At 58.8% G+C, this 178,453-nt stretch carries 156 protein-coding genes, 3 tRNA genes, 3 pseudogenes, 1 CRISPR repeat array, 1 riboswitch and 1 other annotated feature; of the genes and pseudogenes, 81 read left to right on the plus strand and 81 right to left on the minus strand.

Features of this window, described 5'->3' with window-relative positions; genetic code table 11:
- Window positions 1–86: 86 nt before the first annotated feature.
- The 6 genes and pseudogenes from MHZ97_RS08180 to MHZ97_RS08205 form a co-directional block, all read right to left on the minus strand.
- Window positions 87–572 (minus strand): inovirus-type Gp2 protein, encoded by a 486-nt coding sequence (locus MHZ97_RS08180; protein ID WP_239314293.1) that lies wholly within the window; start codon window positions 570–572, stop codon window positions 87–89.
- 212 nt (window positions 573–784) lie between these two features.
- Window positions 785–1,219 carry a Shiga toxin A subunit gene (locus MHZ97_RS08185; protein ID WP_239314294.1) on the minus strand — a complete coding sequence of 145 codons (435 nt, stop codon included), beginning with the start codon at window positions 1,217–1,219 and terminating at the stop codon, window positions 785–787.
- Entirely contained in the window at window positions 1,216–1,584 is a 369-nt protein-coding gene (locus MHZ97_RS08190) for a tlde1 domain-containing protein (RefSeq protein ID WP_239314295.1), read from the minus strand. The genes MHZ97_RS08185 and MHZ97_RS08190 overlap by 4 nt, the downstream gene beginning before the upstream one ends.
- Window positions 1,585–1,594: 10 nt before the next feature.
- Entirely contained in the window at window positions 1,595–2,086 is a 492-nt protein-coding gene (gene tssD, locus MHZ97_RS08195) for a type VI secretion system tube protein TssD (RefSeq protein WP_239314296.1), read from the minus strand.
- Window positions 2,087–2,198: 112 nt separating this feature from the next.
- Window positions 2,199–2,669: a hypothetical protein gene (locus MHZ97_RS08200; protein WP_239314297.1), complete on the minus strand. Its 471-nt coding sequence runs from the start codon at window positions 2,667–2,669 to the stop codon at window positions 2,199–2,201.
- Between the two features lie 14 nt (window positions 2,670–2,683).
- A pseudogene (locus MHZ97_RS08205) lies at window positions 2,684–2,821 on the minus strand (DUF2778 domain-containing protein); the annotation flags it as partial.
- A 685-nt stretch (window positions 2,822–3,506) separates the two neighbouring features.
- Between MHZ97_RS08205 and MHZ97_RS08210 the strand changes: the two are divergent.
- From MHZ97_RS08210 to MHZ97_RS08230, 4 genes are all read left to right on the plus strand, one after another.
- A complete protein-coding gene (locus MHZ97_RS08210) occupies window positions 3,507–4,025 on the plus strand; it encodes a DUF2778 domain-containing protein (protein ID WP_239314298.1) in 519 nt (172 codons plus the stop codon).
- Window positions 4,003–4,266: a hypothetical protein gene (locus MHZ97_RS08215; RefSeq protein WP_239314299.1), complete on the plus strand. Its 264-nt coding sequence runs from the start codon at window positions 4,003–4,005 to the stop codon at window positions 4,264–4,266. Before MHZ97_RS08210 ends, MHZ97_RS08215 begins: the two co-directional genes overlap by 23 nt.
- A gap of 619 nt (window positions 4,267–4,885) precedes the next feature.
- Window positions 4,886–5,902, plus strand: a complete 1,017-nt coding sequence (locus tag MHZ97_RS08225; RefSeq protein WP_239314300.1) for an isopenicillin N synthase family oxygenase — start codon at window positions 4,886–4,888, stop codon at window positions 5,900–5,902.
- A 9-nt stretch (window positions 5,903–5,911) separates the two neighbouring features.
- A complete protein-coding gene (locus MHZ97_RS08230) occupies window positions 5,912–6,703 on the plus strand; it encodes a MetQ/NlpA family ABC transporter substrate-binding protein (RefSeq protein ID WP_103793836.1) in 792 nt (263 codons plus the stop codon).
- 154 nt (window positions 6,704–6,857) lie between these two features.
- On the opposite strand, the pseudogene MHZ97_RS08235 reads toward MHZ97_RS08230, so the two are convergent.
- From MHZ97_RS08235 to MHZ97_RS08290, 12 genes and pseudogenes are all read right to left on the minus strand, one after another.
- Window positions 6,858–8,288 (minus strand): annotated as a pseudogene (locus MHZ97_RS08235) (anion permease).
- A gap of 99 nt (window positions 8,289–8,387) precedes the next feature.
- A pseudogene (locus tag MHZ97_RS08240) lies at window positions 8,388–10,996 on the minus strand (bifunctional aconitate hydratase 2/2-methylisocitrate dehydratase).
- 40 nt (window positions 10,997–11,036) lie between these two features.
- Window positions 11,037–11,627 (minus strand): alpha/beta hydrolase, encoded by a 591-nt coding sequence (locus MHZ97_RS08245; RefSeq protein WP_239314301.1) that lies wholly within the window; start codon window positions 11,625–11,627, stop codon window positions 11,037–11,039.
- A gap of 25 nt (window positions 11,628–11,652) precedes the next feature.
- On the minus strand, window positions 11,653–12,525 hold the full coding sequence (gene citG / locus MHZ97_RS08250; RefSeq protein WP_239314302.1) for a triphosphoribosyl-dephospho-CoA synthase CitG: 873 nt from the start codon (window positions 12,523–12,525) through the stop codon (window positions 11,653–11,655).
- Window positions 12,500–13,048 (minus strand): citrate lyase holo-[acyl-carrier protein] synthase, encoded by a 549-nt coding sequence (gene citX, locus MHZ97_RS08255; RefSeq protein ID WP_239314303.1) that lies wholly within the window; start codon window positions 13,046–13,048, stop codon window positions 12,500–12,502. Before citX ends, citG begins: the two co-directional genes overlap by 26 nt.
- Window positions 13,045–14,565, minus strand: coding sequence for a citrate lyase subunit alpha (gene citF / locus MHZ97_RS08260; RefSeq protein ID WP_239314304.1), 1,521 nt, complete (start codon window positions 14,563–14,565; stop codon window positions 13,045–13,047). Before citF ends, citX begins: the two co-directional genes overlap by 4 nt.
- Before the next feature lie 33 nt (window positions 14,566–14,598).
- Window positions 14,599–15,474, minus strand: coding sequence for a citrate (pro-3S)-lyase subunit beta (citE, locus tag MHZ97_RS08265; protein WP_103793843.1), 876 nt, complete (start codon window positions 15,472–15,474; stop codon window positions 14,599–14,601).
- Window positions 15,471–15,764 carry a citrate lyase acyl carrier protein gene (gene citD, locus MHZ97_RS08270; protein WP_103793844.1) on the minus strand — a complete coding sequence of 98 codons (294 nt, stop codon included), beginning with the start codon at window positions 15,762–15,764 and terminating at the stop codon, window positions 15,471–15,473. The genes citE and citD overlap by 4 nt, the downstream gene beginning before the upstream one ends.
- A 23-nt stretch (window positions 15,765–15,787) precedes the next feature.
- Entirely contained in the window at window positions 15,788–16,861 is a 1,074-nt protein-coding gene (gene citC, locus MHZ97_RS08275) for a [citrate (pro-3S)-lyase] ligase (RefSeq protein ID WP_239314305.1), read from the minus strand.
- Window positions 16,862–16,918: 57 nt separating this feature from the next.
- Complete coding sequence (locus MHZ97_RS08280; RefSeq protein WP_103793846.1) at window positions 16,919–17,782, minus strand: fumarylacetoacetate hydrolase family protein; 864 nt, start codon at window positions 17,780–17,782, stop codon at window positions 16,919–16,921.
- Between the two features lie 81 nt (window positions 17,783–17,863).
- Window positions 17,864–19,111, minus strand: coding sequence for an MFS transporter (locus MHZ97_RS08285; RefSeq protein WP_103793847.1), 1,248 nt, complete (start codon window positions 19,109–19,111; stop codon window positions 17,864–17,866).
- An 83-nt stretch (window positions 19,112–19,194) separates the two neighbouring features.
- Entirely contained in the window at window positions 19,195–20,283 is a 1,089-nt protein-coding gene (locus MHZ97_RS08290; protein ID WP_239314306.1) for a 4-oxalomesaconate tautomerase, read from the minus strand.
- Between the two features lie 160 nt (window positions 20,284–20,443).
- Here MHZ97_RS08290 and MHZ97_RS08295 point away from each other — a divergent pair, with 160 nt between their 5' ends.
- From MHZ97_RS08295 to MHZ97_RS08305, 3 genes are all read left to right on the plus strand, one after another.
- Complete coding sequence (locus tag MHZ97_RS08295) at window positions 20,444–21,403, plus strand: LysR family transcriptional regulator (protein ID WP_239314307.1); 960 nt, start codon at window positions 20,444–20,446, stop codon at window positions 21,401–21,403.
- Window positions 21,404–21,543: 140 nt separating this feature from the next.
- Window positions 21,544–22,323 carry a CDP-diacylglycerol diphosphatase gene (locus tag MHZ97_RS08300; protein WP_239314371.1) on the plus strand — a complete coding sequence of 260 codons (780 nt, stop codon included), beginning with the start codon at window positions 21,544–21,546 and terminating at the stop codon, window positions 22,321–22,323.
- A 109-nt stretch (window positions 22,324–22,432) separates the two neighbouring features.
- The gene (locus MHZ97_RS08305) at window positions 22,433–22,939 is read left to right on the plus strand and encodes an RcnB family protein (protein ID WP_103793852.1); all 507 of its coding nucleotides are present in this window, start codon (window positions 22,433–22,435) and stop codon (window positions 22,937–22,939) included.
- A gap of 99 nt (window positions 22,940–23,038) precedes the next feature.
- On the opposite strand, the gene MHZ97_RS08310 is transcribed toward MHZ97_RS08305, so the two are convergent.
- The 4 genes from MHZ97_RS08310 to MHZ97_RS08325 all read right to left on the minus strand — a co-directional run bounded on the left by MHZ97_RS08310 (window position 23,039) and on the right by MHZ97_RS08325 (window position 26,656).
- On the minus strand, window positions 23,039–24,151 hold the full coding sequence (locus tag MHZ97_RS08310) for an FAD-binding oxidoreductase (RefSeq protein ID WP_239314308.1): 1,113 nt from the start codon (window positions 24,149–24,151) through the stop codon (window positions 23,039–23,041).
- Window positions 24,152–24,187: 36 nt separating this feature from the next.
- A complete protein-coding gene (locus MHZ97_RS08315; RefSeq protein WP_224481553.1) occupies window positions 24,188–24,961 on the minus strand; it encodes an amino acid ABC transporter ATP-binding protein in 774 nt (257 codons plus the stop codon).
- Window positions 24,958–25,770, minus strand: coding sequence for an amino acid ABC transporter permease (locus MHZ97_RS08320; protein WP_103793855.1), 813 nt, complete (start codon window positions 25,768–25,770; stop codon window positions 24,958–24,960). The genes MHZ97_RS08315 and MHZ97_RS08320 overlap by 4 nt, the downstream gene beginning before the upstream one ends.
- A 73-nt stretch (window positions 25,771–25,843) precedes the next feature.
- On the minus strand, window positions 25,844–26,656 hold the full coding sequence (locus MHZ97_RS08325) for an ABC transporter substrate-binding protein (RefSeq protein ID WP_239314309.1): 813 nt from the start codon (window positions 26,654–26,656) through the stop codon (window positions 25,844–25,846).
- 195 nt (window positions 26,657–26,851) lie between these two features.
- Between MHZ97_RS08325 and MHZ97_RS08330 the strand changes: the two genes are divergently transcribed.
- Window positions 26,852–27,922 carry a LacI family DNA-binding transcriptional regulator gene (locus MHZ97_RS08330; RefSeq protein WP_103793857.1) on the plus strand — a complete coding sequence of 357 codons (1,071 nt, stop codon included), beginning with the start codon at window positions 26,852–26,854 and terminating at the stop codon, window positions 27,920–27,922.
- Here the strand turns inward: MHZ97_RS08330 and yfaU are convergent.
- The 5 genes from yfaU to MHZ97_RS08355 all read right to left on the minus strand — a co-directional run bounded on the left by yfaU (window position 27,916) and on the right by MHZ97_RS08355 (window position 33,663).
- Window positions 27,916–28,716, minus strand: a complete 801-nt coding sequence (yfaU, locus tag MHZ97_RS08335; RefSeq protein WP_239314310.1) for a 2-keto-3-deoxy-L-rhamnonate aldolase — start codon at window positions 28,714–28,716, stop codon at window positions 27,916–27,918. The genes MHZ97_RS08330 and yfaU overlap by 7 nt on opposite strands.
- A 13-nt stretch (window positions 28,717–28,729) precedes the next feature.
- A complete protein-coding gene (locus tag MHZ97_RS08340; protein WP_239314311.1) occupies window positions 28,730–30,016 on the minus strand; it encodes an MFS transporter in 1,287 nt (428 codons plus the stop codon).
- A 42-nt stretch (window positions 30,017–30,058) separates the two neighbouring features.
- Window positions 30,059–31,261 (minus strand): L-rhamnonate dehydratase, encoded by a 1,203-nt coding sequence (gene rhmD, locus MHZ97_RS08345; RefSeq protein ID WP_103793860.1) that lies wholly within the window; start codon window positions 31,259–31,261, stop codon window positions 30,059–30,061.
- A gap of 13 nt (window positions 31,262–31,274) precedes the next feature.
- A complete protein-coding gene (locus MHZ97_RS08350; protein WP_239314312.1) occupies window positions 31,275–32,057 on the minus strand; it encodes an IclR family transcriptional regulator in 783 nt (260 codons plus the stop codon).
- Between the two features lie 154 nt (window positions 32,058–32,211).
- Window positions 32,212–33,663, minus strand: a complete 1,452-nt coding sequence (locus MHZ97_RS08355; protein WP_239314313.1) for a PLP-dependent aminotransferase family protein — start codon at window positions 33,661–33,663, stop codon at window positions 32,212–32,214.
- 102 nt (window positions 33,664–33,765) lie between these two features.
- On the opposite strand from MHZ97_RS08355, the gene MHZ97_RS08360 reads away from it, so the two are divergent.
- The gene (locus MHZ97_RS08360; protein WP_239314314.1) at window positions 33,766–34,479 is read left to right on the plus strand and encodes a GNAT family N-acetyltransferase; all 714 of its coding nucleotides are present in this window, start codon (window positions 33,766–33,768) and stop codon (window positions 34,477–34,479) included.
- Between the two features lies 1 nt (window position 34,480).
- Here MHZ97_RS08360 and opgB read toward each other — a convergent pair whose 3' ends face one another.
- Both opgB and MHZ97_RS08370 read right to left on the minus strand, forming a co-directional pair.
- Entirely contained in the window at window positions 34,481–36,772 is a 2,292-nt protein-coding gene (gene opgB, locus MHZ97_RS08365) for a phosphatidylglycerol--membrane-oligosaccharide glycerophosphotransferase (protein WP_239314315.1), read from the minus strand.
- A 199-nt stretch (window positions 36,773–36,971) separates the two neighbouring features.
- A complete protein-coding gene (locus tag MHZ97_RS08370; protein WP_239314316.1) occupies window positions 36,972–37,361 on the minus strand; it encodes a tautomerase family protein in 390 nt (129 codons plus the stop codon).
- A gap of 120 nt (window positions 37,362–37,481) precedes the next feature.
- Here MHZ97_RS08370 and MHZ97_RS08375 point away from each other — a divergent pair, with 120 nt between their 5' ends.
- Window positions 37,482–38,399 carry a LysR family transcriptional regulator gene (locus MHZ97_RS08375; RefSeq protein ID WP_239314317.1) on the plus strand — a complete coding sequence of 306 codons (918 nt, stop codon included), beginning with the start codon at window positions 37,482–37,484 and terminating at the stop codon, window positions 38,397–38,399.
- Here MHZ97_RS08375 and MHZ97_RS08380 read toward each other — a convergent pair.
- The gene (locus MHZ97_RS08380; RefSeq protein WP_103793867.1) at window positions 38,373–39,386 is read right to left on the minus strand and encodes a glycosyltransferase family 32 protein; all 1,014 of its coding nucleotides are present in this window, start codon (window positions 39,384–39,386) and stop codon (window positions 38,373–38,375) included. The genes MHZ97_RS08375 and MHZ97_RS08380 overlap by 27 nt on opposite strands.
- 429 nt (window positions 39,387–39,815) lie before the next feature.
- On the opposite strand from MHZ97_RS08380, the gene MHZ97_RS08385 reads away from it, so the two are divergent.
- On the plus strand, window positions 39,816–40,769 hold the full coding sequence (locus MHZ97_RS08385) for a YncE family protein (RefSeq protein ID WP_103793868.1): 954 nt from the start codon (window positions 39,816–39,818) through the stop codon (window positions 40,767–40,769).
- Here the strand turns inward: MHZ97_RS08385 and MHZ97_RS08390 are convergent.
- Complete coding sequence (locus MHZ97_RS08390) at window positions 40,762–41,316, minus strand: histidine phosphatase family protein (RefSeq protein ID WP_103793869.1); 555 nt, start codon at window positions 41,314–41,316, stop codon at window positions 40,762–40,764. The genes MHZ97_RS08385 and MHZ97_RS08390 overlap by 8 nt on opposite strands.
- 576 nt (window positions 41,317–41,892) lie before the next feature.
- Between MHZ97_RS08390 and MHZ97_RS08395 the strand changes: the two genes are divergently transcribed.
- From MHZ97_RS08395 to MHZ97_RS08410, 4 genes are all read left to right on the plus strand, one after another.
- Complete coding sequence (locus MHZ97_RS08395) at window positions 41,893–43,281, plus strand: MFS transporter (protein ID WP_239314318.1); 1,389 nt, start codon at window positions 41,893–41,895, stop codon at window positions 43,279–43,281.
- Between the two features lie 79 nt (window positions 43,282–43,360).
- Window positions 43,361–44,395 carry a LacI family DNA-binding transcriptional regulator gene (locus tag MHZ97_RS08400; protein WP_374044224.1) on the plus strand — a complete coding sequence of 345 codons (1,035 nt, stop codon included), beginning with the start codon at window positions 43,361–43,363 and terminating at the stop codon, window positions 44,393–44,395.
- On the plus strand, window positions 44,392–45,378 hold the full coding sequence (locus MHZ97_RS08405) for a nucleoside hydrolase (RefSeq protein ID WP_103793871.1): 987 nt from the start codon (window positions 44,392–44,394) through the stop codon (window positions 45,376–45,378). The genes MHZ97_RS08400 and MHZ97_RS08405 overlap by 4 nt, the downstream gene beginning before the upstream one ends.
- A 217-nt stretch (window positions 45,379–45,595) precedes the next feature.
- A complete protein-coding gene (locus MHZ97_RS08410) occupies window positions 45,596–46,816 on the plus strand; it encodes an MFS transporter (protein WP_239314319.1) in 1,221 nt (406 codons plus the stop codon).
- Here the strand turns inward: MHZ97_RS08410 and MHZ97_RS08415 are convergent.
- From MHZ97_RS08415 to MHZ97_RS08425, 3 genes are all read right to left on the minus strand, one after another.
- A complete protein-coding gene (locus MHZ97_RS08415; RefSeq protein ID WP_239314320.1) occupies window positions 46,813–47,277 on the minus strand; it encodes a YbaK/EbsC family protein in 465 nt (154 codons plus the stop codon). The two genes, MHZ97_RS08410 and MHZ97_RS08415, sit on opposite strands and share 4 nt — an antisense overlap.
- 93 nt (window positions 47,278–47,370) lie before the next feature.
- Window positions 47,371–48,162 (minus strand): siderophore-iron reductase FhuF, encoded by a 792-nt coding sequence (gene fhuF / locus MHZ97_RS08420; RefSeq protein WP_239314321.1) that lies wholly within the window; start codon window positions 48,160–48,162, stop codon window positions 47,371–47,373.
- Between the two features lie 163 nt (window positions 48,163–48,325).
- Window positions 48,326–49,420: a diguanylate cyclase gene (locus tag MHZ97_RS08425; RefSeq protein WP_103793875.1), complete on the minus strand. Its 1,095-nt coding sequence runs from the start codon at window positions 49,418–49,420 to the stop codon at window positions 48,326–48,328.
- A 228-nt stretch (window positions 49,421–49,648) separates the two neighbouring features.
- On the opposite strand from MHZ97_RS08425, the gene MHZ97_RS08430 reads away from it, so the two are divergent.
- Window positions 49,649–49,933: a DUF1435 domain-containing protein gene (locus tag MHZ97_RS08430; protein WP_239314322.1), complete on the plus strand. Its 285-nt coding sequence runs from the start codon at window positions 49,649–49,651 to the stop codon at window positions 49,931–49,933.
- Window positions 49,934–49,978: 45 nt separating this feature from the next.
- Here MHZ97_RS08430 and MHZ97_RS08435 read toward each other — a convergent pair.
- From MHZ97_RS08435 to rsmC, 4 genes are all read right to left on the minus strand, one after another.
- Window positions 49,979–50,065 (minus strand) — tRNA-Leu (locus MHZ97_RS08435).
- A 29-nt stretch (window positions 50,066–50,094) separates the two neighbouring features.
- A tRNA-Leu gene (locus tag MHZ97_RS08440) sits at window positions 50,095–50,181 on the minus strand.
- A gap of 32 nt (window positions 50,182–50,213) precedes the next feature.
- Window positions 50,214–50,300, minus strand: a tRNA-Leu gene (locus MHZ97_RS08445).
- Between the two features lie 130 nt (window positions 50,301–50,430).
- Window positions 50,431–51,462 carry a 16S rRNA (guanine(1207)-N(2))-methyltransferase RsmC gene (rsmC, locus tag MHZ97_RS08450; RefSeq protein ID WP_103793877.1) on the minus strand — a complete coding sequence of 344 codons (1,032 nt, stop codon included), beginning with the start codon at window positions 51,460–51,462 and terminating at the stop codon, window positions 50,431–50,433.
- Window positions 51,463–51,569: 107 nt separating this feature from the next.
- Here rsmC and MHZ97_RS08455 point away from each other — a divergent pair, with 107 nt between their 5' ends.
- Genes MHZ97_RS08455 through yjjG form a run of 3 tightly spaced genes read left to right on the plus strand, consistent with a single transcriptional unit; the run spans window position 51,570 to window position 53,090 of the window.
- On the plus strand, window positions 51,570–51,980 hold the full coding sequence (locus MHZ97_RS08455) for a DNA polymerase III subunit psi (RefSeq protein WP_103793878.1): 411 nt from the start codon (window positions 51,570–51,572) through the stop codon (window positions 51,978–51,980).
- Window positions 51,952–52,392: a ribosomal protein S18-alanine N-acetyltransferase gene (gene rimI / locus MHZ97_RS08460; protein ID WP_033749390.1), complete on the plus strand. Its 441-nt coding sequence runs from the start codon at window positions 51,952–51,954 to the stop codon at window positions 52,390–52,392. The genes MHZ97_RS08455 and rimI overlap by 29 nt, the downstream gene beginning before the upstream one ends.
- Before the next feature lie 17 nt (window positions 52,393–52,409).
- A complete protein-coding gene (yjjG, locus tag MHZ97_RS08465; RefSeq protein WP_103793879.1) occupies window positions 52,410–53,090 on the plus strand; it encodes a pyrimidine 5'-nucleotidase in 681 nt (226 codons plus the stop codon).
- A 94-nt stretch (window positions 53,091–53,184) separates the two neighbouring features.
- Here yjjG and MHZ97_RS08470 read toward each other — a convergent pair whose 3' ends face one another.
- Complete coding sequence (locus MHZ97_RS08470; protein ID WP_103793880.1) at window positions 53,185–53,844, minus strand: YtjB family periplasmic protein; 660 nt, start codon at window positions 53,842–53,844, stop codon at window positions 53,185–53,187.
- A 107-nt stretch (window positions 53,845–53,951) separates the two neighbouring features.
- Here MHZ97_RS08470 and serB point away from each other — a divergent pair, with 107 nt between their 5' ends.
- From serB to nadR, 3 genes are read left to right on the plus strand one after another with little or no spacing between them, the layout of a single operon-like run.
- The gene (gene serB / locus MHZ97_RS08475; protein WP_103793881.1) at window positions 53,952–54,929 is read left to right on the plus strand and encodes a phosphoserine phosphatase; all 978 of its coding nucleotides are present in this window, start codon (window positions 53,952–53,954) and stop codon (window positions 54,927–54,929) included.
- 10 nt (window positions 54,930–54,939) lie between these two features.
- Complete coding sequence (gene radA, locus MHZ97_RS08480; RefSeq protein WP_033749394.1) at window positions 54,940–56,322, plus strand: DNA repair protein RadA; 1,383 nt, start codon at window positions 54,940–54,942, stop codon at window positions 56,320–56,322.
- Window positions 56,323–56,372: 50 nt separating this feature from the next.
- Window positions 56,373–57,605 (plus strand): multifunctional transcriptional regulator/nicotinamide-nucleotide adenylyltransferase/ribosylnicotinamide kinase NadR, encoded by a 1,233-nt coding sequence (gene nadR / locus MHZ97_RS08485; RefSeq protein ID WP_103793882.1) that lies wholly within the window; start codon window positions 56,373–56,375, stop codon window positions 57,603–57,605.
- 212 nt (window positions 57,606–57,817) lie between these two features.
- Here the strand turns inward: nadR and ettA are convergent, their stop codons facing one another.
- Both ettA and deoR read right to left on the minus strand, forming a co-directional pair.
- Window positions 57,818–59,485 carry an energy-dependent translational throttle protein EttA gene (gene ettA / locus MHZ97_RS08490; RefSeq protein WP_103793883.1) on the minus strand — a complete coding sequence of 556 codons (1,668 nt, stop codon included), beginning with the start codon at window positions 59,483–59,485 and terminating at the stop codon, window positions 57,818–57,820.
- 133 nt (window positions 59,486–59,618) lie between these two features.
- Entirely contained in the window at window positions 59,619–60,392 is a 774-nt protein-coding gene (deoR, locus tag MHZ97_RS08495; RefSeq protein WP_239314323.1) for a DNA-binding transcriptional repressor DeoR, read from the minus strand.
- A gap of 352 nt (window positions 60,393–60,744) precedes the next feature.
- Between deoR and sltY the strand changes: the two genes are divergently transcribed.
- Both sltY and trpR read left to right on the plus strand, forming a co-directional pair.
- The gene (gene sltY / locus MHZ97_RS08500; protein ID WP_239314324.1) at window positions 60,745–62,664 is read left to right on the plus strand and encodes a murein transglycosylase; all 1,920 of its coding nucleotides are present in this window, start codon (window positions 60,745–60,747) and stop codon (window positions 62,662–62,664) included.
- Window positions 62,665–62,709: 45 nt separating this feature from the next.
- On the plus strand, window positions 62,710–63,057 hold the full coding sequence (gene trpR, locus MHZ97_RS08505; RefSeq protein ID WP_103793886.1) for a trp operon repressor: 348 nt from the start codon (window positions 62,710–62,712) through the stop codon (window positions 63,055–63,057).
- Here the strand turns inward: trpR and yjjX are convergent.
- Complete coding sequence (yjjX, locus tag MHZ97_RS08510) at window positions 63,032–63,550, minus strand: inosine/xanthosine triphosphatase (RefSeq protein WP_239314325.1); 519 nt, start codon at window positions 63,548–63,550, stop codon at window positions 63,032–63,034. The two genes, trpR and yjjX, sit on opposite strands and share 26 nt — an antisense overlap.
- Window positions 63,551–63,601: 51 nt before the next feature.
- On the opposite strand from yjjX, the gene gpmB reads away from it, so the two are divergent.
- Window positions 63,602–64,249 (plus strand): 2,3-diphosphoglycerate-dependent phosphoglycerate mutase GpmB, encoded by a 648-nt coding sequence (gene gpmB, locus MHZ97_RS08515; protein WP_239314326.1) that lies wholly within the window; start codon window positions 63,602–63,604, stop codon window positions 64,247–64,249.
- A 34-nt stretch (window positions 64,250–64,283) separates the two neighbouring features.
- Here the strand turns inward: gpmB and robA are convergent, their stop codons facing one another.
- Complete coding sequence (gene robA / locus MHZ97_RS08520) at window positions 64,284–65,162, minus strand: MDR efflux pump AcrAB transcriptional activator RobA (protein ID WP_103793889.1); 879 nt, start codon at window positions 65,160–65,162, stop codon at window positions 64,284–64,286.
- Between the two features lie 193 nt (window positions 65,163–65,355).
- Between robA and creA the strand changes: the two genes are divergently transcribed.
- On the plus strand, window positions 65,356–65,832 hold the full coding sequence (creA, locus tag MHZ97_RS08525) for a protein CreA (RefSeq protein ID WP_103793890.1): 477 nt from the start codon (window positions 65,356–65,358) through the stop codon (window positions 65,830–65,832).
- 142 nt (window positions 65,833–65,974) lie between these two features.
- On the opposite strand, the gene arcA is transcribed toward creA, so the two are convergent.
- Window positions 65,975–66,691: a two-component system response regulator ArcA gene (gene arcA, locus MHZ97_RS08530; RefSeq protein ID WP_033749412.1), complete on the minus strand. Its 717-nt coding sequence runs from the start codon at window positions 66,689–66,691 to the stop codon at window positions 65,975–65,977.
- 608 nt (window positions 66,692–67,299) lie between these two features.
- Between arcA and MHZ97_RS08535 the strand changes: the two genes are divergently transcribed.
- The 5 genes from MHZ97_RS08535 (at window position 67,300) to thrC (ending at window position 73,028) form a co-directional block, all read left to right on the plus strand.
- Entirely contained in the window at window positions 67,300–67,995 is a 696-nt protein-coding gene (locus tag MHZ97_RS08535; RefSeq protein WP_239314327.1) for a tRNA/rRNA methyltransferase, read from the plus strand.
- A gap of 195 nt (window positions 67,996–68,190) precedes the next feature.
- Window positions 68,191–68,262: a thr operon leader peptide gene (gene thrL / locus MHZ97_RS22420; protein WP_127908399.1), complete on the plus strand. Its 72-nt coding sequence runs from the start codon at window positions 68,191–68,193 to the stop codon at window positions 68,260–68,262.
- Window positions 68,201–68,318 (plus strand) — a sequence feature (Thr leader region). (Overlaps the previous gene by 62 nt.)
- A 25-nt stretch (window positions 68,319–68,343) precedes the next feature.
- Window positions 68,344–70,806, plus strand: coding sequence for a bifunctional aspartate kinase/homoserine dehydrogenase I (thrA, locus tag MHZ97_RS08540; RefSeq protein WP_239314328.1), 2,463 nt, complete (start codon window positions 68,344–68,346; stop codon window positions 70,804–70,806).
- A 2-nt stretch (window positions 70,807–70,808) separates the two neighbouring features.
- Entirely contained in the window at window positions 70,809–71,738 is a 930-nt protein-coding gene (gene thrB, locus MHZ97_RS08545) for a homoserine kinase (RefSeq protein ID WP_239314329.1), read from the plus strand.
- A gap of 3 nt (window positions 71,739–71,741) precedes the next feature.
- Window positions 71,742–73,028 carry a threonine synthase gene (gene thrC, locus MHZ97_RS08550; RefSeq protein WP_239314330.1) on the plus strand — a complete coding sequence of 429 codons (1,287 nt, stop codon included), beginning with the start codon at window positions 71,742–71,744 and terminating at the stop codon, window positions 73,026–73,028.
- A gap of 80 nt (window positions 73,029–73,108) precedes the next feature.
- On the opposite strand, the gene yaaA is transcribed toward thrC, so the two are convergent.
- Window positions 73,109–73,885 carry a peroxide stress protein YaaA gene (gene yaaA / locus MHZ97_RS08555; protein ID WP_103793894.1) on the minus strand — a complete coding sequence of 259 codons (777 nt, stop codon included), beginning with the start codon at window positions 73,883–73,885 and terminating at the stop codon, window positions 73,109–73,111.
- Between the two features lie 208 nt (window positions 73,886–74,093).
- Here yaaA and tal point away from each other — a divergent pair, with 208 nt between their 5' ends.
- The 3 genes from tal (at window position 74,094) to MHZ97_RS08570 (ending at window position 77,161) form a co-directional block, all read left to right on the plus strand.
- Entirely contained in the window at window positions 74,094–75,047 is a 954-nt protein-coding gene (tal, locus tag MHZ97_RS08560) for a transaldolase (protein ID WP_103793895.1), read from the plus strand.
- Between the two features lie 114 nt (window positions 75,048–75,161).
- Entirely contained in the window at window positions 75,162–75,749 is a 588-nt protein-coding gene (gene mog, locus MHZ97_RS08565; protein ID WP_103794038.1) for a molybdopterin adenylyltransferase, read from the plus strand.
- A gap of 110 nt (window positions 75,750–75,859) precedes the next feature.
- The gene (locus MHZ97_RS08570) at window positions 75,860–77,161 is read left to right on the plus strand and encodes an MFS transporter (RefSeq protein ID WP_239314331.1); all 1,302 of its coding nucleotides are present in this window, start codon (window positions 75,860–75,862) and stop codon (window positions 77,159–77,161) included.
- 19 nt (window positions 77,162–77,180) lie between these two features.
- Here the strand turns inward: MHZ97_RS08570 and MHZ97_RS08575 are convergent, their stop codons facing one another.
- The 3 genes from MHZ97_RS08575 to MHZ97_RS08585 are packed head-to-tail and all read right to left on the minus strand — an operon-like array spanning window position 77,181 to window position 79,624.
- Window positions 77,181–78,479 (minus strand): cytosine permease, encoded by a 1,299-nt coding sequence (locus MHZ97_RS08575; RefSeq protein WP_239314332.1) that lies wholly within the window; start codon window positions 78,477–78,479, stop codon window positions 77,181–77,183.
- Window positions 78,480–78,499: 20 nt separating this feature from the next.
- Window positions 78,500–79,189: a LuxR C-terminal-related transcriptional regulator gene (locus tag MHZ97_RS08580; RefSeq protein WP_103793898.1), complete on the minus strand. Its 690-nt coding sequence runs from the start codon at window positions 79,187–79,189 to the stop codon at window positions 78,500–78,502.
- Window positions 79,190–79,213: 24 nt separating this feature from the next.
- Window positions 79,214–79,624, minus strand: coding sequence for an N-acetyltransferase (locus MHZ97_RS08585; protein WP_103793899.1), 411 nt, complete (start codon window positions 79,622–79,624; stop codon window positions 79,214–79,216).
- Between the two features lie 547 nt (window positions 79,625–80,171).
- On the opposite strand from MHZ97_RS08585, the gene dnaK reads away from it, so the two are divergent.
- The 3 genes from dnaK (at window position 80,172) to nhaA (ending at window position 84,644) form a co-directional block, all read left to right on the plus strand.
- A complete protein-coding gene (gene dnaK / locus MHZ97_RS08590; RefSeq protein ID WP_239314333.1) occupies window positions 80,172–82,085 on the plus strand; it encodes a molecular chaperone DnaK in 1,914 nt (637 codons plus the stop codon).
- Window positions 82,086–82,185: 100 nt separating this feature from the next.
- Window positions 82,186–83,328, plus strand: a complete 1,143-nt coding sequence (gene dnaJ, locus MHZ97_RS08595; RefSeq protein ID WP_239314334.1) for a molecular chaperone DnaJ — start codon at window positions 82,186–82,188, stop codon at window positions 83,326–83,328.
- Window positions 83,329–83,480: 152 nt separating this feature from the next.
- Window positions 83,481–84,644 (plus strand): Na+/H+ antiporter NhaA, encoded by a 1,164-nt coding sequence (gene nhaA / locus MHZ97_RS08600; protein ID WP_239314335.1) that lies wholly within the window; start codon window positions 83,481–83,483, stop codon window positions 84,642–84,644.
- A gap of 114 nt (window positions 84,645–84,758) precedes the next feature.
- Here the strand turns inward: nhaA and rpsT are convergent, their stop codons facing one another.
- Window positions 84,759–85,022 carry a 30S ribosomal protein S20 gene (gene rpsT, locus MHZ97_RS08605; RefSeq protein WP_033749434.1) on the minus strand — a complete coding sequence of 88 codons (264 nt, stop codon included), beginning with the start codon at window positions 85,020–85,022 and terminating at the stop codon, window positions 84,759–84,761.
- 317 nt (window positions 85,023–85,339) lie between these two features.
- On the opposite strand from rpsT, the gene ribF reads away from it, so the two are divergent.
- The 9 genes from ribF (at window position 85,340) to MHZ97_RS08650 (ending at window position 98,288) form a co-directional block, all read left to right on the plus strand.
- Entirely contained in the window at window positions 85,340–86,263 is a 924-nt protein-coding gene (ribF, locus tag MHZ97_RS08610; protein ID WP_103793903.1) for a bifunctional riboflavin kinase/FAD synthetase, read from the plus strand.
- A gap of 28 nt (window positions 86,264–86,291) precedes the next feature.
- Window positions 86,292–89,111 carry an isoleucine--tRNA ligase gene (ileS, locus tag MHZ97_RS08615; RefSeq protein WP_239314336.1) on the plus strand — a complete coding sequence of 940 codons (2,820 nt, stop codon included), beginning with the start codon at window positions 86,292–86,294 and terminating at the stop codon, window positions 89,109–89,111.
- Complete coding sequence (lspA, locus tag MHZ97_RS08620; protein ID WP_239314337.1) at window positions 89,111–89,614, plus strand: signal peptidase II; 504 nt, start codon at window positions 89,111–89,113, stop codon at window positions 89,612–89,614. The genes ileS and lspA overlap by 1 nt, the downstream gene beginning before the upstream one ends.
- A gap of 3 nt (window positions 89,615–89,617) precedes the next feature.
- Complete coding sequence (gene fkpB / locus MHZ97_RS08625) at window positions 89,618–90,088, plus strand: FKBP-type peptidyl-prolyl cis-trans isomerase (RefSeq protein ID WP_103793905.1); 471 nt, start codon at window positions 89,618–89,620, stop codon at window positions 90,086–90,088.
- Complete coding sequence (gene ispH / locus MHZ97_RS08630; RefSeq protein ID WP_103793906.1) at window positions 90,069–91,022, plus strand: 4-hydroxy-3-methylbut-2-enyl diphosphate reductase; 954 nt, start codon at window positions 90,069–90,071, stop codon at window positions 91,020–91,022. Before fkpB ends, ispH begins: the two co-directional genes overlap by 20 nt.
- A 213-nt stretch (window positions 91,023–91,235) precedes the next feature.
- Window positions 91,236–92,051 carry a 4-hydroxy-tetrahydrodipicolinate reductase gene (gene dapB, locus MHZ97_RS08635; RefSeq protein ID WP_239314338.1) on the plus strand — a complete coding sequence of 272 codons (816 nt, stop codon included), beginning with the start codon at window positions 91,236–91,238 and terminating at the stop codon, window positions 92,049–92,051.
- 471 nt (window positions 92,052–92,522) lie between these two features.
- A complete protein-coding gene (gene carA, locus MHZ97_RS08640) occupies window positions 92,523–93,671 on the plus strand; it encodes a glutamine-hydrolyzing carbamoyl-phosphate synthase small subunit (RefSeq protein ID WP_239314339.1) in 1,149 nt (382 codons plus the stop codon).
- A 14-nt stretch (window positions 93,672–93,685) separates the two neighbouring features.
- Complete coding sequence (gene carB / locus MHZ97_RS08645) at window positions 93,686–96,910, plus strand: carbamoyl-phosphate synthase large subunit (protein ID WP_103793908.1); 3,225 nt, start codon at window positions 93,686–93,688, stop codon at window positions 96,908–96,910.
- A 238-nt stretch (window positions 96,911–97,148) separates the two neighbouring features.
- Window positions 97,149–98,288: a porin gene (locus MHZ97_RS08650; protein WP_103793909.1), complete on the plus strand. Its 1,140-nt coding sequence runs from the start codon at window positions 97,149–97,151 to the stop codon at window positions 98,286–98,288.
- 40 nt (window positions 98,289–98,328) lie between these two features.
- Here MHZ97_RS08650 and MHZ97_RS08655 read toward each other — a convergent pair whose 3' ends face one another.
- Window positions 98,329–98,706 carry a DUF805 domain-containing protein gene (locus MHZ97_RS08655; protein ID WP_239314340.1) on the minus strand — a complete coding sequence of 126 codons (378 nt, stop codon included), beginning with the start codon at window positions 98,704–98,706 and terminating at the stop codon, window positions 98,329–98,331.
- Window positions 98,707–98,959: 253 nt separating this feature from the next.
- On the opposite strand from MHZ97_RS08655, the gene folA reads away from it, so the two are divergent.
- Window positions 98,960–99,439, plus strand: a complete 480-nt coding sequence (gene folA, locus MHZ97_RS08660) for a type 3 dihydrofolate reductase (RefSeq protein WP_103793911.1) — start codon at window positions 98,960–98,962, stop codon at window positions 99,437–99,439.
- Between the two features lie 56 nt (window positions 99,440–99,495).
- Here the strand turns inward: folA and apaH are convergent, their stop codons facing one another.
- Genes apaH through lptD form a run of 6 tightly spaced genes read right to left on the minus strand, consistent with a single transcriptional unit; the run spans window position 99,496 to window position 106,315 of the window.
- The gene (gene apaH / locus MHZ97_RS08665) at window positions 99,496–100,350 is read right to left on the minus strand and encodes a bis(5'-nucleosyl)-tetraphosphatase (symmetrical) ApaH (RefSeq protein WP_103793912.1); all 855 of its coding nucleotides are present in this window, start codon (window positions 100,348–100,350) and stop codon (window positions 99,496–99,498) included.
- Between the two features lie 58 nt (window positions 100,351–100,408).
- Window positions 100,409–100,786 (minus strand): Co2+/Mg2+ efflux protein ApaG, encoded by a 378-nt coding sequence (gene apaG / locus MHZ97_RS08670; RefSeq protein ID WP_103793913.1) that lies wholly within the window; start codon window positions 100,784–100,786, stop codon window positions 100,409–100,411.
- 3 nt (window positions 100,787–100,789) lie between these two features.
- On the minus strand, window positions 100,790–101,611 hold the full coding sequence (gene rsmA, locus MHZ97_RS08675) for a 16S rRNA (adenine(1518)-N(6)/adenine(1519)-N(6))-dimethyltransferase RsmA (RefSeq protein WP_103793914.1): 822 nt from the start codon (window positions 101,609–101,611) through the stop codon (window positions 100,790–100,792).
- Window positions 101,604–102,596 (minus strand): 4-hydroxythreonine-4-phosphate dehydrogenase PdxA, encoded by a 993-nt coding sequence (gene pdxA / locus MHZ97_RS08680; protein ID WP_239314341.1) that lies wholly within the window; start codon window positions 102,594–102,596, stop codon window positions 101,604–101,606. The genes rsmA and pdxA overlap by 8 nt, the downstream gene beginning before the upstream one ends.
- On the minus strand, window positions 102,586–103,881 hold the full coding sequence (surA, locus tag MHZ97_RS08685) for a peptidylprolyl isomerase SurA (protein WP_103793916.1): 1,296 nt from the start codon (window positions 103,879–103,881) through the stop codon (window positions 102,586–102,588). Before surA ends, pdxA begins: the two co-directional genes overlap by 11 nt.
- A gap of 55 nt (window positions 103,882–103,936) precedes the next feature.
- Complete coding sequence (lptD, locus tag MHZ97_RS08690) at window positions 103,937–106,315, minus strand: LPS assembly protein LptD (RefSeq protein ID WP_239314342.1); 2,379 nt, start codon at window positions 106,313–106,315, stop codon at window positions 103,937–103,939.
- Between the two features lie 182 nt (window positions 106,316–106,497).
- On the opposite strand from lptD, the gene djlA reads away from it, so the two are divergent.
- On the plus strand, window positions 106,498–107,301 hold the full coding sequence (gene djlA / locus MHZ97_RS08695; protein ID WP_103793918.1) for a co-chaperone DjlA: 804 nt from the start codon (window positions 106,498–106,500) through the stop codon (window positions 107,299–107,301).
- Window positions 107,302–107,314: 13 nt separating this feature from the next.
- On the opposite strand, the gene rluA is transcribed toward djlA, so the two are convergent.
- The 3 genes from rluA to polB all read right to left on the minus strand — a co-directional run bounded on the left by rluA (window position 107,315) and on the right by polB (window position 113,443).
- Window positions 107,315–107,968: a bifunctional tRNA pseudouridine(32) synthase/23S rRNA pseudouridine(746) synthase RluA gene (rluA, locus tag MHZ97_RS08700; protein WP_103794040.1), complete on the minus strand. Its 654-nt coding sequence runs from the start codon at window positions 107,966–107,968 to the stop codon at window positions 107,315–107,317.
- 51 nt (window positions 107,969–108,019) lie between these two features.
- Window positions 108,020–110,926, minus strand: a complete 2,907-nt coding sequence (rapA, locus tag MHZ97_RS08705) for an RNA polymerase-associated protein RapA (protein ID WP_103793919.1) — start codon at window positions 110,924–110,926, stop codon at window positions 108,020–108,022.
- Between the two features lie 156 nt (window positions 110,927–111,082).
- Window positions 111,083–113,443, minus strand: coding sequence for a DNA polymerase II (polB, locus tag MHZ97_RS08710; protein ID WP_239314343.1), 2,361 nt, complete (start codon window positions 113,441–113,443; stop codon window positions 111,083–111,085).
- Between the two features lie 154 nt (window positions 113,444–113,597).
- Between polB and MHZ97_RS08715 the strand changes: the two genes are divergently transcribed.
- Window positions 113,598–114,362 carry a DedA family protein gene (locus MHZ97_RS08715; RefSeq protein ID WP_103793921.1) on the plus strand — a complete coding sequence of 255 codons (765 nt, stop codon included), beginning with the start codon at window positions 113,598–113,600 and terminating at the stop codon, window positions 114,360–114,362.
- Here the strand turns inward: MHZ97_RS08715 and thiQ are convergent.
- The 4 genes from thiQ to sgrR all read right to left on the minus strand — a co-directional run bounded on the left by thiQ (window position 114,339) and on the right by sgrR (window position 119,452).
- The gene (gene thiQ / locus MHZ97_RS08720; RefSeq protein ID WP_239314344.1) at window positions 114,339–115,061 is read right to left on the minus strand and encodes a thiamine ABC transporter ATP-binding protein ThiQ; all 723 of its coding nucleotides are present in this window, start codon (window positions 115,059–115,061) and stop codon (window positions 114,339–114,341) included. The two genes, MHZ97_RS08715 and thiQ, sit on opposite strands and share 24 nt — an antisense overlap.
- Complete coding sequence (gene thiP / locus MHZ97_RS08725) at window positions 115,045–116,655, minus strand: thiamine/thiamine pyrophosphate ABC transporter permease ThiP (protein ID WP_103793923.1); 1,611 nt, start codon at window positions 116,653–116,655, stop codon at window positions 115,045–115,047. The genes thiQ and thiP overlap by 17 nt, the downstream gene beginning before the upstream one ends.
- Window positions 116,631–117,617, minus strand: a complete 987-nt coding sequence (thiB, locus tag MHZ97_RS08730) for a thiamine ABC transporter substrate binding subunit (RefSeq protein ID WP_239314345.1) — start codon at window positions 117,615–117,617, stop codon at window positions 116,631–116,633. The genes thiP and thiB overlap by 25 nt, the downstream gene beginning before the upstream one ends.
- 45 nt (window positions 117,618–117,662) lie before the next feature.
- Window positions 117,663–117,755: riboswitch (TPP riboswitch) on the minus strand.
- 35 nt (window positions 117,756–117,790) lie between these two features.
- Window positions 117,791–119,452 carry an HTH-type transcriptional regulator SgrR gene (gene sgrR / locus MHZ97_RS08735; RefSeq protein ID WP_239314346.1) on the minus strand — a complete coding sequence of 554 codons (1,662 nt, stop codon included), beginning with the start codon at window positions 119,450–119,452 and terminating at the stop codon, window positions 117,791–117,793.
- 249 nt (window positions 119,453–119,701) lie between these two features.
- On the opposite strand from sgrR, the gene MHZ97_RS08740 reads away from it, so the two are divergent.
- Window positions 119,702–120,880 carry an MFS transporter gene (locus MHZ97_RS08740; RefSeq protein WP_103793926.1) on the plus strand — a complete coding sequence of 393 codons (1,179 nt, stop codon included), beginning with the start codon at window positions 119,702–119,704 and terminating at the stop codon, window positions 120,878–120,880.
- A 154-nt stretch (window positions 120,881–121,034) separates the two neighbouring features.
- Here MHZ97_RS08740 and leuD read toward each other — a convergent pair whose 3' ends face one another.
- The 5 genes from leuD to leuL form a co-directional block, all read right to left on the minus strand.
- Complete coding sequence (gene leuD, locus MHZ97_RS08745) at window positions 121,035–121,640, minus strand: 3-isopropylmalate dehydratase small subunit (protein WP_239314347.1); 606 nt, start codon at window positions 121,638–121,640, stop codon at window positions 121,035–121,037.
- A gap of 2 nt (window positions 121,641–121,642) precedes the next feature.
- Window positions 121,643–123,046 (minus strand): 3-isopropylmalate dehydratase large subunit, encoded by a 1,404-nt coding sequence (gene leuC / locus MHZ97_RS08750; protein ID WP_239314348.1) that lies wholly within the window; start codon window positions 123,044–123,046, stop codon window positions 121,643–121,645.
- Between the two features lie 4 nt (window positions 123,047–123,050).
- Window positions 123,051–124,142: a 3-isopropylmalate dehydrogenase gene (gene leuB / locus MHZ97_RS08755; protein WP_103793929.1), complete on the minus strand. Its 1,092-nt coding sequence runs from the start codon at window positions 124,140–124,142 to the stop codon at window positions 123,051–123,053.
- Between the two features lie 2 nt (window positions 124,143–124,144).
- A complete protein-coding gene (leuA, locus tag MHZ97_RS08760) occupies window positions 124,145–125,701 on the minus strand; it encodes a 2-isopropylmalate synthase (RefSeq protein ID WP_239314349.1) in 1,557 nt (518 codons plus the stop codon).
- Window positions 125,702–125,791: 90 nt separating this feature from the next.
- Window positions 125,792–125,875 carry a leu operon leader peptide gene (leuL, locus tag MHZ97_RS22425; RefSeq protein WP_127908400.1) on the minus strand — a complete coding sequence of 28 codons (84 nt, stop codon included), beginning with the start codon at window positions 125,873–125,875 and terminating at the stop codon, window positions 125,792–125,794.
- Window positions 125,876–126,603: 728 nt separating this feature from the next.
- Between leuL and ilvI the strand changes: the two genes are divergently transcribed.
- From ilvI to mutT, 22 genes are all read left to right on the plus strand, one after another.
- Window positions 126,604–128,328 carry an acetolactate synthase 3 large subunit gene (gene ilvI / locus MHZ97_RS08765; protein ID WP_103793931.1) on the plus strand — a complete coding sequence of 575 codons (1,725 nt, stop codon included), beginning with the start codon at window positions 126,604–126,606 and terminating at the stop codon, window positions 128,326–128,328.
- 2 nt (window positions 128,329–128,330) lie between these two features.
- Window positions 128,331–128,822 (plus strand): acetolactate synthase small subunit, encoded by a 492-nt coding sequence (gene ilvN / locus MHZ97_RS08770; RefSeq protein ID WP_033749472.1) that lies wholly within the window; start codon window positions 128,331–128,333, stop codon window positions 128,820–128,822.
- A gap of 188 nt (window positions 128,823–129,010) precedes the next feature.
- Window positions 129,011–130,021, plus strand: a complete 1,011-nt coding sequence (gene cra / locus MHZ97_RS08775; RefSeq protein WP_103793932.1) for a catabolite repressor/activator — start codon at window positions 129,011–129,013, stop codon at window positions 130,019–130,021.
- Between the two features lie 487 nt (window positions 130,022–130,508).
- Complete coding sequence (gene mraZ, locus MHZ97_RS08780) at window positions 130,509–130,967, plus strand: division/cell wall cluster transcriptional repressor MraZ (protein ID WP_103793933.1); 459 nt, start codon at window positions 130,509–130,511, stop codon at window positions 130,965–130,967.
- Window positions 130,968–130,969: 2 nt separating this feature from the next.
- Complete coding sequence (rsmH, locus tag MHZ97_RS08785; RefSeq protein ID WP_103793934.1) at window positions 130,970–131,911, plus strand: 16S rRNA (cytosine(1402)-N(4))-methyltransferase RsmH; 942 nt, start codon at window positions 130,970–130,972, stop codon at window positions 131,909–131,911.
- Complete coding sequence (gene ftsL, locus MHZ97_RS08790) at window positions 131,908–132,228, plus strand: cell division protein FtsL (protein ID WP_033749477.1); 321 nt, start codon at window positions 131,908–131,910, stop codon at window positions 132,226–132,228. The genes rsmH and ftsL overlap by 4 nt, the downstream gene beginning before the upstream one ends.
- Window positions 132,229–132,244: 16 nt before the next feature.
- Complete coding sequence (locus MHZ97_RS08795; protein ID WP_103793935.1) at window positions 132,245–134,011, plus strand: peptidoglycan glycosyltransferase FtsI; 1,767 nt, start codon at window positions 132,245–132,247, stop codon at window positions 134,009–134,011.
- A complete protein-coding gene (gene murE, locus MHZ97_RS08800; RefSeq protein ID WP_239314350.1) occupies window positions 133,998–135,485 on the plus strand; it encodes a UDP-N-acetylmuramoyl-L-alanyl-D-glutamate--2,6-diaminopimelate ligase in 1,488 nt (495 codons plus the stop codon). The genes MHZ97_RS08795 and murE overlap by 14 nt, the downstream gene beginning before the upstream one ends.
- The gene (gene murF / locus MHZ97_RS08805; RefSeq protein ID WP_239314351.1) at window positions 135,482–136,840 is read left to right on the plus strand and encodes a UDP-N-acetylmuramoyl-tripeptide--D-alanyl-D-alanine ligase; all 1,359 of its coding nucleotides are present in this window, start codon (window positions 135,482–135,484) and stop codon (window positions 136,838–136,840) included. Before murE ends, murF begins: the two co-directional genes overlap by 4 nt.
- Window positions 136,834–137,916: a phospho-N-acetylmuramoyl-pentapeptide-transferase gene (gene mraY / locus MHZ97_RS08810; protein ID WP_033749483.1), complete on the plus strand. Its 1,083-nt coding sequence runs from the start codon at window positions 136,834–136,836 to the stop codon at window positions 137,914–137,916. Before murF ends, mraY begins: the two co-directional genes overlap by 7 nt.
- Before the next feature lie 2 nt (window positions 137,917–137,918).
- Window positions 137,919–139,235 carry a UDP-N-acetylmuramoyl-L-alanine--D-glutamate ligase gene (gene murD, locus MHZ97_RS08815; protein WP_239314352.1) on the plus strand — a complete coding sequence of 439 codons (1,317 nt, stop codon included), beginning with the start codon at window positions 137,919–137,921 and terminating at the stop codon, window positions 139,233–139,235.
- Window positions 139,235–140,461: a cell division protein FtsW gene (gene ftsW, locus MHZ97_RS08820; RefSeq protein ID WP_103793939.1), complete on the plus strand. Its 1,227-nt coding sequence runs from the start codon at window positions 139,235–139,237 to the stop codon at window positions 140,459–140,461. The genes murD and ftsW overlap by 1 nt, the downstream gene beginning before the upstream one ends.
- Complete coding sequence (murG, locus tag MHZ97_RS08825) at window positions 140,458–141,516, plus strand: undecaprenyldiphospho-muramoylpentapeptide beta-N-acetylglucosaminyltransferase (RefSeq protein WP_239314353.1); 1,059 nt, start codon at window positions 140,458–140,460, stop codon at window positions 141,514–141,516. The genes ftsW and murG overlap by 4 nt, the downstream gene beginning before the upstream one ends.
- A gap of 69 nt (window positions 141,517–141,585) precedes the next feature.
- Window positions 141,586–143,061, plus strand: coding sequence for a UDP-N-acetylmuramate--L-alanine ligase (gene murC, locus MHZ97_RS08830; protein ID WP_239314354.1), 1,476 nt, complete (start codon window positions 141,586–141,588; stop codon window positions 143,059–143,061).
- Window positions 143,054–143,974 (plus strand): D-alanine--D-alanine ligase, encoded by a 921-nt coding sequence (locus MHZ97_RS08835; protein WP_239314355.1) that lies wholly within the window; start codon window positions 143,054–143,056, stop codon window positions 143,972–143,974. Before murC ends, MHZ97_RS08835 begins: the two co-directional genes overlap by 8 nt.
- Before the next feature lies 1 nt (window position 143,975).
- The gene (gene ftsQ / locus MHZ97_RS08840; RefSeq protein WP_048783799.1) at window positions 143,976–144,812 is read left to right on the plus strand and encodes a cell division protein FtsQ; all 837 of its coding nucleotides are present in this window, start codon (window positions 143,976–143,978) and stop codon (window positions 144,810–144,812) included.
- Entirely contained in the window at window positions 144,809–146,065 is a 1,257-nt protein-coding gene (ftsA, locus tag MHZ97_RS08845) for a cell division protein FtsA (protein ID WP_239314356.1), read from the plus strand. Before ftsQ ends, ftsA begins: the two co-directional genes overlap by 4 nt.
- Before the next feature lie 69 nt (window positions 146,066–146,134).
- Window positions 146,135–147,289 (plus strand): cell division protein FtsZ, encoded by a 1,155-nt coding sequence (gene ftsZ, locus MHZ97_RS08850; protein WP_033749494.1) that lies wholly within the window; start codon window positions 146,135–146,137, stop codon window positions 147,287–147,289.
- A gap of 101 nt (window positions 147,290–147,390) precedes the next feature.
- On the plus strand, window positions 147,391–148,308 hold the full coding sequence (lpxC, locus tag MHZ97_RS08855; RefSeq protein WP_033749496.1) for a UDP-3-O-acyl-N-acetylglucosamine deacetylase: 918 nt from the start codon (window positions 147,391–147,393) through the stop codon (window positions 148,306–148,308).
- Window positions 148,309–148,608: 300 nt separating this feature from the next.
- Window positions 148,609–149,115 carry a secA translation cis-regulator SecM gene (gene secM, locus MHZ97_RS08860; RefSeq protein ID WP_199187274.1) on the plus strand — a complete coding sequence of 169 codons (507 nt, stop codon included), beginning with the start codon at window positions 148,609–148,611 and terminating at the stop codon, window positions 149,113–149,115.
- Between the two features lie 70 nt (window positions 149,116–149,185).
- Complete coding sequence (gene secA, locus MHZ97_RS08865; protein ID WP_103793944.1) at window positions 149,186–151,891, plus strand: preprotein translocase subunit SecA; 2,706 nt, start codon at window positions 149,186–149,188, stop codon at window positions 151,889–151,891.
- Window positions 151,892–152,008: 117 nt separating this feature from the next.
- Window positions 152,009–152,404, plus strand: a complete 396-nt coding sequence (gene mutT / locus MHZ97_RS08870) for an 8-oxo-dGTP diphosphatase MutT (RefSeq protein WP_103793945.1) — start codon at window positions 152,009–152,011, stop codon at window positions 152,402–152,404.
- Between the two features lie 24 nt (window positions 152,405–152,428).
- Here mutT and yacG read toward each other — a convergent pair whose 3' ends face one another.
- From yacG to coaE, 3 genes are read right to left on the minus strand one after another with little or no spacing between them, the layout of a single operon-like run.
- Window positions 152,429–152,626, minus strand: coding sequence for a DNA gyrase inhibitor YacG (gene yacG, locus MHZ97_RS08875; protein ID WP_103793946.1), 198 nt, complete (start codon window positions 152,624–152,626; stop codon window positions 152,429–152,431).
- A gap of 8 nt (window positions 152,627–152,634) precedes the next feature.
- Window positions 152,635–153,378, minus strand: coding sequence for a cell division protein ZapD (gene zapD, locus MHZ97_RS08880; protein ID WP_103793947.1), 744 nt, complete (start codon window positions 153,376–153,378; stop codon window positions 152,635–152,637).
- A gap of 4 nt (window positions 153,379–153,382) precedes the next feature.
- The gene (coaE, locus tag MHZ97_RS08885) at window positions 153,383–153,991 is read right to left on the minus strand and encodes a dephospho-CoA kinase (RefSeq protein WP_239314357.1); all 609 of its coding nucleotides are present in this window, start codon (window positions 153,989–153,991) and stop codon (window positions 153,383–153,385) included.
- A 216-nt stretch (window positions 153,992–154,207) separates the two neighbouring features.
- Here coaE and MHZ97_RS08890 point away from each other — a divergent pair, with 216 nt between their 5' ends.
- The gene (locus MHZ97_RS08890) at window positions 154,208–155,248 is read left to right on the plus strand and encodes a GMP reductase (protein WP_239314358.1); all 1,041 of its coding nucleotides are present in this window, start codon (window positions 154,208–154,210) and stop codon (window positions 155,246–155,248) included.
- 32 nt (window positions 155,249–155,280) lie between these two features.
- Here MHZ97_RS08890 and hofC read toward each other — a convergent pair whose 3' ends face one another.
- The 4 genes from hofC to nadC form a co-directional block, all read right to left on the minus strand.
- Window positions 155,281–156,480 carry a protein transport protein HofC gene (gene hofC, locus MHZ97_RS08895; RefSeq protein WP_239314359.1) on the minus strand — a complete coding sequence of 400 codons (1,200 nt, stop codon included), beginning with the start codon at window positions 156,478–156,480 and terminating at the stop codon, window positions 155,281–155,283.
- On the minus strand, window positions 156,467–157,858 hold the full coding sequence (gene gspE / locus MHZ97_RS08900; protein ID WP_239314372.1) for a type II secretion system protein GspE: 1,392 nt from the start codon (window positions 157,856–157,858) through the stop codon (window positions 156,467–156,469). The genes hofC and gspE overlap by 14 nt, the downstream gene beginning before the upstream one ends.
- Window positions 157,845–158,294 carry a prepilin peptidase-dependent pilin gene (gene ppdD / locus MHZ97_RS08905; protein ID WP_239314360.1) on the minus strand — a complete coding sequence of 150 codons (450 nt, stop codon included), beginning with the start codon at window positions 158,292–158,294 and terminating at the stop codon, window positions 157,845–157,847. Before ppdD ends, gspE begins: the two co-directional genes overlap by 14 nt.
- Window positions 158,295–158,474: 180 nt before the next feature.
- Window positions 158,475–159,371: a carboxylating nicotinate-nucleotide diphosphorylase gene (gene nadC, locus MHZ97_RS08910; protein WP_239314361.1), complete on the minus strand. Its 897-nt coding sequence runs from the start codon at window positions 159,369–159,371 to the stop codon at window positions 158,475–158,477.
- A 198-nt stretch (window positions 159,372–159,569) separates the two neighbouring features.
- On the opposite strand from nadC, the gene ampD reads away from it, so the two are divergent.
- Window positions 159,570–160,121 (plus strand): 1,6-anhydro-N-acetylmuramyl-L-alanine amidase AmpD, encoded by a 552-nt coding sequence (ampD, locus tag MHZ97_RS08915; RefSeq protein ID WP_103793953.1) that lies wholly within the window; start codon window positions 159,570–159,572, stop codon window positions 160,119–160,121.
- A gap of 16 nt (window positions 160,122–160,137) precedes the next feature.
- Complete coding sequence (gene ampE / locus MHZ97_RS08920) at window positions 160,138–160,992, plus strand: beta-lactamase regulator AmpE (protein ID WP_224481549.1); 855 nt, start codon at window positions 160,138–160,140, stop codon at window positions 160,990–160,992.
- Here the strand turns inward: ampE and MHZ97_RS08925 are convergent.
- From MHZ97_RS08925 to aroP, 3 genes are all read right to left on the minus strand, one after another.
- The gene (locus MHZ97_RS08925) at window positions 160,974–161,933 is read right to left on the minus strand and encodes a family 43 glycosylhydrolase (protein WP_239314362.1); all 960 of its coding nucleotides are present in this window, start codon (window positions 161,931–161,933) and stop codon (window positions 160,974–160,976) included. The two genes, ampE and MHZ97_RS08925, sit on opposite strands and share 19 nt — an antisense overlap.
- Complete coding sequence (locus MHZ97_RS08930) at window positions 161,930–163,342, minus strand: glycoside-pentoside-hexuronide (GPH):cation symporter (protein ID WP_239314363.1); 1,413 nt, start codon at window positions 163,340–163,342, stop codon at window positions 161,930–161,932. The genes MHZ97_RS08925 and MHZ97_RS08930 overlap by 4 nt, the downstream gene beginning before the upstream one ends.
- 167 nt (window positions 163,343–163,509) lie before the next feature.
- On the minus strand, window positions 163,510–164,865 hold the full coding sequence (gene aroP, locus MHZ97_RS08935) for an aromatic amino acid transporter AroP (protein WP_239314364.1): 1,356 nt from the start codon (window positions 164,863–164,865) through the stop codon (window positions 163,510–163,512).
- Between the two features lie 515 nt (window positions 164,866–165,380).
- On the opposite strand from aroP, the gene pdhR reads away from it, so the two are divergent.
- The 4 genes from pdhR to lpdA all read left to right on the plus strand — a co-directional run bounded on the left by pdhR (window position 165,381) and on the right by lpdA (window position 172,584).
- A complete protein-coding gene (pdhR, locus tag MHZ97_RS08940; RefSeq protein ID WP_033793510.1) occupies window positions 165,381–166,145 on the plus strand; it encodes a pyruvate dehydrogenase complex transcriptional repressor PdhR in 765 nt (254 codons plus the stop codon).
- A gap of 132 nt (window positions 166,146–166,277) precedes the next feature.
- The gene (aceE, locus tag MHZ97_RS08945; RefSeq protein ID WP_103793958.1) at window positions 166,278–168,944 is read left to right on the plus strand and encodes a pyruvate dehydrogenase (acetyl-transferring), homodimeric type; all 2,667 of its coding nucleotides are present in this window, start codon (window positions 166,278–166,280) and stop codon (window positions 168,942–168,944) included.
- Window positions 168,945–168,958: 14 nt separating this feature from the next.
- Entirely contained in the window at window positions 168,959–170,860 is a 1,902-nt protein-coding gene (gene aceF, locus MHZ97_RS08950) for a pyruvate dehydrogenase complex dihydrolipoyllysine-residue acetyltransferase (protein ID WP_239314365.1), read from the plus strand.
- Between the two features lie 299 nt (window positions 170,861–171,159).
- Window positions 171,160–172,584 (plus strand): dihydrolipoyl dehydrogenase, encoded by a 1,425-nt coding sequence (gene lpdA / locus MHZ97_RS08955; protein ID WP_033749657.1) that lies wholly within the window; start codon window positions 171,160–171,162, stop codon window positions 172,582–172,584.
- Between the two features lie 149 nt (window positions 172,585–172,733).
- Window positions 172,734–175,083: a CRISPR direct-repeat array (repeat unit 29 nt; unit sequence GTGTTCCCCGCGCGAGCGGGGATAAACCG).
- A gap of 237 nt (window positions 175,084–175,320) precedes the next feature.
- On the opposite strand, the gene clbS is transcribed toward lpdA, so the two are convergent.
- Window positions 175,321–175,827 (minus strand): colibactin self-protection protein ClbS, encoded by a 507-nt coding sequence (gene clbS / locus MHZ97_RS08960; protein WP_239314366.1) that lies wholly within the window; start codon window positions 175,825–175,827, stop codon window positions 175,321–175,323.
- 218 nt (window positions 175,828–176,045) lie between these two features.
- On the opposite strand from clbS, the gene MHZ97_RS08965 reads away from it, so the two are divergent.
- Window positions 176,046–176,231, plus strand: coding sequence for a hypothetical protein (locus MHZ97_RS08965; RefSeq protein WP_239314367.1), 186 nt, complete (start codon window positions 176,046–176,048; stop codon window positions 176,229–176,231).
- A gap of 381 nt (window positions 176,232–176,612) precedes the next feature.
- On the opposite strand, the gene MHZ97_RS08970 is transcribed toward MHZ97_RS08965, so the two are convergent.
- Window positions 176,613–176,900, minus strand: coding sequence for a type II toxin-antitoxin system RelE/ParE family toxin (locus MHZ97_RS08970; RefSeq protein WP_239314368.1), 288 nt, complete (start codon window positions 176,898–176,900; stop codon window positions 176,613–176,615).
- Complete coding sequence (locus MHZ97_RS08975; RefSeq protein WP_239314369.1) at window positions 176,897–177,148, minus strand: type II toxin-antitoxin system Phd/YefM family antitoxin; 252 nt, start codon at window positions 177,146–177,148, stop codon at window positions 176,897–176,899. The genes MHZ97_RS08970 and MHZ97_RS08975 overlap by 4 nt, the downstream gene beginning before the upstream one ends.
- An 860-nt stretch (window positions 177,149–178,008) precedes the next feature.
- Between MHZ97_RS08975 and MHZ97_RS08980 the strand changes: the two genes are divergently transcribed.
- Window positions 178,009–178,347: an HD domain-containing protein gene (locus MHZ97_RS08980; protein WP_239314370.1), complete on the plus strand. Its 339-nt coding sequence runs from the start codon at window positions 178,009–178,011 to the stop codon at window positions 178,345–178,347.
- Window positions 178,348–178,453 lie beyond the last annotated feature (106 nt).

A 178,453-nucleotide genomic window follows, 5' to 3' on the forward strand; every position in this document is an offset into this window, starting at 1 on the left:
CGTCGGGTATTACAGCTCGCTAAGGCCGCATGGGTATAACGGTGGGTTACCCCCAAACGAATCGGAAAACCGATACTGGAAAAACTCTAACTCGGTGGCCAGTTTTTGTTGACCACTTCACTGTCTCTACGGCTTCGTGGTGGTATAGCGTTCATGCCTGCAATAACCCCTCGTGACTTCTGCTCATATTTGGCTAAGTAACTGATTACGTAACGTAGTTCATCTACTGCTTGCCTATTGCGGTGATCCACTATCGTTCCGGAACTCGCAACGAAATGCTTTTTCTTGGAACACAGATGAAAGAGACCTTCATCGTCAGTCAATTTGCGCCATTCTTCCCCTGCCGCCCGCGAGGTTGGATAAAATTTCCGATGCTTCTGCCCATCAAGATAAAACATGGCATGCACATGTAACCCCTTACGTTGTCTGTATTCAATTACCCAGCAGTACCCAATAACCATCTTTCGGCCAAATACTACATCCATCAGATGCTGTATTTCACCCTCCATCTCATCCATGAGATTACGCTGCGAGCGTTCACTTCCTTGTTTCCAGCCAAAAAAACTTAACAATACTCTTTCTGTATAGTATGCAAAAATATAATAAGAGACGAAGAAGCGATAATATTATTACTCGGCGTGATCAGTAAGATTGTTAATATGGTCCAGTGCAAGATGTGTCTTACCCCTGGCAAGATGATTGTGCATTTAGGACGTATGGCGGTAAAGCGAGGTAATAAGATATTGCAGAAAGCAGCCCGCCAGCTACAGCGGGCTTCAAATGTTCAAAACTCCCGAGATAGCGTTATATAGCCATTATATTTCACCGAGCACTCATCATCGTTTATGAATGCCGAAGAGATAAACTCATCACGCTTATTATCCCTGTCGGTGAACGTATATTTAGCCGTTACGGTCATAACATGGCCATTACGGTATATGTCGTAATAATCTTTCTCAGTAAGCTCTGGATTCTCTTTGCTATCAGCAATAGCCAATTTTCGGGCAAACAGCTCAGATACCGGTTTAATACTTACTATTTCAACAGCAGTTTTATTATATTGAATTGTGGTCAGGTCGATGCCGAGATCGTTCTTAATGCTCGCAAGAAGCATTCCTTCAACAAAATTACCTGGAGCTGCGCATTCACTGCCTGGCACATCCGCTGCATGGCTTAACAATGGCGCAATTGCTATAGCCACTAATGCCTTTTTAATCATCGCACCACCTCCAGCGTTGCCCCGATATCTTTGCTTACGAGTAAGCGCGTGACATGACTCATAATGATACAGCCCTCCGATGCGAATCCAGGGACGCCATGAACTCTTTCCCCATGCATGCGAAAGGTATTCATATCACGCCTGTAGGCATTGCCGCTTACATGGACGAGGGTGATAGTCAGCGGACCTTTGCTGCTAGTATGTCGGCCAATTCGCCACTTTCCACGAGGAATAGGGCCCATTCCTCTGACCTGTTCCCGATCGGGATTATTTTTGTTAGTTAAGACGCCAGAATAGCCCTTCTCGATAAGTTTGCCGTCTTTAAAGAGTTCGCCTGTACTTTGCTTATAAGTCCAGTGTGCCATAGTGATTTCCTTATGCGGTTCTGCGTTCTTTCCAGCTGTCAGTGTGTTGGATGTTGCCATCTACATAGTTCCAGGTTATTTTCTGGTAGCGCAGGCCAATGTGCTCAATATGTCCGTGCTTCTCGAGGTCTCGCTCCTTGATATCAAACATGATGGGCACAATGTGGCATATTTTTACGCTCTCGAGTACAGCATTGAAATATTCTTCTTCGATGCCATTGTAGTTGATGCGGTAATACCTGAAGATGGCTTTTTTCAGCGTTCTGCCCGTTGTTATAGCGCGGTAAAGCAGAGGCGAAGAGCGATCTATTTCTTTTTCGAATGTATATGCCTCATGCTGGCGCATTGCAGTCGTTGCCGCCGTTAAATCATCAGTAGGTATAAATACATCATGTTGCATACCTACAATTTCAATGCTGCCCTCACGTCCATTAACGTCTACGCCACCTCTGACCAGCTTATTCTCTTCATCATAAAGCCACAGATAAACGGGTATTGCCATAACCTGAACTCCCTTTCTGGTGAATAAACCTCCTGAATGTACACGTCAGTCAGTTGTCAGAATTGACCAGAATCAAGTAATGGCGATTATATGCACAGTAAATGAGTAACAATTAAGACTGACATCCCGATGAGATATGTTGAGAGCCATCGTTAATAGATCGATAAGCCTGCGCGACAAGGCCGTGATCAGTCAGGTGTAGAGTACGAAAAAGCGCCCAGAACAGGAAAATGAACGCGAGTAATTTAATAGATCTTCGTAATGTTGAGGTAACCCACTCTTTAAAAACAGCGGACAGACTTATCTTCCTGCTAACAGCATTGTAAGTGGTAATAACGGCACTAAAGAGTGGAATGCTGATTAGCGTATTGATTAAAATAGCAAAGTAACTCCTTAGCGATTCCCAGACTTCCTGATCGGGCTCACCCAAAATAAAGTATGTAAACTTATCAGCGCGTTGAAAGTCGAAAAAACCGGTAAGATAGTTAACCAGGCCTTCATAAGGAACTGATAGCGCAACCAGTACCATAGTGACAGCAAACAGCGCTAGCTTGATAAATAAACTAAGGACACACTTTTCCATAGGTGATGACCTCAATATCCGCCTGCCGGAACCGGGCCTGCCATTAGCTTCATTCCACAAGCGCCACGGTTGCGGTAAGCACCATCACCAGAGAATGCTAAAAAGGTGCCTACGCCAGGAAAAGATAAGGGAGAGTAATACGCATCGTTGATGACAAACTTTCCATGTCAAGCCATAACTCACCACTAATATATGCGATTAAAAAATCACCATACTGCAACCGGCTGCATAATTATTTGATTCAAAGCAAAGTAAGCTTTCAGGAAGCAAAGCCTGCCAGAACATTAATCTACTGTCTGATGCTGGATAAATAGCAACTTTATCGCTAACAACTATTCCCAAATTAAGCATGGCTACTCTTCATGATGCTTGTGCTGCCTGGAGCTGAAACTATTTTAGCTTTCATTTTTAATCTTTCGTCTATTTGTAAAAGTGTATATAGCACAATAAATTAACCAAAGTATCTCAAAGCAACCAGTTAATTAATACGCCACTCATCGTGATTTCAATCACGTTCTGGCTAACGCTGTAACCATAAAATTATATTGATTTGATATTTATCAAAAACTGAGGTAACACTGAAATGTAGCGTTAAGGTTTTTAGCAAATGTACTTCTAAGCATATCTATTAGTGCATATTTTTAGCTGAAAATGATTGCAGCGCTGGCACTTGAGCATTACTCTATTCACCAGGTAATACCAGCAACACCAGGAATCTCACCTCTATTTATTTCTGGGAAATACATATCAGCTACCATACTAAAACCTGTTTGCAAATTGACGCATTAATAAATGGATTGCTATTGAGCTTAAATAATAAATAGATATAAATGAACTATGGCATTACATGGAAAGATGATTCTGAATGGTGCTGACTATGCGCCTTTTAACCTATACGGCGTTGGTGTATTTATGGCCTTTTCTGGCAATGGCATTTACCGGAACAAAGGTGCTTGTGGCGCAGTTAAAAGTGATGGTTCGTTGCCTCCAGTAAAGTACTGGATCGTTGAGCGCGGATCGGGTGGTTTTCTCTCAAAGAGAAAAACTGAGATACAAGATACTTTTAATAGATTTTTTCGTGGCGCAGAGCTCGGACGTAATGAATGGTTTGCTCTCTATAAAGATGACTGGAACATTGATGACAGCACCTGGATAGATGGTGTTCATCGCGGATTGTTCAGGCTTCATCCGGGTACTGTATCTGAGGGCTGTATAACGATTGCTCATAACTCCGATTTCGCAATGATACGTAATGCGCTTATGAACACTTCCCTTATGCGCGTTCCATGTATGCGTTCTCTTATGGCTTACGGGTGGATTGAGGTAGTAGCTAATGGCTCAAATACTTGCCCGTAAAATTTCAAAATTATTATTTTTTATAATAATTATGTATGTCGTTGCTCGCGCACTTGGCAATCCTGAGCTTTATGTTAGTCACGATCTTGCATACAAAGTAGCTGAAATAATTAGCGGTGATATAAATGCGGAATCAGTTTCCGACGCTTACTTTTATCTGGATTTTATCTCAGTATTAATGATAACCACGCCTGTTTATTTGATAGCGATAAGATTATTCCTCAAGTTAAGAAGAAAGTAACATGCCAGTTCCTCCATTATGTGGCTTAAAGACGATGGTGCGCAGACATCGAGATTTCTGTAGATGCTCAGGATCGTGAAGGAATCATAGAGCTTATTGGGCTTAGTCATGGCATTATACAGATGACGCCTTACGCCTTTTACCCAATGCACGAACGCGGCAACCTGGTAATCCACAGGCATAGCGCATTACTGCAAAAAATAATTTTAAGGACATTAAGGGTAACCGCAATGTTTTTATCGCGTTCAGCCTGCTTAATGATTATAAGTGTTCGGTTCTTTTTTTTATGATTATATGACGCTTTCTCACGAGTTTTGAGGTTAAATATCTAACCTCATATTAATAAAAGATTTACTGAGCATAGTCATCCCTATAAAACATCTTCACACTTCCCATCTGGTCAAATAACCAGCAATCCGCTTTTGCTGATTCAGTCTACTTTCCTCTTTTCACTACTTACCAGCTTTACTTAATTACCTTATTCTAAATCTCTTTCCCGCATACCCTTTCCCCAACTTCTTCTAAAAACCCCTTGCGATAACATATAGCGCTTCACTATTTCCCGATGCGTTTTATTAGTGCGAGGGTAAATCCGGGCATCCTCTCTGGAAAACGCACAATGACCTGGACAAGCTTACCGGTGCTGGATCTGGCGCAACTCGCCGGCAGCGAAACGGAACAAACCGACTTCTTAACCCACCTGCGCGAAAGCGCACGCGACGTGGGCTTTTTCTACCTTATCAACCACGGCATCCACCCGCAGCTGCAGGAGAACGTGCAGAGCATTACGCGCGCCTTTTTCGACCTGCCGCAGCAAGAGAAGCTGCGCGTCTCAATGATCCACTCGCCGCACTTTCGCGGCTACAACCTGGCGGGCGTAGAGTACACCCGCGAGCAGCGGGACCAGCGCGAGCAGTTCGATATCGGCGCGGATCGCGAGCCGCTGCTGCTGCAGGCGGACGATCCGGCGTGGAAGCGCCTGCAGGGACCGAACCTCTGGCCAGAGGCGCTGCCGCAGCTGCGCCCGGTGATCAACGCCTGGCAGCAGGAGATGACCCGGGTGGCGCTGCGTCTGCTGCGCGCCTTTGCCCGCTCGCTGTCGCTGCCGGAAGACGCCTTCGACGCGCTCTACGGCCGCTATCCCAACGAGCACGTCAAGCTGATCCGCTATCCCGGCCAGCGCGCAACTGACAGCCAGCAGGGGGTTGGCGCGCACAAGGACTCCGGCTTTCTCACCTTTCTGCTGCAGGACGCGCAGCGCGGTTTACAGGTGGAGGTGACACCAGGCAACTGGGTCGATGCCGCGCCGATACCGGGCGCGTTCGTGGTGAATATCGGCGAGCTGCTGGAGCTGGCGACCAACGGCTATCTGCGTGCCACCGTGCACCGCGTGCTCTCGCCGCCGCAGGGGCAGGAGCGCATCTCCATCGCCTTTTTCCTCGGCGCGCAGCTCGACAGCCAGGTGCCGATCTATCAGCTGCCCGACGCGCTGGCGGCGGAAGCGCTGGGGCCGACCAGCGATCCCACTAACCCGCTAATCCGCGACGTGGGCTGGAATTACCTCAAAGGACGTCTGCGCTCGCACCGCGATGTGGCGCAGCGCTACTACGGCGATTATCTCAAGACCCTCTCATAAGGAGATTGCATGAAAAAGAAGATGGTAGCGACGCTGGCGCTGGCGGCGCTCTTCTCAGGAACCAGTTCGGCGGCGGTGCTGCGCGTGGCGGCGGATCCGGTGCCGCACAGCGAGATCCTTAACTACGTGAAGAAGATCGATCCTCAGCTCGATCTGCAGGTGATCGAACTCAACGGCAACCTCAACGCCAACGAGCTGCTGGCGCGCGGCGACGTCGACGCCAACTACTTCCAGCATCTGCCTTACCTGCGCGATCAGGAGAAGGCGCTGGGCGAAACGTTTGACGTGGCGGCGACGGTGCATATCGAGCCGCTGGGACTCTACTCGCACAAGGTCAAATCCCTGCAGGCGATCCCGGACGGCGCGCAGGTGGCGGTGCCCAATAACGTCACCAACCTGAGCCGCGCGCTCTACCTGCTACAGGCCAACGGACTGATTACGTTGAAGGCGGGTAAGAATGACGCTATCAACAACCTGGCGACGCCAGCGGATATCGACAGCAACCCGCACCACCTGAAGATCGTCGAGATCGAGTCGCCGCAACTGCCGCGCGCGCTGGATGACGTGCAGCTGGCGGTGATCAACGGCAACTACGCGCTGCAGGCGGGGCTGACGCCGTCGAAGGATGCGCTGGCGCTGGAGAAAGCGCAGGGCAACCCTTACGCCAACGTGCTGGTGACGACGCCGAAGCTGGCGAACGATCCGCGCATCAAGGCGCTGGCGAAGGATCTCACTTCGCCGCAGGTGGCGAAGTTTATTGAGCAGCAGTATCACGGCTCGGTGATCCCGGTAAATCCCTGAGCCGGTCAGCCTGAATCGGCTGCGCTACTGGTAAGGGGCATCGTTCAACGTTGAGAGCCAGCAGAAAACGGCTGCAGCGTTGAGCGTTCGATATACAGGCGCTGATGTTAATATCAGATGCACAGCGTGCCGGGGAGCCGGCACGCGCAAAGAACTACAGCATATTTTGCTGCAGCAAAAAGTCCCACCAGGGGATGCCGAGCAGGATATGAACCAGAAAGGTCAGCAGAGCCAGCACCGCTCCCACCAGCCACCAGGTTTTAATATCGTTATAACCCGCAGCAAAAATAATCGGCCCCGCCGCGCCGCCGTAGTGGGTGATGCAGCCGCCGTAGGAGTTGGAGAAGAGGATCGCCAGCGCAAACAGCAGCGGGGCGGTTCCGGTTATCAGCCCGATGGTGGCAAATACCGGCACCATCGCGGCCACATAGGCGCCGCCTGAGGCGAACAGGTAGCGCACGACGATACTTAAAAACAGGAGCAGCACGATGGTGCTGTTACCCGGGCCGAGGAAATCGAGGTGGGCAGACATAAAAGAGGCCAGCCACTGGAAAAAGCCCACTTTATTTAACGTGGCGCTCAGCCCGATAATACCGCCGTACCAGATCAAGGTGTTCCAGCCACCCTTGTTTTGCAGCACCTCATTCCAGCTAATGATGTTAAATATCAGCGCGCTCACCATGGCGATCACCGCAACGGCGGACTCATTCAGCCCCAGATGACGGAAAAAAATCCAGCCCAGTAAGGCAGAGACAAAAACAATAACCAGCGCTTTCTCTTTACCGCTTATCCGCCCCAGCTCACGCAGCCCAGCCGTCGCGATATTGATATTGTCTATCTTCTTTAATTCCGGGCGCGCAATGATGTAGGTGATACAGGGGATCACCGCCAGCATCAGCAGACCCAGCGGCATCGCGGCCAGCGCCCAGTCGGCCCAGCTGATCTGGATATGGAAGATATCCGACATAAGCTATAGCGCCAGGGCATTGCCGGCAAAGGCGGTTAAAAACATATAGCTGGTGGTCTTTGTCACCATATAGATGTTGATCATCAGGTAGCGTCCCGCTTTGCAGGGCGTCTCGCTGGGCGTGGACCCCAGCACCAGCGCGATGCTGTTGATAATGGGGAACACCACGCCGCCCGCGCGGGCCGTATTAGAGGGGGTGGCAGGCGAGAGCAGTAAATCCAGCAGCGCCGTGACATAGCCCAGCCGCAGGGTGGTGCTGCCAAACTTTAAAATAAACCAGTAGGCCAGACGCTTTCCGAGTCCCGTTGTTACAAACGCGGCGCTCAGGGTAAAGGCGCTAAACACCAGCCATGTGGTGCCTGACGCATAGCCGCTCAGCACATCCAGCGAGCCGATCGGGGAGTCGTCAAATTCCGCCACGACAAAGCAGGATAGCGCCACGGCCGAAAGCATCACCACAGGCTCCGGATAAGGCTTGCTCACCAGCCCGACGATGGCGGCGAAGTAAATACCTGCCAGTATCCAGGCTTCTCTGGTTAATCCTTCAGGCGGAGGGATCGCCACAGATAACAGCACGATCGCGGCAAGAAGCAGTAATGTTATTCTTTTTGATTTCAATGTAGGTTACGCCAGTTATATTTTTTATCGGGTTGCTGGCAGAGGCCTCAGGGAAAGCCGGCCTCTGCGCTAAGGGTGTTGCTCTATGCGGGAGAGCGGTTAAAGGCTCTGCCCGGCAAGGCGTACTGTAACCGCCTTATCCTCCGCCGTTAGCTGATATTCAGGTAAGCGATCGAAGTTCAGATAGCGATAGGTGTCATCCCGCGTGGCGTTGATTCTCTCCATATGCCACAGATATTGCTCCACCGTCGGCATTTTACCGATAATGGCCGCCACGGCGCTGAGTTCAGCCGATGCCAGAAAGACGCTGGCGTCGGTGCCAAGGCGATGAGGAAAGTTGCGGTAGAAGTTGAAACCACCCGACTCCGCTGCCGCACCCGCGCCTGATTGCCCATACACAGCGAGCAGCCGGCGGGTTCGATTCTGGCACCCGATCGAATAAAGGTATTGAAGTATCCCTCTCTGGCAAGCTGCTGCGCATCCATTTTCGTCGGGGGCGCGAGCCAGAGCCGGGTAGGGATCTCTCTGGAGTCGGCAATGATTTTACCGACGGCGCGGAAATGGCCGATATTAGTCATGCAGGAGCCGATAAACACCTCATCTATCGGCCAGCGCGCCACCTCGGAGAGCAGCCGGGCATCGTCTGGATCGTTAGGGGCGCAGACAACAGGTTCGGTAATCTCCGTCAGGTTGATGTCAATCACCGCAGCATACTCGGCGTTTTTGTCGGCAGCCAGCAGCGACGGCTTAGCCAGCCAGGCCTCCATCTCGGCAATACGCCGCTCCAGCGTCGCGGGATCCTGATAACCCTGACGGATCATCCAGCGCAGCAGGGTCACGCTGGAGCGCAGATACTCCGCCACGCTCTCCTCTTCCAGCCGCAAGACACAGGCGGCGGCAGAGCGTTCGGCAGACGCGTCGGCCAGCTCAAAAGCCTGCTCTACTTTCAGCATGCTCAGCCCTTCGATCTCCAGGATGCGCCCCGAGAAAATATTGACCTTATTTTTTTTCTCCACCGTGAGTAAGCCCTGCCGGATGGCATAGAGCGGAATGGCATGAACCAGATCGCGCAGGGTGATCCCTTTTTGCATCTCGCCGGTAAAACGCACCAGCACCGACTCCGGCATATCCAGCGGCATAATGCCGGTCGCGGCGGCAAACGCCACCAGCCCGGAACCGCCGGGAAAGGAGATGCCGAGCGGGAAGCGCGTGTGGGAATCTGCTCCTGTTCCTACCGTATCAGGAATCAGCATACGGTTGAGCCAGGAGTGAATAATGCCGTCGCCGGGCTTCAGCGCAACGCCGTTGCGGCAGCTGATAAAGTCAGCCAGCGTTTCATGCAGTTCCACATCCACCGGCTTTGGATAGGCGGAGGTATGGCAAAACGACTGCATCACCAGATCGGCTGAAAAGCGCAGGCAGGCCAGATCGGTCAGCTCATCGCGCGTCATCCCGCCGGTGGTATCCTGCGAGCCGACCGTGGAGACTTTGGGTTCGCAATACTGCCCCGGACGAATACCCTCCACGCCGCAGGCCCGGCCCACTATTTTCTGCGCCAGCGTAAAGCCGGCCGTGGAGGGCTGGGGCGCTTTGGGCTGCCGAAAGCGCGTGGACGGGGCCAGCCGCATCGATTCCCGCGCTTTTGCCGTCAGGCTTCTGCCGACGATCAGGGGAATACGGCCCCCGGCGCGCACTTCATCCAGCAGCACCTCGGTTTTCAGCGCGAAGGTGGTGATAAGCCGCTGAGTCGCGCTTTCCCGCACTTCCCCCTGATAGGGGAAGAGGTCAATCTGCACCCCGGTTTCCAGCCCGGAGACATCCATCTCAATCGGCAGCGCCCCTGAATCCTCCAGGGTATTAAAAAAGATCGGCGCGATAGTGCCGCCAAACACAAAGCTGCCGTTTCGCTTGTTGGGCACCGAGGGGATATCGTTGCCGATATGCCATAAAAGGGAGTTGGTCGCCGATTTGCGTGACGAGCCGGTGCCAACCACATCGCCCACGTAGACCAGCGGGTAGCCCGCTTTCTTTAGCCCATCGAGCTGCGCCAGCGGGCCGCGGCTGCCTGGCTCGTCGGGGGTCACCCCGTCGCGTGGATTGCTCAGCAGAGAGAGGGCATGAAGGGGAATATCGGGACGTGACCAGGCCTCTGGTGCCGGTGACAGATCGTCCGTTGTGGTTTCACCGGGGACTTTAAAAACGGTAAGCGTAATGCGTTCCGCTAAGGCCGGTCGGCGGGTAAACCATTCCGCCTCGGCCCATGATTCAATAACGCGCTGCGCCCAGGGATTTCCCTGCTTCGCTTTCTCTTCAACCAGGCTGAACTTATCGAAAATAAGCAGCGTGCTGCTTAACTGCGCCGCGGCACTCTCCGCCCAGCGCGGCTCATCGAGCAAATCAATCAGCGGCTGAATATTATATCCCCCCTGCATGGCGCCCAGTAATTCCACTGCCTGCTGGGGCGGAATAATATCTGAGTGGTTGTCATCCTGAATAAGCTGGTAAAGAAAATCGGCTTTAATTTTTGCTGCCGGATCGACACCCGGCGGTACGCGTGCGGTTAACAGCGCAATAAGGCTATCCTTATTTTCATGCGCTCCGCTCGCCAGCAGGCGAATAACCTGTCTAGTTTGCTCGGGCGTTAAGGGGCGAGGGGGAATATTATTTAATGCGCGTTCCTGCACATGCTTATTATAAGCGTCTAACATAGGATCTCCGGGTCAGATAATATCAGGTAAGATGCGTTAGCTAATAAAAAGGGGTTGTTGACAGTGCCTCTTTGGGCTGGGTCAGCAGGCCGTCAGCAAACGCCGCCAGCTGCGCCAGGCCATAATCCCATTCGCCGAATCCAGCTTCGGTATTGATATGGCCCGCTTCGCCAATATCCAGCAGGCGAGCCTGCCAGCGCCCGGCCCAGAACCGCGCCCGCTCCAGCGGCATTAACGGATCGTTTTGACTGACCACCATCAGCGTGGGCGTGGGCAGCGATTCAGGCAGCACCGCCTCCTCCAGTTCGAAAAACGATGGCTCCGCCGGGGCCACCATCAGGATCCCGGCAACATTCAGCCGCTGCGTTTGCACCAGACGGCATGAGGCCAGCGCGCCGAAGCTGTGTCCGAGCAGAATGGCGGGGCGCTGAGAGCAGTGCAGCTCGCGACGAATGGCGGAGACCCAGGCGTCAATATCGGCATCCTGCCAGTTGCGCTGGCTTATGCGCCGCCAGTCAGGAAAGCGACGGCCCCAGCAGCTTTGCCAGTGGTGGGCATCGCTGTCCCTCAGGCCCGGCACCAGAACAAAGGTGAATAACTCACTCAGCTGTTGCAGACGTTGCGTGGTCATCCCTGTCTCCATCCTTAGCTGCGCCTCAGGCCGGGTAATGGGCCAGCAGCCAGCCCACCGCCAGCAGATCCGCACTGCCGCCGGGGCTGATATTTTTTCTGGTCAGGGCGCGGTCCATATTGCTCAGCGCAAGCGCGAGTTTTTCTCCCGACAGGCTGGGGCAGTTAAGCATGCGCCTGGCGTAGCGCTGCACATACCTCAGCCCCTTCAGACCGCTGCGCGACACCACGTTGGTGTCGGGATTAGTGGCCATCAGGGCGAGCAGCATCTTCAGCAGCGCCTCCTGCTGCGATAACCCCTGGCGCAGGGCGCTCTCCCACTGCGGCAGGCCGAACCGCCTGACGGTCGCGAAGCCGCTCTCCGCCTCACCCCGCGCGCCGCTCAGGCCAGAGGTGAGAAAAATCTGCTCGCCTTTGGTTTTGGCCACGGTGCGCGATCTTAACTCCCGCTCAACCAGGCCCGCGCAGATGGCGCTGGTTTCCCGGCAAAGGCGCTGCCGGGTCAGTCTCTGGGCGCGGTTAGCCAGACGGCCTGCGGCGGCACACAGCAGGCCGAGAGAAAAAATGGCGCCCTTATGCGTATTGATGCCGCCCGTCGCGTCAAACATCGCCTGTTCACACGCCAGGCCGACGGGTCGGATGGCCCACAGCGTCTGCGATGCGGGCAGCCCGGCGCTGGCCTCTCCCTGGGCATAAAAGTGGGCAAACCAGGGGGAAATGGCGCGAATGCTGGCCATAAACAAGCGAATATCCATATCCCGATGCGCGCCGTTACTGACGCGGTCAACCAGACCGGGCTTGGGCGTCAGCGTCACCTCGCGATACATCGCTTCTGCAGCCAGCCCGGCGATACGCTGCGCCGGCTCGGCCCGCTCAGGGCACAGGGCTAAAGTAGTCACAGGCTAACTCCTTAATCACCTGGGTCAGCGCATGCGCGGAGTGACGGCGCATCCGGGAGCAGACGTGGGCGGGCTCGTTACAGATAAAGCAGCGGCGCTTGGGCTGGTGGATGGCGCTGCGCTTGATCAGGCCCGCTGTCGGACAAAAGACATCCATATCCCACAGGCGGCCCAGCGGGTGCGTATCCTCCAGGTGCGCGGTGACATGCTTGATCATCCATGCCGGCGCCGACAGCGACCAGAAGGCCTCCGGGCCTGTCGGCAGAAAGCGAATTTCATGCTGGAGAACCGGCCACTGGTGCTGTTGAAGCGACTGGTTAAGGGCTTTTTTTGCCTCCACCATAATCTGGCGGGCGAGTGGGGTATCTTTTATCTCGCCCGGCCAGACCAGCGTGGTGGAAATCAGCGGCTGTTTGAAACGCAGCAGCCACGCCTGCTGCAACCGGGCGCGCGCCTCTCTGGCGTGCAGAACCGCCTCAAGGGTCACGCCGGCGTCTGAAACGGTGGGGGTGTCGTCGCTCATTCTTTTACCTGCCTTACCACGTCAATCACGCTGCCGTCGCGATAGCGCACCACGCCCACGATGCGGTCAGTAAAGGCAATCGGCTTCGGCTCTCCCGAAATCAGCAGCGCTCTCTGGTAGAGCGCCTCGATATCCATCACCGGCAGCCCGGCGGCCATCAGCCGCTGTTTAATCTCCGGGCGGGCATCGTTAACGGCAATGCCGTGGTCGGTAACCAGCACATCCACGCTTTCGCCGGGGGTGACGCGGGTGGTGACCTGTCTGACCACGGTAGGAATGCGGCTGCGGATCAGGGGGGCGACCACAATGGTGAGATTCGCCGCCGCGGCAACATCGCAGTGCCCGCCCGAGGCGCCGCGCATCACGCCATCAGAGCCGGTCAGAACGTTAACGTTAAAGTCAGTATCAATCTCCAGCGCGCTCAGAATAACGATATCCACGCGATCGCAGCAGGCGGCTTTAGCGGCCGGGTTGGCATAGACGCTGGTAGAGATTTCCACGTGATCGGGATTCTTCGCCAGCGAGTCGCCCGCGACGCTATCAAAGCTTTGGGTATCCAGCAGCTTGGTGATAAGGCCTTTTTCATGCAGATCGACAATGCTGCCGGTGATGCCGCCCAGCGCGAAGCGGGCGACGATCTGGTGTTTGCGCATCCGCGACTCCAGAAAGCGCGTGCAGGCGGTGGAGGCGGCGCCCGATCCGGTTTGCAGCGAAAAGCCATCCCGGAAATAGCCGGAATGCTCGATCACGTCGGCGGCGGCGCGGGCGATCATCAGCTCGCGCGGGTTGCTGGTTACGCGAGCGGCGCCCACGCTGATCTTCGCCGGGTCGCCAACGCTATCGACTTTAACGATGTAATCCACCTGGTCCTGAACGATGCTGGCGGGCATACAGGGAAAGGGTTCAATGCTCTCCGTGAGCAGCACCACCTTGCGGGCATACCGGGCATCGACCATGGCGTAGCCCAGCGAACCGCAGCGGTAGGGGCCGCCGCTGCCGCTGGCATTGCCATATTCATCGCAGCAGGAGACGGCTAAAAAGGCGACGTCGATAGTGATTTCCCCCTCTTCGATCAGCTTCACCCTGCCGCCGTGCGAGTGGATCTGCACCGGCTCTTCCATCAGACCGTGGGAAATCGCCTCCGCTAACGCACCGCGCATCCCGGAGGTATAGATTCGGCTAATCACGCCATTTTTAATATGCTCAATCAGCGGGGTATTGCAGGCCATCAGCGAGCTGGACGCCAGCGTCAAGCCCTTTAGCCCTTTTTGCGCCAGCTTCTCCATTACCGCGTTGATAACCCGATCGCCTTCGCGGAAAGCGTGATGAAAAGAGACGGTCATGCCGTCGCGCAAATCACAGCGGGCTAATACCTCATCCAGCGAGTCCAAAAGCTTGCGCCCATATTTCTGCCGGGTATCGGCAAGATAGGGAGTATGGGTATTTGCGCCGCGAAAGCGTTCATATTGCTGGCGGGATCCGGCGAGGTTTTGCAGTGCTTCAGTTAAATCAGTCATGGTTAAATCCTGTTGCTCTGGAGGGGTCAGGGATTACTGGCGAATACCGGAGGCGTTTTTCCGTTCGATAACGACCCTGGCGTGGTTGATAATCGGCGCATCGATCATTTTGCCGTTCAGTGAAATCACCCCCAGTCCGTTTCGTTCCCCCTCCTCAGCGGCGGCGACAACGCGCTCGGCATAGTCCACCTCTTCCTGGGTTGGCGCGTAGGCGTTGTGCAGGAGCGCTATCTGGCGAGGATTAATCAGGGATTTACCGTTGAACCCCATACGCTTAATTAAATCCACCTCCTTTAAAAAGCCCGCCTCATCGTTAATGTCGGCATACACCACATCAAACGCATCAATCCCTGCCGCACGGGCCGCATGTAACACCGCGCAGCGCGCATAAAAGAGTTCGGTGCCGTCTCCGCGTTCGGTTTGCATATCCATCACATAGTCAAACGCCGCCAGCGCAATCCCCATCAGGCGCGGCGACGAGCGGGCGATGGCAACCGCATTAATCACCCCCACGGCCGATTCGATCGCCGCCATTAATTTGGTTGATCCCACTTCACGACCGCAGCACTCCTCAATGCGGGTAATTTCGCGCTCAAGCTGGTCAATATCTTCCGGCGTATCGGTTTTCGGTAAGCGGATAACGTCAGCGCCAGCGCGAACCGCCGCCTCCAGATCGTCCAGGCCAAAAGGGGTATTTAGCGGGTTAATTCTCACCACGGTTTCGATATCCCGGTACATCGGGTGCTGAAGGGCATGAAAAACCAGCAGCCGCGCGCTGTCTTTCTCTTTCAGCGAAACGGCATCTTCCAGATCAAACATGATGGAGTCGGGTTTATATATAAAGGCGGTCGAGAGCATGGCGGCGCTTGAACCGGGTAAAAAAAGCATACTGCGACGTAATTTTTTCATTGTAGTTTTTCCCACATTATCTCTTTTCTGCCTGTTCCCCGCAGGATCGCCGTCTGCATTCTGGCGCGAATAACACAATCCAGCGCGCCTTTATCCTCAACAATGATTTGCCCCCGGGTCACGTTAAACGCGGCAAGGGTTTCCTTCACCACCGCGGTAATTTGCGCGCCAAACTGTTTATAAACTTCGCTGTTAATCGTTATATCCAGACCCTCTTCACAGGGGCTGACTTTAACAACCAGATCGCTTGATTCCAGCGTCCCGGCTATTGCCGCATTTAATATGTGCATAGTGCTTCCTGAATAATGATTTATTAGGCGCTTGCCAGTTCGGTATCGGTCTGTTTTGACCGACGTTCAGATAACCATCTGTATAAGTAAGGGAGGGTCGTTGCCGGTACCCGGCGCTTAACCGCCTGCATCTCTTGCTGGTGCAGGTGTTTCCTCACCGCAGAGGCTGAGACAGGAAGATTATTTTCATCGGTCATCCTGGGGATTTCGGTTACGTTAATCGCGGCTGCCGGCATTAGGGTTTTATCTTCCAGCCAGTGGTGCATCGCGCAGTTATATTGCGCCGTGACCTTGCAGAAGGGCTCCGTGCCGACAAAGCGCTGATTAATATTTAACGCCGGGGCGATATAGCGGCGAAACATCATTAAATCGATTGCCGCATAAACCTCATCAATCCGCTGCTGCTCTTTAAGGAAATAACCGGGAAAGGTGCCGCGCGAGATAATATATTTCGAACCGGGATGGACCGTTATATTGGGCAGGTGCTGCGATCCCGCCTGCACCATCGCCAGACGATCGCGGAAGGAGAAGGTAGAGAGATCTTCCTCGACCACAAAAACGTGCAGCCAGTCGCACGCCTGTGCCGCCTGCTCAATCAGGTACTGGTGGCCCAGGGTAAAGGGATTGGCATTCATCACGATGCTGCCGATGCGCGGGGCCGCCACCAGATGATGACTGCGCAGCTGGCGGCAGTAGCGGTGAATACCGACCGGGCTGTTTTCCATCAGGGTCGCGCGGTTGTCGAGAGTTACCAGCGGATAAAAGCCGCATCCCTGAAAGGACTTCACGTTGTCGGGATGCGTCAGAAGAAAAAGCTGATGCTCACCGTTTTGCATCGCCTGCAGCTCCGCTTCGTGAATAATCTTCAGACCCAAAGAGGTTCCACGCCAGGCTTTCTCGACGGCAATACATTTTAAGGTGTTGCCTGCGAGACCGGCACAGGCGACCAGCTGGCGGTTATAGCGAGCAATAACAAACTGCTCAATATCTTTATCGATGCCTAATCCATTGCTTTGCAAGAAGCTGGCGATCTCTTCTTTTACTCTGCCGTTGCCAGTTTCGACGGTTTCGAATTCTGGTGCCTGCTCGGAATACATCAGCTCTCTCCTGAAAACATCGTTAAGGGGATCGAATTGTGGGTGGCCCTGAGCGCACTACGAGGCCAGCAGATCCTGCTGCGGCTCCGCTTCCACGATGGTATTTGTCAGATGCCCGATATTTTCAATCACCACCTCAATCTGGTCGCCCTGATGCATAAAGAGAGGGGGAGTGCGTTTTTTGCCGACGCCGCCGGGGGAGCCGGTAATAATCACATCGCCTGCGCTAAGGGTGGTGAAGGTACTGATATAGCTAATCAGTTCGTCCACTTTATGGATCATGCTGGCGGTGGAGTCGTTCTGTACCAGACGGCCATTCAGGTAGGTCTGAATGGTTAGCATATGCGGGTCCGGGATCTCATCAACGGTGGTCATATAAGGGCCGAATGCCCCGGTGCGCCGCCAGTTTTTCCCGGCGGTAAACCAGGCATGCTGCCAGTCGCGCACGGAGCCATCCATATAGCAGCTGTAGCCGGCAACGTGGCTCAGCGCCTTATCAACCGCAATAGCGGCTCCCGGCTGACCGATAATCACGGCCAGCTCGCCTTCATAATCAAACTCGTTGGATAACGCCGGTTTTAATACTGCAGTCTGGTGGCCGGTTTGCGAGTCGGGGAAACGGACAAACAGGGTCGGCGCGCTGCTGGTTTCAGCGAACTCTTTGCGCTTATCGGCATAATTCATTCCCACGCAAAATATCTTTCCCGGATTTTCTATCACCGGTAAAAAGGTGATTTCCTCTGGGAGAATATCTGCCGGGAAATCGACATACTGCCTGGCAATATCCAGCCCATTCCACTGAAGCAAATCTTTTAGCGTAGGGTACTGGTGGCCAATTTTATCGCCGAGGTCAATAATGCCCCGCTCGGTAAAAATACCGTAGCTTTTATGTCCACGATGGCTATAGCTGGCTAATTTCATAGTGAAACCTGCTTATTTATATCAAGGTCGCTGGTGGCTCACGCCCGACTGCGCGGCGTGAGCGCGTGATAACGTTTTTCGCTATTTCACCGACTCTGCCGGAACGGGCAGCGACTGATTTTCGCTGGCGGATAGATAGCTGGCGACAACGACCCCCACGGCGAGCAAAACAATAATGAAGCCCGTCATGCCCTGCCAGCCGGTAAGATGGAAGACAAAACCGTTAACGAAGCCGATAACCGATCCACCCATGTAGTAGAAGAAGAGATAGAGGGCGACGGCCTGACCACGCGCATGGGTGGCGTTTTTACTTACCCAGCTCAGACCGATAGAGTGGCAGCCAAAGAAACAGCCGGTAAAAATGACGGCGCCGACAATAAAGACCACCACATTAGAGGCCAGCGTCAGCAACATACCTGTCGCCATCAGCAGGAACAGTATGCGCAGCACATTCATGCTGCCATATTTCGCCGATAAACGGCCCGCCTGAGGCGCGGTAAAGAAACTTAACGCAAAGCTAATAGAGATCAGACCGGCATTGGCGGGAGAGATATTGAACGGCTCGGCTTTGAGGAAAAAGGCTAAATAGTTATAGAGCGAGGTGAATACGCCAAAGATGATAAAGCTGATAACAAAGGCCAGCGCCAGTTTGCGGTTTTTGAAATGATCGGCCGCGCCTTTTACCACGCGCAGGACATTCAGGGTTGTTGTGGGGGTAAAGTTTTTCGAGGCGGGCAGTAAAAACTTCACCAGCACCGCCACCGCAATCAGGCTGACGGCAAATCCATAGAAGATGGTGTTGATAGAGGTATACTCAATCAGCTGGCTGGCAATCACGCGTCCTGACATGCCGCCCATGGAGTTACCAAAGACAAAGTAGCCGGTAACCACACCAGCCACCACCGGGGCGACCTCTTCGCTGATATAGGCCGTGGCCGCTGCGGCAATCCCGCTGAGCGCCAGTCCGATAACAGCACGCAGCACCACCAGCATCGCCCATGACTGCACCAGCGGGCAGAGCAGCGTCAGTGCGCCCCCCAGCAGCAGGGAAACAATGATCAGTTTTTTCCTGCCGTAGTGATCGGACAGGGTGCCGGTAAACAGCAGCCCGATAGCCAGCAGTGCGGTTTCAGCTGAAAGAATAATACTGACCTGACTGACCGGCACATCATATTCCACTGCCAGAATCGGCAGCAGCGGTTGAATAAAGAAAAGCGACGCTAATTCGGCCAGACCAGATAAAGCCAGCGCCAGGATAACGCGAATATAGTGGCTGGCTTTAACCTGATCCGCGCCTTGCTCATTATGCTGCAGTGTATTTATAGCCATGATGACCTCTATCTTATTTTGGGTACAAAGGTGGCTAGCCTGTAAGGGCTAAAAGTTAGTTGTTATTAGCAGGCTTTTAATTGTTATATGGCTTCAGACAGAACATATTCCGGCACGCAGACGTCGCCTTCAAACAGCTTGCGTGAGGTACGAATGACCGCCGCGCGCGTTTTTTCAATCTCATCGCCCTGTTTTAACAAAGAGACAGATATTTTTCCGCCGGGATGTTCAATATGCGTCAGAGCGTTATTACGCGCCCCAGGCTGGGGGGCGACAATTTTATTTGCCACCGAGCCTTCAATAAGGGTTGCGGTGGCAATGCCAATTGAACCGGTAATAGCCAGCGATTTATGGCAGTTGTGCGGCATAAAATAGCGCGCCCGAATGGTGCCCCCTGCGGCTGGCTTACTCAGCAGCACCGGCTTGGGAATCACCTTGCCCGAAACATCGCCGAGGCCCATCGCCGCTCCCGCCTGACGGCGAATCGTTTCCAGCCGCGCCATAAAGGGCCGATCGCCATCCAGCTCAGCGGGTGTTTCGCCACCGCTTTTTCCCAGCGACGCGGCGTCAATCAGCACCATCGGCATCGCCATATCGATGCAGGTTACCGCCACCCCCTCAATCACATCGCTGGCGTGGCCGGTTGGCAGCAGCTTGCCGGTCTTACAGCCTGCCGAGTTAAGGAAGGTGAGTCCCACAGGCGCTGCCGTTCCCGGTACGCCATCAATATGGGTGTCGCCCTCATAGCTGACATCGCCCTGCGGGGTTTGTATTTCCGCATCCACCAGCGTGCCGGTATTGAGATTGCGAATGCGCACCGTTGTCACCGGGTGCTGGGCGTTAACCAGCCCCTTTTCAATAGCAAAAGGACCAACGGCGCTCAGCATATTGCCGCAGTTGGGCGTGGTATCCACCCGGCGCTCATTCACCATCACCTGCACAAACAGGTAGTCGACATCCGCGTCGGGACTCTCTGAAGGACTGACGATAGCGACTTTGCTGGTCTGGGGCGCACCGCCGCCAATTCCGTCAATTTCCAGTTCATGGCCCGCGCCCATCAGAGCCAGCAGCACCGCATCGCGTTCCGCAATATCGGCAGGTAAATCGCTGGCCAGAATAACCGGGCCTTTAGAGGTACCGCCGCGCATGAGTACACAAGGGATTTTCAACATTTTGTTTTCTCATTTGAGCCTTTGATAAAAAACAAAATGAGCATTCCATAGTTAATTAGCGCGCGCTAATGCCAAAAAAAGGATGATTAATACGCTTTGCGTATCAATAGCGGGGGCGCTAGTGTAATGACCTTAACGCGAATTAGGGCAGGGAGAACGTATGCAGCATGAATTACAGGGTGTGCAGGCTTTTGTAAAGGTTGCGGAAATAGGGTGTTTTACACGGGCGTCACACTTTCTTCATATTTCACAGCCGGCGTTAACGCGCAGAATAAAAAGACTCGAAGAAAGTCTGGGGGCGCTTTTATTTGAGCGATCGACGCGTAATATAAAACTGACGTCAGTGGGCAGAGAGTTCTTACCCAAGGCGAAGAATTTAATTGATCTCTATGAGATTTCTATTCTGAGCATTAAAGAGATGGCAACGCACCAGAGTGGGGTAATCGCCTTATCCTGCTTACCGACCGCAGCCTCCTATTTTCTGCCTGCGGTGATCGGAGATTATAACAATCACTATCCCAATATCCGCATTCGCATTCTGGAGCACAGCGCCAGCGACTGCCTGGAAGCGGTATTAAATGGCGATGCAGAATTTGGCATAAATATGATAAACATCACACATCCCAATATCGACTTTACCCCGCTGGTCAACGAACCCTTTGTGCTGGCGTGTCGGCGCGATCACGAGCTGGCGCAAAAACCGCTGGTGCAGTGGGAGGATTTGAACCGTTTAAAGCTGATTGGCGTCAGGCGCTCAAGCGGAAACCGGGCGTTGATCGATCAGGCGCTGGAGAGCGCCGGCGTCAGGCCCAACTGGTTTTACGAGGTCAGGCACCTGTCGACGTCGCTGGGTATGGTAGAGGCGGGGCTGGGCGTGGCGGTGGTGCCCAGCCTGGCGATGCCGACCGATGAAGATCACGTCTTGGTCAGCCGTCCGCTGGTTGAGCCTGTGGTGCGGCGAACGCTAGGGCTGGTACAGCGCAGGGAGAGTGCCTTAAGCCCGGCGGCGGAGAAGTTTAAAGAGATGCTGCTGCAGCTCTGGTCGCAGGATGCCGCCAGCCCGTGGATTAATAAATTCACTAGCCAGAGCGGCAGCTCCTGCCCGCAGGATGCCCGCTAGCCTGGACTCTCCCGGTCAGGCAATGCACAAGCGGGCCGAAGCGGTATGGGCAACGGTGGCAGATAAGGCTATGCTTTCAGGCTGCCTGCATGAGCCGTTTCCCGTGCACCATTCCTGGCCTGGCGATAGTGACTAAACCTATGCGATCACGCGTTTATCGAGGTGCTCTTCTCTCTGTTACGGCGCTGCTGCTGACCGGCTGCGCGCGCTCCGATGCCCTCTGGCTGGTGACGCAGGATCTTTGTCAGCCAAACTATCACTACCGGCGCGACCCGGCGCCCTGCCAGCAAATTTATCAGCCGCCGGGCAGCGGGCAGGGCTTTAGCGTTCTCCAGAATCCGCGCTACAAATACCATTTTATTCTCGTGCCCACTCAGGCGATGGCCGGGATTGAGAGCATTGCGCTATCGCGGCCGGGCCGCACCGACTACTTCGGCTACGCCTGGCTGATGCGCTATCGCCTGATGGCGGCTTATGGCGCTGACGTTCCCGAGGACAAGCTGGGGATGGCGATTAACTCCGCCTGGGGACGCAGCCAGAATCAGCTGCATATCCATCTGACCTGTCTGCGCGAAGATGTGCGTCGCCAGCTGCAGGCCGAGCGGCCGTACATTAATGAGCAGTGGCGCCCCTTGCCCGATCGCTTGCTGAACCATACTTACTATGCGCGCCGCGTGATGCAGCCAGCGGCGATGGGGATCTATCCCATCGCCTCGGTGGCGCGTTATTTTCACCTGTCGCCGCCGCAGCTGGCGGAGTATGGCGTGGCGCTGATACCCACGACCTTTTCGGGGGAGAAAGGATTTATCCTGCTCACCACGCGGCGCGGCTGGGATAAGGGAAACCGGGCGTCGGTAGAGTCGCTGCTGGATAAAGGCTGTGCCATTCTTGGGCAGCCTGATAAGGCAGAAGAAGGGTAGCGGGCTGCCAGAACCCGCTCTTTGTCGTCCGACTACGGAACTGACAGGCTGTACAGATTGTCTTTATCCTGATCTACTTTTAACAAAATCAATCAACGTGGAAAACACTATGCGCAGGACTCAGAACGCACTCTTTTTAGCGGGATTACTTTTTGGCTCGCTGAACCTCGTTCCCGCTGCACAGGCGGAAGGCGACGCCGCCGATACCGTTCCGCCACCGCCGCAGGTTCAGCAGCAGGCGCCAGCCGATACGCAGCCGCAGGGCGACGCCACCGACAGCAGCGGCCAGCCGCCGCTGGGACCCAACGCCGAAGAGCCGGAAGCGGGCAGCACGCCGTCTCCCGCGCCGGACGCGAACGCCGGCAGCCCGCAGGCGCAGTCGAACTACGATATCAACCGCATCATCATCGACTACAAAGATTACAAAATCGGCGACAGCGTGCCGCAGCAGTATCTCGACAAATCCTACACCATCGTCGAGTGGCAGAAGCGCAACCTGCCTGCGCCGGAAACCGGCAGCCACTGGACCTATATCGGCGGCAACTACCTGCTGATCACCAACGACGTCGGCAAAATCCTCAAGGCGGAATCGGGCGATATCTACTATCGCGGCTAAGCGCTTAATCTGTACCTGTGCAGGTGAGATGGCTTCGGGCCATCTCACCCGCTTGTAGATAGTCAGGGCAGGATAAAGCCGGTCACGCGACCGGCTTTTTTATGCGAAACGTTCCGGGCGGAAGCTCGCCAGCATCGGCTGCTTCTCGCCGGTCACAATCTCTTCCGCCAGCAGCTCGCCGGCAATCAGCGCCAGGGTGGCACCGGAGTGGGTAAAGGCAACAAAGCAGCCCGGCACGCTCTCCAGCTCGCCCAGAACCGGCTCGCCGTCGCCGGGGATCGGTTTTAACCCCAGCTTCCAGCTGGCGGCGCGCAGCGGTTCACCTTTAATCAGCTTGCTCGCCTCTGCGGTAAGCTGGTCAACGACCTGCTCGTCAATGGCGTAGCTGCCATCGGCCTGTAAGCGGATATCCTCTTCATACCAGTCGTGATCCAGCGCGAAGGTGTTGCCCGGATTGGGGCGCACCGCCGCGCGCGGCGTGTTCAGCACCGCCTTCAGCCCGTGCGCGCCCGGCGCGGTGATCACCAGCATCGAAACGGGCGAGCCGTTAGGGATGGTGACGCCGAGCGGCGCTACCACGCCGGGCGTCGCCGGGCCGCAGGCGACCAGCACCGCGTCGGCGCGCAGGCTATCGCCGCTCGCCAGCCTGACGCCGCTGGCGCGCTTGCCGTCGCGCAGCACCTCGCATTTTCCGGCATGCTCGACGATCTCGCCGCCCAGCGCGCGCAACTGCTGTGCCAGATGCGCCACCAGATGTGGCAAACTGACCCACCCCTCGCCGGGGTTGAAGATCGCCTCCTGCCCCAGCGCCGCGCTCTCGACCTGCGCGTCGGCCTGCGCCAGGCTGTCGCGCGTTACCAGCTTCGAGTCGTAGCCGAGCGCCTTTTCATAAGCATGACGCGCGCGCGTGCCGCTCAGGTTATCCGCCTCCCAGAACAGGCCGCCGTCGAAGCGCAGCCAGTCGCGCGTTGGATCGGCGGCAAACAGCGTGCGGTAGCGGTCGATGCCCGCCATGCGCAGCGCATGATAGGGGGCAGAGCGCTCGCCCGCCGAGTTAAGCCAGGAGAGCGAGCGGCCAGAGGCGCCGGAGCAGAGTTCCGCCTCGGTCACCAGCGTAACCGCCGCGCCGCGTTTCGCCAGATGCAGCGCGCTGGAGACGCCCAGCGCGCCGCCGCCCAGTACCACTACGCGACGGAGATGTTCTAATGCCATGATTCGGTTCCTTGTTCAGTTCAGAAAGAGAAGGATTTACAGCACTTCCGACAGAAAACGTTGCAGGCGCGGCGACTGCGGCGCGTCGAACAGCGCGGCGGGCGGGCCCGCCTCGACAATCTCGCCCTCGTCCATAAACACCACCTGATCGGCCACCTTGCGCGCGAATCCCATTTCATGGGTCACCACCACCATGGTCATGCCGCGCCGACAGAGATCGGCCATCAGCGTCAGCACCCCTTTTACCAGCTCGGGATCGAGCGCCGAGGTCGCCTCGTCAAACAGCATCACCTCGGGATCCATCGCCAGCGCGCGGGCGATCGCCACGCGCTGCTGCTGGCCGCCGGAGAGATCGCGCGGACGGTGATCGGCGCGCTGGCCGAGGCCCACCTCCTCAAGCCGCTGGCGCGCAATCGCCATCGCCTGCGCCTTCGGCAGGCCTTTCACCTTCCACGGGGCGAGCGCCACGTTCTCCAGCGCGGTGTGATCGGGAAAGAGGTTGAAGTGCTGGAACACCATGCCGATGCGCAGCCGCAGGGCGTCGGGCTTGTCCTGCAGCACCGAGCGTCCCGCCAGCAGCACATCGCCCGATTTAGGCTCATGCAGACGGTTGATGCCGCGCAGCAGCGTCGATTTACCGGAGCCGGACGGCCCGATAATGCAGGTGGTGCTGCCGGGCGCGATGCGCAGCGACACGCCGCGCAGCACATCAATCGGCCCATAGGAGAGCGAGAGATCGCGCAGCTCCAGGCTTGAACCTTTCCAGCTCGCCGCAGCGGGCGGCTCGCTCAGTTTCATCGCAACGCTCATGATTGCCCCCGATTGCTGGTTAAGGGTTGTGCGGTCAGCGCGCCTTCGTGGCGCTTTCGCACCTCTTCCACCTCTTTCAGGCCGCTCTGCGGCGCGGTGAGCCGCCGGCGGCCGGTGCGGTAGCGCACGTCGATAACGTTTACCGCGTGGGTCAGCGGCACGGTGATCATCAGGTAGAACAGGCCAGCCAGCATCAGCGGCGACAGGTTACCGGTCAGCACTGCCGCGTCCTGACCGACGCGAAACAGCTCGCGCTGGCCGGTCATCAGGCCAAGCAGGTAGACCAGCGAAGAGTCTTTGATGATGGCGATAAACTGGTTAACGATAGCGGGCAGCACGCGGCGGATACCCTGCGGGATCACCACCTGGCGCATGGCGCGGCCGTAGCTCATGCCGAGCGCGCGGCACGCTTCCATCTGCCCGCGCTCTACGCTCTGAATGCCCGCGCGGAAAATCTCGCCCATATAGGCGCTGGCGATCAGGCTAAGGGCGAAGATGCCGAGCGGGTAGGGCGTCGGACCGAACAGCTGGTAGCTGAAGCGCGCCAGGCCCTGACCAATCAGCAGGATGGTCAGAATCGATGGCAGGCCGCGAAACAGGTCGGTATAGAGCCGCGCGGGCAGCCGCAGCCAGCGCGACGGCGAAATGCCCATCAGCGCCAGCAGCAGGCCGAACAGCGTGCCGAGCAGCGTAGAGGCGATCGAGATGATCAGGGTATTGACCAGCCCGGTCGCCAGCAGCTGCGGCAGTACTTCCTTCATTGAGTCGAAGTCAAAGAAGGTGCGGGAAAGCATTGTCAGAAGATCCATCGCCGTACTCCATCAGTACGCGTGACGGGCGAACCCGTCACCGGTAAAAAGCCGAACGCGCAGCGTTCACATATTACTGGCCGCCAGGCAGGTACTCTTTGGGCATCGGCGAGCCGGGAAACCACTTCTGATAAAGCTGTTTCCAGGTGCCGTCCTGCATGGCGGCCTTGATGGCGTTGTCGAGCGCGGCCTTGAACGCCGGTTTGTTTTTGGCGATGGCGACGCCCGCCGGGGCATCGAATGACGGAATATCGGCGGCGGAGACCAGCTTGAAGTGCGTGGCGTAGCTTTTCGCCGCCTCATAGTCGAGGAAAACCGCATCCAGCGTGCCGTTGTTCAGCGCCGAGACGGCGGCGTTATTGTCGGGGAAGCGCACCACGTCGCTCTGGGTGAAGTGCTCCACCGCGTAGCTCTCCTGCAGCGTGCCCTGAATCACCCCAAGACGACGTTTCGCCAGCGTCTCGACGTTCTTCACGCCGCTGTCGCTGCGCGTCAGCACCGTCAGGTAGCCCGCCAGATAGCCGGTGGAGAAATCCACCGTTTTTTCGCGCGCCGGGGTAATACCGATGGCGGCAACGGCGGCGTCAAACTGACCGTTGGCGACGGCGGGCAGGATCGCGGAGAAGTCCTGTCCGACGAAATCCACCTGCTCGATGCCCATGCGGTGCGCCACGTTTTTAAAGAACTCCACGTCGAAGCCGGTGAACTGGCCGCTGGCGTCGGTGAAGGTATAGGGTTTGGAGTCACCCACGCTGGCGACGCGCAGGTGACCCGGCTCCAGCAGCCCCCAGGGGTTGTCGTTGCTGGCCGCCAGCGTGCTGAAAGAGAAAGAACAGAGTGCGATTGCTGCGCCACAGAGGGCGCTCAGGTGAATTGGCGATTTCATAGCTCATCCGTTTTTGCAGGTTAAACATCAGAGACAGCTGAGCCGGTAATAGTTGGTATATGAGACCGGTCTCAACGCAAATGACGACAAGAGGACAGTTGTTGTGAGACCGGTCTCAAGGCGTTAGAATGAGTTTAAGCACAGCATTTTTTCGCCGTCAATCTTCCTGTCATCAACCTGTGATTCGAATTAATTATGACCAATCAGAAAGCACGCATTAAAGCGCCCACCGTCGCCGACGTCGCCCGGGCGGCCAGCGTATCGAAAGCGCAGGCGGCAAGGGCGCTCGGCGGCTACGGCGCCGTCAGCGAAGAGGTCCAGACCCGAGTCAACCAGGCCGCGGCGGCGCTGGGCTATCGGCCCAACGAGGTGGCGCGCACCATGAATACCGGCCGATCCAACACCATCGGCGTGATCGTCGGCGATATCGAGAACCCGCACTTCGGGCTGGCGCTGCGCGGCATGGCCGACGTGGCGCGCCAGGCGGGCTTTCACCTGCTGCTGGGCAACAGCGATGAAAAGCTGCAGGCGGAGCAGGATGCGGTACGCGTGATGCTGGAGAAGCGGGTCGACGGCATCATCGTCGCGCCCAGCCACTCGGCGCGCGACAAAAATGATCATCTGCTGCAGGTGCTGGAGGAGGGACGCGCGCTCAGGCTGTTCGATCGTGCGGTTATCGATCTTAACGTGGAGGCGATCTGCTGCGATTTCACCGCCGTGGCGCGCGAGGCGACGCAGCGGCTGCTGGCGGCCGGACATGAGCGCATCGCCTATATCACCAGCATGGAGCTGGAGGATGCCTACCGCGACGCCTCGGACTTTGGCCTGACGCCGGTGGCGCAGCGTGTGGGCGGCATGATGGAGGCTTTTGCCGCGGCCGGTCGGACCTGCGATACCTCGCTGATCCAGGCCAACGCCGGCAGCGATGCGCAGATCGCGCGTATCGTCGAGTCGCTGTGGCAGCGCAGCGCGCCGCCGACCGCGCTGATCGCGTCGGACAGCCTGGTCGCCATGTCGCTGCTGCGCGCCGTGGCGCAGCGCGGGCTGCGCATTCCGCAGGATCTTTCCTTCATCATGTATGACAACTTTCCCTGGAGCGAAATTGTTGCGCCGCCGCTGACGGTGGTGGCGCAGCCGGTTTATGAGATGGGCCGCGAGGCGGCGCGCCGCCTGATCGCCGACATTCGCGGCGAGCGCATCGGCCCGCTGCCCGCGTTCGGCGCCGAGCTTATCCTGCGGCAGTCTATCGCCGCGCCCGCTCAGTAGCTGGCGCGCGGCGCGCCTGTGGCCTGCTGGCGAAACAGCGCCAGCCGCTGGTCCAGCGCGTCGGTATAGAGCATGGTGTCAACGCCGATGGCGATAAAGTTCGCGCCCCAGCTTATCGCCCGCTGCGCCATATCCTGATCGACCGCCAGGAAACCGGCGGCTTTGCCCGCCTTGCGGATGCGGCGAATGCTTTGCTCAATCACCTGCTGTACCTTGGGATGGGCGGCGTTGTCGGGATAGCCCAGCGAGGCGGAGAGATCCGCCGGGCCGATAAAGATACCGTCGACGCCTTCCACCTCCAGCAGCGCATCGAGATTATCAATTGCGGTTTTGCTCTCCGCCTGGATCAGCAGGCAAAGCTCCTCACCGGCGCGCGCCATATAGTTTTCTACTCGTCCCCAGCGCGCCGCCCGCGCCACGGCAGCCCCGACGCCGCGCGTGCCGACGGGCGGATAGCGCGTCGCCGCCACCAGCGCCCGCGCCTGCTCAGCGCTATCGATCATCGGCACCAGCAGCGTACGTGCGCCGATATCAAGAACCTGTTTAATTAACGCCTGCTGAAATTCCACCGGCCGGATGACCGGCTGGCTGCGGTAGGGCGCAATCGCCTGTAGCTGGTGATAGAGATCCTGCACCGTATTTGGCGCATGCTCGCCGTCGATCAGCAGCCAGTCATAGCCGCTGGTGGCGGCGATCTCAGCCAGATAGGAGGAGGTACTGCTTAGCCAGAGGCCGAGCTGGGTTTCGCCGCGTGCCAGACCGGCTTTAAACGGGTTAGGTAAGGGATCCTGCATGGTGCCTCCAGAGTTAATGTTTAGCTGGCGATGCCAGCGCAGTGCGAGAGTCAGGGGTCAGGCCGAAAATCATCAGCGCGCCTGCGGCGGCGATAGCGGCAAGCACCAGCAGTCCGGCGCTGCCGCTGTTAAACAGCGATTCGGCGTTGACGCGGATCAGCGGCGCCAGAAAGCCGCCCACCGCGCCGAACAGATTGACGAAACCGATACCGGCCGCCAGTGCGCTGCCGGAAAGCAGCTGCGTCGGCATGGTCCAGAACACCGGCTGCACGGCGATAAAGCCGATGGCCGCCACGCTCAGCGCCACGATCGCCAGCACCGGCGACACCAGGCCCGAGATGCCGATACCCGCGGCGGCGGCCAGCAGCGTTACCGCGGCGATCGGGCGACGTTCACCGCGGCGATCGGCATAGCGGGGGATCAGCCAGGTGCCGAACAGCGCGGCGATCCAGGGAATAGCGGCCACCAGCGACGCGACAAAGCCGACTTTGGTGCCCAGCAGCGCAGCGACCTGCGAGGGTAAAAAGAAGATCAGGCCATAGACCGCAATCTGGATGGTCATGTAGATCAGCGCCAGATGCCAGACGCGTCCCTGGCGCAGCGCATCGCGCAGCCGCGAGGTGGGCTTTTGTTGCTCCTCGCTCGCCAGCTGCTGCTGAAGCGCTGCTTTCTCCTCGCCGCTGAGAAAACGCGCCTGCGCCGGGCTGTTATCGAGCCAGGCAAAGGTAAACAGCCCGGCGGCCACCGCCATCAGCCCCTCAATCATAAACATCCAGAACCAGCCCGGATGGCCGAGAAAGCCGTGCATCTCCAGCAGGGCGCCAGAAAGCGGCGAGCCAAAGGTCAGCGCCAGCGGCGCGCCCATATAGAACAGCCCCATCACGCTGGCGCGCTGCTGCTGCGGAAACCACTGGGAGGTGAGGTAGATCATGCCGGGGAAAAAGCCCGCCTCCGCCGCGCCGAGCAGCGTGCGCACCAGCAAGAATTTCGCCTCGCTATCGGCAAAGGCCATCGCCGCGGAAAGGAACCCCCACAGCAGCGTTGTGCCGCCGATCCAGCTGCGTGCGCCGAAGCGGCGCATCAGCAGATTGGCGGGCACGCCCAACAGGGCATAGACCACAAAGAAGATGCCCGCCCCCAGCGCGTACGCCTCGTTGCTCAGGCCGGTATCCAGCTGGTAGGCCTGTTTTGCGAAGCCAATATTGGCGCGGTCGAGAAACGCCAGCACGTAGAGCATCAGCATAAAGGGGATCAGGCGGGCGCGGTTTTTGCGCACCGCCTGCTGTACAAGACTGTTCATCTTATCGATCCTCCCGACAGGGGCAGCGCGCGGCCTGCATCATTAGTGGGTATAGGGGCGTTTCAGGCCGTCGCGATTGAGTTCGACGCCGAAACCGGGTTTGTCGAGCACCGACTTGTGCAGGCGGCCGCGCGTCGGCACCGGCTCGTCGATCAGCAGCGGATCGAACTGCGGGCGCAGCGTGCTGCAGTCCGGGCTGGTCATCAGAAACTCGCTGAACGGACTATTGGTAAAAGTGATGACCGCGTGGTGTGAGTAGACCGACGAGCCGTGCGGCACCACCAGCTGGCCGCGCGATTTCGCCAGCGCGGCGATCTCGACCAGCGTGGTCAGCCCGCCGCACCAGCCGACGTCGGGCTGCAGGATATCGATGCCGGTATCCGCCAGGGTGCGGAACGAGCTGAGCGTGCCGTGATGTTCCCCGCTGGCGATCAGCATGCCCGGCGGCGCCTGGCGTTTCAGCTGCCGATAGCCTTCGTACTGCTGCGGCGGCAAACACTCTTCCAGCCACTTAAGGTTGTAGGGGGCGCAGGCGTGCGCCAGTCTGGTGGCAAAGTTAACGTCCTGGCTCATCCAGCAGTCGAGCATCAGCCAGAAGTCGGGACCGCAGGCTTCGCGATAGTGGGCGATACGCGCCACCTCTTTGCGGATGCCCGCGTCGCCGTCGTGCGGCCCCCACTGCACCGCCAGCTTGCCGCCGATAAAGCCCATCTCCTGCGCCAGATCGGGCCGCGCGCCGGTGGCGTAGAACTGCAGCTCGTCGCGCACTGCGCCGCCCAGCAACTGATAGACCGGCAGTTGCGTCACCTTGCCGAAGAGATCCCACAGCGCCAGGTCGACGCAGGAAAGGGTATTCATCACTATGCCGCCGGAGCCGGCGTAGAACATCGTCGCGTTCATCATCTGATCGTGAATCAGCCTGATATCGCTAACGCAGCGCCCCTCAATAAAGCGGTTCAGATGTTTTTCCACGATAAAGCAGCCCATCTCACCGCCGGTAGAGATAGCGAAGCCGGTCTGGCCATTATCAGCCTCGATTTCCACTACCAGCGTGCCCAGCACGTTAATGCCGAACGACTGGCGCGACTGCTCATAGGCCGGGTATTTGCTCATTGGCGTGGCGATATGATCGTCGATCCAGTGGCCGCCCGCCTGGTCGTGATAGTCAGCGCCCGCCGCGGCTTTCTCTGCGGTGGCGCCGCCGGTAAACCAGGCGCGGACGGTTTTGATTTTTGGCAAGCTCATAGCATTCTCCTGATTAAGAAGCGAAAGATTCCGCCGGGCTGCGCCAGCCCAGGGCGTAAGAGATATCGCGCGCGCAGGCCAGCGCCCGGCCAGCCAGATAGTCGCGGTTGTCGTCATCGATCTGCAGCCGCGTGCCGACCAGCGAAATAGCGGCAACTAACTGGCGACGGGCGTCGAAGATCGGCGCGGCGACGCAGCGTACGTCGGGATAATCCTCCCCGTTATCGAAGCTCCAGCCCTGGCGCCGGATGCGCGCCAGTTCAGTAAGCAGCGCCTCTGCGCTGCGAATGGAGGTTGGCGTAACGGCGACAAAGCGCAGCTGGCTAATGATCTGCGCCTGCTCCTCAGCGGGCTGCCAGGCGAGCAGGCATTTACCGATACCGGAGCGGTGCAGCGACAGGCTTTTGCCCTCATGGGATCGCACGCTGATGGTGGCGGGAGACTCCAGCTTCAGGATGTAGCAGGCGTGCCCGCCGTCGATAATGCCGAGATGACAAAGCAGGTTGCTCTCCTGCATCAGCCGCGTCAGGCGCGGACGGGCGATCTCGCGGAGATCCATCTTCTCCAGCGCATGCCCGGCAAACTCCACCAGCCGTGTCCACAGGCGGTAGCGATCGTGGCGATCCACCGTGATAAGGCGCTGCTTCTTTAGCTCGGCCAGCAGCAGATAGGCGCTGCTCTTTGGCAGCATCAGGCCGTCGATAATCTCGGCCGCGCTGCATGGGCCATGCTGGGCGATAAAGTTGAGGATGGCGATGCCGCGGGTAAGTGCGGGTACAGGGGTTATTTCCAGCATGCTGGACTCCAGTCTGATTATCTGGAGGCAGTGTTGGTAAATCAGCGAGCGGGAAACGTGAGCCGCTTCAAAGAAGCCAGGTCAGGAGAGCGTGGTTGCGCGCGCGACGCGCAGAGTGTGAGATGCGCCGCGCTGGCAGTACAGCGGGCTGGACTCAGCGCGCCAGCAGGCGACGAATCTGCCGCACGCCCGCTTTAAGCTGGGTGCCGCTGGTGTTGCCGTAGCCCAGCACCAGCCCGCGCAGCGGCGTCTCCTCCCCGCAGTAGCTGGAGAGCGCGGCGGGCGCGTAGCCCGCCTGCCACAGCTGCGCCGCCAGCGACGCGTCGTCGATCTCATCCGCCAGCCGCAGCACCAGATGCATGCCGCACTCGCCGCCCAGCAGCGCGACCCGCTCACCCAGCGTCTCCTGCAGCGCCTGCCGCAGCGTCTGCTGCCGCTGACGGTAAAGCCGACGCATCTTGCTGAGATGACGCATAAAGTCGCCGCTGGCGATAAAGGCGGCCAGCGCCTGTTGTTCAAGGCGGTTGCCGCCGCGCAGCAGCTCGTGCAGCGCCGGGCGCAGCGGCACCGCCAGCGTCGCAGGCAGCACCATAAAGCCCAGCCGCAGCGCCGGAAACAGCGTTTTGCTGAACGAGCCGACATAGATCACCGGCGCGCCGGGCGTCATGCCCTGCATCGCGCCGATCGGCTCGCCGACGTAGCGAAAATCACCGTCGTAGTCATCCTCGATAATCCACGCCTGATGCGCCTGTGCCTGGGCGAGCAGCGCCAGCCGTCGCGCCGCACTCATCACCGCCCCGGTAGGGTACTGATGGGTTGGCGAACAGAAGATCAGGCGCGGCGGAGCGCTCTGCCACAGCCGGGCGTCAGGCGCCAGTCCCTGCTCATCCACCGCCACCGCCTGCACGCGCAGATTGCCAGCCAGCATGGCGGATTTCGCGCCGCGATAGCCGGGATCCTCTACCCAGCCGATATCGCCGGGGTTGCTGAGCAGGGTGACGCAGAGCGACAGCGCCTGCTGCGCCCCCTCGGTGATCACAATCTGCTGCGGCTGGCAGCGCACGCCGCGCGTCAGGCTGAGATGCTGCGCCAGCGCTTCACGCAGCGCCATTTCGCCCAGCGGATCGCCATAGCCCAGCAGGCGCTGCGGCGTGTCGTTCAGCACGCGGTTAAGCGCGCGTCGCCAGGCGGCGAAGGGGAAATGGGTCAGCGCAGGCACGCCGGCGCGCAGCGGCATCTCTTCGCTGCTGTAGCGATGGCCGGAGTGCAGCAGCGCCACGCGATCGGCCACCGGCGCCTGGCTGCCAGTGTCGACCGCGGCGGGCGCGGGCAGGGCAATCGGACTGACGCGGCTGCCCTGGCGATCGCTGATCAGATAGCCTTCCGCCTGCAGCTGCGTCCAGGCGTTTATCACCGTATTGCGCGACACCTGAAGATCCTGCGCCAGCTGGCGCGTCGCGGGCAGGCGCGTGCCCGCCGGAAGCTGACCCGCAAGGATAGCGCGCTTCACGCGCAGGCAGAGCTGCTGCTGCAGGGTTTCACCGCCGCGCAGCGCGAGCGGCGCGGAGAGCAGCTGGATGGGGGAGGGCGAACAGCGGTCAGGCATGCGTGGATCCATCATTCTTTTAAGCCGTGGAGCTTTTTAGCCTACCAGAAAAGCGGCACGCTCAGGTGACCACCACTCAGGCGATCGCCACAAGGAGATGCTATGCCGCACACCACCAATGAATATGGCCAGCCGGTCGGCCTGCCGTTAACGGACTGGCAGCCGCGTCCGCTGCCGCAGCGCGAGACGCTGGAGGGCCGCTACTGCCGTCTTGAGCCGCTCAGCGTGGCGCAGCACGGCGAGGCGCTGCGCGCCGCCTATGCGCTGGCGCAGGATGGCCGCGACTGGACCTATCTGTTCGCCGGGCCCTTTGCCGACGAGGCGCAGTGGCTCAGCTATGCGCAGCAAATGGAAAGCAGCCGCGATCCGCTGCACTTCGCGGTGATCGATATGGAGAGCGGACGCGCGGCAGGCACGCTGGCGCTGATGCGCATCGCGCCCGAGCACGGCGTAATTGAAGTGGGGCACGTCGCCTTTTCGCCGCTGCTGAAGCGTACGCGTCAGGCGACCGAGGCGCATTTTCTGCTGATGCGCTACGCCTTCGAACAGCTCGGCTATCGCCGCTACGAGTGGAAGTGCGACAGCCTGAACGCCCCCTCGCGCCGCGCCGCCGCCCGGCTCGGTTTTCAGTATGAGGGGGAGTTTCGTCAGGCGATCGTCTACCGCGGCCGCACGCGCGATACCCACTGGTTCTCGATCGTCGACAGCGAATGGCCGCAGGTGAAGCAGGGCTTCCTGCGCTGGCTGGCGGCGGATAACTTCGGGGCCGACGGGCAGCAGCGCGAAACCCTGGAGGCGCTGCGCCAGCGGCCCTGAGCTAGCTCTGCGGCACGATGCGGATATCCACCATGCCGATGCCGAGCCGCCGCGGATCCTGGCCGGTAATATTGCCCAGGTTGCTCTGCTGCGGCTCCGGCGGCGCGATGGTCAGCGTACGCTCGCCCGCCGGATTGGTGAAGTGCAGCGTGGTGGTGGTGAGATCCTCGCCCAGCGTCAGCAGCTGCTCGCTATCGCCGACGCGCACCGGAATCGGGCGGTGCGCGTTAGGCCCGAAGGCGCGCGCGGTGATCACCATATCAAAGCGTGCCGGCAGCGGATCGACATATTCAATGCTGACCGCCGGTGCCAGGTTGGCGTTGGACCAGCGTCCCCAGTTTTCCCAGCGCGAGATGCCGCTGAAGCGCTTCACGCTGGCCGGCGCGCCCGGCACGGCGAACAGAAAGCGGTCGGCATCGTAGCGGATATCGTTATCTTCAACGCGCAGCAGCGCCTCATTGCGCTGGTAGTTGGCGGTGCTCAGCGCGCTCTGCGGAAACTGCGCCTGGCCTTTCCACTGCGTTTTGTCGATACGCGCAACGCTCGGCTGGCCGCCAAGCTGTCCCATCGCCACGCAGAAGTCGGTGGAGAGCGCCAGCTCAGGCTGCCACAGCCGCGCCATACGGAAGCAGCGATCGACCCAGACGAACTTCTCGCTGGCGGTAAAATCCGCCAGCTGGTAGCGCAGCGGCGCGGCATATTCCCCCTCCGGCAGCGGCTCGACGTGGTTTTCGGCGACGCGGAACAGGATCGGCAGCCGGAAGGTGGCGCCGGAAAAGCTGAAGCTGTTTTTCGCCGCATCGATAACGAAACGATCGAGCTTTTTCGGGAAGTTCCACAGCTGAATAATATCCGCCTTCCAGCGGGTGATATGGGACTTAAAATCAGCGAACTGGCCCGTCAGCGTCGTCCCCGCGAGGCTGCTGCGGCCGAGGCCGATCGCTTTATCGCCGCCGAGGATATCGAGCACCGTCGCGCCGTTATCCAGCGTGCTGCGCGGCTGGTCGATCACCTCCGCCTGCGGCCGATCGCCGCGGATCACCATAAAGAGATCGCGACGCGGCTGTTTGATCAAATAGGAATGGGCGGTGTTGTTCATCGCCAGATGATCTGAGGTCACCACGATCACCGTGTTTTTAAAGTAGGGCGACGCCTTGATGCGGGCGATCAGCCGCGCCACATGCTCCTGCGAGCAGGCCACTGCGCTGAAGGACTGGTTAGGCTTGCCCTCGTAGCTGTAGCTTTTGCGCTGGCAGCTGCGCGACACAAAACCGTCGGGATGGTGCGTATCCACGGTCAGGGCGAACAGGGCGAAGCGCTTCTGCTGACGCGACAGCGCCTCATATTTCTCAAACACCTCATCCATCACCGTATCGTCGTAGTAGCCCCAGTTGTTGCGGTAGGCTGGATCGGCGACGCTATCTTTCAGCTGCTGCGATCCCACCATATTGGCCGGATCGAAGCCGTGCGAGGTCAGAAAAACGTCTTTACCGGCAAAGCGCAGATCCGCGCCCTGAATAAACCAGTTCTCATAGCCGGAGTTTTTCAAAATATCGCCAAGGCAGACGTTTTGCGGATAGAAGCTGGAGAGCGCGGCAGAGGCGTTACCGTCGAAAGGGGCGAACAGCGGAATGCCGCACTGCGAAGCCACCATGCCCGCGATTGTATAGTCGGTGCCGGGCAGCTGCACGGTCTCGCTGAAATCCAGGCTCTGCGCCTTTTCCTGACTCAGCTCCGGCGCCAGGCCGGGGAAAACCTGCTCGTCAAAGTAGGTGCGTTCCAGGCTTTCGCCATAGATATAGACCAGATTGAGCTGCGGGTTGCTGATGACCTTTTGCGGCACTTTATAGTAGCTGTCGAAGTCGGAGTCGGCCAGCCGGGTGTGCGAGGCGACCAGGCTGGCGACCTGGCGAAACGCCGGGGTGGTCTGTACCGATCCTGCGGCGCAGGCCACCGCCAGCAGGCTCCAGCCGAGATGGTGCGGCCGCTCATGGCGCCGCAGCAGCCAGCTCAGCAGGCAGATCAGCAAAAAGAGCACCAGCAGCAGCCCGATAGCGGGCACCACATATTTACTGACGCCCGCGCCGGTCAGGCTATTGGTCAGGGTGTAGAGCACCGCGTCGTTAATGCCATCGCCGGTGAAGTAGTTGCTGGCAAAGAGTGTCGCGTTCAGCAAGACAAACAGCACCAGCAGAAGCAGCACAAAGGAGAACCACAATTTATGGCGGCCGGCTTTCCACGAGTAAACGGCAATGGCGGCCAGAAACAGCGCCACTGAGACACATTCGGACAACGTCAAATCCTCTCTTGAAGTGAGTTAGCGCATCCTGCGCAGCCCGCATTGAGTAAGGGTAGGTTTGCGTCAATCTATAATGGCTGTCATAGCGCTGCAACATATGCCGCCCGAATTGTGCAGTGGGTAATCTTTCAGAGGGAAAAGCGTGCGACGGCCGGGGTGGCCGTCGCGGATTGCGGTGAAAAAGAGCCGTAAATCAAAGCCGACCGGTAAGGTATTGCGCCTCGCCGTCGGCGAAGCTCCAGTCGCCTTTGTCGTTCGTAATAAAGCTGATCATCAGATCGTGGCCCTGCACGCCGCTGCTTTCGCGCAGCTCGCGCGCCAGCTCTGCCATAAAGCGCTGCTTTTGTTCCGCACTGCGCGGGCTGGTGTAGACGCGTACCATCACCAGGTTATCGCTGCGGCTAAAGCCGAGTCCGGTATCCTGGAAAACCATATTACACGCCTTGTTTTCGTGAACAATCTGGTAACGGTCGCGCGCCGGCACCTGAAAGGCGGTCAGCACCGCGCGGTGCGCCGCATCGAGCAGGGTGCGCAGTTCAGCTTCGGAACGGCCCTGTATCACATCAAATTGCAGTAGCGGCATCGCTTTTTCTCCTGTTGAGGGCGTAATCTATCTGTGCTGTGACAACTATCCTGACGCGTTGGCCAGCAAAGAAAAAGCGCGCCTGCTGAAATGATTATTCAATATAGTGAACAATGCCTGATGAAAGAGATAAAAACGGACGCGCTCTGGATCCATCTGCACTGGCTGCTGGTGCTGGCGGAGCAGGGCAGCTTTACCCGCGCGGCAGAGCGGCTTGAGGTGAGCAAAGCGGCGATGAGCCAAAAGATCAAAGAGCTGGAGCTGGCGGCGGGCACGGCGCTGGTGCAGCGCACCACGCGCAGCGTGCGGCTGACGGCGGCAGGCGAAAAGCTGGTGGAGGAGTTGCGCGACCCGTTCGCGCGTATCGAGCAGAGCTTTTTTGGCGTGCGCGACGCCGCCGGGCCGGTGCGCGGCCTGGTGAGAGTGACCGCGCCGGTGGCTTTTGCGCGCCAGCAGCTGGTGCCGCTCGTCGGGGATTTCCTGCGCGCCTGGCCGCATATCCGGCTGCAGCTCGACGTGACCGATCGCATTGTTTCCCTCAGCAGCGAAGGATTTGACCTGGCGATTCGCCACAGCAGCGCGCTGCCGGAAACGCACGTCGCGCTGCCGCTGTGCGATACGCGCACGCTGCTGGTGGCCTCGCCCGCTTATCTGGCGGCGCACGGCGCGCCGCAGACGCCGCATCAGCTGGCGCAGCACAACTGCTTATACTATCCGCGCGGCGTGGAAACCCCGCGCTGGACCTTCGCCGACGCGGCGCAGGAGCGGGTAGAGGTGAGGGTGCAGGGCAGTTTCGCCACCAACAACAGCGAGTCGATACGCGATGCGGCGCTACAGGGGCTGGGCATCGCTATGCTGCCGGACTTCAGCGCCCGCGAGGCGCTCGCCTCCGGCGCGCTGCAGCAGGTGCTGCCGCGCTGGCGAGCCGTAGAGGCCTTTGCGGAGAAGCTCTGGATCGTCAGGCCTTACGCCGCGCAGGTGCCGCGCGCGGTCACCACCTTTACGCACTGGCTACGCGCGCGCTTTGTCGACGCCTGACGACAGCGCCAGCTGCGTCGGCGCCAGCATCATCTCGCCCAGCAGGCTGGCGCGGTTATAGAGGCCGATGCGCAGATTAAAGTCGAGGTGCAGCCGCTCGTCGCCGCTCAGGCGGATAACCGGCGGCGGCGTTTGCGGCCGCTGACGAAACAGCACCGAACAGGCGAACGCGTCGCTGTTGCCGGCGTGCAGCTGCTGATAAAACCAGGCGTTAGCGTCCGCTTTGCGCAGGTGAAGATTCACGCGGCGATACTCTTTTACCGCCACCTGCTGCGCCAGCGACAGCAGCGCCTGCGCCGGGTGATGAATTTTCTGCACGATAAGCGGATAGTCGTCGCGCTTTTTCAGCTCGTTAATATAGTTCTGCACGCCGAGATTTTTAATCGGGGCCAGCTGTTTCAGCCATTCGCGAATAAAGGCGTTGCCCGGCGCAGCGGCGATAAACCAGCCTTCGATAACCGGCGACAGGAAATTAAGCGTGCTGTTCTCGCGGTAATAGCCAATAACGTCCATCGGCTTATCCTGCTGAACCTGGTGTACCCAGTCGAGCTTCTCAAATAACAGCGTGCCGCAGTCGATGCCGATGCCGCCAAAGCGGTGCAGCAGCTCCAGCCGGATAATTTCGCTTTTATGCGCAGGCGTCAGATCGGCGGAGATAAAGGTCATCTCCGGCAGCCACTGCGCCAGGGTGCTCTGCGTCACCAGATGCAGCGTATGGTCGGGATTGTCCTGGCGCAGCTGGTTGATATTCAGGCGCAGCGAGGGCGGCAGCGTGTCGTCGAGCCAGACCATCCAGATGGTTTTCGGGATCGCCGCAGGCGCTTTTTCAGCGGAGAGGATCACCAGATTCTCCTCCTGGCTGGCGTCATATTCCGGCGCGGAGAGGGCGCTGTGCTTTTTTTTCTGCCACAGCATTTGACTGCTGAAAGAGACGCGTTTCCAGCTGCGCCAGAGGGAGTGTGCAGGACGTTGAGCGTGTTGATTCATGATGCACCTGTTATTGTGATTATTGCGGCGGAAGTGTCCCCCATGAGGCGTAGCGCAGCGCGCGCATTCATTTCCTCACGATTGTGTATAAAAACTCTTCACTGATTTAATAAAGCATTATTTATATGCGCGCTACGACTTTTGCTGAATTTCAGATAATCCGGAATGCGAGAGGTGAAATTGTCGTTTATCGCCTTACCGTCTGCCTTATATTTAATTAAGGCGGTGCTTCGCTTTATTTATTGCCGTCGCTAAAGATAATCCTGGTTTTTATCTCTGCCCTCCAGAAACAGCAGGGGATGAGCGATTATTTCTTCTCCCATTGCGTTTATTCCGGTTGGTTAACCGTGCTGATGTGTCGATCGGGGCGTGGTGGCGCAGGCGCGGTTGTCTACGCTTAAGGAAGGCTTACTGAGAAAAGGAGTCGCTATGTCTGAACCCACCCGCGGGCTGCTGGCGGTTGATAAGCAGGGCAACCGCGTGCTGTTTCTCAATCCCGAGACCTTTGCCGTTGAGCGCGAGCTCAACGCTTTCCCGCCGCGCCCGCATGAACTGCTGATGCTGCCGGCCTGGCAAAAAGCCTACGTGCCGATCTACGGCGACGGCGTACACGGCGACAATCCCCATCCGGGTCACAAGGTGGCGGTAATCGATCTGGTGAAGCGCGAAATCAGCGGCTTTATCGATCTTTCGCCGCTGCGCGCGCCGCACAGCGGCCAGCTGGGGCGCGACGGCAAGGTTTATCTCTGCTGCGAAAACAGCGCGGCGGTGGCCGTTATCGATCCGGCGACCGACCGCGTGGAAAAAACCATTCCTGTTCCATCGCATAACGCCCACCGCCTGACGCTTTCGCCCAGCGGCCGCAAGCTGTTTACTGAAAACGAAGAGGACGCCAGCATCACCGTCGTGGATCTGTGTGAAGCGGAAGGGCGGGTCATCGATACCATTCTGCTGCCAGGCCCCATCGCCGGCATTGCGGCGTCGCCAAAGCATCCCTATCTGGTGGCCAGCGCGGCGGATGCGCCCTGTCTCTACGTTATCGACCGCCAGAGCCACCGGGTGCGCCAGCGGCTGGCGCTGCCGGGGCACCAAAAACCCTGTCAGGTGGTGCGATTCAGCGCCAACGGCGAGCGCCTGGTGGCGATAGGGGATCGGGAGCCCGTCATCACCCTGTTCGACGATCTGCTCAATCCGCTGGGGGATATCCCGGTAGGAAACCAGCCGATGGATGGCTGCTTCAGCCCCGATAATCAGCAGCTGCTGATCGCTAACGAAGGCGACGGCACCCTGAGCGCGATCGATCTGGCGCAAAACCGCGTTATCGCGACGCCGCGCGTTGGCACCGGCTGCGAAGTGCTGAGCTTTTTCGATCTGGTCAGATAAAAGGGCGGTGATAGATCGCGGAACTCCAGTGGCGGCTGCTGGCGTGCTTTTCCGCCTGCCAGCCGCGCTTGCGCAGCTCGCGCGCGATCATTTTATTCATCAGGCCGTGGCCGAGCAGCAGCACCGTGCCCTGCTCTGACAGCGCGATCAGCCGATCGGCGGCGCGCGCGGCGCGTGCGCGCGCCCGCTGCAGCGACTCGCTCTCGCCGGCATAGCCGCACAGCCACAGCATGCGCAGCAGCGTCAGCCAGAGCAGAGTCGGCATTTCAAGGCGACGCGCGGCGATCAGCGGAACCGAGATTTCGCTAAACAGCGCATCGATGTGGCTCGGCTGCAGGCCGAGACGGGTCAGCGACGAGCGCGCGCGCGGCAGCGGGCTGCAGACGATCACCGACGCCTGACGCGCAATGGTCAGGCTGCGGGGAGGCGGCATGTCGCATACCAGCGCCATATCATACGCCTCGCACCAGTCAGCCAGGCCCTGAGCGCTGAGCCGGCCGGCGACGCGATGATCCGGTTTGCCGTGTCGCATCAGGATAATGGTCACAGGACTCCTTATTTGTTCTGCTCTTAAGCCTAATGCAAAGCGGCGCAATGTTAAAACCTGACTTAACCGGACGAAACCGAGGGGGCTGTCATCCTGTGGTCATCTCTCCAGGGGATAACGCTGTTTGCTACGCGCTGACAGGTTACGTCCAGGTATTATTAAGAGAAAGTGTTAAGTCCAGAATGATACTGGTTTGATGGTATCTTTCTTTATGTTTTTAAGTTGTTGTATTTAAACAATGAAATCGGTTTCATCTTTTGCAGGGCTGTATGATTTTTAACAGACATGGCTAAATTTACTTGATTTATCTACGCGCGTAGATAAACTGGCGCCCAGTGATTACTCGCAGCGGACGAGGCGAGAATGGCTCAGTAAGTTTTGTTCTTTGCCTGCTTTACACGATCGGTGATTAACATCGGCAGCGCAGGCAAAGAGAGAGATTCCAACACCAGGGGATCTTTTACTGACCGCAATAAGGGTTAGCCAACCAGTTTATCGCCATCCAGGGCGTTCTGATTGCTATCAAAGAACCGTCCCACGGAAGGGCGTTCACAATCACTGATACAGGGAAAGAGTATGACGACACAACACCCCGTTGAGCGCGATGCCACGCGTCTGCATTCCGCCGCCGACGAGCGGCTGACCACCTCTGACGGGCGCAAAGATTTCTGGCGCGCCACCTTATCCTGCTGGCTGGGCACCGCGATGGAGTATGCGGATTTCGCGCTCTATGGCCTGGCGGCGGGCATTATCTTCGGCGATGTCTTTTTCCCGCAGGCGACCCCTGCAATGGCGCTGCTCTCCAGCTTCGCCACCTGGTCGGTCGGCTTTATCGCGCGTCCCATCGGCGCGGTGCTGTTCGGCTGGATCGGCGATCGAAAAGGGCGCAAGACGGTCATGGTCATCACCATTATTCTGATGGGCGCCTCCACCACCTTAATCGGCCTGATACCCAGCTATGCCGCTATCGGCGTCTGGGCGCCCGCCTGCCTGGTGCTGCTGCGCTTTACTCAGGGGCTGGGCGCCGGCGCGGAACTCTCCGGCGGCACGGTGATGCTGGGGGAATATGCACCGGCTGAGCGGCGCGGGCTGGTTTCTTCGGTGATCGCGTTAGGCTCCAACAGCGGCACGCTGCTCGCCGCGCTGGTGTGGCTGGTGGTCGTGCAGATGGATCAAGAGAGCCTGCTCGCCTGGGGATGGCGCATTCCTTTCCTCAGCAGCGTGCTGATTGCGCTGGTGGCGCTCTGGATTCGCCGCCACCTGCGCGAAACCCCGGTGTTTGAACGCAGAAAGCAGGAGCTGGAAGCGGAACGCGCTACGGCGCGCAGCGCGCAGCCGGTGGCGGACAGGCGCGGATTCTGGACGCGCACGCGCGCCTTCTGGACGCTGGTCGGCCTGCGTATCGGCGAGAACGGCCCCTCCTATCTGGCGCAGGGCTTTATGGTCGGCTATGTGGCAAAGGTGCTGATGGTCGATAAATCGGTGCCCACCACGGCGGTCTTTATCGCCTCGGTGCTGGGCTTTGCGGTGATCCCGCTGGCGGGCTGGCTCTCTGATCGCTTTGGCCGCCGCATCACCTACCGCGGCTTCTGCCTGCTGCTGATGTTTTACGCCTGGCCTGCCTTCTATCTGCTCGACAGCCGTGAACCGGCCATCGTGATCCCGGTGATTGTGGTGGGCATGGCGCTGGCGTCACTCGGCATCTACGGGGTACAGGCCGCATGGGGGGTAGAGCTGTTCGGCGTTAAACATCGCTACACTAAAATGGCGGTAGCGAAAGAGCTAGGCTCGATTCTGTCGGGCGGCACCGCACCGCTGCTGGCGGCGGCGATGCTCTCCTGGAGCGGCCACTGGTGGCCGATAGCGCTCTACTTCTCCGCAATGGCGGCCATCGGTTTCTTTACGACCTTTGTGGCGCCGGAGACGCGAGGGCGCGATCTTAATCTGCCGGAAGACGCCATCTAGTGCGGCGTCGCTTCCCGCGCACTAACGAACAGGCCGTGAGTATTCACGGCCTTTCGTGTTTACATCGGGAGCTAAAAGCTTGAAACAGCCGTCAGGCAAAGTGACACGCAGCGACGTGGCGAAAATGGCCGGCACCTCGGTGGCGGTGGTCAGCTACGTGATCAATAACGGCCCGCGGCCGGTAGCGGAAAGCACGCGTCAGCGCGTGCTGGAAGCGATCCGGCTGACCGGCTATCGCCCTAACGGCGTGGCGCGCGCCCTGGCGTCGGGCAGCACCAAAACCTACGGCCTGATTGTGCCGAATATCGGCAACACCTTTGTCGCCTCAATGGCGCACGTGCTGCTGCAGGCCTCGCTGGATCACGGCCATGTGATGCTGCTCGGCGACGCGGGCGACGACCGTCAGCGCGAGCTGGAGCTGATCCATAGCCTGCTGAACCGTCAGGTTGACGGCCTGTTTTACAACAGCGTCGATCGTCACCCCTATATCGACGTGATTCAGGCCAGCGGTACCCCGTTTGTGATGCTGGATCGCGTCGAACCGCAGCCCGGCGTCAGTATGCTGCGCGTTGACGAGCGGCAGGCGGCGTTTCAGGTCACCGCTCATCTGCTCAGCCACGGCTATCAGCAGGTCGGCATTATCAGCGGCCCGCTGGAGATGCTTAACGCACAGGATCGGATTCAGGGCTGGCGCGACGCGATGGCGGCGCACCAGGTGCCGGTCGATGAGGCGCTGATCTTTCCCGCCAGCTACACGCGGCAGGGCGGCTACGAGGCGGCGCAGCGCATGCTGGCCGGACCCGGCGTGCCGCGCGCGCTGTTCGCCAGCAACGAAGGTCAGGCGATCGGCGCGATTCGCGCTTTCTTTGAGCGCAACATTCGCGTACCGCAGGATGTGGCGCTGGTCTGCTTCAACGGCACCGATCAGTCCGCTTTCCATGTGCCGACCTTGACCACCGTGCGCCAGCCGCTGCCGGATATGGCGCGCTGCGCTATCGCCATGCTGCAAAACTGGGACGGTGAGGCGAAGCTCCACGAATTCCCGCACTACCTTGAAATTGGCGAATCCTGCGGCTGTACCCCGCCTGTAAAAACTAACGTGACGACAATATGAAAAGAGTGATTATTGACTGCGATCCGGGCAACGGCATCCCCGGCGCCAATACCGACGACGGGCTGGCGATCGCGCTGGCCCTTGCTTCGCCGGCGCTGTCGGTGGAGCTCATCACTACCGTCGCAGGCAATACGCCGAGCGATATCGGCGCGCGGGTGACAAAAGATCTGCTGGTGCGCCTCGGTTTGGCTATCCCGGTGGTGCAGGGCGCCTCGCAGGCGCTAAAAGAGGATCATGCGCCCTGGCGTGCGGCGCTCGATCGCCGCGTCGAGCAGCTCGATATGGTCAGTCTGTGGCAGGGCGTACGTGCGCCGATGCCGATGGCGCCGGACGGCTACGACGCGGCCGAGGCTATCGGCAGGCTGATTTGCGACAATCCCGGCGAAATCACCCTGGTGGCGATCGGTCCGCTGACCAACGTGGCCCTGGCGCTGCAGCGCTATCCGGCGATGGCGGAAGCGGTGGCGGAGATTGTGGTAATGGGCGGCGTGTTTGCGCTGGACGATTACATCAAAGACACCAATTTCGGTCTCGATCCCGAGGCGGCGCATCAGGTGCTGCACAGCGGCGCGGCCGTTACCCTGGTGCCGATGGATGTGACCACCCAGACGCTGCTGACCCATCAGGATCTGTCGCGCATCACCGCCAGCGATCATCCGCTCTCCCATTTTGTGCGCGACACGCTGCGCCCGTGGATCCATTACTCTATCCGCACCCGCCAGCTTGCGGGCAGCTGGATCCACGACGCCCTGGTGGTCGCCTGGCTGCTGAACCAGCGCGTGGCGAACGGCACCGACTATCGGGTGGATATTGAGCTGCGTCCAGGGGCAACGCGCGGCAAAAGCTGGCGCTACCGCACGCCGCTGCGCGTTGACGTCGGTATCCCCGACAACAGCGGCGCGCTGGTTCATGTGCTGCATCACGTCGACAACGCGCTGCTGCTGGAAATGATCGAACAGGCGCTCACCTCCCTCAAACGCTAATCCCCGGCGAGCAGGTGCGGCCAGGCCGCACCATCGCCCGGCGTGAAATGCGCCGACACCCTTAGTTACATCCTGACGTCAGGGATGCCAGCATTTGAACGCGCTGGCGTTTATCAAAGTGCTATAAACAAAACGTTAACAATATCGTAACCGTCTCGCCGGTTACGCCTTCCCTTTTTCGGACCCTTTATCCGAATGACCCTGACAGGATACGTTTATGTTTAACTGGACCCCGACCCAGCGGAATGTGGCGTTTGCCAGCTTCGCCAGCTGGACGCTGGACGCGTTTGACTTTTTTATTCTGGTGTTTGTTCTGAGCGACCTGGCGCACTACTTTCACACCTCGGTTTCCGACGTGTCGGTCGCCATTATGCTGACGCTGGCGGTGCGCCCGATCGGTGCGCTGCTGTTTGGGCGCCTGGCAGAAAAATATGGTCGCCGACCGATCCTGATGCTCAATATCGTGATGTTTTCGCTGTTTGAGCTGCTCTCCGCCTGGTCGCCCAGCTTCGGCGCCTTTCTCGGCTTTCGCGTTATCTACGGCGTGGCGATGGGCGGCATCTGGGGCGTCGCCTCATCACTGGCGATGGAGACCATTCCCGACCGCTCGCGCGGCCTGATGTCCGGCATCTTTCAGGCGGGCTATCCGTGCGGCTACCTGCTGGCGTCCGTGATCTTTGGGCTGTTTTTCGATGCGGTAGGCTGGCGCGGCATGTTCCTGATCGGCGCGCTGCCGATTCTGCTGCTGCCGTTTATCTACTTCAAAGTGCCGGAGTCGCCGGTCTGGCTGGCGGCGCGCGAGCGCCAGGAGAGCAGCGCGCTGCTGCCGATTATCCGCCAGCACTGGAAAATGTGTCTCTATATGGTGCTGCTGATGGCCTGCTTTAACTTCTTCAGCCACGGCACCCAGGATCTCTATCCCACCTTCCTGAAGGTGCAGCACCAGTTCGATGCCCATACCGTCAGCCTGATCGCCATCAGCTACAATATCGCGGCGATGCTGGGGGGCGTATGCTTCGGCGCGCTGTCGGAGCGTATCGGCCGTAAAAAGGCGATTATCCTGGCGTCGCTGCTGGCGCTGCCGGTGCTGCCGCTCTGGGCTTTTTCCAGCGGCTCCTGGGCGATTGGGCTGGGCGCGTTTCTGATGCAGTTTATGGTGCAGGGCGCGTGGGGCGTGGTGCCGACTTATCTCACCGAGCTGGTGCCCGCCAACGCGCGCGCGGTGCTGCCGGGCTTCGTTTATCAGCTGGGCAATCTGATCGCTTCGGTCAACGCCACGCTGCAGTCGCGCATCGCCGAGGCGCATAACGGCAACTACGGTCTGGGGATGGCCATTGTTGCCGGTTCGGTGGCGGTGCTGATCTGCCTGTTTGTCGCCTTTGGCCGCGAAACGCGCGGCATCGAAATCTCAGGCGCGGTATCGAAGCAGACGCGTTAGAGCGCTTCGCACACGTCTATCCACTGCGCCTGCGTCAGCTCGGCCATGCGCTGTGGCGTAATCCGCACGGCGCTATGGACGGCGCCCGCTGCGGGCAGCACTTCATCGAAGCGGCGCAGCGACTCGTCGCAGTAAACCCTGAGCGGATTCTCCAGCCCGAACGGGCAGACGCCGCCAACCGGATGGCCGGTCCAGTTCACCACTTCATCGACGCTGAGCATGCGCGCCTTCGCCCCCAGCGCCGCTTTTAGCTTGCGATTATCGAGCCGGGCATCGCCGCGCGTGACGATCAGCACGACTTCATCTTTGACTTTCAGCGACAGGGTTTTGGCGATTTGTCCCGGCGCGACGCCGTGAACGCGCGCCGCCATCTCCACGGTAGCGGTGCTTTGCGACATCTCGATAATGTCGATATCAGGTGCGTGTTCGGCGAAAAACTGCCGTACCGACTCCAGGCTCATCTTTTTCTCCATGCAGGTCGAAGGCGTAAAAACTGCCACAAGGCGGAAAAAGTGTAAACGAGAGAAAGGGAGAAAGTGCGTCGGGACGCGTTTTTATACGCTGAGCGTGCAGTTGCCGCAGCGTTCGACGTCGGGGATACGGTAGCGCTGGCAGCAGCTGCGTCTGACCATCTCGCCGCCGCGCGGCAGCATGGTGCGGTAAAGCGGATTATCGCTGCCGTCCTGCAGGCGGCTGGTAAAGAAGAGCATCTGCTCAAGCTGCAGAATCGTCGCCTCATCCAGCAGGGTTTTCAGTTCGCCGAGGAACCAGTGGAAGGAGAAGCCCATATTGTTCCAGATCAGCCTGGCGTTGATGCCGCCGTGCTGGGCGATGGCGTTCACCGCCGGGATCAGATGCTGCTGGATCAGGCGATCGATACGCTGCGGCGCGGTGAGGTAGCGCGCCTCTTCATCTTCGTGCGCCGCAATCCAGAAAGCGCAGGGGTGGCCATGCTCGTGGAACTGAACCTGGATATGCTGCGGCGAGCAGTCGAGCGCGCGCGATTCCGCCAGCAGCGCCAGCATCATCGGCGGCACCAGCAGGCCGAAATACCACTGCGCCCAGAGCGACTGAACCGGCTTCGCCTCCTGAACGGCGTCGGGGTGCTGACGATAGAGATAGTCGCTGTAGCGCTGCGCCAGCGCAGGGAAATGTTCCGGGCGAGCCCACTCCGCCAGCGTCAGGGCGTCTGCGGGAGCGGCTTCATCAAGGTGAATGCTGTCCAGCATATAGCTGTGCTGCTCGCGCATCAGATCGCGCAGCGCGCGCGCCAGCGAGCGATCGCCCTGCATAAAAATAGGCTGAGCGTACTGAAAGCGTTGAGATTGCTGCCTGATGATCGCCATGCTGAATAACACGCCCTGGAAGCAGAGAAGAAAGAATGATAATCGTTCTTAGTCCCATTCACAAGTCGGCGCGGCAGCAACAGATCAGCGGAAAGAAAATTTTCGGCGCAGGGCGGCATCAGCGCCAGCGGCGGCGCGGCGCGCACCGCCGCGCTGCGAAGCATTAAAGCACTTCGCTGCCGGCGGCGAGCGGTTTGGGCAACGCTTCCCAGGCGAGAATAGTATTTCTGCCCTGGTTTTTAGCAACGTAGAGCGCACGGTCGGCGTTAGCGACCGCCTGATCGAACTCGTCGTCAAATATCGGGGCAATGCCTGCGCTGACGGTAACGTGGGTGGAGACCTTTTCGTTGAAGCGATGGGGGATCTCGAGATCGAGCACATACTGGCGAATGCGCTCCGCCAGCTTCATGGCGATCGACGCGTTAACGTTGGTCATCAGCACCAGAAACTCTTCGCCACCGTAGCGCACCACCACATCGCGCGAGCGCACGGCGTCGCGGATCGCCACCGACACGCGCGCCAGCGCCTGGTCGCCCATGGCGTGGCCGTAGTTATCGTTGTACGCCTTGAAGTGGTCAATATCGAGCAGCAGCACAAAGTGGCTGCCGGCGTGATTTTCCAGAATATTGTCCAGCCGGTTTTTCAGTCCGCGTCGGTTATAGAGGCCGGTCAGCGGGTCCAGCATGCTGAGATCGCTGAAGGTCTCTTTTTCTTCATAGAGCTGGCGCATCAGGCGGCGGGTAAAGCGATCGACGCGGCGGCGCATCAGGTGTTGCAGAGAAAAGCCGATCAGCGGCAGCGAGATAGTCAGCAGCAGCATCGCCAGATGTTCGCCATTATCGAGCAGCAGCACCGTTACCACCGGCGGGGTGATATGCAGACAAAAGGCCGGCAGATAATCGCTCAGGGCGATGGCGCTAATAAAAAATACGCTAAGCAGGCTAATCGTCAGAAAGTTATCGTCAAAAAAGAAAACCTGATGATATTTAAGGTCAATATGCCAGGCCCAAAACGCACCAAGCAGTAACGCGACAGGATTTAATAAAGGTAATTTCAGTTTCGGCCTGATTAAACACGCAATTAACGTCGAGGCGCTAAATAGCGCAACGGTAATAACCGGAACCGGCAGGTCCGCTGCCGGGCTGCCAACGAAAGGGATCAGGCAAAAAAGCGATACGGCGACATTTAAAAACAGAAAGAGCATCAGCGATAGCCGATATTTGCTCTGTTTCAATTCATCGTAAGATTGTAATTTCATTATTAATACTCGAAACGGCCCTGAAATATCAAAGCGCATTCCGGCGAAAATAAAATTTTTTGCCGGACAATGAGCAAATTTGCTGTGTTATGAAAGGTGTTATCGGCCGCAATCTAGCATTTTCCAACTGGTCTGTCATCTTCCGGCCCGGGGGCGAAAAAAACAGGCTGCAAGATGAGATTTATTATCATATGATAATGCGAATTCTTATCATTTGAGGTCGGCGCAATGTTAATGGCTCTGTTTGCCGCCTGCGGTTTGTGGGGCGTTAGCTGGGTGATGGGGAAGAGACTGGACAGCGCGTGGGGCGTGCTGTTGCCCTGCGCGGCGATGCCGTGCTTTGCGCTATGGGAGCCGAGCTTTAGCCAGTGGCGCATAGTGATGGTGGTGGCGCTGCTGCTGACGGTGGTTATGCTGTTCCATCGCCGGTTACGTCACTATCTGCTGCTGCCTTCATGTCTGGCATTAGCGGGCGGATTAGCGGCCGTTGCGGTGATCTTTCATGGCGTCTGAAACAAGAAGAGTAAAGCCGGGAGGTAAAGCAGGGGAGGACAACTCTGGTGCGAAGAGAGGGACTTGAACCCTCACGTCCGTTAAGACACTAACACCTGAAGCTAGCGCGTCTACCAATTCCGCCACCTTCGCATTTGAGTCATCTTTTCATGTCGCCGCATTGGTGCGAAGAGAGGGACTTGAACCCTCACGTCCGTAAGAACACTAACACCTGAAGCTAGCGCGTCTACCAATTCCGCCACCTTCGCGCAGTGCGATGCGAGATGAAAATCGTGGTTGTTGGTGCGAAGAGAGGGACTTGAACCCTCACGTCCGTTAAGACACTAACACCTGAAGCTAGCGCGTCTACCAATTCCGCCACCTTCGCGTACCAGCAATACATGACAGTATTGCAACCACGGAGGCGCATTCTAGAGATTTTACACCCGGCGTCAACAGATATTTCGCGACGGCGAATCGACTGCTGTAAAAAGCAACGTTTTCACCGTCGCCGCTGCTTAGCGTGACTTCGCGCCGCGGCCGTAAACGGCGCGGTAAACCTTGAAGCGTCCGTTTTGCGCCAGCACTTCATGGCTGCCGAAGGTCTCGTCCAGCACCTGCGGGTAGGGCAGGAAGGCGTTGGCGACAATGCGCAGCTCGCCGCCGGTATTGAGGTGCTTCACCGCGCCGCGGATCAGGGCCTGCGCCGCGTCCAGGCTGGTTTCGCGCCCTTCGTGGAACGGCGGGTTCGAGAGGATCAGATCGAAGCGGCCGGTGACGTCGGAGAAGACGTTGCTCGGGAAAACCTCGCCCTCGAAGCCGTTAATCGCCAGCGTCGCCTTGCTCGCCTCAATCGCCGCGGCGTGTACGTCGCACAGGGTCAGGCGCACTTTCGGCGAGTGGTTGGCCAGCACCGCCGCCAGCACGCCCGAGCCGCAGCCGATATCCAGCACTTTGCCTTTGGTGTGCGGCGCCAGGGTGGTGAGCAGCAGGGCGCTGCCGATATCGAGATCGTCGCGGCTGAAGACGCCCGGCAGGGTGCAGATGGTCAGCGGATCGAGATCGTAGCTGTCGCGGAAGCTATCGGCGTCAAACGTCGGCTGGCTTTCCAGACGGCCGTGATAGAGGCCGCAGCGGCGCGCGCTGTCGATTTTTTCCAGCGTCGCCCACTCTTCGACCATGCCTTCGGCGCTGCGCACGCCGCTGCGGTTTTCGCCCACGACGAAAATATCGCAGCCCAGCGGCAGCAGCGACAGCAGATTCATCAGCTGGAACAAGGCTTCCGGCTTGTTTTTCGGCCAGTAGTAGACCAGCGTATCGCAGCCTTCTACCTCTTCCTGCGTTGCCACCAGACCGTAGCGCGCCCGGTCGCCCAGACGGCGACTCAGATTTTGCCAGTGATGATACTGCTGGGTATGCGCGCGCGATGAGGCGGTCTCCAGCTGAGCGGGCAGGTCATCCTGCATATCGCCAGCGAACAAGACGTGGCGGGCGGTAAATTCATCACTGTGGCGCAGTATGACTTCGCTGGCCGGGGTAAAAGCAGACATGAAAGGCTCCTGTTAGATCAGAGCGGCGATTATAGTGGTTTGTTGGCGCATGTTCGATGGGTTTGCTAGCATAGCGTCGCATTCCGGCAGCACATCAAAGGTAAATCATGACGTCCAGGCGCGACTGGCTGTTACAGCAAATGGGAATAACGCAGTATCAACTGCGACGCCCGCGCGTGCTTCAGGGCGAAATCGCGGTGCGGCTGACGCCAGGCACAAAGCTGATTATCGTCGCCGAGGTCGCGCCCGGCCTGCACGAGCCGCTGGTGCGGGACGTTCTGCACGCCCTCGCCATCCAGCCTGCCCAGGTGATGGCGCTGACGCCCGATCAGCTGCAGATGCTGCCCGAATCGCTCGACTGCGCGGGCTGGCTGATCGGCATCGACGTGCCGCACCCCTTTAGCGGCGTCGCGCTTCACTCAGCCTCTTTAAATGAACTTTCCAGCAGCGGCGCGGCGAAACGCGCGCTCTGGCAACAGATGTGTAACCATGACAGCGATCTCTTTCCTCACCCCTGAGGACACCGCACAGGCTTTCGCCATCGAGTGCCGCAGCCACGCTTTTCCCTGGCGCGAACAGACCTTCGCCAGTAACCAGGGCGAGCGTTTTCTTAACTATCGCCTCGACGTCGACGGCGTGATGGCCGCCTTCGCCATTACCCAAGTGGTGCTGGATGAGGCGTCGCTGTTTAATATCGCCGTCGATCCCGCTTTTCAGCGGCGCGGCTACGGTCGCCAGCTGCTGCAGCATCTTATCGCTGAGCTGGAGAAACGCGACGTCATGACGCTCTGGCTGGAGGTCCGCGCCTCTAATCATCCCGCTATCGCCCTCTACGAGCAGCTCGACTTTCATCAGGTCAGCCGCCGTCCCAACTACTATCCCACCGCCAGCGGACGTGAAGACGCCATCATTATGGCGCTGACGCTGTAGGCTTTTAAGGAGCTGTAATGTTAAAAGACTGGGATTGCATCCTGTTCGATGCCGATGACACCCTTTTTCATTTTGACGCGTTCGCCGGCCTGCAGCGTCTCTTCGCCGGCTATGATGTTCAGTTCACCGATCAGGATTACGCCGACTACCAGGCGATCAACAAACCGCTGTGGGTCGATTATCAGAACGGCGCAATCTCCGCGCTGCAGCTGCAGACGCGACGTTTTACCGGCTGGGCGGAAAAGCTGAGCGTGGCGCCTGACGTGCTTAACAGCGGCTTCCTTAGCGCCATGTCGGAAATCTGCATGCCGCTGGAAGGGGCGGTCAGCCTGATGCATGCGCTGCACAACAAGGTGCCGATGGGCATTATCACCAACGGCTTTACCGCGCTGCAGCAGGCGCGCCTGGAGCGTACCGGCTTTCGCGACTACTTCTCGACGCTGGTGATCTCTGAGCAGGTCGGCGTGCCGAAGCCGGATGCGGCTATTTTCGACTACGCGCTGGAGCAGATGGGTAACCCGGATCGCAGCCGCGTGCTGATGGTGGGCGATACGCCGGAGTCCGATATTCTCGGCGGCATGAACGCCGGTTTAAAAACCTGCTGGATCGATCACGGTACGCGACCGCTGCCAGAGACGATTCACCCCACCTGGACGGTCAGGTCGCTGAGCGAGCTAAAGGCGCTGCTGCTCGCCTGAGTCTCTGTTCCCCCTGGCGCAGCAAAGGCCCGTTTAACGGGCCTTTTTGCCGGTAGCATTCATTCAGGGAGCTGTTCGCCCGCGCGCAGCCTGTTTAAGGCGTCGGATCCTTGTTTTCACCCTCATCGTCCCCATCTTCTTTAACCGGCGTGCTGGCGGTCAGCAGAAACGGCGACTGCTGCCAGCGGGTGCGGCGATCGCGCAGCAGGGTGCGTGACAGAATAATGCCGATGGCCAGCGCCAGCAGCATCATCAGGCGCAAAATATTGGTGGTGTTGTCCACCTGGCGCGACTCGGTGACCAGCACGTGGGTATCGAGCGTTACGCGCAGGAAGCCAAGGGGGCCGTCGCTGTTGCCGAGCGGCTCCACCAGCTGATGGTTGAAGTAGCTGCCGGCGCGCTTGCCGTCGAGCGCGAGGCGATCGCGCACGTTGATGTTTTCGCCGCTGTGCGCCACCAGGCTGCCGTCGTCGGCGTAAACCGAAGCGTCAAGAATGCGGCTGTTGGTGGTCATCTGGTTGAGGATAGCTTCAATCTGGCTGCGGTTATCGTCGCTGTTATCCATCAGCGGCGACAGGCTAAAGGCGACCTGCTTCGTCAGGGTCTGCGCCAGCTCTTCGACCTGCTCGGAGCGCGCCATCTGATGGCCGAGGCTGAACCAGGAGGCGCCCTGCATCAGAACGACCAGCAGCGCCAGCGAGATCAGCACAATCACCGTGCGGTGTAAGCGAAATTTCAGTGCCCTTTTAGCCATCGATAACCTGTGTTACGTCACAACAGAAACCAGGAGATTATGTTGCCAGAAGCGGCGCAGACAAGGTAGCCTCTTGCGTGGTTTTGTTGTCCCCTACAGGAGCTCTGATGCTGAACCGTCTTACCTGGTGCGATCTGCCCGCCGACCTCTCCGAATGGCCGGGTTTACCCCTTTCCCTTAGCGGCGATGAAGTCATGCCGCTGGACTACCGTGCCGGTCGGACCGGCTGGCTGCTCTATGGCCGTGACCTGACCAAACAGCAGCTTACCGACTATCAGCATCAGTTAGGCGCGGCGATGGTGATCGTCAGCGCCTGGCGCATCGACGACTATCAGGTGGTACGGCTGGCCGGTTCGCTGACGCCGCGCGCCACGAAGCTGGCGCATGAAAATGGTCTCGACGTGGCGCCGCTCGGCAAGATCCCGCATCTGAAAACGCCGGGCCTGCTGGTGATGGACATGGACTCCACCGCGATTGAGATTGAGTGCATCGACGAGATCGCCAAACTGGCGGGCAGCGGCGAGCTGGTGGCGGAAGTCACCGAGCGCGCAATGCGCGGCGAGCTGGACTTCGCCGCCAGTCTGCGCCAGCGCGTGGCGACGCTGAAAGGCGCGGACGCCAATATTCTGAAGCAGGTGCGCGACGCGCTGCCGCTGATGCCGGGACTCACCGAGCTGGTGCAGAAGCTGCAGGCGCTGGGCTGGCAGGTGGCGATCGCCTCTGGCGGATTTACCTATTTCGCTGAATACCTGCGCGACAGGCTGCATCTGGCCCACGTTGCCGCCAACGAACTCGAGATGCGCGACGGCAAGCTGACCGGCGAAGTGCTGGGACAAATTGTCGACGCGCAATACAAAGCGGATACCCTGAAGAAGCTGGCGCAGCGTTTCGACATCGCGCCGGAGCAAACCGTCGCTATCGGCGACGGCGCCAACGACCTGCCGATGATTAAGGCCGCGGCGCTGGGTATCGCTTATCATGCTAAACCCAAAGTGAATGAGCAGACGCAGGTTACTATCCGTCACGCCGATTTGATGGGGGTGTTTTGCATCCTCAGCGGCAGCCTGATTCACGAAGAGCGTTAGAGGTACTGATTTGGCCAAAGCGGCAAAACGCGCCTTCGTTTGTAACGAATGCGGCGCAGATTATCCCCGCTGGCAGGGGCAATGCAGCGCCTGCCACGCCTGGAACACCATCACCGAAGTGCGTATTGCGGCGTCGCCGGCGGCGGCGCGCAATGAGCGCCTGAGCGGCTACGCCGGCAGCGCAGGCGTCAGCCGGGTGCAGAAGCTGTCGGAAATCAGCCTGGAGGCGCTGCCGCGCTTCTCGACCGGCTTCAAAGAGTTTGACCGCGTGCTGGGCGGCGGCGTGGTGCCGGGCAGCGCCATCCTGATTGGCGGTAACCCCGGCGCGGGGAAATCGACGCTGCTGCTGCAGGTGATGTGCCGCCTGGCGCAGGAGATGAAAACCCTCTACGTCACCGGCGAAGAGTCGCTGCAGCAGGTAGCGATGCGCGCGCACCGCCTCGGCCTGCCGAGCGAAAACCTCAATATGCTGTCGGAAACCAGCATCGAGCAGATCTGCCAGATCGCCGAGCAGGAAGAGCCGAAGCTGATGGTGATCGATTCCATCCAGGTGATGCACATGGCGGATATTCAGTCATCTCCTGGCAGCGTGGCGCAGGTGCGCGAAACCGCCGCCTATCTGACGCGCTTCGCGAAAACGCGCGGCGTGGCGATCGTGATGGTCGGCCACGTCACTAAAGATGGCTCGCTGGCGGGCCCAAAAGTGCTGGAGCACTGTATCGACTGTTCCGTGCTGCTGGACGGCGACGCCGACTCGCGCTTCCGCACGCTGCGCAGCCATAAAAACCGCTTCGGCGCGGTTAACGAACTGGGCGTGTTCGCCATGACCGAGCAGGGGATGCGCGAAGTCAGCAACCCGTCGGCGATCTTCCTGTCGCGCGGCGACGAGGTAACCTCCGGCAGCTCCGTTATGGTGGTATGGGAAGGCACGCGTCCGCTGCTGGTGGAGATCCAGGCGTTGGTCGATCACTCAATGATGGGCAACCCGCGCCGCGTTGCGGTGGGTCTGGAGCAGAACCGTCTGGCGATTCTGCTGGCGGTGCTGCATCGTCATGGCGGCCTGCAGATGGCCGATCAGGATGTCTTCGTCAACGTGGTGGGCGGCGTCAAGGTCACCGAGACCAGCGCCGATCTGGCGCTGCTGCTGGCGATGGTCTCAAGCCTGCGCGATCGTCCGCTGCCGCAGGACCTGGTGATCTTCGGCGAGGTAGGGCTGGCGGGGGAGATCCGTCCGGTGCCGAGCGGGCAGGAGCGTATCTCCGAAGCGGCCAAGCACGGCTTCAAACGCGCTATCGTGCCGGCCGGCAACGCGCCGAAGAAAGCGGTCGACGGCATGAAGGTTTACAGCGCGAAGAAACTGGCGGACGCGCTGGCGATACTGGATGAGCTTTAAAGGCTGAGCGGGTAAACTCGCAGGCAACTTCAATCCATGCAGGAGGCAGCATGACGTCGTTCGACTATCTGAAAACCGCCATTCGCCAGCAGGGGCATACCCTGCAGCAGGTGGCCGACGCCAGCGGGATGACCAAGGGTTATTTGAGCCAGCTGCTCAACGCCAAAATTAAAAGTCCGAGCGCGCAAAAACTGGAGGCGCTGCATCGCTTTTTGGGGCTGGAGTTTCCGCGCCGCGATAAAACCGTCGGCGTAGTGTTCGGCAAGTTCTACCCGCTGCACACCGGCCATATTTACCTTATCCAGCGCGCCTGCAGCCAGGTCGACGAGCTGCATATTATTATGGGCCACGACGAGCCGCGCGATCGGGCGCTGTTTGAGAACAGCGCCATGTCGCAGCAGCCAACCATCAGCGATCGGCTGCGCTGGCTGCTGCAAACCTTTAAGTACCAGAAAAACATCCGTATTCACTCCTTCAACGAAGAGGGCATCGAGCCCTATCCGCACGGCTGGGACGTCTGGAGTGAAGGGGTGAAAACCTTTCTCAGCGATCAGGGCATCGCCCCTGACTGCATCTATACCAGCGAAACCGCGGATGCGGAGATGTATCAACAGCATCTGGGCGTACGCACCGTGCTGGTCGATCCCGCGCGATCCTTTATGAATATCAGCGGCGCGCAGATCCGTCAGGATCCCTTTCGCTACTGGGAATATATTCCCACCGAGGTTAAGCCCTTTTTCGTGCGCACCGTCGCCGTGCTCGGCGGAGAATCCAGCGGCAAATCGACGCTGGTCAACAAGCTCGCCAATATTTTCAATACCACCAGCGCCTGGGAATATGGCCGCGACTACGTCTTCTCTCACCTCGGCGGCGACGAGATGGCGCTGCAATATTCCGACTACGACAAGATCGCGCTCGGCCAGGCGCAGTACATCGACTTTGCGGTGAAATACGCCAATAAAGTCGCCTTTATCGACACCGACTTTATCACCACCCAGGCGTTCTGCCTGAAGTATGAAGGTCGGGAGCACCCCTTTGTGCAGGCGCTGATCGACGAATACCGTTTCGACCTGGTGATCCTGCTGGAGAATAACGTGCCCTGGGTGGCGGACGGCCTGCGCAGCCTGGGCAGCTCGGTGGATCGCCGCGAGTTCCAGTCAATGCTGGTTACTATGCTGCGGGAAAACAACGTCGACTTTGTGCACGTGCGCGAGGACGATTACGACACGCGTTTCCTGCGCTGTATCGAGCTGGTGAAAGAGATGATGGACGCCAAAGCATAAGGCCTTATTTATATTTAACGAGTCAGGGAGGCTGGCTCGTTAAATCTCTAAATTCGACGTCAAATAAACAGAGAATTATTGCCGGTTATAAATGCAATAAGCAGAGAATGAATTCAGCAAACCACGAAGGCTATCAGGGCCCTGTTGAAGCGTGGATAACGATAAAATAAAAGCGGTTCTAAATTTAAGGGCGCCTGGTGGCGCCCTTTTGATTACTTGGTAATACGCTTGTACTTGATACGCTTCGGCTCCAGCGCGTCGGCGCCGAGGGTGCGTTTCTTGTACTCTTCGTACTCGCTGAAGTTACCTTCGAAGAACTCCACCTTGCCCTCATCCTGATAGTCGAGGATATGGGTGGCGATACGGTCGAGGAACCAGCGGTCGTGCGAGATCACCATGGCGCAGCCCGGGAACTCCAGCAGGGCGTTTTCCAGCGCGCGCAGGGTTTCGATATCCAGGTCGTTGGTCGGTTCGTCAAGCAGCAGCAGGTTGCCGCCAACCTGCAGCAGTTTCGCCAGGTGCAGACGACCGCGCTCGCCGCCGGAGAGTTCGCCGACGCGTTTGCCCTGGTCGGTGCCTTTGAAGTTAAAGCGGCCAACGTAGGCGCGGCTCGGCATCTCGAAGGTGCCGATGCGCATCGTGTCCAGTCCGCCAGAGACTTCTTCCCACACGGTTTTTGAGTTATCCATCGCGTCGCGGAACTGATCGACCGACGCCAGCTTAACGGTTTCGCCCAGCTCGATGCTGCCGGAATCGGGCTGCTCCTGACCGGTCATCATGCGGAACAGGGTCGATTTACCTGCGCCGTTCGGACCGATGATGCCGACGATAGCGCCCTTCGGCACTGAGAAAGAGAGATTGTCGATCAGCACGCGGTCGCCGTAGGATTTGGTCAGGTTTTTCACCTCAACCACTTTGTCACCCAGGCGCGGACCCGGCGGAATAAAGAGTTCGCTGGTCTCGTTACGCTTCTGGTATTCGGTGCTGTTCAGCTCTTCGAAGCGGGCCAGACGGGCCTTGCCTTTCGACTGACGGCCTCTGGTACCCTGACGCACCCACTCCAGCTCTTTCTCGATCGATTTACGACGTGCGGCTTCGGCAGAGGCTTCCTGCGCCAGACGCTGATCTTTCTGCTCCAGCCAGGAAGAGTAGTTGCCTTCCCACGGAATGCCTTCGCCGCGGTCCAGCTCAAGGATCCAGCCCGCAACGTTATCGAGGAAGTAGCGGTCGTGGGTAATTGCCACGACGGTGCCTTCGAACTCGTGCAGGAAGCGTTCCAGCCAGGCCACGGACTCGGCGTCCAGGTGGTTGGTGGGTTCGTCCAGCAGCAGCATGTCTGGCTTTTCCAGCAGCAGACGGCACATCGCCACGCGGCGGCGCTCACCGCCGGAGAGGTTGCCGATTTTGGCGTCCCAGTCCGGCAGGCGCATCGCATCGGCGGCGCGCTCCAGCTGCGTTTCCAGGTTATGGCCGTCGTGCGCCTGAATAACCTCTTCCAGACGACCCTGTTCGGCCGCCAGCTTGTCGAAGTCGGCGTCCGGCTCGGCGTAGAGCGCATAAACCTCGTCCAGACGCTTCAGCGCGCCGACCACTTCGGAGACCGCTTCTTCAATAGATTCGCGTACTGTCTGTTCCGGGTTGAGCTGCGGCTCCTGCGGCAGATAACCCACTTTGATGCCCGGCTGCGGGCGCGCTTCACCTTCGATATCTTTATCGATGCCCGCCATGATGCGCAGCAGCGTGGATTTACCCGCGCCGTTCAGGCCGAGCACGCCGATTTTCGCGCCCGGGAAAAAGCTAAGGGAGATGTTCTTTAGAATATGACGCTTCGGCGGAACCACTTTGCCGACGCGATGCATGCTATAGACGAATTGAGCCACGTTGTAATGAGCCTCTGATTCTGGTGGGTGAATTAGTGACGAAGTTTAGCCTTTTTGCCTGGCTAATCCCAGCCGCGCGCCGGGATAATTCCGGGCGGACGGCGTTGTTACGCGTAAAAAGAAAAGGCGGGGGTCAGACCGCATCGGGCAGACGCAGCGGCAGCGGCTGCTGCGCCAGCCACTCCGCCAGCGCCTTGTCCGGTGCGCTGTCGCTCACCAGCAGGTCAAAGCGGCGCAGCTCGCCGATGCGGGCGGGCAGCACCTTGCCGAACTTGCTGCTGTCCGCCACCAGAACGCGCTGGCGCGCGCGCAGCATGGCGTGATGCTTCATCGCCAGTTCGTTGAGGTTGTAACAGGTCGCGCCCTGTTCTCTGTCGATGCCCGCCGCCGAGATAAACGCCAGCGTCGGGCAGAGATCGTCAAGAATTGAATGTGCGCCGATCGGTGTGAACAGGGCGTTATCGGCATGAAACTCGCCGCCGCTCAGAATAACGTTGCAGGCCGGTTTTTCTTTTAGCGCCAGGAAAGTATTCATGGCGCAGCAGATAGCGGTAAAGGGGAGATCCTCGGGCAGGGCGTCGACAATATAGGGAATGGTGGTGCCGCAGTCGAAAAAGACCGTATCGTTCTCGCCGATCAGGCTGGCGGCGGCCTGCGCCAGGCGCTGCTTTTTCGCCGCGTTCTGTCCATGCTGATCCGAAACGAAATAGTGGCCGCCATGATTTTTTGGATCGCTGACGATATAGCCGCCCAGCAGCACGACGGTAGATGCCGGCTCGCTGAGATCGCGTCGAATCGTCATCTCTGAAACACCCAGCAGCTGCGCGGCGTCTTTCAGATGCAGCTTGTCAGTGCGTTTCAGCGCCAGGGTCAGTTTCTGAATGCGTTCGTCGCGCCGGGTTTCCATAGAGGTCTCTGTCGTGGTTGATAGCCGAAAGTGATGCGCAGTGGAGAGGAGAGCGCATCAGGATGAACAGCGATAATTGCCGCAATTTTAAGGCGTTGCGCGCACTCAGGCCGGCAGACGATCAATCTTACCCGCAATCAGATCGCCCCGCAAACGCCGCCATGCTCGCCCTATATTTACACGGTTTCTCAACGGCGTGTCATCCTCCCGTCGCAGCCTGCGACCCGCTTTTAGCCAGCCTTGCGCGCCGCGCTGCGTAAATTTTGTGAAGAACATGGCAAGAGCGGGTTCCCCTGGTTAGCATGAAGAATGCCTGGCACGCAGCCGGAGAGCAGCAACAGAGGAGATTTTCGTGGAGAAGTGGCGTAACTGGATGATAGGGATCTGTCTGGCCGGAGCGGCCAGCAGCGCGTGGGCAGACTCGCTGGATCAGCAGCGGGAACGTTATCAACAGATTAAACAGGCGTGGGACAGCAACCAGATGGCGACGGTCGAGCAGCTGCTGCCGACGCTGCAGGATTACCCGCTTTACCCTTACCTGCAGTACCGCCTGCTGGCGCAGGACCTCGATCAGGAAACACCGCTCGCCGTTAAAAACTTTATCCAGCAATATCCCACGCTGCCGCCGGCGCGCTCGCTGAAAACCCGCTTCGTCAACGTGCTGGCGCACCGTCAGGACTGGCAGGGCATTCTGAGCTTTAGCCCGGAAGCGCCGACGCCGGTACAGGCGCGCTGCAACTGGCTCTACGCCAAATGGGCCACGGGCGCGCAGCAGCAGGCGTTTGAGGGCGCGAAGGCGATCTGGCTGCGCGGCACCGCGCTGCCCAACGACTGCGATCGCCTCTTCTCCGTCTGGCAATCCTCTGGCCAGATGTCGCCGATTACCGTGCTGGAGCGCATTCGGCTGGCGATGAAGGCGGGCAACGACAGCCTGGTGAGCTTCCTGGCAAAAACCCTGCCGGAAGATTACCAGACCATCGCCACGGGCGTGCTCGCCTTGCAGAGCGATCCTCAGACGGTAGTGAACTTCGCACAGACGGTCGGCCCGACCGATTTTACCCGCCAGGCAACCCTCTACGCCTTTACCCGCGTTGCGCGCGCCGATATGGAGAATGCACGCAGCATGATCCCGCTGCTGGTGCGTGGCCAGAAGATGGAGGCGGATGACGAGCAGGCGCTGAAGGAGATCGTGGTCTGGCGCATGATGGGCAGCGATTTAACCTCGGAGCAGGCGCGCTGGCGCGATGCCGTGGTGATGAACAGCCAGTCGACGGCGCTGATCGAGCGACGCGTGCGTCTGGCGCTGTCGCAAAACGATCGCCGCGGCCTGAATACCTGGATCGCGCGTCTGCCGCTTGAGGCGAAAGAGAAAGATGAGTGGCAGTACTGGCAGGCCGATCTGCTCTACGCGCAGGGGCGTAAAGAGGAGGCGGACGAGATCCTGCATAAGCTGATGCAGGCGCGCGGCTTCTATCCGATGGTGGCGGCGCAGCGGCTGGGCGTGAAGTACCCGCTGCAGATCGACGAGGCGCCAAAGCCCGACAGCGCGACGGTGCAGGGGCCCGAGCTGGCGCGCGTGCGCGAGCTGATGTACTGGGGGCTGGATAACCTGGCGCGCAGCGAGTGGGCCAACCTGATCGCCAGCAAAAACCACACCCAGCAGCAGATGCTGGCGCGCTACGCCAACGAGCAGGACTGGTGGGATCTCAGCGTGCAGGCGACCATCACGGCGAAGATGTGGGACAGCCTGAAAGAGCGCTTCCCGCTGGCGTGGGAGAGCTTCTATAAGAGCAATACCCGCGACAAAGGCATCTCGCCGAGCTACGCCATGGCGATTTCGCGTCAGGAGAGCGCCTGGAACCCGAAAGCGCGTTCGCCGGTCGGTGCCAGCGGCCTGATGCAGGTGATGCCGGCAACGGCGGCGCACACCGTGAAGATGTACAACATCCCCGGCTATATGAACAGCAACCAGCTGCTGGATCCGCAGACCAATATTCAGATCGGCACCCAGTATCTGGAGTATGTCTATCAGCAGTTCGGGCAGAACCGCATTTTCGCCTCGGCGGCCTATAATGCGGGGCCGGGTCGCGTGCGCAGCTGGCAGAACGTCAGCGCGGGCAATCTCGACGCGGTCGCCTTTATCGAGACCATTCCCTTCTCTGAAACGCGCGGCTACGTGAAAAACGTGCTGGCCTACGACGCCTACTATCGCCACTTTATGGGCGAGCCGGATAAGGTGCTGTCGGACAGCGAGTGGAACCGCCGCTACTAGCGTGTTATGCTTCCGTACTCGTTAGTGAGTACGGAAGCCTGTTTAATGACGCAATCTCCCGCCCGGTCGGCACAACAATCCCTTTCTGAAGACAACTGGCGGCGCTTTATCGCGCTGATGCAGCAGGCTTATGCCGATGACGTGGCGCTGCCTCTGCTGCAGCTGATGCTGACGCCGGACGAGCGCGAGGCGCTCGGTACAAGGCTGCGCATCGTCGAAGAGCTGATGAGCGGCACCATGAGCCAGCGCGAGCTGAAAAATGAACTGGGGGTCGGCATCGCCACCATTACGCGCGGGTCAAACAGCCTGAAAGAGGCGCCGCCTGAACTGCGGCGCTGGCTGGAGGGACGTCTGGGACGCGGCGGGCTCAGCGCTGATAAAGCGGATGAGTAAAGGGGCAGAGCGCCAGGATCAACGCCTGATGATAGACGCTGGAGCGCGTCAGCAGGCCGTGGGTGAAGGCGCCAATAGCGCCGCCTTGGTGTTTGATATTTTCCACGCCGGTTAGCCGCGCCATCTCATCGCCCAGCTCGCGTCCGGCGCGCAGGCCCGCCATCACCACCGGCGGCAGCGTAAAGCTGGCGGAACGTGACTCGCCGCGCTGGCTGGCATTCTCGACCACCATCCAGGCAAAGGCGCAATCCTCTTCAATACCGGCTTCGATCGCCACCCAGAAATCGGCCTCAGGCTCAGCCTGACGCGCATTGGCGACGCGCTGGCGTGCGCCGGTTCGCGTTTCCGCATCGCTCAGGGGCTGCGCCGCGACGCCGCTATCGACCTCGACCCCGCGAATATGGCAGGATCCTTCGCCGAAAACGTCGTTGAACGCCTGAGAGATTGCGCGAATTTTTGCCGGATTGATGGTGGCTGCGATAACCTGGTACATAATCTATTGAACCCTTTAGGCAAATTTGTCGCAGTATAACGGAAACTCAGCATGCTACAGGTCTATCTTGTTCGTCACGGTGAAACGGTATGGAATGCGCAGCGGCGCATTCAGGGACAATCCGACAGTCCGCTGACGGAGAAAGGAGAGCAACAGGCCCATCAGGTGGGCGAGCGCGTCAAACATCTTGGCATTACCCACGTTATCACCAGCGATCTGGGCCGCACGCAGCGTACCGCCGAGATTATCGCCGACGCCTGCGGCTGTTCGGTGACGCTGGAGCCGCGCCTGCGCGAGTTGAATATGGGGGTGCTGGAGAAGCGCCCGCTCGACGGGTTAAGCGAAGAGGAAGAGCGCTGGCGCAGCGCGCTGGTGGACGGCACGGTAGACGGCCGTATTCCGCAGGGCGAATCGATGGCGGAGATGGCGGCGCGTATGCACGAGGCGCTGAACGCCTGTCTGGCGCTGCCCGACGGCAGCCGGCCGCTGCTGGTCAGTCACGGTATGGCACTCGGCGTGCTGATCAGCACGATTCTTGGCCTGCCGGCCCATGCGGAGCGACGTCTGCGCCTGCGTAACTGCTCGATCTCGCGCGTCGATCACCAGCAGAGCGCCTGGCTGGCGCAAGGCTGGGTGGTGGAAACGGCAGGCGATATTTCGCATCTTGACGCGCCCGCGCTGGATGAGCTGCAGCGCTAAAAAAAATGCCGTCGCGATGACGGCATTTTAGCGATCAGCTCGCCTGCTGGCGGCGAATCGGGATGAGATATTCGCAGCGGATCTCTTTCGGCGGTTCGCTGCGCTTCTTGCCGCCGTGGGTGTAGAAGCGCTCGATATCCTGGCCCTGACGGCGCGTCAGGCCGAGCGTCGGCATGCAGGTGCCGTAGAGCAGCAGGATAAATTCCTGCAGTTCGTTGCGCGGGCCGTTATAGGTGAACTGCACATAGTCGCCCGCTTCCAGCAGCACGCTCTGGCCGGAGTGCAGGTTCATCGCCTGATCGGACGGCACGGCGGTGGTGTAGAGGATCTCCTGCTCGTCATCCTTCTCCTGGCTGGCGCGCACCTGATGCAGGCCGTATAGCACGGGCGGAACGGTGTCGGTTTCCAGCAGGAACTGCTTCCAGAAGTGAATGCGCATTTCGTCGCGGTAGCTGGAGATCTGCTCCAGGGTACAGCTATAGGTTTGCGTCTGTCCCACCAGCACGGTTTCCGGCAGCGTGACGAAGCTCGACTCCGGCATGCTGTTGTCGTCAAGGCGAATCGGCGGGCGAATGCCGAACGAATTCCATTCCGAGGAGCGGCGATACCACGCGGGCGTCTGGTTAAACTGCTTTTTAAAGGCGCGGGTAAAGGTCTGCTGGGAATCGAAACGATACTGCAGCGCGATATCCAGAATCGGGCGGCTGGTCAGGCGCAGCGCCACGGCCGCTTTAGACAGGCGCCGGGCGCGGATATAGGCGCCAATGGCGTGGCCCGTTACGTCTTTGAACATCCGTTGTAAATGCCATTTAGAATAACCCGCTTTCAGGGCAACGTTGTCCAGTGAAAGGGGCTGATCAAGATGGCTCTCCAGCCAGACAAGCAAATCTCGAATGATACCGGCTTGGTCCATAAAACATCCTCATACTCTCTGGGTGCGACTAACGCAGTCGCCGAATAATAGCACTAATTGCACATCAGGCGTGGGCAGCTTTGTTGGGAGATTGTGCCATGTCAATGTGGGATTAAACCGGTTCTGGTTTGGTCAACGCGGACAATTGCCAGTACATTACATGCTCGTCTATTAGGTTTGCAATGGTAACGCTATGACAATATCTCGCTTTTTCGCTGCTTCATTCGCTTCGCTGCTGCTGGCGTCGCCGGTTCTGGCCGAAGAGATCGGCTCGGTAGATACGGTATTTAAGATGTTTGGGCCCGATCATAAGATCGTGGTGGAGGCGTTCGACGATCCAGATGTAAAAAATGTAACCTGTTATATCAGCCGGGCGAAAACCGGCGGGATTAAGGGCGGTCTGGGTCTGGCGGAGGATACCGCCGACGCGGCGATCTCCTGCCAGCAGGTTGGGCCGGTCGAGCTGAGCGACGCTATCGCGCAGGGGAAAGCGCAGGGCGAGGTGGTGTTTAAGAAACGGACCTCGCTGGTGTTTAAAAAGCTGCAGGTGGTGCGTTTCTTCGATCAGAAGCGCCATGCGCTCATCTACCTGAGCTATTCCGACAGAGTGGTGGAGGGATCGCCGAAGAATGCGCTGAGCGCGGTGCCAATTATGCCGTGGCGGGAATAAAAAAGGCTCTCAGTGGGTTTTACCGGGGGGCAGCTAAGGTTAGCAAACGGGTAAGAGCCGTCGGGGAGTAAAGCGTCCCGCGACAGGGAGGTCGCGGGAAGAGCGAGCACACTGGCAGCCAGCCCTCGCTTGCGTCAGGTTTTTATTCCTGCAGGTCGCCGCAGAAGCGGTAGCCTTCGCCATGGATCGTGGCGATGATCTCCGGCGTATCCGGCGTAGATTCAAAGTGCTTACGAATGCGACGAATGGTGACGTCGACGGTGCGATCGTGCGGTTTCAGTTCGCGGCCGGTCATCTTCTTCAGCAGGTCGGCGCGGGTCTGAATTTTGCCAGGGTTTTCGCAGAAGTGCAGCATGGCGCGGAACTCGCTGCGCGGCAGCTTATACTGTTCGCCGTTCGGGCTGATTAGCGAGCGGCTGTTGATATCCAGCTCCCAGCCGTTGAACTTATAGCTTTCAACCTGACGGCGCTCTTCGCTCGGCATCGCCAGATTCATGGTGCGTGACAGCAGGTTGCGTGCGCGAATGGTCAGCTCACGCGGGTTGAAGGGTTTGGTGATGTAATCATCCGCGCCAATTTCCAGACCAAGGATTTTGTCCACTTCATTATCACGACCGGTCAGGAACATCAGCGCCACGTTTGCCTGCTCGCGCAGTTCGCGCGCCAGCAACAGGCCATTTTTACCTGGCAGGTTGATATCCATGATCACCAGGTTGACGTCGTTATCGGTCAGCACCTGATGCATTTCAGCGCCGTCGGTTGCCTCATACACGACATAACCTTCCGCCTCGAAAATGCTCTTGAGGGTGTTACGCGTGACCAGTTCGTCTTCAACGATAAGAATGTGTGGGGTCTGCATGTTTCGCTACCTAAAATTTGCCAACAAATCGAAAACAGGGCGTACGCGGTTATTCAGGCTCGCTAAAAGCGCGGTAAGTGGCGCTTAACCGTTGTACGAAATTATGTTCTTGATACACCATCTATCAACGTCAACAACAGTGTTAGCTCAGCCAGTCAGAATGAATATTGCCTGCCCCAGGAGAGAATCTTTTGGCGCATATCCTAACCGTATTAACAGCAACCTAACAGCACCAACAACAACCGATAAGCATAAAAACAACGCTTCGTTGACTTATATCAAATGCAATTGTAGCACGTTAACACTTATGTGAAAAACTTCTCTTGTAATGCAAGCTTAGCTCACAAAAAATATCAGTTTCACTACATATTCACAGGCTGTATAAGCAAATGACAATTTCAAAATGCGCAGACTTATCCTGCTGATTAGATGAAATTTTCAGGGGAAAATGTTAGTTATTGCCTGTCTGGATTGCATTACAAGCTCGCAGCGACGTTTATTTAATTTTAACATCGTTAACAAATTATTTTCTTAACACGCCAGATTCCGGCTTTAACAGCGGCGCATGGTACTATACGGGGCGATGTCAAAACACAAATGGAATAATCATGCGTTTCCCCCTTATTCTGGTTTCGCCCGCTCGGGCGGAAAATATTGGCGCAGCGGCGCGGGCGATGAAAACCATGGGCTTTAGCGAGCTGCGCATCGTCGCCAGCGACGCCTGGCAAGATCCCGCCGCGCGCCGGGTCGCGCACGGCGCCGGAGAGATCCTGGATAACCTGCGCACCTTCGACACCCTGAGCGACGCGCTGGCCGATATCGACTTCTCCGTCGCCACCACAGCGCGCAGCCGCGCCAGATTCCGCTACTACGCCACGCCGCAGCAGGTGGAAGCGCAGCTGCTGGAGAAGCGTCAGTGGGTGAACAGCATGGCGTTGGTCTTTGGGCGCGAGGATAGCGGACTCACCAATGAAGAGCTGGACCAGGTCGATCTGCTTACCGGCATTCCGATGGCGCAGGATTATCCCTCGCTCAACCTCGGCCAGGCGGTGATGGTTTACTGCTATCAGCTTTCCGCGCTTAATCGCGTAGCGCCGCCCGCCGCACCGCAGGCGGACGCCCGGCAGCTGGAGGCGCTGCGCCACCGTTTTGAGCAGCTGCTGCAGACGCTTGAGGTCAGCGACGATCGCAAAATGGCCGACTGGATCGATCAGCGCATCGGCCTGCTGGAGCAGCGCGACAGCGCCATGCTGCATCGCCTGCTGCATGATGTAGAAAAAAAACTTATAGATAAATCTTCCTGAAAAATCGTCTTTCGCAGCGGCTGATCGCAAAAAGCGCGGGACAGGCAAACGATTCTGCAGGCGTTTTGCCGATCGGCACGCAGCAGTGCGCAGCGGCGAAAAACGGGCCGCCGGACAAATTCGTTGACTTGACCGGCGCTTTGCTTTACTTCTGGAAAGCAGACAGACTCTAAAAGACAGACAGAAAAAATCTCAATGCGTAACTCAACCAGCCTGAACATCACCATTATTACAACCACCATTACCACGGGTAAAGGTGCGGGCTGACGCATACAGGAAAAACAGAAAAAAGCCCGCACCTGAACAGTGCGGGCTTTTTTTTCGGCGTAAATTCAGGAGAGCTTTAACATGCGAGTGCTGAAATTCGGTGGGACCTCGGTAGCGAACGCGGAACGTTTTCTTCGCGTCGCTGACATTCTGGAAAGCAATGCGCAGCAGGGACAGGTTGCCACCGTACTCTCTGCACCTGCAAAAATTACCAACCATCTGGTGGCGATGATTGAAAAGACCATCAGCTGCCAGGATGCGCTACCCAATATCAGCGACGCCGAGCGGATTTTCGACGAGCTGCTGCAGGGGCTGGCGGCGGCGCAGCCGGGCTTTGACTATGACGGTCAGAAAACGCGCGTCGACCTGGAGTTCGCCCAGCTGAAGCAGGTGCTGCACGGCATCAGCCTGCTGGGACAGTGCCCCGACAGCGTTAACGCCGCTATTATCTGCCGCGGCGAGAAGCTCTCTATCGCGATTATGGAAGCGCTGCTGCTGGCGCGCGGCCACGGCGTCACCGTGATCGATCCGGTGGAGAAGCTGCTGGCCGTCGGCCACTATCTCGAATCCACCGTTGATATCGCGGAATCGACGCGCCGCATCGCCGCCAGCCAGATCCCGCCGCAAAATATGATCCTGATGGCCGGCTTTACCGCAGGCAATGAGAAGGGCGAACTGGTGGTGCTGGGCCGTAACGGCTCTGACTACTCCGCCGCGGTGCTGGCCGCCTGTCTGCGCGCCGACTGCTGCGAAATCTGGACCGACGTAGATGGCGTCTATACCTGCGATCCGCGTCAGGTGCCCGACGCGCGCCTGCTGAAGTCGATGTCTTATCAGGAGGCGATGGAGCTCTCTTATTTCGGCGCGAAAGTGCTGCATCCGCGCACCATCGCGCCTATCGCGCAGTTCCAGATTCCATGCCTGATCAAAAACACCGCCAACCCGCAGGCGCCGGGCACCCTGATCGGCGGCGAAGGTGAGCATGACGAGAACCCGGTCAAAGGGATCACTAACCTGAATAATATGGCGATGTTCAACGTCTCCGGACCCGGGATGAAGGGCATGGTCGGTATGGCGGCGCGCGTCTTCGCCGCGATGTCGCGCACCGGCATCTCGGTGGTGCTGATCACCCAGTCCTCCTCTGAATACAGCATTAGCTTCTGCGTACCGCAGAATGAGCAGGCGCGAGCGCGCCGCGTGCTGGAAGAGGAGTTCTACCTTGAGCTGAAAGACGGGCTGCTCGATCCGCTGGGCGTAATGGAACAGCTGGCGGTGATCTCCGTGGTCGGCGACGGGATGCGCACGCTGCGCGGCATCTCCGCCAAATTTTTCTCCGCGCTGGCGCGCGCCAATATCAATATCGTCGCCATCGCGCAGGGCTCGTCAGAGCGCTCTATCTCCGTGGTGGTAAGCAACGATGACGCCACCACCGGCGTACGCGTGGTACACCAGATGCTGTTCGCCACCGATCAGGTGATCGAAGTCTTTGTGGTGGGCGTCGGCGGCGTCGGCGGCGCGCTGCTGGATCAGCTCTATCGCCAGCAGGCGTGGCTGAAACAGAAGCATATCGATCTGCGCGTCTGCGGCATCGCCAACTCGCGCGCGCTGCTGACCAACGTACACGGCATCGACCTGAGCGACTGGAAAGGGGCGCTGAGCGAAGCCAAAGAGCCCTTTAATCCTGACCGCCTCAATCGACTGGTGAAAGAGTATCATCTGCTTAACCCGGTGATTGTGGACTGCACCTCCAGCCAGGCGGTAGCGGATCTCTACGCCGACTTCCTCGGCGACGGCTTCCACGTGGTGACGCCGAACAAAAAGGCCAACACCTCGTCATGGAACTACTACCAGCAGATGCGCGCCGCCGCCGCAAAATCGCGTCGCAAATTCCTCTACGACACCAACGTCGGTGCGGGACTGCCGGTCATTGAAAACCTGCAGAATCTGTTAAACGCCGGCGATGAGCTGATTAAATTCTCCGGCATCCTCTCAGGCTCGCTCTCCTTTATTTTCGGCAAGCTGGACGAGGGCGTTTCGCTCTCTGAGGCGACAAAAATGGCGCGCGAGCTGGGCTTTACCGAGCCCGATCCGCGCGACGACCTTTCAGGTATGGACGTGGCGCGCAAGCTGCTGATCCTGGCGCGCGAAGCGGGCCATAAGCTGGAACTAGGCGATATTGAGATCGAGCCGCTGCTGCCCGCCAGCCTGAATGAGATCGCTGACGTAGAGGCGTTTATGCAGCGCCTGCCGGAGCTGGACAGCGCCTTCGCCGCGCGCGTTGCCGCAGCGCGTGACGAAGGAAAAGTGTTACGCTTCGTCGGCGCGATTGAAGAGGGCGGCCTCTGCAAAGTGAAAATTGACGCGGTCGACAGCAACGATCCGCTCTATAAAGTGAAAAACGGCGAGAATGCCCTGGCGTTTTACAGCCGTTATTATCAGCCGATTCCGCTGGTGCTGCGCGGATATGGCGCGGGCAATGATGTGACGGCGGCGGGCGTCTTCGCCGATCTGCTGCGCACCCTGTCATGGAAGTTGGGAGTTTGATGATGGTAAAAATTTACGCACCGGCCTCGATTGGCAACGTCAGCGTCGGCTTCGACGTGCTGGGCGCGGCGGTGTCGCCGGTAGACGGCACGCTGCTGGGCGACTGCGTCACGGTGGAAGCGGCGCAGCGCTTTTCGTTGCAAAACAGCGGACGCTTTGTCAGCAAGCTGCCGGACGATCCCAAAGAGAATATTGTCTATCAGTGCTGGCAGCGCTTCTGCGAAGCGATCGGTGAAGAGGTGCCGGTGGCGATGACGCTGGAGAAAAATATGCCGATCGGCTCCGGCCTCGGCTCCAGCGCCTGCTCGGTGGTGGCCGGTTTGATGGCGATGAACGAGTTTTGCGGCAGGCCGCTCAGCGATACTCAGCTGCTGACGCTGATGGGCGAGCTGGAAGGGCGCATTTCCGGCAGCGTACACTATGACAACGTCGCGCCATGCTTCCTCGGCGGCATCCAGCTGATGCTTGAGGAGAACGGCATTATCAGCCAGGCGGTGCCGGGCTTCGACGACTGGCTGTGGGTGATGGCCTATCCGGGCATTAAAGTCTCTACCGCCGAAGCGCGCGCCATTCTGCCCGCGCAGTATCGCAAAGAAGATGTGATCAAACATGGCCGCCTGTTGGCTGGCTTTATTCACGCCTGTCATAGCGGGCAGCCGCTGCTGGCCGCTAAACTGATGCAGGATGTGATCGCCGAACCTTACCGCACGAAGCTGCTGCCGGGCTTTGCCGAGGCGCGCCAGGCCGCCGTCGACACGGGCGCGCTGGGGTGCGGCATTTCAGGTTCCGGCCCTACGCTTTTCGCCGTTTGCAATCAGATGGAAACGGCGCAGCGGATGGCGGACTGGCTGCGCCAGCACTATCTGCAGAATGATGAAGGCTTCGTCCATATTTGCCGTCTTGATACGGCTGGCGCACGTAAACTGGGATAACGCATGAAACTCTATAACCTTAAGGATCATAACGAGCAGGTGAGCTTTTCGCAGGCGGTGAAACAGGGCCTGGGCTCGCAGCAAGGGCTGTTCTTCCCGCTTGAACTGCCGGAATTTGAGCTGACCGAGATCGACGCGATGCTGGAGATGGATTTCGTCAGCCGCAGCAGCAAAATTCTTTCCGCCTATATCGGCGACGAAATCGCGCCGCATCAGCTGGCCGAACGCGTTAAAACCGCCTTTGCGTTTCCCGCGCCGGTTGCAAAAGTCAGCGACGATATCGCCTGCCTGGAGCTGTTCCACGGCCCGACGCTGGCGTTTAAAGATTTCGGCGGCCGCTTTATGGCGCAGATGCTCTCCTGTGTTTCGGGCGCGGACGAGCAGATCACCATTCTGACCGCCACCTCCGGCGACACCGGCGCGGCCGTGGCGCACGCCTTTTACGGTATGGAAAACGTCCGCGTAGTGATTCTCTACCCGCAGGGCAAAATCAGCCCGCTGCAGGAGAAGCTGTTCTGCACGCTGGGCGGCAATATCGAAACCATCGCCATCGACGGCGACTTCGACGCCTGTCAGGCGCTGGTGAAGCAGGCGTTTGATGATGAGGAGCTGAAAAAGGCGATCGGCCTGAACTCCGCCAACTCCATCAATATCAGCCGCCTGCTGGCGCAGATCTGCTACTACTTCGAAGCGGTGGCGCAGCTGCCGCAGGAAAAACGTAACCAGCTGGTGGTTTCCGTGCCGAGCGGCAACTTCGGCGATCTCACCGCCGGCCTGCTGGCGAAATCGCTTGGCCTGCCGATCAAGCGCTTTATCGCCGCTACCAACGCCAATGACACCGTGCCGCGCTTCCTGCAGGGCGGCAGCTGGACGCCGAACGCCACGGTTGCCACGCTGTCGAACGCCATGGATGTCAGCCAGCCGAATAACTGGCCGCGCGTGGAGGAGCTGTTCCGCCGCAAAACCTGGCGCCTGACCGATCTCGCCTACGGCGCGGTGAGTGATGAAACGACCGAAGCGACGATGCGCGAGCTGGCGGAAATCGGCTATATCTCCGAGCCGCACGCGGCTATCGCCTATCGTCTGCTGCGCGATCAGCTGCAGGAAGGAGAGTTTGGCCTGTTCCTTGGCACGGCGCACCCGGCGAAGTTCAAAGAGAGCGTCGAGGCGATTCTGGGGCAGTCGCTGCCGCTGCCGCAGGCGCTGGCGGATCGTGCCGGGCTGCCGCTGCTGTCGCATCAGATGAGCGCTGATTTTGCGCCGCTGCGCGCGTTTCTGCTGAAGGCGTAATCGTCATCACCAGCGGCGCGCCTGTGGTCAGGCGCGCCGTTGTTATCCCCCTGAAGGCATCAAGCGGCGTCCGCCTGCGCTTATTTCTGCTCGTAACGCTTAAACACCAGCTCGTTCTCGCTGCTGCTCGCTTTATCAAAGAAGTAGCCGTCCACGTCAAACTGCTTCAGCGCCTCGGGATCGGTGAGGCGATGCTGAATAACGTAGCGGCTCATCAGTCCGCGCGCTTTTTTAGCGTAAAAGCTGATCACCTTAAACGCGCCGTTCTTTTCGTCGAGGAACACCGGCTTCACCAGACGGCCCTGCAGCTGCTTCGGCTTAATCGCCCGGAAATATTCGTCCGATGCCAGATTTATTAGCACGTCGTCGCCCTGTTCCTGCAGCGCGGCGTTAAGATGCTGCGTCAGCAGATCGCCCCAGAAGCTGTAGAGATCTTTGCCGGCCGGGCTGGCCAGCTTAATGCCCATCTCCAGCCGATAGGGCTGCATCAGGTCGAGCGGACGCAGCACGCCGTATAGGCCGGAGAGCATACGCAGATGCTGCTGGGCGAAGTCGAAATCCGCTTCGCTGAAGCTCTCCGCCTGCAGGCCGGTATAGACATCGCCTTTAAAGGCCAGAATCGCCTGGCGCGCATTGTCCGGCGTAAAGTCGGGCTGCCAGCTGTTGAAGCGTTCGGCATTAAGGTGTGCCAGCTTGTCGCTGATGCCCATAAGCGAAGCGATCTGCGCCGGTGAGAGATCGCGCGCCACCTCAATCAGCTGTTGTGATTTTTCTAACAGCGCAGGCTGGGTATAACGCTGGGTCGCCAGCGGGCTGCTAAAATCGAGCGTTTTGGCGGGTGAGATCACCATTAACATAGTCGCTTCCTCGGTTATCCTTTGTCGCTACAGGGAAAATGTCACTTGTCAGGCTGCCGAGTGTAACAAAAAAGCCGCAGCGACAGGCAAATCGCAGCCATTCGTTAGCGCTATCGTAAACGGCATCTGGCGACCTTGCGCCTCGGTTGCCGCATGATATTATCGCAACAGCCTTTTTCACCCTGACATTACATAAGAGACAACAGACATGACGGACAAACTGACCTCCTTGCGTCAACTTACCACCGTTGTCGCCGACACCGGCGATATCGCAGCCATGAAGCTCTATCAGCCGCAGGACGCCACCACCAACCCCTCTCTGATTCTTAACGCCGCGCAGATCCCTGAATACCGCAAGCTGATTGACGAAGCGATTAGCTGGGCGCGCGAGCAGAACGGCAGCAAAGATGAGCTGATCTCGCTGGTGTCGGACAAACTGGCCGTCAACATTGGTCTGGAAATTCTTAAGCTGATTCCCGGTCGCATCTCGACCGAAGTTGATGCGCGTCTCTCCTACGACACCGAAGGCAGCATCGCTAAAGCGCGCAGCCTGATCAAGCTCTACAACGACGCGGGCATCAGCAACGACCGTATCCTGATCAAGCTGGCCTCCACCTGGCAGGGCATCCGCGCGGCGGAGCAGCTGGAAAAAGAGGGCATCAACTGTAACCTGACGCTGCTCTTCTCCTTCGCCCAGGCGCGCGCCTGCGCGGAAGCGGGCGTGTTCCTGATTTCGCCGTTCGTGGGCCGTATCCTCGACTGGTACAAGAGCAACACCGACAAGAAAGAGTACGCGCCGCATGAAGATCCGGGCGTGGTGTCGGTTTCCGAAATCTACAATTACTACAAGCAGCACGGTTATGAAACCGTGGTGATGGGCGCAAGCTTCCGTAACGTCGGCGAGATCCTGGAGCTGGCGGGCTGCGATCGCCTGACCATCTCTCCGGCGCTGCTGAAAGAGCTGGCGGAGAGCGAAGGCACGGTTGAGCGTAAGCTGAGCTACAGCGGCGACGTCAAAGCGCGTCCGGCAAAGATGACCGAATCTGAGTTCCTGTGGCAGCACAACCAGGATCCGATGGCGGTGGCGAAACTGGCGGAAGGTATTCGCAACTTCGCCGTCGACCAGGGCAAGCTTGAGAAAATGATCGCTGACCTGCTGTAATCTGTTGCCGTGGCGGCCTGGCCGCCGCGGTTTTCTCTTTGCCTCACTTCTATTATCCTTCCTGCTATTCCTCTCTTGTCTTACCGCTTTGCGGTCAACCCGGGTAACAACATCATGGATACTTTACGCATTGGCCTGATCTCCGTTTCCGATCGCGCGGCGAACGGCATTTATCAGGATCAGGGCATTCCGGCGCTGGAGGCCTGGCTAACCAGCGCGCTGGCGACCCCTTTTACCACCGAAACCCGTCTGGTGCCGGATGAGCAGCCGCTGATTGAACAGGCGATCTGCGAGCTGGTGGATGAACGCTTTTGCCATCTGGTGCTGACCACCGGCGGCACAGGGCCGGCGCGCCGCGACGTGACGCCTGACGCCACGCTGGCGGTGGCCGACCGCGAGATGCCCGGCTTCGGCGAACAGATGCGCCAGATCAGCCTGCAGTTCGTGCCTACCGCCATTCTGTCGCGCCAGGTCGGCGTGATCCGCAAACAGTCGCTGGTGCTGAACCTGCCGGGACAGCCGAAGTCGATTAAAGAGACGCTGGAAGGGGTGAAAGAGGCCGACGGCAAGGTAAAAGTGCCGGGTATTTTCGCCGCTGTACCTTACTGTTTACAGCTGCTGGAAGGGCCTTATGTAGAAACGCACCCCCAGGTGGTAGCAGCATTTCGCCCCAAAAGCGCGATAAAGCAGATAAATAACTAAAATTTCGTCATTTCAGGGATAGCCTCTGGCGATGCTGGTGTAGTGAAAGATGAACGGTATAGTAAGCAGAGATTTACAAAACCACCTTTATCTCTGGAACCTCTACGCTTATGGATTCACATGCTGCCCATCGCCTGAAAGGTCAGGATTACAAAACGCTGTCGCTGGCCGCCCTCGGCGGCGCGCTGGAGTTCTACGACTTTATTATTTTTGTCTTTTTCGCCGCGGTTATCGGCGAGCTTTTCTTCCCGCCGGACATTCCTGACTGGCTGCGTCAGCTGCAAACTTTTGCCATTTTCGCCGCCGGTTATCTGGCGCGTCCGCTGGGCGGCCTGATTATGGCGCACTTTGGCGACAAGGTGGGGCGCAAGAAAATGTTCAGCCTGAGCATTCTGCTGATGGCGCTGCCGACGCTGGCGATGGGCGTGCTGCCCACCTATGAAACGGCAGGCATTATCGCGCCGCTGCTGATGCTGCTGCTGCGCCTGCTGCAGGGCGCGGCAATTGGCGGCGAAGTGCCGGGCGCCTGGGTGTTTGTGGCGGAACACGTGCCGGAAAAGCGCATCGGTTTTGCCTGCGGCACCCTGACCGCCGGACTCACGGCGGGGATCCTGCTGGGGTCGCTGGTCGCGACCGCCATCAACAGCAGCATGTCGCCGCAGACGGTCGCCAGCATCGGCTGGCGCATTCCCTTCTTTCTTGGCGGGCTGTTTGGGCTGTTGGCGATGTATCTGCGCCGCTGGCTGCATGAGACGCCGGTCTTTCAGCAGATGCAGCAGCGCAAAATGCTGGCCGATACGCTGCCGCTAAAAACAGTGCTGACCCAACACAAAGGCGGCGTGCTGCTCTCGATGCTGCTTACCTGGCTGCTCTCCGCCTGTATTGTGGTGGTGATTTTAATGGCGCCGGCGCTGATGCAAAAGCAGCACGCGATTAGCGCCGCGCTGAGTTTGCAGGCTAACTGTCTGGCAACGGTGATGCTGCTGGCAGGCTGCGTTATCGCCGGCTGGCTGGTGGACTGGATTGGCGCGGCGAAAATACTGATGGGAGGCTCGCTGCTGCTGGCGGTTTGCAGCTGGCACTTCTTCGCCAGCCAGACGCCGGATGGTGAGGGGCTCTTCTTTAACTACGGTCTGGCGGGGCTGAGCGTCGGCGTGGTAGGGGTGGTGCCCTCATTGATGGTGCGCGCCTTTCCGGCGGCGGTGCGCTTTACCGGCATCTCTTTCTCCTACAATGTCGCCTACGCTATCTTCGGCGGGCTGACGCCGATTTTTGTCACGTTAATCCTGCGCCTGACGCCGCTGGCGCCCGCCTGGTACGTGCTGGCGCTGGCGCTGGCCGGATTGCTTATCGGGCTGTGGCTTTACAGTATTGAACGGCAGGGCGCGCTGGCGAGCGATACGCGCCTGTAGCCAGGCGCGTCAGGGAAGGTTACTCGACGGCCGCTTCTTTCGGCGTAGCCGCGGCGCGCTTCATCAGCGGCGCGGTAAGCAGATAAACGAGGCAGGCGACAATAATCGAGTTGAAAACCGGCACGCCGCGCTCAACCAGCAGTCCGGTGGCGCTGCCCGCCACGCTGGCGATCAGCGCGGGCCAGCCGATAAGCCTGGAGGTCGTCGGCAGCGCGTTGCTGCCGCGGCTCTGCGCCAGCGTCTGGCGGTCGGTCTTCAGCAGATAGTAATCCACAATCATTACGCCCAGCACCGGCGGGAAGATGACGCCCAGCAGCTCAAGAAAATCCACGAAGCGATCGAGAATGCCCAGCACCGAGCAGAGCGTGCCGAGAAAACCCAGCAGCAGCGTAATCACGCTATAGCGCGGTTTAAAGCCGGTCAGCCCTTCCGTGGCGTTGGCGATGCCCAGCGCCGAAGAGTAGAGGTTGAGATCGTTGATGCGCAGGGTGGAGAAGACCACCGCGAACAGCCCCAGGGTACTGGTGGTCTGGGTAATAATGGCGATGATGTCAGAGGTATGCAGCTCTTTCGCAATCAGGATCGCCAGCCCGTTCACGCCGTACTCGCCCGCCAGAATAGTCAGCAGGGTGATGGCGAAAACGTCTTTGCCGCTGCGTGAGAAACGCGTCAGGTCCGGCGTCATCAGGCTGGCAAGAATGGCGCCGCCAATCACCATGGTAATGGCCGCGCTGACGGTAATCGCCTCTGTGGGCGCAGCCGGCGGAATGTTGCTGCCCGCCTGGCCGTGGAATGCGTGCCAGAAGATCCAGCCAACCAGCGCGATAAACAGCGGAACCGCCACGCGCGCGGTAAAGCGCAGCGCCTTAAAGCCAAAGGCGACCAGCAGCGTCAGCACCGCGCCCGACAGGGAGGCGGACTGCGCGAAGCTCAGCTTGCCGCCCAGGGCGTAGCTCAGCGACCGGGCGAAGACCGCATTCTGGATGCCAAACCAGCCAAGCAGGCTGACGGCGACCAGCAGGCCGATCAGGACCGAGCCGTGGCGGCCGAAGCCGCACCAGCGCGCCAGCAGGCTACCCGACAACCCTTCGCGCATCCCGGCGTAGCCGAGGGCGAAAGTCAAAAAGCCAAACAGCAGGCTCGCCAGGGTAATGGCGGTAAAGGCTTCGCCGAGGGTCATACTGTTGCCCAGTACGGCACCGAGCATAAACTGATCCAGCGCGGTCAGCATGCCCATATGCACGATAGCGACGCTAAGCAGCGAGAGCCTTTCGCCCGCAGGCACACGGCTTAACGGGTAGTCATCAAATTTACTCACAACAGGTTTTCCTTGCCGGTTTAAATAAAAGAGACGCCTTTGCTGAGCAGCTTCTCTGGCAGGTAGTTCTCCAGCGACTCAGCGCGGCAGTACTGCTCGAACTGTTGCAGCGAATGCACGTCAGCCTTTTGATAAAGGGTGGCGATGCGGTTGCCGATGGTTTTCACGCTGAGGTTATAAATCCTGGCGATCTCTTTGGCGCTGAATCGCCTGAGCAGCAGAAAAATCACATCCAGTTCAGCAGGGGTAAAAAGAGGGTGTTCAAGCCGGGTGGTCAGCACCGAGCTCTTTTGCGGATGAATAAAGGTCAGCGCGCTAATATTCTCTACCGGACGCGCATTCCAGATACAGCCGAGGAAGAGATTACGGTTATCAAATACCGGGTATTTTTCGCTGATAAAAGGGGTGAGATAGTTTTTTCCATACCAGTAATGGGTTTCTATCACGGCGACGCGCGTTTTTAGCGCCTGTGCTTTTTCATCGTGTTCGCAAAACTCGTCGGCGCAATCGCTCCAGGGCGTTGGGAACTCATTATCTTTTTTACCCTCGAGCAAATAGTTTTTCGGCGTGGCGGTATATAACCGTGCCGCGCTATTCATATAAAGATGTTGTGACGCCGCATCCTTAAAACCCCATGGCGTAGGTAACAGGTCCATGGTAGTCGCAAAGGCGGAAATAAAATCGTCGATACTGCGATATGGGCTGCCCATAGCGCCTCGCTGATGAGATGCGGATTATAATCTTTTTGCCAGATAATAACGGGCAAAGCGCTCTGCATAGCCTTCCTGTTCGCCGTAGACGCGGTAGCCGAGCTTCTCGTAGAAGCCGCGCGCCTGAAAGCTTAAGGTGTCCACCACCGCCATATGGCAGCCGCGGCGGCGCGCCTCTTCTTCCGCCTTTTGCATCAGCTCGCGTCCGGTGCCGTGCTTGCGATGCGACTCATCTATCCATAAATAGTGAATATCCAGCGTGCCAAACCAGGTGTGCGCCAGCAGCCCGCCCTGAATATGTTGCTCATCGTCATACAATATAACATTTAGCGGCTTCATATTGACGTCAGCGAAGCGGCTATTATGCTGCCAGAGCTGCTGAATAATATATTCTTCAGCCTGACGATCCTGAATATGGCCGATCTTTATTTCCATATAATAATGTCCATACGATAACAATATGAAAAGAGCAGATGGGTGTGAAATGCCTGGAATTCCCATTATTACCATGACGTCCGGCTGGACGCAAGAGATAAGATTACCCCTGTGAAATAAGTCGCTTAATATTATGATGGTGCCAGCTATTTGATGACTATGGCATCGCAGCTCTTCGCCGACATCAGGGAAAAATTAAAACTAATTTAGTCTGGAAATAATAACGATAATATATTTTCTTCTGCTCCTTCGCTGGGCTGACCGCTTCACACCGCACTGAATCAACAGGCAGTTCAAAGGCCGCGCAAAGCGCGGCCTTTTTCTTTGCGCTGGCGGAGAGGCGAAGCGTAACGGGTCCAGAAAAGCTGGCCCTGAAAAAAAATTTTCTTTTAACCCTTGATGCGCTTCGAAGCGGCCCCATTTAGTTGTCATCGAGCGTTGTGAGCCCGGGAAAAAAAGCGAGTAATGGCGGTTGAAAGCCAACAAAGCGCCCGCATTAAGGGTTCACAACCCAAATTGACAAAGAATTTAAGTGGGAGACGTTTAGATGGGTAAGATTATTGGTATTGACCTGGGTACAACCAACTCTTGTGTTGCGATCATGGACGGCGGTAAAGCGCGCGTGCTGGAGAATGCCGAAGGCGATCGCACCACGCCTTCAATTATTGCTTATACGCAGGATGGCGAAACTCTGGTGGGCCAACCGGCTAAACGTCAGGCGGTGACCAACCCGCAGAATACGCTGTTCGCTATCAAGCGTCTGATCGGCCGTCGTTTCCAGGATGAAGAAGTGCAGCGTGATATCAAAATCATGCCGTACAAAATTACCTCTTCCGACAACGGCGACGCCTGGCTTGAAGTGAAAGGCCAGAAAATGGCGCCGCCGCAGATCTCTGCGGAAGTGCTGAAAAAAATGAAGAAGACCGCTGAAGACTATCTCGGCGAGCCGGTGACCGAAGCGGTTATTACCGTTCCGGCCTACTTTAACGATGCGCAGCGTCAGGCGACCAAAGACGCCGGCCGTATCGCAGGTCTGGAAGTAAAACGCATTATCAACGAACCGACCGCAGCCGCGCTGGCTTACGGCCTGGATAAAGGTCAGGGCAACCGCACTATCGCGGTTTACGACCTGGGCGGCGGTACCTTCGATATCTCTATTATCGAAATCGACGAAGTTGACGGCGAAAAAACCTTTGAAGTTCTGGCAACCAACGGTGACACCCACCTGGGTGGTGAGGACTTCGACAGCCGCCTGATTAACTATCTGGTTGCGGAGTTCAAGAAAGATCAGGGCATCGATCTGCACAACGATCCGCTGGCGATGCAGCGTCTGAAAGAAGCAGCAGAAAAAGCGAAAATCGAGCTCTCTTCTGCACAGCAGACCGACGTTAACCTGCCGTACATCACGGCGGATGCGACCGGTCCGAAACACCTGAACATCAAAGTGACCCGCGCGAAACTCGAGTCACTGGTAGAAGATCTGGTTAGCCGCTCTATCGAGCCGCTGAAAGTTGCGCTGCAGGATGCGGGACTCTCTGTTTCTGACATCAACGACGTGATCCTGGTCGGTGGTCAGACCCGTATGCCGATGGTGCAGTCCAAAGTGGCTGAGTTCTTCGGCAAAGAGCCGCGTAAAGACGTTAACCCGGATGAAGCGGTGGCCGTAGGTGCTGCGGTACAGGGCGGCGTGCTGGCGGGCGACGTCAAAGACGTTCTGCTGCTGGACGTGACCCCGCTGTCGCTGGGTATCGAAACCATGGGCGGCGTGATGACCTCGCTGATCAGCAAGAACACCACGATCCCGACCAAGCACAGCCAGGTCTTCTCAACGGCTGAAGACAACCAGTCTGCCGTGACCATTCACGTGCTGCAGGGCGAGCGTAAGCGTTCAAGCGATAACAAATCGCTGGGTCAGTTCAACCTGGACGGCATTCAGCCTGCACCGCGCGGCATGCCGCAGATCGAAGTTACCTTCGATATCGATGCGGACGGCATCCTGCACGTTTCAGCGAAAGACAAGAACAGCGGTAAAGAGCAGAAGATCACCATCAAAGCCTCTTCCGGCCTGAACGAGGACGAAATCGAAAAAATGGTTCGCGATGCAGAAGCGAATGCTGAATCGGATCGTAAGTTCGAAGAGCTGGTGCAGACGCGCAACCAGGGCGATCAGATTGCGCACAGCACCCGCAAACAGCTGGAAGAAGCGGGCGATAAACTCTCTGCCGACGACAAAGCGCCAATCGAGTCCGCGCTGAGCGAACTGGAAACCGCGCTGAAAGGCGAAGACAAAGAGGCGATCGACGCTAAGATGCAGGCGCTGATGCAGGTTTCCAGCAAGCTGATGGAAGCGGCTCAGCAGCAGGCACAGGCTGGCGGCGCTGATACAGCCGACGCTTCTGCGAAGAAAGATGACGACGTGGTCGACGCTGAATTCGAAGAAGTGAAAGATAACAAAAAATAATTGCCCCTGACCGGGCGCGACGGTTGGCCTGACAGCCGTTGAAACCAGCACGGGCGTAGGAGATCTCTCCACGCCCGTGCGAGCATGTTAAGGGCTAAAAATGGCAAAGAGTGACTACTACGAGATTTTAGGCGTCTCCAAATCCGCCGACGAGCGTGAAATTAAAAAGGCGTATAAGCGCCTGGCGATGAAGTATCACCCCGACCGCAATCCGGGTGACAAAGAAGCGGAAGCCAAATTCAAAGAGGCGAAGGAAGCCTACGAAATCCTGACCGACGCGCAGAAGCGCGCGGCCTACGATCAGTACGGTCATGCGGCGTTTGAACAGGGCGGCATGGGCGGCGGTGGATTTGGCGGCGGCTTTGGCGGCGGCGGCGCGGACTTCAGCGATATCTTTGGCGACGTCTTCGGCGATATCTTTGGCGGCGGTCGTCGTCAACGCGCAGCGCGCGGCGCCGATTTACGCTACAACATGGAGCTGACGCTGGAAGAAGCGGTGCGCGGCGTGACCAAAGAGATCCGCATCCCGACGCTGCAGGAGTGCGACGTCTGCCACGGCAGCGGCGCCAAAGCGGGCTCTCAGCCGCAAACCTGTCCGACCTGCCATGGCGCAGGCCAGGTGCAGATGCGTCAGGGCTTCTTTACCGTGCAGCAAGCCTGTCCGACCTGTCACGGTCGCGGCTCGGTGATTAAAGATCCGTGCAACGCCTGTCATGGCCATGGACGCGTCGAGAAGTCGAAAACCCTGTCGGTGAAAATCCCCGCAGGCGTCGATACCGGCGACCGCATTCGTCTTAGCGGCGAAGGCGAAGCTGGCGAGCAGGGCGCGCCGGCTGGCGATCTCTACGTTCAGGTCTCGGTGAAGAAACACCCGATCTTCGAGCGCGAAGATAACAATCTCTACTGCGAAGTGCCGATCAACTTTGCTATGGCGGCGCTGGGCGGCGAGATCGAAGTGCCGACGCTGGATGGACGCGTGAAGCTGAAAGTCCCGGCGGAAACCCAGACCGGCAAGCTGTTCCGCATGCGCGGCAAAGGCGTGAAATCGGTGCGCGGCGGCGCGGTCGGCGATCTGCTGTGCCGCGTGGTGGTGGAGACCCCGGTCAATCTGAACGAGAAGCAGAAAAAGCTGCTGCGCGATCTGGAAGAGAGTTTCGGCGGTCCTACCGGCGAGAACAACAGCCCGCGTTCGAAAAGCTTTTTCGACGGCGTGAAGAAGTTCTTCGACGATCTGACTCGCTGAACTGCCTGCTCATAAAATCAAGCCAGCGCTCTGCCGCTGGCTTTTTTTTGCCCCTCCTCGGACGATTAACGCCGCTCGCTGGCTCATCCCTTTTCACAACCTGTTATCATTGTTCGCCTGTACGCTTTTTTGTTTTCTGGGAAGGATAACGCGTGAATATCAGGCTAAAAAAATGGCTTAACAATGATGCCACCAGCGGCGTGGTGCTGATCCTGGCGGCTGCGCTGGCGATGTTTCTGGCGAATAACGGCGAAACGCAGCAGGCCTATCAAAACCTGCTGGCCGTGCCGGTCGAGTTCCGCTTCGGTTCGCTCGATATCAGCAAGAACCTGCTGCTGTGGATCAACGACGCGTTGATGGCGCTCTTCTTTCTGCTGGTGGGCTTAGAGGTCAAGCGCGAGATGGTGATGGGCGCGCTGGCAAAGCGCGAGCAGGCGATTTTCCCGCTGATAGCTGCGCTGGGCGGCATGCTGATGCCGGGGCTGCTGTTTCTGGCGTTTAACGGCGCGGATGCGGCTACGCGCAGCGGCTGGGCGATTCCTACCGCTACCGATATCGCCTTTGCGCTGGGCATCCTCGCGCTGCTGGGCAGCCGCGTACCGCCAGCGCTAAAAATCTTCCTGATGGCGCTGGCAATTATCGACGACCTGGGCGCGATCGTGATTATCGCGCTCTTCTATACCAGCGACCTGTCAATGACGGCGCTGGGCGTCGCCGCGCTGGCCATTGTGGTGCTGGCGGCGATGAACCTGCTGAACGTGCGCAACACCGGGCTCTATCTGCTGGTCGGCATGGTGCTGTGGACCGCCGTGCTGAAGTCGGGTGTACACGCGACGCTGGCGGGCGTGGTGGTGGGCTTCCTGATCCCGCTGAAAAAGCAGGAGGGACACTCACCGGCTATTCATCTGGAGCATGCGCTGCATCCCTGGGTGCGCTGGCTGATCCTGCCGCTGTTCGCCTTCGCCAACGCGGGCGTGTCGCTGGAGGGCATTCACGCAGGGGATATCTTTTCGCTGCTGCCGCTGGGGATAGTGGCGGGGCTGCTGATTGGCAAGCCTGTGGGCATTACGCTCTTCTGCTGGCTGGCGGTAAAGTTCAGGCTGGCGACGCTGCCGCAAAATACTCGCCTGGCGGATATCGCCGCGGTCGGGGTGCTGTGCGGCATTGGCTTTACCATGTCGATTTTTATCGCCTCGCTGGCCTACGGCGAGAGCAATCCGCAGCTGATTACCCTGGCGAAGCTGGGTATTTTGCTGGGGTCGATTTTGTCTGCGGTGGCGGGCTACGTGATTCTGGGGCGACGTCTGGCGCGCTGAACCTTTACTTCTGGCAGGCGTCTGCGTCAGGCGCTTGCCTGGGGCAGGCGCTTAACGGAGGCGAAAAAAAACCGGCTAAGCGCCGGTTCTTTTTACAAAGCGATAAACAAAGGCTTACGCCATTTTGTTGATCTGAGCAGTCAGGTTTGCTTTATGACGTGCAGCTTTGTTTTTGTGGATCAGACCTTTAGCAGCCTGACGGTCCACGATCGGTTGCATTTCGTTAAATGCGTTCTGCGCAGCAGCTTTGTCGCCAGCTGCGATCGCCGCGTATACTTTCTTAACGAAAGTACGCATCATAGAACGACGGCTCGCGTTATGCTTGCGACGTTTTTCAGATGTTACGGCGCGTTTCTTAGCTGATTTGATATTAGCCAAGGTCCAACTCCCAAATGTGTTCTATATGGACAAATCAAAGGCCGAGGACTATGCCTTTTGAGCCTTCTTTTGTCAATGGATTTGTGCAAATAAGCGTCGTTTTACAAACCACGCCCGGTTACGTAATTGATGGCGCAAGATTCTACCAGCTTCCCCTCTTTGAATACAGCCTTTCGCAACAAAATTCTCTGATAAGCGGGCGGCGCGCGTCAGGCCCCGATAAATGGCGCGTTCTGCGCAGGAAAGGTGTGGCTACGGGTTAACCTTAGCCGGTTTCAAGGGTATAATCCGCCGATTTCCACCGGTTTGAGTCAGCCATGAAGTTTATCCGCGGTATTCATAATCTAAACGAGCAGCATCGCGGCTGCGTCCTGACCATTGGTAACTTCGACGGCGTCCATCGCGGCCATCAGGCGCTGATGGCGCGCCTGTGCGAAGAGGGACGAAAACGCCAGCTTCCGGTGATGGTCATGCTGTTCGAGCCGCAGCCGCTTGAGCTGTTTGCCGGAGATAAAGCGCCAGCGCGTCTGACGCGCCTGCGGGAGAAGCTGAAGTATCTGGCGGAGGCGGGCGTGGATCAGGTGCTGTGCGTGCGATTTGACCGCCGCTTTGCCGCGCTGTCGGCGCAGTGCTTTATCACCGATCTGCTGGTGGATAAGCTGGGCGTCAGATACCTGGCGGTGGGGGATGATTTCCGCTTTGGCGCTGGTCGTCAGGGCGATTTCCTGTTATTACAGAAGGCGGGTGCCGAGTACGGCTTTGACGTCGTCAGCACCGAAACCTTCTGCGACGGCGGCAAGCGAATCAGCAGCACTGCCGTGCGTCAGGCGCTGGCCGATGACGACTTAGCGCTGGCGCAAACGCTGCTGGGCCATCCTTTCAGTATCTCTGGCCGCGTCGTGCACGGCGATGCACTGGGACGCACCATCGGTTTTCCCACCGCGAACCTTCCTTTACGCCGCATCGTCTCGCCGGTGAAAGGCGTTTATGCGGTGGAGGTGCTCGGCCTGGGCGCGCCCGTTCCCGGCGTCGCCAATATCGGCACGCGGCCGACGGTAAAAGGATTGCGCCAGCAGCTTGAAGTTCACCTGCTTGACATCAATATCAATCTGTATGGAAAGCACATTGATGTGGTGCTGAAGCATAAGATACGTAACGAGCAGCGCTTTGCCTCACTGGAGGCGTTGAAAGAACAAATTGCGAAAGATGTGGTAACCGCCCGGCGCTTCTTTGGGCTTTAACCCCGCAAAATACGGAAACGAGAATCTGATGAGTGACTATAAATCTACCCTGAATTTGCCCGAAACGGGGTTCCCGATGCGCGGCGATCTTGCCAAACGCGAGCCGGGAATGCTGCAACGCTGGTATGATGACAACCTGTACGGCATCATCCGCGAAGCCAAAAAAGGGAAAAAAACCTTTATCCTGCATGACGGCCCTCCCTATGCCAACGGCAGCATTCATATTGGTCACTCAGTTAACAAGATTCTGAAAGACATTATCGTTAAGTCGAAAGGCATGGCGGGCTTCGACTCGCCTTACGTGCCGGGCTGGGACTGCCACGGTCTGCCCATCGAGCATAAGGTCGAGCAGATGATCGGCAAGCCGGGCGAGAAGGTGACACCGGCGGAATTCCGCGAAGCGTGCCGCAAATATGCCGCGGAGCAGGTTGAAGGCCAGAAGACGGACTTTATCCGTCTCGGCGTGCTGGGCGACTGGGAACGTCCCTACCTGACGATGAACTTCCAGACCGAAGCTAACATCATCCGCGCGCTGGGCAAGATCATCGACAACGGCCATCTGCACAAGGGCGCGAAGCCGGTGCACTGGTGTCTGGACTGCCGTTCCGCGCTGGCGGAAGCGGAAGTCGAATATTATGACAAAACCTCGCCCTCTATCGACGTGATGTTTAACGCGGTAGAGAGCGACGCGGTGCGCGCGAAGTTCGGCGACGCGCCGGTCAACGGCCCGATTTCGCTGGTGATCTGGACGACGACGCCATGGACCATGCCGGCAAACCGCGCTATTTCACTGCATCCGGAATTTGACTATCAGCTGGTGCAGATTGACGGTCGCGCCCTGATCCTCGCGAAAGAGCTGGTGGAGAGCGTGCTGAAGCGCGCTGGCGTCGAGCAGTGGACCGTACTGGGCGAATGCAAAGGCGCGGCGCTGGAGCGTCTGACCTTCCAGCATCCTTTCCTGGTCAATATTCAGTCGCCGGTGGTGCTGGGCGAACACGTTACCCTCGAGGCCGGTACCGGTGCCGTGCACACCGCGCCGGGCCACGGTCCGGATGACTATGTCATCGGCCAGAAGTATGGCATCGAAGTGGCTAACCCGGTCGGCCCGGACGGCACCTATCTGCCGAGTACCTATCCGACCCTCGACGGCCTGAACGTCTTTAAAGCCAACGACGTTATCGTTGAGCTGCTGAAAGAGAAGGGCGCCCTGCTGCATGTGGAAAAACTGCTGCACAGCTATCCGCACTGCTGGCGTCATAAAACGCCGATCATCTTCCGCGCTACGCCGCAGTGGTTTATCAGCATGGATCAGAAAGGGCTGCGCGCGCAGTCGCTGAAAGAGATCAAAGGCGTGCAGTGGATCCCGGACTGGGGTCAGGCGCGCATCGAGTCGATGGTTGCCAACCGTCCAGACTGGTGTATCTCTCGTCAGCGCACCTGGGGCGTGCCGATGGCGCTGTTCGTGCATAAAGAGACCGAGCAGCTGCATCCCGACACGCTGGCGCTGATGGAAAAAGTGGCGCAGCGCGTGGAGCAGGACGGCATTCAGGCGTGGTGGGATCTCGATCCGCGCGATCTGATGGGCGACGACGCTGACAACTACGTCAAAGTACCCGATACGCTGGACGTCTGGTTCGACTCCGGCTCTACCAGCTATGCGGTCGTTGATGCCCGTCCGGAGTTCGGCGGCCACGCTGCTGATATGTATCTGGAAGGCTCCGATCAGCATCGCGGCTGGTTTATGTCCTCGCTGATGATCTCTACCGCGATGAAGGGCAAAGCGCCTTATCGCCAGGTGCTGACCCACGGCTTTACCGTGGATGGTCAGGGCCGCAAGATGTCCAAGTCGATCGGCAACACCGTTTCGCCGCAGGACGTTATGAACAAGCTGGGCGCGGATATTCTGCGTCTGTGGGTCGCCTCGACCGACTATTCGGGCGAAATGGCGGTCTCCGACGAGATCCTGAAACGCTCTGCCGACGCCTATCGTCGTATCCGCAACACCGCGCGCTTCCTGCTGGCTAACCTTAACGGCTTCAACCCTGAAAGCGATATGGTGGCGCCGGAAGAGATGGTGGTGGTGGATCGCTGGGCGGTCGGCCGCGCGCAGGCGGCGCAGGCGGATATCATCAAATCGTATGAAAACTACGATTTCCACGAAGTGATTCAGCGTCTGATGCAGTTCTGCTCGGTGGAAATGGGCTCCTTCTATCTGGATATCATCAAGGATCGCCAGTACACCGCGAAGGGCGACAGCCTGGCGCGCCGCAGCTGCCAGAGCGCGCTGTGGCATATCGCCGAGGCGCTGGTGCGCTGGATGGCGCCGATCATGTCCTTTACCGCTGATGAAATCTGGGGCTATCTGCCGGGCAAACGCGCGCAGTATGTCTTTACCGAAGAGTGGTATGACGGCCTGTTCGGCCTGTCGGCGGATGAGGCACTGAACGATGCCTTCTGGGCGGAGCTGCTGAAGGTGCGTGGCGAAGTCAACAAAGCTATCGAGCAGGCGCGCAGCGACAAGCGTATCGGCGGCGCGCTGGAAGCCACGGTAACGCTCTACGCCGATGCGGAGCTGGCGGCGAAGCTGCAGGCGCTGGGCGATGAGCTGCGCTTTGTGCTGCTTACCTCGGGCGCAACGGTGGCAGACTACGCGCTGGCAAGCGAAGAGGCGCAGCAGAGCGAGCTGGTAAAAGGTCTGAAAATCGCGCTGCATAAAGCGGAAGGCGAGAAATGTCCGCGCTGCTGGCACTACACTACCGACGTCGGCCAGAACCCGGAGCATCTTGCCGTGTGCGGACGCTGTTATACCAACCTGGCCGGCAACGGCGAAGAGCGTAAATTTGCCTGATGCGTAAACCTATTCTCTCAACCGGCTTACGCTGGGTATGGCTGGTGCTGGCGGTGATCCTGGTCGATTTCGCCAGCAAACAGTGGGTGATGAACAACATGATGCTGCATGAAACGCAGCCGCTGATGCCGTTCCTCAACCTGTTCTACGCGCACAACTATGGCGCGGCGTTCAGCTTCCTGGCGGATAAAGGCGGCTGGCAGCGCTGGTTCTTCGCCGGCATCGCCATCGCTATCGTGGTGGCTCTGCTGGTGATGATGTACCGCAGCCGCGCCAGCCAGAAAATCGTTAATATCGCCTACGCGCTGATTGTCGGCGGCGCGGCGGGCAACCTGTTCGATCGTGCCTGGCACGGATTTGTCGTCGACTTTATCGACTTCTATATCGGTGACTGGCACTTCGCCACCTTTAATATCGCTGACTGCGGCATCTGTATCGGTGCCGCGTTAGTGGTGCTGGAGGGCTTTCTCAGCCCCGCTGGCAAACAGGCAAAACAAGGGTAAGACATGACAGTCTCTGTAGAGCGCGACAGCGCGGTGCTGCTGCATTTCACGCTGAAGCTCGAGGATGGCTCCGTCGCAGAGTCGACGGCAGCGTCCGGCAAACCGGCGCTGTTCCGCCTGGGCGACGGCAGCCTTTCCGCCGCGCTGGAGCAGGAGCTGCTGGGGCTGAAGGCAGGCGACAAGCACGCCTTTACGCTGGAGCCGGAAGCGGCGTTCGGTGCCGTCAGCCCGGACCTGATCCAGTACTTCTCGCGCCGCGACTTTGTTAATGCGGGCGAGCCGGAAATCGGTGCCATTATGCTCTTTACCGGCATGGGCGGCAGCGAGATGCCCGGCGTGATCCGCGATATCTCCGGGGATTCTATTACCGTGGACTTTAACCATCCGCTGGCCGGTCATCAGGTTCACTTCGATATCGACGTGCTGGAAATCGATCCGGCGCTGGAGGCAAACGATGCAAATCCTGCTGGCTAACCCGCGCGGCTTCTGCGCCGGCGTCGATCGCGCCATCAGCATTGTTGAGCGTGCGCTGGAAATGTACGGCGCGCCTATCTATGTGCGGCATGAGGTGGTGCATAACCGCTACGTGGTAAACAGCCTGCGCGAACGCGGCGCGATCTTTATCGAAGAGATTGCGGAAGTGCCGGATAACGCCATTCTGATTTTCTCGGCGCACGGCGTATCGCAGGCGGTGCGCGCCGAGGCGAAGGCGCGCAGCCTGACCATGCTGTTCGACGCCACCTGTCCGCTGGTGACCAAAGTCCATATGGAAGTGGCCCGCGCCAGCCGTAAAGGGGTGGAGGCGATCCTGATTGGCCATGCGGGTCATCCAGAAGTGGAAGGCACCATGGGGCAGTACAGCAACCCCAACGGCGGCATGTATCTGGTGGAGTCGCCGGAAGATGTGTTTAAGCTGCAGGTAAAGGATGAGAGCAATCTCTGCTTTATGACGCAGACCACGCTGTCGGTTGATGACACCTCAGACGTGATCGATGCGCTGCGCGCACGCTTCCCGGCGATTATCGGCCCGCGCAAAGATGATATCTGCTACGCCACCACCAACCGGCAGGAAGCGGTGCGCGTGCTGGCGCGCGATGCGGAAGTGGTGCTGGTGGTTGGCTCGAAGAACTCCTCAAACTCCAATCGCCTGGCAGAGCTGGCGCAGCGCGCCGGCAAGCTGGCGAAGCTGATCGACTCTGCGGACGACATCCAGGAAGAGTGGGTGAAAGGCATCAAGTGCATCGGCGTAACCGCTGGCGCATCGGCGCCCGATATTCTGGTGCAGCAGGTGATCCAGCGCCTGCGCGAGCTGGGCGGCGAAGCGGCCATTGAGCTGATTGGACGCGAAGAGAACATCGTGTTTGAAGTGCCGAAAGAGCTGCGCGTCGAGGTGCGCAACGTGCAGTAACTCTGCGCTATCTGCTTGCTGAAAGGCCGACGAGAGTCGGCCTTTTTTATGGGCTAAGGAATGCGTTCCAGTCAGCGGAATTGCTTTTACTGATAATCGGTAAGCGCTACCCTGAAATTCTAATTATCCCCGATTAGTAGTGGCGCGTCTGTTAACTGACCGTTAACCTGATTGCGCTTTGCATGCATAGTTTTGTATCAGGAATGAATAAATATGAGTAATTACCGCATTGCCATCGTGGGCGCGTCAGGCCGTATGGGGCGCAATCTGATTCAGGCGACGCAGCAGGCGGAGGGCGTCGAGCTGGGCGCCGCGCTGGTGCGTCCAGGCTCCTCGCTAATCGGCAGCGACGCCGGTGAGCTGGCCGGGCTGGGAAAAAACGGCGTTATCATCACCGACGATCTGCGCAGCGTGATGGATGATTTCGACGTGCTGGTGGATTTCACCCGCCCTGAAGGCACGCTGCACTATCTGGCGCTGTGCCGCGAGTACAACAAGGCGATGGTAATCGGCACGACCGGCTTCGACGACGCGGGCAAAGCGGCGATCCAGGCAGCCGCTGCCGACATCGGCATCGTATTCGCCGCCAACTTCAGCGTTGGGGTCAATCTGGTGCTGAAGCTGCTGGAGAAAGCAGCGAAGGTGATGGGCGACTATGCCGATATCGAAATCGTTGAGGCGCATCATCGTCACAAAGTCGATGCGCCTTCCGGCACGGCGCTGGCGATGGGCGAAGCGATTGCTGACGCCATGAACTGGGATTTGAAGGATCGCGCCGTCTACGCGCGCGAAGGCTATACCGGCGAGCGCAAGCCGCAGACCATCGGTTTTGCCACGCTGCGCGCCGGCGACATCGTCGGCGAGCATACCGCGATGTTTGCCGATATCGGCGAGCGCGTAGAGATAATCCACAAGGCTTCCAGCCGCATGACCTTCGCTAATGGCGCGGTTAAGGCGGCACTGTGGCTAAAAGAGGCGAAATCCGGGCTTTATGATATGCGAGACGTGCTGGATTTATCGATGCTGTAAATGTTGTGAACCATCGTGATGTGGTTATTTCAATCAGTAACGCATTGATTGAGCAGGGCGATAGCGTTATCGCCCTATGTTTTTTTTGCTAAAATAAGCCTTTCATTGTCATACCGGTTTAAAGGGCAGAAAATAGCATCTTTTCTTTATCGCTGCGGTTAAAAAAAGAACTTTTTTGACCATTTGGTCAAAAAAACAGGCATCCGCACCTCGCTTTTATTTTATTTACCTCAGGCAACCGTTTATTCCCGCCGCTAAGATCGCCTTTTTGCGACTTATTCCTGGTTTTACCCCTCAGTGACGCGAAAACCACTAAAAAATCACGCTTCAGGGTAGACAAGCCGTAGGGCGATCATTAGAATGCGCGCAATTTGCCAAAAATCGACCACTCAGGCGGTTTTTGCCTTGATTCAGGGCCAAATTTTGAATTAATATGCAAATATTGTGACTGTTTATTCCCTGGAGGATGTTTTGATTAAGTCAGCGCTCTTGGTTCTGGAAGACGGAACCCAATTCCACGGTCGGGCCATAGGGGCAACGGGATCGGCAGTGGGGGAGGTCGTTTTCAATACGTCAATGACCGGTTATCAAGAAATACTCACTGATCCCTCCTATTCCCGCCAGATCGTCACCCTCACTTATCCCCATATCGGCAATGTCGGCGTTAACGCCGCTGATGCAGAATCCACCCAAATTCACGCTCAGGGCCTGGTTATCCGCGACCTGCCGCTGATTGTCAGCAACTTCCGCAGCGAAGAGAGCCTGTCAGCCTACCTGCAGCGCAATAACGTCGTGGGCATCGCTGATATCGATACCCGCAAGCTGACGCGTCTGCTGCGTGAAAAAGGCGCGCAAAACGGCTGCATTATCGCAGGCGACAACCCGGATGCGGCGCTGGCGCTGCAGAAAGCCCAGGCGTTCCCGGGGCTGAAAGGAATGGATCTGGCGAAAGAAGTCACAACGGCGGAGACCTATAGCTGGCAGCAGGGTTCCTGGACGCTGAACGAGGGCCTGCCGCAGGCGAAGCGCGCGGAAGCGCTGCCGTATCACGTTGTCGCCTACGATTATGGCGTGAAATTCAATATCTTCCGCATGCTGGTGGATCGCGGCTGCCGCCTGACGGTGGTGCCGGCACAGACGCCTGCGGAAGAGGTGCTGAAGCTCAATCCAGACGGGATTTTCCTCTCTAACGGACCGGGCGACCCGGAGCCGTGCGATTACGCCATCAGCGCGATTAAAGCCTTTCTCGAAACCGAGATCCCGGTATTCGGCATCTGCCTCGGCCACCAGCTGCTGGCGCTGGCGAGCGGCGCGAAAACCGTGAAAATGAAGCTTGGCCACCACGGCGGCAACCACCCGGTGCAGGATCTCGACAACAACCGCGTAATGATCACCGCGCAAAACCACGGCTTTGCCGTTGATGACGCCAGCCTGCCGGCGAACCTGCGCGTAACGCACATTTCGCTGTTCGACAAAACGGTGCAGGGCATTCACCGCACCGATAAACCGGCGTTCAGCTTCCAGGGACATCCGGAAGCGAGCCCGGGCCCGCACGACGCCGCGCCGCTGTTCGATCACTTTATCGAGCTGATCGAAGCCTACCGTTCGAAAGCTAAGTAATCAGGAGCCAGAAAATGCCGAAACGTACAGATATAAAATCCATCCTGATCCTTGGCGCAGGCCCGATTGTTATCGGCCAGGCCTGTGAGTTTGACTACTCTGGCGCGCAGGCGTGTAAGGCGCTGCGCGAAGAGGGCTACCGCGTCATTCTGGTGAACTCCAACCCGGCGACCATTATGACCGACCCGGAGATGGCCGATGCGACCTATATCGAGCCGATTCACTGGGAAGTGGTGCGCAAAATTATCGAAAAAGAGCGCCCGGACGCGGTGCTGCCGACCATGGGCGGCCAGACGGCGCTGAACTGCGCGCTGGAGCTGGAGCGTCAGGGGGTGCTGGAAGAGTTCGGCGTCACCATGATTGGCGCCACGGCTGATGCCATTGATAAGGCAGAAGATCGTCGTCGTTTTGACGTGGCGATGAAAAGCATCGGGCTGGATACCGCACGTTCAGGCATCGCCCATACCATGGAAGAAGCGCTGGCGGTGGCGGAAGATGTCGGTTTTCCCTGCATCATTCGTCCCTCATTCACCATGGGCGGCACCGGCGGCGGCATCGCCTACAACCGCGAAGAGTTTGAAGAGATTTGCGAGCGCGGTCTGGACCTCTCGCCGACCAACGAGCTGCTGATCGATGAGTCGCTGATTGGCTGGAAAGAGTATGAGATGGAGGTGGTGCGCGACAAGAACGACAACTGCATCATTGTCTGCTCCATTGAAAACTTCGACGCGATGGGCATTCACACCGGCGACTCCATTACCGTGGCGCCGGCGCAGACCCTGACCGACAAAGAGTATCAAATCATGCGTAACGCCTCGCTGGCGGTACTGCGTGAAATCGGCGTGGAAACCGGCGGCTCTAACGTGCAGTTCTCGGTTAACCCGAAGGATGGCCGCCTGATCGTTATCGAAATGAACCCGCGCGTCTCGCGCTCCTCGGCGCTCGCCTCTAAGGCGACCGGCTTCCCGATCGCCAAGGTGGCGGCCAAGCTGGCGGTCGGCTTCACGCTGGACGAGCTGATGAACGATATTACCGGTGGTCTGACGCCGGCGTCGTTTGAGCCCTCTATCGACTACGTTGTCACCAAGATCCCGCGCTTCAACTTCGAGAAATTCGCCGGCGCAAACGACCGTCTGACCACGCAGATGAAGTCCGTAGGCGAAGTGATGGCAATTGGCCGTACCTTCCAGGAGTCGATGCAGAAAGCGCTGCGCGGCCTGGAAGTTGGCGCAACCGGCTTCGATCCGAAGGTACACCTGGATGATGCCGATGCGCTGACCCGCATTCGCCGCGAGCTGAAAGACGCGGGCGCCGAGCGTATCTGGTATATCGCCGATGCGTTCCGCGCCGGTATGTCGGTGGATGGCGTCTTTAACCTGACCAATATTGACCGCTGGTTCCTGGTGCAGATTGAGGAGCTGGTTCGTCTGGAAGAGCAGGTGGCGCGCGAAGGGGTGAACAGCCTGAGCCAGCCGTTCCTGCGTGCGCTGAAGCGTAAAGGCTTCGCCGATGCGCGTCTGGCGATGCTGGCGGGCGTGTCGGAAGGGGAGATCCGCAAGCTGCGTCAGCAGTACAACCTGCATCCGGTCTATAAGCGCGTCGATACCTGTGCCGCCGAGTTCGCCACCGATACCGCCTACATGTACTCCACCTATGAAGAGGAGTGCGAAGCGAACCCGAATCAGGATCGCGATAAGATTATGGTGCTGGGCGGCGGGCCAAACCGCATCGGGCAGGGCATTGAGTTCGACTACTGCTGCGTACACGCCGCGCTGGCGCTGCGCGAAGATGGTTTCGAAACCATTATGGTGAACTGCAACCCGGAAACCGTTTCTACCGACTACGATACCTCCGACCGTCTCTACTTCGAACCGGTTACGCTGGAAGACGTGCTGGAAATTGTGCGTATCGAGAAGCCGAAAGGCGTGATCGTGCAGTACGGCGGCCAGACGCCGCTGAAGCTGGCGCGCGCGCTGGAAGCTGCTGGCGTGCCGGTTATCGGCACCAGCCCGGACGCGATCGACCGCGCCGAAGATCGCGAGCGCTTCCAGCAGGCGGTCGATCGCCTCAACCTGAAGCAGCCGGCCAACGCCACGGTTACGACGCTGGAGCAGGCGGTCGAGAAAGCAGCCAGCCTCGGCTATCCGCTGGTGGTGCGTCCTTCTTACGTGCTGGGCGGCCGCGCGATGGAGATCGTCTACGACGAGATCGACCTCAAGCGCTACTTCCAGACCGCCGTCTCCGTCTCCAACGACGCGCCGGTGCTGCTGGACCGCTTCCTGGATGACGCGGTAGAGGTTGACGTAGACGCGATCTGCGACGGTGAACGCGTGCTGATTGGCGGCATCATGGAGCATATCGAGCAGGCTGGCGTACACTCAGGCGACTCCGCCTGTTCGCTGCCCGCCTATACGCTCAGCCAGGAGATCCAGAACGTGATGCGCCAGCAGGTTGAGCGCCTGGCGTTTGAGCTCAACGTGCGCGGCCTGATGAACGTGCAGTTCGCGGTGAAGGATAACGAGGTTTACCTGATTGAGGTCAACCCGCGCGCGGCGCGTACCGTGCCGTTTGTCTCTAAAGCCACCGGCGTGCCGCTGGCGAAAGTGGCGGCGCGCGTAATGGCAGGCAAAACTCTGGCCGAGCAGGGCGTCACAAAGGAAGTGATCCCGCCATACTACTCGGTAAAAGAGGTGGTGCTGCCGTTCAACAAATTCCAGGGCGTGGATCCGATTCTCGGCCCGGAAATGCGCTCCACCGGTGAAGTGATGGGCGTTGGCCGTACCTTCGCCGAAGCCTTCTCAAAAGCGATGCTGGGCGCTCAGAGCAATATGAAGAAGAGCGGCCGCGCGCTGCTGTCGGTACGCGAAGGCGATAAGAAACGCATCGTCGATCTGGCGGCCAAGCTGCTTAAGTTCGGCTTTGAGCTGGACGCCACTCACGGCACCGCCGTGGTGCTGGGCGAAGCGGGCATCAATCCGCGTCTGGTGAATAAGGTGCATGAAGGTCGTCCGCATATTCAGGACCGCCTGAAGAACGGCGAATATACCTATATCGTCAACACCACCGCTGGTCGTCAGGCGATTGAGGATTCGCGCGTTATTCGTCGCAGCGCGCTGCAGTACAAAGTGCACTACGACACCACGCTGAACGGTGGTTTCGCGACGGCCATGTCGCTGAATGCGGATCCAACGGAACAGGTGATTTCCGTACAGGAAATGCACGCGCTGATTAACGGTTAATTTCCGTGCGCAATGAAACGGCCCTCCGGGGCCGTTTTTTTTATTTTTTTATCGCCTGCTTTGATAATAAATAACTAAAAACGATTAAAGTTTTGCTCATTTGTCTTTAGGCTTAGCGCGCAATGCTATTGTTGTTATTTTTCGGAAAAATCGCACAAATTTATAAAGCGAAAGCCCGCTTGCTCAACGTAATATTCCGCCGCCTATTCTTCCGGGCCTATCAGGGATTTATAAAAAAATGAAAATGCGTGCTTTCACACTCAGCGCTATTGCTGCGTTAATGGCGGCTGCGCCATTGGCCAGCCAGGCTGAAATTACTCTGCTGAAACAAGATCCGCAGGCGGGCGATCCGCTGAGCCGACTCAACTTCACCGTGGGCGGCAGTATTCGTCCGCAGTTCGAACATCTGACCGGCGTTAACGACAAATCGTACAAGCGTAATGGCTTTGACGGCGGCACCCGTTTCCGTTTCGCCGCTGACTATTATCTGTTCGACGATATTAGCTGGGCGAGCTACTACGAGGTGGGCGTTAATATTCCCGCCGTATTCGACTGGGATAACCACTATAAAGAGGGCGCCAACGACACCACGCGTCGCCAGCTCTATACCGGCCTGAAAAGTAAAACCTGGGGTGAGATCTATTTCGGCCAGCAGAACAGCGTCTTCTATGACGTTGTCGGCGCGAAGACCGATATCTGGGATTACGATATGAAAGGCCAGGCGCCGGGCAACGGCATCAACGGCGACTATGACGGCTCCTACCGTTCACGCAAGCAGCTGAAGTATAAAAATACCTTCGGCGCGGTCGATCTGTATGCCTCTTACCTGTTCAGCGACAACGAATATCTGCCGGGCAACGGCCTGCGCTACAAGCGCAAAGGCGGCGGCTCGCTGGGCGTGGATTACCATATCACCGACGACCTGACCTGGGGCACGGCGTGGAACTACACCCGCGCAGAGATGCGTAACCCGGGCAATGGCGACAGCGGTGACTACAACCAGAATATCTACGGCACCGCATTAAGCTGGAAGCCGGGTAACTGGACGTTCTCCGCAGGCGGCGGCTGGTATCAAAACTACCTGCTGACCAAACGCAGCAACGTCAACGACTACTTCGCCGATGATGCATGGGGCCTGGAATACTTTGCCGGCTACAAAATTCCGGTCAAGCAGTATGGCCTGAAAGCAGTGCAGCCTTACGTGATGGGCGATCGTCTGGAATATGTTAACGGTCGCAACTACCAGCGCATCGACAACGGCGTCGGCGTAACGCTGTTCCTCGACTACGGTTTCCGCGTCGACTACGAGCACGTGTTTACATCCAGCACCGACAACCTGGGCGATATGAACCTGGTGCGTCTGCGCTACGATTTCTAATCGTCAGAAATGGAAAACGGCTCCTCAGGGAGCCGTTTTTTTATGGGGCGAGCGCCGCGTTATCCAGCGGGTCGGGACCAAAGCGGTTTGGACCGACGGTGCCGCGCAGGCAGAAGTAGATTAGCAGTAGCAGCGTGCCCAGCAGCGGAATAAGCATAATCAGCAGCCACCAGCCGGAGCGATCGAGATCGTGCAAGCGACGCACCCCAACGGCGACGGAGGGGATCAGAACGGCAATGGAGTAGATCAGCGAAAGCAGGCCCTGGTCTGCGTGAATTTTCAGCCCGAACAGCTCATCTGCCGCGCTGCAGGCCAGCGAAATCAGCGTGCTGAAGAGTAAAAACAGCCAGAACGTTTTGCGACGACAGCGACCGTTAACGACCGCATACATTTTTAAAACCGTCAGATAGTGGTTCACTCTCTTGTCCCTTTTTTAATCAAGCCCGAGCCGCCGTTGCTGTTACCCCGGCGCTATTCCCGCCCTTGTGCCAGGGAACCTATTTTATCTGGCGGCTTAGGGTGCTGCACAGGAAAAAAGCGGTGTAAAACTCTGCTGAGTTATAAAAATGCGGTGGCAAAAGCCCTTTACGTAATTACACTCTTCCCCCTATCGACGAAAGTTTCGCCTTTACGTATGATGGCGCGAATTTTTTATCTGTGAGTCTCTTAACATGATTAGTCTGATCGCGGCATTAGCAGCAGATCGCGTCATTGGTATGGAAGGTGCCATGCCGTGGAACCTGCCTGCGGATTTGGCGTGGTTTAAACGTAACACCCTGAATAAGCCGGTGATTATGGGGCGTCTGACCTTTGAATCCATCGGTCGTCCGCTGCCGGGACGCCTGAATATTGTGGTCAGCCGTCAGCCGGGCGCAGCGGAAGGGGTGACCTGGGTAACCTCGCTGGACGAGGCGATTAAAGCGGCCGGTGACGTGCCGGAGATTATGGTAATTGGCGGTGGCCGTATCTACGAGCAGATGCTGAAGCGCGCCGATCGCCTCTATCTCACCCATATCGACGCCGAAGTAGAAGGGGACACGCAGTTCCCTGATTACGAACCGGACGAGTGGCAATCGACCTTTAGCGAGTTTCACGACGCCGACGAGCAGAACTCCCACAGCTACTGCTTCGAAATCCTCGATCGCCGCTAAGCGTTAGTCAGCAAAACGCCTTGTCCCTGGACAAGGCGTTTTCTTTTGCACGTTTGTCAGGCGGACTGCTGCGGCGGAACGCTGTCGTTGACCGTCGGCTGGCGGTTAGAGGCCTGCGTATAGTAGCGCTGGCTTTCCCAGTGCAGCAGCGTCAGTACGCCACCCCAGCAGCAGCCAGTATCGAGACCGATCACGCCGCGCGGCGTACCTTTGCCCTCCAGCGAGGCCCAGTGACCGAACACCTGGGTATAATCCTCGGGCAGCTTACTGGGGATGGTAAACCAGGGGCGCAGCGGCGGCGGCGCGGCGTCCGGCGTCTCTTTGCAGATCATATCGAGCTGGCCGTTGGGAAAGCAGAAGCGCATGCGCGTCAGGGCGTTGGCGGAAAAGCGCAGGCGCGCCAGGCCGCTCAGCTCCGGCGTCCAGTTATTTGGCATATCGCCATACATGGCGTCGAGAAACAGCGGATAGCTGTCGCTGGAGAGCACCGCCTCCAGCTCGTGCGCACAGGCCTGTGCCGTCTCCAGATCCCACTGCGGCGTCACCCCGGCATGCGCCATCACCAGCTTCTTCTCTTCGTCCACCTGCAGCAGCGGCTGACGGCGCAGCCAGTTGAGCAGCTCGTCGGCATCTTCCGCTTCGAGCAGCGGCGTCAGGCGATCCTTGGGCTTGTTGCGGCTAATGCCGGCGAACACCGCCAGCAGATGCAAATCGTGATTGCCCAGCACCATACGCACGCTTTCGCCGAGCGATTTCACGTAGCGCAGCACCTCAAGGGATCCTGGACCGCGCGCCACCAGGTCACCGGTCAGCCACAGCGTATCCTGCTCAGGCGTAAAGTCGACCTGCTTTAGCAGAGCGCGCAGCTCATCGTAACAACCGTGGACGTCGCCAATCAGATATGTGCTCATAGAGAATTATCCGCAATAAAAGACCGCGCCCGACGGCGTCGGGCGAAGGGTGAAAAGATCAGTGTATATGGCTTTCTACGGCGAGGCGGAACACCGGGATGTCGATATGAAAGGTTTCCCCCTCTTCATCCTGCATCACATAGTGTCCCTGCATGGTGCCCATTGGCGTTTCAATAATGGCACCGCTGGTGTACTGAAATTCGCTGCCGGGCGCGATCACCGGCTGCTCGCCGACCACGCCTTCGCCCTGAACTTCGGTTTCGCGCCCGTTACCGTTAGTGATTAGCCAGTAACGGCCCAGCAGCTGCACGGCATTTCGACCCAGATTCCGGATGGTGATGGTATAGGCAAAGACAAAGCGCTCCTCTTCCGGCGAGGATTGAGAGGCGATATAGAGACTTTGTACCTGAACAGAGATCCGGGCCGATTCACTCATGCATTACTCCAGCGGTTCAACGTTGTGCGTCGCCAGCCAGTTGGCTAACTGACAGTATTGCGCCACCGACACGTTTTCCGCGCGGAGTCCTGCATCGATGCCCAGCTCGTCCAGCGCGCCGGCAGTGAACAGATAGCCGAGGCTGTTGCGCAGCGTTTTGCGACGCTTGCCGAAGGCTTCGGTGGTGATGCGGCTCAGTACGCGAATATCGCTGACCGGATATGGCGGCTCAGTAAAGGGCACCAGGCGCACCACAGCCGAATCCACTTTAGGCGGCGGCGTAAAAGAGTGCGGCGGCACTTCGAGCACCGGGATAACCTGACAATAGTATTGCGCCATCACGCTGAGGCGGCCGTAGGCTTTGCTGCCCGGACCGGCGACGAGGCGGTTAACCACCTCTTTCTGCAGCATGAAGTGCATATCTTTAATCGAACCAGTATAGCTGAAAAGGTGGAACATCAGCGGGGTCGAGATATTGTAGGGCAGGTTGCCAAAGACGCGCAGCGGCTGACCTTTCTCTTTAGCCAGTGCGGCAAAATCGAAGGTCATCGCATCCTGCTGATAGATCGTCAGTTTGGGGCCGAGAAACGGATGGGTCTGCAGGCGCGCGGCCAGATCGCGATCCAGCTCGACCACCGTCAGGGCGTCGAGACGTTCGCCGACCGGTTCGGTCAGCGCGCCGAGGCCAGGGCCGATCTCCACCAGCGCTTCGCTGCGCTGCGGATGAATGGCGGAGACAATGCTATCGATAATGTACTGATCGTTCAGGAAGTTCTGCCCGAAACGTTTACGGGCGTAGTGCCCCTGATGGACGCGATTATTCATTACTGCTCTTGATCATAGTGATGGCGAGGTTAAGCGCCGTAATAAAGCTGCCCGGCTCCGCCTGACCCAGACCGGCCAGTTCCAGCGCGGTGCCGTGGTCGACGGAGGTTCGGATAAAGGGCAGGCCAAGGGTGATATTCACCGCGCGGCCGAATCCCTGAAATTTTAGCACTGGCAAACCCTGATCGTGATACATCGCCAGCACCGCATCGGCGTGCTGCAGATATTTGGGCTGGAAGAGGGTGTCGGCCGGCAGCGGCCCGGTGAGCTGAATACCCTGTTCGCGCAGGGAGTCGAGCGCCGGAATAATAGTGTCGATCTCCTCGCGTCCCATATGACCGCTCTCGCCCGCGTGGGGGTTAAGCCCGCAGACAAAGATATGCGGCTGGGGGATGGCGAACTTCTGCTGCAGATCGCGATGCAGAATAGTGATCACTTCACGCAGGCTGGCGTGGGTAATGGCCGCAGAGACATCTTTTAGCGGCAGATGTGTGGTCGCCAGCGCGACGCGCAGCTCCTCGGTCGCCAGCATCATCACGACGCGATGGCCACCGGCGCGATCGGCGAAGAACTCGGTATGGCCGGTAAAAGGAATGCCTGCATCGTTAATCACGCCCTTATGCACCGGGCCGGTGATCAACGCGGCGAATTCGCCGTTCAGGCAGCCGTCGCAGGCGCGCGCCAGCGTCGCCAGCACATAGGCGCTGTTGGCAGGCTGCAGTTTTCCGGGCGTGACCGGCTGCGCGGTTTCAACCGGCAGAATAGTCAGCGATCCCGCCAGCTGCGGCTGCGCCGCGAGGCCGGGCTGATAGTCGCGCAGCGTCAGCGGCAAACCGAGCTGGGCAGCGCGCTCATGCAGCAGCTGCGGTGACGCGCAGACCACCAGTTCAACCGGCCAGTTTTGCTGAGCCAGCTGAATGGCGAGATCGGGACCAATCCCGGCGGGTTCGCCGGGCGTAATGACGACGCGGTAATTACTGGGCATTGCCGTCCAGAATTTTCACGTAGGCGCTGGCGCGCTGTTCCTGCATCCAGGTTTGCGCTTCTTCGGCAAACTTGCGGTTAAACAGCAGGCGATAGGCGCGCTCTTTCTGCGCCGCGTCGGTTTTGTCCACCTGACGCGTATCCAGCAGCTGGATCAGGTGCCAGCCGAAAGAGGAGTGAACCGGCTGGCTGGTCTGGCCTTTCTGCAGCTGCAGCAGGGCGTCGCGGAATGCCGGATCGAAGGCTTCCGGCGAGGACCAGCCCAGATCGCCGCCCTGGTTGGCGGAGCCCGGATCGTCAGAGAACTGCTTGGCTGCCGCGGCGAAGCTGGTTTTACCGCTGCGGATATCGGCGGCAATCTGCTCCAGTTTCGCGCGCGCCTGATCGTCGGTCATGATCGGCGACGGTTTGATCAGAATATGACGCGCGTGCACTTCGGTGACGGAGATATTTTTGCTCTCGCCGCGCAGGTCGTTAACCTTCAGGATATGAAAGCCGACGCCAGAGCGGATCGGGCCGACGATATCGCCTTTCTTCGCGCTCGACAGCGCCTGAGCGAACAGGGTCGGCAGCTCTTCAATTTTGCCCCAGCCCATGTTGCCGCCTTTCAGCGCCTGCGGGTCGGCAGAGTAAGTAACGGCCAGCTTGCCGAAATCCGCGCCGCCTTTCAGTTCGCCGACCAGCTGCTTAGCCAGCGCTTCCTGATCGTCGACCTGCTGCTGCGACGGGTTTTCCGGCAGCGGCAGCAGAATCTGGCTGACGTTCAGCTCGGTGCCCTGGGCGTTTTGCGCGCCGACCTGGGTCGCCAGCGTATCGACCTCCTGCGGCAGGATAGTCACGCGGCGACGTACTTCATTGTTGCGTACTTCGGCGATCAGCATCTCTTTGCGGATCTGTCCGCGGTAGTCGCTGTAGTTAACGCCGTCGTAGGCCAGACGGCTGCGCAGCTGATCGAGGCTCATACGGTTCTGCGCGGCGATATTGGCGATCGCCTGGTCGAGTTGCTGATCGCTGATCTGCAGGCCCGCTTTTTCGCCCATCTGCAGGATGATATTGTCCATGATCTGACGTTCAAGGATCTGGTGACGCAACGTTTTGTCGTCCGGCAGCTGCTGCCCGGCCTGCTGCGCCTGCGCCTTCACGGTGCGCAGCATATTATCTACGTCACTCTCCAGCACGACGCCGTTATTAACAACGGCAGCGACTTTATCAACCACTTGTGGTGCTGCGAACGCGGTGTTGGCGGCTACCGCCACACCCAGAATCAGCATTCTCCAGTTCTTCATACTTTTTCCATAGTTGTTTCCGCAGTGCGGGAATTACCAGTCAAACATTGCAACATCAGAAAGCGCGCTGGTAAGGGATAATGCCCTGACGCAGCATCTGGTCGGTGCCTAAGCCATAACCGGAGCTCAGACCACGCAGCTCAATGTTGAATGAGATTTGGTTGTCATACTTACTGTCGTTGTTTTCCCAACCGTTGATCTTGCGTTCGTAACCGACGCGGATCGCGTAGCAGCAGGAGCTGTACTGCAGGCCAACCAGCTGCGAAGCGGGTTTCTGGTTACGCGTATCGTAGTAGTAGGCGCCTACTACTGACCAGGCGTCCGCAATCGGCCAGCTGGCGGTGCCGCCGACCTGTGAAATGCCCTTTTTATAGATCGGGTTGTTCACCAGGTCGGAGTTGTTCAGCGCGCTGGCCACATATTCCGGGCTGCTGTAGCGATAGCTCAGCTGCAGAACGCGGTCGGCGTCGCGACGATATTCAAGCACGGTATTGCCCTGCGCGACGTTATCGAGACGGGTGTCATACTGCAACCCGCCGCGTAAGCCCCAGCGATCGCTGACTTTCCAGTAGGTGTCGCCGGCCCAAATCAGGCTGCCGGTGTCATCTTCTTTATTTGTCTGGTTTACGCCAGTACGCGCAGGAGTAAACGAGTAGATTTGACCCACGGAAACGTTAAAACGTTCAACCAGATCCTGATCATAAATACGCGTGGTGACGCCGGTCGCTACCTCATTGGCGGAGGCGATGCGATCCAGACCGCTATAGGTACGGTCGCGGAACAGGCCGGTATAGTCGGTCTGCAGCAGCGTTGAGTCGTACGGATAGATATCGCTCTGGTTGCGGTATGGAATATAGAGATACTGCACGCGCGGCTCGAGGGTCTGGGTGTAGCCTTGCGCCCAGTCCATATCGCGGTCAAACACCAGACGGCCGTCGACCTTGAACTGCGGCATGGTGCGGTTCACCGAGCTTTTCAGCTGGCCGCTCTGGCTGTTGTCCGCGCCCGCCAGGTTGGCGTTGTAATACTCCAGCGAATCCTGCTGATAGTGCGTGGCAAGGAACTTCGCTTCGGTATCCAGGCTCGCCCAGCCGTTGGAGAGCGGCAGGTTCAGCGTCGGCTCGATGTGCAGGCGGGTCGCTTCAGGATAGTGATTGTTGACGTTGGTAAACTTCACCGCCTGAGCATAGACGCGTCCGTCGAACGGACCCATGTCGTTCTGGTAGAAGTTCAAATCGAGCTGCGGCTGCGCGCGATAGACGTTGGAGTTGCTGGTATCGCCGAAGACCTGGAAGTCGCGGCTGGAGAGCGTGGCGTCCCAGTTCGTGTCGGCATAGCCGATGCTGAACTTCTGCGTCGCATAGCCGTCAGTCGAGCTGTAATACTTCGAGTCGAGATCGTTAAAGTAGTAAGGATCGCTAACTTTGGTGTAATCGGCGTTGAAGCGCCAGTGCTGGTCGTAGACCCCGGCGTGTTGCCAGTAGAAGAGCCAGCGGTCGTTGCTCTTGTCTTCCGCAATATTACGCGCCGCTTTGTCTTTATCATACTGATTGTCCGACGGCAGATAATCGAACTCCATCAGGCCGGCACCGAACTGCGTCAGGTAGCGGAATTCGTTTTCCAGCTGCATGCCGCGCTTCGACATATAGTGCGGCGTAATGGTGGCGTCCGCCTGCGGCGCAATGTTCCAGTAGTAGGGCAGAACAAACTCAAAGCCTTTACTGCTGCCATATTTCGCGTTAGGGATCAGGAAACCGGAGCGGCGGCGATCGCCGATCGGCAGCTGCAGATAGGGGCTATAGAAGATCGGCACCGCACCCAGCTTAAAGCGGGCGTTCCAGATCTCCGCCACCTCTTCTTCGCGATCCTGGATCACCTGGGATCCCACTACGCTCCAGCTGTTGTAGCCAGGCAGGCAAGAGGTAAAGCTGCCGTTTTCCAGAATGGTGTAGCGGTTGTCGGCGCGCTGCTTCATCAGCTCGGCGTCGCCGCGACCCTGGCGACCCACCATCTGGTAGTTGCCGTTCCAGACGTTGGTATCTTTGGTATTCAGATTGGACCAGGCTTTCGGACCTTTCAGGATGACCTGGTTGTCGTCATAGCGCACATTACCCAGCGCGTCGACGGTGCGAACCGGCGTGGTCTGTCCTTCCTGCTGACGCTGATGCAGCTGCATCTCATCGGACTGCAGGCGGCTGTTGCCCTGCTGCACATCCACGTTGCCGGTGAATACCGCGTCGTCCGGATAGTTTCCCTTCGCCGCATCAGAATGAATGGTCACCGGCAGCTGGTTAGTCTGGCCAGTTACCAGCGGGCGATTATAGCTCGGCACGCCCAGCATACACTGCGACATAAGATCGTCGGCCAGGGCTGACTGACTGGATATCGCTGCGCCAATCATGGTGGCCAGCAGGGTAGGTAGTCGTTTATTCATACGCGGTATCGAGAATTCCATGAAAACTGGCATCATGCCGACAATCGGCTCAGAGACTAACGCACTGCCCGGCGTTGTGCCAGTGTTAATCCGTGTCTGTCCGCGTTGCCGTTAGGCGCTGGGATAAATGACAGGTATGATAATGCAATTTTCAGCCGCAAGCATGGCGAATTGAGGAGTTTATGCGCTACTGGGGAAAAGTAATTGGGCTGGTGCTGGGGCTGCTTTCCGGCGCTGGTTTTTGGGGCATTGTGTTTGGCCTGGCGATTGGCCATCTGATCGATAAAGTTCGCAGCGCAAAGGGACAGGCTTGGTTTGCGAATAACCAAACCCGCCAGACGCTGTTTTTTCAGACCACGTTTCAGGTGATGGGCCACCTTACCAAATCGAAGGGGCGCGTCACCGAAGCCGATATTCAAATCGCCTCCTTATTAATGGAGCGCATGCAGCTGCACGGCGAGGCGCGCACCGCTGCCCAGCGCGCCTTCCGCGAGGGCAAGCAGGGCGACTATCCGCTGCGCAGCAAACTGCGCGAGCTGCGCAGCGCCTGTTTCGGCCGCTTCGATCTGATTCGGATGTTTCTGGAAATTCAGATTCAGGCGGCGTTTGCCGACGGTTCGCTGCATCCGAACGAGCGCCAGGTGCTCTACGTGATCGCTGAGGAGCTCGGCATCTCGCGCATGCAGTTCGATCAGTTCCTGCGCATGATGGAGGGGGGACAGCAGTTCGGCGGCGGACAGGGCGGCGGCTTCCAGCAGGCGCAGCGCGGGCCGACGCTGGAGGATGCCTGCAGCGTGCTGGGGGTTAAAAGCAGCGACGACGCCACCACCATCAAGCGCGCCTACCGCAAGCTGATGAGCGAGCATCATCCCGATAAGCTGGTAGCGAAAGGCCTGCCGCCGGAGATGATGGAGATGGCGAAGCAGAAGGCGCAAGAGATTCAGGCGGCTTACGATCTGATTCGCCGCGAGAAAGGCTTTAAATAACCGGCTGGCCCGCTCAGAAATCGGCGGGCTGGCGGAACGTCATGCTGTTGCCAAAGGCTGGATGGGTAAGGGTCAGCGACTCGGCGTGCAGCAGCAGGCGCGGCGCCCGCGCTTTCGCTTCCGGATGCGCGTAAAAGTTATCGCCTAAGATAGGATGGCCCAGCGCCAGCATATGTACGCGCAGCTGGTGGGAACGGCCGGTAATCGGCTTTAGCGCCACGCGCGCGCTGTTGTCGTCCAGAAAAGCCAGCACTTCATACTCGGTCTGCGCCGCTTTGCCGGTTTCAAAGCAGACCTTCTGTTTCGGCCGGTTCGGCCAGTCGCAGATAAGCGGCAGATCTATCACCCCTTTTTCCGCTGCCGGATGACCCCAGACGCACGCCACATAGCTTTTTGACGGCTCGCGCTCGCGAAACTGGCGCTTTAGCTCGCGCTCCGCCGCCTTGGTTAAGGCGACCGCGAGCACGCCGCTGGTGGCCATATCGAGACGATGCACCGATTCCGCCTGCGGAAAGTCGCGCTGAATGCGCGTCATGACGCTGTCTTTATGCTCTTCCAGCCGGCCAGGCACCGACAGCAGCCCGCTCGGCTTATTGACCACCATAATGTGCGCATCCTGGTAAAGGATGTGCAGCCAGGGTTCGCGCGGCGGATTGTAGGGTTCCATCATCTGTTCGCTTTCTGTTCAGAATAAAAGGGGCCCGAAGGCCCCGGGCCATTACTGATGCGTCACCACGATCAGGCGCAGCGCGTCGAGACGCCAGTTGGCCTGGCTCAGGCTTTCCAGCACCTGCTGACGATTGCTCTCCAGCGCCTCAATCTCATCTTCACGGATGTTAGGATTGACCGCCTTCAGCGCTTCGAGACGGGACAGCTCCGCGCCCAGCTTCTCATCCGCTTCGGCGCGCGCCGCTGCGATCAACGCCTGCGCTTCCGGCACGACTTTCTCTTCCGCCTGCACCAGAATCGCATGCACATCCTGCTGCACCGCGTTGACCAGCTTGCTGCCGGTGTGGCGATTCACCGCGTTGAGCTGGCGGTTGAAACTCTCAAACTCCACCTTGCCCGCCAGGTTGGTGCCGTTGCGATCCAGCAGCATGCGGATCGGCGTCGGCGGCAGGAAGCGCGTCAGCTGCAGATGCTTCGGCGCCTGCGCCTCAACCACGTAGATCATCTCAACCAGCAGCGTGCCCACCGGCAGCGCCTTGTTTTTCAGCAGCGACAGCGCGCAGCTGCCGGTGTCGCCGGAGAGGATCAGATCCAGGCCGTTGCGGATCAGCGGATGCTCCCAGGTAATAAACTGGGTATCTTCGCGCGACAGCGCCTGATCGCGGTTAAAGGTGATGGTGCAGCCATCCTCCGGCAGGCCCGGGAAATCAGGCACCAGCATATGGTCAGACGGCGTCAGTACGATCAGATTATCGCTGCGATCTTCCTGGTTGATGCCGACGATATCGAACAGGTTGAGCGCGAAGTTCACCAGCTCAGTATCGTTGTCCTGCGCGGCGATCTCCGCCGCCAGCGCCTGCGCCGACTCGCCGCCGTTGGAGTTCAGCTCCAGCAGGCGGTCGCGGCCGTGCTCCAGCTGCGCTTTCAGCGATTCGTGCTGCTTGCGGCATTCAGCAATAAACTCATCCAGCCCCTCGCTGTTTTCCGGCGCGGCGAGGAAGTTGATCAGCGGCTGATGCACGCTGTCGTAAATGGTGCGGCCGGTAGGGCAGGTGTGCTCAAAGGCGTCGAGCCCCTCGTGATACCAGCGCAGCAGCACCGCCTGGGCGGTTTTCTCCAGCCAGGGCACCATAATCTGAATATCGTGCGCCTGGCCGATGCGATCGAGACGGCCGATACGCTGCTCCAGCAGATCCGGGTTAAACGGCAGATCGAACATCACCAGACGGCTGGCGAACTGGAAGTTGCGCCCTTCAGAACCGATCTCGGAGCAGAGCAGCACCTGCGCGCCATTCTCTTCCGAAGCGAACCAGGCGGCGGCGCGGTCGCGTTCAATAATCGACAGCCCCTCGTGGAACACCGCCGCGCGGATGCCCTCGCGCTCGCGCAGCACCTGCTCCAGCTGCAGCGCAGTGGCCGCCTTGGCGCAGATCACCAGCACTTTCTCTTTACGGTTGCTGGTCAGGTAGCCCAGCAGCCATTCTACGCGCGGATCAAAGTTCCACCAGGTGCCGGTGTCGCCTTCAAACTCCTGATAAATCTGTTCGGGGTAGAGCAGGTCGCGCGCACGCTCTTCCGCGCTTTTACGCGCGCCCATAATGCCAGAGACCTTGATAGCGGTCTGATACTGGGCGGGCAGCGGCAGGCGGATCTGATGCAGTTCGCGTTTCGGGAAGCCCTTCACGCCGTTACGCGTGTTGCGGAACAGGACGCGGCTGGTGCCGTGGCGATCCATCAGCATGGCGATCAGCTCTTTGCGCGCGTCGAGTTTGCCGTCGCGTTCGCTGTTGGCAACCTGCAGCAGCGGCTCAATATCCTGCTCGCCCACCAGATCGTTGATGATGTTCATCTGCTCCTGCGAGATCGCTTTGTCGGCCAGCAGCGAAGAGACCGCGTCGGCGACCGGGCGGAAGTGCTGCTGCTCTTCGACAAACTGCGCAAAGTCGTGGAAGCGATTGGGATCGAGCAGGCGCAGACGGGCGAAGTGGCTCTCCATGCCCAGCTGTTCCGGCGTCGCGGTCAGCAGCAGCACGCCAGGGATCTGCTCCGCCAGCTGTTCAATCACCGCATATTCGCGGCTCGGCTCGCCTTCGCTCCAGGCGAGGTGGTGCGCTTCGTCGACCACCATCAGATCCCACTCCGCCTCCGCCAGCAGTGCAAGACGCTGCTTGTTGCGGCGCACAAAGTCGAGCGAGCAGATAATCAGCTGTTCGGTCTCAAAGGCGTTGTCGCTGTCGTGCTGCGCTTCGGCGTAGCGGTCGTCGTCGAACAGCGAAAAATGGAGATTAAAGCGGCGCAGCATCTCGACCAGCCACTGGTGCTGCAGGGTTTCCGGCACGATGATCAGCACGCGCTCGGCGCGTCCGGCCAGCAGCTGCTGCTGGATAATCATGCCGGCTTCGATGGTTTTGCCGAGGCCCACTTCATCCGCCAGCAGCACGCGCGGCGCATGGCGGCGGCCCACGTCGTGGGCGATATGCAGCTGGTGCGGGATCAGGTTGGTGCGCATACCGCGCAGGCCGCTCACCGGCAGGCGATACTGCGCGCTCTGATATTTGCGGGCGCGGTAGCGCAGGGCGAAGCGATCCATACGGTCGAGCTGGCCGGCGAACAGGCGATCCTGCGGTTTGCTGAACACCAGCTTGCTGTCGAGCATCACTTCACGCAGCACCACCTCGCTTTCATCCGTATCGAGACGCGTGCCGATATAGGTCATCAGGTCATTTTCATTGCGTACTTCATCGACGCGCATCTGCCAGCCTTCGTGGCTGGTCACCGTATCGCCCGGATTAAAGATAACGCGCGTGACCGGTGAGTCGTTACGGGCATACAGGCGGTTTTCCCCCGTCGCCGGAAACAGCAGCGTAACCATGCGGGCGTCCACCGCCACGACCGTTCCGAGCCCCAGCTCACTTTCCGTATCACTAATCCAGCGCTGACCTAATGTAAAAACCATATTTTTCTAGCTCGAATTTTTAAGGTGTTTTTGGTGATGTTTCCCCGCCACAGGCAATACCTTTTCCCCAGACAAAGGGCGGTCTGGTCAGGTTTTAAGAGCGGTGAGATAGAGGAAGGGCGCTATGGTACTGGAAGGCAGGCCATTCGTCACCTGTCAAAAAAGCCCCAGCTGCCCTGTAATCAGTGTAGCAAAGTCGCCGTCGACGAAGGGTAAAATGCCGTCGGCCACCGGCTGCAGCTGCTTGCTGACGTAGTGATCGTAATCCAGCGGCGTTACGCGCGCCTCCAGCGGTTCGGGGCCTGCCGTCGCCATAACATAGCGAATCGAGCCGCCGTTTTGATACTGCAACGGACGGTTCAGCCTGCGGTTTTGCTCATCCGCCAGCCGCGCGGCGCGCACGTGCGGCGGCACGTTGCGCTCATAGTCGGCCAGCGGGCGGCGCAGCCGTTTTTTATAGACCAGCAGATCGTCCAGCTCGCCCGCCAGCAGCCGCGCCACGGTGTCGCGCACGTAATCCTGCCAGGGCTCGCCGCGGAAAATATGGCCGTAGAGCGCCTGCTGAAACTGCTGCGCCAGCGGCGTCCAGTCGGTGCGCACCGACTCCAGCCCTTTAAACACCAGCCGCTCGTTTGCGCCGTCGCGGATCAGCCCGGCGTAACGCTTTTTGCTGCCCTGTTCGGCGCCGCGAATGGTCGGCATCAGAAAGCGGCTGAAGTGGTTTTCATACTCCAGCTCCAGCGCGCTGTCGAGGCCGTACTGCTGCTGCAGATGCTCGCGCCACCAGTGGTTAACCCGCTCGGCCAGCCGCCGGCCGGTGGCTGCCGCCTCCGCTTCGCCGTGCGGCGATTTTAGCCAGACAAAGGTGGAGTCGGTGTCGCCATAGATCACATCAAAGCCCTCGGCCTCAATCAGCTCGCGCGTCTGTTGCATAATGGCGTGACCGCGCAGCGTAATCGACGAGGCGAGGCGCGGATCGAAGAAGCGGCAGGCGCTGGTGCCGAGCACGCCGTAAAAGGCGTTCATAATAATTTTCAGCGCCTGCGACAGCGGCTGATTGCCCTGTCTTTTCGCCGCTTCGCGCCCCTGCCAGATCTGCTCCACCAGGGCGGGCAGGCAGTGGGTAAGGCGCGAAAAGCGCGCTTCGCGGAAGCCGGGCACCGAATCGGCGTCGTCGGGATGGGCCAGGCCTTCAACCAGCCCGACCGGATCGATCAGGAAGGTGCGGATAATCGACGGATAGAGGCTTTTATAATCGAGCACCAGCACCGAGTCGTAGAGGCCGGGACGAGAATCCATTACGTAGCCGCCGGGACTCGCTTCCGGCGCGACCTCGCCGAGATTGGGCGCGACGTAGCCTGCGCGATGCATGCGCGGAATATAGAGATGGCTGAAGGCGGCCACCGAGCCGCCGTGACGATCCGCCGCCAGCCCGTTGACCGAGGCGCGCTCCAGCAGAAACGGCATAATCTCGGTTTTATGGAAAATACGCGTTACCAGCTCGCAGTCTTTGAGGTTATAGCGCGCCAGCGCCGGCTTATCGTTGGCGAAGCGCCAGTTAATCTCTTCCATGCGGTGCCAGGGATTGTCGATCGCTTTGCCTTCGCCCAGCAGCGTTTGCGACACCGCCTCCAGGCTAAAGGAGGGGAAGCTCCAGAAGGCGGATTTCAGCGCCTCGATGCCGTCGATAATCAGGCGGCCAGCCGCGCTGGCGGAAAAGACGCCGGGCTTGAAGCCGTGCTCGCGCCACTCCAGCGGCGCATTCTGCCGTCCCAGACGCAGCGGAATCGCGTAGCGGTCAGCATGTTTCTGCAGCACGCGCAGGTCGAACTGCACCACATTCCAGCCGATCAGCACGTCGGGATCGTGCTCGGCAAACCAGGCGTTCAGCGCTTCCAGCAGCTGCGGTCGGGTATCGACATAGATCAGGTCGAAGTCGAGCGCGCTGGCGTCGCCGTTGGGTGGGCCGAGCATAAAGACCTGGCGCTGGCCGCAGCCCTCCAGCCCAATGCAGTAAAGCTCGCCGTGCTGGGTGGTTTCGATATCCAGCGATACCCACTTCAGCGGCGGACGATAGTCGGGGTGGGGCTTCAGGCGCGCGTTGACCAGGGTATCGCCCTGCGGTTCGCCGCTGAACCACACCGGTGCGGTGATAAAGCGCTCCATCAGGAAACGCTCCGGCGGGCGGATATCCGCTTCGAATACCGGAATGCCCTGTTCACGCAGCAGCTTCTCCAGCCGCTGCAGCTGGCGATGCTGGCGGCAGTAGAGGCCGAAGACCGGGCGGCGGCGAAAGTCCTTTAGCGCCAGCGGCTGCAGGCGCACCTGACGCTCGTCGCGCAGCAGCGCTTCCACCTGCGGCTGATAGTCGCGCGGAATAAAGGCTACCGACTCCTGAGCCGGCAGAACCACGCGCTGCGGGCCGCTGTCCGTCGCCAGCCAGTAAACGATTTCGGTGCCCTGAGCGCTGTCGCGCCAGTGGCGGGTAAGCAGGAATCCTGCGCGAGGCGTATTCACATCGGCTCCAGACGAAAAAACAGCCAGAGTATAACATGGTTATTTATCCAGTGCGCGCGGCGCGCTTTTGTCAACATCGCCCTACAATTCTTACCTTGACGCTGTGGTGCCGCCTCAGGACAATCCAGCATCCAAAGTCTGAGTAAGGAAGGTTATGGAAGCCTGGATTCAACATCTGTTTACGCAGTCGCTGGAGTACGCGCTGATCGCCGTTGCGCTGGTGACCTTTCTTGAATCGCTGGCCTTTGTCGGCCTGCTGCTGCCGGGCACTGTGATGATGGCGAGCCTGGGCGCGCTGGTAGGCAGCGGTCAGATTGGGCTTTATCCCGCCTGGGCGGCGGGCTTTGTTGGCTGCCTGCTGGGCGACTGGATCTCATACGGCATCGGCTGGAAGTTTCAGGGACCGCTGCACCGCTGGAAATACCTGCAAAAATATAAAGGGCTGCTGGATAAAACCGAGCACGCGCTGCATCAGCACAGCATGTTCACTATTCTGGTCGGGCGCTTCGTCGGGCCGACGCGTCCGCTGATCCCGCTGGCGGCCGGCATGCTTGAGCTGCCGGTGCGCAAGTTTCTGCCGCCGAACCTGATTGGCTGCGTGCTGTGGCCGCCGCTCTATCTGCTGCCGGGCATTCTGGCGGGGGTGGCGATCGACGTGCCGAAGGATGCGCAGAGCGGCGCGTTCAAATGGCTGCTGTTGCTGGTGGCGCTGCTGGTCTGGCTCGGCTGCTGGCTCGGCTGGCGCTGGTGGCGCAGCGGCAAAAGCCGCGACTGGGCCACCGCCTGGCTGCCGCCTGCGCGCCTGCGCTGGCTGGCACCGCTGAGCATCGCGATTGCGGTCGCCGCCTTCGTCGCGATCCAGTTCCACCCGATGATGCCGCTGTTCCGCCAGCTGTTATGGCGCGTGTTCTTTGCCTGACGATCGCGCGATGCCGAGCACGTCGGCCTCGCGCGTGCCGCCCGACAGCAGCGTCTCGGTCGCGCCGTCCCAGTAGACGCGACCATCGACGATCACCAGGCTGCGCGGCGCAATCTGCTGCGCATCCTCCAGACTGTGCGACACCATCAGCAGGGTAATCGCCCGCGCCTCGCAGACGCGCCGCACCAGCAGCAGCATCTCGTTACGCAACGCCGGATCGAGCGCCGAGAAGGGCTCGTCCAGTAGCAGCACCGGCCGGTCGCGCAGCAGACAGCGCGCCAGCGCGGCGCGCTGACGCTGGCCGCCGGAGAGCTGGCCCGGCAGGCGCGTCAGCAGATCGCTTAATCCAACCTGATCGGCAATCTCTTCCAGCTGCCGCCGCTGCGCGGCGTTCAGCTTCAGCCCAGGGTGCAGACCCAGCGCCATATTCTGCTGCACGCTAAGGTGGGGAAAGAGGTTGTTCTCCTGAAACAGCATCGACACCGGACGCTGCGACGGCACGCTATGGGCGTGATCCGCGCCGTCGATGCGCAGCGCGCCCTGGCTCACCGGCAGAAAGCCGGCGATCAGGCTGAGCAGCGTACTTTTACCCGCACCGCTGGGGCCGAGCACCGCCAGCCGCTCGCCGCGTTCGGCGCTGAAGCTGAAACGCATCGGCAGATGCTGATAGAGGTAGGTGAGATTAGTCAGTGTCAGCATGGTGGCCAGGTAATTTTTCCATCAGGGTAAACAGCAGCAGGCAGATCGCTAACAGCAGCAGGGCGGTAACCGCGCCGTCCGCGCCGCGATAGGCGCCGGTCTGCTGATAGAGGTAAAAAGGCAGGGTTCGGAAGTCGGCGCTGCCGAACAGCGCCACCACGCCGAAGTCGCCGACAGAGAGCACGCAGGCAAAGGCCAGCGCCTGCGCCAGCGGACGCTTCAGCGCGCGCAGCTCAATCAGCCGCAGTCGGTTCCAGCCACTAATCCCCAGCGAGGCGCACAGGTGCGAATAGCGCTCGGCGCTGTCGCGCATCGGATTTTCCAGCACCTTTAGCGCATAGGGAATGGCGAGCAGCGCGTTGGCGAAGATCACCAGCCCGTCGGGCGAGTCGGGCAGGCCGGTGGTGGCGTTAAAAAGTAAAAAGAAGCCCGTGGCCAGCACGATGCCCGGCATTGCCAGAATCAGCATACCGCTTGTCTCCATCACCTGCGCTGGCAGCGTGCGCTGGCGCTGGCGCAGCTCGCGACTGCTCCACAGCAGCATCATGGTGAGCGTGACGCAGAGCGCGCCCGCGCCGATGGCGATACGCAGCGAGGTCAGCGTCGCCTGCCATAGCGCCGGCTGCGCCAGCGCGCCGCCCGATATGCCGCGCAGCCCGTCAACCATCACCGCCAGCAGCGGCGGCAGCAGCAGTAACAGCGCCAGCGCGATAAGCAGGCCGTCGCCGATGCGCGCGCGCCGCGAATCGTGCGGGTCGCGCCAGCCGCGCAGCTGCGCGCTGCCCGCAGGTATCGCCTTGCTGAAGCGCTGGCTCAGCAGCACCAGCGTCAGGCAGAAGGCGAGCTGGATCAGCGCCAGCAGCGCGGCGCGGCCGGGATCGTAGTCGTAACTCAGCGCCTGAAAGATCGCCAGCTCAATGGTGGTGGCCTGCGGGCCGCCGCCCAGCGAGAGCACGGTGGCGAAGCTGGCGAAGCAGAGCATAAAAATCAGCGCGCCGGTCGGCAGCAGCTGGCGGCGCAGCCAGGGCCACTCCAGCAGGCGGAAAAGATGCCAGCCGCGCAGCCCGAGCTGGGCGGCGAGCTGACGCTGCTCGCCCGGAATCGTCTCCAGCGTCTGCAGCATCAGGCGCGTCGCCAGCGGCAGGTTGAAAAAGCAGTGCGCCAGCAGAATGCCCTGCAGCCCATAGGGCGAAAAGCGGTAGTCGACGCCGAACAGCTGGCAGAGCTGCGCCAGCCAGCCAACGCGGCCATAGACCGTCAGCAGGCCGAATACCGCCACCAGCACGGGCAGCACCAGCGTCATGGCGCAGAGGCGCAGCAGCAGCTGACGGCCGGGAAAACGCCGTCGGTAGAGGGCGCGCGACAGGGGTATCGCAGGCAGCAGCGACAGCAGGGCGGAGAGCAATGCCTGGGTGAAAGAGAATCGCACTACGTGGTGCAGATAGCTGTCGTGCAGCAGCGCGCGCCAGTCGCCCGTCGGCGCGCTGGCCCAGAGCGCGCCGAACGCCAGCAGCGCCACGCCGCACAGCAGCAGCGCGGCGCTGCTGCCCGGCACCATCCAGAGTGGGATTAGCGGCTGACGGCGCGTTGCCATGCGCTAATCCAGTCTGCGCGCTGCTGCGCGACTTCCTGCGGGCTAAACTGCAGCGCGGTTTGCGGCACGCTCAGGGTTTGATAGCCCGCCGGCAGGTCGCTTTTTATCACCGGATACATCCAGTTGCCGGTCGGGATGGCGTTCTGGAAGGCGGGGGTCAGCATAAACTGCATAAACTGCTGCGCCAGCTTCGGCTGCTTGCTGCTGGCAAGCTGCGCGGCAACCTCGACCTGCAAATAGTGGCCTTCGGCGAACGGCGCGGCGGCGTAATTCTCTTTCTTCTCTTCGATCAGGTGATAGGCGGGCGAGGTGGTGTAGCTCAACACCAGATCGCCTTCCCCTTTCAGGAACAGGCCGTAGGCTTCACTCCAGCCCTTGGTCACGGTAACGGTTTTCTGCGCCAGCTTCTGCCAGGCCTCCGGCGCCTTGTCGCCGTAAACCTTCTGCATCCAGAGCAGCAGACCCAGCCCCGGGGTGCTGGTGCGCGGATCTTCGTAGATCACGCGCCATTTTTGCGGGCTCTCTACCAGCTCTTTCAGGCTGGTGGGCGGGTTTTTAAGGCGCGTTTTGTCATAGACGAAGGCGAAGTAGCCGTAGTCGAAGGGCACGAAGGTTTGATCCTGCCAGCCGCCCGGCAGCGTCAGGTTATGGAGATCGACCCCGCTTTTAGCGAACAGGCCGGTCTGCTGCGCCGCCTGTAGCAGGTTGTTATCGAGGCCGAGCACCACGTCAGCCTTACTGTTTTTGCCTTCCATGCGCACGCGGTTCAGCAGCGAGACGCCATCCTCCAGCGCCACATAGCGCAGCTCGCAGCCGCACTGCGCCTCAAAGGCTTTTTTCACCGCCGGGCCGGGGCCCCATTCGGCGGAAAAGGAGTCGTAGGTGTAGACGGTCAGGGCCGGTTTTGCCGCCAGCGCCGGCACGGACAGCAACATCAGCAGAGGGAGGATCTGTTTAACCACTTTGCGCTCCTGAGGGAGAATTGTTATGAGTCGCAAAGGATCTGAGCGTAGCAGCCTCTCAAATCCCTACGTCGGTATTAACCGAATCAGGTTCGACGGGTTTCTCTCAGCCTTTTGCAGGCACCCCGTTGAGAACGGCTCATTCTAGACATTTCGTCGCCAGGGGGAAAGCGTCACAGCGTCGGCGGCGCGAACCAGGCGGATTTAAAGTCGAACCAGCCGAGAGTATTCAGGCGCACGCCGCGCATGCTGCGCTGGCCTTCGAGCAGCAGCCAGTGATGAAACAGCGGATGCAGACTATCTGCATCCAGCAGCCGTTTGCTCCACTCCGCCAGCGGCAGCGTTTTGCCTCGCCAGCGCGCGGCGTCCGCTTCCCAGTCGAGCGGCAGACAGTGATGCAGCAGCGGAAGCTCGTAGAGCTGGGCGAACAGCGAATACTCCAGCGGCAGGGTGAAATTGACGCTGCCGAGCCAGATGTCGCTTTCCGCCTCGCCCTGATGCCAGGTTTCATACTCGACCGCGCGGGTAATCAGCCGCACGTTATGCTGCGCCAGCAGCGGGCGCAGTGCGCTGGCGATCCCCTCATGCTCCACGTGCTGGCTGTACCACGTCAGCGTCAGGCTCTCCAGCCCGGGCGGCTTCGTCGCCGGCGTAAGATCGCGGCGATGATGCCAGCGCGGCAGCAGGCCGTAAGCGGGATACCAGTAGCGCTGGTAGCCTGCCTCGGCATAGTTAAGCAGGGCGACGGGATTCAGCAGATGGCAGAGCCAGCGCCGGACGGCGGCATCGCGTCCCTGAGTGGAGCGCTGGTCGAACAGCAGAAAATAGCAGCCCTCTTCAAGACGGCTCTCTTCCAGTTTTTCATCCTCGGCGGCACCTTGCAGACGCACGCCGGCGTAAACCAGCTCGTCGCTAATCTCCGGCAGCACCCAGATAGAGACATCGTCGATCAGCGCGCGAAAGCCAAAGTAGTCGTCAAACGCCTCGATCTTTAGCTGACTCTGCTGGTTACGCACTACGCGATAAGGGCCGGTGCCGACCGGATGGCGGGCGAAGTCGCGCATCTGCGGCCATTCACGCGGCAGGATCATGGCGCTGACGCTGCCGAGCAGCCACGGCAGCCAGTCGTCGGGTTCGCTCAGATGGAGATCCAGCGTCCAGGGCGCGGGCGAATCGATGCGCTGAATATGGGAGAAGAGCGGCTGCGGACGCAGGCGTTCCAGGCTCGACGTCACGTCCGCCATCTCCAGCTCGCGGCCGTGATGAAAGCGGATCGCCGGGCGCAGGTAAAAACGCCAGTGCAGCGGCGAGATCGACTGCCAGTGATGGGCGATATCCGCCTCTACTTCCCCGTTTTCCTCATTTATACGCGTCAGGCCGTTGAAGATCTGACGCGCCAGATGCGTTTCAGAACGGCGCAGCGGCGAGCCGGGCAGCAGGTTTAGCAGCGGGCGATAGTAGAGCACGCGCAGAATATGTTTACCCTGGCGAAAGCTGCGGCCGAGATGGGCGCGGATCATCTGGCGCACCTCCGCCTTGTCGCCCACCAGCTGCACCAGCTGATCGATGCGATCCTGCGCCAGCAGATCCTCAGCGCGCTGCTGCTGCAGCGCCAGGCCGGTATAACGGAAAATAAGCTGCGAGCGCTTGCCTCGTCCCGCCTCTGCCTGCCAGGTGAGCCAGCCCGCCTCCTGCATCGCGTTAAGCAGGTTACGCATATGGCGACGCGAGCAGTGCAGCTGCTCAGCCAGCTCGCTGAGCGTGACCAGCTGGCTTTCGCCCTGGCAGCTTTGCCACAGGCGGATAAACTGCTGCTTAAGGCGTGATGAGGACATAAAAGAGGAACTCCCTGTGAAAAGCGCTCAGTTTTTCCTGCCTCATATTAAGGGCAAACTTAGCGCTATTGGAAGAGCGGGAGGCATTCAATACGGAATGGCGCTCGACCACGATTCCGCTGCGGCGGGATCTTTCTGAGTAGGGTGCAATTACACCGCCAGCAGAGATTTTTCCTGCTGGCTTTTTTCTGTTGCGCTAGAATCCTCTCTCTTGTTTTCCTGCTTTTACCACCGTAAAGGGATGTCGCTATGAAGTCGCTGTTAACCCGGAAGCGCCGTATCAATCCGGTCTTTCTCGCCTTTATGGCCGCCTCTTTTATGATCGGCGTCGCCGGCGCGCTGCAGGCGCCGACGCTGAGCCTGTTTCTGACGCGAGAAGTGCAGGCGCGCCCCCTCTGGGTCGGGCTCTTTTTTACCGTTAACGCCATCGCGGGCATCCTGGTCAGCATGCTGGTGGCGAAGCGTTCCGACAGCCGCGGCGATCGCCGCACGCTGATCCTCTTTTGCTGTGCGATGGCGTTTTGCAACGCGCTGCTGTTCGCCTTTACCCGCCACTATCTGACGCTGATTACCCTGGGCGTGCTGCTCTCGGCGCTGGCCAGCGTGTCAATGCCGCAGATCTTCGCGCTGGCGCGCGAGTATGCCGATCGGTCGGCGCGCGAAGCGGTGATGTTCAGCTCGGTGATGCGCGCCCAGCTTTCGCTCGCCTGGGTCATCGGCCCGCCGCTGTCGTTTGCGCTGGCGCTTAACTTCGGCTTTGTGACGCTCTTCCTGGTGGCGGCGGCGCTGTTTCTGCTCTGCATTCTGCTGATCAAGTTCACCCTGCCGTCGGTGCCGCGCGCCGAGCCGCTGATGCAGAGCGGCGGCATGCCGTTAAGCGGCTGGCGCGACCGCGACGTGCGCCTGCTGTTTATCGCCTCGGTGACGATGTGGACCTGCAACACCATGTATATCATCGATATGCCGCTCTATATCAGCGTCACGCTCGGCCTGCCGGAGAAGCTGGCGGGGCTGCTGATGGGCACGGCGGCCGGGCTGGAAATTCCGGTGATGCTGCTGGCCGGTCACTATGCGAAGCGCGTCGGCAAGCGCAACCTGATGCTGATCGCGCTGGCGGCGGGCATTCTGTTTTACGCCGGGCTGGCGATGTTCGCTTCGCAGACCGCGCTGATGGTGCTGCAGCTGTTTAACGCGGTGTTTATCGGCATTATCGCCGGTATCGGCATGCTGTGGTTTCAGGATCTGATGCCGGGCAGGCCGGGTGCGGCGACGACGATGTTTACCAACTCGATTTCGACCGGAATGATTCTGGCGGGCGTGATTCAGGGAACGCTGAGCGAGCGCTTCGGACATATTGCGGTGTACTGGCTGGCGCTGGGGCTGGCTGTCGCGGCGTTCGCCATGTCGGCGCGCGTGAAGAACGTATAAAAGAGAAGGGCGACACGGTGGTCGCCCTTAAACAGGAGAGGGGCTAACGAGGGTGGCACAGGCCGATCGCAAAGCCGATCAAGGCATCCATCCTTGCCCGACCCACGACATTCATGCCGCGGGACGCTTTGCTCTTCTGCCCATCTGGTAAGCCTTAATTCAGAAACGCAGGCTGGCGCTGTTCGAAGTCGGTAATCGCCGCTTCGTGCTGCAGCGTCAGGCCGATGCTGTCCAGGCCGTTCAGCATGCAGTGGCGGCGGAAGCTGTCGATCTCGAACGGGTAGACCTTATCGCCCGCCGTCACCGTCTGCGCTTCAAGATCCACGGTAAAGCGGATGCCCGGCTGCGCCGCCACCAGCTTAAACATCTCGTCCACCTGCTCGTCGCTGAGCCGCACCGGCAGCAGCTGGTTGTTAAAGCTGTTGCCGTAGAAGATGTCGGCAAAGCTCGGCGCAATCACCACGTGAAAACCAAAGTCGGTCAGCGCCCAGGGGGCGTGCTCGCGCGACGAGCCGCAGCCAAAGTTCTCGCGCGCCAGCAGAATGCTGGTGCCCTGAAACTCGGGCTTGTTCAGCACAAAGCTGGCGGTGGGTACCTGGCCCGCGTCGTCGTCGAAACGCCAGTCGTGAAACAGATGCGCGCCAAAGCCGGTGCGCGTCACCTTCTGCAGAAACTGCTTGGGAATAATGGCGTCGGTGTCGACGTTTGCCGCGTCCAGCGGGGCGACGATGCCGGTGTGCTGAGTAAATTTATTCGCCATGATTACGCTCCTGTCAGTTCACGGATATCGGCAAAGTGGCCGGAAACCGCCGCAGCGGCGGCCATTGCCGGGCTGACCAGGTGAGTACGACCACCACGGCCCTGGCGCCCTTCAAAGTTACGGTTGCTGGTCGAGGCGCAGCGCTCGCCCGGATTCAGGCGATCGTTATTCATCGCCAGACACATTGAGCAGCCCGGCAGACGCCATTCGAAACCGGCGTCGAGGAAAATCCTGTCCAGTCCTTCCGCTTCCGCCTGCGCTTTTACCGGGCCGGAACCCGGCACCACCATCGCCACCACGCCCGGCGCGACCTTGCGCCCTTTGGCGATAGCCGCCGCGGCGCGCAGATCCTCGATACGTGAGTTGGTGCAGGAGCCGATAAACACCTTATCGATTGCGACGTCAGTCAGGCGAATGCCCGGCTGCAGATTCATATAGGCCAGCGCCTTCTCGGCTGAGGCACGCTCAACCGGATCGGCAAAAGAGGCCGGGTTCGGGATCGGCTCATCCACGGCAATGACCTGACCTGGATTGGTGCCCCAGGTGACCTGCGGCGCGATATCGGCGGCGTTCAGCGTCACAACAGCGTCATAGTGCGCGCCTTCATCGGACTTCAGGGTGCGCCAGTATGCCACCGCCTGCTCCCACTTCTCGCCCTGCGGCGCAAACTGGCGGCCTTTCAGGTAGCTGAAGGTGGTGTCATCCGGTGCCACCAGACCCGCTTTGGCGCCCATCTCGATCGCCATATTGCACAGGGTCATGCGACCTTCCATGCTCAGCGCTTCGATAGCCGGCCCGCAGAACTCGACCACGTGGCCGGTGCCGCCTGCGCTGCCCGTTTTGCCAATGATCGCCAGCACGATATCTTTTGCGGTAATGCCCGGCGCGGCGTCGCCCAGCACCTCGATTTTCATGGTTTTCGCGCGACCCTGCTTCAGCGTCTGAGTGGCAAAAACATGTTCAACTTCCGACGTGCCGATGCCGAAGGCCAGCGAACCGAAGGCGCCGTGCGTGGCGGTGTGCGAATCGCCGCAGACGATGGTCATGCCCGGCAGCGTCATGCCTTGTTCCGGCCCGATAACGTGAACGATGCCCTGGAACGGGTGATTCAGATCGTAAAGCTGCACGCCGAACTCGGCGCAGTTCTTCATCAGCTCCTGCATCTGGATGCGCGCCATCTCGCCGGAGGCGTTGATGTCTTTGGTCTGGGTCGACACGTTATGGTCCATAGTGGCGAACGTTTTCGACGGCTGACGCACCTTGCGGCCATGGGCGCGCAGACCGTCAAAGGCCTGCGGTGACGTCACCTCATGGATCAGGTGACGATCGATATAGAGCAGCGGGGTCTCGTTGGGCGCTTCGTGAACGACATGTGCATCAAATAACTTCTGGTATAAAGTTTTCATTATTTTATTTTTCCTCGGCGATAAAGCGGGCAATCACGCTGCCCATCTCATCCGTGGTGACGGCGGGGCCATCACCGGCCAAATCTCGGGTGCGGTAGCCTTCTTCCAGCGCGCGGCTGACGGCGCGCTCAATGCTGTCGGCGGCGGCATCTGCATTCAGGCTGTAGCGCAGCAGCAGCGACAGCGACAGGATCTGCGCCACCGGGTTAGCGATATTCTGTCCGGCGATGTCGGGCGCAGAGCCGCCTGCTGGCTCATACAGACCAAAACCCTCTTCGTTCAGGCTGGCGGAGGGCAGCATGCCCATTGAGCCGGTGATCATCGCGCACTCGTCAGAGAGGATATCGCCGAACAGGTTGGAGCAGAGCAGCACATCGAACTGCGACGGATCTTTAATCAGCTGCATGGTGGCGTTGTCGATATAGATGTGGCTCAGCTGGACGTCCGGATAGTCCTGCGCCACTTCATTGACGATTTCGCGCCACATTACCGACGTCTGCAGCACGTTGGCTTTATCCACAGAGGTGACTTTATTGCGACGCTTGCGCGCCGACTCAAAGGCGATGCGGGCGATGCGTTCAATTTCGAAACGGTGATAGACCTCGGTGTCGAAGGCGCGCTCGTGCGGGCCGTTGCCTTCGCGTCCTTTCGGCTGGCCGAAGTAGATGCCGCCGGTCAGCTCACGCACGCACAGAATATCAAAGCCTTTCGCGGCGATATCGGCACGCAGCGGGCAGAAGGCTTCCAGACCCTGATAGAGCGCGGCCGGACGCAGGTTGCTGAACAGTTTGAAATGCTTGCGCAGCGGCAGCAGCGCGCCGCGCTCCGGCTGTGCGGCGGGCGGCAGATGCTCCCATTTCGGGCCGCCGACCGAGCCAAACAGAATGGCGTCCGCCTGCTCGCAGCCCGCAACGGTTGCGGGCGGCAGCGGTTCACCGTGGCGGTCGATGGCGATGCCGCCGACGTCATATTCGCTGGTGGTAATACGCATATCAAAGCGGTGGCGAATGGCGTCCAGCACTTTCAGGGCCTGCGCCATGACTTCCGGGCCGATACCGTCGCCGGGCAATACTGCGATATGAGAAGAGGTAGACATAGTTACACCGTTTCCTTCTGAAATTTGCGCTGCAATTCTTTTTCGACTTCTTTGGCGCGCCAGATATTGTTCAGCGCGTTTACCATCGCCTTCGCGGAGGACTCGACGATATCGGTCGCCAGACCCACGCCGTGGAATTTGCGGCCGTTGTAGTTAACCACGATATCCACCTGGCCCAGCGCGTTCTCGCCGTGGCCTTTTGCCGTTAACTTGTAGTTCACCAGCTCGGCTTCAAAGCCGGTAATGCGGTTGATCGCCTGATAAACCGCGTCGACCGGGCCGTTGCCGGTCGCGGCGTCCGCTTTGGTCTCTTCGCCGCAGCCCAGCTGCACCGACGCGGTCGCCGTGACGCTGGAGCCGGTCTGCACGTTGAACGCATTCAGCTGGAAATATTCCGGCTCCTCATGCTGCTTATTGATAAAGGCCAGCGCTTCCAGATCGTAATCAAATACCTGGCCTTTCTTGTCGGCCAGCTTCAGGAAGGCGTCATACAGCGCGTCCAGGCTGTAGTCGCTCTCTTTGTAGCCCATCTCTTCCATGCGGTGTTTTACCGCGGCACGGCCGGAGCGTGAGGTCAGGTTCAGCTGGATTTTATGCAGGCCGATCGACTCTGGCGTCAGGATCTCGTAGTTTTCGCGGTTTTTCAGCACGCCATCCTGATGAATACCGGAGGAGTGAGCGAAGGCGTTAGAGCCGACTACCGCTTTGTTCGCCGGGATCGGCATATTGCAGATCTGGCTGACCATCTGGCTGGTGCGGTAGATTTCCTGGTGATGGATGTTGGTATGCACGTTCAGGATCTGCTGGCGGGTTTTAATCGCCATGATCACCTCTTCCAGCGCGCAGTTACCGGCGCGCTCGCCCAGCCCGTTCAGCGTGCCTTCAACCTGGCGCGCGCCCGCCTGTACGGCAGCCAGCGCATTGCCGGTCGCCATGCCTAAATCGTCGTGGGTATGCACCGACAGAATTGCTTTATCGATATTGGGTACGCGGTTGATCAGCTGGCTGATGATGCTGGCGTATTCGCCCGGCAGGGTGTAGCCCACGGTATCCGGGATGTTAATGGTGGTGGCGCCGGCGTTAATCGCTGCTTCCACTACCCGACACAGATCGTCGATCGGCGTGCGGCCGCCATCTTCGCAGGAGAATTCAACGTCGCTGGTGTAGTTGCGCGCACGTTTCACCATCTGTACAGCGCGCTCGATTACCTCAGGCAGGGTGCTGCGCAGTTTGGTGGCGATATGCATTGGCGAGGTGGCGATAAAGGTGTGGATACGAAAGGCCTCCGCCACGCGCAGCGCTTCCCAGGCGGCATCGATATCTTTCTCGACGCAGCGCGCCAGCCCGCAGACGCGGCTGTTTTTGATGGTGCGCGCGATGGTCTGCACGGATTCAAAGTCGCCCGGCGATGAGACCGGAAAACCGACTTCCATCACGTCTACGCCCATGCGCTCCAGCGCCAGTGCGATCTGCAATTTTTCTTTCACACTCAGGCTGGCCTGTAATGCCTGCTCACCGTCGCGCAGAGTGGTATCGAAAATAATGACTTGCTGGCTCATCGTATTCATCCTTATGCGTTAACTTCACCGTGCAACGAGCATAAAAAAACCCGCGCAAGGCGCGGGTTTTTAACTTTCAGCAGGTTCGAATCAGTGTTTGATTCTGCCCACGAGTCTACCGCGCAAACTGAATGCGTTAAGTAGTAGACCGAGTAGGCGGAATGAATGAAACATGGATTCGAACCTCGTAAAATTTTGTGCTGCACATATTGGTACTGGAATCAGGACGGGATGTCAACCATAAGTAAAAGGGTATTTTTGGCGACGGTTAAGGAAAAAATCCTGCGATTTCGAGCCAGCTCAGTGAAACAGACAATGTCAGACAAAATGGCGCGCAGAAGCGGCGATATGGTACAGGGGGAATAATGTAAGCTTCTGATTTTAATCTTTTAAACTGGGTTTCTTCTCCCGCTGCGCTAAAAAGGTTTTACCGCTGCGCGGCAGCAGATTGTCGTGCGTCAGCTTTATTTCGGAGTTAATAACGCCAGAAATGAATTTCACAGGAAAATTGTGGGCTGACGGAGGCGAAATTAATTTTTTATTATTTCTTATAACCCGCTGTAAATGATTTCGTCTCCAGCATTTTATTCTGCCTAACTTCCGGTGAATTAGATAATTCCTCGCGCGCTTAACTTATCGCGCAGAGGCTTTACGGCCAGCGTAACGATAAGCGCAGACTCTGACGTTTGCCTGCCAGGTTTTCTACGGTTATGGTAATCGACCAACTCTTAAAACAATCAACCAAGCAGATTTCTCTGTATCTGGATGTCGGAAACGCGTTCCGGCGTCTGCGCATAAACATAAGGTTTTGATCTTAACTGGCGAATGTGGGGCAGGATGCCAGTGGCGCGCTGGAACAGCGAGCGTCAGTGGATTCAGTTCCTCAAGCCTGGAGGCAGAAAATGGAGATGTTGTCAGGAGCCGAGATGGTCGTCCGTTCGTTAATCGATCAGGGCGTAAAGCAGGTGTTCGGTTATCCGGGCGGCGCGGTACTGGATATTTACGACGCGCTGCAAACCGTCGGTGGAATCGATCACGTACTGGTGCGCCACGAGCAGGGTGCGGTGCATATGGCCGACGGCCTGGCGCGCGCGACCGGTGAAGTCGGCGTGGTGCTGGTCACGTCGGGACCCGGCGCAACCAATGCGATTACCGGTATCGCCACCGCCTATATGGATTCAATTCCGCTGGTGATCCTGTCGGGGCAGGTGCCTTCCTCGCTGATCGGCTACGATGCCTTTCAGGAGTGCGATATGGTGGGGATTTCCCGTCCGGTGGTGAAGCACAGCTTTCTGGTGAAAAGCACCGAAGAGATCCCGACCGTGCTGAAAAAAGCCTTCTGGCTGGCAGCCAGCGGGCGTCCGGGCCCGGTGGTGATCGATCTACCGAAAGATATTCTGAACCCGGCCAATAAGCTGCCTTATGTCTACCCGGATTCGGTGAGCATGCGCTCCTATAATCCGACCATCCAGGGCCACAAAGGCCAGATTAAGCGCGCGTTAAACACGCTGCTCGCCGCGCGTAAGCCGGTGATGTATGTCGGCGGCGGTGCGATTACCTCGGCCTGCGAGGCGGAGTTGCTGCAGCTTGCGGAGCAGCTGAATATTCCGGTCACCAGTTCGCTGATGGGGCTGGGTGCCTTCCCCGGCACGCACCGTCAGGCGGTGGGCATGCTCGGCATGCACGGCACTTACGAAGCCAACATGACAATGCATAACGCCGATCTTATCTTCGCCGTCGGCGTGCGCTTTGACGATCGCACCACCAATAACCTGGCCAAATATTGTCCCAATGCGACGGTGCTGCATATCGATATCGATCCTACGTCGATCTCGAAAACCGTGGCGGCGGATATTCCGATCGTCGGCGATGCGAAACAGACGCTGCAGCAGATGCTCGATCTGCTGGCGCAAAGCGAGACAAAGCAGGATCTCGACAGCCTGCGCGACTGGTGGCAAAGCATCGACGGCTGGCGCAGCCGTAAATGCCTGGCTTACGATCGCACCAGCGAAAAGATCAAACCACAGGCGGTGATCGAAACCATCTGGCGCCTGACCAACGGCGAGGCGTACGTCACCTCGGACGTCGGCCAGCATCAAATGTTTGCGGCGCTCTATTATCCCTTTGATAAACCGCGCCGCTGGATCAACTCCGGCGGGCTCGGCACCATGGGCTTCGGGCTGCCGGCCGCCCTGGGTGTCAAAATGGCGCTGCCGCAGGAGACGGTTATCTGCGTGACCGGCGACGGCAGCATTCAGATGAATATTCAGGAGCTTTCTACCGCGCTGCAGTACGATCTGCCGGTGCTGGTGCTGAGCCTGAACAACCGCGTTCTCGGTATGGTGAAGCAGTGGCAGGATATGATCTATTCCGGCCGCCATTCGCAATCTTATATGGAGTCGCTGCCGGACTTCGTGCGCCTGGCAGAGGCGTACGGTCACGTCGGTATCGCTATTCAACATCCTTCTGAGCTGGAGGAGAAGCTGCAGCTGGCGCTGGATACGCTGGCTAAGGGGCGTCTGGTGTTCGTCGACGTGACCGTCGACGGCAGCGAGCACGTCTACCCGATGCAGATCCGCGGCGGGTCGATGGATGAGATGTGGCTGAGCAAAACGGAGAGGACATAAGTATGCGTCGTATTTTATCGGTTCTGCTGGAGAATGAATCCGGCGCATTGTCTCGCGTGGTGGGCCTCTTTTCCCAGCGCGGCTATAACATCGAGAGCCTGACCGTCGCGCCAACCGACGATCCGACCCTGTCGCGCATGACTATTCAGACCGTGGGCGATGAAAAGGTGCTGGAGCAGATTGAAAAGCAGCTGCATAAGCTGGTGGATGTGCTGCGCGTCAGCGAGCTGGGGCAGGGTGCCTATGTCGAACGCGAAATCATGCTGGTAAAGCTGCAGGCCACCGGCTACGGCCGTGAAGAGGTGAAGCGCAGCGCGGAAATCTTCCGCGGTCAGATTATTGACGTGACGCCGACGCTGTACACGGTTCAGCTGGCGGGCACCAGCGACAAGCTCGACGCCTTCCTTAACACCGTGCGTGAAGTGGCGGAAATCGTTGAAGTGGCGCGTTCCGGCATTGTTGGCGTGTCGCGCGGCGATCGCATTATGCGGTAATTTCCCCAGGTGACTGTCTCTAACCCGGCGTAATGCCGGGTTTTTTTATTTTATGCGCTATGCAGAGATCGCTAAGAAAAGCGGTTGCTCAGCGCGAAGTTCTGCTGTTAGATGTTACAAACGAGTTACCCTTAGCTTAGTTGCGGACATCTGCCGCAACGCGGCTCGCCGTGAAGTATGGAGTTATCGTGAAACTGGATGAAATCGCGCGTCTGGCAGGCGTGTCGCGCACCACGGCCAGTTATGTCATTAATGGCAAAGCGCGGCAGTATCGTGTCAGCGAAAAAACCGTCGAGAAAGTGATGGCGGTAGTGCGTGAGCATAACTACCACCCTAATGCCGTGGCGGCGGGCCTGCGCGCCGGTCGCACGCGCTCGATCGGCCTGGTGATCCCCGATCTGGAAAACACCAGCTATACCCGCATCGCCAACTATCTTGAACGTCAGGCGCGTCAGCGCGGCTATCAGCTGCTCATCGCCTGCTCGGAAGATCAGCCCGACAATGAAATGCGCTGCATCGAACATCTGCTGCAGCGCCAGGTTGATGCGATAATCGTTTCCACCTCTTTGCCGCCCGAGCATCCGTTCTATCAGCGCTGGATCAACGATCCGCTGCCTATTATCGCGCTGGACCGCGCGCTGGATCGTGAACACTTCACCAGCGTCGTCGGCGCCGATCAGGACGACGCTTTTACGCTGGCGGCTGAATTGCGTCAGCTGCCGGTGAAAAACGTGCTGTTTCTCGGCGCGCTGCCTGAGCTTTCCGTCAGTTTCCTGCGCGAGATGGGCTTCCGCGACGCCTGGAAAGAGGATCCGCGCCCCATCGACTATATCTACTGCAACAGCTTCGAGCGCACGGCGGCGGCGGCGCTGTTTGAGAAGTACCTTGACGATCACGATATGCCAGAGGCGCTGTTCACGACCTCATTCGGCCTGCTGCAGGGCGTTATGGATGTGACGCTAAAACGCGACGGGCGCCTGCCGACCGACCTCGCCATCGCGACCTTTGGCGACCACGAATTACTGGACTTTTTAGAGTGTCCGGTGCTGGCCGTCGGGCAGCGTCATCGCGACGTGGCGGAGCGCGTGCTGGAGTTAGTTCTTGCTTCGCTTGATGAACCGCGAAAACCGAAACCGGGATTAACTCGCATTCGGCGAAATTTATTTCGCCGCGGCCAGCTGAGCCGCAGAGTTAAATAGTTGGCGGGCAGCAATACCGCTGCCCTTAAATTTTTCTGTATTAATATTTTTCCGCTTTTAGGGTAAAAAAGCGTAAATCTGCGACACCTCATCTAACAAATTAGCAGCGATGTGATTGTTAAATGTCCATTTCTTAAGGGGGATGCCCGCTCCCGACCCGCCTCAAGCGGCCAGCACCGCTTTCGGAACACCCCTAAAATGCAGCCCCTGTCTCAGAAATAGTGAAGAATATTAGCGCAGGTCGTCAGGCTTATTTTTAAGCATTTTTTCAGGCGCCCTGGTTTTTATTCCATTATTCATCAGGTTAATTTTTAAAATTGACCTTTTGCCCCGTTTGTCGCTTTTCGATCAGCGAAATTACCCCTTGTAAATAGTTATATTCCCGCCGCGCTTCGGCTTGACAACGATTTCGTCGCCTCCGTAAACTCGTGGCGTGGTAAAAAGTGGGGTAAAGTGGTGAAAATGGGGAGCTGAGGGGAAGACTGGCATGTTCCGTGGAGCAACGTTAGTCAATCTCGACAGCAAGGGGCGACTGGCCGTACCAACGCGCTATCGCGACACGCTGATCGGGGAATCTCAAGGGCAGATGGTATGTACCATCGACCTTCATCAGCCATGCCTGTTGCTTTATACCTTGCCCGAATGGGAAATCATCGAAAAAAAGCTGTCTCGCTTATCCAGCATGAACCCCGTTGAGCGTCGCGTACAGCGTCTGCTGCTGGGGCATGCCAGTGAGTGTCAGATGGACAACGCAGGCCGTTTACTGCTGGCGAATACCCTTCGGCAACACGCGAGCCTGACGAAAGAAGTGATGCTGGTCGGCCAGTTCAACAAGTTTGAACTGTGGGATGAACAGACCTGGTATCAACAAGTTAAGGATGACATTGACGCAGAACAGTCGGCTCAGGAACCTTTATCTGAGCGGTTGCAGGACTTGTCGCTATAGCTATGCAGGAAAATTTTAAACATACCACGGTGCTGCTGGACGAGGCGGTTAACGGCCTCAACATCAGGGAAGACGGCATCTACATCGACGGCACCTTTGGTCGCGGCGGACATTCACGTTTGATTCTGTCGCAGCTGGGCGCGCAGGGACGGCTTATCGCTATCGATCGCGACCCGCAAGCTATCGCCGCCGCCGCTGAGATCGACGATCCGCGTTTCTCTATCGTGCACGGGCCGTTCTCCGCACTGGCAGACTATGTCGAAGAGCTGGGGCTCAGCGGCAAAATCAGCGGCATCCTGCTCGATCTCGGCGTGTCGTCGCCGCAGCTGGACGACGCTGAACGCGGCTTCTCCTTTATGCGCGACGGGCCGCTGGATATGCGCATGGATCCGACGCGCGGACACTCCGCTGCCGAATGGCTGCTGAAGGCGGAAGAGGCGGATATCGCCTTTGTGCTGAAGACCTACGGCGAGGAGCGTTTCGCGAAACGCATTGCGCGCGCCATCGTTGAGCGCAACCGTGAACAGCCGATGACGCGCACCAAAGAGCTGGCCGAGGTGATCGCGGCGGCGACGCCGGTGAAAGATAAGTTCAAGCATCCGGCGACGCGCAGCTTTCAGGCGATCCGCATCTGGATCAACAGCGAGCTGGAAGAGATTGAAATGGCGTTAAAAGGCGCGTTAACGGCGCTGGCCCCGGAGGGACGTTTGTCCGTTATCAGCTTCCACTCGCTGGAAGATCGCCTGGTGAAGCGTTTTATGCGCGACCAGAGCCGCGGCCCGCAGGTGCCGGCAGGTTTACCGATGACCGAGTCACAGCTTAACGCGCTGGGCGGACGTCAGCTGAAGCTGCTGGGCAAAATGACGCCGGGCGACGCGGAAGTCGCAGACAACCCGCGCGCGCGCAGTTCGGTACTGCGCATCGCGGAGAGAACCGAGGCATGATCGGCAACGAACGTCACAGCCTGCCGGGAGTCATCGGCGGCGATCTGCTGCGATTCGGCAAAATTCCGCTGATTTTGCTGATCGCCGTGCTGGTGTCGGCCGTGATGGTGGTGACGACGACGCACAAAACGCGTCTGCTGACCGCGCAGCGCGAACAGCTGGTGTTAGAGCGCGACGCGCTAGACATTGAATGGCGTAACCTGATCCTTGAGGAGAACGCGCTGGGCGATCACAGCCGGGTGGAGCGCATCGCCACCGAGAAGCTGCAGCTACAGCATGTGGACCCGTCTCAGGAAAATATCGTGGTACAGAAATAAGGAACGCTAAATCGCAATGAGCGGCGCAAGCAAAACGCTGAAGTTGAAAAAACAGGAAGATAAAGCCAGCTTTGTAAGCTGGCGTTTTGCGTTGCTGTGCGGCTGTATTTTACTGGCGCTGTTCGGTCTGCTCTCCCGCGTTGCCTGGCTACAGGTCATCAGCCCGGACAAGCTGGTGAAAGAGGGCGATCTGCGTTCGTTGCGCGTGCAGGCTGTTCCCACCGCGCGCGGCATGATTAGCGATCGCGCCGGTCGTCCGCTGGCGGTCAGCGTGCCGGTCAACGCCATCTGGGCCGACCCGAAAGAATTGCACGACGCCGGCGGCGTCACCCTCGACGGCCGCTGGAAGGCGCTCGCTGACGCGCTCTCTATCCCGCTCGATCAGCTGGCAACCCGCGTTAACGCCAACCCGAAAGGTCGTTTTATCTACCTGGCGCGCCAGGTCAGTCCCGCCATCAGCGACTACATCAAAAAGCTCAGGCTGCCGGGGATCCATCTGCGTGAAGAGTCGCGCCGCTACTATCCCGCCGGTCAGGTCACTTCTCACCTGATCGGCTTTACCAATATTGATGGTCAGGGCATCGAGGGCATCGAAAAGAGCTTCGATAAGTGGCTGACCGGCGCGCCGGGCGAACGTACCGTGCGCAAAGACCGCAACGGCCGCGTAATCGAAGATATCTCATCGGTGGACAGCCGCGCTGCCCACAACCTGACGCTCAGCATCGACGAACGCCTGCAGGCGCTGGTCTACCGTGAACTCAACAACGCGGTGGCGTTCAACAAAGCTGAATCGGGCACCGCCGTGCTGGTCGACGTTAACACCGGCGAAGTGCTGGCAATGGCGAACAGCCCGGCCTATAACCCCAATAACCTCAGCAACACGCCCAAAGAGATGATGCGTAACCGCGCCATCACCGACATTTTCGAGCCTGGCTCGACCGTTAAGCCGATGGTGGTGATGACGGCGCTGCAGCGCGGCGTGGTGCGGGAAAACAGCGTGCTTAATACCGTACCGTACCGCGTCAATGGTCACGAGATCAAAGACGTGGCGCGCTATAACGAACTGACCCTTACCGGGATTCTGCAGAAGTCGAGTAACGTCGGCGTTTCACGGCTGGCGTTAGCGATGCCCTCCTCAGCGCTTGTAGAAACTTATGCGCGCTTTGGCCTGGGTAAACCGACCAATTTGGGGCTGGTCGGGGAAAGTAGTGGCTTATACCCTCAAAAACAACGGTGGTCTGACATAGAGAGGGCCACCTTCTCTTTCGGCTACGGGCTAATGGTAACGCCGTTACAGTTAGCGCGTGTCTACGCAACGATTGGCAGCTTCGGCATTCACCGACCACTGTCGATCACCAAAGTCGATCCGCCCGTCGCGGGCGAGCGCGTTTTCCCGGAATCAGTAGTAAAAACCGTGGTTCATATGATGGAAAGCGTGGCGCTGCCAGGCGGCGGCGGCATAAAAGCGGCCATCAAAGGCTATCGCATCGCGATTAAAACCGGTACGGCGAAAAAAGTCGGGCCGGATGGCCGTTACGTCAATAAATACATTGCTTATACCGCAGGCGTTGCGCCTGCCAGTCATCCTCGTTTTGCGCTGGTGGTGGTGATCAACGATCCCCAGGCCGGTAAATATTACGGTGGTGCGGTCTCCGCGCCGGTGTTCGGTGCCATCATGGGCGGCGTACTGCGCACCATGAACATCGAGCCGGATGCGTTGCCGACCAATGACAAAAACGAGCTGGTGACTAACAGAAGTGAGGAAAAAAGTGACAGATCGTAACCTGCGCGACTTGCTGGACCCATGGGTGCCAGGCGCGCCGGCGCGTCCCCTGGGTGACATGACACTGGACAGCCGCAAGGCGGCGTCCGGCGATCTGTTTGTGGCCGTGGCAGGCCACCACGCCGATGGACGGCGTTTTATTCCACAGGCGATCGCGCAGGGCGTTTCTGCGGTGATCGCAGAGGCCGAAGGCGAAGCCAGCGATGGCGATATCGTTGAGATGCACGGCGTGCCGGTGATCTACCTGGCGCAGCTTCAACAGCGTCTCTCTGCGCTGGCGGGCCGCTTCTACGGTCAGCCCGGCGAGAAGCAGAAGCTTATCGGCGTTACCGGCACCAACGGTAAAACCACCACCACCCAGCTGCTGGCGCAGTGGGCGCAGCTGCTGGGGGAAACCGGCGCGGTGATGGGCACGGTTGGTAACGGTCTGCTGGGACACCTGACGGCGACCGAAAACACCACCGGCTCCGCCGTTGACGTGCAGCACCAGCTGCAGGCGCTGCAGCAGCAGGGCGCGACGCTGACCGCTATGGAAGTCTCCTCGCACGGTCTGGTGCAGCACCGCGTGGCGGCGCTGCCGTTCGCTGCGGCGGTCTTTACCAATCTGAGCCGCGATCATCTCGACTATCACGGCGACATGCAGGCCTATGAGTCGGCTAAAAAACTGCTGTTCACCGAGCATCAGGTTGGCAGCATGATCCTGAACGCCGACGATGAGGTTGGCCGCCGCTGGCTGGCAACGCTGCCTGATGCCGTCGCCGTTACTATGGAAGACAATTTGCAGCCCGGCTGCCGTGGCCGCTGGGTAAAAGCGGAAGAGGTGACCTATCAGGAGAGCGGCGCGCATATCCGCTTCAGCTCCAGCTGGGGCGAGAGCGAGTTCGACAGCCGTCTGATGGGCGCCTTTAACGTCAGTAACCTGCTGCTGGCTTTTGCCACGCTGCTGGCGCTGGATTATCCGCTTGCCGATCTGGTGCGGACCGCACCCCAGCTACAGCCGGTATGCGGGCGCATGGAAGTCTTCAGTGCGCCAGGCAAACCCACCGTAGTCGTCGATTATGCCCATACGCCAGACGCGCTGGAAAAAGCGCTGCAGGCGGCGCGCCTGCACTGCACAGGCAAGCTGTGGTGTCTGTTCGGCTGCGGCGGCGACCGCGATAAAGGCAAGCGTCCCCTGATGGGTGCCATCGCCGAGCAGTTCGCGGACGTGTTAGTGATTACTGACGACAACCCGCGCAGCGAAGATCCGCAGGCTATCGTTAACGACATTTTGACCGGCCTGCTTGAGCCGCACCGCGCACGCGTCGTCGCCGGACGTGCGCAAGCTGTCACTAACGCCGTTCTCCAGGCGCAGCCTGACGACATCGTGCTGGTGGCGGGTAAAGGTCACGAAGATTATCAAATCGTGGGAAATCGCCGTCTGGATTACTCCGACCGCACCACGGTTGCCGCGCTATTAGGAGTAACGGCATGATCCCGGTTTCCCTGAAAACTCTGGCTGAAATCAGCGGTGGTACGCTCCACGGCAGCGATTTGACCCTCAACGAGGTGACTACTGATACGCGTAAAGTGACGCCTGGCAGCCTGTTTGTTGCGCTGGTCGGCGAACGCTTCGATGCCCACGACTTTGCCGCTGACGCTATCGCCAGCGGCGCGCAGGCGCTGTTAGTGAGTAAGCATTTACCTCTTTCTGTCCCGCAGGTGGTGGTCGCCGACACGCGTATCGCGTTCGGCAAGCTGGCCGCCTGGGTGCGCCAGCAGTCGAAGGCGCGCGTCGTGGCGCTGACCGGCTCCTCCGGCAAAACCTCGGTGAAAGAGATGACCGCCGCGATCCTGCGCGAGTGCGGTGAAACGCTCTATACCGCTGGCAACCTGAATAATGATATTGGCGTGCCGATGACGCTGCTGCGCCTGGCGCCGCAGCATCAGTACGCCGTGATTGAGCTGGGTGCCAATCACCAGGGCGAAATTGCCTACACCACCGAGCTGACGCGTCCAGAGAGCGCACTGGTGAATAACCTGGCGGCGGCACACCTGGAAGGCTTCGGCTCGCTGGCGGGCGTGGCGAAGGCGAAAGGGGAGATCTTCAACGGTCTGCCGGCGAACGGCACCGCTATCCTCAACGCCGACAGCAACGACTGGCCGCACTGGCAGAACAACCTGCACGGCAAGCGCGTCTGGCGCTTTTCTCCTCAGGCGGCAGAGAGCGACTTTAGCGTGCGTGACGTACGTATGGGCGTTGATGGAACGCACTTCACGATGCAGACGCCGGGCGGCGATATTGCCATTACGCTGCCGCTGCCTGGCCGCCATAACATTGCCAACGCGCTGGCTGCCGCCGCGCTGGCGCTGTCGGTCGACGCGCCGCTCAGCGCCATTCAGCGCGGGTTAAAAAACCTGCAGGCCGTGCCTGGCCGCCTGTTCCCCATCCGTCTCTCTGAGCATCAGCTGCTGCTGGATGACAGCTATAACGCCAACGTCGGCTCAATGACGGCCGCCGCACAGGTGCTGGGCGAGATGCCTGGCTATCGCGTAATGGTGGTGGGCGATATGGCTGAGCTGGGAGACGAGGCGGAGCAGTGTCACCGTGAAGTGGGCCTGGCGGCAAAGGCCGCAGGGGTCGATCGCGTTCTCAGCGTTGGTGAACTGAGCGCATACATGAGTGAAAGTAGCGGAGTTGGCGAACATTTCGCCACTAAAACCGCATTGACTGAACGTTTACGGACGCTGTTGTCCGAACATCGGGAATTAACCGTTTTGATTAAAGGTTCGCGGAGTGCTGCCATGGAGCAGGTCGTGCAGAACCTACAGGAGATGGGAACATGTTAGTCTGGCTGGCCGAGCATCTGGTCGCTTTTTATTCCGGCTTCAACGTCTTTTCATATTTGACGTTTCGCGCCATTGTCAGCCTGCTGACCGCCTTATTTATCTCTTTATGGATGGGGCCGCGCCTGATCGCCTGGCTGCAAAAGCTGCAAATCGGCCAGGTGGTACGCAACGACGGCCCGGAGTCGCACTTCAGCAAGCGCGGCACGCCGACCATGGGCGGGATTATGATCCTCACCTCGATCACCGTTTCGGTGCTGATGTGGGCCTATCCTTCCAATCCCTACGTCTGGTGCGTACTGGTGGTGCTGGTGGGCTTCGGCATTATCGGTTTTGTCGATGACTACCGCAAAGTGGTGCGCAAAGATACCAAAGGGCTGATCGCGCGCTGGAAATATTTCTGGATGTCGGTGATTTCGCTCGGCGTGGCGTTTGCGCTCTACGCCGCCGGTAAAGGCACGCCTGCCACGCAGCTAGTGGTGCCGTTTTTCAAAGACATCATGCCTCAGCTTGGCCTGTTCTACGTGGTGCTGGCCTACTTCGTTATCGTCGGTACCGGCAACGCCGTAAACCTCACCGACGGTCTGGACGGCCTGGCGATTATGCCGACCGTTTTTGTCGCGGCAGGGTTCGCGCTGGTGGCCTGGGCGACCGGTAACGTCAAGTTCGCCGAGTATCTGCATATTCCCTATTTACGCCATGCAGGCGAGCTGGTGATCGTCTGTACCGCCATCGTCGGGGCAGGGCTGGGCTTCCTGTGGTTCAACACCTATCCGGCGCAGGTCTTTATGGGCGATGTGGGATCGCTGGCGCTGGGCGGCGCGCTGGGCACGCTGGCCGTGCTGCTGCGTCAGGAATTTTTGCTGGTGATTATGGGCGGCGTGTTCGTGGTAGAGACGCTGTCGGTGATCCTGCAGGTAGGATCGTTCAAGCTACGCGGACAGCGCATTTTCCGCATGGCGCCGATTCATCATCACTATGAACTGAAAGGCTGGCCGGAACCGCGCGTGATTGTGCGCTTCTGGATCATTTCGCTGATGCTGGTGCTTATTGGCCTGGCCACGCTGAAGGTACGTTAATTATGGCTGACTATCGGGGCAGAAAAGTCGTCATTATCGGGCTGGGCCTGACGGGCCTCTCCTGTGTTGATTTCTTTTTAGCGCAAGGCGTAACGCCACGCGTGATGGATACCCGTGTGTCGCCGCCGGGACTCGACAAGCTGCCTGAGCAGGTTGAGCGCTACACCGGCGGCCTTAACAGCGACTGGCTGCTGGCGGCGGATCTGATCGTCGCCAGCCCAGGCATGGCGCTGGCGCATCCGGCACTGACTGAAGCAGCCGAGGCGGGCGTTGAAATCGTCGGCGATATCGAGCTGTTCTGCCGCGAGGCGCAGGCGCCGATCGTGGCGATCACCGGCTCTAACGGCAAAAGTACCGTTACCACGCTGGTTGGCGAGATGGCGCGAGCCGCGGGCTGGCAGGTTGGCGTCGGCGGCAATATCGGCCTGCCGGCGCTGTCGCTGCTGAAATCGCCCGCGCAGCTTTACGTGCTGGAGCTTTCCAGCTTCCAGCTGGAAACCACCTGGAGCCTGAAAGCCGCGGCGGCGACCATTCTCAACGTCACCGAAGATCATATGGATCGCTATCCGCTCGGTATGCAGCAGTATCGTGCCGCCAAGCTGCGCATCTATGAAAACGCGCGCGTCTGCGTGGTGAACGCCGACGATGCGCTGACCATGCCAGTACGCGGTGCCGATGCGCGCTGCGTCAGCTTCGGCATCGATTTCGGCGACTACCACCTTAATCGTCAGCAGGGCGCCACCTGGCTGCGGGTGAAGGGCGAAAAGGTGCTGAACACCGATGAGATGAAGCTGGTGGGGCAGCACAACTATACCAATGCGCTGGCGGCGCTGGCGCTGGCCGACGCCGTGGGCCTGCCGCGCGCCTCCAGTCTGGCGGCGCTGACCAGCTTTACCGGGCTGGCGCATCGCTTCCAGCTGGTGCATGAGGCCAACGGCGTGCGCTGGATTAACGACTCAAAAGCTACCAACGTCGGCAGCACCGAAGCGGCGCTTAACGGCCTGCAGGTGCAGGGCCGCCTCTGGCTGCTGCTGGGCGGCGACGGTAAGTCGGCGGATTTCACTCCGCTGGCGCGCTACGTGCAGGAGGAGAAGGTTCGCCTCTACTGCTTCGGCCGCGACGGCGACGCGCTGGCGGCGCTGCGGCCCGAGAGTGCGGTTCGCACCGAGACGATGGAGCAGGCGATGGCGCTGATTGCGCCGCAGGTTCAGCCTGGCGATATGGTGCTGCTCTCGCCCGCCTGCGCCAGCCTCGACCAGTTCCGTAATTTCGAACAGCGCGGCGATCGCTTCGCGCAGCTGGCGAAGGAGTTAGGCTGATGCGTATTCCTGGCGGCGGAATGATAATCGGACTCTTCGCCTTTATCGGCAGTCGGCTGAAAGACTGGGTAATGGGCGCGCGCGAAAGCGACGACTCCGCCCTGGTGCTCTATGACCGCACGCTGCTGTGGCTCACCTTCGGCCTGGCTATTGTCGGCTTCGTGATGGTGACCTCGGCCTCGATGCCGGTCGGTCAGCGTCTTAACGACGATCCCTTTTATTTTGCCAAGCGCGACGCCTTCTATATCGTGCTGGGACTCGGCATCGCGCTGGTTACGCTGCGGGTGCCGATGGATTTCTGGCAGCGCTACAGCAACGTTATGCTGCTGGCCACGGTGGTGATGCTGCTTATCGTGCTGGTAGTCGGCAGCTCGGTGAACGGCGCCTCGCGCTGGATCGCCCTCGGCCCGCTGCGTATTCAGCCGGCGGAGCTGTCGAAGCTGTCGCTTTTCTGTTATCTCGCCAGCTATCTGGTGCGTAAGGTCGAAGAGGTGCGTAACAACTTCTGGGGCTTCTGCAAGCCGATGGGCGTGATGGTGGTGCTGGCGGTGCTGCTGCTGGCGCAGCCTGACCTCGGCACCGTGGTCGTACTCTTCGTCACCACGCTGGCAATGCTCTTTCTGGCGGGCGCGAAGCTGTGGCAGTTTCTGGCGATTATCGGCTCCGGCATGTTCGCCGTGGTGCTGCTGATTATCGCGGAACCCTACCGTATGCGGCGCGTGACCTCGTTCTGGAACCCCTGGGAAGATCCCTTCGGCAGCGGTTACCAGCTGACCCAGTCGCTGATGGCGTTTGGCCGCGGCGAATTCTGGGGGCAGGGGCTCGGCAACTCGGTGCAAAAACTGGAGTATCTGCCGGAAGCGCATACCGACTTTATCTTCTCTATTATCGGCGAAGAGCTGGGTTATATCGGTGTGGTTTTAGCCTTGTTGATGGTATTCTTCGTCGCTTTTCGTGCGATGTCGATCGGCCGCCGCGCGCTGGAGATCGATCAGCGTTTTTCCGGCTTTCTCGCCTGCTCTATCGGCGTGTGGTTTAGCTTCCAGGCGCTGGTTAACGTCGGCGCGGCAGCGGGTATGCTGCCGACCAAAGGTCTGACGCTGCCGCTGATCAGCTACGGCGGCTCCAGCCTGTTGATTATGTCGACCGCCATCGTGTTTTTGCTGCGAATTGATTATGAAACGCGCCTGACCAAAGCGCAGGCGTTTACCCGAGGTGCCCGATGAGTGGGAAGCGTTTGATGGTGATGGCGGGCGGAACCGGCGGGCATGTTTTCCCCGGTCTGGCCGTCGCCCATCATCTGATGGAGCAGGGTTGGCAGGTTCGCTGGCTCGGCACAGCCGACAGAATGGAAGCGGATCTGGTGCCGAAACACGGTATTGAGATTGAGTTTATCCGCATCAGCGGCCTGCGCGGCAAAGGCCTGAAGGCGCTACTGCTGGCGCCGATGCGTATTTTTAACGCCTGGCGTCAGGCACGCGCCATTATGCGGGCGTGGCAGCCGGACGTGGTGCTGGGCATGGGCGGTTACGTTTCCGGTCCCGGCGGCCTCGCCGCCTGGAGCTGTGGCATTCCGGTGGTGCTGCACGAGCAGAACGGCATTGCCGGACTGACGAACAAATGGCTGGCGAAGATCGCCAGCAAGGTGATGCAGGCGTTTCCCGGCGCTTTTCCGCATGCGGACGTCGTCGGCAATCCGGTGCGCACCGACGTGCTGGCGCTGCCGCTGCCAGCGCAGCGTCTGGTCAACCGCAGCGGCCCGGTCCGCGTGCTGGTGGTCGGCGGAAGCCAGGGCGCGCGCGTGCTGAACCAGACGCTGCCGCAGGTCGCGGCCGCGCTGGGCGACAGCGTGACGCTGTGGCATCAGACCGGCAAAGGCGCGCTGCAGGATGTGCTCAGGGCGTACCAGCAGGTCGGGCAGACGCAGCACAAGGTTACAGAGTTTATTGACGATATGGCGTCCGCCTACGCCTGGGCGGATGTGGTGGTTTGCCGCTCCGGCGCGCTGACCGTCAGCGAAATCGCCGCTGCGGGCTTACCGGCGATTTTCGTGCCTTTTCAGCATAAAGATCGTCAGCAGTACTGGAATGCGCTGCCGCTGGAAAAAGCGGGCGCGGCCAAAATTTTTGAGCAGCCGCAGTTTACCGCGGATGCCGTGGCGGAGACGCTGCGCCGCTGGGATCGCCCAACGCTGTTGAGCATGGCGGAAAAGGCCCGCCAGGTGGCGATCCCCGATGCGACCGAACGGGTTGCGCGAGAAGTGGCGCGCGCCGCGAAGTGAATAATCGGGCCAGCGTTGCTGGCCGGTGCCGTAACGGGCACGGATAAAGATGACAGGTAACTAGGAACGATGAATACACAACAACTGGCAAAACTGCGCTCCATTGTGCCCGAGATGCGTCGCGTCCGGCACATTCACTTTGTCGGCATCGGCGGTGCCGGCATGGGCGGTATTGCCGAAGTGTTGGCGAACGAGGGTTACCATATTAGCGGCTCCGATCTGGCGCCGAACGCGGTGACGCAGCATCTGGCGGCGCTGGGCGCCACCATCTATTTCAACCATCGCCCGGAAAACGTCATCGACGCCAGCGTGGTGGTGGTGTCCAGCGCGGTAGCGCAGGACAACCCGGAACTGGTCGCGGCGCGCGAACAGCGTATTCCCGTTATCCGCCGCGCTGAGATGCTGGCGGAGCTGATGCGCTTTCGTCACGGCATCGCCATTGCCGGCACGCACGGCAAAACTACCACCACGGCGATGGTGTCGAGCATCTATGCGGAAGGCGGCCTGGATCCGACCTTTGTTAACGGCGGTCTGGTTAAGGCGGCGGGCACGCACGCGCGGCTCGGCAGCAGCCGCTACCTGATTGCGGAAGCGGACGAGAGCGACGCCTCTTTCCTGCATCTGCAGCCGATGGTGGCGGTGGTGACCAATATCGAAGCTGACCACATGGACACCTACCAGGGCGACTTCGAAAACCTGAAGCAGACGTTTATTAATTTTCTGCACAACCTGCCGTTTTATGGTCGTGCGGTAATGTGCATCGATGATGTAGTGATCCGCGATCTGATCCCGCGCGTGGGACGTCATATCACCACCTACGGCTTCAGCGACGACGCCGACGTGCGCATTGAACACTATGAGCAGCGCGGCGCGCAGGGGCACTTTACCCTGGTGCGTCACGACAAGCCTCGCCTGCAGGTGACGCTGAACGCCCCAGGCCGCCATAACGCGCTTAACGCGGCGGCGGCGGTAGCGGTCGCGAGCGAAGAGGGCATCGACGACGACGCCATTCTCGCCGCGCTGGAGAGTTTCCAGGGCACCGGGCGTCGCTTCGATCTGCTGGGCGAGTTCCCGACGGAGCCGGTAAACAGCAATCCGGGCACGGCGATGCTGGTCGACGATTACGGCCATCATCCGACCGAAGTCGACGCCACCATCAAGGCGGCACGCGCCGGCTGGCCGGACAAGAAGCTGGTGATGGTATTCCAGCCGCACCGCTATACGCGCACTCGCGACCTGTTCGACGACTTCGCCAACGTGCTGTCGCAGGTCGACGTGTTGCTGATGCTGGATGTCTATTCGGCGGGCGAAACGCCGATCCCCGGCGCAGACAGCCGCGCGCTCTGCCGCTCTATTCGCGGACGCGGCAAGGTCGATCCGGTGCTGGTACCGGATCACGACGCGCTGCCGGAAATGCTGGCGCCGCTGCTGTCGGGCAAGGATCTGATTCTGGTGCAGGGCGCCGGTAACGTAGGCAAAGTGGCGCGCAAGCTGGCGGATTGCAAGCTGCAGCCCGAGCGTAAAGCGGAGGAGCGTCATGGCTGATAAAGTCGCCGTCCTGATGGGCGGTACCTCGGCAGAGCGCGACGTGTCGCTGATGTCGGGCAGCGCGGTGCTGGCGGGTCTGCGCGAGGCGGGCATTAACGCCCACGCGGTCGACACCCGCGATGTGTCGGTGCTGACGCTGAAAGAGCAGGGCTTTGACGCCGCGTTTATCGCGCTGCACGGCCGCGGAGGCGAAGATGGCACGCTGCAGGCGGTGCTGGAATTTTTACAGCTGCCCTATACCGGCAGCGGCGTGATGGCGTCCGCTATCACTATGGATAAGCTGCGCACCAAACTGCTCTGGCAGGGACGTGGATTGCCGTCTGGCCGGTTTGTCTGGCTGACGCGCGAGCAGTATCAGGCGGGTTTGAACGCTGAAACGCGCGACGCCGTCGAGGCGCTGGGCCTGCCGCTGTTCGTCAAGCCGAGCAGCGAAGGCTCCAGCGTCGGCATCAGCCGCGTCAACACGCCGGAGACGCTGCCTGCCGCGCTGGAAGAGGCTTTTCGTCATGACGATAACGTGCTGATCGAGGCCTTTCTCAGCGGCGAGGAGTACACGGTCGGCATTATTGGCGACCAGATTCTGCCGGCCATACGCATTCAGACCGCCAGCGAATTTTATGACTATGAAGCAAAATACATTTCTGACGATACTCAATACTTCTGCCCGGCTGGTTTGAGCGCCGAGCGGGAGGCAGAACTGCAGACGCTGGTCTGGGACGCATGGCGCGCACTGGGCTGCAGCGGCTGGGGACGAGTCGATGTCATGGTGGACGGTGAAGGCAACTTCCAGCTGCTGGAGGCGAACACTTCGCCGGGCATGACCAGCCACAGCCTGGTGCCGATGGCGGCAAGCGTTGCGGGAATGAGCTTCTCGCAGCTGGTGGCGCGTATTCTGGAACTGGCTGACTGATATGTCACAGGCGGCACTTAACGCACGGAACCGCGAACCCCAGGAGCGCGTGCGCACGGGGCGCAGCAACGGGGCCAGACTTTTCGGCATCGTTTTTCTGCTGATGGTTATTGGCATTATGATTTTCGGCGGGCTGGTGGTACTGAAGTGGATGAACGACGCGTCGCGCCTGCCGCTTTCACGGCTGGTGGTGACGGGCGAAACCCACTACACCACGCACGATGATATTCGCCAGGCGATTTTGTCGCTGGGCGCGCCGGGCACCTTTATGTCGCAGGATGTTAACATCCTCCAGCAGCAGATTGAGCGACTGCCGTGGATTAAACAGGTCAGCGTGCGCAAGCAGTGGCCTGACGAGCTGAAGATCCACCTGGTGGAATATGTGCCGGTGGCGCGCTGGAACGATCTGCATATGGTGGACGCGGACGGCGTCTCCTTCAGCGTGCCGGCCAGCCATATCGGCAAGGAAACGATGCCGATGCTGTATGGGCCGGAAGGCAGCGAAAAAGAGGTGTTGGCGGGCTATCACAGCATGAGCGACGTGCTGAAGGCCAACAAGTTTACCCTGAAGGTCGCGTCGATGACGGCGCGGCGGTCATGGCAGCTGGTCACCAGCGACGATGTCCGCATCGAGCTGGGGCGCGGCGAACCCATGAAGCGTCTTAACCGATTTATCGAGCTCTACCCGGCGTTGCAGCAGCAAGGGCAAAATGAGCACAAGCGTATCAGCTATGTGGATTTGCGGTACGACTCGGGTGCAGCCGTGGGCTGGACGCCGGAGCCCGTAGAGCTCCAGGACAGTAATCAGCAACAGAACCAGGCACAGGCTAAACAATGATCAAGGCAACGGACAGAAAACTGGTAGTTGGACTCGAAATTGGCACCGCGAAGGTTGCCGCCCTGGTTGGGGAAATTCTGCCCGATGGTATGGTCAACATTATCGGGGTGGGCAGTTGCCCGTCTCGCGGCATGGATAAAGGCGGCGTAAACGACCTCGAGTCGGTGGTGAAATGCGTACAGCGCGCCATCGACCAGGCTGAGCTGATGGCGGATTGCCAGATCTCGTCGGTCTACCTCGCTTTATCGGGCAAACATATCAGCTGCCAGAACGAAATCGGGATGGTTCCGATTTCAGAAGAGGAAGTGACTCAGGATGATGTGGAAAATGTCGTACACACTGCGAAGTCAGTGCGCGTGCGCGATGAGCACCGCATCCTGCATGTTATTCCTCAGGAATACGCTATCGATTATCAGGAAGGCATCAAAAATCCGGTCGGCTTGTCGGGCGTGCGCATGCAGGCAAAAGTGCACCTGATCACATGTCACAACGATATGGCGAAAAATATCGTTAAAGCCGTTGAACGTTGCGGCCTTAAAGTTGACCAACTGATTTTTGCCGGTCTGGCGTCCAGCTTCGCCGTACTGACCGAAGATGAACGTGAGCTTGGCGTCTGTGTTGTCGACGTCGGCGGCGGTACAATGGATATCGCTGTTTATACAGGCGGCGCGCTGCGTCACACTAAAGTGATCCCCTATGCGGGTAACGTAGTCACCAGCGATATCGCCTACGCGTTCGGCACGCCGCCGACAGATGCGGAAGCGATTAAAGTTCGCCACGGCTGCGCGCTGGGTTCGATTGTCGGCAAAGACGAAAACGTCGAAGTGCCGAGCGTAGGCGGACGTCCGCCGCGCAGTCTGCAACGGCAGACGCTGGCTGAAGTGATCGAGCCGCGCTACACCGAATTGCTGAATCTGGTTAACGACGAGATTTTGCAGCTACAGGAACAACTGCGTCAGCAGGGCGTTAAGCACCATCTGGCAGCCGGGATTGTGCTGACCGGTGGCGCGGCGCAAATTGAAGGGCTTGCCGCCTGCGCGCAACGCGTTTTCCATACGCAGGTGCGCATCGGGCAGCCGCTCAATATCACAGGATTGACAGATTACGCGCAGGAACCTTATTACTCGACCGCAGTGGGACTGCTGCACTATGGCAAAGAGTCCCATATGAACGGCGATGCAGAGACGGAAAAACGCGCATCGGTGGGCAGCTGGTTCAAGCGCATCAATAGCTGGTTGAAGAAAGAATTTTGATTTTAGAAAGGAGACCATGCTGGCACTGTTTATGGTCTCCAGGCGACAGGCACATAACGGAGAGAAATCATGTTTGAACCGATGGAATTAACCAATGACGCGGTGATTAAAGTCATCGGCGTCGGCGGGGGCGGTGGCAACGCCGTAGAGCACATGGTACGCGAGCGTATCGAAGGTGTGGAATTCTTCGCTGTGAACACCGACGCCCAGGCGTTGCGTAAAACAGCGGTTGGCCAGACTATCCAGATCGGTACCAATATCACCAAAGGTCTGGGTGCCGGAGCGAATCCGGAAGTTGGTCGTACCTCTGCGGAAGAAGATCGCGAAGCACTGCGTTCTGCGCTGGAGGGAGCAGACATGGTGTTTATCGCTGCCGGTATGGGCGGCGGTACCGGTACCGGCGCTGCGCCGGTGGTGGCGGAAGTAGCCAAAGACCTGGGCATTCTGACCGTTGCGGTCGTGACCAAGCCTTTTAACTTCGAAGGCAAAAAGCGCATGGCCTTTGCCGAGCAGGGCATCGCCGAACTCTCTAAGCATGTGGATTCGCTGATTACGATCCCGAACGACAAGCTGCTGAAAGTGCTGGGTCGCGGCATCTCTCTGCTCGACGCCTTCGGCGCGGCAAACGACGTGCTGAAAGGCGCAGTACAGGGCATCGCCGAGCTGATTACGCGTCCGGGCCTGATGAACGTCGACTTCGCTGACGTGCGCACCGTTATGTCCGAAATGGGCTACGCCATGATGGGTTCCGGCGTTGCCTGCGGCGAAGACCGTGCGGAAGAGGCGGCGGAAATGGCGATCTCCAGCCCGCTGCTGGAAGATATCGACCTTTCTGGCGCGCGCGGCGTGCTGGTCAACATCACCGCGGGCTTCGACCTGCGTCTGGATGAGTTCGAAACCGTGGGTAACACTATCCGCGCCTTCGCCTCTGACAACGCGACCGTGGTTATCGGTACCTCGCTGGATCCAGAGATGAACGACGAACTGCGCGTCACCGTGGTGGCAACCGGCATCGGCATGGACAAGCGTCCGGAAATTACCCTGGTGACCAACAAGCCAGCCAGCCAGCCTGTGATGGATCATCGCTACCAGCAGCACGGCATGTCGCCGCTGCCGCAGGAGCAAAAGCCGGCGGCTAAAGTGGTCAACGACCAGACTGCGCAGTCAAACAAAGAGCCCGATTACCTTGATATTCCAGCGTTTCTGCGTAAGCAGGCCGATTAGGAATAAGCTGAGAATTGGGATTCTCCGCTCTTTGTGCTAAAGTGTTCGCCCGCTGGTAAAGTATACTGGCGGTCGGATGGGTAATATTGCGAGATAATACGATGATCAAACAAAGGACATTAAAACGTATTGTTCAGGCGACTGGTGTCGGTTTGCATACCGGCAAGAAAGTCACGCTGACCTTACGCCCTGCGCCGGCTAATACCGGGGTCATCTATCGTCGCACTGACTTGAATCCACCGGTTGATTTCCCGGCTGATGCAAAATACGTGCGCGACACCATGCTGAGTACCTGCCTGGTGAATGATGAAGGCGTACGTATTTCGACGGTTGAGCATTTGAACGCCGCGCTGGCTGGCCTGGGTATCGACAACATTATCGTTGAAGTGGATGCGCCGGAAATCCCGATTATGGATGGCAGCGCCGCGCCCTTTATCTATCTGCTGATGGATGCGGGTATCGAACAGCTGAACAGCGCGAAGAAATTCGTGCGCGTTAAGCAGACTGTTCGCGTGGAAGATGGCGATAAGTGGGCCGAGATCAAGCCGTACAACGGTTTCTCTCTCGATTTCACCATCGACTTCAACCATCCGGCGATCGACTCCAGCTCCCAGCGCTATCAGCTGAACTTCTCTGCCGACTCTTTTGTGCGTCAGATCAGCCGCGCGCGTACCTTCGGCTTTATGCGCGAAATCGAGTATCTGCAATCCAAAGGCCTGTGCCTGGGCGGTAGTCTGGATTGCGCTATCGGTCTCGACGATTTCCGCGTGCTGAATGAAGAAGGCCTGCGTTTTGAAGATGAATTCGTTCGTCACAAAATGCTGGATGCGATCGGCGACCTGTTTATGTGCGGCCACAATATTATCGGCGCGTTCACCGCGTTCAAATCAGGCCACGCACTGAACAACAAGCTGCTGCAGGCCGTCCTGGCGAAACAAGAAGCCTGGGAATGGGCTACCTTCGAAGACGAAGCGGAACTGCCGCTGGCGTTCAAGGCACCGAATCTGGTTCTGGCTTAATTACCCCGGAACCCTGAAAGGCTGGTTATGCTGACACCCTCTCCGGTCAGCGGCACCAGCCTTTTTTATTGCGCTTTTTTTGCCCCTCTGAATTTTCGACACGTCTCGCACTAAATGGCATAGCGTTGCTGAAACGCTGAACAAACAGGCGGCTTTTCTTCCAGAGCGACTTTAAACACTGATGTGGGCGCCCCACATTAATGGTACTATCAGGCGCTCTGAAAAGCTGAGCGCCGCTGTTCAAAGATGAGCGGCAAACCCCTGACAACGACGCGCTCGTTGATGCGCAATGGAAGAGTTGTGATCGGAATTTTTCTACGCTGGCGACATTTAGGCAGACGCTATTTCTGGCCTCATCTCCTGTTGGGGATGGTGGCGGCCAGCTTTGGCTTGCCTGTCTGCGCCCAGAGCGCCGAATTCAACACCTCATCCGAATCCTCCTCCAGCAGCCTGTTCGTCGGCAACGCCGCGCGCTTCGATCATCTGATCCGGCTGCAGGAGACGGCGCGCCGTCCCAGCTTTACGATAGATTACTGGCATCAGCACGCTATCCGCACGGTTATCCGCCATCTTTCTTTTACCCTGACGCCGCAGGCGGAAACGCCCGATATGCTACCGCTGGCTGCGCACAAGCTGGCGTTGATCGACTCGCTTCAGGCGTTGCTGACTACCCACACCTCTCTGCGCCAGCCGTCGCAGCCGGTCGCTGAGGCGCCGCGCGATACGCTCGCGCCTGCCACTTCACTGGCCGACTGGCGCAGCAAAACCCATGCAATTCGCGCCGGACCGTCTACGCTGCTTGTCTGAACCCCTTTTTAAAATACCTTTATTTATTATCGCAGCCCGCGCGACGCGGCTGAATTGAGAAGTTTTTAATATGTTAATCAAACTGTTAACTAAAGTATTTGGCAGCAGCAACGATCGTACCCTGCGCCGCATGCGCAAAGTCGTAGACGTCATCAACAAGATGGAGCCGGATTTCGAGAAACTTTCTGACGATGAGCTGAAAGCGAAAACCGACGAGTTCCGCGAGCGCCTGAAAAAGGGCGAGACGCTGGAAAGCCTGATCCCGGAAGCCTTCGCAACGGTGCGTGAAGCGAGTAAGCGCGTCTTCGGCATGCGTCACTTTGACGTACAGCTGATCGGCGGCATGGTGCTGAACGATCGCTGTATCGCAGAGATGCGCACCGGTGAAGGTAAAACGCTGACCGCGACCCTGCCGGCGTACCTCAACGCGCTGAGCGGCAAAGGCGTGCACGTTGTCACCGTCAACGACTATCTGGCGCAGCGCGATGCGGAAAATAACCGTCCGCTGTTTGAATTCCTGGGCCTGAGCGTCGGCATTAACCTGCCGGGCATGCCTTCAGTGGCGAAGCGCGAAGCCTACGCGGCAGATATTACCTACGGCACCAACAACGAATATGGCTTTGACTATCTGCGCGACAATATGGCGTTCAGCCCTGAAGAGCGTGTGCAGCGTAAGCTGAACTACGCGCTGGTGGATGAGGTCGACTCCATTCTGATCGACGAAGCGCGTACGCCGCTGATTATCTCCGGTCCGGCGGAAGACAGCTCGGAAATGTACACCAGGGTCAACAAAATCATTCCTGGCCTGGTACGCCAGGAGAAAGAAGATTCTGACACCTTCCAGGGCGAAGGCGATTTCTGGGTAGATGAGAAAGCGCGTCAGGCGCACATGACCGAGCGCGGCCTGATCAAGGTCGAAGAGCTGCTGGTCAGCCAGGGCATTATGGAAGAGGGCGAATCACTCTACTCGCCAACCAACATCATGCTGATGCATCACGTCACCGCGGCCTTGCGCGCTCACGCGCTGTTCACGCGCGATGTGGATTACATCGTGAAGGATGGCGAAGTGGTTATCGTTGACGAGCACACCGGCCGTACCATGCAGGGCCGCCGCTGGTCAGATGGCCTGCATCAGGCGATTGAAGCCAAAGAGGGCGTGGAGATCCAGAACGAGAACCAGACGCTGGCCTCTATCACCTTCCAGAACTACTTCCGTCTCTACGAAAAACTGGCCGGTATGACCGGTACGGCGGACACTGAGGCCTTTGAGTTCAGCTCTATTTATAAACTCGATACGATCGTCGTGCCGACCAACCGTCCGATGGTACGTAAAGATCTGCCCGATCTGGTCTATATGACCGAAAAAGAGAAGATCGACGCGATCATCGAAGATATCCGCGAGCGTACCGCCAATGGGCAGCCGGTGCTGGTGGGGACAATCTCTATTGAAAAATCAGAGGTGGTCTCTAATGAACTGACCCGCGCGGGCATCAAGCACAACGTGCTGAACGCCAAGTTCCACGCCCGTGAAGCGGACATCGTCGCTCAGGCGGGTCAGCCGGGTGCGGTCACCATCGCTACCAACATGGCGGGTCGTGGTACCGACATTATGCTGGGCGGCAGCTGGCATGCAGAGGTCGCCGAACTGGTCGAGCCAACAGAAGCGCAGATCGAAGAGATTAAAGCGGCCTGGCAGCAGCGCCACGATGCGGTACTCGCCTCAGGCGGTCTGCATATTATCGGCACCGAGCGCCATGAGTCGCGCCGTATCGACAACCAGCTGCGCGGTCGCGCCGGTCGTCAGGGCGACGCCGGTTCTTCCCGTTTCTACCTGTCGATGGAAGATGCGCTGATGCGTATTTTCGCCTCGGATCGCGTCTCTAATATGATGCGTAAACTGGGCATGAAGCCGGGTGAAGCGATCGAGCACCCGTGGGTGACCAAAGCCATCGCTAACGCGCAGCGTAAAGTCGAGAGCCGTAACTTCGATATCCGTAAGCAGCTGCTGGAGTATGACGACGTGGCGAACGACCAGCGTCGCGCTATCTACAGCCAGCGCAACGAGCTGCTGGACGTTTCCGACGTCAGCGAAACCATTAACAGCATCCGCGATGACGTGTTTAAAACCACCATCGACACCTACATTCCGCCGCAGTCGCTGGAAGAGATGTGGGACGTGCCGGGTCTGGAAGAGCGTCTGCGCGCTGACTTCGATCTCGACCTGCCGATCGCCGAGTGGCTCGATAAAGAGCCGGATCTGCATGAAGAGACGCTGCGCGAGCGCATTATGACGCGCGCCCGCGAGAGCTACGCCAGCAAGGAAGAGGTGGTTGGCGTTGAGATGATGCGCAACTTCGAAAAAGGCGTCATGCTGCAGACGCTGGATTCGCTGTGGAAAGAGCACCTGGCGGCGATGGACTATCTGCGTCAGGGCATCCATCTGCGCGGCTATGCGCAGAAAGATCCTAAGCAGGAGTACAAGCGCGAATCCTTCGCCATGTTCGCAGCCATGCTTGAGTCGCTGAAATATGAAGTGGTCAGCACCCTGAGCAAGGTTCAGGTACGTATGCCGGAAGAGGTCGAAGCGATGGAGCAGCAGCGTCGCGAAGAGGCGGAACGCCTGGCGCAGCAGCAGCAGCTCAGCCACGTTGACGACGAAGCGGCAGCCGCCGCATCGCTGGCAGCGCAGAGCGGCGAGCGCAAAGTCGGACGTAACGATCTTTGCCCGTGCGGCTCTGGTAAAAAATATAAGCAGTGCCACGGCCGACTGGCCTGACAGCTGTAAAAAAGGCGCTTCGGCGCCTTTTTTCTTGCCTGCGCGGCGTGATTAACTTTGCGCCGCCCATGCTTTAAAATCAGCGCACATTCACCCACCTGACGTGGAAAAAATTGTATGAAGCACCTGCAGGTTGCCGTTGGCATCATCCGTAACGCCGATAAAGAGATCTTTCTGGCCCAGCGCCCGGCGTCGTCCCATATGGCAAATATGTGGGAGTTCCCCGGCGGCAAGATCGAGCCGGGCGAGAGCGCTGAAGAGGCGCTGAAGCGCGAACTGCTGGAGGAGACCGGCATCGAGGTAACGCAGGCGACAGCGATTGGCTCGGCGGATCATACCTATGAAGCGCTGCGCGTGACGCTGAACTTCTTTCTGGTGGAAGGCTGGAAAGGGGAGCCGTGGGGCCGCGAAGGGCAGCCGCAGCGCTGGGTTGCGCAACGCGCGCTGGTGGCGGAGGAGTTCCCGCCGGCTAACCATGCGCTGGTTGCGCGTCTGGTCGCCGGCGAGCTTTAATAGCAGGGGCGCCAGCCCCTGCTGTCAGCGCTGCTCTTCGCTCCAGTCATCGCTGTCGTTCAGATCGCCCTCGCTGGGGATGCGCTTCTCTTCGTCCGCCCATTCGCCTAAATCAATCAGCTGGCAGCGCTTGCTGCAGAAAGGACGCCACGGACTGAGCTCATCCCAGATTACATCTTTCCCGCAGTGCGGACACTGAACGGTAATCACTTCATTTTGCATAGCTACCTCTAACAACAGGCCAGTTCAAAGTTGAGTCGTGCGGGCACCTCGCCGCGTTCGCTGTCCAGCGGCAAAAAGCGGATGGCGTAACGACTTTTGTGGCCGGAAACCTGGGGGTAAAGCGCATCTTCCAGCTGTAGCTGCAGGCGCAGCAGCTCTGCACCTTCGGCATTGTCCTGATAGAACCCGTTCAGGCTGGTCTGATGGCGAAACGCGCCCGACTGGCGAATAAGATCCAGAATCATCGCCAGGCTCTGGTGCAGCGGCGCCAGCGTCTCCAGCCAGGCGGCGACATGGCCGTCGCGCACCTCTTGCGGCTGATGCAGCCAGATATGTAGCCCTGGCAGATCGAAGCTGCAGCAGCCGCCCGGAATGCTGAGCCGCTGACGCACCAGGCCGATAAGCCGATCTTCGCGCAGTTGCTGCCCCATACGCGGTGCGCTGTTGAGCTGAACCGCCTGCGCTTTGAGCTTGTCACGCAGCGCATCGACCACGGCCATATCAACGCCCGGCACATCAGCCCAGGCGCGCAGTTTTTGCTGCTGACGCTCCAGCTCTTTCAGCAGTTCGGTGCGCATATCGCCGCGCTCGAAAATATCCAGCAGCTCGCCAATGATGCGGAAAAAGGTGAGCGCCGAAGCGGTGCGGGTCAGCGGCACGGTTTCATGCAGCTGCTGGATCAGGAACTCCACGCGCAGCCAGGTGCGCATTTTTTCATTCAGGGGATGTTCAAACAGAACGACTGTGCTCATGGCGTTAATCCTGTTGCGTTGCCGCCAGCGCCAGATAGCGCTGGTGCAGGGCGGCAACCTGCGGCAGCGCCTCATCGGGCGTGCCGCTGTTATTAATAACGTCGTCGGCTACGGCGAGGCGCGCGCTGCGCGTCGCCTGAGCAGACAGAATATTTTGCGCCTGCTGGCGGTCGATGCCGTCGCGCTGGATAGTGCGCCTGAGCTGCGTCGCTTCATCGACGTCAACCACCAGGACGCGATCCGCCTGATGCTGCAGGCCGTTTTCGACCAGTAACGGCACAACCCACAGCACATAAGGCGCGGTCGACAGCGCTTTCAGCTGCTGCGTGCGGGCGTTAATCAGGGGATGAAGCAGATTGTTCAGCCAGGCTTTTTCATCGGGCGACTGGAAAATAATCTCTCTCAGTCGGGGGCGATTCAGCGCGCCTTGCTCTGTCAGGATACGTTCGCCGTAGCGTTCCGCAATCCGCTGCAGCGCCGCGGATCCCGGCTCGACGACTTCGCGCGCGATCACATCCGCGTCGATGATGGGCACGCCAAGCGCCGCAAAAGCATTGGCGATGGTGCTTTTTCCACTGCCGATTCCTCCGGTCAGCGCCACGGTATAAGGCATATCACTCTCTCAGGCGCGCTACGCAGCAGGTAAACCGCAGCGTAAAACTGTGTGCGCGATCACAATGAAAATTCTCAGTTAAATTTATCGGATTGTAGCTTAAATAAAGTGAAATTCGCAGTCTTGTCGGCAGGCGTATGGCGCGTATGATTAGGCCACTGGAGCCGTGTGCGCTACCCGAACTGCGATTCGCCGCCACTTACCAGGACAATTTTTATGCGTATTGAAGAAGATTTAAAGCTGGGTTTTAAAGACGTGCTGATCCGTCCTAAACGATCCACGCTGAAAAGCCGCTCTGAGGTCGAACTGGAGCGTCACTTTACCTTTAAGCATTCTGGCCTGAGCTGGAGCGGCGTGCCGGTGATTGCCGCTAACATGGACACCGTCGGCACCTTCAGCATGGCGGAAGCGCTGGCTGGCTTCGATATCCTTACGGCGGTGCATAAGCATTACGACGTCGAGGCGTGGCGCGCTTTTATTCAGCGTTCCCCGGTCGCGGTGTTGAATCATATTATGGTGTCGACCGGCACCTCCGACGCCGACCTGCAAAAGCTGACGGCGATTCTGGCGCTCTCCGCCGATCTCAAATTCATCTGTATTGACGTGGCGAACGGCTATTCCGAGCACTTTGTTACCTTTCTGCAGCGCGCGCGCGAACGCTTCCCGGATCGCACCATCTGCGCAGGCAACGTGGTTACCGGCGAAATGGTGGAAGAGCTGATCCTCTCCGGCGCGGATATTGTTAAGGTGGGCATTGGCCCGGGGTCGGTATGCACCACGCGCGTGAAAACCGGCGTTGGCTATCCTCAGCTTTCGGCGGTCATCGAGTGCGCAGATGCGGCGCACGGCCTGGGCGGGCAGATTGTCAGCGACGGCGGCTGCGCGGTGCCGGGTGATATTGCTAAAGCGTTTGGCGGCGGCGCCGATTTCGTGATGCTGGGCGGCATGCTGGCCGCGCACGATGAGTGCGAGGGCACGCTGGTCGAAGAGAACGGCGAGCAGTTTATGCTGTTTTACGGTATGAGTTCAGAGTCGGCGATGAAGCGTCACGTGGGCGGCGTCGCACAGTATCGCGCGGCGGAAGGCAAAACGGTGAAATTGCCGCTGCGCGGTCCGGTCGCCGAGACGGCGCGCGACATTCTCGGCGGCCTGCGTTCAGCCTGTACTTACGTTGGCGCAGAGCGGCTGAAGGAGCTGACCAAGCGAACCACCTTTATCCGCGTCGCCGAGCAGGAAAACCGCGTTTTTAACCGTTAACGACCGTCCGGCATTAGGGCGCCTTGTGCGCCCTAATAGATCACACTCCCCAGCCCAAACACCGGCAGATACATCGCGATCACCAGCGTGCCGACGATGGCGCCAACGATCACCATCATGGCGGGCTCCAGCGAGGCGGCGAGCCTGTCGGCCCGCGCCAGGGTTTGCGCCTCATGCCATTCCGCCAGCCGCGCCAGCATGGTATCAAGCGCGCCAGCCTCCTCCCCGACGTGTATCAGCTGCATGCAGAGCGGCGTAAACAGCGGGTGGTCACGCATCGCCTGATGCAGCGGCGCGCCCTGCGTAATATGGAGCTGAAGCTCTACCACGGCGTCGCGCCACAGCCGGGTCGTCAGCGTCGCCTCCGCCGCCTGCAACCCCTGCAGCAGGGTGATGCCCGCCTGCTGTGTAAGCTGCAAAACCGCATAGATTTGGCTGAGCTGGCTGCCGCGCCACAGCTCCGAGAGCAGCGGCAGGCGCAGCATCAGACGCTGCTCCCACAGCTGCCACGCAGGCGAGCGTCGACGCAGCGCGCGCCAGGCAGCGGCGACTGTCAGCAGCGCGACCGCGATCCAGCCGCCCCAGCGCTGCAGGCCCACAGAGAGCGCCATCACCGCGGCGGTGAAGGCGGGCAGCGGCGCATTAAACGAGGCGTAGACCGAGACGAATTCTGGCAGTACGAACAGCAGCATGGCGGCGCTTACCGCCACGGCCACCAGTAAAATAAACAGCGGGTAGCGCAGCGCTTTTATCACTTTATTCCACAGCTGCTGCTGACGCGCCTGCTGATCGGCCAGCTGCGCGCAGCAGACGTCAAGCTGGCCGGTGAGTTCGCCCACCTGCATCAGCGCGGCGAACAGGGGCGGAAAAATTTGCGGCCACTGGCTTAACGCCTGCGAGAAGGGCTCGCCGCTTAATATCCGCTGGCGCAGCGCATGCAGCAGCAGTCGCCAGCCGGGTTGCGGATGGCCCTGCGACAGCAGCTCCAGCCCCTGCGCCAGCGGCAGGCCCGCTTTAAGCAGCGTGGCAAGCTGTCTGACAAGGTCGATTTTCTGCTGCCATTTCCAGTCGCGCGCGCGCCATACCCTGGCGCGCTGCCAGCTAACCGGCAGCAGATCCTGTTCAGCCAGCTGGCGCAGCAGGCTCTCTTCGTCAGCCGCCAGCAGCTCGCCCTCATGCAGCTGCTGCTGGCCATTGACCGCCTGCCAGCGGTAGAGGCTAAGACGGGACATCTTCCAGTCCGGTCACGCGCTGCATCTCCTCCAGCGAGGTCTCGCCGCGGCTGACCGCCTCTAGCCCGCTGCTGAACAGGGTGCGCATACCCTGCTTTTTCGCCAGCGCCAGCACGCTGTCGAGCGGCATTTCCGCGGCGATGGCGTTTTGCAGCTTGCCGCCAACCGGCAATATTTCAAACAGCGCCAGCCGCCCAAAATAGCCGGAAAAGCAGTGGTCGCAGCCGGGCGCGCGCCAGGTTTGCAGGGTGCCGGGCCAGATGTCGGGCGGGAAATGGGCGAGCGCCTGCGCCGGCTGGCGACAGTGCGGGCAGAGCCGCCGCACCAGCCGTTGCGCCACGATCAGCCGCAGCGCCGGGCCGAGCAGATAGCCGGGAATGCCCATCTGCCGCAGCCGCGTCAGCGTTTCCGCCGTGGAGTTGGTGTGCAGCGTCGATAATACCAGGTGGCCGGTCTGCGCCGCTTTGACCGCGATTTCCGCCGTTTCCGCATCGCGGATCTCGCCCACCATAATCACGTCGGGATCCTGACGCAGCAGCGCGCGCAGCACCCGGTTGAAATCAAGTCCGCATTTTGGATTGATCTGCGTCTGGTTAACGCCGACCAGCGGAATTTCCACCGGATCCTCGACGCTGCTGACGTTTACCTGCGGCTGATTGAGCGTGCTCAGGCAGCTATAGAGCGTAAAGGTTTTCCCGCTGCCGGTCGGCCCTGTCACCAGAATCAGGCCCTGCGGCTGCGCCAGCGCGGCGCTCAGCAGACGGCGCTGCGCGGCGGGCAGGCCCAGCTTATCCAGCGAGAGGGTGCTGCTTTCGCTCTGCAGCAGACGGATAACCGCCTTTTCGCCGTACTGCACCGGCAGCGTCGCCAGACGGAAGGCGGCGGCTTTGCCCTCCAGCGTCAGGGTAAACTGCCCATCCTGCGGCAGCCGTCGCTCGGCAATATCCAGCCCGCCGAGAATTTTCAGTCTGGCGAGCAGCGCGGCGGGCGGCGCCTCGCTCAGCGGCGTCAGCGGCTGCAGCACGCCGTCGATGCGCAGCCGTATCCTTACGCCGTCGCGCTGCGGCTCGATATGAATATCGGACGCCCGCCGCCGTAGCGCCTGTTGCAGCATCTGGTTTACGGCGTCGACCGCCGACTCCGGCAGCGCCTCGCGCGGGGCAGCCGCAGAGGCGCTGCCGTGCTGATGGAGATCGAGCCGCGCCAGCGGCCAGCATTCAATTTCAATCTGACACTGGCTGGCGAAGTGCAGCGCCTCGCTCAGCCCCTCCGGCACCGGTTCTGCCACGGCGACGCGCAGCAGCGTCGCATCGTGATGCAGCAGCACGGCCCGATAGCGCTGGCACAGGGCGCGAATAGCGGCATCAGGCATCGTCAGCTCCTTTATCATCGAAGCGGAACTGTTCCAGGCAGTTATCGCGCAGGCTGTCGCTGCTGCTGTTACAGCTGCGTTGCCACCTCAAACCGCCTTCCGCGCTGTCCCATACCGGCGTCATTTCGACGCTCAGGCCGTTCAGGCTCTCCTGACCGGTTAAGGTAATGACGCCGTTTACGACGCTGAGGGTAGAGACGTAACGTGAACCTTTCGCCGCCGGCACGCCTTTCTCGCCAGCCTGACACTGCGCCGGGCCGCCGCGCTCCAGCGCGCAGAGCTCAACGGCCGTTTTATAAGGCACCATGGTTTGCAGCATGTCGGTAAGTGCCGCGCGCTGCAGGTAGTTTTGGTAGGCCGGTATGCCGATAGCGCTGAGGATCGCCACGATCCCCACCACAATTATCAGCTCGACCAGGGTAAAGCCCTGTTGGTTGCTCATTGCATCGCCTTTCTTATGGGTAAGAGACGGCAGAGTAGAAAAGCGCAGGGGTCAGGCCCAGCGGCAGATTTCCGGGCCGGAAAAAGGCGCGCAAGAAAACGGCGGCGTTGCAGCGAGGGAAACAGCAGGGTGGGAGTGGACGCGCAAAAAAGCCGTGCGCGGCGGCACGGCCCTGACGGTTTACAGGCTGGTGAAGCGCATCGAGAGATCGAGCGCGCGCACGTGTTTGGTGAGCGCGCCGACGGAGACATAGTCGACGCCGGTCTGGGCAATCTGCGGCAGCGTCGCTTCCGTCACGTTGCCGGAGACCTCAAGCTGCGCGCGTCCCTGCGTGCGCACCACGGCGTCGCGCATCGCGTCGAAGGTGAAATTATCCAGCATAATAATGTCGGCACCCGCCGCCAGCGCCTGATCCAGCTCCTCCAGCGACTCCACTTCGACCTCTACCGGCACGTCCGGATGCAGCCAGAACGCTTTCTCTACCGCCTGACGAATCGACCCGCTGGCGATGATATGGTTTTCCTTAATCAGAAAGGCGTCCGAGAGGCCGAGGCGATGGTTCGCGCCGCCGCCGCACAGCACCGCATATTTCAGCGCAGTGCGCAGTCCCGGCAGGGTTTTGCGCGTGTCCAGCAGCTGCGTGTCGCTGCCTTCCAGTAGTTGCACATAGCGTCGGGTTTCGGTCGCTACCCCTGACAGCGTCTGGACGAAATTCAGGGCGGTGCGCTCGGCGGTCAGCAGGAGGCGGGAAGGGCCGCTCAGGGTGAACAGCGTTTGATCGGGTGTCAGGCTGTCGCCATCTTCGACCTGCCAGCTCAGCGTCACATGGCCGCCAAGCTGGTTAAACACCTCTTCTACCCAGCGTTTACCACAGAAAACACCCGCCTCACGCGTGATGACCCGGGCGTGCGCCTGGCTCTCTTCAGGAAGCAGCTGGGCGGTAATGTCGCGGTCGGCGTCGATTTCGCCGCCTAAATCCTCCTGCAAGGCGCGCGCGACCGTAGCGGGAATGTCCTGCTCGATGCGGGCGATCAGCGCCTCGCGGCGGCTATCAACACTATAACGGCGGGTTGGCATAACGATTTCGCTCCTGATGACCTCAATACAGAGGCAGCCACAATAGATCGAAACGGCGCTTTTCACCAGACGCAGCCGCACTTTTGTTTAGTATACTTAACTCTCGTCCGGCAGCGTCGCCTGGCCGCACCTTTAGGCTGCAAAAAGTTATCGTAAATCATGCTATTCTCAGCCGGACTCTGCTAAGGAAAAACCAGCATGAAACTGGAACAGGGCTGGCTGACCGACATTCGTCAGGTGCCGTCGCCGCATTTTAATCAACGTCCCAATGACGAGACGCCCTCGCTGTTGGTGATCCACAATATCAGCCTGCCGCCGGGCGAATTCGGCGGGCCGTGGATCGATCGGCTGTTTACCGGCACCTTGCCGCCCGACGCCCATCCCTATTTTGCCGACATCGCCCATCTGCAGGTCGCCGCGCACTGCCTGATTCGCCGCGACGGCGAAATCGTGCAGTATGTCTCTTTCGATCATCGCGCCTGGCACGCCGGGGTTTCCAGCTATCAGGGCCGCGAAAACTGCAACGACTTCTCTATCGGCATCGAGCTGGAAGGCACCGACGATCTGCCTTATACCGATGCGCAGTACCAGGCGCTGGCCGCCGTCACACAGCTGCTGCTGCAGCACTATCCTTTAACGCCATCGCGCATTACCGGCCACAGCGATATCGCCCCGACGCGCAAGACCGATCCGGGGCCGGCTTTTGACTGGGAGCAGTATCAGCAGCTGCTGGCGCAGACTTCTTTTTGATTTTCGCGGAGTGGGTATGACGTTGTTTTCCTTGTTACTGGTTTTAGGTTGGGAACGCCTGTTTAAGCTGGGTGAGCACTGGCAGCTCGATCATCGGCTGGAGCCGATCTTTCGCCGCCGCCGCCGTTTTTCGCTGCCGCGCACGCTCGGTATGACCCTGCTGGCGATGGCGCTGACGGCGCTGGCGATCTGGAGCGTAAAAGGCCTGCTGTTTGGCGTCGCGCAGCTGCTGTTCTGGATCCTGATCGGCCTGCTCTGCATCGGTGCCGGATCGGCGCGCCGGCACTATCACGCCTATTTAAAAGCGGCGAGTCACGACGATGTGGCAGCGCATCAGGCGATGGCGGCGGAGCTGACGCTGATCCACGGCGTGCCGGTGGAGTGCAGCGAGCGGGAGTTCCTGCGCGAGCTGCAAAACGCGCTGATCTGGATTAATTTTCGCTTCTATCTGGCGCCGATGTTCTGGTTTGTGGCGGGCGGCCCTTACGGGCCGGTGCTGCTGGTGGGTTACGCCTTCCTGCGCGCCTGGCAGAGCTGGCTGGCGAAGCATCAGTCGCCGCTGGAGCGCGCGCAGTCAGGCGTCGACGGCCTGCTGCACGTTATCGACTGGATCCCGGCGCGGCTGGCCGGCGTCGCCTATGCGCTGATGGGGCACGGCGAGAAGGCGCTGCCCGCCTGGTTCGCTGCGCTGACCGACCGTCACCGCTCGCAGTATCAGGTGCTGACCAGCCTGGCGCAGTTTTCGCTGGAGCGCGATCCGCACCTGGACAAGGTTGAAACCCCGCGCATCGCGGTGGCGCTGGCGAAGCGCATCTCGCTGGTGCTGGTGGTGGTGGTGGCACTGCTTACCATCTACGGCACGCTGGTATAGTCCGCAGGCGGCACGCCGAAGTCAGGTGTGCCGTCGTCGCGCCAGATAAAACTTTTTAGCCGCGTATGACGATTGGGGTCCCACAGCGGATCCCCTTCGATTTCCGTGTAGTTGCGTGCGTGATAGACCAGCACATCCTCGCCGTTCTCATCCTGAGTAAAGCAGTTATGGCCCGGACCGTACTGGTGGTTATCCCAGTTTGAGGTAAAGACCGGCCGCGCCGACTTGCGCCAGTTAGCGGCATTAAGCAGATCCTGCCGCACGTCGATCGACAGCAGCCCCATGCAGTAGTTTTCGTCGGTGGCGCTGGCGGAGTAGGTAACGAACAGCCGGTCGCCATGCTTAATCACCGCCGGCCCTTCGTTAACGCTGAACCCGGCGCACTCCCACTCATATTCCGGCCGGCTCAGCATGGTCGGCGCGCCTTTCAGCGTCCAGGGATTAAGCAGCTCCGCCAGATAAAGGTTGGAGTTGCCCGGAATCGCCGGATCTTTCTGCGCCCACAGATACCAGTTTTTACCCTGATGGACGAAGTGCGTGGCGTCCAGCGCAAAGCTGTCGAACTGGCTAAACACGCGGCGCGGCGCCTGCCAGCGTCCGCTGAGCGGATCGGCGTCGTCGCACACCAGCGCGTACATGCGGTGCTGAAACAGCCCGTCTTTAATGTCGCGCGTCGGCGCGGCGGCGAAATAGATCACCCACTGTTGGTCGATGCGGTGCAGCTCCGGCGCCCAGATCAGTTCGCTGCAGGGGCCGCTCTCTGGCTTGCGCCAGATCACGACCGGTTCGGCATGGCGCAGATCGTGCAGCGTGCTGGCGTGACGCAGCTCCAGCCGGTCATAGGCGGGTACGGAGGCGATAAAATAGTATTGCTGCTCATGACGCAGGATAAAGGGATCGGCCCGCTGTTCAATAAAGGGGTTCGGCCAGGGTTTGCTCATTTCGCTTCTCCGGGTTGGGTGACGACGCCGTCGCGCTGATGCACTTCATGCAGTTCGCGGAAGTTGGCGCGGCGCAGTGCGAGATCGTCCTGAATTGTGCGCATTAGCGCGTGGTCGACCTTCAGCAGGCGCACGACGCCTGCGGTAATCAGATAGCCCACGCCCGGAATAACGGTGAACAGCAGCATAATGCCGTTGACCGCCTGCGAAGACTGCTGTTTCGCGCCCGCGTCGTAGCCGTAAATCGAGAGTAAAAAGCCGACCATCGCACCCGCGACCGCCAGGCCAACCTTGAGGAAAAACAGGTTGCCGGAGAAGCTGATGCCGGTGATGCGCTTGCCGGTTTTCCACTCGCCGTAGTCATCGACATCGGCCATCAGCGACCAGTGCAGCGGCGACGGGATTTGATGCAGCACGTTCAGCAGGAAGTAGGCGACGACCACCGCGACGGTGGCGTGCGGATCGATCCAGTAGAAGCCGCAGGAGAACAAGGCCAGCGCGATATTGGTCCAGAAAAAGACCTTTAGCTTGCACCAGCGGTCGGTAAGCAGCTTCGCCAGCGTGCTGCCCAGCATCATGCCCACCACGCCGAGGCTGATAAACAGCGTGGCGAAGTGGGTCGACTGCCCCATCACCCAGGTGACGTAGTACATGGTGGCGGCCATGCGGATAAAGCCGGGGCAGACGTTGCAGAAGGTGAGCAGCAGAATGCGCACCCACTGGTCGTTTTTCCACACGTCGCGCAGATCGCTTTTTAACGCGTCATGGGTCGGCACCGCCGGGCGAATACGTTCGCGCACCGTGGCGAAGCAGAACAGAAACATTGCCAGCCCAATCAGCGCCAGTACGCTCATCGCCAGCTGATAGCCGCGCGCCTTGTCCTCGCCGCCGAACCACTCCGCCATCGGCAGCAGCGACAGGGAAAGGATCAGCGTCGCAATGCCGACCATGACAAAGCGATAGGACTGGCAGGAAACGCGCTCGCCGGGATCGCTGGTGATCACGCCGCCCAGCGAGCAGTAGGGAATATTGATGGCGGTGTAGGTCAGGGACATCAGAAAGTAGGTGACGAAGGCCCAAATCACCTTGTTTTCATAGCTCCAGTCCGGCGTCGTGAACATCAGCACGCTAAAAAGCACGTAGGGCACAGAGATCCAGAGCAGCCAGGGGCGGAAGCGCCCCCAGCGGCTCTGGGTACGATCGGCGATGGCACCCATAATCGGATCGGTAACCGCATCAAGCACGCGTACCGAGAGTAGCAGGGTTCCTACCAGCGCAGGCGCGAGACCGAAAACATCGGTATAGAAGTAATTAAGAAACAGCATGATGGCGCCGCCAATCATATTACAGCCAGCGTCGCCCATGCCGTAACCCAGCTTTTCGCGAAAAGAGAGGGCGGAATCCTTCATGATAATTATCCTGCGCATTAGGTATGAGCAGAGAATTATCGTTGCTGTATCAGCGGGATGGCTGGCAACAAATAGTCAGTAAGATGGACAAAACAGGCGCGGCGGGAAAAGTGTGAGCTGGATCGAGAGGGAAAACAGCCCGCCGAGCGACGTCGGCGGGCTAAACATCAGGCGCGCTGCACCTTGTTTTTGATGGCGTAGCCGATAGCCAGGATCACCAGCCAGACCGGGATCAGCCAGACCGATATCGCCATACCCGGCGTCATCAGCATAATAACCAGAATACCTGCAAGAAAGGCCAGGCAGAGCCAGTTTCCGAACGGATAGAGCAGGGCCTTGAAGCGCGTCGTCACGCCCTGCTGATCTTTCTTACGACGGAACTTCAGGTGCGCAAGGCTAATCATCGCCCAGTTAATCACCAGCGCAGAGACCACCAGCGACATCAGCAGGCCGAAGGCTTCGCCTGGCATCAGGTAGTTAATCAGCACGCAGAGGGCGGTCGCTACGGCAGAGACCAGAATGGTGGCCACCGGTACGCCGCGACGATCCACCTGCAGCAGCGCTTTCGGTGCGTTGCCCTGTTGCGCCAGGCCGAACAGCATGCGGCTGTTGCAGTAGACGCAGCTGTTATAGACCGACAGCGCGGCGGTCAGGATTACCACGTTCAGCGCGTTCGCCACCAGCGCGTCGCCAAGCTCATGGAAGATCAGCACAAAGGGGCTGGTATCTGCGGTAACGCGCGTCCATGGCATCAGCGACAGCAGCACCGCGAGCGAGCCGATATAGAAAATCAGAATGCGATAGATAACCTGATTGGTGGCTTTGGGGATGCTCTGCTCTGGATTATCGGCTTCCGCGGCGGTAATGCCGACCAGCTCCAGACCGCCGAAGGAGAACATAATGATCGCCATCATCATCACCAGCCCGCTCAAACCGTGCGGCAGGAAGCCGCCCTGCGCCCAGAGGTTGCTGACGCTGGCCTGCGGGCCGCCGGTGCCGCTGAAGAGCAGCCAGCCGCCGAACAGGATCATGCCGATCACCGCGATCACTTTAACGATAGAGAACCAGAACTCCATCTCGCCATAGACTTTCACGTTGGTGAGGTTAATGGCGTTGATCAGCACAAAGAATACGGCGGCAGTAATCCAGGTGGGAATATCTGGCCACCAGAACTGAACATATTTGCCAACGGCGGTAAGCTCGGCCATGGCCACCAGTACGTAGAGCACCCAGTAGTTCCAGCCAGAGGCGAAGCCGGCGAAGTTACCCCAGTATTTGTAGGCGAAGTGGCTAAAGCTGCCGGCGACCGGCTCCTCGACCACCATCTCTCCCAGCTGACGCATAATCAAAAAGGCGATAAAGCCGGCAATGGCGTAGCCCAGAATAACGCCCGGACCGGCAGCCTGGATCACCGATGCGCTGCCCAGAAACAGGCCGGTTCCCACCGCGCCGCCCAGCGCGATCAGCTGAATATGACGGTTTTTCAGCCCGCGCTTCAGCGTGTCGCCATGCTGTTGTTCCATACGAACCTCGTGTTGTTTTAATTCTTCTGTTGCAGCGCGTGATGGCTGTCAGGAAGTGGTTACAATAACGTACTGATTTATTTACGGTATCAGGCGCCTTCTCTGTAAGCGGATGCTACCCTGGCGACAAGAATAGTGATATGCGATGCGCTTTGCACCTGCTTTCTCTTTTCGTGCTGAGAGTTGACTGAAAAAGCATCGTCGCCATCACACTGCCGCCTGCGCATGTTCTGCCATGAATTGAGGCCAAAGACGAATAAGGTTGTCTTATGGCCAGGGAGGAAATCGCCCTTAACGCCGTGTAAGGTTTGGTAAAAGTAGCGAGATTTAACATCGGCTTCATCGCGCTATTTCTGTTTTTCGGGCGGCAACTTAAGGGCGTGAGGAGGCCGGTATGGCAAGGATTGTGACCGGCGTCATATAGACACAAGGTGAATACTTTGTTACTTTACGGCCAACTTTTTGGAATTGGTATTACCAATTTACTCCGGACGACGGCTTGATAAGAAGGGAAGATGGCTTACAGTAAGATTCGCCAACCCAAGCTCTCAGATGCCATTGAGCAGCAGCTGGAATCGCTGATTATGGAAGGGACGCTGCGTCCTGGTGAGAAGCTGCTGCCTGAGCGCGAACTCGCCAAACAATTTGATGTCTCACGTCCATCCCTTCGCGAAGCCATACAGCGTCTGGAAGCGAAAGGTTTGCTGCTGCGCCGTCAGGGCGGCGGTACTTTCGTCCAGCAGAATCTCTGGCAAAGCCTGAGCGATCCGCTCGTCAGCCTGCTTACTAAGCATCCGGAATCCCAGTTTGATTTACTGGAAACGCGCCATGCGCTGGAAGGGATCGCGGCTTACTACGCGGCGCTGCGCGGCACGGAAGAGGATATCGAGCGTATCCGCCACTGCCACGTGCAGATACAGCAGGCTCAGGAGAGCGGCGATCTCGACGCCGAGGCAAATGCGGTGATGCAGTATCAGATCGCTGTCACAGAAGCTGCCCATAATGTGGTGCTGCTGCATTTGCTGCGTTCGATGGGACCGATGCTGGAACAAAACGTTCGACAGAATTTTGAATTGCTCTACTCGCGCCGGGAAATGCTGGCGAAAGTAAGCGGTCACCGCGCCAGTATTTTCGAGGCGATTGTAGCGCGCGAGCCTGAACAGGCGCGCGAAGCTTCGCATCGTCACCTGGCGTTCATAGAGGAAATCTTGCTGGACAGAAGTCGGGAGCAGACTCGTCGTGAACGCTCCCTGCGTCGTTTACAGCAACGTAAGGAATAACGCGCGGCAAAGAACGCGCGGACATTAACGACGGGCCTGTCTCCTTGTGCTTTGGCGAACCACACAAGCAGAACACATGGAGACAGGCTCCTGACAATTCAACGTATTAGACACAGATAAGGAATACCCCCCATGTCAGAACGTTTACAGAATGACGTGGATCCGATCGAAACTCGTGACTGGCTACAGGCGATCGAATCGGTCATCCGTGAAGAAGGTGTTGAGCGTGCGCAGTATCTGATCGATCAGGTGCTGAGCGCAGCCCGCAAAGGCGGCGTAAAAGTGGCGGCAGGCGGCAACGCCGTCAGTAACTATATCAACTCTATCGCCGTTGAAGACGAGCCGGAGTATCCGGGCAACACGACTCTGGAGCGTCGTATCCGTTCCGCAATTCGCTGGAACGCCATCGTATCGGTGCTGCGTGCCTCGAAAAAAGATCTGGAGCTGGGCGGCCATCTCTCCTCATTCCAGTCTTCCGCGACCATCTATGAAGTGTGCTTTAACCACTTCTTCCGCGCGCGCAGCGATAAAGACGGCGGCGATCTGGTTTACTTCCAGGGTCATATCTCGCCGGGCATCTACTCGCGCGCCTTCCTGGAAGGTCGTCTGACCGAAGAGCAGATGAACAACTTCCGTCAGGAAGTACACGGCAACGGCCTTTCCTCTTATCCGCACCCGAAACTGATGCCGGACTTCTGGCAGTTCCCGACCGTTTCCATGGGTCTGGGTCCGTTGAACGCCATCTATCAGGCGAAGTTCCTGAAATATCTGGAACACCGCGGCCTGAAAGACACCTCTAACCAGACCGTTTATGCCTTCCTCGGCGACGGCGAGATGGATGAGCCAGAATCCAAAGGCGCGATCACCATCGCGACCCGCGAGAAGCTGGACAACCTGGTGTTTATCATCAACTGTAACCTGCAGCGTCTGGACGGCCCGGTTACCGGCAACGGCAAGATCATCAACGAACTGGAAGGCATCTTCGCGGGCGCCGGCTGGAACGTAATCAAAGTGATCTGGGGCGGTCGCTGGGACGAGCTGCTGAAGAAAGACACCAGCGGCAAGCTGATTCAGCTGATGAACGAAACCGTTGACGGCGACTACCAGACCTTTAAATCCCGTGACGGCGCCTATGTGCGCGAACACTTCTTCGGTAAATACCCGGAGACGGCGGAGCTGGTGAAAGACTGGTCAGACGAAGAGATCTTCGCCCTGAACCGCGGCGGTCACGATCCGAAGAAAATCTACGCGGCACTGAAGAAAGCGCAGGAGACCAAAGGTCAGCCGACGCTGATTCTGGCGCATACCATTAAAGGCTATGGTATGGGCGACACCGCGGAAGGTAAAAACATCGCGCACCAGGTGAAGAAGATGAACATGGATGGCGTTCGCTACATCCGCGATCGCTTCAACGTGCCGGTTGCCGACGACAAGATCGAAGAGCTGCCGTACGTCACCTTCGAGAAAGGTTCGGAAGAGTACAACTACCTGCACGGCCAGCGCGAGAAGCTGGGTGGCTACCTGCCAACCCGTCAGGCGCAGTTCACTGAAAAACTGGAAATGCCGAAGCTGGAAGAGTTCAAGGCGCTGCTGGAAGAGCAGAGCAAAGAGATCTCTACCACTATCGCTTTCGTGCGCGCCCTGAACGTGATGCTGAAGAACAAGTCGATCAAAGATCGTCTGGTGCCGATCCTTGCGGACGAAGCCCGTACCTTCGGTATGGAAGGTCTGTTCCGTCAGATTGGTATCTACAGCCCGAACGGCCAGCAGTACACGCCGCAGGACCGCGAGCAGGTTGCTTACTATAAAGAAGACGAGAAAGGCCAGATTCTGCAGGAAGGGATCAACGAGCTGGGCGCAGGTTCATCCTGGCTGGCGGCGGCGACCTCTTACAGCACCAACAACCTGCCGATGATCCCGTTCTACATCTACTACTCTATGTTCGGTTTCCAGCGTATCGGCGACCTGATGTGGCTGGCGGGTGACCAGCAGGCGCGCGGCTTCCTGGTGGGCGGCACGTCCGGTCGTACCACGCTGAACGGCGAAGGTCTGCAGCACGAAGATGGTCACAGCCATATTCAGTCGCTGACTATCCCGAACTGTATCTCTTACGATCCGGCCTACGCCTATGAAGTGGCGGTCATCATGCATGACGGTCTGGTGCGTATGTACGGTGAAGCGCAAGAAAACATTTACTATTACATCACCACGCTGAACGAAAACTACCACATGCCAGCGATGCCGGAAGGCGCTGAAGAGGGTATCCGTAAGGGTATCTACAAGCTGGAAACCGTGGAAGGCAGCAAAGGTAAAGTGCAGCTGCTGGGCTCAGGCTCTATCCTGCGTCACGTACGTGAAGCGGCGCAGATCCTGGCGAAAGATTACGGCATCGGCTCCGACGTCTACAGCGTGACCTCGTTCACTGAACTGGCGCGCGACGGCCAGGACTGCGAGCGCTGGAACATGCTGCATCCGACTGAAGAAGCGCGCGTGCCGTACATCGCTCAGGTGATGAACGACGCGCCGGCGGTGGCATCGACCGACTACATGAAGCTGTTCGCTGAACAGGTTCGCAGCTATGTTCCGGCCAGCGATTACCGCGTGCTGGGCACCGACGGCTTCGGCCGCTCTGACAGCCGCGAAAATCTGCGTCACCACTTCGAAGTGGACGCCTCCTACGTGGTCGTGGCTGCGCTGGGCGAGCTGGCTAAACGTGGCGAAATCGACAAGAAAGTGGTAGCGGACGCGATCGCTAAGTTCGACATCGATGCCGATAAAGTTAACCCGCGTCTGGCTTAAGAGGTAAGAGAGTAATGGCTACTGAAATTAAGGTACCGGATATCGGGTCTGATGAAGTTGAAGTCACCGAAATTCTGGTGAAGGTTGGCGACAAGGTGGAAGCCGAGCAGTCGCTGATCACCGTAGAAGGCGACAAAGCCTCTATGGAAGTTCCCTCGCCGCAGGCGGGCGTGGTGAAAGAGATCAAAATCGCCACCGGCGACAAAGTCGAAACCGGCTCGCTGATTATGATTTTTGACGCAGAGGGTGCAGCGGCAGAAGCTGCGCCTGCGGCGGAAGAGAAGAAGGCCGAAGCCGCTCCGGCGCCGGCGGCCGCCTCTACCGCAGCCAAAGACGTTAACGTGCCAGACATCGGCGGCGACGAAGTTGAAGTCACCGAGATCCTGGTGAAGGTCGGCGACAAAATCGAAGCTGAGCAGTCGCTGATCGTCGTTGAAGGCGATAAAGCCTCAATGGAAGTGCCTGCGCCGTTCGCCGGCACGGTGAAAGAGATCAAAATCGAAACCGGCGCGAAAGTCAGCACCGGCTCGCTGATCATGGTCTTCGAAGCGGAAGGCGCAGCGCCTGCCGCTGCCGCGAAGCCGGAAGTGAAAGAAGCGGCAACCTCGGCACCGGCTGCAGCCGCGGGCGCGAAAGAGGTTAACGTACCGGATATCGGCGGCGACGAAGTGGAAGTCACTGAAGTGCTGGTGAAAGTCGGCGACAAAGTGGAAGCCGAGCAGTCGCTGATTGTGGTTGAAGGTGACAAAGCGTCTATGGAAGTGCCTGCGCCGTTCGCGGGTACCGTCAAAGAGCTGAAAGTTTCCACCGGCGATAAAGTGAGCACCGGCTCGCTGATCATGGTGTTCGAAGTAGAAGGCGCGGCGAAAGCCGAAGCGCCGAAGCAGGAGGCTGCACAGGCTTCGGCTGCGGCAAAAGCTGACGCGCCTGCCGCTGCTGCACCGGCTGCGCCAAAAGCGGACGCGAAGGGCGACTTCGCTGAGAACGACGCCTACGTGCACGCGACGCCGGTTATCCGTCGTCTGGCGCGCGAATTTGGCGTGAACCTGGCGAAGGTAAAAGGCACCGGTCGCAAAGGTCGTATTCTGAAAGAAGACGTTCAGAGCTACGTGAAAGAGGCGGTGAAGCGTGCGGAAGCGGCACCGGCTGCTGCTGCCAGCGGCGGAAGCCTGCCTGGCCTGCTGCCGTGGCCGAAAGTGGACTTCAGCAAGTTTGGTGAAGTGGAAGAAGTGGAACTGGGCCGCATCCAGAAAATCTCTGGCGCGAACCTGAGCCGTAACTGGGTGGTTATCCCACACGTTACCCACTTCGACAAAACCGATATCACCGATCTGGAAGCGTTCCGCAAGCAGCAGAACGCCGAAGCCGAGAAGCGCAAGCTGGACGTGAAGTACACCCCGGTGGTGTTCATCATGAAAGCGGTCGCTGCCGCGCTGGAGCAGATGCCGCGCTTCAACAGCTCGCTGTCAGAAGATGCGCAGCGCCTGACGCTGAAGAAGTACATCAATATCGGCGTGGCGGTTGATACGCCAAACGGCCTGGTGGTTCCGGTCTTTAAAGACGTGAACAAAAAAGGCATCACCGAGCTCTCTCGCGAGCTGATGGCGACGTCGAAGAAAGCGCGCGACGGCAAGCTGACCGCCAGCGATATGCAGGGCGGCTGCTTCACCATCTCCAGCCTTGGCGGCCTCGGTACGACGCACTTCGCACCGATCGTCAACGCGCCGGAAGTGGCTATCCTCGGCGTCTCCAAATCGGCGATGGAGCCGGTCTGGAACGGCAAAGAGTTTGTGCCGCGCCTGATGATGCCGATCTCGTTGTCCTTCGACCACCGCGTGATCGACGGAGCTGATGGTGCGCGTTTCATCACCATCATCGGCAATATGTTGTCTGACATTCGCCGTCTGGTGATGTAAGCACAATCAAGGCCGGCAATCGCCGGCCTTGTTGTAAAAGATTCGTGGCATCGCGGTTTGCAGTTTGTTAACAATTCTGTAAACTCTTGCGGTGATAAATGTCCCGGTGGAGCAAAGGACATCGTGAGCCTGTTTCGTCAGGCGTACCTGGCGCAGTCAGTTGTTGACGCCCAGCGCGCAGAACCCGCAGCGTACTCAAGATACGCAAGGCGTCGCGCACTGCCCGGATGCAAGTGGCCGACCAGCCTGATGAGAAGCGCTCTACGTCTGACCCGCCGGATCACAACTAAGAGGTCATGATGAGTACAGAGATTAAAACCCAGGTCGTGGTACTTGGGGCTGGTCCTGCAGGTTACTCTGCAGCCTTCCGTTGCGCTGATTTAGGTCTGGAAACCGTACTGGTAGAGCGTTACAGCACCCTCGGTGGTGTCTGTCTGAACGTAGGCTGTATCCCGTCAAAAGCGCTGCTGCACGTTGCTAAGGTGATCGAGGAGGCGAAAGCCCTGGAAGAGCACGGCATCGTGTTTGGTCAGCCCTCTACGGACATCAACAAAGTCCGCACCTGGAAAGAGAAAGTCATCAACCAGCTGACCGGCGGTCTTGCTGGCATGGCGAAAGGTCGTAAAGTCAAAGTGGTTAACGGCCTGGGCAAATTCACCGGTGCAAATACTCTGGTTGTGGAAGGAGAAGGCGGCGCGACCACCATCAACTTCGACAACGCTATTATCGCGGCTGGCTCTCGTCCGATTACGCTGCCGTTTATCCCGCACGACGACCCGCGCGTATGGGACTCTACCGATGCGCTGGAGCTGAAAGAAGTGCCAGAGCGTATGCTGGTAATGGGCGGCGGTATCATCGGTCTGGAAATGGGTACCGTTTACCATGCGCTGGGTTCGCAGATTGACGTGGTTGAGATGTTTGACCAGGTTATCCCGGCAGCCGATAAAGATGTGGTGAAAGTATTCACCAAGCGCATCGCTAAGCAGTTCAACCTGATGCTGGAGACCAAAGTCACCGCGGTTGAAGCGAAAGAAGACGGTATCTACGTAACGATGGAAGGCAAGAAAGCTCCAGCTGAACCGCAGCGTTACGACGCGGTGCTGGTGGCGATCGGCCGCGTGCCGAACGGTAAAGGTCTGGACGCTGGCAAAGCGGGCGTGGAAGTGGACGACCGCGGCTTTATCCGCGTCGACAAGCAGATGCGTACCAACGTGCCGCACATCTACGCTATCGGCGATATCGTCGGCCAGCCGATGCTGGCGCATAAAGGCGTGCATGAAGGCCACGTGGCGGCAGAAGTTATCGCCGGCATGAAGCACTACTTCGATCCGAAAGTGATCCCGTCAATTGCCTATACCGAGCCGGAAGTGGCGTGGGTTGGCCTGACTGAGAAAGAAGCGAAAGAGAAGGGCATCAGCTACGAGACGGCGACCTTCCCGTGGGCGGCTTCTGGCCGTGCTATCGCCTCTGACTGCGCTGACGGTATGACCAAGCTGATTTTCGATAAAGAGACGCATCGTGTTATCGGCGGCGCAGTTGTCGGCACCAACGGCGGCGAGCTGCTGGGTGAAATCGGTCTGGCGATCGAGATGGGCTGCGATGCGGAAGATATGGCTCTGACCATTCATGCGCACCCGACGCTGCACGAGTCGGTTGGCCTGGCGGCTGAGATCTTTGAAGGCAGCATTACCGACCTGCCGAACCCGAAAGCGAAGAAGAAGTAAGTTTCTTTTGCTGAGATAAAAAGCTCCCGAAATGGGGGCTTTTTTTTCGCCTTGTGATTACTGGTTCGCTTGGGTAAAGTTTGGGCTGTCAGGCTGGTAGAATTAATAGTGCTGGAAAAGGTATTATAAATCAGTGGCATGGTTTTAGAGTGTTCCCCGCGCGAGCGGGGATAAACCGTGGTTTTCTGGAGTGGCGGATCGATAGTTTGGGTGTTCCCCGCGCGAGCGGGGATAAACCGTTGACACTCGCGATATACTGGGCAACTACTACGTGTTCCCCGCGCGAGCGGGGATAAACCGAACGGTTCCTTTATGGCGTCATTCTTTTTTAAGTGTTCCCCGCGCGAGCGGGGATAAACCGGGGCTCAGGGAAACAAAACAGAACGCGGAAGGGTGTTCCCCGCGCGAGCGGGGATAAACCGCCTGGCGCAAAAATCTGAGGTGAGTCGTCATGGTGTTCCCCGCGCGAGCGGGGATAAACCGACATAACCTGTAGGCGGGATATTAATTGAATTGTGTTCCCCGCGCGAGCGGGGATAAACCGCAAATTGAACCATTTGCGGGAATCCATAGTTAAGTGTTCCCCGCGCGAGCGGGGATAAACCGTCAGCCAGGCAGACTTCACGGCCGATCAGAAAGTGTTCCCCGCGCGAGCGGGGATAAACCGGGGGCCGGTGGAACGGATCTCATCATCATTACGTGTTCCCCGCGCGAGCGGGGATAAACCGTCCCCGAGGACGACGAGGACGGGCTCGTTATTGTGTTCCCCGCGCGAGCGGGGATAAACCGCCCGGATGATGTTTACGAGCTTCTTGCAGCCAGTGTTCCCCGCGCGAGCGGGAATAAACCGCCCGCTCGGCATTCAGGACCAAATACCAGGCCGTGTTCCCCGCGCGAGCGGGGATAAACCGCGCATGCGTGATGCGCTGTTGCACTCACTTAAGTGTTCCCCGCGCGAGCGGGGATAAACCGGGTCGCGTGCTTTAGCCGTGTGGTCGTAATGTGTGTTCCCCGCGCGAGCGGGGATAAACCGTTTTTTGAGATATTTGATAGTTTCGAGTTTGAGTGTTCCCCGCGCGAGCGGGGATAAACCGAAATTCTCAGTCAAAAAATTGAGAACGAGGCGGTGTTCCCCGCGCGAGCGGGGATAAACCGGGCGAGTAACCGACATCTGTTGAGATTCGCATGTGTTCCCCGCGCGAGCGGGGATAAACCGAATTTCCAGAGGATCGGCGCTATTGCGCGCGCGTGTTCCCCGCGCGAGCGGGGATAAACCGCGAATTAAACAGGCTGCGCATTTTCAGATAATGTGTTCCCCGCGCGAGCGAGGATAAACCGGGCGCCGAGACGGCCAGCCACAAAGTCAAATAGTGTTCCCCGCGCGAGCGGGGATAAACCGAGCGCAATCAACCCCCAGACCGGGGCGGAAATGTGTTCCCCGCGCAAGCGGGGATAAACCGGGCGTGGCGGCAATGTATCCGGCGGTGCTGCTGTGTTCCCCGCGCAAGCGGGGATAAACCGACGTGCCTAACGTATATCTCCAGAAACCGCCAGTGTTCCCCGCGCAAGCGGGGATAAACCGGGGTCATGATGTTAGTTCCTGCACCAGTCGGGGTGTTCCCCGCGCAAGCGGGGATAAACCGTTCCGCGTCAGTATCAATCGGCTACTACTACAGTGTTCCCCGCGCAAGCGGGGATAAACCTGGTAGGAACCCTGCTGCTCTCGGTACGCGTGCGTGTTCACCGCGCAAGCGGGGATAAACCTGCACGTAGGCGTCGTTCTCAGCGAAGTCGCCCGTGTTCCCCGCGCAAGCGGGGATAAACCGGCACATGCTCATGGCTTTGTGATGCTGGCTTTGTGTTCCCCGCGCAAGCGGGGATAAACCGCGGTGTCCGTCGAATCAATAAACGCCCGTTGTGTGTTCCCCGCGCAAGCGGGGATAAACCGGCCTTTCTGCCTGGATGACGCCGGATGAGCTCGTTTTCCCCGCGCGAGCAGGGATAAACCGACAACTTGCCTGAGGTCGGTGCGGCCGAACGCGTGTTCCCCGCGCGAGCGGGGATAAACCGCGTTTATGAAAGCGGTAATTGCGGACGCGACGGTGTTCCCCGCGCGAGCGGGGATAAACCGTGGCGCAGCCGCGCGCCGGTATCGTGCTGCCACGTGTTCCCCGCGCGAGCGGGGATAAACCGAAGGGGCAGGGTGACAGATGGTTGCTGGATGAGTGTTCCCCGCGCGAGCGGGGATAAACCGTCTGAAAATCGCTGTACTTTTTGTAAGCAGCAGTGTTCCCCGCGCGAGCGGGGATAAACCGAGTACCTTCCGCGCAAGATGCTTCACGTCACTGTGTTCCCCGCGCGAGCGGGGATAAACCGCAGATACCCTGTAGCAGCGCTTCAATCGCCTGCGTGTTCCCCGCGCGAGCGGGGATAAACCGTTGAAACTTCCATCGTATCAGCCTCTTTACATGTGTTCCCCGCGCTAGCGGGGATAAACTGCAAGAGAGAATACCGTGAGACAGCATTCCGGATATTCCTGCAAGTGCGGGGATAACCTTACCGGAGCCAACAGGCATGAAATATTCTTTTATCTGCAGTTCGGTCCTCTACCAGTGGTGCTCTGACACGAAATTGACAATATAAAAAACTCGAAGGAAAATGAGGTGTTTTTATTTGATTTAAAATCCGTAAAAGAAAAAATTAAATCTCAGACCAAATAAGCCAGCCCTCAACCTATTACAGTATTTTTTTCAGCTTGTTTAATCGCCCTGAAGCATTTTTATAAGGTGAAGCGGTATTAAATTGAATCATACGCCCTCGGGTCCATTTATTATACCAGGGGTGGCCGTAAAGCTCGTCGTTACTGAATTGCTCAATCAATGCTACGATCTGCTGCTTGTTTTCCTTTAGCCGTGTCAATAAGACCTCATACTCCGTGATATCCTCATAGTCGCGATAGAATTTCTGTGCTAAACGCCCCAATTCATTCCATTTATAGCCATCCTCAGGAAAAATGATAGTGTTGCCCTTTGCCTCTTGGTTATGCCAGTGGAGTACAAGCTCTCCCCAGCCAATCAGATAGGAAACCAAATTCGCCACGCTGATCGTAGTCCCTTTAGTGTGCCCTTCTAATAGAGGTTCAAAGGCGAGTTGCGGCGCAATAGATTCTAACTTTCTATTTAATAAACAAAAGTTACTGTTAATGGCTTTAATTAACTCATCTTTTGATTCTGGTACAGCCATATATTACTCCCTGTATAGTTACACAACTATTTCTAACCTGCTATTTCGAGTGATTCAACCGTCTGGTTCACAAAACCTGCTACCTGTTCGAACGGCTTATCGACAAAAAGGATCTGTAGCGGGAAAAACAATGCCCCATGTCTATTGTGAGTTGAGTTTTCCACGCACGGGTGTAGAGCCGGTCTATGGAGTATTCAGTTCTCGGTAGGATGAAACCAATGCAAAAAGTAAATACAGTGGCATTGGATGTAATACTGAAAAGGCTGGAGAGCCAGTTTGGAAAACTATCTTCGATAGGCCGTCCAGGTGTGGAAAAGGTAAAACTTCAGACCAGCCGGTTTGAAGATGACGCCGCTAAAAATATGATGATAGATCGTCTGAAAAGTATTCTAAAAGGTGAGTAAAAAGCTACCGATACTGACAAGGGGCTTTTAGACACTAAATCAGAGAGCTGAACGTTATCGTGCTTTAGGCGAATCAGATGGCGTAGCTCCTTCTGATAAGGGTAGTATCTGGAATAGTCCCCATACTCCCACAGTTGAAGATGATAAGTTAAGCAGCGAACAATCTCATATACCTTTTCTGACATCCATGAGATTCAGTTCTTCCCTGCGTCTATGGGGAACAAGTAGTTTTAAAATCCGTGCACATTAGTAACGCCGGTTCATCCCCACGCCCACGGGGAAAACTATAATGCAATTGAAATATTTAAACGCCACTGCTTCTGAGTTGTCCATTGGGACTGCATGCAGTCTAAACAGAAAAAAACACTTGTGAGCTTTTCATTATTCGAGTCTTTTCTTTGCCGCGCCGTAAACACTACTTCGCTCTCGGATCCCTACGGCTATTACTTCAATCACTAACACACCGTCGAGGACTTTATAAACCAGCCGGTATCCAGCAGCTCTCAGCTTGATTTTGTAGCAGTCACTCATTTCGCGGAGCTTGTTCTTCTCCACCCTGGGATTTTCCTGCAACTTCTTTAGCTTCTTGACGAACATGCCGCGGATGGTCGGGTCCAGCTTCTTCCACTCCTTCAACGCAGTTTCTTTGAACTCAACCCTGTATGTCATGCGTAGTCGTCCAGATCTACCGGAATACTGGCTTCGCCTTCGCGTGCGCGTACGATCTTCGCCAGCTCGATATCTTCCAGCATGTCCATCATGACCTCATACATCGCCGGCGGCACACAGTAGAATGCCGGTTCGTTGCGGTTCAGGATAACAACAGGCTCCCCCTGACCAGCAAGGACGGTAGCCATTGGGTTTTTCTTTAGTTCAGAAATGCTGGCTGTAGTGTTGGCGTGCAGATAGTTAGGCATATGAAACCTCTTAAGAGTGCTTTAAGAAAACCTTTTAACTGGTTTTATTGTAGCTCTGCGTCTGAAAGATTGGAACCTCAACGCTGAATTTGTGCGCGTTATTAATCACAGCCGACCACTGCGCCAGGTTCGGCTACACTGAACTGGAATACCCCAGGCGTTGCGCTGAGTTTAATCAGGAAGCCGCGAGTGCATAAGAGTCGGGAAAAACCAATATCATTTTAATGAAAGCCATTTCTGCTCACAGATGGTAAAAGTTAATGCTTTTTCATAGGGATAGTTTATTCAGGAAGGATCGTCACCTGTTAATCTGTAACACGCTCAGCGCAAGATTATCTACAAAAAGCGGCGATAGCTTATTTAACAGTAATATAAAATATTTGCATGCATTATTATTTTCAGTTTTAGCAGTATATATCGGCTGGTAAGCAGGATTTTTTGCTTTTTATGTAAGGGCGAGCTGGATAATTCTGATGCTGGATAAAAAATAAACTTATGCTGTAGGTATGTAACGTTCAGATGCTGGATCCTCAGGGGCCTTGGTTGAAAACTATCTTGTCCTCTTTCCCGATTAAAAAACATATTTAAAATCAGTGGTTAGTGTTTTGTCTGCCCATTCCGGTGAGGCGGGTCGCGGCCTGTTCAGTTGATATTGATCAAGTATATACGACTTAAGTGCGTGTATAAATTGAGCCCTCATCTACCTATTATTAGTTAAATGATAATCTTATCTCTTCAGGTAAGTTTAGAGTTTTCTGAAGCCTGAATAAGGTGGTGTTGAGAGTTAACTCCGTCTTAGATTGCTTTCGTTCAGGCCGCTCTGATTAATAAATTAATTTCCAATAACATATAGGGAAACTATGGCTCCCGATAACGATGATTTTTACCACTACTGGGGAAAAAGTAGTAAAAATTCCGATGCCGAAAGTGATCCTTATCATCTGTTAGTCTGGCATTCGCTGGATGTCGCGGCATGCGGCTATATCATGGTCAAAGAAAACAAATATGGTTTTGCTGATGTCCTGGCTGAGCTTGGCCTCACCGGTGATGACGCGGCAAACTGGATTGCCTGTCTTTTTGCCTGTCATGATATAGGGAAATTCGCCCGAGCCTTCCAGCAACTGGTCTCCTGGCCCGGTTCGCCTCTGGTTCCGCCTGCCAGCGGAACAACTTATTCTGTCCGAGGCTTTGTTGAATAAATCAGCTTCAGGACGAGTGACTCTGTAGCTGACCGGGTTTTCAGGCAATACGCACGCTTTCTGGCATACCAGCCTTCGTTATTTTATTCAGCGCACGCACCATGCC

This window comes from Pantoea sp. ACRSC, from assembly GCF_022346785.1.
GTDB classification, from domain to species: domain Bacteria; phylum Pseudomonadota; class Gammaproteobacteria; order Enterobacterales; family Enterobacteriaceae; genus Pantoea; species Pantoea alvi.

What these genes read in the sequence shown, in the direction of transcription:
- ftsQ (WP_048783799.1), top strand. Translation starts at nt 143,976, where the DNA reads ATGTCACAGGCGGCACTTAACGCACGGAACCGCGAACCCCAGGAGCGC.
- rimI (WP_033749390.1), top strand. Translation starts at nt 51,952, where the DNA reads ATGACAGCGATCTCTTTCCTCACCCCTGAGGACACCGCACAGGCTTTC.
- apaH (WP_103793912.1), bottom strand. Translation starts at nt 100,350, where the DNA reads ATGAGCACATATCTGATTGGCGACGTCCACGGTTGTTACGATGAGCTG.
- ilvI (WP_103793931.1), top strand. Translation starts at nt 126,604, where the DNA reads ATGGAGATGTTGTCAGGAGCCGAGATGGTCGTCCGTTCGTTAATCGAT.
- MHZ97_RS08980 (WP_239314370.1), top strand. Translation starts at nt 178,009, where the DNA reads ATGGCTCCCGATAACGATGATTTTTACCACTACTGGGGAAAAAGTAGT.
- MHZ97_RS08890 (WP_239314358.1), top strand. Translation starts at nt 154,208, where the DNA reads ATGCGTATTGAAGAAGATTTAAAGCTGGGTTTTAAAGACGTGCTGATC.
- MHZ97_RS08295 (WP_239314307.1), top strand. Translation starts at nt 20,444, where the DNA reads ATGCAGCATGAATTACAGGGTGTGCAGGCTTTTGTAAAGGTTGCGGAA.
- MHZ97_RS08925 (WP_239314362.1), bottom strand. Translation starts at nt 161,933, where the DNA reads ATGAGCAAACCCTGGCCGAACCCCTTTATTGAACAGCGGGCCGATCCC.
- MHZ97_RS08285 (WP_103793847.1), bottom strand. Translation starts at nt 19,111, where the DNA reads ATGGCTATAAATACACTGCAGCATAATGAGCAAGGCGCGGATCAGGTT.
- MHZ97_RS08715 (WP_103793921.1), top strand. Translation starts at nt 113,598, where the DNA reads ATGGAAGCCTGGATTCAACATCTGTTTACGCAGTCGCTGGAGTACGCG.
- MHZ97_RS08535 (WP_239314327.1), top strand. Translation starts at nt 67,300, where the DNA reads ATGCGTTTCCCCCTTATTCTGGTTTCGCCCGCTCGGGCGGAAAATATT.
- nadR (WP_103793882.1), top strand. Translation starts at nt 56,373, where the DNA reads ATGACGTCGTTCGACTATCTGAAAACCGCCATTCGCCAGCAGGGGCAT.
- leuD (WP_239314347.1), bottom strand. Translation starts at nt 121,640, where the DNA reads ATGGCGAATAAATTTACTCAGCACACCGGCATCGTCGCCCCGCTGGAC.
- MHZ97_RS08585 (WP_103793899.1), bottom strand. Translation starts at nt 79,624, where the DNA reads ATGGAAATAAAGATCGGCCATATTCAGGATCGTCAGGCTGAAGAATAT.
- MHZ97_RS08355 (WP_239314313.1), bottom strand. Translation starts at nt 33,663, where the DNA reads ATGCCTGACCGCTGTTCGCCCTCCCCCATCCAGCTGCTCTCCGCGCCG.
- mutT (WP_103793945.1), top strand. Translation starts at nt 152,009, where the DNA reads ATGAAGCACCTGCAGGTTGCCGTTGGCATCATCCGTAACGCCGATAAA.
- ileS (WP_239314336.1), top strand. Translation starts at nt 86,292, where the DNA reads ATGAGTGACTATAAATCTACCCTGAATTTGCCCGAAACGGGGTTCCCG.
- murF (WP_239314351.1), top strand. Translation starts at nt 135,482, where the DNA reads ATGATCCCGGTTTCCCTGAAAACTCTGGCTGAAATCAGCGGTGGTACG.
- MHZ97_RS08210 (WP_239314298.1), top strand. Translation starts at nt 3,507, where the DNA reads ATGGCATTACATGGAAAGATGATTCTGAATGGTGCTGACTATGCGCCT.
- MHZ97_RS08650 (WP_103793909.1), top strand. Translation starts at nt 97,149, where the DNA reads ATGAAAATGCGTGCTTTCACACTCAGCGCTATTGCTGCGTTAATGGCG.
- MHZ97_RS08970 (WP_239314368.1), bottom strand. Translation starts at nt 176,900, where the DNA reads ATGACATACAGGGTTGAGTTCAAAGAAACTGCGTTGAAGGAGTGGAAG.
- dnaK (WP_239314333.1), top strand. Translation starts at nt 80,172, where the DNA reads ATGGGTAAGATTATTGGTATTGACCTGGGTACAACCAACTCTTGTGTT.
- rhmD (WP_103793860.1), bottom strand. Translation starts at nt 31,261, where the DNA reads ATGAGCTTGCCAAAAATCAAAACCGTCCGCGCCTGGTTTACCGGCGGC.
- thiP (WP_103793923.1), bottom strand. Translation starts at nt 116,655, where the DNA reads ATGGCAACGCGCCGTCAGCCGCTAATCCCACTCTGGATGGTGCCGGGC.
- ftsL (WP_033749477.1), top strand. Translation starts at nt 131,908, where the DNA reads ATGATCGGCAACGAACGTCACAGCCTGCCGGGAGTCATCGGCGGCGAT.
- zapD (WP_103793947.1), bottom strand. Translation starts at nt 153,378, where the DNA reads ATGAGCACAGTCGTTCTGTTTGAACATCCCCTGAATGAAAAAATGCGC.
- MHZ97_RS08740 (WP_103793926.1), top strand. Translation starts at nt 119,702, where the DNA reads ATGAAGTCGCTGTTAACCCGGAAGCGCCGTATCAATCCGGTCTTTCTC.
- rsmC (WP_103793877.1), bottom strand. Translation starts at nt 51,462, where the DNA reads ATGTCTGCTTTTACCCCGGCCAGCGAAGTCATACTGCGCCACAGTGAT.
- aroP (WP_239314364.1), bottom strand. Translation starts at nt 164,865, where the DNA reads ATGGAACAACAGCATGGCGACACGCTGAAGCGCGGGCTGAAAAACCGT.
- dapB (WP_239314338.1), top strand. Translation starts at nt 91,236, where the DNA reads ATGAGTAATTACCGCATTGCCATCGTGGGCGCGTCAGGCCGTATGGGG.
- apaG (WP_103793913.1), bottom strand. Translation starts at nt 100,786, where the DNA reads ATGAGTGAATCGGCCCGGATCTCTGTTCAGGTACAAAGTCTCTATATC.
- ribF (WP_103793903.1), top strand. Translation starts at nt 85,340, where the DNA reads ATGAAGTTTATCCGCGGTATTCATAATCTAAACGAGCAGCATCGCGGC.
- djlA (WP_103793918.1), top strand. Translation starts at nt 106,498, where the DNA reads ATGCGCTACTGGGGAAAAGTAATTGGGCTGGTGCTGGGGCTGCTTTCC.
- tal (WP_103793895.1), top strand. Translation starts at nt 74,094, where the DNA reads ATGACGGACAAACTGACCTCCTTGCGTCAACTTACCACCGTTGTCGCC.
- MHZ97_RS08835 (WP_239314355.1), top strand. Translation starts at nt 143,054, where the DNA reads ATGGCTGATAAAGTCGCCGTCCTGATGGGCGGTACCTCGGCAGAGCGC.
- MHZ97_RS08350 (WP_239314312.1), bottom strand. Translation starts at nt 32,057, where the DNA reads ATGCTGGAAATAACCCCTGTACCCGCACTTACCCGCGGCATCGCCATC.
- creA (WP_103793890.1), top strand. Translation starts at nt 65,356, where the DNA reads ATGACAATATCTCGCTTTTTCGCTGCTTCATTCGCTTCGCTGCTGCTG.
- MHZ97_RS08415 (WP_239314320.1), bottom strand. Translation starts at nt 47,277, where the DNA reads ATGAGCCTGGAGTCGGTACGGCAGTTTTTCGCCGAACACGCACCTGAT.
- yjjG (WP_103793879.1), top strand. Translation starts at nt 52,410, where the DNA reads ATGTTAAAAGACTGGGATTGCATCCTGTTCGATGCCGATGACACCCTT.
- sgrR (WP_239314346.1), bottom strand. Translation starts at nt 119,452, where the DNA reads ATGTCCTCATCACGCCTTAAGCAGCAGTTTATCCGCCTGTGGCAAAGC.
- MHZ97_RS08340 (WP_239314311.1), bottom strand. Translation starts at nt 30,016, where the DNA reads ATGAACAGTCTTGTACAGCAGGCGGTGCGCAAAAACCGCGCCCGCCTG.
- ilvN (WP_033749472.1), top strand. Translation starts at nt 128,331, where the DNA reads ATGCGTCGTATTTTATCGGTTCTGCTGGAGAATGAATCCGGCGCATTG.
- murD (WP_239314352.1), top strand. Translation starts at nt 137,919, where the DNA reads ATGGCTGACTATCGGGGCAGAAAAGTCGTCATTATCGGGCTGGGCCTG.
- lptD (WP_239314342.1), bottom strand. Translation starts at nt 106,315, where the DNA reads ATGAATAAACGACTACCTACCCTGCTGGCCACCATGATTGGCGCAGCG.
- MHZ97_RS08230 (WP_103793836.1), top strand. Translation starts at nt 5,912, where the DNA reads ATGAAAAAGAAGATGGTAGCGACGCTGGCGCTGGCGGCGCTCTTCTCA.
- folA (WP_103793911.1), top strand. Translation starts at nt 98,960, where the DNA reads ATGATTAGTCTGATCGCGGCATTAGCAGCAGATCGCGTCATTGGTATG.
- MHZ97_RS08315 (WP_224481553.1), bottom strand. Translation starts at nt 24,961, where the DNA reads ATGAGCGTTGCGATGAAACTGAGCGAGCCGCCCGCTGCGGCGAGCTGG.
- MHZ97_RS08245 (WP_239314301.1), bottom strand. Translation starts at nt 11,627, where the DNA reads ATGACCACGCAACGTCTGCAACAGCTGAGTGAGTTATTCACCTTTGTT.
- MHZ97_RS08360 (WP_239314314.1), top strand. Translation starts at nt 33,766, where the DNA reads ATGCCGCACACCACCAATGAATATGGCCAGCCGGTCGGCCTGCCGTTA.
- yjjX (WP_239314325.1), bottom strand. Translation starts at nt 63,550, where the DNA reads ATGTACCAGGTTATCGCAGCCACCATCAATCCGGCAAAAATTCGCGCA.
- MHZ97_RS08305 (WP_103793852.1), top strand. Translation starts at nt 22,433, where the DNA reads ATGCGCAGGACTCAGAACGCACTCTTTTTAGCGGGATTACTTTTTGGC.
- MHZ97_RS08965 (WP_239314367.1), top strand. Translation starts at nt 176,046, where the DNA reads ATGCAAAAAGTAAATACAGTGGCATTGGATGTAATACTGAAAAGGCTG.
- rsmA (WP_103793914.1), bottom strand. Translation starts at nt 101,611, where the DNA reads ATGAATAATCGCGTCCATCAGGGGCACTACGCCCGTAAACGTTTCGGG.
- yaaA (WP_103793894.1), bottom strand. Translation starts at nt 73,885, where the DNA reads ATGTTAATGGTGATCTCACCCGCCAAAACGCTCGATTTTAGCAGCCCG.
- ispH (WP_103793906.1), top strand. Translation starts at nt 90,069, where the DNA reads ATGCAAATCCTGCTGGCTAACCCGCGCGGCTTCTGCGCCGGCGTCGAT.
- ppdD (WP_239314360.1), bottom strand. Translation starts at nt 158,294, where the DNA reads ATGAGCAACCAACAGGGCTTTACCCTGGTCGAGCTGATAATTGTGGTG.
- murC (WP_239314354.1), top strand. Translation starts at nt 141,586, where the DNA reads ATGAATACACAACAACTGGCAAAACTGCGCTCCATTGTGCCCGAGATG.
- MHZ97_RS08280 (WP_103793846.1), bottom strand. Translation starts at nt 17,782, where the DNA reads ATGAAATTAGCCAGCTATAGCCATCGTGGACATAAAAGCTACGGTATT.
- surA (WP_103793916.1), bottom strand. Translation starts at nt 103,881, where the DNA reads ATGAAGAACTGGAGAATGCTGATTCTGGGTGTGGCGGTAGCCGCCAAC.
- ampD (WP_103793953.1), top strand. Translation starts at nt 159,570, where the DNA reads ATGAAACTGGAACAGGGCTGGCTGACCGACATTCGTCAGGTGCCGTCG.
- MHZ97_RS08370 (WP_239314316.1), bottom strand. Translation starts at nt 37,361, where the DNA reads ATGCCGCTACTGCAATTTGATGTGATACAGGGCCGTTCCGAAGCTGAA.
- rluA (WP_103794040.1), bottom strand. Translation starts at nt 107,968, where the DNA reads ATGGAACCCTACAATCCGCCGCGCGAACCCTGGCTGCACATCCTTTAC.
- citD (WP_103793844.1), bottom strand. Translation starts at nt 15,764, where the DNA reads ATGCACATATTAAATGCGGCAATAGCCGGGACGCTGGAATCAAGCGAT.
- MHZ97_RS08330 (WP_103793857.1), top strand. Translation starts at nt 26,852, where the DNA reads ATGACCAATCAGAAAGCACGCATTAAAGCGCCCACCGTCGCCGACGTC.
- MHZ97_RS08185 (WP_239314294.1), bottom strand. Translation starts at nt 1,219, where the DNA reads ATGATTAAAAAGGCATTAGTGGCTATAGCAATTGCGCCATTGTTAAGC.
- yfaU (WP_239314310.1), bottom strand. Translation starts at nt 28,716, where the DNA reads ATGCAGGATCCCTTACCTAACCCGTTTAAAGCCGGTCTGGCACGCGGC.
- thrC (WP_239314330.1), top strand. Translation starts at nt 71,742, where the DNA reads ATGAAACTCTATAACCTTAAGGATCATAACGAGCAGGTGAGCTTTTCG.
- arcA (WP_033749412.1), bottom strand. Translation starts at nt 66,691, where the DNA reads ATGCAGACCCCACACATTCTTATCGTTGAAGACGAACTGGTCACGCGT.
- leuA (WP_239314349.1), bottom strand. Translation starts at nt 125,701, where the DNA reads ATGAGCCAGCAAGTCATTATTTTCGATACCACTCTGCGCGACGGTGAG.
- MHZ97_RS08455 (WP_103793878.1), top strand. Translation starts at nt 51,570, where the DNA reads ATGACGTCCAGGCGCGACTGGCTGTTACAGCAAATGGGAATAACGCAG.
- MHZ97_RS08190 (WP_239314295.1), bottom strand. Translation starts at nt 1,584, where the DNA reads ATGGCACACTGGACTTATAAGCAAAGTACAGGCGAACTCTTTAAAGAC.
- leuB (WP_103793929.1), bottom strand. Translation starts at nt 124,142, where the DNA reads ATGTCTACCTCTTCTCATATCGCAGTATTGCCCGGCGACGGTATCGGC.
- lpdA (WP_033749657.1), top strand. Translation starts at nt 171,160, where the DNA reads ATGAGTACAGAGATTAAAACCCAGGTCGTGGTACTTGGGGCTGGTCCT.
- MHZ97_RS08405 (WP_103793871.1), top strand. Translation starts at nt 44,392, where the DNA reads ATGAAAAGAGTGATTATTGACTGCGATCCGGGCAACGGCATCCCCGGC.
- fhuF (WP_239314321.1), bottom strand. Translation starts at nt 48,162, where the DNA reads ATGGCGATCATCAGGCAGCAATCTCAACGCTTTCAGTACGCTCAGCCT.
- lpxC (WP_033749496.1), top strand. Translation starts at nt 147,391, where the DNA reads ATGATCAAACAAAGGACATTAAAACGTATTGTTCAGGCGACTGGTGTC.
- leuL (WP_127908400.1), bottom strand. Translation starts at nt 125,875, where the DNA reads ATGTTTCATTCATTCCGCCTACTCGGTCTACTACTTAACGCATTCAGT.
- citF (WP_239314304.1), bottom strand. Translation starts at nt 14,565, where the DNA reads ATGACTGATTTAACTGAAGCACTGCAAAACCTCGCCGGATCCCGCCAG.
- trpR (WP_103793886.1), top strand. Translation starts at nt 62,710, where the DNA reads ATGACGCAATCTCCCGCCCGGTCGGCACAACAATCCCTTTCTGAAGAC.
- MHZ97_RS08580 (WP_103793898.1), bottom strand. Translation starts at nt 79,189, where the DNA reads ATGGGCAGCCCATATCGCAGTATCGACGATTTTATTTCCGCCTTTGCG.
- MHZ97_RS08215 (WP_239314299.1), top strand. Translation starts at nt 4,003, where the DNA reads ATGGCTCAAATACTTGCCCGTAAAATTTCAAAATTATTATTTTTTATA.
- MHZ97_RS08795 (WP_103793935.1), top strand. Translation starts at nt 132,245, where the DNA reads ATGAGCGGCGCAAGCAAAACGCTGAAGTTGAAAAAACAGGAAGATAAA.
- nadC (WP_239314361.1), bottom strand. Translation starts at nt 159,371, where the DNA reads ATGCCAACCCGCCGTTATAGTGTTGATAGCCGCCGCGAGGCGCTGATC.
- aceF (WP_239314365.1), top strand. Translation starts at nt 168,959, where the DNA reads ATGGCTACTGAAATTAAGGTACCGGATATCGGGTCTGATGAAGTTGAA.
- MHZ97_RS08570 (WP_239314331.1), top strand. Translation starts at nt 75,860, where the DNA reads ATGGATTCACATGCTGCCCATCGCCTGAAAGGTCAGGATTACAAAACG.
- MHZ97_RS08320 (WP_103793855.1), bottom strand. Translation starts at nt 25,770, where the DNA reads ATGGATCTTCTGACAATGCTTTCCCGCACCTTCTTTGACTTCGACTCA.
- MHZ97_RS08470 (WP_103793880.1), bottom strand. Translation starts at nt 53,844, where the DNA reads ATGGCTAAAAGGGCACTGAAATTTCGCTTACACCGCACGGTGATTGTG.
- MHZ97_RS08375 (WP_239314317.1), top strand. Translation starts at nt 37,482, where the DNA reads ATGAAAGAGATAAAAACGGACGCGCTCTGGATCCATCTGCACTGGCTG.
- citC (WP_239314305.1), bottom strand. Translation starts at nt 16,861, where the DNA reads ATGTATTCCGAGCAGGCACCAGAATTCGAAACCGTCGAAACTGGCAAC.
- serB (WP_103793881.1), top strand. Translation starts at nt 53,952, where the DNA reads ATGCTGAACCGTCTTACCTGGTGCGATCTGCCCGCCGACCTCTCCGAA.
- pdhR (WP_033793510.1), top strand. Translation starts at nt 165,381, where the DNA reads ATGGCTTACAGTAAGATTCGCCAACCCAAGCTCTCAGATGCCATTGAG.
- MHZ97_RS08410 (WP_239314319.1), top strand. Translation starts at nt 45,596, where the DNA reads ATGTTTAACTGGACCCCGACCCAGCGGAATGTGGCGTTTGCCAGCTTC.
- MHZ97_RS08310 (WP_239314308.1), bottom strand. Translation starts at nt 24,151, where the DNA reads ATGGCATTAGAACATCTCCGTCGCGTAGTGGTACTGGGCGGCGGCGCG.
- ftsA (WP_239314356.1), top strand. Translation starts at nt 144,809, where the DNA reads ATGATCAAGGCAACGGACAGAAAACTGGTAGTTGGACTCGAAATTGGC.
- murG (WP_239314353.1), top strand. Translation starts at nt 140,458, where the DNA reads ATGAGTGGGAAGCGTTTGATGGTGATGGCGGGCGGAACCGGCGGGCAT.
- clbS (WP_239314366.1), bottom strand. Translation starts at nt 175,827, where the DNA reads ATGGCTGTACCAGAATCAAAAGATGAGTTAATTAAAGCCATTAACAGT.
- MHZ97_RS08380 (WP_103793867.1), bottom strand. Translation starts at nt 39,386, where the DNA reads ATGAATCAACACGCTCAACGTCCTGCACACTCCCTCTGGCGCAGCTGG.
- citX (WP_239314303.1), bottom strand. Translation starts at nt 13,048, where the DNA reads ATGAGCGACGACACCCCCACCGTTTCAGACGCCGGCGTGACCCTTGAG.
- ftsW (WP_103793939.1), top strand. Translation starts at nt 139,235, where the DNA reads ATGCGTATTCCTGGCGGCGGAATGATAATCGGACTCTTCGCCTTTATC.
- gpmB (WP_239314326.1), top strand. Translation starts at nt 63,602, where the DNA reads ATGCTACAGGTCTATCTTGTTCGTCACGGTGAAACGGTATGGAATGCG.
- MHZ97_RS08300 (WP_239314371.1), top strand. Translation starts at nt 21,544, where the DNA reads ATGCGATCACGCGTTTATCGAGGTGCTCTTCTCTCTGTTACGGCGCTG.
- MHZ97_RS08325 (WP_239314309.1), bottom strand. Translation starts at nt 26,656, where the DNA reads ATGAAATCGCCAATTCACCTGAGCGCCCTCTGTGGCGCAGCAATCGCA.
- mraZ (WP_103793933.1), top strand. Translation starts at nt 130,509, where the DNA reads ATGTTCCGTGGAGCAACGTTAGTCAATCTCGACAGCAAGGGGCGACTG.
- deoR (WP_239314323.1), bottom strand. Translation starts at nt 60,392, where the DNA reads ATGGAAACCCGGCGCGACGAACGCATTCAGAAACTGACCCTGGCGCTG.
- MHZ97_RS08395 (WP_239314318.1), top strand. Translation starts at nt 41,893, where the DNA reads ATGACGACACAACACCCCGTTGAGCGCGATGCCACGCGTCTGCATTCC.
- MHZ97_RS08290 (WP_239314306.1), bottom strand. Translation starts at nt 20,283, where the DNA reads ATGTTGAAAATCCCTTGTGTACTCATGCGCGGCGGTACCTCTAAAGGC.
- thiQ (WP_239314344.1), bottom strand. Translation starts at nt 115,061, where the DNA reads ATGCTGACACTGACTAATCTCACCTACCTCTATCAGCATCTGCCGATG.
- carB (WP_103793908.1), top strand. Translation starts at nt 93,686, where the DNA reads ATGCCGAAACGTACAGATATAAAATCCATCCTGATCCTTGGCGCAGGC.
- ftsZ (WP_033749494.1), top strand. Translation starts at nt 146,135, where the DNA reads ATGTTTGAACCGATGGAATTAACCAATGACGCGGTGATTAAAGTCATC.
- MHZ97_RS08975 (WP_239314369.1), bottom strand. Translation starts at nt 177,148, where the DNA reads ATGCCTAACTATCTGCACGCCAACACTACAGCCAGCATTTCTGAACTA.
- fkpB (WP_103793905.1), top strand. Translation starts at nt 89,618, where the DNA reads ATGACAGTCTCTGTAGAGCGCGACAGCGCGGTGCTGCTGCATTTCACG.
- lspA (WP_239314337.1), top strand. Translation starts at nt 89,111, where the DNA reads ATGCGTAAACCTATTCTCTCAACCGGCTTACGCTGGGTATGGCTGGTG.
- pdxA (WP_239314341.1), bottom strand. Translation starts at nt 102,596, where the DNA reads ATGCCCAGTAATTACCGCGTCGTCATTACGCCCGGCGAACCCGCCGGG.
- hofC (WP_239314359.1), bottom strand. Translation starts at nt 156,480, where the DNA reads ATGTCCCGTCTTAGCCTCTACCGCTGGCAGGCGGTCAATGGCCAGCAG.
- leuC (WP_239314348.1), bottom strand. Translation starts at nt 123,046, where the DNA reads ATGAAAACTTTATACCAGAAGTTATTTGATGCACATGTCGTTCACGAA.
- rapA (WP_103793919.1), bottom strand. Translation starts at nt 110,926, where the DNA reads ATGGTTTTTACATTAGGTCAGCGCTGGATTAGTGATACGGAAAGTGAG.
- dnaJ (WP_239314334.1), top strand. Translation starts at nt 82,186, where the DNA reads ATGGCAAAGAGTGACTACTACGAGATTTTAGGCGTCTCCAAATCCGCC.
- mog (WP_103794038.1), top strand. Translation starts at nt 75,162, where the DNA reads ATGGATACTTTACGCATTGGCCTGATCTCCGTTTCCGATCGCGCGGCG.
- MHZ97_RS08385 (WP_103793868.1), top strand. Translation starts at nt 39,816, where the DNA reads ATGTCTGAACCCACCCGCGGGCTGCTGGCGGTTGATAAGCAGGGCAAC.
- rsmH (WP_103793934.1), top strand. Translation starts at nt 130,970, where the DNA reads ATGCAGGAAAATTTTAAACATACCACGGTGCTGCTGGACGAGGCGGTT.
- yacG (WP_103793946.1), bottom strand. Translation starts at nt 152,626, where the DNA reads ATGCAAAATGAAGTGATTACCGTTCAGTGTCCGCACTGCGGGAAAGAT.
- MHZ97_RS08930 (WP_239314363.1), bottom strand. Translation starts at nt 163,342, where the DNA reads ATGAAGGATTCCGCCCTCTCTTTTCGCGAAAAGCTGGGTTACGGCATG.
- secA (WP_103793944.1), top strand. Translation starts at nt 149,186, where the DNA reads ATGTTAATCAAACTGTTAACTAAAGTATTTGGCAGCAGCAACGATCGT.
- ampE (WP_224481549.1), top strand. Translation starts at nt 160,138, where the DNA reads ATGACGTTGTTTTCCTTGTTACTGGTTTTAGGTTGGGAACGCCTGTTT.
- MHZ97_RS08200 (WP_239314297.1), bottom strand. Translation starts at nt 2,669, where the DNA reads ATGGAAAAGTGTGTCCTTAGTTTATTTATCAAGCTAGCGCTGTTTGCT.
- mraY (WP_033749483.1), top strand. Translation starts at nt 136,834, where the DNA reads ATGTTAGTCTGGCTGGCCGAGCATCTGGTCGCTTTTTATTCCGGCTTC.
- tssD (WP_239314296.1), bottom strand. Translation starts at nt 2,086, where the DNA reads ATGGCAATACCCGTTTATCTGTGGCTTTATGATGAAGAGAATAAGCTG.
- MHZ97_RS08225 (WP_239314300.1), top strand. Translation starts at nt 4,886, where the DNA reads ATGACCTGGACAAGCTTACCGGTGCTGGATCTGGCGCAACTCGCCGGC.
- MHZ97_RS08430 (WP_239314322.1), top strand. Translation starts at nt 49,649, where the DNA reads ATGTTAATGGCTCTGTTTGCCGCCTGCGGTTTGTGGGGCGTTAGCTGG.
- aceE (WP_103793958.1), top strand. Translation starts at nt 166,278, where the DNA reads ATGTCAGAACGTTTACAGAATGACGTGGATCCGATCGAAACTCGTGAC.
- thrB (WP_239314329.1), top strand. Translation starts at nt 70,809, where the DNA reads ATGGTAAAAATTTACGCACCGGCCTCGATTGGCAACGTCAGCGTCGGC.
- robA (WP_103793889.1), bottom strand. Translation starts at nt 65,162, where the DNA reads ATGGACCAAGCCGGTATCATTCGAGATTTGCTTGTCTGGCTGGAGAGC.
- thrA (WP_239314328.1), top strand. Translation starts at nt 68,344, where the DNA reads ATGCGAGTGCTGAAATTCGGTGGGACCTCGGTAGCGAACGCGGAACGT.
- MHZ97_RS08425 (WP_103793875.1), bottom strand. Translation starts at nt 49,420, where the DNA reads ATGAAATTACAATCTTACGATGAATTGAAACAGAGCAAATATCGGCTA.
- citE (WP_103793843.1), bottom strand. Translation starts at nt 15,474, where the DNA reads ATGAAAAAATTACGTCGCAGTATGCTTTTTTTACCCGGTTCAAGCGCC.
- coaE (WP_239314357.1), bottom strand. Translation starts at nt 153,991, where the DNA reads ATGCCTTATACCGTGGCGCTGACCGGAGGAATCGGCAGTGGAAAAAGC.